The organism is Hymenobacter qilianensis, from assembly GCF_014489555.1.
In the GTDB taxonomy this organism is placed as follows: domain Bacteria; phylum Bacteroidota; class Bacteroidia; order Cytophagales; family Hymenobacteraceae; genus Hymenobacter; species Hymenobacter qilianensis.
The window spans coordinates 689925-920610 of sequence record NZ_CP060784.1; the positions used below are offsets into that span (position 1 = coordinate 689925).

Sequence of the window (230686 nt, forward strand, 5' to 3'; positions counted from 1 at the left end):
TCTTCCTGCAAATGCTCACGAGCATACTCCAAAGCGCCGTACACGGCCGATCCGCAGGACCAGCCCACGAATAAGCCCTCTTCTTTGGCCAAGCGGCGCGTCATTACGGCCGCATCCTGGTCGGTTACTTTAATGAAAAGGTCGATCAGGTCAAAGTCGACGTTTTTGGGCAGAATGTCCTCCCCTATGCCTTCTGTTTTGTAAGGATAAATCTCGTTTTCATCGAAAATACCCGTCTCTTTATATTTCTTAAACACCGAGCCGTAGGTATCCAAGCCAATGGATACGAGGTTCGGGTTTTGCTCTTTCAAGTACTTGGCCGTACCACAGATGGTGCCGCCGGTGCCCACACCGCAAGCGAAGTGGGTAATCTTCCCATCCGTTTGGGCCCACAGCTCAGGGCCGGTGCCCTCATAATGAGCAGCGGTGTTTGAAAGATTGTCGTACTGATTTGGGTAAAAGGAATTAGGCGTCTCCGCGTTCAGACGACGGGCCACGGAGTAGTAAGAGCGCGGATCATCGGGAGCAACATCCACAGGGCAGATAACCACCTCTGCGCCCACAGCGCGCAGAATATCCTGCTTTTCCTTGCTTTGCTTGTCGCTCATTACAAAGATGCACTTGTAGCCTTTGCTGATGGCAGCCAGAGCCAGGCCCATGCCGGTGTTGCCGCTAGTACCTTCGATGATGGTGCCGCCGGGCTTGAGCAGACCTGCTTTTTCGGCATCTTCTACCATACGCACCGCCATGCGGTCTTTCACGGAGTTGCCTGGGTTAAAGTATTCAACCTTGGCCAGCACCGTGCCTTTGATGCCGTCGGCTACTTTATTGAGTTTGACCAGAGGAGTGTTGCCGATGGCTTCAACTATGTTATTCAGATACATACAGTTGGGTACGCAGAGTAGTTGGGTGGACCGCAAAGGTACGAATTTACCTTCTTAGCCCCGCGCTGCTGTTCATCACATGACTATAGACGAGCCCAAATCCTGACAGAGAAAGAGCCGTAAAGCGCCCTAATAAGGCATATGGGTTTCACAAGTAATCCGTTCAGCTGCTACCTTCCGGAAGGGAAGCGGCCGCGCGGCTTGCCTCCCCCCCAAAAAAGCCTACTTTTGCGCACCGATGACTTGCTAAGTCATTCCCCATTACCACCCTATATCGCATTTTCCTCCTAACCTTTCTCCTAATGAGCGTTCTGGTCAATAAGGATTCTAAAGTGATTGTGCAGGGCTTTACGGGCTCCGAAGGCTCGTTTCATGCTCAGCAGATGATTGAATACGGCACCAACGTGGTTGGCGGCGTAACGCCCGGCAAAGGCGGTACCACCCACCTCGACCGTCCCGTGTTCAACACCGTAGCCGAGGCCGTAGAGCAGGCTGGCGCCGACACGAGCATTATTTTCGTGCCCCCGGCTTTCGCCGCTGATGCTATTATGGAAGCCGCCGACGCGGGCATCAAAGTCATCGTGACCATCACCGAAGGCATCCCGACCAAGGACATGATTGCGGTAAAAGAATACCTGAAAGGCCGCGACGGTCTGCGCATGATTGGACCTAACTGTCCCGGCGTAATGACTGCCGGCGAGTGCAAAGTGGGCATCATGCCCGGCTTTATTTTCACCAAAGGCAAAATCGGTATCGTTTCGAAGTCGGGCACACTGACGTATGAGGCTGTTGACCAACTCACCAAAGCTGGCCTCGGCCAGACCACGGCTATCGGCATTGGCGGCGACCCGATCATCGGCACTACTACCAAAGAGGCCGTTGAACTGCTCATGAACGACCCCGAAACCGAAGGCATCGTGATGATTGGTGAAATCGGTGGCGGCATGGAAGCTGAAGCGGCCCGCTGGATCAGGGAAACCGGCAACAAGAAGCCCGTTGTAGGCTTTATTGCTGGCCAAACTGCACCTCCCGGCCGTCGCATGGGCCACGCAGGTGCCATCGTAGGCGGCGCCGATGACACGGCGGCGGCTAAAATGGCCATCATGCGCGAGTGCGGCATCCACGTAGTAGACTCTCCCGCCGAGATTGGCGACACGATGCTGCGCGTATTGCAAGGCGAAAAGGTTACCGCGTAGTTTCTTCGACTAAATCAACCATAAAAAAGCCCCCAGAAAGATTCTGGGGGGCTTTTTTATGGTTGACTGTTTCCCTACTTCTTTCCACTTTGCCCGCCTACATTTACAACTACACCAAAATTAAACACCGAGTTAGAGGCCTTTAAAAACTTCTGACTACGCAAGCCAAACATGCCGCCGCTGATCAGTTGAAGCTGCACCGGGCCGGCCAACTGCACGCGGGTGAAGGTGATAGGCTCGACAAAAACGTTGTCCTCGGGCGTGACAGCTATATTATCGACTCGTAAGTTGCTTAGTTCTAAGTAGCTCAGGCGCAAGGCTGTGCCGTACGAAACAGGAAAGTCGTTGCCGAAAAGGTGAAATGACTTCTTCTCTTTCGAGCTGTAGTTTACTTGAAGGAAATACTTATTTAGCTTGCCTTCTACCTTGCGCTCCTCGGTTTTAACATCATTCTCGGTTTTGAAATCGGTGCGCTTGGTGGAGCCGGCGCCGAGGCCCACGTACACCTCCAGCGCCCGCTTATCGGGGAGGCGGGTGAAGTAACCGCCGCCTATTTCGGCGAATCGGTGCTCCTCGGCTTTGCGTTTTTTATCGGTATTCAGCGTCGTGAACGTGCCGATGGCTCCGATGTGCTCGCCGATGGCGTAGGCCCCTTGCAAAGCGAGGTTGTTATCCAGATTAGTATGAATACCGCCGCTGAATTCGCCCTTCTGGGTGAGCAGGGGCACATTTGGCGGCGGAGGAAAGTACAAAGAGGTACATGCACCTAGCCCAGGCAGAACGGCAAGCAGGGCAAGGCGGCGCAGAAATCGGTTAGCCACAAGGCGGAAGTTATTGTTAAAGTTATGCAAGCCAGCAAACCGTTTATGGAATAGTCGGCTGCCAAGCTGAACCGTATAGGAATAGCTCTGGGGGCAAAAATAGCATTACCCCGCGCATAACTCGTCTTCCCGCTCTCTGATTTCCGTATTCTATGCCTGATTCCTATGATGTTGTGATAATTGGCTCCGGCCAGGCCGGCAATCCATTGGCTACTGCGCTAGCCGACGCCGGGCGAAGCGTGGCGCTGATTGAGGAGTATTTGCTGGGCGGTTCGTGCATCAACTACGGCTGCTCGCCGGTCAAAACCATGCTGGCCTCCGCTGAGCGCGCCCACCAGGTTCGCACCGCCGCCGGCTTCGGCGTACAAGCCAACGCGCCCCGCGTAGACATGGCCGCCGTAGTGGTCCGCAAGAATGAGGTGATTGGAGCCATGCGCGAAGGCGTACGCAGCAACCTCACCCAAGAGCGCCCCGGCATCACGGTGCTGGCGGGTCGGGCAGTTTTTACGGGCCCGCACAGCGTGCGCGTAGCCATGGAAAGCGGCCCCGAAAAGGAGTTGACCGCACCACTGATTTTTATCAATACCGGCACCCGCGCCGCCATTCCGGAGGTAGAAGGCTTAGCTGAAACTGGCTTTCTGACCACCACCGAACTGCTCGATCTGACGGAATTGCCTGAGCATCTGCTAATTCTGGGCGGCGGCTACATTGGGTTGGAGTTCGGTCAGATGTACCGGCGCTTCGGCAGCCGTGTCACTATTATTGAATCGGGCAATCAAATACTGGAGCACGAAGACGAAGACGTATGCACCGCCTTGCAGGAATTATTGGAGGCTGAAGGCGTTGAGTTTGTGGTCGGCGCTGAAGCTTACCGCACGACTAAAGGCGCTGGGGGGCAAATCACCGTCACGGCTCGCACCCGCAGCGGCGAGCGACGCTTGAGCGGCACTCACCTGCTCATTGCCACCGGCCGCACGCCCAACTCGGATAAGTTGAACCTGGCCGCGGCTGGCGTTCGGGTTGATGAAAAAGGCTACATCAAGGTAAACAGCCGCCTCCAAACCAACGTGCGCGGCGTGTATGCCCTCGGCGACGTGCACGGCGGCCCCAGTTCACCCATCTCAGCTACGACGACTACCGCATTGTCCGCGATGCGCTGCTGGGGGCAAATCGCGCTCGGCCAAGCAGCGCCCCCTGCCCTACACCGTCTTCACCGATCCGCAGCTGGGCCGCATTGGCTTATCGGAGGAGCAGGCGCAGGCACAGCAGATCGACTACCGCGTGGCCGTCATGCCGGTTTCTACCATTGGGCGGGCCCGCGAAACGGGCCGTCTGGGGGGCTTTTTCAAGGTCTTGGTCGATGCGAAAGACCAGATAATTGGGGCCGCCATCCTGTGCGCTGAAGGCGGCGAAATCATGACGATGCTGCAACTGGCCATGACCGGCAAGCTCAAATATCAGGTACTTCTGCAGATGATATTTGCGCACCCGCTTTGGGCCGAAGCCCTGAATAATGTGTTTGCGAAGCTGGGAAAGCCAAAAAAGTAAACGCCTCAGCCCTATCTTTTACTCAGGAGGCAAAAGCTGAGTCCGATCAGAAGTAAGAGTAAGACTTTTGTTCCTGCTCTACTTTACTCACGGGCAACGACACAATTACCTCAGTGTATTTGCCTTCCTGGCTTTCCACCGAAAGCGTGCCGCCATGGCCCTTTGTTACAATGTCGTAGCTGAGGGAGAGGCCCAAACCCGTGCCTTCGCCCGCGGGCTTGGTGGTAAAGAAGGGCTGAAATATTTTCGCCTGAATAGCTTCCGGAATACCAACGCCATTGTCGCGCACCCGCACCTTCACCTGCCCATTGCGGCGGCGGGTAGTTACCAGCACCTGTGGCTGATAGCCATTCTCATGCCGCGCAGCCTGTTGGCTAACGGCATAAAAGGCATTGGTGTACAGATTCAGCAGCACCCGCCCGATTTCCTGGGGCACTACCGGCACCAAGCCCAGATCGGAATCGAAATTGGTTGTGAATTTCACCTCAAAGTTGGGGTCTTTGGCTCGCTGCCCGTGGTAGGCAAGCCGCAGATTCTCGTCGCAGAGGGCATTCAGGTCCGTCAGCTGACGCTCTCCGGTGCTGGGGCGGGCGTGCTCCATCATGCCCTGCACAATGCGCGCGGCGCGGCCTCCGTGCTCCCGGATCTTGCTTAGGTTTTGCGCTAAATACGCCAGCAGATCTGCTTCCAGTGCCGCATCGCGGTTTGGGCTTTGTTGGGCGTTTCCAAGTTCACTGACAAGCTCAGCCGACACCTCCGCGAAGTTGGTCACGAAGTTGAGCGGGTTTTGAATCTCGTGCGCAATGCCGGCCGTGAACTCGCCCAGCGAGGCCATCTTTTCCCGCTGAATCAGCTGAGCCTGTGCCGCTTGCAGTTCTTCCTGCTGGCGTTGAAGCTGAGCATTGGCCCGCTGCTTTTCCTCATTGTTGTGCCAGAGCAGCACACTTAGTCCGGCCACTACCGCCAAAGCCACCAGCGCCCCAACCAGCAGCAGCTTCTGCTGCTGGCTCTGCTGCTGATTCAGCTGCTCATTGCGAGTCAGCAGCCGTATCTGCGACTGTTTCTTGTCCAGCTCGTAGGTGTATTGCAGCGCGGCCGTCCGCCGGACAATATCCTGAGTACTAAGGCTATCCTTGTAAGCCGTAAACAGCGTCTGGTAACGGTAGGCATCGTCGAAGCGGCCTAGCTGGGCACTGGACTGGGCCAGCACGTCGGCAGCATCGTGTATTACCTGTTTGGTGCCGCTACGCTGGCTGGCTCGCAGGCTGGCTCGCCCATATACCATTGCACTATCAGGCCGCCCAGTATGCAGGAAGGCTCGCGCAAAAATGACTTCGATAAGCGGAATGTTACCCACATCTTCCATCTGCTGCAGCCGACGCAGCCCAAGCCGCCCCACGGCGAAGGTCTCCTCGTAGCGCTCTAGGCGCTCGTTCATTTCCGCGCTGCGCAACTGCCCGAGCGTAACCAGCCGCTCATTGCCTGCTTCGTGAGCCAGGGCCATTTGCTTCTCAAAATGCTGGAGCGCTTCCAACCATTTGCCTTGGGCACCAGCTAACCTTCCCAGCCCATTCTGGCAAAATGCCGCGCCCTCCTTGTCGCCTGCTTTGTTAGCCAGCCTCAAACCGCGGTCTAAATACTGTTTTGACCTCTCGTACTCGCCCACAATCATACTCGCAAGTCCCAGCTGACTGTTCATCAGCGTCAGCCATTTCTGGTTTTGCATAGTCTCAGCCAAGTACAGCCCTTTGAAGCTATGGACCATAGCTTGGGTAAAGTCGCCCTGCCCATAGTACACAAAGCCAAGGTTATACAGACACGAAATCTGGTTAAGGCGGTCGTCGAGTTGTCGAAATAGCTGCTGAGCCTGTCGCGTATAGGTTAGGCTCTCCTTGTAATCGCCCCGGAAGCGATAGTAATACCCCAGTCCCAGCAGCGCCCGCGCCACCCCCGATTTATACGAAAGCCTCCGCGCCACCCCTAGCGCCTCCCGATAACTCGCTAAGGCTTTGCCGGTTGTCTTTTCTTTCTCCCCGAACGCTATAAGTTGGTTTACCCAGATTGTGTCGGAACGCAAATAGCTTCGCTCAGCCACTTGCAGCTGCTGGGTAGCCGTATCCTGCGCACCTATACCTACTGAAAGTACGCTCAGACAGCAGATGAACAGGAGCTTCTTCATACAGGCCAGCGCTTCGTGGGCCAATACTTACAGTACCGGCACAATCCATTACAAGATATGAATTGTACCAATACTTATAAAGACACAACAGTACAGAAGTAGCTGCTGATTCCACCCTGAAAACTATTTTTTGCTAAAAAGCCCCCAGTCGAGTAGCGGCTGGCCTGTAGTGTTCTGCTTAGTGCAACTGAGCACGCTCAGCCCCAAACGCACGCCGCCACCTCCGATACTATAAAGCACTAAGCAATGACTTTTTGCGCTGATAAAATCAACAAGTAATGATGCCTTTAGTATCTTATCAGTACAGAAGGTAAGCGCAGGCGTGTAATATTCCGCTACCTTCTAGCTCCAGTAAAGGCAACCGTATTTACCGGCAAAGCTCAGAGTTAAAACCTACTCTTATATCAAGATGATGCGACTCTTCTCTGGCGTGATGACAATCTTGTTTATTGGGTTTGCCGTGGTGCAATACAATGACCCTGACCCATATATCTGGGTCCCGATTTACCTTTTTCCAGCGGTTGTATCAGCCATTATTTTTAACCGCCGAAAAGTATCTCCATTACTTCTTATCCTTGGAAGCGCGGCCTTCTTTGTGGGGGCTTTTTTCAGTGGCCAGCCCACTGGGAAGGCGTAGCTCTGAAGAATGGCATGAAGGATATCAATATTGAGGAAGGGCGCGAAGCACTCGGCTTACTAATTTGTGCTGTGTCCTTGCTTATTTATTGGCTTTACCTGACTCAGTTCAAAGTAAAGATGAAGGAGGCATAAGCACCTGCCACCGCTTTGTTCCCTGCACCGAAACTCCTAGCTGCTTTCTGCTCCATTATTCTGGCTCTGCAAATGCGCGAGAATAACGTCGAAAACAGCGGGGGCTTCTATGCTGTCCGTCGGAATCAGGTGAGCATTTCGGCTCATGAGCAGCGGGCCTTCGGCGGGTGTTTCGGGTGGTCGCCCATGCGAGCCTTTTACCAAGCCGGCATCCAGCGGAATGACGTCCATGAGCATGCGAAAGCCCAGCTTTTTGCGCAGCAGCTTCAGGCCAATTTTTGGCACTAAGAACTTGATGTTTGGATTGGTAAACATCTCCACCGGATCGTAGCCGGGCTTACGGTGGATGTCAACGATGCGGGCAAAATCGGGCGCCTTGGCGTCATCCAGCCAATAATAGTACGTAAACCAGGAGCCTTTCTCCGAAATGGCAATCAATTCGCCGGCTCGCGGATGGTCTAAGTGGTAAGCTGCTTTTTCCTCCGGGCCAATCACTTTCTCTACGCCCGGCACAGCTTCCAGCAACTGCCGAACAGCCGTAAGCTTAGCCAGGTCATTCACGTAAATGTGGGCCAGCTGGTGGTCAGCCAGGGCAAAGGCCTGGCAGGTGCCGGCATCCAGCAATTCCAGCCCCCGCTCCTCCCGAATAGACAAATACCCATTCTCCCGAAGCACCCGATTTAAGTGCACAGGCCGCGTGGCCGTCGCAATACCGTACTCCGACAGGAAAATGACCTGAGCGCCCTTGCTTTCAAAGTATGTAGCCAGGTGCTGACAAACGCCGTCTATTTCGCGCAGATCGGCCGCAACGCGCGCGTCATGGGGCCATAGCGCTGGGTGTTGTAGTCGAGGTGGGGCAAATACACCAGCGTCAGGGTTGGATCGTGCAGCTTATCCGTTTCTATGGCGGCATCGGCAATCCACCGGCTTGATTTTATTGTCGTGCGCGGGCCCCAAAAATCGAACAGCGGAAACGTGCCCAGCCTGGCTTCCAGTTGAGGCCGCAATTCCATCGGAAAAGTATAGCAATCCGGCATCTTGCGCCCATCCGACAAGTATTGCGGACGCGGAGTTACAGCGTAATCGGCGGTGCTGTACATGGCGTACCACCAGCAGATATTAGCGCAGGTAAAACTGGGATCAATGGCTTTGGCAACCTTCCAGATTTTCGGCGCTTCCACCAGCTTATTCGACTGCCGCCAAAGCTTCGGCTCACACTCATCCCGAAAATACCAGCCGTTGGCTACAATGCCATGCTCCGTGGGCCATTTACCCGTCAGGTAGGTTGCTTGTACCGAGCAGGTTACCGCCGGCCACACATGACCTACGGACGCCATTTTAGCGCCCTCCGACCACTGTTTCAGAAAAGGCGTGTTCTCACCAATTGAAGCTGGAGTAAGGCCGACAACATTAATTACGACTGTTTTTCGCATGGTAATTTGGAGGCTACCAGAAAATTTATCGATGTAAATTCACTGGTAATATCTTATGCCGATACGCCAACTGTAGAAGTAATATTTGACTCTTTTAACTGTAGCTCGGCCAACTCCAAATTTTGCTTTACCCAGCTCAATTCTCTCTCGATAGAAGACACCAAATCCTGCTTTATTTCCGGCGGCAACACTTCCCAGGTGTAGGTTTCAACTTCCAGATAAGCAGTGAAATGCTGCGCGGCTAGCAACCGTATTATTTTCTGTATTTCCGGCTGCGTAGACTGCAACAAATTGTAGCGTTCCAGAAACACCGGCACGTGAAAATGGGAGCGCCACTCCGTAGCCTGCGCGTCCAGAATGTGCGGTAAGGCAGCCGGCAAATCAGGATATTGGGTGATGCTATTATCGCGGTTGCGCACCAGCACCTGGTGCAGATAAGTGGACTCAGCAAAAGTGCTGAACTGCTGCGCTAAAGCGTGCCGATCTTCACTACTGGGGGGCAAATCTGCCTTCAACGCGGCACTGATTTGCACGCGCCCCACTTTGATTTTTTTGGTCGCTAACTGCTCCAGCACGGCGGCCGGCTCTTCGTAGGCTAAAGCAAAATGACACACGTCGTAGCACAGCTGAACGCTGTCATAAACTGCCTGAACTGCGCGCTGCTGACTTAACCCAAGCGTTGCTTGCAGATGACCTGAAACCTGGGGCAGCAGATACGTTTCGTAGTAGTCAATAAATTCCGTGGACGTTTCGAGCAGCCCATCTGGCTCGGGCTCAATGTCGAGGTGAATAAGCCGACCAGTTTGCGCCCGTACTCTGACGAGTTCTTCCACCAGTTCAGCCAGGTGTTGAGTACTTCTCTGCAACACCACTTGGGTTTGCGGCGCATCGCCCGCCAGCCATGGCTTGTAGGACAGCGGCGACGTAGAAATGCCCCCACAATTCCTTCAGGCAACAAAAAAGCGAGCAGCCGGACCAGGCGCTTGGTGTACTCAACACGCTCCCGCGTGGTCCAGTCGGGCCGATGTACGTCATCTTTTACCGCTTCTCCATGGAAGCTGCCAAACGGAAATCCGTTTATAATCGGCACATACAAATCGTGCTCGGCAAGCCACAATTTAAACTCCATTAATTGCTCGCCTTGCTCCAGCTCTTTGCTGGCCACGTCTGACAGGCGCAAGCCAATTGCAAAAGGCTTATCGGGCGAAAACCGCGCCTTCACGGGCAGCACATACCTCCGTAGACTCTCAAAAACAGCAGCCCAGGTTTCGCCAGGATGGATATTGGTGCAATACGTGAGCTGATAACCTTGCTGAATTTCCATAGCTTATAGTCCCGAGGTTAACGCCAACGGCTGCCGTTTGGGCCGCTGGTTAGTACTGCTGCAATTTTCTTACAGCCTCTTCCACTAGTTGACCATCCATTTCGTGGACCTCTACGCCGCGGCCGATTTTTTCCAGCAGCATAATGGTCAATTTGCCCCCAGATGCTCCCGAAATTCCTGCAGCCCATGCTGCATACTTTGCGGGTGCGCGGCATCAGCCAAATGCACTGACATTTCGGGTTCATACAAGGCAAATCCCAGCGTGCGGATCACGGAAATAATCTGGTCTAATTCGGCCTCAGTGATTCGCCCCTGCAAATGCGAATACACCGAATCCAAGGCAATTCCGATGGCCACCGCTTCGCCGTGCCGGATGCGGTAATTGCTCAGCTGCTCAAGCTTATGCGCCGACCAATGCCCAAAATCTAGGGGCGGGAAGAGCCCTGCTCAAATGGGTCGCCGCCGGCAATGTGCTGCAAGTGCATTTCGGCGCAGCGGTGAATTAAATACTGCATGGCAGGCATGTCGCGGGCTGCCAATTTCGCCGCGTTATATTGTATAAACGCAAAGAATTTTGCGTCCTTAATCAGGCTCACTTTTAAGGCTTCCGCTATACCGCCCCGCCAGTCCCGATCCTCGAGCGTCAGCAGGAATTCAAAGTCATTGAGTACGGCGTAAGGCGGCGCGAAATTCCCGAGGAAATTCTTCTTCCCGAAGGCGTTTACACTGTTTTTTACGCCAATACCCGAGTCATTCTGCGACAGAACGGTGGTGGGAATGCGGATGTGCCGGATGCCCCGGTGAGCCACTGAGGCCACATACCCAACCAGATCCAGAACGGCACCCCCACCAATGCCCACAAAATACGAGTGACGGTCGATGTGGTAAGTGTTGACAGCATCCAGCAACTGCTGCACCAATGCCGGCTCATTTTTGCACTGCTCGCCGCCCGGAATTACCGTAATCGGTCCGCTAAGCTGCATGACGTCCGCGTGCGCGGCAACATAGCTGGTAATGGCGCCCATAAGTTGCGGATGCTGCGCAGCTACACCGTCGTCAACTACAAAGAATATTTTGCGTGGCTCTGCTCCTCCATCCTGCTTGAGCACATCGCGGATCAGCGTATTATCCGCGTTAAATAAGCCCTCAGTAAAATGAACATCATAAGAAAAAGCAACCTGAAATTGCTGCTTCAGAGAAGGAATATGCATGTAGAACAGAAGTAAATTACTGCACAAAAAGCGTCCTTCTCTACCTGTTCAAAACTGAGAAAAGAGAAGGTCGAAATGACCGGGCAACGCAATACGGCTGCCTTATTTAAGCTAGCTTAAAACACTGTGTCTTAAGTTACAGCAAATACTCTGGCCAGTAACCGGGACAACGGAAATAAAGCCAGAACGATAAGGCCATACCACCACCCGGCAAAGCCTGCGGCTATAGTTGCATCGAGTAGAATGAGCGCCATAATTCCAGCCTTTACCGCCAGCCGAACGTCCAGAGGTTTCAAAGAAGAAATGGCCTTGAATAAAGGCGGAAAAATGAGGTAGCAGAATAAAACCAGAAACGGAATTGTGTAAACGCCATTGATCTGCGGCAAGGTCATCAGGAGTAAAATGCTGCCAATAACCAAGCTGTATAGGCCCACCGAGCCCAGCAGTATCTTTTTGTCACCGCCGTGCACTTCACCCCGACTAATAGCCGTAATAGCCGCGATGTACACGATCGGCAGCAGGGCCAGATACCAATACTCTCCCACGGCTGCGGGCAAAGCGCTTAAACCGAGCAGTAAATTGCCCCCCGACAGGCCCCCATGTTCAAAGGGCCCAGCACCGGATAGTGCTTGCTAAATGAGTCGTACACTAAGGCCAAAACGGCAATTGCTATTGCTATCAGGCCACTGGTGCTGGAGACCTGGAATGCCGCCAGCACGCCGGCCAGCAGCAACAAAGTGCCGAGCAGACTTGCGCTCAGGCGGCTGGCGGCCCCGCTAGGAATGGGGCGCTCGGGGCGCTCTTTTCTGTCAAGGTCAGCGTCGAATACATCGTTGAACACTACGCCGCCGCCATACAACCCGATAGTAGCTGCCACGAGCCAATACAAATTAGTCAGCTGCGGATGCGATGAATAAGCAGTGTCATCACCCAAGATCATCTGGACCGAGCCCGACGCAGCAAAGCCAAGCAGAATATCGGCAATAGCTGTGATGATATTGGCAGGACGCATTAGCACGAGGTGTGCAAAAAACCGGCTCATAGCGATAGGTGTTTAACGGATGATGGTAGCGTCAGACTCGATCTTGGGCGTTTGGCCGCCTCGCAAAATCGAGTTACCGGAGAACTTCTGGCTCTGATCAATCTGGGTTGTCGTAAGCCAATCACTTTCCTGCATCTGCCCGCTCTGCCCAAATGCCTCCAACGCGTTTTGATAGGTAACCAATTGCACTGTTTCGGCCGGAATACCCCGTTCTAGCATCAAATGGGCGGTTTTGGGTACAGCCAGCGGGTCGCTGATGCCCCAGTCGGCGGCGCTATTGATGAAAATACGTTCGGGGCCGTATTGCTTTACAATTTCCGTCATGCGCTCATTACCCATTTTGGTGTGCGGGTAAATAGTAAACGCAGCCCAAAAACCCCGATCAAGCACATCCTGCACCGTTTCTTCATTGTTATGATCAACAATGACCATGGACGGGTCCAGCCCATGCTCCAGGGCTACCTCCATACTGCGCAGCGTGCCCTTCTTCTTGTCGCGGTGCGGTGTGTGAATCTGAACTGGCAGGTTCACTTCCCTGGCCAGTTCCAGCTGTAGTCGATAGTACTTGTCCTCGGCCGCAGTTTGGTCATCGTAGCCAATCTCGCCCACCCCGACAACACCCTCTTTACAGACGAACAACGGCAGTAGCTCCATTACTTCTTCGGCCAACGCTTCGTTGTTTGCTTCCTTAGAATTCAGGCCGATAGTGCAGTAGTGCTTTATCCCGAACTGGCTGGCCCTAAACCTTTCAAAGCCAATAAGGTGACTATAATAATCTTTAAAGGTGCCAACCTGGGTACGAGGCTGCCCCATCCAGAACGCCGGCTCTATAATCGCTACAACGCCCGCATTGCGCATAGCCTCATAATCATCGGTAGTGCGGGAAGTCATGTGCACGTGCGGATCGATAAATAGCATAATCTGGTGGGGTTTAGGTAACTGATTGGGCGTTAATAGGAAGGCAGGTAAGCAATGGCAGCTACTGACTTTTTAAGCTGTGTAAGCTCTTTCTCCGATGCTTTGCCAGGTGAAATCACCATTCCTTATTTTCATCTCTATGTCTGAGTGCTGACTCAACAAATCTTTGATTTCCGGTGAATTACTTTCTGCCAATGCCAGAGCGCCAGCCTGGTTTTCCAACTCATTTGAGCTTTGAAATAACCGCTCAACATCGGGCATATTATCAGTTGTGAGGTAAGGGCCAACTAACCGCCACACCTCCGGCGTAAGCGCCCGACTAGCCGCCCAGCGCTCATGCGCATAATCGATGAGCATATGCGCCAGCGCTGCATTGCGCCGGTTGTCCAGGCCATAAATCCGATGTAGCGGCCGCGCGTTAAACACCGCTTTCAGCACCATCTGATTCCAGGCCTGAGTTGGTAAATAGTCGTGGGGATAAGGATTATTAAGCGCGATGGCGTCGAATACGCTCGTCATGGTGGTGCGTACTCCCTCCGCAGCCCGCTCGCGGTGCGACTCCGGGTATGGCAAAAGTGGCAGCGCAGCATAAAGCGTAGCTAATTCACTTAAATCGGCCACACTAAAGAGCTCCTTTAAAAGGCAGGAGTATTCGGTTGAGGTATGGTGCGGAACCTGCAACAACAGCAGCGTGCGAACCGCCTGATCTACTGTCCACAACCCAGGATTAAACCCGGCACGCAACTGAGCGGCCTCAGCTAGTTGGTCGCTCGTCAGGTGCAGGGGCTGCTTTCCTACAAAGCGAGGAACTTGGCTGAAGGCTAAATAGAAGGCTTTCTCAGAGTGTAGTTGTTCTATCTGCTTGCGTAGCCAGGCAGCGCCTGCTTCCGTCTGATTTGCGGCCAGAATTGCTGATAAATAAGATGTGTAGTCATCTAACCGCATGGCAACCCAGATATAACGAGTAAGGCAATCAGTATCTTATGATAACAGAGCCTATCTGAACATGCGTCGGCCCAATAACTAGCACCTAGTCATCTTTTGTATAATTAGTATTTTTTTTGGTACTATCAAGCTGTTGAGCCTAAATTAAAAGGAAGCCGTAAAATATCGACTACTCCTTCAGCTTGCGCCGGCCTTCCAAGATGCGGAAGAAGGAGCGGGTGTTGATTTCCTCCTTCGTCAGGCCCGTCGCGGTGATTTCCTCTTCCGTAATTGCCCCACAGTTCAGCGCTTTCAGGAAGAAGTTGAGCAAGCCCTGACCCGTAGCGGCATCGTCGAAGATGTCGCCGGTGAGCGTAGAAATGGCGGCGCGCTCCACAAAGCTTTTTAGGCGAAATACGGCGTCCTCGTAGCTGCTCAGGAAGAAGGCATAGGTAGCGGCGTAGCGCATGGGCAGCTGCGCCGGGTTCAGGTCCCAGCCTTGGTAGAGACCGTTGATGAGGGAGTGGGTGGTGTGGTGGAAGCCCTGCCGCCAGGCGTTGTGCACCGATTCGCGGTTTTCCTTCTGCTGCTCGTACGTCAGGTTTTCGCCCCGGTGCGAACCGATGGGCATTACGTTGGTGGCGCCATCGGAAAGGAAAATGCCGGTGCCGCCCAGCGCTACTTTGGTCATGTGGTGGGCGAAGTCGCACACGGGGTGGGCCATGGTCTGGTAGCGGGCCGTGATGCCGGCCGAAGCCGTGTAGTCGTAGGTGCCGAAGTGGGCGGCCACGCAGCGGCCTTCGCTCGCCCGAATGATGCGCATCAGCGGGTTGCGGCCTTCCTCATCCATAATGATTTGGGTAGCCTCCACCATGGTTTCCATGCGCAGCGTGTTGGGGGGCAAATTGTTCGCCTTTTCCAGAATTTCGAACAAGCGCACCATGGTCGTCATCTGCTCCGGAATGGTCACTTTGGGCAGCATCACCACGAAGTTATCGGGCAGCTTACCACCGGTTTTTTCCAGCAGCGTCGTCAGAAAAATATCCAGCGTCCGCACGCCGCGCTGCTTCAAGTCCTCGGTGAAGGGCTTAATGCGGATACCGATGAAGGGCGACAAGGTGCCGTTTTGCATGCCTACCGCCACTTCATTGGCGGCCTGCACGGCTGTGGCATCTTCTTCCGCGTCGGGGCGGTTGCCGAAGCCGTCCTCAAAGTCTATCCGAAAATCCTCAACGGGCTCGGCCTTGAGCTTGGCGATGATCTTGTTATACACCGAATATGCCAGCCAGGCCGCCTCTTTTTTGCGGTCTTCCGGCGACGAAGCGTCCAGCTTGGCGGTCAGCTCCGCAATGTCTTTCCCTGACTTCGGCAGGTGCTCATGGCCTTTGAGCTGAAGCACGTTGGCCAGCTCCACAAAGTTGGGCGCGTAGGTGCGCAGGTTGTTCAGGGCAATGTCGCCCATGCGCACGCAGGTATCCGATTTGAACAGATTGGCGCCGCCATACACTGTGTGCACGGGTTGGCGGTCGGGTTTGTCGCCGGGGTAGGTTTGCTGAAACGCAAGGTTAGCGACGCCGAGCTGATTGAGTAATTGTTCCTTTTCGGATTCTTGTATGCTGAGCTTCATAAGCGCTGGGGGGCAAATTTGGGTGGGATGGAAACTGCTGGTTTTCCGGCTTCAGGAGCCGCGATACGTGGAGTAGCCAAAGGGGTTCAGCAGCAGCGGCACATGGTAATGCTCCGGCGCCGTGACGGCAAAAGCAATTTCCACGAACGGATAAAAAGATGCAGTTTCGTGCTGGTCGAAGTATTCCTGGGTAAAGAATTTCAGCTTGTAGATTCCTCGCGCCAGCACCTCCCCTTTTGGCAGCAAATCCGCGACGCGGCCATCCTGGTTGGTCGTGCCGCGGGCTAGCTCCTGCCACGTTTCCGCGTGCTGACTGTAGAGCACAATAACTACGCCCTGGGCAGGTTTGCCCCGGGTTGTGTCGAGAATATGGGTGGTAATCTGACTCATACTGCTAATAGTTTTTCCAGCCGAATTTGAGTGATTTTCGCCTGCTCGCCCATGGCAATTTTCATTTCCTGGTCAGGCTCATTGGGCAGTCGGGCCTGCAACAACGCCAGCATTTCCTCCGCCGACTTTCCGGTAGCGCAGACGATGAAAATATAGCCGAATTTCTCTTCGTAACGCGTATTTCCTTCGGCTAAAGCTTCCAGCACCGCTTGCGAGGAATGCTGCACCGCCGCCTGCTCGCCAGCGGCCCAAGTACTGGTGCTAGCAAACTTTTCCTTCAGTGAGTTAATGTCCCCAATCTTCGGATGATGGGTGAAAGCCTCACGCCAGTCTTGCTCGGAAAGGCCGCGCCAGATGGTAGCGGCTTGGGCAAATAAGGTTTGCTTATCCGGCAACGGAAAGATTTGGCTCATAGCCTCTACCCAGGCCGTGCTCCCGCAGCATTTGCGCAAGGCGTCGGTTAAAGCGGGCTTAGGTAATGTGTTGAGTTCGACTAAAGTCATCCTGTGACAATCAATTTAAAATCAAAGGCGATTCCTCTAAACCGTCATGCAGAGCGGCAGCGAAGCATCTCGCTCGCTTCGTTGCAATGCTAACCCTGACGACTGCACGCGAGATGCTTCGCTGCCGCTCTGCATGACGTGCTTTAGTATGACCGACTAGAGAATTATAATCTACACCACCGTTGGGAAGCGGTTGACGTTTTTGTAGTAGATGTACACGGCTGGCTCTTTTCCCATGGCGGTAAACCATTGCTGGCAGTAGGGCGCCATCCAGATGGAGTCGCCTTTCTTGATGGGGTACCACTCGTGGTCGAGCATGTAGATGCCCTGGCCCTGGAGGTAGAGCAGGCCGTGCTCCATAATGTGGGTTTCGACCATGGGCAAATTGCCCCCCGTCTGGTAGGTGAAGATATTCACAGCCATATCGAAGCCCAAGTGGTCGGGAAGCAGCACCTGAATGCGCAGGGCCTCATCGTTCATATAGATGGGCGCTTTGCTGTCGTCCTTCTCGCCAAACAACACGCCGGGTACTTCGTGGCCTTCCAGCGGCTCGTATACTTTGTGGAAAGTGAGAACCTGAGTGCCGGCGGCGGGGTCTTCAAACCGGTATTCCTTACCAATGGGCACATACACAAACTCGCCGGTACTGAGCGTCTGATCTTGGCCATCGACGCTAACTTGAATTTGGCCTTCTACCACGTAGAAGAAGATCTGCGAAGCCTGCGTTTTGCCCAATAATTGCCCCCCAGCCTGCAACGTGACGAGTGTTTGGCACAGCCGAGCCCCCATCTGCTCGTTGATAATCACGTTCACGGTGCAGCCCGTCCAGCCCGGCACGTTGCTGTTGATGTAGCCATCGGGGCTGATGACGGCGTGGTTGCGCTTGACGACGGAGCGGGTTAAGGCGGATATTTCCATGACGGATTACGAATGGTGGGTAATGAGTTGGGTGAGGAAACGCTCGGCTACGCGCAGCGCGGCGGCCAGGTCGGGTAGCTCCACGTTTTCTAACGGATTGTGGCTGATGCCTTTATAGCACCGCACGAAAAGCATCGTAGCCGGCGCAACTTTCGAGATAGGCACCGCGTCGTGGCCGGCTCCGCTGACGAGTGAGACTACTGGATAGCCGGCATCAGCAATGGCGCGGGCCAGATGACTGTTCAAGACAGCGTCGCAGGTAACGGGAGCAGTTTGTTGAATGAGGTTCCAGCTCAGTGTAATATCGCGGTGCCGGACAATAGCTTCCAGCTTTTCTCGCAGCGCCTGAGAGGCCCACGCTAGTTGCGCTTCATCGGCGCTGCGCAGATCCAGGCTGCACGCCACTTCGCCGGGTATCACGTTGCTGGCCGCGTGGCGAATATCGAGCTTGCCCACCGTGGCCACCAGCGTCTGTTGATGCGCTAAACCAAACTGTTCTACTGCCAGAATAGCCTCAGCGGCGCAGCAAAGCGCATCCTGGCGCATACTCATGGGCACCGTGCCCGCATGGCCGGCCATACCTTTAAATACTAGCTCCACCCGCTGCTGACCAGCAATGGCTGTTACGAGTGCCACCGGAATATTGCGCTCGTATAGCACTGGCCCTTGCTCAATGTGCACTTCGAAGTAACCGAGCCAATCGGCCGGCAAAATAGCGTCATGAGCCAGTTGTTGGGCATCGCAACCCATAGTTGCCAGGGCCGCCGCGAGGTTGGTGCCCGTAGCGTTTTGCTTTTGGAGCAGATCAGGCTCAAAAAAGCCCACCACCACCTTGCTGCCCAAGTAAGTGGTATGAAAACGGCAGCCTTCCTCGTCGCTGAACGCAATAAGCTCCACGTTGAAGGGCAGCGCGGCCTGCTGTTGCACGAGCTGCTCCAGCAAATCAAGGCCTATCAGCACGCCCAGCGGACCGTCGAATTTGCCGGCATTTATCACCGTATCAATATGCGAGGCGATGACGAAGGTTTTCGCGCCGGGGCGGGCGCTGAGCAACCGGCCGCGCACGTTTCCGATGTTGTCGAGGCGGGTAGCCAAACCTGCCGCTTCCATCCAGCTTTTTACCAAAGCGCTACCCTCGAGAAAGGCCGGTGTTCCGAAGGTGCGCGTCACGCAACTCGCGTCTTCGCTGATGGCCGCGAGGGCGTTGATACGCTCCAGAATTTTCTCCGCGCGGTTTACGTAGGCTTCCATGCAGCTAGCGCGTAATGATTTCACCCTGATGGAGGTGAGTAAAATTAGGACGATCGTACACAAGCTGCCCCTTCAGAAATGTCTGCTCAATAACGCCTTGCAGCTCCTGCCCGATGTAGGGCGACACGTTGTGCCGATGGTGCAGCATCTCGGCCGTTACGGTGAAGGTCTGCTCAGGTGCCAGAACCAGCAAGTCAGCATCGAAGCCTTTTGCAATCTGGCCTTTGCGACCTTGCTGCCCGATTAGCCTGGCGGGGTTGGTGCTCAGCCACCGAGCGAGGTCGGGCAAGCTGGCGCCGCGTTTTTGGGCAGCCGTCCAGAGCACGGGCAAGGCCAACTGCAAGGAGGCAATACCGCCCCAGGCCGTCGTGAAATCACCGCTTTCCAGTTGCTTCAAATCAGGCGGGGCAGGTGAGTGGTCGGTGGCTACAAAGTCGATAATGCCATCTTGTAAAGCCCCCAGAGCTCTTCGTTGTTGGCCTGCTCCCGAATGGGTGGCGCGCATTTAAACTGCGTCTGGCCGTCTTTGATATCCTCGGCGCTGAAAAACAGATAGTGCTGCCCGGTTTCCACGGTCAGCGGCGAGCCTTTCGCTTTGGCCGCCGCAAGGGGTGCAATAGAGCTGGCCGACGACAGGTGCACGATGTGCGTAGGGCAATTATACTCCTCGCACAGCCGAATCATCAGGGCCACGGCTTCGTCTTCCCACTGTTTGGGGCGCGAGGCGAGGTAATTCTGGTACGAGCGTTTATCCCCGGCTTTCCACGCGTCGTTTTCGGTGGTTAGCTCGCAGTGCACCAGCAGCGGCAGGCCGTAGCGCGCCAGAATGGGCATCGCTTGCCGCAGGTCGTGCTCCGTAGCGTTGGGAAAATCATCGATGCCGGAATGGGTCAGGAATGCTTTAAAACCCAATACGCCGTGAGCAATCAGCCCTTCTATTTCGTTGGTATTGCCTGGCACAATGCCTCCCCAAAACCCGCAATTGGTATGCAGCTGACTTTTGGCAGCCGCTACTTTCAGCGCCAGGTTTGCTACCGAAGTCGTGACCGGAGAGGAGTTTAGCGGCATGTCGACTAACGTGGTCAGGCCGCCGGCCAGAGCAGCGCGGGTAGCGGTGTCGAAGCCCTCCCACTCCGTGCGGCCGGGCTCGTTGATGTGTACGTGCGGATCGATCAGGCCCGGCAGCAGCGCCTTTTCCTGTATGTCGTGAATCGGGCAGCCGAGGGCGGTATTCATCGGCACCACATCCACTATGCGGCCATTTTGCAGCAATACTACCGCCTCCCGCACGCCCTGCGGAGTCACTACGTTTTTACTTTTTATAGCTGCATCCAGCATACAAAGGGCAGAATGGGCGAAGGACAGGATTGGTCCTTCAATCTAGCAGGATAATTTTCTAGATTGGAAATCTTTCCATGCGCAACCAGCCAACGACGATGGGTATCAAACTAGGAATCAATGCCTACGGCAAAAACGCGATAAATCTATCCAAGATTATCCGCCACGCCGACCACCACGAGTTTCGCCAGATTTCGGTGAGTGTAGCGCTGGAAGGCGACTTCGAAACAGCCCACACGCTCGGCGACAACTCACGGATTCTCCCCACCGATACGCAGAAAAACACCGTGTATGCGTTGGCCAAAGAGCATTTCACGTCTACTATTGAAGATTTCGGCCTTCATTTGGCCAACTTCTTTTTCAGTCGAAATCCGCAGATAAGCAAAGTAAAAATCGAGTTGGTGGAGCACGGCTGGCAGCGCATGTCTTTTGATGGAACGGCGCACACGCACGCCTTCACCGGCGGCAGCACCGAAAAGCGCCGCGCCATCATCACCCAAACTGCCCAGGGCGCACAGGTTTCCGCCGGCCTTCAGGATTTGCTGCTACTGAAAACCACTGATTCAGCTTTCGAGAAATACATCAAAGACGAATACACCGTTCTGAAAGAAACTACCGACCGCATTCTGGCCACCAAGTGTGAAGCCACCTGGCCCTACACGCGCACCGATTTAGATTTCGAAGCCACCTATCAGAAAATCCGCACGACCCTGCTGCGCACTTTTGCCGGGCACAAAAGTCAGTCGGTGCAGCAAACACTTTACGCTATTGGGGAGCAAATTCTGCTGGAGAATGAGACGGTGAAGGGAATCAGCCTCATTATGCCCAATAAACACTATATTCCTTTCAACCTGGAGCAGTTTGGAATGGACAATAACAACGAGATTTTCATCGCCACCGACGAGCCATTCGGCTACATAACCGGCACGGTAGTTCGGGAGTAATTAGCTATAAAAAAGCCCCCCAGACCGTCATGCTGAGCTGGTCGAAGCATATCTACTGGTTAGTAATCAATGCCGTAGCAACGAAGCGGGAGAGATGCTTCGACCAGCTCAGCATGAGCACCTTTATACACTGCAACGTCAGCACGCGAGATGCTTCGCTGCCGCTGTGCATGACGGTCTGGGCAATATTGATTACTTCGCATTCTTCACCGAAATCAATTGTGCGGCGATGCTGATGGCTATTTCTTCGGGCGTTTGGCTATTGATGGGCAAACCAACCGGGGCGTGAAGCTGCTGCAATTGCTTTTGCGAAAAGCCCTCCGCCTGATAGTCGGTGAGCATCTTTTCAATCTTTTTCTGACTGCCTAACAAGCCTAAGAAGCGGAGCTTCTTGCCCAGCAGCGCCCGCACAGCAATATCGTCGGTGCGGTAGCCTACGGTCATGATGATGACGTACTGATTTTCGCCTTCGGAAATAAGCTCATTTAAGTCGGCGTAGCTGGCGACGATGGTTTTTTCGTGGACGTAATTGTTCGCTAAGAAGGTGTTGAGCTGCGGCCGGTCTTCGTAGAGCTGCACCCGAAAATCCAGCGACTGCACTAAGCGCGATAAGGCCAGGGCGCAGTGCCCGCCGCCGATTAGGTGCAGCTGATTCTTATGCCCGATTTTTTCCTGATAAAGCCACTCGGCTTCTGCCTCCTGCCGAAACAGATAATCCTGGATCGGCAACTTGCTGGCCTCGAAGAAAATGCCCCCCGGCGACAATATGAGCGTACAGGATTGCTCCTGCTGCAAAGCTAAGAGCAGCTGCTGTATGGCCGGCGCATCCGTTGGCCGCACGGGGTAGAACAACACGGTTTGCTCGCCGGAGCAAATCATGCCGCTCTGGTTCTGGGGAGCTTTTTTGTTGTGAATCTGGCGGTGCAGGGAGCTGCCGGGCGACGGCTGAGCGAGGCGCTCACGGGCCAGCTGCACCAGCTTGTGCTCCATGATACCGCCGCCGATGGAGCCCTGCATATCACCGTGCGCGTCCACGCTCATAGCAAAGCCCTGCCGGCCCGGACTACTGCCCTGGCTTTGCACCACATACAGCAACATGGCCGGAACGCCCCGGCCCAGACTCTCGCTAAGAAGCTGCCACGTGGCGAAGGTTCTGCTGCTCATGCACTTGTTGGGTACCTGTGGCCGCCTGCGGATACAACCCAAGCAACACTTTCTCCGGTGTCATCGGGGCATCAAAGGCGATAGGAGAAGTTGGGTTGAAGGCTTTGATAGCGTTGCGCAAAGCGAAATAAGTACCAATGCCGTACATAAATGGCGGCTCGCCCACGGCCTTGGAGCGGAAGATAGCAAGGTTGTCCTGCTCGGTTTGCAAAGGCTCAATGGCAATTTCCTTCGGTACCGAATAGATGTCGGGGATTTTGTAGGTGGAGAGCGTATTGGAGCGCAAGCGGCCGGCCGTGTCATACAGCAATTCTTCCAGCGTCATCCAACCTATGCCTTGTACAATGCCGCCCTCAATCTGCCCACGGTCTACGGCGGGGTTCATGCTGAGCCCAAAGTCGTGCACCACCCGCACCGCGTCTACCTGATAGGTGCCACGCAGACAATCCACGGTGACGGTGGTGATGGCCGTGCCGTAGACGTGATACGCGAAAGGGTGGCCCTTTTCGGTGGTTTTATCGAAGTACACATCCGGCGTGGCATAGTGGGAGTGCTCCGATAAGCTCACGCGCTTCAGAAAAGCGGCCGTCACCAGCTTTTTCCAGTCAAGGTCCGTTTCCTGGCCGTTGAGCAGCACCTGTTCATCCCTCAGCTCAATGGCCGCTTCGGACGCTTGCAGCACCTGGGCCGCTACCTCTTTGAGGCGCTGCACAATGGCCTGACAAGCCAGCTGCACGGCCTTGCCATTCAGGTCGGCGGTGGCGCTGGCGGCGGAAGGCGATGTGTTGGCAATACGGTTGGTGCTAGTGGTTTGCACTCGCACCTTGGCCGGACTGACAGAAAGGGTTTGGGCTGCTACTTGCAGCATTTTGGTGTTCACGCCCTGGCCCATTTCCACGGCGCCGGTGCTCACTCGCACGCTGCCGTCATAGTACACGTGCACCAGCGCCCGCGCCTGATTCATGGACGTGTTGGTGAACGAGATACCAAAGCAAACCGGCATCAGCGCCAGGCCTTTTTTGTAAAGAATATTGGCCGTGTTAAACGCTTCAACCTCCTGCCGCAGCTTTGCTACGTCGTACAATTCTTCCGCCTTATGCCAGCAGGCACGCGCCTCACTCACGGCTTTTTGCCCAAACGGAAACTCGTCGCCGGTCTGGTTCAGGTTCTTTTTTTGAATTACGCAGGCCTCTACGCCAAGCTTCTCGGCAGCCGTTGCAATGGCAGCTTCCATCACAAACTTGGCTTGCGGACCGCCGAAGCCCCGAAAGGCCGTGTTGGGGGCAAATGTGTGCGGCAGCTAAATGCCGTGGCCCGCACATTGGGAATGAAATAAGTGCTGGTGGTGTGAAACAGCGTCCGCTCCATAATGGCCGGCGACAGGTCGGCGGCGGCCCCGGCATTCTGGTAGAAGTCTGCCTCGTAGGCAATGATTTTGAGGTCTTTATCCAGCCCAATTTTGAAGTCGGAGGAGTACGGGTGGCGCTTGCCAGTCATGGCCATATCTTCCAGCCGGTGCAGTACATATTTTACTGGCCGGCGCAGATGATGCGCCGCCAGCGCGCACAGGGCTACCCAGGCATTCGCTTGATCTTCTTTGCCCCCAAATCCGCCCCCCAGCCGAATCACATCTACCTCCAGCTGGTGCATGGGCACGCCCAGCACCCGCGCCGCCGTGCGCTGCCCAGCCGTGGGACTTTGGGTCGAAGAATAGATCTTCAGCTCGCCGTTTTCCTGCGGAATGGCATAGGCGCACTGCGTTTCGATATACAGATGCTCCTGCCCGTTGGTGTCTGTGGTGCCCTCAAATACATACTCGCACTGTTCCCAGGCCCGCGTGGTATCGCCCAGGCGGAAGGTGCGCGCGGGCACAATCAGCTGGTCTTGGGCGTGCGCCACGCGCGGGTCGGTAATTACAGGAAGCGGCTTTATATCAACTTTTATTTTCTTCACCGCTGCCCGCGCTGCTTCATCCGACGTCGCCACAACAAAGGCAATCGGCATTCCGCAGAAATCTACCTCGTGCTCCGCTAGCAATGGCTCATCGGGGATGATGCCGCCAATCTGGTTTTCGCCGGTGATATCCTGGTGGGTAAAAATGCGCACTATGCCGGGCTCCTGCGCGGCCTCTGAGAGGTAGAGTTGCTCGATATGCCCATGCGCAATAGGCGAACTAAACACGGCCCCAAATAGCGTTCCGGCCACCAACGGAATATCATCCAGGTAGACCGACTGCCCCTTCGTGTGGTTACCGGAATCTATATTTTTCATCGTGGTATTCTGGGTTTAAATAGTGTCATGCAGAGCGCAGCGCAGCATCTCGCGTGTTTAGCAGGATTACTAATCTAAATGCGTGAGCGAGATGCTGCGCTGCGCTCTGCATGACGTTCTAAATCATGAGCGTATAGAAGTTACTGTACCAACTCTGATGGATTCAGCTGCGGGAATAGCGCCAGGAAATGAGCTTTTATCAACTGGTTTAGGAGAAGCCGCTTGTACGTTTCGGTACCACGCGCGTCGCTGATGGGGGCTATTTCAGTCTGCGCTATTTCCAGCGCTTTCTGAATGAGTTCTTCTGACACCTCTTTGCCTGCTACAAACTCCGACGCCTTGCGTAGAAGCATGGGAATTGGCCCTACGCCGCCAGCCGAAACTGCGGCCGTCACGATAAAGCCGTCCTGAATTGTAAGGCAGCAGGCCGAGTTCACGCTGGCAATATCCAGGTGCGTCCGCTTGCTGACTTTCTCGAAGTTGAAGCGAGTAGCCGCGGCAGGCAATTCAAACCAGATGGCCGTAATATTCTCCTGGGGGGCTTTTTCCAGTAATTTATAGCCTTTATAAAACTGGCGCAAGGGTATTTCGCGCGCCGTGTGCCCGTCGCTGAGCACCAGCTGCGCGTTCAGGGCCAGAAACATAATCGTCAGGTCGCCAATGGGCGAAGCGTTGACGAAGTTGCCCGCCACGGTGGCCATATTGCGAATCGGCGTAGACGACACCAGCCGCAGAAATTGGCGAAAGTCAGGAAAATACTCCTGCATAACACCCGACTCAGCCAAGTCGCTCACGGTAGCTGCGCCGCCAATTACGCAGCGGTTTTCCTGCCGAACAATACCCTTCAAATCAGCTTGATTGAGGAGAAAGCGAGCAGCCAGTTCTTTCATCTGATCATGCTTCTGCACGTACAGATCGGTGCCACCACCTACAAACTGTAATGCCCCGCTCAGAACGTGCCCATTGGGTGCGCTATCTGCCGCCAGCGCCCGCAGCCGGCTTTTGATGGAGGTGAAATACTCGGGTAGAATCTGGTGCCGGGCCACGAATACCGCTGGCTCCTCCCCTTCGCTTGCTGCCAACAATTGTGCGACTTTGGCGGCCGCCCGCTCAATGGATTTGTAGCCTGTGCACCGGCAGATGTTGCCATCCACGGCGGCTATGGCGTTCTGGGTGGTTGGCTTTTGCCCGCTCAGGCAGAAGCCCGCCAGCGACACCACGAAGCCCGGCGTACAAAACCCGCATTGGGTCGCCGATTCGTCTACCATGGCCTGCTGAATCGGGTTTAGCTGCTCCATATTTATTCCCTCCACCGTCACCACGTGCTTGCCCTGCACGTTGCCCAGCGGTGTAAGGCAGGAAGTATAGGATCGGTAGCGCACCTGAGTATCCGCAAGCTCGCCTACCAGTACCGTGCACGCGCCGCAGTCGCCCTCCCGGCACCCGATTTTGGTGCCCGGTAGGTGCTGATGATAGCGCACAAAGTCCAGCAGCACCGTGCCCGCCGGCAAGTCCGTGGCTACTTCTTGATTGTTGAGAATAAACTTCAGCAAGGGAAAAGCATTTGAGGTGGTTGCGGAAGTTACTTGATTTGAGCGAGATAACAGTACGCTGCTGACCAGAGAAAACATGGCTCCAGCACAGAAGCTGGCCACTACAAACGGTGGCGCAACCGCCAACATGGCTGCCAACTTTCTGCTGATAGAGCCACAGGCTCGGTAGAAGCCGGCTCCATCAGTGGCCAGACTTTTCGTTCCGGCCTAAACGAATAGAAACCAAGCTATTCCGCGAAGAAGCGAACAGGGGTAGTCAGCCGGCAACGTTCCCGATAACGATTGCATAAAAAAAAAGCCCCCAGTCAAATCAAAGGGGGTGAGAATATTTAACATTATACCACAATAACCTCCAAAAGGAGGTTTTCTGGCGCTTACACGACGCTAGATCTTGTTGCGTGAGCCATCAGCTGATCTAGTCAAAGGCTCAGGTAAAAGCGACATTCTGCAGAAGCTACTTATGGTTTCTGTCGCGCATTCACTCGGCGCTTTGCATACACCACCAACGTGGGCCTGAGGCCTGGTAACTCCTTCTCTTTCAATATTTCCACACTACATGAAGCAAAAACTACTCTTACCAGCAATCTTGCTTTGCGCGGGAATGCCGGCTTGGGCCCAACAATCCCGTTCGGTAACGGGACAGGTGCTGGACGCTGTCACCGGCGAAGGACTACCGGGCGTGACGGTACTGGTCAAAAACACTACTGTTGGCGCTTCAACTGACCCGGATGGGCGTTTTTTGCTGAGCGTGCCCGATGGCAGCGAAGCCAGCCTGACGGTGAGCTCAATCGGCTACTTAACGCAAACGATTACCCTAGGCTCGCAAACTGACCTCAAAATCAGACTTGCCCCCGATCGTAAGGCGCTTGATGAGGTAGTAGTAATTGGCTACGGACAGGTGAAGAAGAGCGACGTAACGGGCGCTATTGTTTCGGTGAAAGAGGCCGACCTGAAAAAAGTACCGGTGGCCAACGTCATGGAGTCGTTGCAGGGTCGGCTGCCGGGCGTGGATATCGTCAGCGCCGGAGGTCAAGCAGGTGCACCCGTGAATATCACGGTGCGTGGCAACCGCTCTATCAATGCCAGCAACGGGCCGCTGTTTGTGGTGGATGGCGTGCAGTACAACTCCATTCAGGACATCAACCCCAACGACATTGCCTCCATGGAGGTACTCAAGGATGCGGCCTCCACGGCCATCTACGGCGCCCGGGGGGCAAATGGCGTTATTATCGTGAGCACCAAGAAAGGTGCGGCGGGCAAAACGCGCGTCACGCTCAACTCCTACTACGGTATCACCGACCGGGTATATTATCCGGAGGTAAACAACGCGGCCGAGTTTGTGGCCCAGAAGCGGGAAGCCAACCGCACCAGCGGCCGGTGGGCTACCGTGGCCGACGACCCGAAGATCTTCACCGCTGCTGAGTTGGAAGCCATTGCCAACGGCACCTCTACCAACTGGGCCGATTTGCTGTTCCGCGATGGCGTGCAGCAAGAGCATCAGATTGGCTTATCGGGCGGCTCTGAGAAAACCAAGTTCTACCTGTCGGGCGATTATTATAACGAGCAGGGGCTGTTCCGTAAAGATGACCTCAACCGCTATTCTTTTCGGGCTAACCTTGATCAGGCACTGAATGATAAGGTAAGCATCGGCCTGCAAAATCAGCTGACTTATTACAACCAGAATACCCGGCGCGACCCAACCAACCAGGCGAATAAGATTAACCCCCTGGGTACGCCCTATGATGCGGATGGCAACATTGTTAACTATCCTAACAACCAAGCCTTTATCAACCCATTGGTAGATGAGCTGCCAGACAACTACACCAACAACACCCGCACTACCCGTACTTTCTCCACGGCCTACATCAGCTATCAGATTCTGCCGAGCCTGAACCTGCGCTCCAACCTTGGCCTGACGCTTTCCAACGGCCGCACGGGCATTTACCAGGGCCAGTACACCCTCGACCGCAACGGCCAAGTTTCGCAGTCGTCGTACGGAACGCAGTTTGACACGAACTGGAGCTGGGAGAACATCCTTAACTACAACAAGACCTTCGGCAACCACTCACTGACGGCCACCGGTGTTACCTCCCTGCTAACGTTCAATACCGAGAACTCCAACGCTCAGGGCCGCAACCAGCTGCTGGCGTATCAGGAGTTCTTTGCTTTGGCCAATGCGAATCAGCAGGTTGGTATCAATAGCGGCTACACCGACAGCAAGCTGATCTCGTTCACGGGCCGTGTGCAGTACGGCTTCAAAGGCAAATATTTGCTGACGCTGACGGGCCGCGAAGACTTGTCGTCGAAGCTGGCGCGGGGCAACAAGGGCTCGTTCTTTCCTTCGGCCGCCGTGGCTTGGCGCATCATCGACGAGGATTTCATGAAAGACCTGACGTCGGTAACGGATTTGAAGCTGCGCGCCAGCTACGGCCGGGCCGGCAACTACGACGTGCCTGCTTACTCTTCGCAGAGCCTGCTGTCGCGCATTCCGTATGCCTTTGGCGAAACCGCTGCCGCCGGCTACACCTTTGCTAACCGCATCGGCAACCCCGAGCTGGGCTGGGAAATTTCGCTGACCAAGAACGTCGGCCTCGATTTTGGCTTCCTCGATAACCGCGTGACGGGCTCCGTGGACGTGTACGACACCAAGACGAGCGACCTGCTGCTGAACCGCTTTCTTCCGCTTTCCTCGGGCGTGTCGTTTATCACCCAGAACATTGGCCAGACCCGCAACCGGGGCGTAGAAGTAGGTTTGAATGCGCGCGTTGTGGAGCGGGAAGATTTCACCTGGAACGTAGGCCTGACGTGGTTTAAGAACAAAGAAGAGATTCTGGAGTTGGGCACCGGCACCAACGACATCACCAACGGTTTGTTTATCGGCTCGCCGGTGCGGGTGTTCTACGACTATGAAAAAATAGGCATCTGGCAAACGGATGAAGCAGATGCGGCGAAAGCATTCGGCCAGAAGCCCGGACAGATCAAGGTGAAAGACCTGGATGGCGACGGGCGCATCACAGCGGCCAACGACCGGCGCGTGCTAGGCTCGGCTGTACCAAAGTGGAGCGGCAGCCTCAGCAGCGACCTGAGCTACAAGGGCTTCGACCTTTCATTCCAGGTATTTGCGCGCATCGGGCAGATGATCAACTATGAGTACGCGGAGGTTTTTGACCCCCAAGGCATTGAGAATAGCTCACGTCAGAACTACTGGACCCCTGAAAATCCCTCCAACGACTACCCGCGCCCCGACGCGGCCCTTTCGAAGAGCACTCTGCGAAATGGCCTTTTTGGCACGACGCTCGGCTACCGCGACGGCTCATTTGTGAAGCTACGCGGCGTGACGCTCGGCTATAATCTGCCAGCCTCCTGGCTGGAAAAAGTGGCTATCAGCTCGGCCCGCGTGTACGTGCAGGGTAAGAACCTGGTGACACTCAGTGAGATTGATAACTACGACCCTGAACGTGGTGGTGCAATCACTACTCCCATTCCGCGCGTGGTATCAGCGGGCATCAACCTAGGCTTCTAGGGGGCTTTTTTGTAGCCATTGCCTGTGTTTTCAACCAGTATTTGACGAAGAAGATGAAATTATCAAAGATAACTTTAGGCGTTGCGGCTTGCGCGCTGGCCTTTTTGACCTCGTGCGAAAAGCAATTGGAGGAATACAACCCCTCCGGCCTGACCGCCGATGCCGTGTATACCACGCCGGCTGGTTTTGAGAGCTTGGTAAATGCGGCGTATTCCTACACGCGCTGGTGGTATGGCAAGGAAGACGGCATCAGTATGTCGGAAATGGGTACTGACCTTTGGCTCCGCGGCGCTGGCGACGTGAACCCCGACCTGACGGAATACACCACGCTGCAATCTAGCTCGCGGGCAGTGGAAAGTCTCTGGGGCAAGCTTTACACAGCCGTCAACCTCTGCAATGCCGGTATTTCGCGGGTGGGAAATTCGGGGATGACGGACGCGCAGAAAACGGTTCGGGAGGGTGAGCTGCGCTTCCTGCGGGCCTTTTATTACTGGCACATTGTAGAAACCTGGGGCGGCGTGCACTTCACCACCACCGAAACGTCGGGGGTGCAAACCACTTCCAACCGCACGCCGGTTGATACCTTTTACAAGCAGATTGTCGAGGATCTGACTGTAGCCGTGGCTAACCTGCCGAACACGACTACCGATTATGGCCGCGTAACCAAGCCAGCCGCCGAAGCATTCCTGGCCAAAATCTATCTGACGCGGGGCGACAACCAACAGGCGGCCACGCTGGCGCAGAAGGTAATTTCGGGCTACAACTTCACCTTGCTACCTCGCTACGCCGACTTGTGGTCGATGACCAACCTGGAAAACCGCGAAATAGTATGGGCCGTGAACTACACCAAGGAACTGACCCTGAACGACCGCGTAGACAACACTCTCTATCCTGACGGACACTCGCGAGGCGGCAACAACGGGCACTTGATGTGGCTGATGAAGTACGACGACCAGCCCGGTATGGTCCGCGACGTGGCCAACGGCCGGCCCTTTAACCGCTTCATGCCGACCAAGTTTTTGCTGAACCTGTTCGACGAAACCAAGGACTCGCGCTATGCGGCTTCCTTCCGTACAGTGTGGCTGGCCAACACGGCCGTTGCCGGTCGCTTTGCCGTGGGCGACACCGCCATTCTGGCCACCAAAAAGGCAATTCCTGCCTCAGTACAAACGTCAAAAAAGTACGTGACCTACGACGTAAATACGATTTATAACGCCAACGGCACCGCCAAAAACCGTTTGCAGTACGTGTGCCTGCGTAAGTTTGAGGACCCCACTCGCCCTACTATTCAGGAGGAGCAGAGCGCCCGCGACGCCTACGTTATTCGGCTGGCCGATGTGTATCTGATGGCCGCTGAAGCGCAGTTTAAGCTGGGCAACACGGCACAGGCCACCACCCTCATCAACACCGTGCGGGAGCGGGCCGCATTGCCCGGCAAAGCCGCCGACATGCGCATTACTGCCTCTAACCTAAGCCTGGACTTTATTCTGGATGAGCGGGCCCGCGAGCTGGCCGGTGAGCAAGTCCGCTGGTTCGACCTCAAGCGCACAAACAAGCTGGTGGAGCGGGTAAAGGCCAACAACCCGGAGGCAGGTGCCAGCATTCAGGCCTACCATACGGTGCGCCCCATTCCACAGCGCCAGCTGGATGCTATTCTGAACAAAGAGGAATTCACGCAGAATCCGAGCTACCGGTAATCTTTTTGGCAGCCGCTCTGGCCGCTTTTATTCAGGAGCTTCTCACTAAAAAAAGCCCCCAGCAGTCGTGCTGGGGGCTTTTTTACTCTAAAAAGGAAGTCTTACTTGGCGTACGCCACCGCGCGCATCTCCCGAATCACCGTGATTTTAATCTGGCCGGGATACTGCATCTCCTTCTCGATCTTCTGGGAAATTTCGTAGCTCAGCTCCTGGGCCCGGTCGTCGGTTACGTTGTCTGCGTTCACCATGACGCGCAGCTCGCGGCCGGCCTGAATGGCGTAACACTGAAGTACACCATCGAAGCCCACGGCCGTTTCTTCCAGCTGCTTGAGGCGCTTGATGTAGCTTTCCATCATCTCGCGGCGGGCACCGGGACGGGAGCCGCTGATGGCGTCGCAGGCCTGCACCAGGGGCGAGACCATGGCCGTCATTTCAATCTCGTCGTGGTGGGCACCGATGGCGTTGATGACGTCGGGGTGCTCCTTATACTTCTTGGCCAGCTCCATGCCCAGGATGGCGTGGGGCAGCTCAGGCTCCTCGGTGCTTACTTTACCAATGTCGTGCAGAAGGCCGGCACGCTTTGCATGCTTCACGTTCAGGCCCAGCTCGGCGGCCATAGTGGCGCAGAGGTTGGCTACTTCGCGGGAGTGCTGGAGTAGGTTTTGGCCGTAAGATGACCGGAAACGCATGCGGCCCACCATCTTGATCAGCTCGGGGTGCAAGCCGTGAATACCGAGGTCGATGATAGTCCGCTCGCCGATTTCCACAATTTCCTCGTCGATGTTCTTGCGCGTTTTGGCTACAATTTCCTCGATGCGGGCGGGGTGAATACGACCGTCTTTTACCAGCAAGTGCAACGACAAGCGTGCTACTTCGCGGCGCACTGGGTCAAACCCGGAAATGATGATGGCTTCGGGCGTATCATCCACAATGATTTCCACGCCGGTAGCGGCTTCCAAGGCGCGAATGTTGCGGCCTTCCCGGCCAATGATTTTGCCTTTAACGTCGTCCGACTCAATGTTGAAAATCGACACGCAGTTCTCGATAGCGTGCTCAGCCGCTGTGCGCTGAATGGTTTCCAGCACTACTTTCTTGGCGTCTTTGGTAGCCGACAGCTTGGCCTGGGCCACCACGTCTTTGATATAAGAGGAAGCCTGAATCTGGGCTTCATTCTTCAACGATTCTACCAATTGCTCGCGAGCTTCGGCGGCCGACAGGTTGGCAATGGTTTCGAGCTGGTGCTGTACATCGTGGATGCGGGCGTCGAGGTCGTGCTCTTTCTGCTGGAGCTTGGCTTGCTGGGTTTCGATCGTTACACGGCGTTTTTCTTCCTGGCTGTCGAGGCGCTCGCGCTGCTGCTGGGCGTCGGTCTGAAGCTTTTCGCGGAGGGTTTCTAAGTCTTGCTCTTTGCGCTGGAGCTGCTCAAGCTGCTTCTGGGTGGTTTCGGTGAGGCGCTTGATGCTCTGCTCCTGCTCAAGTACGGTGGCGCGGCGCTCTGTCAGCTCCTGCTCTAAAGACTGCTTCTGGCGCTTGCTTTCCTGCTCAAACTCATTCTTGAGCTGGCGAAACTTATCCTTAGACTGCTGAATGCGCTCATCGCGGGTGCGGTTGGCTTGCGCCTCTGCTTCCTGAAGAAGCTGCTGAGCGCGGGCCTGCGCCTGGGCTTCGTGGTCCTGCCTGGCCTTGCCGGCCAGCAGGCGTCCTAGCACAACGCCGGCCACAAGGGCAACGACGGCAGCCAGAACAATATAGATTATGTAGTTGGGCATGAGTTATGGTTTTTAGGGGGTACTAATAAACCACAACAAAAAAATCTGCCCAACAGTCTCCAAGTAGCGGAGCATTTGCTCCGCCCGGTCGGTCATAAAACTGCGCCGATGCTCAGCCGAGCACCAGCGACGAAAGCAGCTTATCTAAGCGCGTAAGACGCTCAGTAAGAGCTGCATCAGTGCCATCCTTTTCTTTGCTGACTTTCAAGCCGTCAGCCATGGTGGATAGGGCAATCATGGCTAGCAAGTCTTGCTTGTCTTGAATGCCGTACTGTTCGCGAAATTCCTTGATCCGTTCGTTGAGCTGACGCCCAGCCAGGCGCAGACGCTCCTCTTCCAAGGGGCTAACGCGCATGGGGTAGTCCCGTTCAGCAATACGAATTTTAATGGCTAAGTCACTCATCAGCAAATGGCTGGACGTTCGATGGTCATTACTCCCTCAAATAGGCAAGGCACTTATCAATCTCGCGGATATATTCGTTTAGGCGCAGTTTAAGCTCGTTGGCGTTGGCAGGTTCTTCTGCTATGGTATGGACAAGTTTAGCGATATTCTCCTGATTCTGGAAATCCTTGAGCTGCCGTTCCCGGTCGCGTACGTCGGCGTGGAGCTGCTGGATAGTCGTTTGAGCATCGGCCAGCTCCTCGCGCAACTGCTGATAGGCAGCCACTAAGGTGGTTACCTGCCGCTCCAGGCGGTCTAGTTGAGCAAGCTGCTGAGAGGAGGCCATGCGAGAGAATTATTTTAATAAATAAGCGCCACAGTAGATTTGCTCTCTGCTTCGCTCAGGCAATTTGGCAGGATTTCACCTGTTCCCCAAACTTTGGGCTACCCGTGCGAGCTCAAACATACTGTGGCGTTTTGACTAGCGACGGATTACAGCACCCGCCTGCTTTTCGAACTGCTGAATCAAACGCTGCATTACGCCGTCGATGGCTTGGTCAGTAAGCGTTTGGGTCGGGTCCTGCAAGTTGAAGCTGACGGAGTACGACTTCTTGCCTTCCGGCAGCTTGTCGCCCTCGTATACGTCGAACACGTTCACGCCGTGCAGCAGCTTGCGCTCGGCCCGCTGGGCAATCTGGCGCAGCTGATCGAAGGTCACGGCCTTGTCAACTACCAGCGACAGGTCGCGGCGCACCTCGGGAAACTTGGGCAGCTCGCGGGCCACGAGGGCGTTCTTGTATTTCTTCACCAGCCAATCCCAATCCAGCTCGGCGTACCACACGGGCTGATTCACGTCGAGGCGCTTCAGCACCCCGGCAGAAATGCCCCCCAGGTGCGCCACTGGCTGGTTTTGGGCCAGCAACGTGAGGCCGCCCGCCAGGTACGGGTGCTGCACGGGTTGGGAAGTGGGCGCGGCGTGGCCCAGGGCCGTCAGGACTTGCTGCACAGCACCGGCCAGGTGGTGGAAGGTGGCCTTTTCGGCTTTGTGCTGCCAGGTTTCGGCGGTGGCATTGCCGGTGAGCAGAATTATGAGGCTGTTTCTCTCCTCGTACTGGCCGTCGGCTTTGCGGAAGTAGGTTTTGCCGAACTCATACAGCTTCAGGTCGCGCTGACGGCGGTTGAGGTTGTAGCGCACTACTTCCAGGGCGCTGTGAAGCACCGTAGGGCGCAGCACGTTCAGGTCGGCGCTGTTGTAGTTCAGCACGCGCACCAGCGCCTCGTTGGTTTCGCCTTCGGCCTCGAAGTAGCGGGCGTTGGTAATAGAGTTAGTAATGATTTCCGAGAAACCCTGGCCGCTGAGCAGGCGGGCCGTATTCTGGCGCAGAATCTCCGGGTCAGGATTCGGGAATTTGGCCAGGAAGGAAGCCGAGTTGTGCGGACGCAAGGCCACGTTGTTGTAGCCGTGTATGCGCAGTATCTCCTCGATTACATCGGCTTCGCGGGTCACATCCACTTTGAAGGATGGCACGATCAGCCACCAGTCGTCGCCGTTTTCGGCCTGAATGGTAATTTCTAAGTCAGTCAGGATATGACGGATTCGGTCGGTGGCGATGTGCTGACCTACGAGGCGCTCCACTCGCGAGAGGCGCAGGCGCACGGTGGTAGGCAGCACATGCTTCGGATATTCATCCACAACAGGCGCGGAAATACGTGCACCAGCTACTTCCTGAAGCAGCAGGGCGGCCCGCTGCAAGGCCACAAGCACCATATTCGGATCGGTGCCGCGCTCGAAGCGGAAGGAGGCGTCGGTTTTCAGCTGGTGGGTTTGGCTGGTGCGGCGCACTACGGCGGGCGCGAAGTAGGCGCTTTCCAGAAACACGCGCTGGGTGGCGGCGCTCACGCCGGAAGTTTGCCCCCCAAACACGCCAGCCAAAGCCAGCGGCTCCCCGCCCCCGCCGGCAATCACCAGATCTTCGACGCGCAGGGTGCGCTCGGTGCCGTCCAGAGTCGTGAACTTCTCGCCTTCAGCGGCGCGCTTCACCCGAATTTGCCCCCCAGAAATCTGGTCGGCGTCGAAGGCGTGCAGGGGCTGGCCTAGCTCGTGCAGCACGAAGTTGGTCACGTCCACTACGTTATTAATCGGCGACAAGTCAATGCTGCGCAGGCGCCGCTGCAGCCACTCCGGCGACGGGCCGACCTGCACATTTTCGAGCAACAAGCCAGCGTAGCGCGGACATGCATCTTCATCCTCAATCCGCACTTGCACATTCTGCGCGGCGGTTGTGGGGGCAAAAATGCGCTTACATCGGGCAAGTGGCAGGGCTGGCGAAGGAGGGCACGCAGCTCGCGGGCCACGCCGTAATGAGAGGCAGCGTCGGCGCGGTTGGGCGTCAGGCCGATTTCCAGCACAGCATCGGAGCCTAAGCCAAAATACTCAGCGGCGGGAGTACCGTTAGGAAGATCGGTGTCGAGCACGATGATGCCGGCGTGGGAAGTGCCGATACCGATTTCGTCCTCAGCGCAAATCATGCCCTCGGAGGCCGCGCCGCGAATCTTGGATTTCTTGATTTTGAATGGCTCGCCCTGGGCCGGGTGCAGGGTGGCGCCTTCCAACGCTACCACTACTTTCTGGCCGGCAGCCACATTCGAAGCTCCGCACACGATTTGGCGCGGGGTGGCGTCGCCCACGGCTACGGTGGTCAGGCTCAGCTTATCGGCGTCGGGGTGCTTTTCGCAGGTTAATACTTCACCGATTACCACGCCACGCAGGCCGCCGGGAATGCTTTCGAGCTCTTCCACACCTTCCACTTCCAGGCCTGAGCCGGTGAGCAGGGCAGACAGCTCGGTGGCCGATTTATCGGTGGGAATGAGGGTGCGGAGCCAGTCGAGGGAGATTTTCATATAGAATACAGGTAGTCAGCGTCAAAAACAGCGGGGCGGGCAAAGGTATGAATTTGCAAAACGGCCTAAAATGTAAAACGGAGTGGTACTCCGCTCTGCCGCAAAGCGGCAAGCTGGCGGTAGCACGGCATGGCGCGGTGCCGACGGCTTTGCGCTAGCGCGCAAGAACGGAGTGCCACTCCGTTCTACTAGCATTAATCCTTGTGAAACGTCTTCTCCCCGGCCTTGATGTATACCGACAGGATATTCTCGGCGGGCGGCACGGGGCAGGCAAACGATACATTATAGGCGCAGAAGGGATTGTAGGCCGTGTTGAAATCTAGCACAATCTCATCGTCGCCCTCGGCTACGGGCTCGGCGTCGAGGTAGCGGCCGCCGCCGTAGGTGTCGAAGCCGTTGGTTTTGTCGGTGAAGGGAATGAAGAGCGTGGTATCAGGGCCGTTGGCTTTGCGGAACACGGTGAGGCGCTGGGCTTCTTTTTGCCACTCAAAGGAGGCGCGGCCCCAGCGTATATACTTTTCAGCCTTGCCATCGGTGAGGCGCATGGCGATGGTGTCGCGCACGGAAAAGGGCTCAAACTGGGCCGTGAGGCGGTAGGTTTTGTTGGGTGCGAAGTAGTTCAGGCTGTCGAACTGCTGGCGCTGCTCAGCGGAGAGTGGCGAGCCCTGCACGCGGCGAAACTCATCGTCTTTGGCGTGGCGGGCCTTCTCAATGCGGGCCACGTACTGCTCGTCGTTCAGCACGAGGTCCTGGAGGAAATAGCCGAGCACGAGGAGCAGGCCGAGAAAGATAAAAAGCTTGGGATTGAGGCGCATGGTAGCGGCAAAGATACCGGGGCGCGGCGGCTCTTGCTAGGTTTGCAGCAGAAAAGCCCCCAGAGCCGCTGGGGAGCTTTTTATATTAATCGCACGTGTAGAGGCACATACTTGTGTCTCCTCATTGCTGATGTTGTTTTATATAGCAAAATTGTGTGGTACCGCTCGTTCAATCGGGAGACACAAATATGTGTCTCTACAGTAATCTACTTACAGCACGCCTTCGTCGGCGAAGCTGTAGTAGCCGTGGTCGGTGTAGATGAGGTGGTCGAGGATGGGGAGATCCAGGAACTGGCCGGCTTCTTTGAGCTTGCGGGTGAGGGCAATATCGGCGGCGCTGGGCTTCTGGTTGCCGCTGGGGTGGTTGTGCACCAGGATAATGGAGCTGGCCAGCTGCTCCAGAGCGTGCTTGAAAATCATCTTCGGGTCGGCGACGGTGCCGGCCACTCCCCCACTGCTGATGGGTTGCTTGCGCATGACCACGTTGGCGCGATTGAGCAGAATGACCCAGAATTCTTCGTGTGGCAAATCCTGGAGGTTGGGCCGGATGAGCTGGTAAATATCGCGCGAGCAGGTGATGGTGGTGCGGGCCGCGGCGGCCGTTTCCTTGCGGCGCCGACCTAACTCTAAGGCCGCCACGATGGTTATAGCCTTAGCTTCCCCGATACCTTTGTGGCGCATCAGCTCCTTCACCGACAATTTGGCCAACTCATTCAAATCGTTTTCTACTGCGTTCAGAATCAGCTTGGCTACGTCTACAGCGGAGAGCTTGGCAGTGCCCGAGCCGAGCAGAATTCCCATCAACTCCGCGTCGGAGAGAGCTGAGCGGCCTTTTTGCAGAAGCTTTTCGCGGGGGCGGTCTTCCTCGGCCCAGCTTTTAATACCGAAAGAAGTGGGGGCTACGTAACGCACGGGGGCAGCGGCCTCTTCCGCCAGGTTGTCAACTGATTTCATACTGCACTATTGTTGCTGAGGGCTGGCACATAAGGTAAAATTTGTATTCAGCCGTCTATCCTATTCTTACCCGGTAGCTCCAATAACTAAACCAAAGCCGCCGGAATCCATCTTTTCCACCTGCATGTCACGAATTCTGAGTTTCCCCTTCATCCTATTGCTCATTTTAGCCGAATGGTACGGCTACCAAGCTATAAAAACCCTAATTCCGGCCAGCTCCATCAGCGGACGCCGAATCGCCGGAGCTATTTATTGGATCGTCACGGCGCTGTCCTGGGGCTTGGCTATCTGGGCCATTACCACCCGCCACAGCGGCCCCGCGCCCTACAAAACCTATGTTTCCAGCTTCCTGCTGGGCTTGTTACTAGCCAAAATAGTGGTAATGCTGTTTTTGCTACCCGAAGACCTGATTCGGGTGGGACGCTGGGCGGTGCGGCAGTTTACGCAGCGCGACACGGCCGCTACGGGCACGCCCATTACACGAAGTCAGTTTTTGAGTGGCTTGGCGCTGGTGGTGGCCGGCATTCCATTTGTGGCCTTTATCTGGGGCATGTTTCGGGGCGCCACCGACTATCAGGTGAAGCGCGTAACGCTGCGCTTTCCCAACCTGCCGGCGTCATTTGATGGCTTTAAAGTGCTTCAGATTTCGGATCTGCACACGGGCAGTTTTCAGTCGAGCGAGCCACTGGAACGAGCCGTCCGCATGATTAATAAGCAGGGCGCCGACCTCATTTTTATGACCGGCGACTTAGTAAATAACGTGGCTACCGAGGTAGAAAATCACATTGATACGCTGGCCCAGATTCAGTCCAAGCTGCCTAAGTTCTCCGTTTTCGGCAACCACGACTACGGTGACTACGTGGAGTGGCCCAGCCCCGAAGCCAAGCGCGAAAACCTGGCCCGCCTGGCCCAGAACCACGCCAAAATCGGGTGGCGCCTGCTTATGGATGAAAGCCACATGATAGAGCGCGACGGCGACAAAATAGCCGTGCTCGGCGTGCAGAACTGGGGGGCCCAAATGCGCTTTCCTAAGTACGGCGACCTGCCTAAAGCCCACGCCGCCAGCGGCGACGCGCCGTTCAAAATCCTGCTTTCCCACGACCCTTCGCACTGGGAAGGCGAGGTGCTCAACTACCCCGACATTGACCTGACGCTCTCGGGCCACACCCACGGCATGCAGTTTGGCGTAAACCTGCCCTTCTTCAAGTGGAGCCCCGTGCAGTACGTGTATAAGCAGTGGTCTGGACTGTATAACAAGGGCCAGCAGTACCTGTATGTGAATACGGGCCTGGGCTTCATCGGCTATCCGGGCCGGGTGGGCTTCCTGCCCGAAATAACCGTGTTTGAGCTGCGCCGGGCTTAAGCAGCCATATTACTTATATATAAAAAAGCCCCCAACGCCAGCGTTGGGGGCTTTTTTATATATAATAATTCAATTATAAAACTACAAACAACCTGAACCGTATAGCGGCCGTGGTCTGATCTTCGGACTGCTACTCCCTCCCTACTTAAATCTTATCATGAAAAAGACCCTCTTATTATTCTCCTGCGCCGGTGCGCTGGCATTGGCATCCTGCTCGCAGGAAAAAGCGGCTGAAACGACCACCACCACTACGACGACCACGCAGACCGTCACGACGCCGGCCGCGTCGCGTACCCGCGCTAACCGCATTGCCACTCGTATGGCCACCGATCTGAAAATCACGGATACGACCGTGGTGGCCCGCGCCGAGGATATCTACTTCGAACGCTCGCGCCGCCTCGCGGAACTGGAAGCGCAGTACGCCACCGACACTACGGGCATGTACGCGGCTATGCAAACTATTAATACCGAAACCGATACGCAGTTCAAAACCGTTTTTTCCGACCCGGCTCAGTACGATGCGTATGTGGCCAACCGCATGAATTACGCTGAGGAAATGTACGTGGATGAAGCACCCGTAGCTTCAGCTTCAGATGTTGATCAGGGCGTAACCAAGGTAGAGGCCGACGGCGACACGAAAACCAAGTATGCCGACGGCACCAAGGTGAAAACCGAATCGGATGGCGAGATGAAAATAAAGGCCGCCGATGGCTCCAAAATGAAAGCGGAGTCGGATGGCGAGATGAAGATGAAGGCCAACGACTCCAAATTGAAAGTGGACGACGACGGCGAAACCAAGATGAAAGAGGAATAAGAAACCCCTCTGTTCATTTTCTGGTTAATGGAAGCCCGCACCTGCAACGGTGCGGGCTTTTTTTGACTCAGTAGTTGGCTACCTTGCAGTTTGGTTGCGTTAGTATCGTTGATGGGTTTATTGTCTCGTTTATTCACCGGATTCTGGAATAAAGCCGCGCTGCTGCTGGTTGTGGGCCTGTTGGCGGCCTTGTCGGCCTCGGCTCAGCTGCGCGTATCGGGCACCATTACCAACGCCGCCGATGGCAAGCCCATACCCGGCACCACGGTACGCATCAAGGGCAATAAAACCGGCGTAGTAGCCAACAACGACGGCGACTTCCGCATCGACGTGGCGTATACCGACACGCTGGAGTTCATTTCGCTGGGCTTCGCAACCAAGCGAATGGCGCTGGGCCGCTCGGGACTTTCGCAGCTTATTGTGCAGGTAAAGCTCGACCGTGCCAGCATTCAGCTGGGCGAAGTGCGGGTGCAGGAAGGTCGCCCGGCCGATGCTCAGATAAAAAAGGCCCTGCGCAACGTGCGCCGCCCCACGCCGCCCGCCAACGCCGTAAAACGCCCCCCAGCGCCCAAGCCGCTGTTCCCCGTCGACTCGACGGCCCCCAAAGCGCCGGTTGCCTCCCTTGAAAACCCGGCTAGTCTGCTCTACGACGCGCTGTCGCGGGAGGGCAAGGCGCGGCGCAAGCTGGAGGAGCTGCAACAGCAGGAAGCGCTGAAGAAGAAAATGGAGCAGGCCCGCCGCGATCGGGAGCGGTACAATCGCAATTTCAAGGATAACCGGGGTACGAGTAGCAATTTGTAGCTCATAAGTACTGGCCACTAGGCGCTTCCCACAACAGCCGGCGCGCAACCTGCGTAAGCCTAGGCTATGAAAATTGGGTATCCCTGTGTAAACGAAACGCTTGACTGTAGCGCTGCCACCACCTTTCGGCTGGCTTCCTACACCGATGAGCGCGTGGTAACCACTGTTACCAACAACCTAGCTTGTTTGCAGCGCATACTGGAATTCAACGTCCAGCATGGCTTGCTTTTCTTCCGAATCGGGTCCGGCATCGTGCCTTTTGGCTCCCACGCCGTGAACACGTTTCCGTGGCAGACCGAATTTGCCCCCCAGTTCCGTGCCATCGGCGATTATATCAAGGCCGAGCAGATGCGCATCTCCTTCCACCCCGATCAGTTTGTGGTGCTAAACTCGCCCGATCCGGGCATTGTGGAGCGCAGCATTGCCGAGCTGGTGTATCAGGGCTCGATGCTGGATCTGATGGGCCTGGACAGCACCGCCAAGCTGCAAATTCACGTGGGCGGCCTCTACGGCGACCGCGACGTGGCCATTGAGCGCTTTATTGCCACGTACCGCACGCTTCCAGAAGCAGTGCAGGTGCGCTTGGTTATCGAAAACGATGACCGCCTGTTTAGTCTGCGCGACTGCCTGCGGGTGCATGAGGCCGTGGGCATTCCCATTCTGTTCGACAACTTCCACCACGAGTGCCTCAACCACGACGAGCCTATGCAGGAAGCGCTGCGCCTGGCCGCCGGCACCTGGCACCCCACCCACGACGGCGTGCTGATGATGGATTACAGCTCGCAGCAGCTTGGTGAGCGCAAGGGCAAGCACACTTCGTCGTTGGTAGAAGAGCGGTTCCGCGAGTTTGTCACGCACCTCAACGGCCTCGACGTAGATATGATGCTTGAAATCAAAGACAAAGAAGCCAGCGCCCTGCGCGCCGTGGCCATTCTGCGCGAGTTGGGCTTGGCGGCGCCACTTCCGCTCAGCGCTTCCGTTTAGGCTTACCATACGTCATTCATTCCTCTTCTCATGTCCGAAAAAAATGCCCCCCAATCTGGTGCTGAGCTGCTGGCCGCCACTGTACACGCCCTGCACGGCGGCCTTACTTCTCTGCCGTTGAGCACAGCTCACACCAACATTGACACTTGGCAGGAAACCCTACAGCAGAGCGGTATTCCGGAGCTGCAAAACATTGACCGCGAGCTGGGTAACCTGCAAGAATTGCTCAGCGACACCGATGGAATTGATGGTGCTGCCGTTGGCGACTCGTTGGATATGCTGGGCACGCAGACGCTTCAGGCCGCCGCCCATGCCACTCCCGATTCACAAGCCGCCCTTCGCGCCCTCGGCGACTTACTGCTGCAACACAGCGCCAAGCTTAAGGAATAAATAAGCAATCAACATTCGCAAAAAAGCCCCCCAGGTATTATCTGGGGGCTTTTTTGTAAATCTCAACCAAGGGTTAGCGCGTGGGCGGCAATTCGCGGGTTGGGCGCTTCTTATTGTTCATCCGTTTGGTACGGCGGTCAGTGGTGGTTTCTATGCCCGGCGAAGCTTGCCCATCCATCACCGTCTGCCGTTTGCGCACGCGCTCCTGAGTAGCCGCCGCGGCCTGCGCACCCTGGTCGATGGTGCCGCGCTCCGTATTCTGGGGCGTTTTGGCGGGGTTGATGGGAGCTGGCGTGGCTGGTTGCGGGGGCGCAGTAGTAGAGGCAGGAGGCGTAGCTGGCGCGGGCACTGTTTGGGCATACGCCGATGCGCTTAACAGCAAAGCAGCAAAAAGGAATTTCGTTTTCATATTATTCAGAGGATCAAATCAGGATAACTTCATTACGAGTATGCGACACACCACAATAAGTACGTAATCTGAACTGTGACGACCGCTTTTACTTTTAACGGTGTATATAATTTTGGCTTTCTAATCTTATAGAAATAGTCAAAATCAATACATAAATAGAGATTAAATCTGCTCTGAATTATAGGAAAGTAAAAATAAATAAAGCCTGCTTTACGTACGTAAAGCAGGCTTTATTTATTAGATCGAAATCAGGTTAAAAAGCTTAGTCTTTTGGATCAGACTTCATTTTAGACTTTTTCTTTTTGTTCTTCACTTTCACGTCAGCTGCCTCATCCTTAGGAGCGGCAACGGCTGGCTGCGTGGTAGTGCTCTGCGTTTCTACCGTAGTAGAAGTTTGCGTAGGAGCAGTAGTGGTGGTGTTGATAGTAGCGTCAGTGGCCGGAGTCGTCTGAGTGGTGGTGCTCTGAGTCGTGGTAGGCGTCGTTGGCTGCGTAGTAGTCGTGCTCTGAGTTGTGGTAGTCTGGGCGTTAGCAGCAGAAATTCCGGCAACCAACAAAGCGACTAAAATCAGTGACTTTTTCATAATACAGTACTAAGTTGAAAAGAGATTTTTGAGAGTCAGGAGTAAGTGCAAATGCACAAGCAATATCTGTCAGAATATAATTGCAAGCCCTCAACGAAAACAAGAACGAATAGGTTACAAAGCTTAGTATTTATTGAAATAGAATATACTCATTCTATCTATTCAATAAAATCATAACACGTTCACAAAGGCCATTTTAAGATTTAAAAATAAATTTAAAACAGTTGGTATTTTTAAATATCAGCACCCATTTTATTTACCCCAAATCTTCTTTGGCTACTGACTCGCAGGGCTCACCAGCTTGGCAATTTGCCCCCCAGACCCACACGTAGCCAGTGTGTCGCGGCTTAGTTCTGCTTGCGGAAGAACACGTCGCCGCTGATGGACTCGAGGCGAATAGCCGGGCCGCTGCTGCCCAGCGTGCCGCGCACCTGGTAGCCCACGGGCGAGTTGTTCTTATTACCGTTCAACGCAATGTCCTGATTGGTGTATACCTCGCCCGTGATGGTTTTGAGAGCTACCTCAGCGCCTTTTGCCGCCGGCCAGCTCACATCCACAAAGCCGCTGATAGATTTGGCTTCCAATGGGCCATTCAAGCCTTTTACCTCAATGTTGCCGCTAATGGTATTCACTTGAACAGTGGCGCCAGCGGGCACCTCAATCACGTAGTCGATGCGGGCGCAGAGGCGATACGAGCCCTTGCCGTTATCGCCCGTGTCGTTCCAGGTGCTGTAACCCTCACCATCGGGGCAGTCGGCTTCTTTGCTATTACGCAGCATCTCTTTATCGAATGCCGACTTAACTCTCACCTCGTCGCCTTGCGTGTTCAGGGTCAGCAACAGAGCGTCATTGAGCTTATTTTGGTTGATGGTAACCGAGGCACGCACGGCTACTTCCTTGCCGCTGCCGCCTTTAATTTGGATACTGGACGCCTGTTGCAGATCCAGCACCAGCCGCTGCTTCGAGCTCAGGGGGGCCTTTTTCTCGATTATTTTCTGGGCTTCGGCAGGGCTCGTGCCCAAAAGCAGGGCACTCAGGGCCCCAAGTAGCAGGAATAGTTTCATGACAAAGCAGTGATTAAGATTGTGTAACCAATTGATATGCAGACAGAAATATTACTTGGCTTTGCGAACGAACACGTCGCCGCTTATTGATTGCAGGGCGATTTTGGTACCACCGCCATTCACGCTGCCCTCCACGGTTTGGCCACCTACGCGGCGCAACCCGTCGTCCTCTTTGCCCTTGCCCATGTTGATGTCGAAGTCGGTGTAGACTTCACCCGAAATGGTGCGCAGTTGAAGCGTGGTTTTGCTGCTGGCCGGCATCGTGACATCGACCGCACCACTCACGCTGGAAATAGAGCTGGGAGATTTGCCCACCCCAGCGTAGCGCACGATAATATCGCTGCTGATGCTGTTGGCTACAACTCCGCCGCCCATATTCAGGAGCTGCGCGTCGCCGTTCTTCATGTTCACTTCCAGGTCGCCCTGCAAGTCGGTTACTTTCAGATTGCCGCTGCCAAACTGGGTTTGGGTAAACACGACCGCTGTTTGGCGCGGCACCCGGATTACATAGTCAGTATCCTTGCGGGAAGCCTGCACCACGCGAACCACATTATCCTTTTCAGTCACGGAGAGGCCAATCTTGGTGTTGTCGACGGCTGAGTTGTACACGGGCCGCAGCCCTTCGGCGCGCTTAGGCGCCGGCTCGAAACCGTTGCCCCGAATGATGAGCTCATCACCGTTGTAGCCTTCCAGCGTGACGTTGCTGCCGTTCATATCCAGCACAATTTTGCGGGCTTTACCGCCGAGCTTAAGCTTATATTCCTGGGCCCACAGGGCCGGACTAGCCGCTAACAGGTAGATTAGAGTGAGAAACAGAGTCTTTTTCATGACAAAGAGAAGTGGAGTAGAAAAGGAGTCGAACGTACCCGCAACCGCGACTTCCGGGGGCTTTTTTCAAGCCCAGTTCGTTGGGAAAATGAATTGAAAGGGGAATCAAAAATTGTGTAGGTGAGCTTATCAGGTAGCCATATCGAGCTGAGCGAAGCATCTTTTTAGCTTCGTAACCAGCACCTTTGCTTCGGTCAGACCTGTACGATGTTGCGTTTTATATCTGTATCAGCTGACCCAGCCCAGACTCCGCCTGCTGGCGCACGATGGGCAAGGCATCGCGCCGCTGCGACAGACGCTCCAGCTCAGGCACAGCGCGCCTTTCGCGCAGGGCTACCAGCAGCTCGATGAGCATAATCTGCACGTTGGGGTCGGTTTGAATAGTAAGAGATTGCACGAAGGCCTCTCCTACTCGCGGGTCGTCGCGGAGGCGATAAAGAGCCTGCCCGGCGGCCAGCCGCACGTTGGTATTTGGGTCGAAGTTGAGCGTGTTGATGAGTGCCTGCACCGTTGGGTCGGCACTGCCCTCAGTGCCTCCGGCCATCTCATTTACCAGCTGAATCCGGTCGCTGGCGGAGAGGGAAGGCGCCACAGGATTTACCTTGAGCGCACGAAAGCGTGGGTCGGTGGTAGTCTCAGTCGTGGTGACGCCGGCAACATCAGCTCCCATGGGCCGCCACAGGTTGCCGAGTAGAACACCCGTAGCCAGTAGCAAGAGACTGGCGGCAATGCGCAGCCACCACGCAGCCGACTGCTCCGACGCGGCAGGCTCTAAGCGTACTACTTTCGCTTCGCCCACTCCCGATTTGGGCTTCGAGAGCGCCGCTTTTTCCCGCTCCAGCGTGGCCATAAAGTTCACGCGCAGCGCTAGCGGAGGACTTACGGGCTCGGCTGCTTCAAATTTGCCCCCAGCTCCTGCAACTGCGCTACGCGCTCCTGGCAGCGAGGGCAGTTGGCTACGTGGGCCGCCATCCGGGCCGTTTGCTCCGGGGGCAGGCTGTGCTCGGCATAGTCAACCAGCAGGTCGGCTACGTCGAGGCAATCGGAAGATGAAGGCGTGATATTCATGGTCGTTAGTTGAAATAAATGGTGCGCAAGGCTTGTAAGGCCCGGTGCGCTTTTACTTTGGCCGCGCCCGCCGTGCAGCCCAGCATGTCGGCTATTTCCTCGTAGCTGAAGCCCTGGAAGCGGTGCAGCACCAGGATTTCGTGTTGCGCGGGCGGCAGCAGGGCCATAGCCTCGTGCAAATCCTGCTCGCGGTCAACGGCGGCCGTGTGGCGGAAGGCCGCGCCGCCCAAGGCCCCTTTGCGCTCCACTTCCACCACGTCGGTGGTGCGCATTTTTTGGTTGCGCTGCCAGTGGTCGGTGTGCACGTTGCGGGCCAGCTGGTAGGCCCAGGCCCGGAAGGGCTGCCCCGGCCGGTAGCTGGCCCGGTACTTCAGCAGGCGCTCAAACACGGTTTGCGTGAGGTCTTGGCTGGTTTCGTAGTCGCTGGTGAGGCGGTAGAGGAAGTTAAACAGTGGCCCTTGGTAGCGCTCGAACAACGGCACCACCTGGTCGAGGTCGTCGGCCTGCACGGCTGCCATTAGTTCTTCGTCGCTTCTGGTTTCCACCGCGTGAGTTTTGGAGTTGGATTGCAGCGAGTACCGGGAGATTTGGCAATCGTTACAAGGGTATTAAAATATTTTTCTTGAGAGGTAAAAACTGTCTAGGAATACATGACATAATCTCGGAACGTCATGCAGAGCATGTGGCGCATCAAGCCAGGGACGACGCATCTCTCGCCTGTTTAGCGGAATTACTAATCAGACATCAGCACGCGAGATGCTTCTCTCTGCTCTGCATGACATGATAATTGGATTCCCAAAGCCACTTTCCACAAAAAAGCCCCCCAGCTGTAACCGCGCTACAGCTGGGGGGCTTTTTCGAAAAAGAGGATGTTACGACCCGCCGGCCCGGCGCTTCTCATCCTCGGCGCCACCTTGGCGGCGGCGCGTAGGCGCTAGTTTGTCATTGCCAAATCGATAAGTGAAGGAAAGCGTGGCCACGCGAGAATCCTGGCGCTGATAGAAGCGCTCCACGTAATTATCGTAGGCCGAAACCGCCCGCACTTTGCGGGTGTAAAACAGGTCGCTCACGCTCAGCTTAATATTCCCCTTGCGGTCCCACACCGATTTCTGGATACCCAGCGACGCCTGCCCGTTGGGCTTCACGCGCAGAAACCCATACTGCTCGCCCGACTGAAAGCTGGTGTTCAGCTCCGCGCCCCAGCCCTTCTCGAAGGTAAAGGTGCTGTTGCTGGTGATGTTGAACGCCGGCCGACCTTTATCAAGTGAAGTACCGGCCAAATCGCCCACAAAGCGGCTGTAATAGAACACGGCGTTGTTGTATATCTGCCACCATTTCTTGATTTCCAGAGGGGCCGTCAGCGTCAAGGCATAATAATCCTGGCGGCTCAGGTTTACGCTGGTAGAAACAACTGTTGAGTCCGTTTCGGGCTGCACCACGCCAATAATGGGCTGGTCGGTGCGGCTATAGCTGAGGGTGCTGGTAAATTTCTGCTTGAAGGTGTGCGAAAGCTCCAGATTGTAGCTCGTTTCCGGCAACAGATTGGGATTTCCCGCCCCCGACGTAGTAGGGTTAATAATGATGCGGAAGGGGTTGAGCTGCCCGTACGATGGGCGGTTGATGCGCCGGCTCAGGGTCAGGTTCATCTCGTGCTTATCGCTCAAGGTGCGCTTTAGGGCTGCGCTCGGAAACAGCTGGGCATAGTTGCGGCGGAAACTACTATCGCCCACCACCTGGCGACCAATAGCCTTGGTTTGCTCTACCCGCAGGCCCGCCTGCAAGCTGGTTTTGGCTAAGGTCCGATTCAGATTCAGGTAAGCGGCGCCAATGTTTTCCTCGTATTTGAAGCGGTTCGTGCGGTTGAAGTCAATCGTAGTCACGCTGCCTTCGGTGTTCCGAAATACCACATCATTATCGGAGGTAACGCGGCTGATTTTGGCCCCGCCTCCAGCCGCGTTTTTCGGGGCAACGGCTGTATCAGGTCTGCCTTCGCCGACATGATGGCCAAATCACCCTCCTGATCACCGACGAGCAGATTACCGATGCGCTCTTGGAGTAAGTATTCGGTGCGCTGCTCCTGCAAACGGTCGAGGGTGTAGCGAGCATAGTCCACATCGGCGGTCAGCTCACCGCTGTTGGCCGAGTCGGCAAAGGTGTGCTTGAAGTTCAGATTGGCGGTACCGTTTGCCGACCGAAAATCCCGGTTAGTATTGGCATTATATACATCGGCAATAGTACCTGTGCCATCAAAAAGAGTGGTTTGGTTGCGCGCGAGCCCGGGCCCTTTGTTCGACAAGCCGCTAAAGGCTGCTCCTACCACAGTGCGCTCCGAGAAATTGTAGTCAAAGCCGGCCCGCCCGCTGTGCGTCTTCGAGCGGCTGATGCTGCTGTTTTGCTGGTCGCTGCTGCCGATGAGCACCTGGCTGCCCGTACTGTTATCGAAGAAATCCCGATAAATATCCAGCTTGCCAAGACCTTCACGGTTTGTGTAGGTGTAGCTACCAAACGTATTCAATTCCTTGCGCCGACTATTAAGCGAAAAGCCCCCGTAAACTTGTCGTACTGGCTGCGGCCGTAGCTGGCATTAGCGGAGCCATTGGTGCCCTGGCGCTGGTCTTTTTTAAGGTTGATGGCGATGATACCCGCCCCGCCCTGGGCATCGTATTTGGCCGGTGGGTTCGTTATCAGCTCAATGCTTTTCAGCTGATCAGCGGGCAACGCGCGCAGGTAGTCAGCCAGCTCCGTGCCCGTCATGGGCTGGCGCTTGCCATCAATAAGCACCAATACGCCCTGACGCCCCCGCAAAGCCAGATTGTCGCTGCCGTCCACGGTTACGCCGGGGGCCCGGTTAAGTACATCGAGCGTGGTGTTACCGGCGGCCAGCGCCGAGCCTTCCACGTTTACTACAGTACGGTCGGCGAGGCGCTCGTACAGCGGTTTTTGCCCAATTACGGTTACTTCCTTCAGGGCCGTGGCCTGGCTGGATTTCAACACCAAAGCCGGCAGCGTGTAGTTCTGCGTCGTTACCTCAAACGGCCCCGACCACGTTCGCACAAACCCAACCTGCGCCGCCGACACCAGGTAACGCCCCTGGGTGGCCTGCTCGAAGCGAAAAGCCCCCTGCGCATCACTGAACTCTGTTTTGACCATGGCAGAGTCGGCGGCGCGGTGCAGCGTAACGGTGGCGTACTCAATGCCCGTACCCGCATCGGCGCTCCGTACAGTACCGCTCACGCGGCTCTGGGCAGTGGCGCTAAAGCCGGCAAGCAAGCCTGGCAGAAGAAGGCAAAAAACGCGCTTTGCAGCAGGTAAAGGCCGAAAAAGGAGAAAGGTTGGCATAGCTATAGGGAGAAAAGTATGGACACAGTGAGGAGCGTGACCATTTTGGCCACGGTATTTATAAGCAGTAATCGGGAGGGTGGCTTACAGAAAAGCCGGGGGGCAAATTAGCCTGATCAGGCAGGCGGCGGACGATAACTTGTATACATAGAAACCGACTTTACTGAGTTGAAGAGCCTTTGGCGAGAGGCTGAAGCTTTTCAGCTGGTGACAGTTGAGTTGCGTTCTCGAGTGCTGCCTGAGGAGGCAGGCAATTGGTATAAATGCGCTCCAGGCCCTGCCGCATCTGGTCCAGGGTGGTTTCGCTGAGGCCTTCCAGCGCGGTGGCGCGGTTGCTGAGCACCACTGGCTGCACGGCCACCAGCGTATCGTGGCCCGCCACGGTTACCCGCAGCTGGGTGCGCCGACCATCATTGGGCAATGGCTCTGCCCCTATCAAACCGCGCTTGAGCAGCAGGGCAATGATGCGGGCCACCGATGCCTGGTCTTTGAAAACCCGCTCGGCTATATCGGCTTGGGTTAAATCGTCGTGCTCATCAATCACGCGCAGCACCAGCCACTGGTCTACGGTGATGTCAATACCGGCCCGGTCAATGTTGGCTTGCGCGAACTTGCGGTATTGCCGGATGGCCCGGTCGAGGGAATAAAAGAGGATTTCGTTTAGCATCACGAAAGATTTCGTACTACAGACTATGACATATCATCGAAGTTGCATACAAACGAAATAAATTTTAATGATATATCATAATGATTGCTGGGAGGGCAAATTCAACCGAAATAATTTTCCTCATTGGAACAACCTGCCTAGCATGATTCCATCTTTATCCTACTTCGGCTTCATATGTGTTGTAGCTTAATTCTTCGTACCTTATTGCTAGGTGTACTGATCAGCTTTTCACCTGGCTTTCCTCCGTTTTTTCTTCCTCTGCTATGCTTTCTTCCCGCGCTATTGCTACTTACAGCACCGTTTTGCTACTCGGTATTTCTGGTTTAACCGCCTTCAACTCGCCGCCTTCATGGCTAAGGTCGGGCAGCGTGCAGGTGGACAATCCGAAAGATGAGGTGCTACTGAAAACGCTGGTGCAGGGCTTAAGCGAAGCGCACTACCAACCCCAGCTTATCGACGACAAGTTCTCGCAGCGGGTATTTGACCTGTATCTGAAGCGCCTCGATTCGGGTCATCGCTTTCTGCTGCAAGCTGATGTGCAGCAGCTCCGCAAGTATCAGAATGCGCTTGATGATGAGCTGAAGCAAGGCAACCATCCTTTTCTGGATTTGAGTACCAAATTGATTGAGCAGCGCATCGCCGAAACCCAAACCATGTACCGGGAGCTGCTGGCCAATCCGTTCGATCTGACCGTAGCCGAGTCGTTTGAAACGGACCCCGACAAGCTAGATTACCCGGTCGATGCCGCTGCCCGCCGCGACTACTGGCACCGGCTGCTCAAGTATCAGACGCTGGTTCAGGTATCGGAGATGATGGACGAGCAAGCTAAAAAAGCCGAAAAGCCTTTGGCGGCTAAGCAGGCCGGCCCCATCACCAAGCGCACCCCGGCCGAGCTGGAAGCGGATGCCCGCAAGCGCGTACTGAAGTATTATGATGAGTGGTTCAACGACATAAAGCAAACCGACGCCGCCGACCGCCTGGCCCTCTACGCCTCTTCTCTCACCAACGCTTACGACCCGCACACCGAGTATTTTGCCCCCCAGGACAAAGACAACTTCGATATTGCGCTCACGGGCCGCCTCGAAGGCACGGGGGCTTTGCTCAATGAGAAAGACGGCCAGATTACGGTAGCGGATATTGTGCCCGGCAGCGCCGCTTACCGGCAGGGCGAGCTCAAAACCGGCGACATCATTCTGCGTGTGGCCCAAGGCGACGCGGAGCCAGTTGATATCAGTGGGATGCGCCGGGATAAAGTAGTGAAGCTGATTCGGGGAAGAAAGGCACGGAAGTGCGCCTGACGGTGCGCAAGCCCGATGCCAGCACCCACGTTATCAGCATTATCCGCGACGTGGTCATTATCGAAGAAACCTATGCCCAATCGGCGGTGGTGAATGAAGGCGGGCGCAAAATCGGCTACATTCTGCTGCCCAGCTTCTACGCCGATTTCAACCATAATGGCGGCCGCAGCTCGGCCACCGATGTAAAGAAAGAGTTGGAAAAGCTGAAGAAAGCAGGTGTGCAAGGCATCGTGCTCGATTTGCGCTTTAATGGCGGCGGCTCCCTGCAGGATGCGGTGGAAATGGCGGGCTTATTCGTGAAAAGCGGCCCGATGGTGCAGATTAAAAGCCGGCAGCGGGCCGCCCAGATTATCGGCGACCCCGACAATGATGTGCAGTACGAAGGCCCGTTGGTAGTGCTGGTAAATAAGTACAGCGCCTCCGCTTCCGAGATTCTGGCGGCTGCTATCCAGGATTATAAGCGCGGACTTATTCTGGGCAACACCACTTACGGCAAAGGCACCGTGCAGCAGATGTTCGACTTGGATCAGGTGCTGCCTGCCACCTTCAACAGCCTAAAGCCTTTCGGCTCGCTGAAGCTGACGATACAGAAATACTACCGCATCAATGGCGGCTCCACGCAGTTCAAGGGCGTGACGCCGGATGTAGTGGTGCCGGATGCCTACAGCACGCTCGGAGATGGTGAAAAAGATACTGAGTATCCATTGCCTTGGGACGAAATTGCGCCTGCTCCTTATAAGACATGGTCGGGGGCTGCTTCCCTGCCGCAGCTAGTGGCCGCTAGCGATAACCGCGTAGCCACCAGCCCAGGCTTAAAACTCATCACCGAATCGGTGGAGCGAATGCAGAAGCGAAAGAACGACACCAAGGTTTCGCTAAATCTGGAGGGCTACCGGGCCGAGCAGGAACTGACGCGAGCTGCTTCTAATAAGTACACGGAGTCGCAAAAGCTGCTGCCTGACCTGCAAATTGCCCCCTCAACACTGCCGCCGCTGCTACCACTTCTCCTGCCGACACCACGCTCACTAACCGTGCTGCCCGCTTCGTGAAGCCGCTGCGCAAGGATTTGGCCTTACGCGAAGCTGTAGCTGTAATTAAGGATGCGTTGTAGGGGGCTTTTTTAAGGCGGATGTAGGTAAAACTCCTATAATCGTCTGTCATCCTGACGCAGGAAGGACCTTCTCACGTTGAAAGAAATTGTTCTTCAGGGATAAGGTCCTTCCTGCGTCAGGATGACGGACGATTATTATTAAACGCCTGCCTAGTCTACCTTACTTGGCTTTACGGATGTACAAGTTGCCGTTGAGCGACTTCATCATAATCTCGGCGCCACCACCGTTGATCTTGCCGTAGCTCCAGTCGTCGGTGCTGACGCGGTAGGTGCCGCTCTGGGCCGTCTTATTGACCTTTGGGGGCTTTTTTCCGTGGCCAGATCGAAGTCGCTGTAAATCTCACCGAAGTCAGACTTCATCTTGAAGGCAGCTTTCGCGTTGGCGGGAAAGGTCACGTCGACTTTGCCGTTGACGGTTGAGAAAGCCATGGGCGCACCGCTGGCCACGTTCTTAAAAGTCGCTGTCACAGAGCCATTTACTGTGTTGGCCACCGCCGAGCCCGACACTTGCTTGAGCTGCACGCTACCGTTTACGTTGCTGACTTCCAGCTCTCCGCTCACATTCTCGACCACAATATCGCCGTCCTGCACCGTGCCGATTTTCAGCGAAAACTGCTGCGGAACTTTGATAACCAGGTCGATAGGCTGCTGCCAGGAGTTGGTCTTGATATAAACCTTGTTGTCTCTTTCCTCGGCCGTCAGGTCGAAGCTGGGGTTTCGGTCGATACGCCGCATACCGGAGGCGTCGCCGGTGGGTGCACTTCGGCCGCGTTGTTCGTTGCGGGCTGAAGCTTCAATTACAACGTCTTTACCGTTGTAGCCCACTACGTTGATGGAGCCGCCGACCAGTTTTACGTTCAGCGAGCCGGGCTTACCGGGCGAGCTCAGCGCCACGACTACCTGCTCTTTTATCTGTTCTTTCACCTGCTCCTTGGTTTTTTCCCGGGTTTGGGCGAAAAGCGGCAGTGAAGAAGTCAGTAGCAGTGCCAACAGACTGGCTTGGAGGGTTTGGCGAAGGCGGGATTGACTATGCAAGGGGGATTTCATTTGGGTTGCTGTTTGATGGTCACGTCGCCGTTGAGGGTTTCGAAGCGGAAATCCTTTCCGCCCTTGCCCAGCCGCACTGCTGTGTCCTTGGTTAGTTTGTATTTGGTACCGCTGCCGGTACTTTGCTTGTTCTGAGTGACTTGCACCGGCAGGGCTTCCACCTCAGGAAAGTCGGTGAACAGCTCGCCGTGCATACTTTTGAAGTGCACATCTGCCGAGAGGTTGGCCGGGTACGTCACCTTGATATCCCCATTGATGGTGTTGTAGGAAGACGCTTCCGGGGGGCTGGCCAGGTAGGTAGCTTCCACGTTGCCGTTCACGGTGCGCGCTTTCGTGGTGCCCTTCACGTTTTTGAGCGTAATTGCCCCGTTCACGTTGTAGGCCCGCAGCGAACCGCTAACGTCCTGCACCATCACCTCGCCATCGTTTACCGTCGAGACGTGCACGTGCATCTGCGAGGGCACTTTCACTACATAATCGATGGTGGCCTTGTATTCGATGTCGCGGTTATCGTTGCGGTTGTTATTGCGTCGGGGGCGCGAGTCGTAGGGCTCAGCGATGTAGGCAATAACGCTGTCGCCGCGCTGCTCAAAACCCAGCTTCACTTCTTTTACGCCCTGCTCTATGGTTTTCGCATCGGGGCCGCTGATGGTTTTGGTGGCCTCAATGACCACTTTATTGCCGCTGTAGCCCTGCACGCGCACTGAACCGAAGATGTTGTACACGGCCAGCGTGCTGCGGGCTGCGTCGCCGGTGAGCGTGAATTCTTTGTTAATTTTTTCTTCGTTTTCGCGGTTTTGGGCCCAAAGCTGGCAGCTAGACAATAGCACCAGCAGACCGATCAGGCTGGGGAGAAAGGAACGTTTCATCGTAGTCGTTGGAGGTTGAGGGCGCAGCAGGCTGGCCCGTTGATAAGGTTTTGATGCTTTCTTTGATTTTGTCTTTGACCGTCTGGTTCAGGTCAGGCTGCTTGAGCAGGCGGCGTAAGGGCTGCACCGACCGCTTTTCCTGGAGCTGCACCATCACATCGGCCAGGGCCGACTGCACCAGCGGCGACTCCTGCTGCGGCAGCGACTGCACCAGCCCCATCCGGACTTTCGGCTCATCGGCCAGCTCGGCCAAGGCTTCCAGCGTGGCAAGGCGCACGTTCACGTTGTCGTCGTGGTTGAGGGTGCTGAGCAGGGCCTCAATCACGCGGTCATTGGGGCCGCTTATTTCCTTGGTGTAGCTCACGGCCCGCAGCCGCTCACTGGCCGAGGGGTTTTTGATGAGCGACAACAGCATTACCTGGCGCATTTGCTCTACCTGCGTAGTCAGCGTGGCGAGTTGCTGCTGCTCCGGCGTGGCGGCGGTTTTTTTATTGTTCAGCCAATACCCGCCCACCAGCCCAACGGCCAGCAAGCTGAGTCCATACGCCAACCGCACCGCGGACTGGGGCAGCATCAAGCTTTGCAGCCAGCCAAAAAAGCCCCCCAGCGGAGTAGCTAAGGCCGTGGGCATCGTTTCTTTATAGGAAGCGAGCATGGCGTAGAACTCGGGGCGCAGGTTTTCGCTGGGCTCCGGCACGGGCACGCTGCCGAGCGTTTGCCACATCTGCTGCATGCTTTCCAGCTCTTCCTGGCACCCGGGGCACTTGGCCACGTGAGCCTCCAGCGCAAACCGTTCGGCATCCGGCAGCTGGTGGTTCAGGTACTCCGTGAGTTGTTCTTTTATATGGTCGCAGTTCATGGCCTTCCCGTCAGTTTTCAATTCGCAAATAGATGGTCTTCAACTCATTCATGGCCCGGTGCACGCGCACCTTCACGGCGCCTTCAGTCGTGTTCATCACGCGGGCTATTTCCTCGTATTTCAATTCCTGAAAGCGGCTCAGCACCAGTACCTCGCGGTTTTCGGCACTTAGCTTAGCCAGGGCGCTGTGCAGGGTAGCTACTTCCTGCTCGCGCTGTAGTTGCTCGTCAGCCCCTACTCCACCCCCAATTTTTTCGGCATAATCGGCTACATCAGAATGCCGAACCGAGTGCCGATTCTTCTTCACATGGTCGGCCAGGACGTTGCGCGCCAGGTGATACATCCAGGTTCTGAACTCGCCGTCGCCAGTGAAGGTGTGACGGTATTTCAGCATCCGGTAGAACACCGTTTGCACCAGGTCTTCGCTGGCCTCGGCCTGGCCCAGCATGTGGTACAGAAAGCCGAACAGCTTGCGGTGGTAGCGCTCAAAGAGCAACCCCATCCGGTCCACGTCTCCGGCCTTCACCCGAAGCATGAGCGCATTGTCTGTGAGCGAGTTCAACCGGTTGGAGGTAGTTTTTGAGCTTATTTTGATGTGGACACCGCGCCAACTCCCGAAGGTTACAGCAAGTCGTCATCTTTTTTCAAAAAAAGCCCCCCAGGCTGGATTTTCAGCACGTTGAAGCCGAACAATCCAGCCTGGGGGCTTTTTGGTGCAAATAAGAACGGTGTAGAGACGCGACACTTCGCGTCTCCTCGTTGAACGACTGACACTGCGTCGGCTAAACAACATCAGCAACGCCAAGATGCGAAGTATCGCGTCTCTACAACCTGGGGGCTTTTTTAGGCGCGCGCCTCTGGCAGCCACACCGTGAACTCGCTGTACTCGCCGATTTCTGAATTCACCGTGAGCGTGCCACCGTGGCCTTTGGTGACGATGTCGTAGCTCAGGGAGAGGCCCAGACCCGTGCCCTCGCCCGGCGGCTTGGTCGTGAAAAAGGGGTGAAAAATCTTGTCAATCACATCCAGCGGAATGCCGGTGCCATTGTCGCGCACCCGCAGCAGCACGCCGTTTACCGCCCGCTGCGTACTCACCGAAACGGTGGGCTTATAATTGCTGCCGGGTGGCAATTGTGTGGCCTTTTTATGCACCGCATAAAAGGCATTGGTAAACAAATTCAGCAGCACCCGGCTGATATCCTCGACCACCACGGTTATCGGGCCCAATTGCAGGTTGAAATCGGTGGTGAGGGTGGCGTTGAAGTCTTTGTGCTTGGCGCGCAGGCCGTGGTAGGCCAGGCGCAGGTACTCGTCGGCCAGCGCGTTCAGGTCCGTCGGTACCCGCTCCCCCCTGCTGGCGCGGGAGTGCAGAAGCATGCCCCGCACAATATTGCCGGCGCGGTCGGCGTGCTCATTTACCTTCTTCTGGCTTTGGGCCAGATCATCCAGAAGCATCGTTATGGTGTGCCTGCGTTTTTCTGAGATGGGCTCGTGGTCCAGCTCCTGGCGCAGCTCTTCTACCAGCTCTATGCCCACCTCCGAGAAATTATCGACGAAGTTGAGCGGGTTCTGAATTTCGTGGGCGATGCCGGCGGTGAGGGCCCCCAGCGAGGCCAGCTTTTCCTGCTGCACCAGCTGGTCCTGGGTCTTCTGCAAATACTCCAGCGACTGGCCCAGGGTTTCGTTTTTCTGGCTGAGCATCTGTTCCTGCCGAAAGTTTTCGGCGCGGAAATAATACACCACAAAAAACAACGTCATGAAAAACAGCAGCACGTTGGCATTGTAGAAATACGAGCTATCCTTCACATATAGAAAAGGCTGGACGTACTGCATGGCGTAGCGCACGGCAAAATAGGCGGCTACGTTGAGCGAAAACAGCATGAGTATTTTCCAGAATTTGCGAAAGAACAGCATGGCTACAATGCTGTTGGAAATCAGGTAATACTCTACGCCGTCGTATTTGCGGGCAACGGCGATAAACGAGCACAACACCGTGACACTCAGAATGCAATAGTAAGCCGAGGCGTTGTAGCGACGATAATAGTTGAGAATAAACGGGGGTAAGTTCAGAAAAACGCCCGCCAGGCAGATCCGAAACGTCAGCCAGTCGGGGGAGTTGAAGAACACGACAACGTAGCCGGCATAAATGGTAAGCGTGATGGCGCTTATCCCATTCAGCAGCCGCACCCGCTTCCATTGCCATTCGGTAAGCTCCTTGTGCACTCCAATGTTGATGATGCGCTTCCATACTTCCTGAAAGGGCAAAATCAACTTAGCCAGAAGCCCAGCCGGAGCATCATCCCCCGCCGACTTGTGAAGTGTGAGCATAGCAGAACTAACTGACTAAGGATAGATTAGGGCGAAAGTCACCGGAATGACGAAGGTGGGCCGTTACCGTTGCTTATGGCTTATGAAATGAAACGGATAGGCCGAATGGCTAAGAATAAGTAATTTAGTTGAAATGGATTCATTTATAATTGTTCCACCTATAATCATACTATATTTAGTTGTGATCCTCTTATCGTCAAAGGCTTGCGCCGGCCGGTTAGCGTGTCTGCTCTGCTGCCTTCCGCCTATGCCTGAGCAGGCATAAGCACTTCACTATTTTACGAGCACAGCCGGCTGCTGAAGCTAGAATTGCTCGCCACCGCATCGGAAGCATTATTGCCTATTATGCACTGCTATCTGCCCATAAAAGCTCTGCTGCTGCTGGCACTGGTTTGTGTCATACGGGTAGGAATGGCGCAATCAGGCGCTGGCAAGGCGGTGTATTTCGATAAAATGCCCCCCAGCGGCATTGTGCTCGACAAAGGCTGGAAGTTTCAGGCCGGCGACGATGAACAGTGGGCGCAGCCGGACTTCGACGACCAAAATTGGCAACCGATCAACCCAACGCTTCCGCCCCGGCAGCTACCGCAAGTAGAGCAGGCGGGCATTGGCTGGCTGCGCCTGCGCTTCCAGGTAAGTCCTGAGCTACAACGCAAAGCCCTGATATTGAGCATCTCCCAATATGCCGCTTCGGAAGTTTACCTGAATGGGCAGCTGCTGCGTCAGTACGGAGTGGTGAGTTCTATACCGGTGCTGGTACAGGCTTATTGGCCTAATAGAGAGCCTATCGAGTTGCCTCTGTCGGATGAGAGCGAGCAGGTATTGGCCGTGCGGGTTGCGCACTGGGGGCTTTTTCCGCCTTCAACGATTTTTTTGTGCCCACTTTTTTTCAAGGGCATCTGGGTGGCCTGCAACAGATCGAGGAGGAGTTTAAGCAGGAAGCCAAGTATAAAGTGGCCGATATGCTCCTTTTTGGGGCGCTGCTCCTGCTCAGTACGCTGCATGTCGCGTTCTATGTCTACAACCCGAATCAGCGGGCTAATTTTTACTTTGCGCTGTATACCATGGCCGAAGCCAGCGCCTTTTTCTGCACTGGTTTTCTGGATGATATTGGCGCTCACGGGCTACGCCTTGGTATGGACATCGTATCCTACGCGAGCCTGCAGATAGGAAGTGTATTGGCCGTGCGGGCGCTCTACAGCTTCTTTTACCTGCGGGTCGGGCGCATTTACTACGGCCTCTGGCTAGCAAATATTTTCAGTTTGTTGCTCTTGATGTTTGGTCAGGGATTTCACTGGTATCCTACGGTGGGCTTTATGCTGCTTGTTACGGCGGAGCAGCTGCGGATTACGCTTGGCGCACTTCGGCAGGCCAAACGCGCGGCGGGCATTATTGCCCTGGGCTTTGGCATCGCCTTCGTGCTGCTCCTGACGTTTGCTTCGCTTTCTATACTACAGTCGGAGATTCTTCGGCAGGAGGTGCTGGGTATTCCGCTGCATACCCTGCTCACGTTCTCCGCTTTTTTGTGCCCCGTACTGGCTATTTCGCTGTTTCTGGCCTGTCGGTTTGCCCTAGATAGTCGCCTGCTCATGATCAAGCTGGCTCAGGTACGGCGCCTTTCCGCCCAAGCCACGGCGCAGCAGGAGGAGAAGCAGCAATTGCTGGCCCAGCAGAACGAGCTTTTGGAACAACAGGTGCAGCAGCGCACGGCCGCTTTACAGCAAACCCTGAGCAATCTGCAAGCCATGCAGCAGCAGCTCATTCAAAGCGAGAAAATGGCCAGCCTGGGCGAGCTGACGGCGGGCATCGCCCACGAGATTCAGAACCCGCTCAACTTCGTCAATAATTTCGCGGAGGTGGGCGTGGACCTGTTGGCGGAGCTCAAAGCGGGCCCCCTAATAAGCCTGCCCGATAAGGAGCGAAAATCGGCCGAGGAGCTGGTTAATGACTTATCGCAAAACCTGGAGAAGATCACCTATCACGGAAAGCGGGCCGATAGCATTGTAAAAGGCATGCTGGAACACTCGCGCGCGAGTCGGGGGGAGCGGCAGCCCACGGACCTGAACGCGCTGGCCGATGAGTACCTGCGCCTGGCTTACCACGGCCTGCGTGCCAAGCACAAAGACTTCAACGCCACCCTCACCACCGATTTCGACAAGAATCTGGGTCTGGTGGAGCTTGTGCCGCAGGAAATAGGGCGCGTGCTGCTGAATCTGATCAATAACGCTTTCTATGCCGTGCAGCAGCGGCAGCGGCTGGGTCAGGCAGGCTACCGGCCCGAAGTGTGTGTGGCCACCAAGCGCCTGAAAAATGAGCAGGTAGTTATCCGGGTGAAGGACAATGGCATGGGAATCCCGGAAGTTATCCGGCAGAAAATCTTTCATCCCTTTTTCACGACAAAGCCCCCGGCGAAGGTACCGGGCTGGGCCTCTCCCTGAGCTACGACATCGTCACCAAAGGCCACGGCGGCACCATCACTGTCGCGACGAAGCCCGGCGAATACACGGAGTTTGCGGTATCTCTCCCCGTAAGTCAGGAACACGTACAGACACAAACGCTAAGCTATTCTATATGAGAAAGATCTTGGTTGTCGATGATGAGGCTGACGTACGGCTCCTGTTTGAGCAGCGCTTCCGGCGGGAAATCCGGGAGGGAATATTCTCGTTTACTTTCGCTTTTTCCGGCGAAGAGGCCTTATCATATTTAGAGCAGGAGCCACATTATTCGGAAGTAGTGCTGATTTTGTCCGACATTAACATGCCGGGCATGAGTGGCCTAGAACTACTGCGCCTGATAAAAAAAGATCATCCGATTCCGCCCCCACTGGTGATGATGATTACAGCCTACGCCGATGCCGAGAGCTACAACAAAGCCATGGAGCTGGGAGCCAATGATTTTTTATCAAAGCCACTTGATTTTGCTACGTTAAAGCAAAAACTTCTTGTCCTGAACACTATCTGAAAGCCGCGCTATGAAAACCAAAATACTGGTGGTAGATGATGAGGCTGACTTAGAGTTGCTGATCAAGCAGAAGTTTCGACGCAAAATTCGGGAAGGCACCTACGAGTTTCGGTTCGCCCACGATGGGCAGCAGGCCCTCGACAAGCTTAAGGAGCAGCCCGATATCGATATCGTTTTGTCCGATATCAACATGCCCGTGATGGATGGGCTAACGCTGCTGACCAAGCTGCCCGAGGTGAACCCCACCCTGAAAACGGTGATGGTGTCGGCCTACAGCGACATGCAGAACATCCGCATGGCCATGAACCGGGGCGCCTTCGACTTTGTGTGCAAGCCGGTGGATTTTGCTGACCTGGAAGTAACCCTGGAGAAGACGATTGCGCAGGTAAAGCAGCTGCGCGAAACAATCAGGGCTATTCAGGAAAACAACATCCTGAAGATGTACGTGGACGAAACGGTCATCAACTTCATGGCCCGCCCCGGCCTGGAAAACCGCCTGATGGCCAGTGAAAGCATTGAGGCCACGGTAGTTTTTATTGATATCTGCGGCTTTACGGCGCTGGCGGAAAAGCTACAGGCCGACGCGCTGGTGCGCTTACTGAACCTGTACTTTGACCAGATGGTGAAGGAAATCATTGCGCAGGGCGGCTACATCGACAAGTTTATGGGCGACGCGGTTATGGCTGTTTTCAGGGGCACGTTTCACCTCGACCGCGCCATTGATGCGGCCCTCTCGGTGCGCACTTTGCTCCAAACCAACTCCGAGCCCCTCCCCGATGGCATTACCTACCGGCCGGATGTAGCCATTGGCATCAGTACGGGGGAGGTAGTGTCGGGCAATATCGGGTCGGTCTCCCTGAAGCGGTTGGATTATACCATCATCGGCGACACCGTGAATCTGGGGCAGCGCTTGCAGTCGGTAGCCCAGCCCGGGCAGATTCTTATTACCGCAGCCACTTACGAGCAGGTAAAAGAGTCGTTCCAGTGTCAGCCCGTGCAGGAATTCACCTTGAAAAACAAAGCCCTACCCGTGATGACGTATGAGGTGATATCGTAGCATCGTGTTCGGCAGCACAGGTTTTGGCCCCACCAGTCGCTTACAGTGACGGCGGTGCCAGCACGGCTTTTATTTCGGTGCCAGCTAGCAGGGAGCCGCCAGCCAGGCGGCGCAGGCGCAAATCCACAAACAGAGAGCCATCGGCGGTGATGTGGCTGCCCAATACCACGCCGCTCGCGACGAAAGTCTTATCGTCTGAACGGCTGATATTTGCCCCCCAGCCCGGCGCAACAGGCTGAGCATAAGCACTGGGGGGCATTATTTTGATCTGGAAAGGCTCCAGCTCCAGCAGTGAAGCCACCACGGTGTTTGGCGACAAGTAAGAACTACCGTCTATCAGGCGCTCAGCAACCAAGGCATTCATTGGTGCCACCACAAAGTTGTGGTCGTAGCCCTTCACCAGAATATCGCCTTTATGCACGTATTGACCCGGCACAAAGAATATACGCTTGATCCGGCCTTTGGTGTGGGCAAGCAGTGGATAATGCCGGCTGGTAGTCACGACGCCGGGCAACTCCTCCAATACGGGCAGCGGCGCATCCGTGAGAGCAGTTTTGCTCACAGACGCAATCTGTGGCGCTGCCCGCTGGGCTGTGTCGTCTGCTTTTTCGGCCAGTGAGCCGCGCCGCCAGCACCCGCTGCAGCTCACGGTCACTAACAGGGCTATTGCAGTAAATGTCTTTATAGAAGAAACGAAACAGTAGTCGTAGCCCATAAATAGTGTATCTACTTGAAAGCTAAGCGCTACCTGATACTTAGTAGCCAGGAAGCACCGAGCAATAACCAGGTAATAAGTCGAGGGCTGGGGGCTTATTTCCACATTATGCAAGCCTAGTCTGAGTGCACTGCAAGTGAGGTACAGAGACCGTTTGTATTGAAAGACTATTTCGTGAAAACTACACCAGCGATGATACCAAAATACGCCATCTTAAAATTATTTCAATATAATATTGAATATTTCTAGTAAAAATATTCTTGCACCTGGGCTAAAAAGCCACGACTTAGTAATAGCTGATTCAGTTGTCATTATCCATCTCAAATATCTAGCTCATTCTTGCTGAAAGAATTTGACCTCGCCGCCCTATATGTTTGGATACTTCTGAGAAACGAATCACGTCAGGATGTGACAGTCATAGCTTATCTACTAGCTCAACAGCTTCACGGTCAGCATATTCCCGGCTGCAGTTCAATTAGGGCAATGGGTAGAATACCGTCAAGCAGAAACAAAAAAGCCCCCCGATATACCGGGGGGCTTTTTTTGTAGTGCGGAGCCGCAGGATTTCAAACTGTGGTCCAGACAATATCTATAGGATTATCTACCCATTCACATAGCGCCACCGGGCATGCGCCTTGCGCCGAACAAAGAGCAAAGTGCGAAGCGCCATTGCCGCTCGCGGGCTTTCATTTTGAAGCTTACCATCGCCTATTCCAGATCCAGCCTGCCCGTCAAACAGTTGTACTTGAATGCTTAGACTCGAGGAGCAAATAGGGTAGCGCAGCAGCAGGTTTAGCGCGGTTTGTATTTCTTTATCGGTTGCCATAGTACAAGAGTAGAAAGCCTATCATTAAGCTACTAATCTCATGCCATGTTATCAATTATTTATCAATGCCAGTTTTATTATTAAAATAAGATAAGGGCCGTGACATTAATCAATAGATATTACAGGTATACTACCATAATACATCTTCTACGGCGATAACCGCGACTGCATTAGCTACCATGAAATTTAATTTTATATAATTATATTAGTGATTTCAAAGTCGGACTTACTTGTTGTTTTGGTATGGTTTAGCAAGCGGCATACACGGCATAAATTAATGGTAATTGACTACAAATAACCAGCCGTGCCACTAAGCAGATACAAAAAAAGCCCCCGATGCCGGGGGCTTTTTTATGAAAAGTGGAGCTGCAGGGATTCGAACCCTGGTCCAGACAAGGAAACCGACGAGCTTTCTACGTGTGTATCTGTGCTTGAATTGTCGGGGAAATCCGGGCGCACATCAGGCCTTTGAATTTCCCTTAGATGCAGTTGTTTTCGCCTGAGCATCACACCTCTGCCCAAACTATCCCTTTACTTACGACGTCCCGTGCTCACCCGTGAAAAGGAAGACGGATGCGGAACGATGGCATTACTTAGTACCTAGACTAAGCAGCCATGGCGTAGCTATACTCGCCATTTACTGTTCGAATGACTTTTTAACAGGAGATCCATTCAACTCCTGACACGCTTACTCGCGACCTGCACAAGCTGTCAATTCCAGTCAGCCCCAAATTAGAAAGAACGAAACCCGCACCGAAGAGCGGGGTGCGAATGTACGCATCTAAGTAAGAAAACGTTGCTGGGGGGCTTTTTTGTTCCGAGAAATGTAATCCTAGGCTCCAGCTTAGCTTTGCTGTCCTTCGGTTGGGAGATCCTTGCCTTTAGGGGTATCTTTGTAGGTAAGAAGTATGGAAAATTTCGTCGTTTCGGCCCGTAAGTACCGTCCTGCCACCTTTCGGAGCGTGGTGGGGCAGCAGCACGTGACTACCACGCTGCAAAACGCCATTGTCAGCAACCACCTGGCCCAGGCTTTCCTGTTTTGCGGTCCGCGCGGGGTGGGCAAAACCACTTGCGCCCGCATTCTGGCCAAGACTATTAACTGCCAGAACCTTTCGCCCGAAACCGAAGCCTGCGACCAGTGCGAATCCTGCCGCTCGTTTAATCAGAACGCCTCGTTCAACGTGCACGAGCTGGATGCGGCTTCCAACAACTCGGTAGAAGATATTCGCTCGCTGGTGGAGCAGGTGCGCTACGCCCCCAGACTGGCAAGTACAAGATCTATATTATTGACGAGGTGCACATGCTCTCCAACGCGGCCTTCAATGCCTTTTTGAAGACCCTGGAAGAGCCGCCCTCCTACGCCATTTTCATCCTGGCCACCACCGAGCGCCACAAGATCATTCCCACGATTCTGTCGCGCTGCCAGATCTTCGATTTCAACCGGATTCGGGTCGATGACATTGTGGGTCACCTGGGCTACATTGCTAAGCAAGAGCAGATTACGGCTGAGCCGGATGCTTTGCACCTAGTAGCCCAAAAGGCCGACGGCGCTTTGCGCGATGCCTTGTCCATCTTCGATCAGATGGTCACGTTTTCGGGCAATTCGCTGCGCTATCAGGATGTGGTGCAGAACCTGCACATTCTGGACTATGAGTACTACTTCCGGCTGGTAGACTTTCTGGTAAGTGAAAACCTCTCCGGCTCTTTGCTTTTGCTGGAAGAAATCATGCAGAACGGCTTTGATCTGCACAACTTCGTGGTGGGCGCGGCCGAGCATCTGCGCGGCTTGCTGGTGTGCAAAGACCCCGTGACGGTGCAGCTGCTGGAAGTGTCGGAAGGCATCCGGGCGCGCTACGTGCAGCAGGCGCAGGCAGCGCCGCTGCCGTTTTTGCTCTCAGCCCTGAACCTGGTAAGCCAGTGCGACCGGGAGTTTAAGCAAGCCAAAAACCAGCGTCTGCATGTGGAGCTGATGCTGATGAAGCTGACATATCTCAACGGGGCGGTGCAGTTTGCCCGCGAGCTGGGTGCTGGCTCCAACGGCGAGGCTAAAAAAAAAAGTAGCGTAAGTGGCTCAGCGTCGCAAAATGCCCCCCAGCCGACTAGTATAGCCGCGGCCAGCGCCCCAGTAGCGCAGCCGGTAGCAGTGCCATCGGCGGTAGCGCCTGCTGCTGTTCCTTCAGCTTCGAGCAATGGAGCGGCCAAAATGCCCCCCAGCATGGCTTCTTCCGAATCCGGGCTTGCTTCGGCACCCGCTGAGCCAGAGGAAATAATTCCGGTGGAAAGCGGCGTAGATGAGTTGCACGACACGCCCAGCATCGAGGACGAAGAGGCCGACTTGCCAACGGGGCAGCATCAGGTGCTTGATACGATGCCGCACGTAGATACCGGCGCGCCCAGTATGGCCGGCCACGAGCCGGATCAAACCGCGCCCACTCCAAAAATGCCCCCGCTCCCTCCCTAGCCTCCTTGACGCCGCTGAATGGTGGCAGTAAGATTCCGAGTCTGAAAGACCTGAAGGCGCAGGTAGCCCAGCAAGCCGCGGTAGTCAAAAATGCCCCCCAGGAATTGGCTGAGCCTAGCGGTCCTGCTCTGGGCCTACCCACGGTGGATGAGGAGCTGCTTCAGCGTGTGTGGCAGGAATTGAAAGAGGAAAAGCGCGCTCAGGACCGCATGAGCGAGTACTCAGTGCTGAATCGGGCGGTGAAGGTTAACGAGCAGCATGTGATTGAGCTGGTGGTTGATAACCCGATTCAGATTGATCAGTTCAACGATTTTCGGATTGAGTTTCTGACGGAGCTGCGGCGGCGTACAGGCTATCCGCGTCTCACGGTGCAGCCCATTATGGGGGAGCAGGTGCAAACCGCGCGCAAGCTCTATACCTCGGCTGATAAGTTTGAATATCTGGCGGAGAAGTTTCCGTCGTTGCGCGAGATGAAGCAGCGCCTGGGCCTCGACACTGATTTTTAACAAACTAGTCGAACACTGTAGAGACACATACTTGTGTCTCGTCGTTGTTTAGCAATGGCGATGTGCATGAGGTTTGTTCAACGCTGAGACACAAGTATGTGTCTCTACACCTTCACCTCGCATCTAACTCCTGAATCAGCTTGACTTTCTTTAGCAGTTTGATTGACAGGCTTTTACCTCACCGCCAGCAGCGCCTGATTACGGGCTTGTTCCTCGGGCTGCTCCTGCTCACGGGCCTGCTGCTGCACCGCGACTACGGCGTATCGGCTGATGAGCGAGTTGATCGGCTGAACGGGATGGTGAACGTCAAGTACATGGCGGAGCTGGTGGCGCCGGCCCTAGTTCGAAACCAGGCTGGCTACCACCTTATTCCCCCGCTCAAAAAATACATCGAAAACGACCACGGCGTCGCGTTTGAGATACCGATGGCTTTGGTGAGCTTCGTGCTTACGCGGGGCGATGCACAAGCCGCTTATTATGTGCGGCACTTGTGCATTTTTCTGGTGTTCGTGGCCGGAGTGTACGCGTTATTTCGCCTCAGTGGCATATACCTGAAAAGCTGGCGCTGGGCACTGCTTACGGCACTTTTGCTAGTGCTTTCGCCCCGCCTTTTTGCTGATGCGTTTTACAATGCCAAGGACATCGTGTTCATGGCGCTGTTCACGCTTGGCATCTACTCCCTGCTTCGCTTCATCCGGCAGCCTTCCCTGCTGCGGGCTTTGCTTCACGCCTTGGTTACCGCCCTTACCGTGGATATCCGCATTCTAGGTATGCTGCTGGCAGCTTTCACCGTGGGCATGGTGGGCTTGGAACTGCTCTCACGGCCGAATGAGCAACGTACTGATAATCGGCAGCTTATGCGGAGCACCCTGCTGTATCTGGCCGTTACTCCGGTGGCTGTTCTCATTGGGTGGCCTGCGCTTTGGGAAGCGCCCCTGACCAACCTGCTGGCTTCTTTTCACAGCTTAAGTAAATATCCATTCAAGGGTACGCTTCTGTATTGGGGCAACTTCATTCATCTGCCAGCCGACCCGTTGCCCTGGCACTACATTCCGGGGTGGATTCTGGTCACGACGCCTTTGGCGTATACACTGGCGGGCGTGGGGGGCTTTTTACTGACCCTGCATTCTCTGCTGAGCCCGTGGCGCACGTTTCTGCGGACGCCGGAACACCGCCGAAACCTGTTGTTGCTGCTGTGGCTGCTGGTGCCGCCTTTGCTGGTTATCGGGCTGAATTCAATTTTGTACAATGCGTGGCGGCATCTGTTTTTTATTTATCCCGCGCTGCTAATTCTGGCGGTTCGGGGTCTGCAATACTTGTATAGCCTAACGCGCCACGCGTCCAAAGCGCGGGTATGGGCTGCTACGCTGCTGCTTGTAGCTGGAGTGGAAGTAGCTTACACCGCCGTGCGCATGGTCAGAATGCATCCGCATCAGTACGTGTATTTCAGCTTTTTGCCCCCCATCGCCGCCGAGCGACTGTTTGAGCTTGATTACTGGGGACTTTCCTACAGAGAAGGGCTGGAATGGGTGCTGGCCCACGATCCGAATCCGCAGATAACCATCAGTGGCAACCCGAGCTACCTGGACAATAATATGCTGATTTTGCCCCCCAGTCAGCGTGCGCGCCTGCGCTACATTCCCAGCCGGGCCGAAACGCCCACGGATGCCCGCTACTTCCTGACCGCTTACCATTACTACGGCGCACGCCCCAAAACGTACCCGGACAGCCTGGGGCGGGAGGTATACACCATCCGGGCCGATGGCCTGCGCATCTTTTCAGTGTTTAAGCGCTGGTAAGCGGCTTGTTTCCTCACTTTATGCCTTCTCCAGGTTCATTCTTGAAGTCGCTGCTTTCTGTTCGCCGGGTCGTGGTGGGGGGCTTTTTTGGCCTGCTCCTGCTCACGGGTTTGCTGCTCCACCGCGACTACGGCGTATCCGTAGACGAGCCGCGCCACAAGCTCAATGGCATGGTCAATATCAAGTATGTCGGGGAGATGCTGGCGCCAGAGCTCGTGCGCCGGCAAGCGGGTACGGAGCTGATTCCGGCCCTCAAAGGCTACAGCGAAAATGACCACGGCGTCGCGTTTGAGGTACCGATGGCCTTGCTGAATTTTGCCTTCACGCGCAACAACACCCAGGCCGCTTACTGGCTGCGCCACTTGTGTATTTTTCTCGTCTTCGTGGCCGGAGTGTATGCCCTGTATGGGTTGGCTACGCTGCGCTTTCAAAGCTGGCGCTGGGGTCTGCTGACAGCTTTGCTTCTGGTGCTCTCGCCCCGTTTCTTTGCCGAGGCGTTTTATAATGCCCAGGATATCGTGTTCATGGCGCTGTTTACGCTGAGTATCTACTCCCTAGACTGCTTCCTGCGTCGGCCTACTTACTTGCGCGCCTTGCTGCACGCGTTGGCTACCGCCCTGGCTATCGACGTGCGCATTCTGGGCGTGATGAGTGTGGCTTTTACGCTGGGCATGGTGGGGCTTGAACTGCTGCTGAAACCTCAGGCTGAGCGGGCCAGCAAGCTACAGCTAGTCAGAAACACAGCGCTTTACTTACTGGCATCAGCAGCGTTTGCTGTTATAGGCTGGCCCGCCCTTTGGGAAGCGCCGCTCACCAATTTTGTGGCAATTTTTCGAAGCATGAGTCATTTCGGCTGGCATTCCAAAGTCTTCTACTTCGGCCAGTATTTGCCGGGCCGTGAGATTCCGTGGCACTACATTCCGGTCTGGATCAGCATCACCACGCCCCTGCCCTACCTGGTGGCCGCGCCCCTAGGCATGGGGGCCGAACTGCGGCACTTTGTACGCGGCGGCCTGGCTGGGCTTGGCACGCTGGAGGTGCGCCTGGGTCTGCTCGGGCTGGTCTGGCTGCTGGGGCCTATGCTGCTAGTGATAGTGTTGCACTCAGTGGTTTACAACGGCTGGCGCCACCTGTACTTCGTTTATCCGGCCCTGCTGCTGCTCACGGTGCAGGGCGTGCGCACCCTGTTTCATTGGAGCAATCGGGCGACTACCTGGCGCGGGCTGGCCTACGTGCTCTTGGGGGTGGGCGGGCTGGAAGTAGCTCACACGGTGGTGCGCATGGTGCGCCTGCACCCCCACCAGCAGATGTACTTTAGCTTTTTACCCGCCCAGACCGTAGTCGGGCAGTTTGACCGCGACTACTGGGGCTTGTCCTACCGCCAGGGTCTGGAGTGGATCTTGGCCCATGACCCCAGCCCCCAAATCGCCTATAGCGGCGACCCATGGATGTTGTATTGTGGTACCTTGCTGCTGCCAGAAGATCAGAAAAAAAGGCTCAAGTACATCTGGAATGCCAACCGCCGGGAAGTCCGGTACTTTCTGACGACCTACCACCAGCATAACTACCCCCACTCTTACCCTGATAGCGTGGGACTAGGCCGCGAAGTGCATACCATTCTGGCAGAAGACCTCCCGATTCTTTCCGTGTATCAGCAAAAATGATAAAAAAGCCCCCAGCATAATGCTGGGGGGCTTTTTTTTTGTAATGCTACATCCACCATTGCATACAGACGTGCCGCCGGTGGCTGGATAGGCGGGTATTCCATTCATACAGCCGGCGCTACTACAGCTGCAAACGGATACATGAGTTGCAGCGCTTCAGCTTAGATACAGCATAATCTTACCTAAATGCTGTATCGTTTTTAATTCCAGCCCCCACCAAGTATCTTTGATTTCTTATTGCTCTGCCCTGTTTTCTGCACCGGAAATTCTGTGAAAAAACCCTTTCTGCTTCTATTTCCGGCCATAGCCGCGCTTGGCCTGACTACCGAGTGCCAATCCACGAAAACGGCCTCTACCGGCAATGCTACCACTGATGCTCCAACGCAGGCCAGTGCCCCAGCCGCCAAAGAATACAAATACGAGACGGTAGAAGGCGACCCACTCAAAGCGCGCATCTACACCCTGGATAATGGCCTGACGGTTTATTTATCGGATTACGATGATGCGCCGCGCATCCAGACCTATCTGGCGGTGCGGGCAGGGTCCAAGAACGACCCGAGCACGGCTACCGGCCTGGCGCACTACTTGGAGCACATGGTGTTCAAAGGCACCTCCCGCCTGGGCACCCAAAACTGGGAAGCAGAAAAGGCGGAACTAGCTAAGATTGAAGCGCTTTACGAGAAGTACCGCGGCACCCGCGACGTGAATTTGCGCAAGCAGCTTTACCACCAGATCGACTCTGTATCGGGGATAGCGGCCAAGTATGCCGTAGCCAACGAGTACGATAAGGTGATGGGCGCTATCGGCTCCAAGGGCTCTAATGCTTACACATCGGTGGAGCAGACGGTGTATCAGGAGGATATTCCGAGCAACCAGCTGGAGAAGTGGGCCGCCATTCAGGCCGAGCGCATGGGCGAGATGGTACCGCGCCTGTTTCATACGGAGCTGGAGGCCGTGTACGAGGAGAAAAATCGTACTCTGGACAACGACTTCAGTAAGGAGTTTCAGGCTCTGAACGCCAGCTTGTACCAGAAGCACCAGTACGGCACCCAGACGACCATCGGTACCATTGAGCACTTGCAGAATCCGTCAATCACGGAGATCAAGGCCTATTTCGATAAGTATTACGTTCCGAACAACGTAGCACTGGCGCTGAGCGGTGATTTGGATTACGACCAGACTATTCGCATCATTGACCAGTATTTCGGCAAGCTGCCCCGCAAGGCCGAGCCCACGTTTACCATAGCGCAGGAAGCCCCGATTACGGCGCCCATCGTGAAGGAAATAGTAGGCCCGGATGCTGAGAACGTCATGCTGGGTTTCCGCTTCCCCGGCACCACTACGCCGGATGCGGTGGTGCTGCGCATGATTGACAAGATTCTGACCAACGGTCAGGCGGGTCTGATTGACCTGAACCTAAACCAGCAGCAGAAGGTGTTGCAGGCTGCCTCGTTTACGGACATCAACAACGACTATTCTTCTCACATTTTGTACGCCACGCCCCGCCAGGGCCAGAGCCTGGATCAGGTGCGCGACTTGCTGCTGGCTCAGCTGGACAAGGTGAAGAAGGGCGACTTTCCGGAGTGGCTGATTCCGGCCATTATCAACAACGAAAAGCTCCAGCGCACCAAGAGCTACGAGAGCAATGAGTCGCGGGCGGGTGCTTTTGTGTCCGCTTTCGTGGCGCGCATGCCGTGGAAGGACTATTTGAAGCAGTACGACGAGTTTGCCGCCGTTACGAAAGAAGACGTGATGCGCGTGGCCAACCAGTATTATGGCCCCGGCTACGCCCTCATTTATAAGCGCACGGGCAAAGACACGAGCACGCCCAAAGTGGTGAAGCCCGCCATTACGCCGGTGCCGGTGAATCGGGAGGTGGCTTCGTCGTTCTATAAGGAAGTAGTGGACAAGCCGACCCCGGAGTTGCAGCCGGTGTTCGTTGATTACAAGAAGGATATTCAGGAGCTGAAGCTGGCTTCGGGCATTCCGGTGTTTTACACCAAGAACACCGAAAACGAGCTATTCAATCTGTACTATATCCTTGACCTCGGCACCAACAACGACCCCAAGCTGGGTCTGGCGGCCGACTATCTGCAATATCTCGGCACCGATAAATACTCGGCAGCGCAATTGCAGCAGGAGTTTTATAAGCTGGGTTGCTCGTTCAGCGTGAGCAGCGGCGCCGACCGCGTGTATGTGAGCCTGGCCGGCCTGGACAGTAGCTTCGAGCCGGCTTTGCAGCTGTTCGAAAGCCTGCTGGCTAACCCCAAGCCCGACGCCAAAGCGCTCAGCGACATGGTGGCCGGCGTGCTTAAAGCCCGCAAAGACGCCAAACTGAATAAGCAGGTGATTCTGAGCCAGGCAATGGTGAACTACGCCAAATTTGGCCCCCAGAATCCGTTTACGACCCAACTTTCGGAAAAGCAGCTAAAAGCACTGAAGCCCCAGGATCTGACGGCGCTGACGAAGAAGCTGACTTCGTATCAGCACCGTGCGCTATACTACGGCCCACGGCCAGCCGACGGCTTGGTAGCGGTACTGAATACGGCTCACAAAACGCCCCCCACCCTCACGCCGGTACCCGCCAACAAGGATTTTGCGGAGCAGCCCATGAAGGACCGTAAGGTGTATTGGGTGGACTACAACATGGTGCAGGCTGAAATCCTGTTCCTGACCAAGGGCGACGTGTACGACAAAACCTTGGTACCCACGGTGAGCTTGTACAACGAGTACTTCGGCAGCGGCATGGGTAGCATCGTGTTCCAGGAGCTGCGCGAGTCCAAGGCGCTGGCGTATTCGGCCTACGCGCGCTACTCTAATGCCGACAAGCAGGGCCGCTCCAACTACGTGATGAGCTATATCGGCACGCAGAGCGATAAGCTGCCCGAGGCTATGACCGGTATGGCCACTTTGCTCAACGATATGCCCGTGGCCGAGGCCAATCTGCAAATCGCGAAGAACTCGATTCGCAACAGCATTGCCACGGAGCGCATCACCAAGTCGGATATCCTGTTCAGCTACGAGCGCGCCAAGCGCCTGGGCCTCGACTACGACCTGCGCCGCGATGTGTATGAGAAAACGGCCAATATGAGTTTCGACGACCTGAAGAAGTTTCAGGAAGCGAAGGTGAAAAATCAAGCCCAGACGATTCTGGTTATTGGTTCGAAAGACCGCCTGAATTTCAAGGAGCTGGCCAAGTATGGCAAAGTAGAGCAGCTCACGCTGAAAGAGATATTTGGGTACTAAAAGGCCCCCCAGCACAGTAAAAACTTCATCTTACCAATAACTGTCAGCTTACACCTGACAACTCTTACACAATGGCAGAACAGAAGATCACCATCAAAAACGGCAAGCTGAATGTCCCTGATAAGCCTACTATTCCTTTTATTGAAGGCGATGGTACGGGTCCGGACATTTGGGCTGCTTCGCGGAGAGTGCTTGACGCGGCCGTGGAGAAAGCCTACGGCGGTAAGCGCCAGCTGATGTGGAAAGAGGTGATGGCCGGCGAAAAGTCGTTTAAGCAAACCGGCAACTGGCTGCCCAATGAGACTTTGGATGCTTTCCGCGAGTATTTGGTAGGCATAAAAGGCCCCCTGACGACGCCCGTAGGCGGTGGTATTCGCTCGCTGAATGTGGCCCTGCGCCAGGAGCTTGATTTGTACGCGTGCGTGCGCCCCGTGCGTTGGTTTGAGGGCGTGCCCTCGCCCGTTAAGCAGCCGGAGCTGACCGACATGGTCATTTTCCGCGAGAACACGGAGGATATCTATGCCGGTATTGAGTATATGAACGGCACGCCCCAGGCTCAGAAAATGCTGGAATTTCTGCAGGATGAGATGGGCGTGAAGAAGATTCGCTTCCCCGAGTCGTCGTCTTTCGGCATTAAGCCGGTGTCGAAAGAAGGCACGGAGCGCCTCGTGCGCGCAGCCATCCAGTATGCCATCGAGCACAAAAAGCCTTCCGTGACCATCGTGCACAAGGGCAACATTATGAAGTTCACAGAGGGCGCGTTCAAAACCTGGGGCTACGAGCTGGCCGAGCGCGAGTTTGGCGACAAAGTGTACACTTGGGCCCAGTACGACCGCGCCGCAGCCAAGCAGGGCCAGGACGTAGCCAACGCCCAGCAGAAGGCAGCCCTCGACGGCGGCAAAATCCTGATCAAAGACAGCATTGCCGATGCTTTCCTGCAGCAGATTCTGCTCCGCCCCGCCGACTACTCGGTGGTAGCAACCCTGAACCTAAACGGCGACTATATCTCCGACGCGCTGGCGGCCATAGTGGGTGGTATCGGCATTGCGCCGGGGGCCAATATCAACTACCTCACCGGCCACGCTATCTTCGAAGCGACCCACGGCACGGCACCCAAGTACGCCGGCCAAGACAAAGTAAACCCCGGCTCGGTGATTCTGTCCGGCGCCCTAATGCTGGAGCACCTGGGCTGGCAGGAAGCTGCCGACCTCATTTACAAAGGCCTCGAAACCGCCATCGCCTCCAAGCGCGTAACCTACGACTTCGAGCGTTTGATGGAAGGTGCTACGCTGTTGAAATGCAGTGAGTTTGGCGACGAGATTATCAAGGATATGTAGTAGCTTGGCTTTTGCCAAGTACTTAATAAAACCCCGCGGTGGCTTTAGCTGGCGTGGGGTTTCTATTTAAACTATTTCCAAGTATGATTTTTCACATTATGAAGAGATTTTTACGTGACAATAAAATATATTTTGAAGTATTTTCATTTTTAGTAATTGGAATATGCGGCCTAATTATTACTTATTACCAGTACAAAGTCGCTAGCCAAGAGTTAGCTATTCATCAAAGTCAAGCTTCACCTCTATTAAGATTAGAATTATAGCAACAATACAATGAGCATGAAAAGTTTTTTGACACTGATGTATTAAATATTTACAATGATGGAGAAGCCATAAAGGATGTTAGAGTGAAAATAAATAGTTTTATTCCCTTCCAGTACAATAATAACAATAAATATAAAGGGAAGATAAAGCTTTACCTGCCAATAATAGACTATTTCAGTGTAAGGTCTCTAAAAAACCAATTTAAGGGTAAAATAGGAGAATTTTATAGATATGGAAATTACAAGACATATCATGATAGAATATACATAAAATGTTTATATTTTAATCATAATAACAAAAAAATTCATATAGAACCAGAAAAAATTGTTGTACTAAAAATATCGTATAATGATATAATAAACAATAGTTATACAGAATACTTTAATGTAACTGCCGGGTTTGGAGAAAGAATGATAAAAAGGGATTATGAGTCAATATTGAATAAAAGTAATGAGCAATTTAGTAATAGAATTATAAGAGTTGAGGACATAAGTTTTGAGGACTTACTAACAATCGCCCAAGATTCTATTAACAATATTAGAAATAATTGATTATTGTTCTAAATTGACCCTAAACAGTGCGAGCTTGTATCTCGTGACTTGCCTTGAGGTGGTGGTACCTTCCCGTCAATGTCGCGCCAGCGGCAAAAAAGAAGCCGCTTAGGTAATCCAAGCGACGTTGTTCTGGCGTGGGAGGCACAGCCTCCCGGCATGGCTGGTCACCAGTTACGCTGCGCTAAACTCGCGCCAGTGGCCGTGCTATTAAAAAATAGCAGCAACGGAAACCTGCACTGATTAAAACTTAAATTCCTGCATGCCTGCGACTTTCTTAAGCCTGATATGATTCAGGCCATGCGTATATCGGGCGCTGAGGCTTACGTTAGTAAACAGCCTCACTCCTAGGCCGGCCGTAGCGCCAATGCTTCGCTCCTCCGTGTCGCGTGTAGTAGTTACTGTTTGGCCGTTTGCATGCTTTTCGGCTTGAATCAATAAATCAAACTGTGGCCCGGCCATAAGGCTAACGCGTTGGAAAACAGTGTATTGAATCAAGACCGGCAGGGAGAGATAATCGAAGACGTAGGCTGTGGCGCTGCTCGTTTCCTTGCTTTGCATGCGTGTCCACAGGTAGTCTTGCTGAAGAGCGAATTTTTCATTCAGCCTGATTCCTACCAGCAGACCAGCGGTAAAGCCCGGCTTCCATTGATTTTCAACCGGAGCAGCTGGTCTCGGATAGCCTTTGTTGAAGTTCATAGCGGACAAATTGCTCCCCACGCTCGCCCCAAAATAGACCACCTTGTTTCTGAATGGCGTTTGTTGTGCAGGATGCTCCTGCGCAGCGATTGTTGGCTGTGGTACATAGTCTGTATCCTGCGCTTTTGCTTGCAAACAAAGACACGTTATCAGACTTAGCGTTAGGGCATCCTTCATCTTCAAAATGTACATAATATACTATGTATTATGCACACCTTGGTCTCAGCCTTGTTGGGGTATTTCCGTAAGCGCTCGGCTCAACCCAGCCGATAGGCCAACAGGAAGCTGTGGGGGGCTTTTTATTCAGGATGAGAAGCTTATAAGCTGCTCTTTTATGAGCAAGCCACCCTGCGTGTACCCGTTTTCATTTATGCAGTTACCTTACTGCCAGCAAATGGTTTATTTGCCGCTGCATCCCGTATATACCGCTAACCTGAACCAACTCTATCCATGAAAAAGCACTTTTCCCGATACCTGCTGCTCTCCACGGGCCTTGTCGGGAGCCTATCCTTATTTGCGCTCACCTCCGAGAATAAAATTGTAGCCGACCCCGACAACGCCGGCCTGAAGCTGCCCGCCGGCTTTGGCGCCCTAAAAGTGGCCGAAACCGGCGCCCGCACCCGCCACATTACCGTCACGCCCCAAGGCACGATTTACGTTAAGCTGAACCGGCCCAACAAGGAAGGCAAAGGAATTCTGATGCTGCGCGAAACCAGCGGCGGCAAAGCCGAGGTAGTCAACGGCTTCAGCAACTACGGCGGCACGGGCATCTACAGCGTCCCCGGTTTTCTGTACGCTTCCTCCAATGACGCCGTGTATCGGTACAAGCTCAGCCCCAAGGGCGAGGTAACGAACCCCACCCAGCCCGAAAAGATTATCACCGGCCTTATCAACCGGCGGCAGCACGAAAGCAAGTCGATAACCCAGGATAAGGCGGGCAATATTTACGTCAATATTGGGGCTTATTCCAACGCCTGCCAGGTGAAAGACCGGCAGAAAGGCTCGCTGGGCCGGCCCAATTGCCCCATACTAGATTCGGCGGGCGGCATTTGGCAGTTCCGGGCCGATAAGCTCAACCAGACCTACGCCAACGGCACGCGCTATGCTACCGGCCTGCGCAACGTGGTAGGCCTGGACTGGAATACGCAGGCTAATCAGCTCTTCGTAATGCAGCACGGTCGCGACCAGCTTCACGACAACTTCCCGGAGCTATACGACACGAAGCAGTCGGCGGAGCTGCCAGCTGAGTGCATGTACGCGCTCAATAAAGGCGACAACGCCGGCTGGCCTTACATGTACTACGACAATGTGCAGCGCAAGAAAATGATGGCCCCCGAGTACGGCGGCGACGGCAAAAAAGAGGCAACCGGCAACTACATAGACCCCGCCGCCGCCTACCCCGCCCACACAGCCCCGAACGCGCTGCTGTTTTACACCGGCACCATGTTTCCGGAGAAATACCGCAACGGCGCTTTCATCGCCTTCCACGGCTCCTGGAACCGTGCCCCTGAGCCGCAGAAGGGTTATTACATCGCCTTCCAGCCCTTCAAAGACGGTAAGCCCTCAGGTGAATGGGAAGTATTTGCGGACAACTTTGCCGGTGCGCCCGACAAAGCCGCTGCTGGTCGGCCCGACCACAAGCCCTGCGGCCTGGCCCAGGGTCCCGACGGCTCGCTCTATGTCACCGACGATAAGCAGGGCACGATTTACCGCATTGTATACGCTAAAAAATAAGCCCTTTGATGAAGCAGATCTTTATCGTTGTGTGCGCGCTGACTTTGCTTAGTCAGTCGGCCGTTGCTCAACAAAAAACGCCCCCCAAAGCCAAGCCAACCACCAAAAAAGCTGCCACTGCTGCTCCCAAAACTGCGGCGGTTGCGGCCGCTACCCTCACGGCCGGCAAAGCGGTGTACACCCAGAACTGCCTGACCTGCCACATGGCCGATGGCGGTGGCGTGGAAAGAATGAATCCGCCCCTAAACGGCACCACTTGGGTACTGGGCGATAAAACCAGGTTGGTAAAAGTGGTACTCAACGGCCTGGAGGGCGAAGACATCGACGGCGAGTCGTACGCCAGCGTGATGCCCGCCTTCGACGCCCTCACCGACAAGCAGATTTCTGACGTGCTGACTTACGTGCGCAACAGCTTTGGCAACAAAGCCACGGCTATATCCGCAGCGGAGGTGAAAACAATCAGGGCTTCTAATAAGAAGTAAATGCTTGCTCATACGCCAAATCGGCCGCCGTTGCTCCCGGGCAGCGGCGGCCGGTTTGTTTAGTACGCTTCAGCAGCGTGTTTTAGAACACGAGCCGTTACGGAAAGCTGCCCTACGTGGCGCATCGTGTGCTCGGCTGCGTGAACCAGCAGGCCCAGCACCGTGGAGGGCAACATGGCTCGCCCCACGCCGCGCGGCTCCGTTAGCGTGGCTTCGTTGGTGGTGCGTAGCTGCGTAAGCGCTTGCTCTACCTGATTGTGAAACGCCTGCACAAGCTCAGGCACAAGGCAGCCCGCCGGGGGCATTTTCCTTCTATTGCCAGCGCTTCCAGCTGCGCAGGCGTAAGCTGCCGGCCTCGGGCATACGTGAAGGTGCGGTCGAGTACGCCGGTGAGGTGCTGGAGGTGAAAACCAATGGAGGCCACACCCGCCGGCTTCTCCCAAAGTAGTGTTTCGGGGAAGCCGTGCAGCAGCTTGCTTACTTCTTCGCGGGCCTGGAGCAGGGCATGGGCTACGGGCTGGAGCAAAGGCGGCATATCGGGCAAGGGGCCGCGCAGCCAGACTTCCCGGGTATCGGTGGGGGGCATTTTTGCTGATTTAAATGAAGGGTTAACAAATAGGAAGTTAGTCAAGATACTGGGGCAATTCTAGTTACGGCCGTATCTTTGGGCATGTTGGAAGTATCGAAGCGAGGCCACGCCATGCCGGTGTCGCCTTTTAGGAAGTTGTTGCCCCACGCCGAAGCGGCCCGGAAGCGCGGCCTCAAGGTGCATCATTTAAATATCGGTCAGCCCGATATAGAAACGCCCCCCGCCGTGCTGGAAGCGGTGCAAAAAGCCAATATACGGGTGCTGGAGTACAGCGCCAGTGCCGGCCACGAGAGCTACCGCCAGAAGCTTGCCGCGTATTATCAGCGCGCCGGCATCGATGTAACCGCCGACGAAATCATCGTAACGGCGGGCGGCTCCGAGGCTATCCTGTTTGCCATGCTGAGCTGCCTGAACCCCGGCGACGAGGTGATAATGTCGGAGCCTTTTTATGGTGCTTACACGGCCTTTACTGTTGCCGCTGGGGTGCATATCGTGCCGGTTTTGGCGCACATAGAGAATGGCTTTGCCCTGCCTCCCATCGGTGAATTCGAGCGGGTTATTACTCCGCGCACCAAGGCCATTTTAATCTGCAATCCGAATAACCCAACGGGCCACGTGTATCGGCGCGAAGAGCTGGAGCAGCTGCGCGACATTTGCCTGCGCCACCACCTGTATCTGTTTTCCGACGAAGCTTACCGCGAATTCTGCTACGATTCGCCCTACGTAAGCGCCCTGCACCTTTCGGGCGTAGACGAGCACGTGGTGTTGCTGGATACTATTTCGAAGCGCTATAGTGCCTGCGGGGCCCGTTTGGGGGCTTTTGTTACCAAAAACAAAGCCCTGTACGCCGTGGCCCTGAAGTTTGCCCAAATGCGGATCAGTCCGCCCGGCCTGGCGCAGCTGCTGGGCGAGGCGGCCACTGATTTGCCCCCCACCTACTTCGACGCTACCAAAACGGAGTACCTCGCCCGCCGCGACCTGATGGTGAGCCGCTTGCGTGCCATGCCCGGCGTGGAATGTCCTTTACCGGGCGGCGCATTTTACGTGATGGCCCGGCTGCCCGTCGACGACTGCGAACGCTTTGGCCAATGGCTGCTGGAGTCGTTTTCGTATGAGAATCAAACGGTAATGCTGACGCCCGCTGCTGGCTTTTACGCGACTCCAGGCCGCGGCCGCGACGAAGTGCGTCTTGCTTACGTGCTCAACCTCGATACGCTGGACGCGGCCCTGACTTGCCTGGAAAAAGCCCTGATAGCCTATCCGGGCAGAACCCAGCCTCTAGCGCCCACTCTGCAAGCTGCCACGCTGTAGCGCTATAATCAGCGGGCATCAAGCTGCGCCGCGCGGCTTTTCGCTTGATGCTGCATCCTACTTTTGCCCCCCAGACACTTTATTTCTTATGCTCGCTCTACTTTCTTCTACCCTTGGTCGCCTGCGCGTGGTTGGCTTTTTGGAAGGGCTTTCTTTTCTCGTGCTTCTCGGCATTGCGATGCCGCTCAAATATATGGCTGGCCTGCCGGAGGCCGTCCGCATGGTTGGTATGGCCCACGGACTTTTGTTTGTGCTGTATGTGCTGCTGGTGATTATGGCCACTATCGAGCTGGGCTGGTCTTTCAAGAAGGCTGTGCTGGCTTTTCTGGCTTCACTGGTTCCATTTGGCACTTTTTACGCTGATAAGAAGCTGTTTCGGGAGTAGAATACTTTCAAACTCAGAACGTCATGCAGAGGCGGAGCCGAAGCATGACGTTCTTTCTGAATGAGGTTCTTTATTAGAACACATTATACTGCGTCATCACCCCAACAAAAAAGGGTCGTCATTGCTGACGACCCTTTTTATTTATTGAAGCTGCGATTTTACAGTGTTGCCATGTCAATCACAAAGCGATATTTCACGTCGCTTTTAACCATGCGGTCATAGGCTTCGTTGATGTTGTCGATCGGGATGATTTCGATATCCGACATAATGTTGTGCTCTGCGCAGAAGTCCAGCATTTCCTGAGTTTCGGCGATGCCGCCGATGAGGGAGCCAGCCAGACGGCGGCGCTTGCTGATGAGGTTGAAGGCGTGCACCTGCGGCGCTTCCGGCGGTACGCCGAGCAATACCATCGTACCATCGAGGCGCAGCGTGGCCAGGTACAGGTTCAGGTCGAGGGGCGCGGAAACCGTGTTGATGATGATGTCGAAGTAGTTCTGGACGCTTTTCATGGCCTCCTTATCCTTGGTTACCACGAATTTGTGAGCGCCCAAAGCTTTGGCATCAGCTTCCTTATTAGGCGACGTGCTGAGCACAGTTACTTCGGCACCCATGGCGGCGGCCAGCTTTACGGCCATGTGGCCCAGGCCGCCGAGGCCCATAACGCCTACCCGGTCGCCTTCCTTCACATTCCATTGGCGCAGAGGCGAGTACGTAGTAATGCCAGCGCACAGCAGCGGCGCTACCCGCGCCAGATCCAGCTTGTCAGATACGCGCAGCACGAAGTTTTCATCCACTACTACCTGGTTGGAATAGCCGCCGTAGGTGGGCTCCTGCGTTTTAAGCTCACGGCCGTTGTAAGTACCCACAAAGCCTACTTCGCAGTATTGCTCCAGCTGCTGCTCGCAGCTCGAGCACGTGCGGCAGGAGTCGACCATACAGCCCACGCCGGCCAGGTCGCCTTCCTTGAATTTCTTGACATGCTGGCCAACCTGCGTAACGCGGCCCACAATTTCGTGGCCGGGTACCATCGGGAAAATGGAGCCGCCCCACTCGTCGCGCACCTGGTGTACATCGGAGTGGCACACGCCACAGAACAGAATCTCTATTTGCACATCGTGCGGGCCTACTTCGCGGCGCTCAAAGTTGAAGGGAGTCAGGGGCGCATTGGCCGTTTGGGCCGCGTAACCTTTTACTTGGGTCATGGTCTTGGTTTTGGAGAGTTGTGTAAAGAGCGAAAATCAATAACTCACTGCCGAGCGGGAAGTTTAGCAGCCCGACGGCCCATTTCGGTTTAAACAGGCTTTTGGCTTAGTTATCAACAGGTTATAAACATATTGTGGAAAGCTAATTTACCAGCTGAGCTTTAGCCAGCGATTCTTCCACCTGCTCGCGCATTCGCCGCATCGACTCACGCGCAAAGCGGCGCTGCAACATCCGGCCAAACAGCTTAAAGCCCAGCCAATAGAACGGGTTGCGAATACGCCCCAGCTGTGAGTACGCATGAATACGAAACTCAACCCGGCCGGTTTGCAAATGCTTATGAACAGTGAAGTTGATTTCTCCGCGCTCAAAATGACCTTCCAGCGTCCGGTAGTTGTAGCCCCACACCTGCTCGGGGCCAGTATCGGTGGTGCGAGTTTCGTCGAAAACGCCCCCCACACGCACTCCAAACCAAAAGGTGAAGAACAGAAACTGCCCGCGCAGCAATAGCGTGCGCTTTTCCAACGGATCGTCGGGCACAAAGATGCCGGTAATCAGGTCGGGCGGCGGGAAGGTATAGTTGAGCAGTACTTGGCGCGCGGCGGTCCAGGAGCCGTGCTCGGCGGGCGGGCCGGGGGCCTCGGGGGGCAAATCGGTGGCGTAATCATCTACGTGCCAGCCGGTAGCGGTGGTGTACTCGTAGGCGCGCTCGGGATCGAAGTTGTATTGGGCTTCATTAAACGAGGCCAAGCGGGCACGGTGCAGCTCCCAAAGCGGCGGCGCAGTCTTGGTCTCAGCCTTCATGTCGCACTTCGGTTGTGGTGTCGTCCTGCTTTATAGTTTCCACCGAAACCGGCCCCAGCGGCAAGCCCCCGCAATAGTCGGCCACCCGCTCACAGAACGTACGCCAGGTTTGCTCCTGCACCTGTTTGCCAACCCCGATTGTGTCGTAGGCAAAAGCCACCAGCCCGTCGCGGGAGCGCGCCCAGGAATGAATTTCGAATTGCAGCGTGTCGGGCAAGTGCGGGTGCTGACGCAGGGTAAACCGTATACGGCCCGCTTCAGGATGGTTTTCGAGCGTGATCAGCTCAAAGTAATCAGCGCCCATTTCCGTAACCCGCACGCTGCCGTTCCAGGGACCAAGAATGCGAATTTTGAACTCGTCGCCCACGGCCAGGCAATGATCCTTGCCTTTGGTTTTCTCAAAATTGGCCAACAAATCGGGCGAGAAGCGCTCCATTTCGCAGGTAATCGTCTGAAAAAGATCCTCGGCCGACAGGTTGGAGTGCTGAAAAGAAACTTGGTAGCAGCGTTCAAAAAAGGGCCCGGAGCCCGTGCTGGCTGGTTGTTCGGCTTTGCTCATGGGAGGTTCGCGGCTAAAGTGTCCGCATACTTTACTTAACGCAGGCGGGCGGCCAGAGTTGAAGCGTGGGGCAACGGCTACAGAGCTTTTCGGCCAAAGGCTGGGCTTCCAAACGACCTGCTCACGCATCAGTCGCTGCTTATACAATTGAAAGCCGGTGACTTTTCTCACCAAAAAAAGCCCCCAGAAAAACTCTGGGGGCTTTTTTGTCAATTTGCTTCACCGATCAGGCGCAGCAGCAGCGGACTAGTAGCCCGGATTCTGGGGCAGCTTCCAGGTTTGGGCATCCTCCAGCGAGATGGGCACCAGTGGCACAGGGTTTACGGAGGTCTCCGTGGCTACGTGGGTGAGGGCGCGGGCCCGGACATCAGCCGGCAAGCTGGCCATGTAGCGCCCCGTCCGGATCAGGTCCCAAAGGCGCAGCGACTCTTCTCCAAACTCTACCCGGCGCTCGTGCCAAATGGCATTCAGCAGGGCTTGGCCCGAGAGGCCGGGGCCAGGTCGGGCAGAGTGCCGGCTGGCGTATTGGCTGGCGCGTAGGCCAGCGAGCCCACCGTGGTGCCTGGAGGCCGGGTGGAATTGCGGGCGCGTTGCCGCACCTGATTTACTAGTGCTACCGCTTCCGGACCGCGATTCGTTTGGGCAGCAGCTTCAGCCTTCATGAGCAGAATATCGGCGTAGCGCATCTTGCGGATGTTCTGCGGACCGGAAGCATTGTTGTTGGGGGCCAAAATGGCCACCTTCCGGCTCAGATAACCTGTGGCATTCTCCGTCCTATCAATGGTTTGGCGGATGCCCAACACCACATCACCATCCTTAATGATGGTAGCTTCCAGGCGTGGATCATTCGGCTCGAACTCGTTCACTAAGCTCTGGGTGGGGTTATTGAAGCCGTAGCCAAAGGTTTTACGATTATTCTGGAAGATGTTGTTTGTGGTACCCACCATGATAGGGCCATATCCTTCATTAGAGGTAGCAAACTGAATTTCGAATATCGATTCGCTGCTGTTCTCGCCGATTTCCTGATGAATAGTCGCGTAGTTGGGCAGCAGGCTGTACTGGCCCGAGGTGATAATTGTGCTGGTTAAATCGTACACCTCCTGCCAAGTGTGATTGTTACCATTCACGGTGCCCAGCTGGTACATGATAACCCTGGCCAGGTAGGCATTAGCAGCGCCTTTCGTGGCCCGACCCAGATCGGCGGTGGCGTAGGCACTCTTTTCGGGTAGCAAGGCCGCCGCTGCCTTCAGATCCTTCTCGATAAAGGCGTACGTTTGAGCGATGCTGGCGCGAGTAACGTTAGTGCTTTCCGTCGGCTTGGGCGTTTGCTCGAATAGAGGCACTCCCCCAAACAGCTTCACCAGATTGAAGTAGAAATAAGCCCGCAGAAACAGGGCTTCGCCTTTAAGTCGCTGCTTCAGGGCTTCATCAATGGTGCCCGCGTCAATGTTGTTGATCACGGTGTTGGCGCGGGCAATGCCGGTAAAGCTGTGCACCCACAGGGTAGTGACCGGGGGGTTGCTGGGCGGAATGTTCCAGGTTTTGAGCTCCGTTATAGTCGGGAAGTCGCTGGGAGAGCTGCCCTTCTCGGCGTCGTCGCTCATCACGTCCCCGAACATCCATTCATACGTTTGGGCCACGAACGGGCCGTTACCCCACTTAGGTCCCTGGTCCCAGGAAGTGACGTCGTAGATGCCGTTTACGGCCTGCACAGCGTTGGTAGGATCGCGGAACAGGGTTTCCTGGGTGGTAGCACCCAGGGGCTCTTTATCCAGGAAGCTCTCGCAACCCTGGGAAAGCCCGGCCAGCAGCATAAAGGCTATGAGGCGGGCGGTTTTCATCTTGGCTATCATCTGTAGACTAAGAATAAGCGTTAAAACTGAAGGTTGAAGCCCAGGCGGTAGGTGCGCGCCTGTGGGTAGTTGCCGTAATCTACCCCGTAGGCCAGGGGATTATTGAAGAAGCCGGCAGTGGAGATTTCCGGGTCGTAGCCGGTGTACTTGGTGAAGGTGAACACGTTATCGACGGAAGCAAACACCCGGAAGCCGTTCAGGCGAAGCCGTGAGCCCAGGCCGCTGGGCAGCGTGTAGCCCAACTCCATGTTGCGGGCGCGCAGGTAGCTGCCGTCTTCCACGTGGCGGCTGCTGAAGCTGTCGTTGCCTCTGGGGCCGTTGTTGGTGTCGTTGGAGGTGATGCGGGGTTGGTCGCTGTTAGGGTTGGCGGGCGTCCAGCGGTCGAGACGGGAGGCGTAGAAGTTGCTCCACACGCCCACAAAGTTGCTGGACTTCGACAAGGTGAAGCCCGCGCCATTGACCAGCTCCGCACCCTGTACACCGTAGAGTAACACCTTGAAATCGAAGTTGCTGTACGACAGGTTAATGGTGCCGCCATAGGTAAAGTCCGGCGTGGCGCTGCCAAGGTAGGTGTTGTCAAGGGAAGTGATTTGACCGTCCCCGTTCACGTCCTGATAACGCACGTCGCCGGGCTTGGCGCCGGGCTGAACCCGCCCCCCGGCGGCGTTCGTGTACGCATCAATCTCCGCCTGATCCCGGAAGATGCCATCCACCTGCAAGCCGTTGAAGTAAGCCACCTCGCGGCCCACGCCCGTGAGAGTCGTGTTGCCCGTCTGCACCAGCACGTTGCCGCTGGCAATGGGGTTGGCCCCGCCCAAGTCGGTTACTTCGTTGGTGATGCGAGTGAAGTTGGCGCCCACGCTGTACTGAAGCTTCCCGATTTCGTTGCGGTAGTTAAGCGCCAGCTCCAGGCCGCGGTTGCGCAGCGAACCCACGTTGGCACTCGCTGGCGCTTGGCCCACGTAATCAGGTACGGGCAGCAGGGCAATCATGTCCTCCGTGCGCCGGATGAAATAGTCGGCCGTCAGCGAGAGCTTGCTGTCAAACAGCTCGGCGTCAATGCCCACGTCCGTGGTGATGGAGGTTTCCCACTTCAGACTCGGGTTGTTGAGTTGGGTGATGGCCAAGCCCGGCGCCGTGGCGTTGTTGAATACGTACAGTTGGTTGTTGGTCGCCACCGAGGCGTAGCCGTAGTTAGGCGCGGCGTTCTGGTTGCCCACGGCCCCGTAGCTAGCGCGCAGCTTCAACGCCGATAGCATGGCTACCTCCTTCAGGAAAGGCTCGTTGGAAATGTTCCAGGCGGCACCCACGGAAGGAAATACACCGGTCCGTACAGGAGCCAGGAACCTCGAGGTCTGGTCGAAGCGCAGAGTGCCGGTCAGCAAGTACTTGTCGCGGAAGTTGTAGTTGGCCCGGCCGAAGTACGATAAAAGCCCCGCATCGTACTGGGAGCTGCGCACGCCGTTGTTGGCGCTGCGGTTAGCCGAAATGTACTGCAAAGTAGGGTCAGCGGGCACATTAAAGCCCGTAACGGAAATGCCGTCGCCGTAGCCGCGCTGCGCTTCCTGGCCCAACGTAGCCGAAACGGAGCTATTCTGGCCGAGGTCCAGCGTATAGTTGGCATAGTTCGACCACACCCACGAGATGTTCTGGTTGCGGGTTTCAATCAGCGCGCTTTGGGCACGTTGATCTAAGGGACCAAGGAAGTACTGAGGCTGGTATGCTTTCGGGTTAAAGTTGTTGTAATTGATACCGAAAGAAGACCGGAACGATAAGCCTTTGGCCAGCGCAACATCAACGTAGGCCGTGGAAAACAGTGTGTTGGAGCGGGTCTTGCTGAACTTCTGCTCGTCGAGGTAACGCAACGCATTGGGCACGTTGGTGAGGTTGTCGTACGCAAAGCCTCCGTCGGGCAAGATGGGGTTGTGAATAGGAATGTTTTGGGTAGCGTACTCCAGCACCCGGTAGTTAACCGTATTGCCCGTACCATCAGAACTACCCGTGGTGTTGGTGTTGGTAAACGTGGCCGAGACGCCCGCCTTCACGTGCCGGGTCAGCACGAGGTCATCGTTGACGCGAATCACGTATTTCCTAAACTCCGAGTTTTTCAGAATACCATCCTGCTGGAAGTAGCTGCCGCTCACCAGAAAGCGATTTTGCTCGGTGCCGCCCGAGGCGGATAGGCTGTAATTGGTGATCAGGCCGCGCTGGGTTAACAGGTCCTGATAGTTGGTGCCAGTGGCTCCGCTCTGAATGGCTTCTTGCAGCCGCGGCGCGTAGTCGGCGGGCACTGGGCTGTTGTTATTCGTATACGCCTCCGTCACCAGCGTCGCGTACTCGGCAGCGTTGGTCAGGTCGAGCTTCTTACGGATCTGCTGGAAGCCAGTGTAGCCCGTCATATTGAACTGGGTTTTGCCAACTTTGCCGCGTTTAGTAGTAATTAATACTACGCCATTTGCTCCCCGCGAGCCATAAATGGCCGTGGCCGAGGCGTCTTTCAGGATTTCGGTCGACTCAATGTCGGTGGGCAGCAGAAAGCCGATGTCGCCCGTTTGAATGCCGTCTACCACGTACAGCGGGTCACTGTTGTTTATGGTACCCACGCCCCGCACCCGAATCCGAGTGCCCGCGCCGGGCTGCCCACTGTTGGAGGTTACCTCTACACCTGCCGCGCGCCCTTGCAGGGCTTGCACCGGGTTGGAAGTAGCTACCTGAGCGAGCTGCGCCCCGCTGACGGAGGCCACTGCGCCCGTCAGGTCGCTCTTGCGGGCCGTGCCGTAGCCAATTACGACTACTTCACTCAGGGCCTGTGTGTCTTCGGCCAGGGTTACAGTCAGATTGCTGGTAGCACCAGTTACGGGTATTTCCTGGCGGCTGTAGCCCACGTAACTGAATACTAGCACGCTGTTCTCGGGGGCTTGCAGGGTAAAGCTGCCATCGGCTCCGGTACCGGTGCCCGTAGTAGTGCCTTTCACCACCACCGTTACGCCCGGCAAGCCGCCACCTTTGGCATCCACTACCCGCCCCGAAACGGTCACGTCCGCAGCTACTGAAACGTTTGCGGTAGGTGGCACAGAAGGAAGGCGCAACACCACGCGATTATTATCCACCTCATATTGGATCTTCAGAGGTGCCAGTATTTCGTCTACAACAGCTGAAACGGGCTTGTCTTGGGCCTGTACAGTTACTTTCCGCTCGGCGTTTAGCAGCTGTTGGCTGTACACAAAACGAATGTCGGCCTGCTTAGCAATCTGATGAAGCGTTTCAGTAATCGTTTGCGCTTCTACCCGTAAAGTAACTTTGCGGTCCAGCACGGCCTGGGCCACGGCGGGCCGCGCCGTGGCGGTACCGGCCAGCACGCACAGCAGCAGCACGTGTACTACTGCCGCCCCTATGGGGTACCGGAAGGGCGGAAAAAAGTGTAATAGCTTTTTCATGGAATGGATTTAGTGGTGGTGGTAATGGAGGTGAAAAAGGCAACTAGTGTTCACTTAACACTTTATGATTCAGATCTTTCATTTTTATTTTGTGCAGATATGCGCGGCAATTAGCCCCCCAGCGGCGGCTGACAGCCCTTGCTGTGCATGATGATCTGCGCATCCGACAAGCTGTAATAGGCATCCAGCGACTTGCACAGCAAGCCCAGCTTTTCAAATAAGGGCTCGTCGTAGAAGGTGATGCTGACGGTGCAGCCAGCCAGCGTGGCTTTATCGTACTCGATGTCAACTCCGTAGGCTTTTTCCAGGGCCTGTAGCACCTCCGTCACGGGGCGCTCCTCGAACTCGAAGGACTGCGGCGCCAGCACCACGGGCTTATCAACCAGTTCCTTTTTCAGCCGCCGACTGACGGCAGAGTACACCACCTGCTGATTGGGCAGCAGCAGTATGCTTGGGGCGGCCAGCGGCGCCGTGTCGGACGTGGCAGGTTTGCGGGCTTGCACGGCTACTTTTCCCTCACTTACCGCTACCGAGGCCACTTTGCTCTCGGCGTAGGCCTTCACCCGGAAACTGGTACCAAGCACGGTAGTCACTACCTGGCGGGTGAAAACCAGGAAGGGGCGCGCGGGATTTTTGCTGACCTGAAAAAAGGCTTCTCCCTGAAGATATACTTTCCGCTTGGGGCCCGTAAATGCCGTCAGATACCGCAGCCTACTACCCGGATGCAGCGTGATCCGGCTTTTATCCGGCAATTGAAACTGCTGCACCTGCCGGGTCGTGTTGCGGTGGCGGGTCCACCCATCGGCGGCCGCTACCGTTGGCTGGGACTGGCGCGTGTGGGAGGACTTGGTAAACAGCAGCAACAGCCCCAGGCTAAGCACCAATAGCACCAGCGCGGCGGCCTGCATCTGAGGCTTCTGCCAAAAGCTTGCCGGATGAACCAGTACGCGGGTTTCGGAAGCAGCGGCGGCTTTAGTCTGCTGATGGAGGCGCTGCCAAATGGCATCTTCCACCGCTTCCTGATTCTGACTCAGCAGCACCGTGCCGTCGGCCTCCTCCAAATGATTGTACCACTGCTCTACCCGCGCCCGTTCGGCGGGCGTGCAGCGGCCATCGAGGTAGCGTTGAAGCAAGGCGTAAAATTCGTCTTCAGTCACTGGATAAGGGGTTTAGCAAGCTTCCACTTATCAAGTCAGCGAACTAGCCAGTAACCCTAAACCCATTCTGGCTTTTTTTGCAAGAAAAGCCACACCAATTTGCCCCCACCAGCTATGTAACTGCCAACGTGCGTTTTACCTTACTGTAAAAAAGTAAACAAAGAGAGCGTAAGCACCAAAAAGTCGCGCAGGTAGCTCCGCAGCAGCTTTAGCGCCTTGGTCAGGTGATACTCCACCGTTTTTTCCGAGAGGTTGACCCGCACCGAGATTTCGGGTACGGTACAATGCTCCAACCGGCTGAGCTGAAATACCTGCCGGGATTTTTCGGGCAGATTCTCCACACCGGCCAGCAAGGCGTCGTTCAAGTCATTGAGGGCCAGGAAATTTTCGGTATTAGCCGTACTGGACGACGCGTGAAGCTGGCAATACAGCTCATAGCCCGACTTCAGCTTCCGTGATTTGATGAAGTTGATAATCCGGTACCGAACGGCCGAAAACAAGTACTGATCGAGCTGCTGAATCTGCAGGCTGGCGCGCCGGCTCCAGAGGTCGGCCAGCAAGTCCTGAACCAACTCCTCGGCTTCTTCCCGCTGCTTAAGCTTCCGGTAGGCCACCGTGAACAGCCGATAACAGTAACGCTTATAGATCTCCTCGAATGCACCCTCATCATCTGCCCGCAAAGCTTGCAGCAGGTCAGCGTCGGTGTAAGAAGCGTATAAGCGAACAGAAAAGGACTTCACGAAATTCAAATAATGTAAGCGACCAGACACATTGCCATTACACTGCTTGTCAGTAGCTTACATGCCAGCCCCAACCAACTTGCCCCCCGGCTAAGCTAGTCAAACCGGGCTGGGCGCGAATTGATTCAAGCTAACGACCGGGATTTGGCTCATAGTACGCAAAAAAGTTGGCGTTGAAACACCATTCGTCAGCTTTTCCAACAGCCATTCGTAGAAGGGAAATTTGCCCCCAGCCTTTCTCCCGCTATATGTACCGCCCCTACCACCCGCCCGCCGACCCCATCGTAGTTCGCGACCTGACCCAGCAGCAGGAAGAAATGCGCACCCGTGTCCGAATAGAGCCCCTCCACGCCGAGCCTACCTTCATTGCCGGCTGTGACTCCTCATTTCCCACACCGGAAACCATTCTATCGGTGTTTGTGCTGCTGCGTTACCCCACGCTGGAGTTGGTGGAGAAAGTTTATCATGTAGGCCCCGTAACGGTGCCGTATGTGCCCGGCTTTCTGGCGTTTCGCGAAGCGCCCAACCTGCTGAAAGCCTACGAAAAGCTTCAACAAAAGCCCGATGTAATTATGGTGGATGGGCACGGCATTGCGCACAAACGCCGCATGGGTATTGCCGCTCACCTCGGCGTGCTGCTCGATACGCCTACTTTCGGGGTGGCCAAAAGCCTGCTCACCGGCAAATTTGAGGACCCCGCCCCACGGCCGGCAGCCGGTCGCCGCTGCTCGACAAAGGCGAATTAATCGGGGAAGTGCTGCGCACCAAGGACCGCGTGCTGCCTGTATTCGTCAGCCCTGGCCACCGCTGCGACCAGGCCAACGCCACGCGCCTCGCCGTAGCCTGCACCCGCGGCTACAAGCTCCCAGAGCCTACACGCCTGGCGGATCATTGGGCCGAGCAGTTTAAGAAAGAGATTCGCTGAGGCTTCCCATGACTTGTTTTTGCCTGCAAACGGTAGACGGTCATGCAGAGCACAGCGAAGCATCTCGCGTGTTTAGCTGGGTTACTAATCTGGTGTCAGCACGCGAGATGCTTCGCTGTGCTCTGCATGACGTTCTTATTTAAGCTTGTAAGAATAATCAAACTGCGCCGCCAACCCCCGAATCCGTAAATGCCTGCTGTAAGGCCGCCAGCGATTCGCCCGCCGCTGTAGACAGCGCCAGCAGCTCCGCTACAGCGGCATAGACTACTCGTGGTGAGTTGGTTGCGCCTACTATTCCCCGATCAAGCGGTTGCTGCTGCGATTTGGATAATTTTTGCCCCCCAGCACCCAATAGTAAGCCGTGGTGGATGAACTGAGCGTGAGCAAACCCAGCCGTAGTGGGCAACTGAGAAGCTAAAAAAAGCTGCGCGGCCGTACTCGGCAATAAGTCCTCGCCGCGCACGATGAGCGTAGTGCCCAGGCGCAGATCATCGACCAGTGAAGCCACTTGGTAAGCGGGCATTCCGTCTTTTTTGCGTATTACAAAGTCGCCCATAGTGGCTGCCAAATCTGCCTGCAAAGGGCCGCGCCACGCATCGACGATGGCAACGGGCGTGGCAGGCACGCGCACGCGCCAGGCGGCGCCGGCCGTAGCAAATGTGGCCTGACAGCTCCGGCACCCGCTTTCGGGCATCGTTGCCGGGCTGGGGGCAAATTGCTGGTGCGCGAGCAAGTGCAGGCATACACCAACCCCGATTTCGAGCGCAAATCATCGAGCATAGCTTGATACTCGGCCAGATGATGCTGCTGCGAATACGCTTGCTCAAACTCTTCCGCATCGCGGGGACCGGTGTCGTAATCGAGCCCAAGCCAGCGGATGGTCTGGAAGATATTCTCCAGGTAAGCCGGGCGCAAACGGGCGCGGTCGAGGTCGTCGATGCGCAGGTGCAAGTGGCCGCCGGCCCGGCGCACGAGCAGCCAGGTGAGTACAAAGTTTACGGCGTTGCCCAGGTGCAGGTAGCCGCTGGGCGTTGGGGCCAAACGTCCGCGTACCGGGTCATTAAAAGCTACATTAGCCATGTTGGGGAGCAAATTACGCACTTGTCCCAATCCGCCGCGGGTTTGGTAATCGAACAAAACCTTTGACGGGCAAGCCGGTACAACGAGAAGCTTTCTACAACCTCCTCTATGCTGCGTCGCTACTTATTCTGGGCCCTGGGCCTGTTTGCACTGCTGGCCGTGGGTGGCTTTGTGGCAGGATGCTCCATTTCGGCCCCCAAATACCGCGGCCCCGTTTCCGACCATTTCAATGGCGAAACCTTCCAGAATGCGGGCGGCGTAAAAGCGCAGGAAGGAATGGGTCCTTTGCTGAAATGGATGCTCAACCGCGACAAAGGTGAGTGGCCCGAACAGCCCGATTTGCCCCCCGGACCCAAGCCGCCCACCCGCGTCGGCCGCGGGCAGGTGCGCGTCACGTTTGTCAATCATGGCACTTTCCTGTTGCAGTTTGATAGCCTGAACGTGCTGACCGACCCCATCTGGAGTGAGCGCACCAGCCCCTACCAGTGGATTGGCCCCAAGCGGCTGCGCCCACCGGGCCTGCGCTTCGACGATTTGCCCCCCATCGACGCCATCGTCATCAGCCACAACCACTACGACCACCTCGACCTGAATACCCTGCGCCGCCTCGCCGCCCGCGACCAGCCGCGCATCTTTGTGGGGCTGGGCATCAAAGCATTTCTGGACGAGGAGAAAATCGGCAACGTAACCGAGCTGGACTGGTGGCAGGCCTTGCCGCTTAGTTCCACGGTAAAGCTCACCGCCGTACCCGCCCAGCACTTTTCCGGCCGCGGCCTGCGCGACCGCGACGCTACGCTGTGGGCGGGCTGGGCGCTGAGCACCACGCGCGGCAACATCTACTATGCTGGCGACACCGGCTACGGCCCGTTTTTCAAGGAAATCGGGGAGCGGCTGGGGCCAATTGAGTTATCTATTCTACCCATCGGCGCTTACCGGCCCGAGTGGTTTATGGCTCCCATTCACATCTCGCCCGCCCAAGCGGTGCAGGCCCACCAGGATTTGGGCGCCCGCCGCAGCATTGCCACCCATTTCGGCACCTTCCAGCTCGCCGATGATGGCCTAACCGAGCCCGTCACGGATTTGCGTAAAGCACTACGCGCTAAAAATTTAGCCGACAGCGTTTTTCTGGTTTTACCCGAAGGCGCTGGCTGGACCATGAAATAATGAATACCCACTGGACACATTAAGCTCAACAATTCAACAGGATCGAAACCCATACTCGTTATTGATAGTATATAGCCTTAGTTCAATAAAAGCCTCCCTTTTAATTAATTCCTGTGAGATTACTCTCTACTTTATCCAAATTGCTGCTTTCGGGTGCAGCGCTGCTAGCAACGGCCCCCGAGGGTCACGCTCAAAGCGCGGACCGCAAGACCGGCATTAGCCTTTACGGCAGCACCCTGCAATACCACGGCGACCTGGGCTCGGAGTGGTTCAAGTCCAACAAGATCGAGTACGGCGGAGGCATCACCCTCTCCCGGTACCTGACGCCGGGCCTGGACATCGGCCTGTCGGCCAACTACGGGGACATGAAGTTCTCGACCAAGACGCTCAAGCCCATTGAGGATTTGGCCCCCGCCATCCGGCGCTTCGACGCGAACGTGACCACGATTGGGGTGCCCATCAAGTTCAAGCTCAACAACGGTTGGGCCCTGAAAGAGGACGCCATCTTTGCCCCCTACCTGAGCTTAGCGCCGGGCTTGATGATTGCCTCCTCGGATAAGTTCATCAACACGGGCACCGGGGGCGAAACCTTCCAGGGCAACAAAGACCACTACGCGGCGTATTTGCACGGCGCGGCCGGTATCGCCCTGAACTTCTCGCCCTCCTTCGGCATCTTCGTGCAGACCGGCCAGATCTATGCCCTGACCAACACGATTGACAACGTGGATAAAGGCGACCTGAATGACCGCTATCTGCAACATTCTGCGGGTGTTACGTTCAACTTCGGCCGAGCCAAGGATGAGGACAGTGATGGCATTGCCGACCGCAAAGACAAGTGCCCCGGCACGCCCAGCGGCGTAGCCGTGGATGCGAATGGCTGCCCGATAGACAGTGACGGCGATGGTGTGCCGGATTATCAGGATAAATGTCCGGCTGAAAAAGGACTACCCGCCCTCGAAGGCTGCCCAGACCGTGATGGCGACGGCATCCGCGACGCCGACGACAAATGCCCCGATACAGCCGGCAAAGCCGAGCTGCAAGGCTGCCCCGATGCTGACAGCGACGGCGTAACCGACGCCGACGACAAATGCCCCGATACGCCGGCCAATGTGAAAGTAGATGCCACCGGCTGCCCGCTCGACACCGACGGTGACGGTGTGCCTGACTTCCAGGACCGCTGCCCTAACTCGGCTGGCCCTGCCACCAACCGAGGCTGCCCGGAGATTAAGGTTGAAACCAAAAAGCGCCTCGAAGCTGCCACCAAGTTCATCCAGTTTGAGTTGAACAAGGCAGTTCTCAAGCCTAGCTCTTACCCTACGCTCGAAGATTTGGTGAAGGTGCTCAATGAGTACCCCGACTATATCCTGAGCATAGCCGGCCATACCGACAGCCAGGGTAGCGACGCTTACAACCTAAAGCTTTCCGATGACCGCGCTGCCGCTGCCCGCACCTACATGCTGACAAAAGGCATTCCTGCGGAGCGAATTGAATCGCGTGGCTATGGTGAAAGCAAGCCTATCACCACGAATGCCACCGCTGCCGGCCGCGCCCTTAACCGCCGCGTCGAGTTCGACCTCGTTTTGCCGGAAGAAGCCAACGAAACTCCCAAGCCTGAAGGCGAACAGAAATAGCCCCCAGGTAGTAGTTATTAAAAGCGGCAAGCCATATTGGCTTGCCGCTTTTTTTGCTTTTAGAACGTCAAGCTCCCCTCCTTACCAAGGAGGGGACGCCGTGCCGGAGGCGCGGCTGGGGTGGTTGCGCTCGTTGCTGATGTTGTTTGGTTGTCAAGCCTTTTCTATACAGCCAACACAACCCAACGGCGCGGACGCCGAGACGCAAAGTATTGCGTCTCTACATCGTTCTGGCACTTGCTGTCCAATCTTGTTCATTCCCCATTTCAATACTGAACACTTTGTCCAAGAATGGACACTTTTTTGAATGTGCTAATTTGATTTTGTTAGCATAAACTATTCATTATCAAATAAATAGATTAATGGCATAGCACTTGGCTATCTAGGTAGAAAACCACCTCATTTCTATCTAAAAATGGACAGAGCTATTTCTCCCGCCACGCAAACCAAGCGCCGTCGCCGCACCTGGCTGCTGGCTGGCCTCGTGGTGCTGGGGGTAGTTGTGGTGCTGGTGGCCTTTCGGGGCGTACTCAAGCCGAGCATCAACCGCCAGGATATTCTCACTACCACCGTCGAAGTTGGCGATGTGGAGGCGGCCCTGACAGCCACGGGATTCGTGATTCCGGGCCGGGAGGCGGTGATAACCAGCCCCATTCAATCGACGGTGCGCCGGGTAGTAGTGCCGGTGGGCAGCGCACTTAAGCCCGGCCAGACTATTCTGGAGCTGGATAAGGAGTTAACCAGCAGCGAGCTGGCCAAACTACAGGACGGGCAGCTGCAAAACCGGAATAAAAGCACCCAGCTGAACCTGACCATGGAGCGCACCCTGAACGACCTGCAAAGTCAGGCGCAGGTGCAGCAAGTGAAGATTCGGAGCCAGGAATCGACACTCCGCGACGAGGAGCACTTGCTGAAAATCGGGAGCGGCACGGCCGAGAGTGTGCGGCAGGCCGAGCTGAACCTACACTTAGCCAAGCTGGAGCTGAAGCGCCTCCAGGACCAGATTCGCAATCAGCGCCAGGCCAACGCCGCCGACACCCGCGAGCTAGGCTTCACCATGCAGATTCAGGACCGCAACATCACGGAGCTAGCCCGCAAGCTGGGCCAGGCCGATATAAGCGCCCAGCAGCCCGGCGTGCTGACGTGGGTAAACGAAGACATCGGGGCCACCGTGAACCAGGGCGACGTTCTGGCCCGCGTGGCCGACCTGAGCAGCTTTCGGGTGCGCGCCACCATTGCCGATGCCTACGCCGAGGCCCTGCACGTGGGCGACCCGGTGATAGTACGGGTAAACGATACCGATTTGCGCGGCAGCATCAGCGCCGTGAGTCCGGCCGTGGACAAGGGCGTGGTAACCTTTTACGCCAAGCTCGACGACGAAGACCACCCATTATTGCGCTCCAACCTGCGCGTGGATGTGTATGTGGTAACCAAATCGCACAAAAAGACGCTGCGCGTCAAGAACGGTCCTTTCTACCAGGGCGGCACTGAGCAGGCGGTATTTGTGGTGCGCGATGGTAAAGCCGAGCGGCGCACCGTCAGCTTCGGCGACAGCAATTTCGACTTCGTGCAGGTAACCAACGGCCTGCAACCCGGTGACGAGATTATCCTGACCGATATGAAAGACCACGCCGAAACCCGCGAGCTAACCATCAAGCAATAACGCGCCATGCTACGCTCAAAAAAGCCCCCCAGAGCACTATACAAAGGTTTGCGCGCTGTTGGCGCCGCCTTGCTTCTGGCTTTTGCTCCAGCCGTCCATGCCCAGCAGCAGCTCAGCCTTCCGCAGGTAATTGAGCTGGCCCTCGACCAATCGGCGGTGGCCCAGCAGGCCCAGACGAGCCGCGAAACCAGCTACTGGCGCTGGCGCACTTACCGCGCGGCCTACATGCCCCAGCTGTCGTTGCAAGGCACTATTCCTGATTTCAGCCGGGTTATCGCGCCGGTTATTCAGCCCGACGGCACCACCGATTTCCGGGCCGTGCGCATCAACAATTCCACCCTGGCCGTGACGATGAGCCAGAACATCGGGCTCACTGGGGGCAAATTTTCGTCAGCTCCGATGTGCAGCGCTTCGATGACTTCGACCGCAATCAGCGCCGCTACAACACCACGCCTGCCATCATCGGTCTTTCTCAGCCCATCGGTGGCTACAACCGGCTGTACTGGGCCCGCCGCATTGAGCCGCTCCGCTACGAGGAGTCGCAGCGGCAGTTTGTAGCCCAGCGCGAAAACATTGCCCAGCGCATTACGGAGCTGTATTTTGACGTGTTGCAGCAGCAGGTAAATGCCGAAGTAGCAGGCCAGAACGTGCGGGCTAATGAGGAAATGTTGCGCATGGGCAAGGAGCGCTACCAGCTTGGCCGCCTGTCGCAGAACGATTTGTTGCAGCTCGAAGTAAACCTGCTCACGGCCCGCCGCAATCAGGGCCAGGCCGTGCTGGATGCCCAAAATGCGGCTCTGGAGCTACAGAACTACACCAGCATTGGCGGCACGGCGGTTTCGCTGCAAGTGCCCCCGCCACCTGCTCAACTCGTGGTGGCACCTGATAAAGCACTGAACCTGGCCCGCCAAAACCGCAGCGAAATGCTCACCTACCAGCGCCAGCTGCTGCAAGCCGACAGCAGCGTGGCTGGGCCAAAGGCACCACCGGCCTGCAAGCCAGCCTGACCGCCAACCTGGGCTACGTAAACCGCGCCGACCGCTTCCTCGACAGCTACCAGGACCCTCTGAATCAGCAGCAGGTACGGCTGGCTTTCTCGATGCCGCTGGTGGATTGGGGCCGGCAGAAATCCATTATCAAAACCGCCCAGCTCACGCGCCAGCAGGTGCAGCGCAACGTGCAGCAAAGCCAGGCTACCTTCGAGCAGACGGTACTCTCGCAAGCCGCCCAGCTGAGTACGCTAAGCGAGCAGCTGGCCCTGGCCGCCCGCGCCGACACGCTGGCCCAACGCCGCTACGACATTGCCCGCGCCACCTACCAGGTTGGCCGCTACAGCCTTACTGATCTGAACATTGCCTTGTCGGAAAAGGACCAGGCCAAGCGGGCCTACATCGTGGCGCTGCGGGCAGGCTGGATAGCTTACTACCGTCTGCGCGCCCTGACTTTGTATGACTTCGAACGCCAGCAACCCTTGATTGCGGGCAAGTAAAAAAAAGGCGGTCATGCAGAGGCGGAGCCGAAGCATCTCGCTCGCGGTAGTAGAAGTAGTAATCCAGCATCAGCCCACGAGATGCTTCGCTACTGCTCTGCATGACAAACGCTTTAGGCTCATTTTCCTCTGAAACGACACTTCATTCTCTTCAATCATGAACGCTACTACCACTCAGCCTCACTCTGCCTCGCCATCCTCCACTTTTGCCACCGCGCCGCCCATGATTAAGCTCACCGACATCGAGAAAGTATACCAGACCAAAACCATCGAAACGGTGGCCCTGAACCGCGTGAACCTGAGCATCAACAAGGGCGAGTTTGTGTCGGTGATGGGGCCATCGGGCTGCGGTAAGTCTACGCTGCTCAGCATCATCGGGCTGCTGGATGAGCCCACAGGGGGCCTTTTGGAGCTGGATGGGCGGCCGGTGAAGTCATACTCTGATAAGGAGCTGGCGCATTTGCGCAACCAGAAAATTGGCTTCGTTTTCCAAAGCTATCATCTGATCAATGACCTCTCGGTGCTGGACAATGTGGAGCTGCCCTTGCTGTACCGCGCCGGCGTGGGGGGCAAAGAGCGGCGGCAGCGCGCCCATGCTGCCCTCGATAAAGTGGGATTGAGCGCCCGTACCACGCACTTTCCCAGCCAGCTTTCCGGCGGGCAGCGCCAGCGCGTGGCCATTGCCCGCGCCCTGGCCGGCCGTCCCGAAATCATTCTGGCCGACGAGCCCACCGGCAACCTCGACTCGGTGATGGGTGAGGAAATAATGGACCTGCTCCTTACCCTGAATCGGGAGGAGGGCACCACCATTGTGATGGTAACCCACGACGAGCATCAGGCCCTGAAAACAGAGCGTCTGATCCGCTTTTTCGACGGCAGCCAGGTACAGTAAGTGGTGAATTTGTGAGTGGTGAAATGGTGAGTTTGTCGTCTGACTCATGCAAAATTTCATCACTCACTAAATCTCAAATTCACCATTTCACCACCTCACAATTTCACCTTTATTCCCATGCTTCTCTCCTATCTAAAAATCGCCTGGAAGGTCTTGCTGCGGCGCAAGTTTTTCACCTTCATCAGTCTGTTTGGTATCAGCTTTACGCTGATGGTACTGCTGGTGATAGTAGCCATGTCCGACAATGCCCAAGGGGCTCACGCGCCCGAGTCGCGCATCAAGCGCATGGCGTTTATCACTTTTATAAGCCAGCGCTTCAAGGATGGGGGGCAAATGAACACCCCACCCAGCCCCTACTTTCTGGATAAGTATGTGCGCCCGATGAAGACGCCCGAAAAAATGACTTTTTATTCGATGTTTCATGCTACGCCCAGCTACGTCGGCAACAAGAAGCTGGAGCTCGACCTGAAGTTTACCGACAACTTTTTTTGGGAGATCTTCGATTTCAACTTCCTCGAAGGCAAGCCCTACAATGCCAACGACCTGCGCGACGCCAACCGCGTGGTGGTTATTTCGCAAACTACGGCCCGCGAATACTTTGGGGTAGATAAGGGCGTGGTGGGCCGCACCATTGAAGTAGACCAGACGAAGTTTCGGGTGATTGGCGTGGTGAGTGATGTGCCGGTGCTGCGCTTTAATTCTTACGCCGAAGTGTGGGCCCCCATGACTACCACCAAGGCCGACATTCGCAATCCGGCGCTGGGGGGCGAATATTTCGCGGCGCTACTGGCCCCGGAAGGCACCGACCTGGCAGCCATCGACGCGGAGTATCAGCAAGTGATAAAACACGTTGCCAATCCGAACCCCGATGTAAAGGGAATTTATACCCACGCGGATGGCCTGCTGGCCACGTTCACCCGCCAGCTGTTTGGGCAGGGCGAATCGGAATCGGACCAGACTACGCTCTTCTATTTTATAGCTTTTGGCCTGGCGCTGCTGTTCATGTCGCTACCGGCCCTGAATCTGGTGAATATCAACCTAAGCCGCATCATGGAGCGCAGCTCCGAAATTGGGGTCCGCAAGGCTTTTGGAGCCACCAGCACCACGCTGGTGGGGCAGTTTCTGATCGAAAACATCTTCCTGACCTTACTTGGCGCGCTGGTCGGGCTCTTGCTGGCTTACGGCGCTCTGGAGCTGATCAGCGGCTCCAGCTTTATTCCCTACGCCCAACTCACGCTCAACCTGCGCGTGTTTGCCTGGGCCCTACTAGCCGCCGTGTTTTTCGGAGTGCTGTCGGGGGTGTATCCGGCCTTCAAAATGTCGAGGGTGCAGCCCATTCAAGCCCTGAAGGGCGGCACGAACTAATCGAACTTCCCTAGCCTCTTTATCCCATGATACGTCATCTGTTTACTCTGATCTGGAATCGCAAGCGGTCTAATCTGCTGCTGATTGTGGAAATCGTGCTGTCCTTTTTTGTGCTCTTTGTAGTGAGCAGCCTGCTGGTGTATAACGTGTATAACTATCGCCAGCCCATGGGCTTCGACTACCAGAATGTGTGGGAAATCAACCTCAACCCCGGTGCCGACACTACCGCCTACAATCAGAAGCTGCAGCTTACCATGCAGCGCTTAAAAGCAACTAAAGGGGTGATTGGCGTGACCAAAACGAGCTCAAATACGCCCTTCTCCTTCAGCACGATGAACGGCGCTTATTCTTACAAAGGCAAACAGATGCCTTACAACGATAATTTCGACGCCGACGACGATTTTCGGGACGTGATGAAGCTCAAGGTAGTGGAAGGCCGCTGGTTCGACCACCGCGACGCGGCCAGCACGCGCACGCCTATTGTTATCAACACGGCGCTCAAAAACGCTGCGTTTCCCAATGAAAAAGCAGTAGGCCAGATATTTACCGACGAGAAAGGCGAGAAGGAATGGCAGGTAGTAGGTGTAATAGCCGGCTACCGCGCCGCCAGCGACTTTACCGAGGACGCGCCCCTCAGCTTTCGCCGCCGCGCCCTGGATTACGACATGACGAAGAAAGCCTCGAGCTACGAGTTGCCCGTACTGCTGCTGCGTGTGCAGCCCGGCAGCGGGGCCATGCTGGAGAAGCAGCTGATCAAGGAAATCAGCAACGTGACCAAGGGCTGGTCGGTGACGGTAAACTCCTTGGAGCAAAACCGTGTGGCGAAGCTGAAATTCGTGCTGACGCCCCTTATCGTGCTTGGGCTGGTGTGCGGCTTCCTGATTCTGAACGTGGCGCTGGGCCTGTTTGGGGTGCTGTGGTACAACATCAACCAGCGCAAAGCCGAGATTGGTCTGCGGCGGGCGCTGGGAGCCACCGGGGCCGGCATTGGGGGGCAATTTTTGGGCGAAATGCTGGTTGTCACCACCTTGGGCGTGGTGCTGGGCCTGGGTCTGGCGATGCAGTTTCCATTGCTGGGTGTGTTTGGAGTCGCTTCGGGCGTTTATTTGCAGGCCATGCTGCTGGCCACGCTCATCATCTTCGCGCTCACTGCCATTTGCGCCTGGCAGCCCAGCCGCATCGCAGCCGGTATTCAGCCCGCCGTATCGTTGCGCGAGGAATAAAGATTTCGCTTGCAGCCGGCGTGTGCCGCTGGCTCCGCAAAATGGTTTGGCAACCTCGTCGCTTTCAACTTTCCGCCCGAACCTCGTTCTTCGCCTTTCTGCGCTATGATTCTGATTATTGACGACGATGTGGCCGTGCGCACCTCGTTGGGTTTGTTGCTGAAGCAGGCTGGCTACCAGGCTAAAGGAGTGGCCACACCCGCTGAGGCCCTGCAAAGCCTGCAGGAATCGCAGCCCCAGCTGATGCTCATGGATATGAACTTCTCGCTCGACACGAGCGGGCAGGATGGGCTTGCCTTGCTGGGGCTGGCCCAGAAAATTGCCCCCCAGGTGCCCGTTATCCTCATCACGGGCTGGGGTTCCATTTCGCTAGCCGTGGAAGGCATCAAGGCAGGCGCGGCGGAATTTGTTACGAAGCCCTGGAATAATGAGGCCCTGCTCCAGACTATTCGCACGATTCTGAGCCTTCAGGATGCGCCAGCAAAAGAGGATACGCTCAGCCGCCGAGAGCTGGACAAGCGCTACGATTTTGCTAACATCGTCGGCACCGATCCGCAACTCTTGCACTTGTTGCGCAGCGTGGGCCAGGTAGCCGCCACCGATGCTTCGGTGCTGATAGAAGGCGAAAGCGGCACGGGCAAGGAGCTGATTGCCGAAGCCATTCACCGCAACAGCCACCGCCGCGACAAAGCTTTCGTGAAAGTGAATCTGGGGGGCATTTCGGCTTCGTTGTTCGAAAGTGAGATGTTTGGGCACCGCCGGGGGGCTTTTACCGATGCCAAAGCCGACCGTGTGGGCCGCTTTGAGTTAGCCAATAAAGGCACCATCTTCCTGGACGAAATCGGCGAGCTGGACCTAAGCAGTCAGGTAAAACTGCTGCGCGTGCTGCAAGACCGCACCTACGAAGTACTCGGCGACAGTCGCCCCCGCACCCTCGATATCCGCGTGATTTGCGCCACCAACCGCAACCTAGCCGAGTTGGTGCGCGAGGGCCGCTTCCGCGAGGACTTATTCTACCGCATCAACCTCATTACCGTGCGTCTGCCGGCCCTGCGCGAGCGCCCCGATGATATTCCGCTGCTGGTCAACTTCTTCGTGCAAAACCTGCGCACCACCTACCACCGCCCGGCGCTCCGCGTGAGTACGGCTGCCCTGCACTGGCTGCGCACCCTACCTCTGGCCGGCAACATCAGGGAGCTAAAAAACCTGGTAGAAAGAGCCGTATTGGTAAGCGGCAAAGACGAGCTAGGGCCCGAAGATTTCCAGGCGCACTTCCAAAAAATACCCCCAGAAGCCCGGAGGGCACCGATTTGCCCCCCGTCGGCACCATGACCCTCGACGAGCTGGAGTCGCAAATGATCCGCAAATCCATGGAGCACTACAGCGGCAACGTGAGCCGCGTAGCCAAAGCCCTGGGCCTGAGCCGAGGTGCTCTATACCGCCGCCTGGAGAAGTTCGGAATTCCCTTTGATGCCGCAGAGAAGTGAAGGATTAGAGATTAAATGCTAGTTCTCCTTAGCTGAGGTGGTATTAAAGGTGCTTGGCAAATGTTGAATAACTCGCGTTTGTCATGTAGAGCGCAGCTGAGACGGGGGTGGTTGAGGACGTTGCTGATATTGTTTAACGGGAACGGGTATATAGAACGTCATGCAGAGCGGAGCGAAGCATCTCGCGTGTTTAGTTGAGTTACCATTGCAACATCAGCATGCGAGATGCTCCGCTCCGCTCTGCATGACCGCCTTTAATGTCGTTCAACCAAACAACATCAGCAACGTCCTCAACCACCCCCGTCTCAGCTGCGCTTCGACATCCCCTCCTCGTCTGAGGAGGGGAGCTTCGTTCTGATTGCCTATTTCTCTAGCTTGGCGCTCTATTTTCTGTCTCTTCTATGACCCTGCGCGTCAAATTCCTGCTCTTTGTTGTCATCATTCACGGGGTTTTGATTGCGCTGGCCGCGCAGTATATCCGCACTAATACCGAGCTGTTTCTGGCCACGGAGGTGCTGCTCATTGTTTCAATCGTTCTTACCACGCAGCTGTACCGCGGCTTTGTGCGGCCTTTTCAGCTGATTGCGGCCGGTACCGAGGCCATTCGGGCCAAAGATTTCTCCATGAAATTTGTGCCCGTAGGCCAGCGCGAAATGGACCAGCTCATTGATGTATACAACCACATGATCGACGAGTTGCGGCAGGAACGCGTGGCCCAGCACGAGAAAAGCTTTCTGCTCGAACGCCTGATTCAGGCCTCACCGGCGGGCATTCTGATTCTGGATTTCGATGGCCGGATAGAAGCCGCAAACCCCGCCGCCGAGCGCTTTTTGGGGCTCCCAACCCATGAGCTACTCAGCCAGCGCCCCGCCGCGCTGCCCGGCGACTGGGGGGCTTTTTTAAGCCAGCTAAAGCCGGATGAGCCCCAGGTAATTCAGCTTTCGGGCATGCAGACTTACCGGGCCTCCACGGCGCACTTTCTGGACCGAGGCTTTACGCGCTACTTTATTTTGCTGGAAGAGTTGACCCAGGCGCTCATTCGGCAGGAGAAGCAGGCCTACGAAAAGCTGATTCGGATGATGAGCCACGAAATCAACAACTCCATCGGGGCCATAAACTCTATTCTGCAAAGCTTCCACCATTACGCCCCCCAGCTAGCCCCCACCGACCGCCCCGATTTTCGCGAGGCCTTGGACGTTTCCATTGCTCGCAATACACACTTGGCCAACTTCATTGCCAGCTTTGCCAACCTCGTGCGCCTGCCCGTGCCCACCCGCCGCCCCTGCGACATGCACGAGCTGCTGCGCGATATTCACCGCCTCATGCAGGTGCCCAGCGAGCGGCGCCACGTAACCTGGCACTGGGATTTGGCCCCGGAGCCGCTCCGCGCCGACCTCGACGCCCAACAGCTTGAGCAGGTACTCATCAACATCACCAAAAACGCCCTCGAATCCATCGGCGAGAACGGCAACATCACCGTCCGCACCCGCCTGAATCCGCCGCTCCTGCAAATAGAGGACGACGGCCCCGGCATCGCACCGGAGGTGCAGCGGCGCCTATTCACCCCATTTTTCAGCACCAAGCGCGACGGCCAGGGCATCGGCCTGACCATGATTCGGGATATCCTGCTCCAGCACGGGTTCCGCTTCAGCCTAGAAACTATTGCGGAAGGGCGAACGGTGTTTAGCGTGTGGCTTTGAGGCTGAACGAGGGCCTCACCCCCTACCGTCCATACTGCTCCGCCAGGGCTATTACCCGTGCGGCACGCACCTGGTCGCCGGTGTCGGTGGCGGCTTGGTAGAGGCGCTGTAGCGTCATCAGGTTGGTGCCTATTTCCTGCTCAAACAAAGCCTGCTCGTCGTGGGTGCGATAGTAAGCCAGGGCCTGCTCCGTGCGGCTGGTGAGCGTATCCATTATCTCCTCAGCGCGAGGCTTTTCGCCGGCTGCGGCCAGCGGCGCTACCAGCTCGGGTGTGTAGAGGTCGTAGGGAATGGCAGCGTCGGGCATTACCTGGAGGCAGCGCAGAGCCACTTCTTTCGCTTTCGATAGCTCACCGGCCCGCAGGTATGCTTGGGCCAGCTGGCCGAATTTGTCACGGTATTGGGCCAGCGTACGGCGGTTGATTTCGTCGTAGAACACATCTGGGTTATTCAGGCTGCGATACGCGAATTTGTTCATCAGCGAATCATACGTGAGCTGGCGGGCCACGTAGCCCACACGCTGGGGCTTGGGATCGGGGTTGCGGCAGGGTAGAATGCGATAGGCCATGCCCTCCAGCTGTAAGTAAGGCTCCAGGCCCATGCCCTCTTGCTGGGCCACGGCATTAGCAAAATACACCGGCCGCTGCCAGTCGTTGGTGGCCAGAATATCCATAATCACCAGCTTGCTCTTGTCCAGATATTGCTTGCCCACGCTCCACTCCATACGGTCGACCAGCTGGCTTTCCCGCTCCTTCGGAATGATGCCGAGGCGCTTGATTTTATCCTTGTCGATGGGCAGGTAAAACTGGTCGGAGGGGTACGAGAGCAGTTCCTGGCCGCTTTGGGTCTGTACTTGCAGCAGGGGGCTATTTTCCCGCAGCAGCTGCATAAACTCCTGCACGTTCACGGCCGGCACCGCGGGGTTGGCTACGTAAGGCAAATAGTCGTTGGTACCCGATTGGTAGCTGGTTTGGGGCAAGGCTAGGGCCACCGGGGCCGAGTCGTAGCTTTGGCGCCGCAGCTGCCCGATATGCCAATCGGTGGGCAGATATTGAAGCACGGCAATGCGCACGTCGCGGCGGATGCCTTCTACCTCCTGGGCGTACCAGAGCGGGAAAGTGTCGTTGTCGGCGAAGGTGATGAGAATGGCATTGGGGGCGCAGGAATTGAGCAGGTTGTGAGCCGAATCGGCGGCACTGTAGCGGCCGGAGCGGTCGTGGTCGTTCCAGCCTTCCACGGCCATAATGCCCGGCACCAAAAAGCCCCCCACCATGGCCGTTGCCACCCGTAAGTTGGGGGTACGCAGCAGATAACGCAGTACTTCGTGCAGCCCCAGTACGCCCAAGCCAATCCAGATGGCAAACGCGTAGAAAGAGCCGACAAACGTATAATCGCGCTCCCGCGGCTCGATGGGCGGTTGGTTCAGATAGAGCACAATAGCCACGCCCGTCAGGCCAAACAGCAGCCCGAGTACTAAGGCTTTGCGTCCGTCGCGGCGCACTTGGTACACAAGTCCCAGACCGCCCAGCAGCAAGGGCAGCAGCAGGAAATTATTGCGGGCTTTATTGTCGGCCAGAAGCTGGGGTAAGCCGTTTTTGGTGGAAGTGGGCCATACTACGCCGGCTTGCTGCACGTCGCTTTCGCGGCCCACGAAGTTCCAGAGGAAGTAGCGCCAGTACATATGGCCCAGCTGGTATTGCAGCAGAAAGCTCAGGTTTTGGGCCATCGAAGGCTTCACTTCCGGCTGCACATCAACCCACTTTTGGTACTCGCTTACATGACCGGGACGGTTGCTGTACAGGCGCGGCAGCAAGGTTTTATCCTCTGAGGCGTACACGTTCTCAATACGCCGCTCCAGAACGACGTATTTGTCGCCCTCGCGAACGTAGCGCGGCGCACCTTCAATCTGATCAACGGGCTGGGCATCGAACTGCGGGCCATAAAGCAAGGGCCGGTCGCCGTACTGCTCGCGCTTGAGGTAGCTCACAAAGGAGAGCACATCGTCGGGCTTGTTCTCGTCGATGGTGGGGTTGAAGCTTGAGCGAATCGGCACAATCAGGTACGAGGAGTAGCCAATCAGAATAAACACGAAAGCCAGCATACCGGTATGGAGAAGCTGGTTTTGCGTGCGATTTGCGTAGCGAAATCCAAACCCAATCAGGGCCGCAAAAACCGCCAGGAAAATCAGCAGGCCGGAGTTGAACGGCAGGCCGACGGAGTTCACAAAAAACACTTCAAAATCGCCGGCCAGGGAGGGCAAGCCGGGAATCACACCGACCAAAATGCCCCCAGAATGGCTCCGCTCACCACCAGCGTCAGCAACCCGCCTTGCCAGGTAGGCCGGGCGCTGCGGCGGAAATAATAGATAAACCCCAGCGCCGGCAGGGCCAGCAAATTGAGCAGATGCACGCCAATGGACAGCCCCACCGCGTACGCTATCAGAATAAGCCACCGGTCGGAGTAGGGCTCGTGGGCGCGGGCTTCCCACTTCAGCATGGCCCACACCACGAAGGCCGTGCAAAGCGTGGACATGGCGTATACCTCGGCTTCGGTAGCATTATACCAGAATGAATCGGAGAAGGTAAAGGCCAGCGCCCCCACAGCGCCTGCCCCAGAATCAGCATTTTCTCACTGAATGACGGCTCCGTGCTGGGTGCCTTGCTTTGCACCAGTTTGCGCGCCAGCAGCGTGATTGTCCAGAACAGAAACAGCACCGTAAAGGCGCTGCTCACAGCCGAAACTCCATTTATAAGGCCTGCTACCAAGGTAGTATCACCAAAGGAAAACAACGAAAACACCCGGCCCAGCAGCAAAAACAACGGTGCGCCGGGCGGGTGCGGCACCAGCAAATGATGGGCGCTGGCAATGAATTCGCCCGCATCCCAGAAGCTGGCCGTGGGCTCCAACGTAAGCACATATACCGTGAGGGCGCTGGCAAAGAGCAGCCAGCCAAGCAGGTTATTCGTCCGTTGAAAATTCATAGGCTGGGGGCTTTTTTAAGGGAAGGTTTGGGAAAGATGCGCCTCAAGTACTTATAGTTGCCTGCATGGGTGAGGCCGCCAAACCTTCTTATCTTACGACTGCCAATCCAACCCTTCAATTCATGAAAAAAACTCTTCTTTCTCGGAGTCGTGTTCCTAAGCCACTTGTCGGTGCAGGCGCAGGATTTAACGTATCAAACGCCCCCCAAGGCCATTGCCGACCTGGTGGATGCTCCCATTACGCCCCGCGTGAGTATTGCTGCCGATGGCAAGTGGATGCTGCTGATGGATGTGCAGGATTTGCCCAGCATCGCCGACCTATCCCAGCCCGAACTGCGCATTGCCGGCCTGCGCCTGAATCCGCGCACCAACGGCCCCAGCCGCGTAAGCTACTCCACGGCCCTGAAGCTCAAGCGCCTCTCGGGCGGGGCCGAAATTCCGGTGAAAGGCTTGCCTACTCCGGCCAAGATCAGCGAGGTAAGCTGGTCGCCGGATGACAGCAAGATTGCCTTTGCCCTTACCACCGAGGCCACGGCCGCCGCTGGGGGGCAAATTCAGCTGTGGGTGCTGGACGTAGCCACCGCCACGGCCCGCCAAATTCCGGGCGTGCGCCTAAACAGCGTGTTCGGCACAGCCTACCGCTGGCTGCCCGACAACCAGACACTGATTGCCCGTACCGTACCCGCCAATCGGGGCCAGGTGCCGGATGCTACGGCCGCGCCTACGGGGCCCATTGTACAGGAAAACGTGGGCCGCACTGCCGCCGCCCGCACTTACCAGGATTTGCTAAAAAACCCTTCCGACGAGAAGATTTTCGACTACTACGCCACCACCCAGCTCCTGAAAGTGAGTCTGGATGGCAAAACCCAGCCGCTGGGTCAGCCGGGCGTAATTCAGGGGGCCTCGCCTTCGCCCGATGGCAAATACATTCTAGTGGAAACCCGCCACCGGCCTTATTCCTACCAGCTCACCGTGGGTAGCTTCCCAGTGAAGGTGGATGTGCTGGATTTGTCTGGCAATCTGGTGAAGTCCATCGCTGACTTGCCGCTGGCCGACAACGTGCCCACCAGCTTTGACGCCGTGCCCACTGGCCCGCGCAACCACGACTGGCGCGACGACGCTCCTGCCACTATTTATTGGGTAGAGGCCCAAGACGGCGGCGACCCCAAGAAAGTAGCCGCCGTGCGCGACAAGGTGGTGACTATGGCCGCGCCCTTCACTACCCCCATGGATCTGGTGGATTTACACTTGCGTTTCCGGGGCATTACGTGGGGTGACAACTCGACGGCCCTTGTGAATGGCTACCGTTGGGCCGACCGTAAAGTAATGACCTGGGTTATCAATCCGCGCACGAAAATGCCCCCCACGGTCCTCTTTGAACGCTCTTCCCAGGACACCTACAAAGACCCCGGCACGCCTTATCAGAAGCACAACGCCGCTGGCCGCTACGTGCTGGCCCTCGGTGGCTCCGACAATCAGACCATCTATCTGCTTGGCGAAGGCGCCTCGCCCGAAGGCAACCGTCCTTTTGTTGATCAATTGAACCTGAAAACCCGCAAAACGGAGCGTTGGTGGCGTTCGGAGGCACCTTACTATGAGGTGCCGGTTGATATTCTCGACGTAAATAAGCGTTTGCTGGTCACGCGCCGCGAGTCGGTGGAGCAGGCCCCGAACTACTTTTTGCGCGATGCGAAGAAGAAAAATAAGCTGACCGCTCTCACCAATTTCCCGAACCCCTACCCCGCTCTGGGCACCCTGAAAAAGCAAGTGCTCCAGTACAAGCGCGCCGATGGCTTGCCGCTCACGGCCAATCTGTATTTGCCCCCCAACTACAAAAAAACCGACGGTCCGCTGCCTACGTTGCTCGAAGCATATCCCGCTGAGTACAAGGACAAAAGTACCGCCGGGCAGGTAAAAGGCTCACCTTACACCTTTACCCGCCTGACGTGGGGCTCGCCCATCTTCTGGGTGACGCAGGGCTACGCCGTACTGCAAAACACCTCCATTCCGATTGTGGGCGAAGGCGATGCCGAACCCAACGACACCTACATCGAGCAGTTGGTAGCCGGCGCCAAAGCGGCTATTGAGGAAGGCCAGCGCCTGGGCGTGGTTGATGCTAAGCGCGTGGGCGTAATGGGCCACTCCTACGGGGCTTTTATGACAGCTAATCTACTGGCTCACAGCAATTTATTTAAAGCGGGCATTGCTCGTAGCGGCGCTTATAATCGTACGCTTACGCCTTTCGGTTTCCAGGCCGAGGAGCGCACGTACTGGGAGGCCCCGCAGGTGTACGATAAGATGTCGCCCTTCACGGCGGCCAACAAAATCAAGACGCCTATCCTGCTCATTCACGGCGAGGCCGACAACAACTCCGGAACTTTTCCCATCCAGAGCGAGCGTTTTTATAACGCCCTGAAAGGCCACGGTGCTACCGCCCGCTACGTGGTTTTGCCTTTCGAGTCGCACGGCTACGCGGCCCGCGAGTCCATCATGCACATGCTCTGGGAAATGGATTCGTGGCTGAATAAGTACGTAAAAGAAGCCCCGGCTCCACCGGCGAACTAAGCACGAAGCAGTACAGCTTTTACACCCAAAGAACCGCGCCAATGGCGCGGTTCTTTTTTGTGCTGAGTTGGGAGCTGATTCGCATAAAAAGAGTCATGATAAAAAAGGCGGTCATGCAGAGCGCAGCGAAGCATCTCGCGTGCTGACGTCTGATTAGTAATCCTACTACCGCGAGCGAGATGCTTCGCTCCGCTCTGCATGACCGCCTAAAAACTTAGGATGATGTTCTTTTTTCGCAAAAAGTCATTGCAACCTTTTTCGCCGCTCCTGTCTCCACTTACTAAAGCTGCAACCTTGCTTCCAAGCTTCATTTCTATACTTCATCCTTTCACATCAAGCTACCTATTGCAATGGCTAGATTTTACACTTACCTGCTCAGCTGCGCGTTGCTACTGGGCATGGGCGCCTGCTCCGACGAATCAGAAGAAACCCCGCAGCCGGGTGGGCGTATTGATGCCAACTGGATTGGTACGCTTCCCGGCGGCAGCAACGTTGTGACGGCGTATTGCCCTTTATTGATGACGCGCTCTGTGCTGGAGCAGTCGGTGGCGGCAGAGGCACCACAGGCCATGCACAACACCGGCAAAATTTACTTGCGTGGTCGTTATGTGTTTGTGAATGAGCGCTACGAAGGGGTGCACGTAATTGACAACCAGGACCCAAAAAATCCGCGCATCGTTAGCTTTCTGCGCATCCCCGGCAACGTAGACATTGCCATCAAAGACAATCTGCTTTACGCCGATAACGGCCCCGACTTAGTGACCATTGATATCAGCAATCCGAAGGCGGTGACCGTAGTCAGCCGGGTGCGCGATGCCTTCCGTGAGCTGCCGGTGCCCAATGGGATGTTGCACCCGGAGTGCTACGCCAGCAAGCGGCCGGATAATACGGTGATAGTAGGCTGGCAGGAAAAGGAGACCATTATGGCAAACAATCCAGCGTGGAATTGGCGCGGAATGACGCTTGCCAACTCACCTGCTTTCTTCTCCGCAGATCGAGGCATGAGCGGTACGGGTAAAGCCGGCTCACTGGCCCGGTTCGCGGTGCTGGATGAGACGCTGTATACCGTGGACGAAAGCAGCCTGCGCCTCTTCGATCTTGCTTCGCCCACCACGCCTGTAGCCGGCCCTAAGCTGCCCCTGATGTTTGGCGTCGAAACCATCTTTCCTTACGACCACTACCTGTTTCTGGGCACACAGCGCGGCATGTACATTTATGACGTAGCCACGCCTAAGTCGCCTCGCCAAGTGTCATACTTCCAACACGTTCTCAGCTGCGACCCCGTGGTAGTCGACGACCGCTTTGCCTACCTCACGCTTCGTAGCGGGCCAAATTCCTGCCGCAACGGCGTGAATGAGCTTCAGGTAATTGATCTTACCACCCTGAGCAACCCAAAGCTGATGCGCACCTACCCCATGACCGGCCCCCAAGGCCTGGGAGTAGACAAGGATCAACTCTTCGTGTGCGACTCCGATGGCTTGAAAACTTTTGACACCAGCCAGTCGCCTTCGCTTACCCAGAAGCAACACTATAAAGTGGCCGTTACCGACGTGATTCCCAATAACGGCACCCTGCTGGCTATCGGCGCCAATGGCTTGTATCAGTACAGCTACGCCGGCGCCCAGTTGCAGCAGCTGAGCTTCCTACCGATTACGAAAAAGTAATGGCTGCCCTACCACAAATTTGCCCCCAGCGCCGCGCTGGAGGGCTTTTGGCTGGCAGTAGCCTTGCTGGCGTTTAGCCTACAGGCTGGGGGCAAAACCTGCCTTCACTCAACTCTTTATCCCTCAAATTTGCCCCCCAGCACGCGGTAATGAGCGGCTATTGGCTGGAAATAGAGCACCAACGAGCCAGCCATCCGCAGCAGAGCTTCACGCTCACGCCGCAGCTGTATAGCGGCCCCGCTGGTCACCCCGACGGATTACGGAAAGTCAACCCGCTGAACGAAGATGAGTCGGTGCGCGGCTTTGGCGTGCAGGTGCAGCACCGCCTGTATGAAATGCCTTCCAAAGCATCTTTTCCAGCAGGCTTTTACGTAAGCTACGGGCCCCATCTTCAGTATTTCCAGATGGCATTTCATCGGAACAGCTGGCGCGAAATACAAGGCCCCGGCGACCTGCCCTACTACGAGTATGGTCCCGTGCGCTTCACCGAAAAAATTGTCCGCTACGGGGCCTCCGTGCAGCTAGGTTACCAGGCCCCATTGCCCCCGGCCCCGTTTTTCTGGATATTTATGTTGGGATGGGATGGCGACACAGCAACTCCAACTCGGACATCGAGGGCAGTCAGTACCGCTCCGGCTCCTCCGATTATGGGCACCGCGGCTTCTATTTCCCGGCAGGTGTAAAAGTTGGCTTCGCCCTCAGCGCCCTCAGCGCCCTACGCCCACGTACGCCTGCAGCCATGTAGCATCGGCAATGGCCGAGCCGCCGATGTCGTTATTGAAGTACAGATACGCCTCCTGCACATGGGTAGCGGCCGCTGCTTCGGTGGCTATCCGCTGCAAAGCCTCGGGGCCATAGGGCGAGTGGTAGAGCGCCGGCACCCCATGCAGGCGGTAGTAAAGCACCGGCGTATTGGCCACCACTTCGTCGGGTAGCTGCGGGTGACTTTGTCCGCAGAAGCTGACGCCGCGGCGGGCCAGGGCTTGGTACACCTCCCCTATCCACCAACTCGGATGCCGGAACTCCAGCACATTCATTAACTCCGGGTGCAGGCTTGCTAGTATGCGGTGCAGGCGCTCATCCGAGTAGGCAAGGCGGGGCGGGAGCTGGAACAGAATCGGCCCCAGCTTTTCGCGCAAGCCTTCCTGCGCCGTGCCGTAGAAATCGGCCAGGAGCTGCGCCACATCGTTGAACTGCTTGTAATGGGTAATCAGCCGGGGGGCTTTTACGGCGAAGCGAAAGTCAGCGGGGCTGCTTTGGTACCAATTGTCCAGAAAAGAAAGCTGCGGAAAGCGGTAGAACGTCACGTTAAGCTCCAGGGTCCGGAAGTGCTGGCTGTAGTAATCAAACCAACGCTTTATAGGCAGCTTTTCCGGGTAAAAAACGCCCCGCCAATGACGGTAGTGATACCCCGAACAGCCAATGTGCCAAGCAGGCATAAGCGTAGTGGTTTTATGAAGTAATTTTTACTGTTTATTACCAGCCCAACTTATAATTCGACTGTCATGCAGAGGCGGAGCCGAAGCATCTCGCGTGTTTAGTGGGATTAGTAATCTAAATGCGTGAGCGAGATGCTTCGGCTCCGCCTCTGCATGACGGGCGAGTGGTAGACGGGCGAGTGTGATTGGAATTACATCAGGCTAAAGCTCTCCACGCACAGCTGTATCTGCCCGGCCCGCCTTAATTAACAGCCAGCCAACCAGTATCTGCAAGGCGCCAAAGGCCAGAAAACCTACGTCCCAGGGGAGCTTGTCGTCGACGTACTCGCGCACGTGATGCAGGCCCAGGAGCTGGTGGTCGATTATGCCTTCAATCACATTAAACAAGCCCCAGCCCATCACCAATGCGCCCCCAAAGGTGCGCCCGGACCACGGCACATCGGGGCGGCGGCCGGCGGCCCACAGCATGCGCAGCCCCACGGCCGTCATCACCCACACGGCGGCGTGAAATATCCCATCCCAGTACATATTGGCTTTGGCAGTAAACAGCGTGTCGGGCGGATATTTAGCAGAGAGCATGTTGTGCCACTGCAAGATCTGGTGCAGCACAATGCCATCTACAAAGCCCCCAGGCCAGCGCCCATCAGTACGCCGGCCGCAATGAGTGGAGTTCGGTGTAAGTGTTCAGCCATGCGTAGGTGGAGACAAAAAATAGCGTTTGATATCGGCGGCAAAGTATAGCCCAACGCCGCCCACCAGCAGCACTCCGATTGGCAAAAGCAATAGCAGTAGATTACCAGTGTATTCGGGGGTGTGAATGGTGGCCTGCACGCGGGGCCGGCAAACGCGGCAGGCCCAGGCAGCCGGACTGACCAGCCACAGCGACCACGTTAGCAGCCCAACAAAAAGGTTTTTCATCCGGGGGCTTTTTTACGCTTACTTCGCCACTACCCTAGCGACCTGTCTCAGCCTACGTGCAGCAAAAAGCCAGAGTTGTTAAGGTTCAGCTTAGCTCCTGGGCTAGCAGCGCATACTCACACAAGCAATTGCACCACCTCCATCCGATGAAAACTGCTGCTTACAACCTGCGCAAGGCTTCCTCCCAGGCACCGGGGACATTTCTAAAGAAGACGCCGAGCGGGAGCTCGAGCGCATGCAGCAGGATCTGGATGCGCTCCAGTACCGGCTGTACGCCGAAAACCGCCGGAGCGTGCTGGTGATATTGCAGGGCATGGATGCCAGCGGCAAAGACGGCCTGATTCGGCGGGTATTTAGCGGCATCAATCCGCAGGGCGTGAATGTGCACTCCTTTAAAGCGCCCACCGCCGACGAGCTGGCCCACGATTTTTTGTGGCGCGTGCACCTGCACGCCCCGCGCGACGGCATGATTCAGGTGTTCAACCGCTCGCACTACGAAGATGTGCTCATCACCCGCGTGCTGGGCTCGGTGGATGACAAGGAAGCCAAACAACGCTTTGAGGCTATTAACGCCTTTGAGCAAATGCTTCAGCAGTCCGGTACAACCATACTTAAGTTCTACCTGCACGTATCGGAAAGGGAACAGCGAGAACGGCTGCTTGAACGCGTGAAGGACCCGGCCAAGCAGTGGAAATACGAGGCCGGCGACGAGGAGAAAGCCAAGCAGTGGCCTGAGTACCGCGCCGTGTACGAAGACGTTTTTCGCCATTGCAGCCCCATATCGTGCCCCTGGATTATCGTGCCCTCCGACCAGAATTGGTACAAAGCCTACGTGGTAGCCAAAACGCTGCTTCACACCTTACAGGAAATGAACCCGCAATTGCCCCCACCAAGGGCGAAAAGAGCAAGCAGAAGTAATTCATGGCCTGGCACCGTACTTCCGGCCGCGTTTACGATACTTCACAAACAGGCGCAGCGCAACCCGGAGCCCAAAGCTCAGTAAACGGATAGTGGCTGCTGGCCGAAGCATTTTCGAGTAAGTAATTGGCCCTGATTCATTTCCTATGAAAATAGTTACGCTCACCCTGAACCCCACGGTAGACAAAAGCACTTCCGTCGACAAGATTGTACCCGACCATAAGCTGCGGTGCGCGGCGCCCAAGTTTGAGCCCGGCGGTGGCGGCATCAACGTATCCAGAGCCCTGAGGCGGCTGGGGGGCAATTCGCTGGCCGTTTTCCCGTCGAGCGGCCCCACGGGCAGTTTGCTGGAATTTCTGCTCACGGAGGAGGGCATTGAGCAGCACTCCATCGCAACGGAAAGCTGGACCCGCGAGAATTTTATCGTGGTCGATTCTTCGTCCAGCCAGCAGTACCGCTTTGGCATGCCTGGCCCCGAGCTGACGGCAGCTGAGCAGTCGCGTGTTCTCGATGCCCTGCGCACCATCTCGCCCCTGCCCGAGTTTCTGGTTATCAGCGGCAGTTTGCCCCCGGCGTCGAGCCCGATTTTCTGATCAACCTGGTGCGGGCGGCCAACCAGCTCAGCGTGAAAGTAGTGCTGGATAGCTCGGGCCCGGCGCTTCAGCAGGTGGTTAAAGCCGGGGGCCTTTATCTGATAAAGCCCAACATCGGGGAGCTGTGCCGACTGGTGGGAGCCGCCGAGTTGGACAGCGCCTGCGTGGCCGAAGCCGCTCGCGAGCTGATCGGGGATGGCAAGTGCGAGCTGGTGGCCGTTTCGATGGGGCCACAGGGAGCAGTACTCATTTCCCCGGACCTCGCCGACTTTGTACCGGCACCGGCCGTGCGCAAGCGCAGCACCGTGGGCGCCGGCGACAGCATGGTGGCGGGTATGGTGTACGCGCTGGCTGCTGGGCAGCCGCTGCGCGAAGTTATCCGACTGGGCGTGGCCTGCGGCACGGCCGCCACCATGAACCCCGGCACCGAGCTATTCCGCAAGCCCGATGTGGACAAGCTCTACAACTGGCTGCTTCAAACCATGCCTCGGGAAAGTGCCGTACCCGGATAATCGCAAAATGCCCCCCAGCCCACTCCTGATTGACAAAATAGCCTGGCTGCACCTGCATGAAGGCAAGCTGCTGAGCACACGCAGCCGCGGCAAAGACCGCTACTATATTCCGGGCGGTAAGCGCGAAGCCGGCGAAACCGATGAGCAAACCTTGCTGCGCGAAATTAGGGAGGAGCTGACCGTGGAGCTGCTGCCGGAAAGCCTGGCGTACCAGGGCACGTTTGAAGCGCCCGCGCACGGCCACGCGCCGAATGTAGTGGTGCGCATGACCTGCTACGGCGCTCACTACCGCGGCCATATTCAGCCCGCCGCCGAGATTGAGGAAGTGGTCTGGCTTACGTACCAAGACCGCCCCCACGTATCGGCCGTCGACCAGCTGATTTTTGACTGGCTCAAAGACCAGAAACTACTGGCTGATTAATCGGTTTTGATTCTACTATGCTAAAAAACTCCAAAGGACCGGAGCTGCCCGCCTGGGTTTTCCTCCTTATTCGCTTCGGCTCACTGGCTCTGGTAGCGGTAGTTGCCTACTTCGTTTTCAGATGCAATACCTAGCTCTTGAACTGGGAAAATGAGTAAGCTTATCTCAACTGTGTAGAGGTTCAGCTACGCATGTATTTTGCTGGTTGTAGCTAAGAATGAAACTTCTAGGAGGCAAAAACTGCTTTACATCCAGTATTTTACCGGAAGTTATTGCTCACCAAGCCTCCACATAATGAAACTAATTCTTCCTTCATTGGCTGCCTTGCTGCTCGGTAGTCAGGCGTACGCGCAAGGCACTCTGAAAACGCTGCCTTACCCGCAAACCAAAAAAGTAGACACCGTTACTACCTACTTCAACACCAAAGTAGCTGACCCCTACCGCTGGCTGGAAAATGATCAGGCCGCTGACACCAAGGCGTGGGTGGAAGAGCAGAATAAAGTAACCCAGAATTATCTTGCCCAAATTCCCTACCGCGACGCCATTCGCAAGCGCCTCGAAACGCTGTGGAATTACGAGAAATACAACGCTCCCTTCAAGGAAGGGAAGTACATGTATTTCGCCAAAAACACGGGTCTGCAAAGTCAGTTTGTGCTCTACCGCCAGCTTGGCGAGGGAGGCACGCCCGAAGTATTCCTCGATCCAAACAAGTTTTCCAAGGACGGCACTACCTCGCTGGCGGGCATTAACTTCTCAAAAGATGGTAGCCTGGCCGCTTACCAAATCTCGGAAGGCGGTTCCGACTGGCGCAAGGTTATCGTGCTGAAAACGGCTGATAAATCGATTGTTGGGGACACGCTGAAAGACGTGAAGTTTTCGGGCCTGGCCTGGAAAGGCAACGACGGCTTTTACTACAGCAGCTACGATAAGCCCAAGGCGGGCAGCCAGCTGGCCGGCCTCACGCAGTATCACAAGCTGTTTTACCACAAGCTCGGCACGCCTCAAGCATCGGATAAACTCGTATTTGGCGGCGACAAAACACCGCGTCGCTACATCAATGCAAGTCTCACCGAGGACGAACGTTTCCTTGTGATTACGGCGGCTAACACCACCACCGGCAACGAGCTATATGTGCAGGATCTGAGCAAGCCTAACAGCGCGATTGTACAGATGGTGAGCGACGAGAAAAACGAGCACAATGTACTGGACAACGTGGGGGGCAAATTATACATCCACACCAACCTGAACGCGCCCAATTTCAAGGTGGTAACCGTAGATGCGGCCAACCCAAAACCCGCCAACTGGAAAGACCTGATTCCGGAGAGCAAAAACGTGCTCAGCGTTTCGACCGGCGGCGGAAAAATCTTCGCTAACTATCTGAAAGACGCCACTTCGCTGATTGAACAGTACGATATGAACGGCAAAAAAGAGCGTTCTATCGCACTGCCCTCTGTAGGTTCAGCCGACGGTTTCGATGCTAAGAAAGAAGAAAAGGTAACGTACTACACGTTCAATTCCTACATCTACCCGCCCACCATTTTCAGGTACGATATTGCCTCCGGCAAATCCACCGTTTTCAAGAAATCAGGAGTGCAGTTTGACCCGTCGAAGTACGAGTCGAAGCAGGTGTTTTACACCTCCAAAGATGGCACCAAAGTACCCATGCTCATCACGCACAAAAAGGGTCTGGTGCTGAACGGCAAAAATCCCACGCTGCTTTACGCTTATGGCGGCTTTGGCGTGAATATTACGCCCGGTTTCAGCACTTCTAATATTGTGCTGCTGGAGAACGGCGGCATCTACGCTGTGCCCAACCTGCGCGGCGGCGGCGAGTACGGCGAAACCTGGCATCAGGCCGGCACCAAGCTCAAAAAGCAGAACGTATTCGACGACTTTATTGCCGCCGCCGAATACCTAACCAAGAACAACTACACCTCCAAAGACTACCTCGCTATTTCGGGTGGCTCGAATGGCGGCTTGCTCGTGGGTGCCGTCATGACGCAGCGCCCCGATCTGTGCAAAGTTGCCTTCCCCGCGGTGGGCGTAATGGACATGCTGCGCTACAACCAGTTCACGGCCGGCGCTGGCTGGGCCTACGACTACGGCACTGCCCAGGATTCCCAGGAGATGTTTGAGTACCTCTACAAGTACTCGCCTTACCACGCCCTGAAGCCCGCCGCTTACCCCGCCACCATGGTCACCACCGCCGACCACGACGACCGGGTAGTGCCCGCGCACTCCTTCAAGTTTGGCACACGCCTACAGGAAATGCAGAAAGGCCCGGCGCCCGTGCTCATCCGCATCGAGACCAAAGCTGGTCACGGTGCCGGCCGCTCTACCGCGCAGGTTATCAGCGAGCAGACCGATAAATGGGCTTTCATGTTCCAGAATATGGGCGTGCCATACTCGGCTGCTACCAACTAGCAGCATTCAATTAAAAGCCTAAAAAAAGCCCCCCAGAAACACTTCTGGGGGCTTTTATTTATGGACAGAATCTAAAATATAGCTTTTATTTATAGCGGCTGTTTTATCTCAAATACAAATCGGCGACTACCAGCCAGGCCATTCGGTGCCATTCCTTGCATTACCACCATATACTTTCCTTGCTGATCAGAAGTGTAAAATTCGACGGTCTTATTTCCGTCAGCGGTGGTCGTCACGTTCGGATTCCAGTACAGCAGATTGCGCGCGTCTGGTAGTCGGCTTTGCTTTTCTGCGGCGGTTTCGTAGCGTGGCGAGTAAAACTCGCGCTGCCATTGCGGCCCTTCATATTCCTGCATGAGCACAGCAGGGTTGGGCTGGAAGCCGCCCAAATCGCCCTTGTACGTAGTAAAGCTTACGAGACCTTCGTACGTCATGGCGCCCTGAATATACCGACTGGTGAACACCTCTAGCTTTTGAATAGTAAGCGGATCGATGGCCATGAGTTTATTGATGTCAAACACCGGAAACCCATCCAATAGCACCATCGGGTTTTTGCTAAAAACCCCTCCATTCACATTGTCTACCACCATGAAATGAAAGCCGTCATTTCGGCGCCTGACCAGCACGCCCGGCACGTACTCCCGCATGACTTCCTCTAGTACTTTGAACCGGGTATAATCGTCCAGTTTATAGGTTTCGTTAGGCTTCCCATAAAACGAAACGCTATCAACCGCGGGTATTTTATAGGTAGAAAGCTGCTTGCGCGAGTAGGCGTTCTGCACCTGTATATGCAGGCTGCGCTTAGTCAGAGCACTACGCAAAGCCTCTGATAAAACCACCGGCGCCGCAATAGAAGCACAGTATTGTAACGAAAATGGATTCAGGATTTCCACCCGATACATGCTATCAGTCTGGGTGTTGGTTTGCACCATCAACTCCTTGGGGCCGTTCAAATTCTGCGTTTCAAACCGGACGCGGCCGCTCTCGTCGCTCGTAGCAGTGTATAGTCGGGCAAGTCGGCTGGGACTAGTTAGGTAAGCGCCTATTTTCGGCCCTGGTTTGCCAGTAAATCGGTGTACTACTCGCCCCTCAATCAAATGCCCGCTTAGCTCCGGTAAGTAGTCCAGTTTTGGTGGTGTATTCGAGAATATATCGGTCCACTGGAAGCGGCTCCAGCCGTGTGTCAGCATCAAATTATCTGCCGCTTCGGTCGCTTCGGCGCCCGTGCTGGTGAGGTAATAATTTGGGTTTTCAACAGTTCCTTTTAAATCGGATGTCAGCCACAAAACGCTGTTGATATCAGGCCCCGAATCCACCGACAAAGAGTCTAGTCGATACACAGCAAGTGACATATCAGCGGGCAAAATTTGCCCCCAGAAGTGGCAGCAGACAGCTGTAATGTCACTTTTTCCCGCGTACCGTACTGCGGCTTATCTAATGCGGCCGCAATTACCAATTGCTGTTTGGGGCGCTGAAAATATAAGCGCTCACTAAGCGGTTGTTTGCGACTATTGAACAGGGTAAAATGCGTGATACCATCCGCCAAGCCCAGCTTGTTTAACACAAATTCTCCCCGCCCATTAGCAAGACGTGTAGCTTCCGAAACAGATATTTTCTGCCCTGCGTGCCCTATCAAAAACAGCTCTTCCCCTGACCTTTCTGCTAGGTTTGAAGCCACCGTTATTCTGAGCTGGCCCTGACCTTTCTCCTCCAAACGCAGCACGTACCCCTGCGCCTGCACTGAGGGTAGTTTTCGGGTAACGCTCTCCCTGTTCGAAAACCTCAGTATGGCTGTGTATCCGGAGCCTTCTTGCGTTGGCGTAAAAGCAAACTTTCCCAAGCCGAATTTCAGCGTTTTGAACTGGGCCAGCACAGCGCCTTGCGCATCCAAAATGGTGCCCTCGGCATCCACTCCTTTGCCTGATTTATTAACGATTTTGACGGCTACTTGGCTCGTTATTCCTTTCACCAGATTGCCCCCTCCGGAAAGAATTGAATATCTAAAGCCGCAGAATCTTTGCTAGCCTTCAGCCCCAGATTTCTCCGGGTATTAACGATGGTGACCGGCGTGTACGAATAAAAATCGGGGCTGAAGTTCTTCATCCAGCTCGTGTAGGCTCGCACTACATAGTTGCCAGACGTCAGCGAAGCCGGCAAAGAAAAGGAGCCGCTGCCAACTGCATTCAGCAAACTCACCTTTGCCTGCAACACTGGCTTTCGCTCCTTATCCAGCACTTCTACATACGCTATTTTACTAAGTGACAAAGGCTTGTGATAGGTACCATCCACAGCGTTTATCTTAAACCATACTATCTCTCCGCTCACATAAAAAGGGCGGTCTACATGCACATACAATTTCTCCTGCAGCGTCTGCTGGCTGTAGACATCAAACTGCGTTTGTATGCTTTTGAGCGAATTTGTTTGGCCGTATAATCTGCCGCTGCTTAGTGCCCAAACGCAGGCAGCAAACAGAATAGCTTTAGGTGTTTTCATCTTACGTAACGGCGGAAGGCGAGCAGGCTAGACTTGGAATTGGTTTGTAGTGCAGACTTTATTTACTACTTCCAAAACGCAGGCCTGACATTGGTGCCGCGCTTGCGGCAATCCACGCAATCAGCAATGGAATAAAGATATCCGCCGCCCTCAAGCCTGTCGATAGGAATAAAATCGCCGGTCCGGAAAAAGTCTTCCATGGCGGGCGTGGGGGCTTTATTGTGTCGGGGCGGCCGCAATCCTGCTCATAACCGGTGAGAGACACCCAGCTTTGCGGTAACTGGCGGCGCTCGATGAAAATGCGCTTCTCCGTGACCGATTGCACGCCTATGTAGCCAATAACCGGCTCGGTTGCGTCGGCGATATTGCGCACGTTGCCGGTGAGCTGGCTGGGCTGCGGGTCGAAGATGGTACCAATATTCTCGGTGTTTTTTTGCAGCAGCTCCCAATAGGCAAATTCCTCCGCGCTCAGCGCATACTGCTTTACCAGGATGCTGTATTTGTACCGCAGCTTCGTAGAGCTGGGGGAACTAGCGTGAGCGGATAATCGGCCACCACATTCTGACTCAGGGCTAAGGTGCTGCCCAGCTTTATGGCCGAGGACTGCTCGGTCTTCCAGCAATAATAGATGTCTCCGTTGAAGCGGAAGTCAAGTCTGCCGTTGCGGTATTCCAAAAAGGAGCGGAAAGCCGACGTAAACTCCCACGTCTCGTCGTAGTCCCAGCGGTAGAAGCGGGTGGCCTCGTTATCGTCGTGGGTATTCACATACACCTGCACGCCCTGGGCGCTGGCTGTCCACGTTACGGAATCGATGGGCGGAGTCGTTTTGGCAGCTGCGTAATCGGAGGCATAATCCCGCCGCGCCTGCGTCCGGAAAAACAGCCGGTACCGCTTGGCTGGAATCAGCGCCAAAGAAGTGGAAGTATAAGTGCCGGGGCCGTTTCGGTTAAGGCATAGCGCGGCCCGGCCTCCTCTTCAATAAAAACAGCGGCTTTGGCCTCGGCGGGCGGGGGCGCGGTGCTGATCAGGTTGTCGGTGCGCGAGAGGCGAATGGTCGTTACGCCGCTACTGTTGATGGTGCCATCCACCACCAGGTAGTTTTCGGCCGAGGCAATAACCTCAGGCTCGAAGGTGTCGATGCAGCCCGCAAGCGTCAGGAGCACTGCTCCCAGCCCGGCCCGGTATAGCAGGTGTAAAAAGCAGCGCATCTAGAATTTGAAGTTGTAGGTAACGGTAGGAATGGGCTGGCCAAAAATGGCTAGCTGATACCCCTTTATCTGCCCGTTCTCGGATTTGAAATAAATGGAATACGGGTTTTTGCGCCCCGTCAGGTTGTACACCGAAACCGTCCAGGAGCTGTGAGCCAGTTTTTTGACTTTGTGGCTGCCCTCAATGTTCAGGGCAAAGTCGGCGCGGTAGTAATCGGGCACGCGGTACTCGTTGCGCTCGGAATAAAACACCCGGGTTGAGCCGTTGGCCACGTACTTGGCCAGCGGCAGGGTAATAGGCCGGCCGGTGCTGTAATTAACGTTCAGCGAGGCGCTGAAGCGGCGGCTAAACCGGTAGTTGCCTACCAGCGTGGCGTCGTGCGGCTTGTCGAAGTTGCTGGGGTAAAATTGCCCCCCATTGATCATATCGCCAGTGGTGCCCAGATTTACCTGCACCAGGGAGCGGGAATAGGTGTAGCTCACCCACCCATTGAGCTTGCCCGTCAGCTTGCGCACCATCACCTCCACGCCGTAGGCTTTGCCCTCGGCATTTACCACGTCCGTCTCGATGTGCGGATTCAGGAGCAGGGTGGCGCCGCTTTTATAGTCCAGAAAGTCGTGCATCACCCGATAATAGGTTTCCACAGAGGTCTCGATGGTGTTGTTTTTAAAGTTGCGGTAATAGCCTAAGGAGGCTTGATCTCCGACTTGTGGCCGAATATTACTGTCGCTTAGCTTCCAGCTATCCGTGGGCGACATAGACGCCGTATTCGACAGCATATGAATGTACTGGCGCATGCGGTTGACGCTCAGCTTCACCGATGATTTGTCGGACAGCGCGTACTTGGCCGACAGGCGGTATTCGGGGCCGTGGTAGGTAGCCAGCACATTGCCTTTGCCCACCCGAAGCGTATCGGTTATCGTATTCACCGACTTCGACACACCCGGCAAGTACGCATACACTTCTCTGGGGCCCAGGGCATTATACAAGGAATAGCGCAAGCCAACCGACACCGACAGGCGCGGGGTAAGCGTAATCAGGTCGGAAACGTAGAGGGCGCTTTCCAGCGCCTGCTCGCGGGCCAGCGTGTTCGGCAATATCAACGATTCGCCCCCCACGGGTGAAAAGCTGCCCGGCGACACATTGTACAGAATGGTGCTGGCGCCAAAGTCAATGGTGTGCTTGGCGCTGGGCAAATAGCTAAAATCAGCCTGGGTGTTTAGCTGCCTGATATTGTAGCGGAGGCGCGCATTGGTTACCGGATTATCCTGGCTTGAAATATTGTACTGATACTGGCTGTAAGCGCTGGTAAGCACGCCGTACAGGCGGTTGTTGAACGTGTGCCGCCATTTCAAGCTGGCCGTGGTGTTCTCGTATTGATACACACTGTCGCTGGCCAGCTGAAACTCATCCCGGCTCCGGTACCCGGTGAGGTAGAGCGAGTTCTTATCATTTATCTCGTGGCTGATGTGGGCGTTCAAATCGTAGAAAGCTGCGGAACTTTGCTTGAGCTTGCTGTTCGACAGCCGCTTCAGAATCCAGTTGGAATAGCTGGTTCGCCCGCTCAGCAGGAAAGCGCTTTTGTCTTTTATAATTGGCCCTTCAAAAGCCAGCCGGCTGGTGAGCAGACCAATGCCGCCGGAGCCCGCAAACTTCTTTTTGTTGCCGTCGCGCGTGGCGATGTCCAGCACCGACGACAAGCGCCCGCCAAACTTGGCCGGCACGGTGCCTTTGTACAGCTCCACCGTCTTCAGAATATCAGGATTGAAAGCCGAAAAGAACCCAAATAAGTGGGACGGATTATAGATGGTTGCGTCGTTGAACAAGATCAGATTCTGGTCGGTGGAGCCGCCGCGCACGTTGAGCCCGGTGCTGCCCTCTCCCACCGATTTCACCCCCGGCAGCGTGAGCACGATGCGCAGAATATCCGTCTCGCCAAAAGCGGTGGGCACCTGCCGCATGGTTTTGATATCGAGCCGCTCAAGGCCCATCTGCATGCCGGCTACGTTTTTGTCTTTCTCGGCTTCCACTACCACCTCCCGGAGCGTGGTAATGTCTTCTTCCACCTCAATATCAAGCTTGCCATCGGCCTGAAGCACGATCTGGCGCTTGGTATTTTTTACGCCTACTCCTCTGATTTTCAGCTCGTGCCTGCCCACGGGCAGCGTGAGCGAGTAATAGCCAAACTGATCGGTGGCGGCACCGATGGAGGGCGACTCAATAAACACCGACGCCCCGATTACCGGCTCACCCGATTTGCTGTCGCGCACGTGTCCGGCCAGCGTGGCGTTGCCCTTTGTAGTCGCGCCGCCGCTCCTCCCGATTTCGTAGACTTTCAATTGCAGCGTCGCCGCCGAAACTGGTTTCTTGCCGGCATCCTCTTCATCGGGGTCAGTGGCGGCCAGATTATCGGCGGGCTCCTTGCTGAAATAGCCGGGGGCAATTCGGTGGCTATTTGCGTGCCGGAGGTGATGTACACGCGCTTTTCGGCGTCGATGGCGAACCGCAGGTCTGTGCCCTTCAGCACCAGATCCAATACCTCTGCCAAGGGTCGCTGCTGTAGCTGAGCGTTGATGACCACGCTATCGACCGAGGCAGGGTTGAAGTAAAACCGATAGGGCGTTTTTGCTTCTACCGATTTGGCGAAAGTTTCAAAGTCTGCCCTTTCAAAACTTCCGCTGATTAAGGGCGCTGAATCCTGCGCGTAACCTGCTACTACAGTAAATAAAAGAAGGCAGAGCAGAATAATCCGGCTAACTAATTTCATTTAAAATTACTTAGCGCTTCTTGAGAAAATAGACTTATTTCCACTAATAAGTTCGTTTAGATTATTTGACTCTACAGTGAATTATAATAGTTAACCAGCTCGATAATAGCTGCTTCCTGACTGCTTTTTTTAAACTTCAGCTTATGCTGCCGGGCGTAGCTATCCAGGGCCGTTTTCTTGTCGCTTAACAGACGCACAATGGATTGGCGGGACGTCACGGGATGAAACTCATTGTTTTTTTGAAGGTAGAATTTAGCTTCTTCCAGGTAGCTTCCTTCTAAGCCGTAAAGACCGCGCCTAGTCAGTATTTTTTTCGTCCTCTTTGCCAACACTTTTGCGTTTCCATCTACCAGCAGATCGTAGTAGCCGGTTGGTATAGAATAGCGTGCTGAATCGCGCTGTATAAGGCGCGTGAACGTGTGTCCATCGATTATAAAATACTGCACGTTGTCATCTACCAGTCTGAATTGCAGCGGATTTGTCGGCGGCTGAATTACCACCTGATCCAGCTTCATATCATAGAGCAGCGGAACCTTGGTATAGGCCGTGCCGTGGTAATAAACGGTCCCGATTTGTTGTTTGCCAGTGCCAAAATACTGGTTGCCTTTCATGTAAGGCTTGTTATAATCAAGGTATTCCGGGCCCGTGTACAGCAGCGAGTTATCCCCTATTGCCTTCGCGTAGCGCAGGGTTGCGGCTTCAACTGCCGTTGCCACCGCGCCGCTGTCGGCGGGGCTAATCTGTTGGCTGAAAGCGGGCAGAGATGACAGCACTACTACCCCAACGGCGGCCAGCAGCGTAAATCTGATTTTCATAAATAGCTTATAAAGGCATTGCTGCGGCCAACTTCACGCTGCTCCCAGGCTTGTCGCTTCCATAAAGTTTGGAGGTACTAAATATATGGATAATTCCGCGCTAGCTTAACTGTAGGCGCGTGTTGTGGCTCAATATTACCTCTCACAAGTCAACCACGAATCAGTGGAAAGAAGGACAGCGGCAAGCGGCTAGCTGGTTCGCTTCTTCGCAAGTTACCAGAGCTTAAAAAAGCCCCCAGAAGTGTTTCTGGGGGCTTTTTTAGGCAGTAGTTAAGCAGGTTCACCCGGCTTATCTGCTGCTGGGCTCTGCCACCTTCACAACTGCTTTGCCCGTGTTTTCACCGTGAAACAGGCCTAGGAAAGCGGCCGGCAGCTGGTCGAAGCCTTCGGTGACGGTTTCCTGATACTTTAAATGGCCCTGCTGATACCATTCGGAGAGCTGCTGCATAGCTTCCGGCCACCGGGGCAGATAGTCACTGACTATGAAGCCTTGCAGGCGCGAGCTGGTCACGAGCAGCTTGCCTTCGGGGCGCGGCCCCACGGGCGCTTCCGTGGCATTGTAGTTCGAAATCTGGCCGCAGAGAGCAATGCGCGCGTGCTTGTTGAGCAGGTTATACACCGCGTCGCTGATGGTGCCGCCCACGTTATCGAAGTAGCAATCCACGCCGTTGGGAGCGGCGGCGGCCAAGGCCTGGGCTATGTCGGGCGTGGTTTTGTAGTTGATGGTTTCGTCGAAGCCCAGCTCTTTGAGATAGGCCAGTTTTTGGTCGGAGCCGGCAATGCCGATCACGCGGCAGCCTTTGATTTTGGCTATTTGCCCCACCACAATACCCACGGCTCCGGCGGCGCCCGATACCACCACGGTTTCGCCGGCTTTGGGCTGACAGATATCCAGCAGCCCGAAATAAGCCGTGATGCCCGGCATTCCGAGCAGGCCCAGGTAGTAGCTCAGCGGCGCCTGATCTGCCGGAATCGGCTGCAAGCCGCGCCCGTCCGACAGGCTGTACTCCTGCCAGGGCAGCGAACCTACCACCACGCTGCCCACCGGTAGCTTCGGATGCTGGCTTTCCACCACTTCGGCTACCATTCCTCCCTCCATGGGCTGTCCAACCTCAAACGGGGGCACGTATGATTTGCCCTCATTCATGCGGCCGCGCATGTACGGATCAACGGAAACATAAAGCGCCTTCAGCAACACCTGACCCTGCTGAGGTAAGGGCACGTCGATAGTTTTGAAGGTAAACTGAGCCGCCGTTGGCTCACCTTTCGGGCGGCTGGCGAAGAGAATAGTTTGGGTTTGCATAGCAGATCAGAGGGAGCGGAAAAATTCGAAAAAAGCCCCCCACTAGCATCTTTACGGCAGATGCGCCCTTGCAGGCGAATACTTAATCAAACCAGCGCTGCGCAGTTGTGGTAGCAGCACTTGCTAGGCAGTGCTCAGTTAATGACTTACAAAAAAAGCCCCCAGAGACATTCTAGGGCCTTTTTTGTAACTAGAGTTCAAAGTTACAGGGCGTTTAGCTTCAGCAGCGCTCTGTCTTCTGCTGTAACATCAACCAAGGCGTACCGCTTCTGATTAGTAATTTCTATCTCATCTAATGCATCTACCATATCCTTGTATTTAGCATTAGCAGTCATCTTGAGATACACTACAGCAGTCGGGTTCACTCGCTGCAAATCAAGCAACACTTTCCTTAGTCCCTCCGGCCCGAGATTGGTAGTGTGCAGCTCTGGTCGTTCTCCAAAATCGCTATTTAGCCCAAAGAAATGATAGGCTTGGCCATTCTGACCTATAATCACAGTTAATACACTCCTACAAACAATCCCACCAAGCCTGTCTCCGCTACACGTAGGGCGCACAGGCGTGGCTAGCTTTATCATTGAGGGCTTAGCAAACTCACCCGCCATAATAAAAAACGTTACCAGCAGAAACCCCAACCCCACCATAGGAGTCATATCGGGCAGGAGCTTGCTACCGGATCGGCGGCCAGGCTTGCGGCGGTTTAGTGGGTTGTTGATGTTATCAGCCATAAAACAGCGGGACATAGTGGAATGCTAATGTAGCAACGCCGCTGTCTTCGTTCTTATTGCTGCGCCACTTTCCTGCGTGTTCTACTGCGCTATCGAGGCAATCAGCTTCGTATCGGCCCAATGCCAGGCTTTATCCAGCTCTTGCTTGATTTGCTGCGCTTTGGCCTTGTTGCCCGCGCCAAGATAGGCCTGATATAGCCCCGACAACGCCCAGCCATTGTGCGGCAGCCGCTCCAAATCCTGCTCATAGACCGCAATGGCCTCTTTGTATTGCTTATCGGCGAGCAGCACGGCGCCCAGCTGGTGCCGAACGGAGAAAAACCAATCGGGGGGCTCATTGTATTTGAGCGCATCTTCCAGCACTACGGCTTCGCGGAGCACGGCAATACTTTGGGCATGTTTGCCTTCGCCGTGTAGAATGGCGCCATCTAGCTCACGTTGGGCAATGTCGGTGATGGCGCGCATGGAGTTGATGCCAAACAGAACCGCCTTTAAGGTGGTATCCTGGCCGAGCACGCGCAGCTGTTCCAGCTCGCGGCGCGCATTTACGGTGTTCTTCTTACCGACCCACGCCATACCACGCGCATAGTGCCGAATGGCTTGCGGATACACCAGCGTTGTATCGAAGTTTTTCATGGCCAGCACCTCATCCCAGCGCCCAAACTTTACGGCCACATTGTAAGGAATAGTGTAAAAATGCTGCAATGACGGCCCCAGCACTGTGTTTTTCATCAGCGGCTTACTTACGTGGGCAGCCAGCTTGGCGGCTCCGCGCAGGGCCAACCGGCTGTTGCCCTCCAGCGTAGCCGTGGCCGTCAGGAAGTGGTAGTTGTGCGGATGATAAGCCAGCGGATAAGCGCCCTGGGCGTGGCAGGCGGCCGTGTAGCTGCTGTCGGCCTGTAGCGCTTCAAGATTAGCGAGGGTACCCTGGTGGTAAGCGCCGGTTCGGATATAGGTGTGCGAAGGCATGTGCAACAGATGCCCCGCGCCGGGCACTAGGTGAGTCAGCAGGTCGGCGCTTTTATTGGCCGCTTCGGGATGGGTAGACGCCTCGGTGGCGTGAATGTAGAAATGGTTGGCGCCGGCGTGGTTTGGATGACGCTTCAGCACTTGCTCCAAGGTGCTCACAATTTCGGCGGTCCAGGGCTGGGGCTGGCCGTTTTTCTGCCAGATGTCCCACGGGTGCAGGTTCATCACGGCCTCGGCATACATGGCCCCAATATCCGGGTCATCAGGAAATTGCTGATACACCATTTTTAGGGCCGCTGCATAGGCTTGGTCGTAACCAGACCGATCAGCGACCGGAGCGGGCGGGTAGCGCTTCACCAACGCCCCAATAAGCGCCTGCTCTTTCGGACTGGCAGTTGCCGCCAGCCGCTGCGCCTTCTGCACCGCCTGATATGCCCGGCTGAAATTGTCGGGCTCCATGCCCGCGTTATAGTTGGGGCCCAGCACGTAGCTAAAGCCCCAGTAGCCCATCGCGCAGGTAGAATCCTGACGGGTGACTTCGTGAAACGAGCGGGCTGCCTCGGCATGGTTGAACCCGTAAGCCAGCATCAGTCCTTGGTTGAAGTACTTAATGGCTTCCGGGTTTTTAGAACTGATCGGGAAGGCAATTCCTTCTAAACCAGGCAGCTGGGGGCTTTTTTGCCTGAGGCGTACCAAGCCGTATCTACTACCACGGGCGGCGCGCACATGGTAACCGAAACGGGCTGCGAGGCCGGGGAAACCCGGCGGGCGGTCTGCTCCTTGGTGGTGCAGCCAGCCCCTATTCCCAGCACGACAAGACCGACAGAAACAGTATATCTCAGCATACAATTGCTTGTTAAAATGAGACATGCCCGGAGGCTGCACAGCCATTTGCGCCGCTGGGGGCTTTTTCAGCATCCGCCGAACGCGCGTTCCTGAAGTCAGCGAAACAATCCTCTGTTGCTCAGCAGCGAATGACGTATTATTAAGTTACGAAACCTCGTAATTATCTGCAACAGAGCGCACTGCAAACTATGCAGCTTCTGCCCCCGAATCACGCGGAAAGGTGCTTGCGCCATCCGGCTAACCCGCAGACCGGCTAACGCACCCCGTATGGTGGAGCTTGCAACTGCCCTGTTTCTTCTCTAGCTTACTACTACAACGTCCACGCGCTCTGCTTGCCGGCGGCTTTGCCTTCGTAGCGCGGGGCTTGCGACAGCCGACGCCCGCTGTCATTCATTTGCTCGCTTTTCTCCTGACTATGATTGTTCGAGAAACGCCCTCCAGCTTTACCTGCATCGGCCAGCACGACCACGCACATATTTCCGGGGTTATGGCAGATCATTGGCTGGGCGTGTATTTTGGCGATGCATCGCGGCGGGATGATGTGACGCTGGCCGTGTATGAGCACGACCGGGCCTGGATTCCACTGGATGCCGAGCCGCTCTGGAACGAACAGACACAGGCGCCCTACTCCTTTCTCGACTTCCCGCCCGCACCCCGCCTCCATCACTACGAGCAGGGCATCACGGAGCTGGAAAACCTTTCGCCTTACGCTGGCCTGCTGTCCAGCCTGCACTACACTGGCTTTCCTGAAATGGCCAAACTAGCGGCGGGTCGAGAGTTTTTGCAACAGGAAGCAGGCCGCCAGCAGCGGCTCCGGCGGCAGTTGGGAATCAATGCCTCAGGGCAGACCACCCTCGATTTTCATGTGCAGCTGCTTAAGTTTCTCGACCGGTTGTCATTGTACCTGTGCATGAACGAGCCGGGCGCCGACAAAGAACACGAGCACCCGTGGTACAAAGGCGGCATTCCCTTCTCCGACTACTTCGACTTCACCGACCACCAGCTGATTCAAACCAAATGGGCTTCCAGGACCCAGGTGCAGGTCGTGCCGTTTCCCTTCGATGAGGCCTTTTGCGTGACGCTGCCTTGTAAAGAGCTGCGCAAAAACGAGTTGGCAGACGTTGGCTTAGCGGAGTGCTTTCAGCGTGCTCCCATCCAGAAACTGCCGGTCTGGATTACGGAATAAATATCTAGGTCAAACCAATGCCTGGGGGGCTTTTTTGCTCACTTCGTTGGCTAAAGGGAAAGGTGGCGTGGTTCGCAAAAAATCTAATCTCCCTTTTACAATCCTAAACTGAGTCTATTGAAGCAGGGAAAAGTAGCTTAAAGGCCAAAATACTACTCATAAACGCTAGCATATTTCCGACACCAGAAGCCACCTTTCTCAAATTACTTTGTCTGTTTATCAGTAACTTAAGGTTTAATAATTCACACTAACCCCTTTCAATTATGAACGACCAAACCGCTTTAATTACTGGTGCCTCCAGCGGCATTGGTTTCGAGCTGGCCCGGTGCTTCGCGCGCGACGATTACCGCGTCGTGCTGGTTGCCCGCCACCTCGATGAGTTGAAGGAGGCTGCCCGCCTGCTTCATCAGGAATTCGGAGGTGTTGACATTGTACTGCTGCCCTTCGACCTGAGCCATCCGCAAACCCCGGAGCTGATTTTTGCCGAAACCAACGAGCGGGGTCTGCAAATTGATGCGTTGGTAAACGATGCCGGCTTCGGCGAAACCGGCTACTTCACCGACACTGATATGGATACTGAGCTGAACATGATTCAGGTGAATGCGGCCGCGCTCGTGCACCTGACCAAGCTGTATCTGCGCGGTATGGTGGAGCGCAACTACGGCCGCATTTTGCAGCTGGGTTCTATTGCTTCGTTCTCGCCCAGCCCCTGCCAGGCCGTGTACGCCGCCACCAAGGCCTTCGTACTCAGCTTCACCGAGGCCGTGCAGCACGAGCTGAAGCAGCAGAAGTCGGCCGTTACGATGACCATTCTGTGCCCACCGCCCACCGATACCAATTTCTTCCACGTGGCTCACGCCGAGCATACCCGCGCCGCCAGCCACCCTGCTTCGGCCCGCGAAGTGGCCGAAGGAGGCTACGACGACATGATGGAGGGCGAAGCCCGCTCGCTGCCCACCGTCAGCGCCAAATTCAACTTTTTCTCCAGCCTGGTTCTCCCCGATTCTATGCTGGCCACCCTGATGAACACGCAGTTACAAAGTGCCAGACGCTAAACCATCCCTCCGCTGAAAACGCCTCCCAACCAATTCGGCCGGGGGCGTTTTTATTTGTACCAAAGGCTCACCCTAGCCTGCACCTCACTACCTACTATTTGAAAATAATGGATACCGATACCCCGCGCGTTTTTTCTGCCGATACCGAGGAGGCCTTATGGCAGCAGGTGACTGCCGATATTAATCAGCAAAGCGAGCTGTTTGAATACGATGCAGAGCTGGTGCAGGCGGGCTACCACATCCGCATGGCCATCGAGATTGACCTGGGGGGCGGTTTTGAGGGTGGTTTTGAAACCACGGCGTTTACCGCTTTAGTCCCCAACCACACGCCTCTGCGCTTTTCCATGCATGAGCAGGATTGGGTGCATGAGATTGGCAAATTACTCGGCCTCACTGACATAGAGCTGGGCGACCCGGAGCTGGACGCTACCTTTATCATCACCACCAACAGCGCCGAGGTGCTCCGCGACCTGCTGCTTTCCGACCCCGAGCTGCGCCAAACGCTGCTGCGCCACTCCACGGCGCGCCTGGCTCTTGCACCCACCTCCGAAAGCCCTGCCGCCGAGGTTTATCTGATGTTCACCAAGGACGCCGCCATCATAGATCCGGCCGAGCTGCGCGCAGTCTATCATCTCATGATCAGCTTGTTGCAGAAGATAGCCTCCCTGCCCATCCCCGCTCCCGACGCGCCGGTTCAGTAAGCGCTACCTGTATTTCCAGCTGCTTTTGCTCCCCTTGACCAGGAAGCTGACTGGTTATGCACTAGGCTGATCTGCTGTGAGCTGAACAAGCTGTATAAACCACTCGCGTGTATTGACTAAAGTGGGTTGAAAGGATAATTTAGCAGTATATCCTCTCCGCTATGGTCTCTTTTCTTCCCACTCCTGTTGTCAATACTGTCGCTGTTGGTTTCAGCCTTTTGCTTGGGTTGCATCATTCAGCAGCATTGCCTCCCGTTAGCCCTAGTATTTCAGTTAGTACTTCTTTGCCAGCGGCTAGCACCCTGTCTACGCCGGCGCCAAGCTACACGGTCATCGACCTGATGCCGGACTTCTGGAAGTTCTGGCAACAAGCCCAGGGCAAAGATGAGCAAACGCAGGTGCAGCTGTTCCGGCAGCTGGTCTCGAATCCTCATCCCGAAGTGTACAATAACAACGTACTCGGCGGCAGCCCCGACAAAACGTTTGATGACGACCTGCCGCAACGCTACCCGAAAATACTGGCTCTGGTGCAGCCCAGAATGGCCATCGTGGAGCGCCTGTCGAAGCAAATTGGCAAGGATCTGCCGCGCTACGAAAGCCGCTTCCGCCAGACCTTTCCCGACCTGAACTATACCGGCCGCATCTACTTCATGTATTCGCTGGGGGGCTTTGATGGCGGCACGCGCACCATAGAAGGCAAGCAGGCCTTGCTGTTTGGCCTCGATATGATGGCGTACGTGTATGGCGACGAAGCCGACCCCGAGCCCTTCTTCGACCACGAGCTATTCCATGTGTACCACTCGCAGTTTATGGAAGAAAATGACCAGCTCATCGCAGCGCTGTGGCGTGAGGGGCTGGCTACCTACGTGGCGCATGCTCTGAATCCCAAAGCTGCGGGTGTCGGTTTGTTTGGGCTGCCGCGCAACACCCCTGCGCGCACCCAAGCCGATTTGCCCCGCTACGCCCGGGAGCTGCACGCGGTATTAGGCTCCACTTCCAGCGAAGAGTATGCCCGCTACTTTTTGGGTGGGCGAGATGAACAAGCGCCTACGCCGGCCCGCTCTGGCTACTACATCGGCTACCTCGTAGCCGAAAAGCTGGCCAGGAAGCACTCGTTGCAGGAGTTAGCCCACGCCCCGTTAAGTAAGCTTCGCCCCGAGATAGAGCAGGCCCTAACCGAGCTGGAAACCCAGGCAGCCACTAAATAGCGCTTATGCAGGATTGCAGGCAATAAAAGCCCCCCAGCTTTTTAGGTAGCCGCAGGATCCGGGCTTGTGCTGCTTGCAGGCGTCACGTTTAGTATTTTCTGTAGCTCCTGCGCGTTCAGCACGCCGGCCCCACCAATGCCGTTGTTGAAGTAGATGTAGGCCTCCTTCACCGTGGGCTCAGCCTGAATTTCCTGGGCCACGCGCTGCAAAAACGCTTCATCGTACGGCGATGTGTACAGCACCGGCACACCATGAAAGCGGTAGTATACCTGCGGCGTGTTTACGATTACTTCATCGGGCAATGCGGCCGGGTAGCTTTGCCCGCAAAATGTGATGCCGTGACGCGTCAGCGCCCGCAGAATTTCGCCTTCCCACCAGCTTGGGTGCCGAAACTCCACCACGTTATGAAAATCAGGATCCAGCAGCTCCAGCATGCGCCCCAGCAATTCCTCGGTGTAGGCGGCTTTGGGGGCAATTGAAACAGAACCGGCCCCAGCTTTTCGCCTAGACCTTCGCGCACCGTGCCGTAGAAGTCGGCCAGCACGGGCGCCGCTTCGGCGTTGAACTTCTTGTAGTGCGTAACGGTGCGGGGGGCTTTTACGGCAAACCGAAAATCGGCCGGGCTCTGCCCAAACCAAGTTTCGAAGACCTTCAGCTCCGGCATGCGGTAGAAGGTCACGTTGACTTCCAGGGTATTAAAATGGGTGCAGTAATACGCAAACCACTTGCGCGGCGGCAGACCTTCAGGATAAAAAACGCCTTTCCAGTCGCGGTAGGAAAAGCCGGAGCAGCCAATGTAGTACGCGGGCATAACGGACAGAGTAGATAAGGTTGGCTTCTACGTAATTGCTGCGCTGTTACTCATCATTTGCCGATAGATTACCCGCCTCCCGTTTCCATCGGGCGCTCGTGCCGCTGGAGCGTTACGCCCTCGTTTAGCTTTGCCCTGAATTGAATGCTGGGGGCTTTTTCATCGAAAAATACTCAGCCATTTACCAGCCTCCCCCGTAAAACTCACGGCTGAGACAAGCGAAAATCATCTATTTTCAGATTATACTTAAGCTGTTCATCCACGCCGACAGGTAACTCATGAAATGAGCCCCTCAACGGGTTACCCTACTGAAACGCTGTTTTGAGTTAGTTGTCAAAGGATAAGCATGCGGTAGAGACGCAATATTTTGCGTCTCGCCGTTGCGAATGCGAGGCCGATGTCGTTCAACGACGAGACGCAAAATATTGCGTTTCGTCGTTGTTCTAATCAAATGGCTACTTTGTTTTTGCGCCCTGAGTTTATACACAGCAATTCATAAATAAACTCTCAGTCAGTAAACCCGCTGCGCTGAGTTATTAACCTGACCACATCATGGCAGACGATAATCCGGAAATCAACCTTTCAGAAGCAGGCGGCAGTCATAATGAGGCTCGGCGCACCTTTCTCAAACAATCCTCCCTGCTCACGGCTATGACGTTTGCGCCCGGCCCTATTGTGCAGGCCGCCGCAGCCCAATTCGACGAAAAAGTAGCAGCCGCTTTCGAGAAAGTGCCGCTGAAGCTGGAAGTGAACGGCGTAAAGCACAAGCTCTCCGTAGAGCCGCGCACCACCCTGCTCGACCTGCTGCGCGAACAGCTCCACCTCACCGGCACCAAGAAAGGCTGCGACTACGGACAGTGCGGCGCCTGCACGGTGCATGTAGATGGCAACCGCATCAACAGCTGCCTGACCCTGGCTGTGATGCAGGAAGGCCGCAAGATCACGACCATTGAGGGCTTGGCCAACGGCGACAACCTGCACCCCATGCAGGAAGCATTCCTGAAGCATGATGGCTTTCAGTGCGGCTACTGCACGCCCGGCCAGATTATGTCGGCGGTAGCTTGCATACGCGAGGGCCACGCCAACTCGGAGGGGGAAATCCGGGAGTTTATGAGCGGCAATATCTGCCGGTGTGGGGCCTACTCCAATATTGTGGCGGCCATTCAGGAAGTGAAAAACGGCGGCCAGAAGGTCTAACAGCGCAGCTATGAACCAGTTTCAATACGTACGGCCGACCAAGCAGAAAGCCGCCATCGACGCCCTGGCCAAAGACGCCAACGCCCAGTTTATTGCCGGCGGCACCAACCTGCTGGATTTGATGAAGCGCGGCGTAATTGCCTCCCAGAAGCTCATCGACATCAACCGGCTCCCGCTCACCAAAATTGAGAGTCAGAACGGCAGCCTTCGCATCGGCGCGCTGGCCCTGAACGGCCCTGTGGCCGAGGACAGGCTGGTGCTGGAGCGTCAGCCGCTGCTGGCCCAGGCCCTGAGTGCTGGTGCTTCGGCCCAGCTGCGCAACATGGCCACCGTGGGGGGCAATATGTTGCAGCGCACCCGCTGCCCCTACTTCTACGACACGGCCATGCCCTGCAACAAGCGCGAGCCCGGCACCGGCTGCGGCGCCCTGGAAGGCATCAACCGTATGCACGCCATTTTTGGCTTCTCGGATAAATGCATCGCTGTGCACCCCTCCGACATGAGCGTGGCCCTAGTGGCCCTGGACGCCACGGTGCTAGTCAGCGGCCCCAAAGGCGACCGGCGCATTCCCTTCAACGACTTCCACCGCCTGCCCGGCGACACGCCCCAAAAAGACACCAACCTCGAACAAGGCGAGCTAATCACAGCCGTGGAAATTCCAGATGCTCCTTTCACCAAGCACGTGAGCTACTACAAGGTACGTGAGCGGGCCTCCTACGCTTTCGCGCTGGTATCGGCCGCCGCTGCGCTGGAGTTGGATGGCACTACCATTAAATCGGCGCGGCTGGCCATGGGCGGCGTGGCGCACAAGCCCTGGCGCCTGACGGCGGCCGAGCAAGTATTAGTAGGCAAGCCCGCCACCGAGGAAACTTTCCGGCAAGCCGCAGAAGTAGCCATGCAAGGCGCTAAAGCCTTCAAGCACAACGCCTACAAGCTAAAGCTGGGGCCTAATACCATTATTCAGGCACTGAAAACCGCCGCGGCCGCTTAAGCCCTCTCGTATTTATGAAAACGCCAGAAAAGCAAATCGGAGCGCGGATGAACCGGGTGGATGGCCGCCAGAAAGTGACCGGCGCCGCTACCTACTCGGCCGAATACCAGCTGCCGGGTATCACCTACGCCGTGCTGGTGGGCAGCACCATCACCAAGGGCCGTATTACGTCCATCGACACCAAGGCGGCCGAACGGGCGCCGGGGGTGTTGGCCGTCATCACCCACTTCAACTCCCCCAAGGTGCCGGGCTTCGACACGGCGGGCAAGGATCCCTCGCAGCCAGCCACAGTGGGTGGCCCTATTAAGGTGTTCAAGGACGACAAAATCCGCTTTAATGACCAGCCTATTGCTATTGTTGTTGCCGATTCTTTGGAGCGGGCGCGTTTCGCTGCGGGCCTGGTAAAGGGGCAATACGCCCAGGAAAAGCACCAAACAAGCCTTGAAGCCGCCAAGTCGCAGGCTTTCCTGCCCACTTCCGCGAAGAAGAACCCGAAGCACCCCATGAATGACTACCAGCGCGGTCAGGTGGATGCCTATAAAACCGGCGCTATCAAGCTGGAAAGCGAGTACGTGGTGCCCACCGAGGTGCACCAGCCTATGGAGTTGCAGGCCATTACGGCTCACTGGGAGGCCCCCGACCGACTCACGATTTACGACAAGACCCAGGGCACGATGGCTACGCGCCGCGACTTTGCCCGCGAGTGGGGCTTGCCCGAGGAAAACGTGAAGGTGATTGCCACGTATGTGGGCGGCGCCTTTGGTAATGCCCTGCACAGCTGGCAGCACGAGTCGGCTGCCATCATTGCGGCCCGGGTGGTGAACCGACCCGTGAAGCTGATGCTCACCCGCGAGCAGATGTTTACCATGGTAGGCTACCGGCCCTATACTTGGCAGAAGCTGGGCATGAGCGCGACGCCTGACGGCAAAATCACGGCCATCACCCACGAGGCTATCGGCCAGACCTCTACTTTCGAAGAGTTTACGGAGTCGACGCTGGCGCAGACGCGCATGATGTATGAGTCACCCAACCTGACCACGCGTTACCGCATTGCCTCCCTGGACGTGAACTCGCCCATCTGGATGCGCGGCCCCGGCGAGGCTACCGGGGCGTTTGCCCTGGAGTCGGCCATGGACGAAATGGCCCACCTACTCAACATCGACCCCCTGGAGTTCCGCCTGCGCAACTACACTGAGCAGGACCCGGAGAAAAACCGGCCCTGGTCGAGTAAGTTTCTGAAGGAATGCTACCAACTCGGTGCCGAGCGCGTTGGCTGGAACAAGCGGCAGCTCAAACCCGGCTCGCTGCGCGACGGCGACTGGCTTATCGGCTACGGTATGGGTGTGGGCACGTTTGGGGCGCACCGGGGCTCCTCTAAAGCCAACATCCGTCTGCTGCCCAACGGCACCGTACTGCTGCAAAGCGCGGTCACCGACATTGGCCCCGGCACTGCCACGGCCATGACCCAGATTGCCGCCGACACGTTGGGGCTAGCGCCCGAGAAAATCAAGTTTGAACTAGGCAACTCCAACTTTGCGCAAGCACCCACGCAGGGCGGCTCGGCCATTGTGAACACCGTGGGCCCGGCCGTGCAGGAGGCCTGCCTAGCCTTGAAGGAGAAGCTGCGCACGCTGGCGGCTTCCAGCAATGCAGCCTTTGCCTCGGCCAAGAAGGAAGATGTGGTCTTCGCTGAGGGCTACCTTACGCTGAACGGCAACCCCGCGGCGCGCGTTCCCTTCGCCGACCTGCTTCAGCAGGTTGATGGGGGCTTTGTCACGGTAGAGTCGAAGCCCCAGGGCAATGCCTCCAAGAACTACTCCATGTACTCGTTTTCGGTACACTTTGCCGAGGTGAGAGTCCATGCTCTCACCGGGGAGGTGCGGGTAAGCAAGCTGGTGTCGTGCGCTGATGCTGGTACCATTGTGAATGAGAAAACTGCCGGCAACCAGATGAAAGGCGGCGCTGTGGGCGGTATTGGTATGGCCCTGATGGAGCACGCCATTATCGACGACCGTTTTGGCCGCTACATCACCAAGGACTTTGCCGACTACCACGTGCCGGTGCATGCCGACTCGCCGGACGTGCAGGTAGCATTCGTGAACAAGCCTGACCCGTATGTGAATGCCCTGGGCACCAAAGGCATCGGCGAAATTGCCATCATTGGAGTAGCGCCAGCCATTGCCAACGCCATTTTCAACGCCACGGGCAAACGCATCCGCGAGCTGCCCATCACCCCGGATAAGCTGCTGGTGTAGTTTCAGTGTAAAACGCGGCTGGGGGCTTTTTTATTAGTATCTACTAGTAAAAAAGCCCCCAGCTTTTATCTCGTCACTCCGGATATCACAATCAGCCAATAGAGGAAATATACCAGCGGAATGAGCATCATATACACCCACCAGGTTGGGTGCATCAGCCGGTCTTTCCAGCTTCTCTGGTCTTGTCTGTGCGTATTCATGAGCTTAGCTACCGTTGGATAGTGCTGTTCTACCGAAATACGTCGTCTGCTGTATCCCGTCACTGTTGGCTTTGAAAGTGCTCGCAACACCTCGCTGAAGCAGGAAAAACCGCGCGGTGCGTGCTCACGGCAGACTTATCCATTGCTGCACCCGCCGCGCTTCGGTTAGTGCCTTGCTACTCCCGAACCGGTGGCTTTTGCTAGCCCCGTTTCAGGCCCATGCGCTCCACTGTTTCGCCCTCAAAATCGAACTGAATGAGTATCGCGGGCTCCTCGCCTACTACCCAGCCGTCGTGGCCGGGCGCGATGGCCACTACCTGAGGGGCAATATATTCTTCCATTTCCCCATCTCTGTATTGAATAGCCAGGTGGCCTGCGGCCAGAAAGCCCACGTGCGCATGCTCGCACAGCTCCGTTCCAATCACTGGCTTCACGTCCTTCGACCACCGAAAACCAACCGGGTACACCAGTCGCTTCACGCGCGAGTTGCCAGTGCGTACTACATCCACCTGTACGCCGCCGATTTCGTGGCGCTCAGCATTTTTCAGGGGGCCTAATAATGTGTCAGTAGTCATCATTGGTGCAGAGTGAAAACACAGGAAGTGAAACGCGGAAGCCTACTTAAATATAGTAAATTCCTGGCATAGCCTGGCGCTGCTTGCCGGACTTGCGTCTGCATATTTTCAGGTTCCGGGCCGAGCTTGGGGCGCAGGCCTTACACGAATAGCGTGGGGGGCTTTTTTGCCCCGATCACCTTTATAGCAGCGGGCCGCCAACTGCTTTACTGCTCCTGAAAATGATACAGGAAGGTGATTATGCCGGTGTAAGCAGGCTTTTTGGAATCCATAATCTCCAGCGCCACTTGCAGGCGGGCCTTGGCAATGCCGCGCAAATTAGCCACCGAAAGCAGCGTAGCGCGCAGGCGCACCTGGCTATTCACGGTCACGGCCTGGTTGAAGCGCAGCTGCTCGATTTCATAGTTGACCTGCATTTTCAGGTTCTCGATAGCTACAATCTGCTGCCACAGATACGGCAGCAGCGCCACGGTGAGGTAGCCGTGGGCGATGGTAGCCTTGAAGGGCGACTCGGCCAGCGCCCGCTCGGGGTCTACATGAATCCACTGGTGGTCGAGGGTGGCGGCGGCAAACTGGTTGATCTGCTCCTGCGTGACGGTGTGGTAGGCCGATACGCCTACTTCCTGCCCCACGAGGCTTTCTAATTCGGCTAAGCTGCTGATGGTACGTTTGGTCATGGGTAGGCTAGGGAGAAGTAATAACGCCCAAACATACGTCGTGGCAGTCAGTAATCATGGTAGAGGGCTGCTACTAGCGTGCCGCCCAAGGCTCAGCCATCAGCCGCATGGCCTTATCATCCTAAGCGAGCCTGCCAATCCTGACGGCTGCCCTCAACGCTTCCGCCTCATGGTATAGCCCGACGAATATTTGCGGGCGCAGCTAGGCGTAGAGCCGAGCTTTGCATCAGGTTATTTACCAGGCAGTTCGGTAAGCTGAAAGGATATTTTTTTCGAGGTTTGCTTGATTACTTTGAAAAACAAAGTACTTTTGAAAGACGATTTACAATTCCCCAACGCACATCCTGAATCCGCGGCCTTCTCTCCATGATCAGCACCCAAAAGAGCAAACCGGGTAAGAGTCGTAAGCACCAGCTACTGGCCGGATTTGGTGCCTTTATAGTGGCGCTGGCGGTGTTTCTTTTTACCAAGTGGAAGGAGGCATCTGATCAGGGCGGACAGCTGCCGCTGGCACCGTTTCGCATTGCCGGCAACCTCTATTATGTGGGCACCCGGGATGTTACTTCTTTTCTGCTTACCGGCCCAAAGGCCACGTACTGATTGATGGCGGCTACCCCGGCTCCGCCCCGATGATCCTGAAAAGCATTGCCACGCTCGGCTTTGCCATCAAGGATGTGAAAATCCTGCTCAACTCACACGCTCACCTGGACCACGCCGGTGGCCTGGCGGCCCTGCAGCAGGCATCGGGGGCGCAGCTGTGGGTGAGCGAAGCAGATGCCGACATGATGGCATCCGGCGGCGCCAGCAACCGGAACATGGCTCCGGTGAATCTACTCGTCTATCTGGGGCTTCTCAAATATCCTTCGCCCCGCATCGACCACCAGTTTCAGGATGGGGAGCAAATCCGGCTGGGGCCTATCCAGCTCACCGCCCACCTTACGCCCGGCCACACGCCCGGCTGCACCACTTGGTCGTTTCCGGTCCGCGACGGCAACCGGGAGCTGCTGGCCGTCAATGTAGGCGGCCTGACGCTGCCCATGCCCGCGTCGTTGTTTGATTGGAGCTACGATGCAGTTACTAAACAGGATTTTGAGCAAACTTTCAAAACGCTACGGAGCCTGCCCGCCGACATTTACCTGACTCCTCATGCGCGTGCTTTTAGCCTGAAACGCAAGCTGCAGGAACGCGCCACCGCCCATGACCCCGTAGCCCCGTTTCTCGACCGGGCGGGCTACCTCGAAGACATCGGCAAAGCGGAGGCAGCGTTTCGCAAAACGCTCCAGGAACAGCAGAAGCAATAGCCGCTTTTCCGGCAGCCAAGACTATTTATCGACAACAACAGCGTTTTCCTTCATCCTCGAACCCAAATCCTTACTCTCATGACTCTCACCAAAAGTATTTCTCTCGTTGCGCTGGTTACTGGGCTCCTGTTGCTCATCCCTTTGACGGCTAAGCTGACTATGGCGAATATGCTCTGGACCGCAGAGGATTTCGTTGCCGCTGGAATCATGCTCTTCGGTGCCGGCCTCACGTTTGTCCTGATTGCGCGGTTGGGGAACAATAACACCTACCGGCTGGCCGCTGCCGCGGCAGTAGGCGCCGGGCTCCTACTCGTATGGGCCCAACTGGCGGTAGGACTCGTGGGAAGCGAAGACAACCCCGTCAACCTGCTGTTTGGTGCGGTGCTGGCCGTCGCCTTCATCGGGTCTATAGCTGCTCGCTTCCAGCCACGCGGTATGGCCAACGCCATGTTCGCGGCCTCGCTGACTTACGTGGTGGTCACCCTACTGGCGCTATTTGTTTGGCCGCCCTCCCCTGACACCGCCGAGCCTCAGGTACGCCTAGCGAATGTGCTAGCCGCAAATGGAATATTTGCCGCGATTTGGGCCTTTTCGGGTTGGATGTTTCTCCGCGCCAGCGCCTCCAGCTCGAATCAGAACCGACATCTGGCGTAATGGTGTAAAACAGAAAGCTACACCCAATAGTAACCTGACTATGTAATGGCTGATGCTTTTATAACCTATGGGATTATCCTCTATGAATTGATAGCCAAGTAATTATTGACGTCATACTTATTCTGATACCAGCAACGCCCCGCAACCACACAGGTTCCGGGGCGTTCTTGCTTGCTACTTCTGCCGCTATGTTCTACGACAGTATATTAAAACACCATCTACCTATACAATCCATTCATTAAGGTATATAATTGTGCGTTTGCTGTTCATCACACATGCCAGAGCATGAAGAGAATACACCTTTTTGAGTTAGAGGATTTTCCATGGTTTCCGAACTGGCTTAGGAACTGCCTCACGCGCCTCATTGTGGTAATGCACAACATGCTAGGCACCCCTCACGAGCTAGCTCAATTAGTAGCCAGAGCCCTACAGTATTCATCGAGCCCAACAATTGTTGACCTCTGTTCCGGCAGCGGCGGCCCCATGCTAGAAGTATTCGCCACTTTAAAAGGCCAGCCAGAAGGAGCAGATCTTACCCTACTACTCACCGACCTGTACCCAGACGTAGAAGTCGCAGCGCAACTGAATAATAGCCACGCCCCAGGCCTGTCGTATCATCTGGCTCCGGTAAATGCGGCTGATGTAACTGCGGAGCTAGTTGGCGTGCGCACTATGGTCGGGAGCTTTCACCATATGCCGCCCACTATAGCACGGCGTATTCTTGCCAATGCTCAGGCCAGCCAGCAACCCATCTGCATCTATGAGATAAGCGACAATAGCTTTCCTGCACTATTGTGGTGGATTCCGCTACCTATGATATTCCTCATGAGTTTGTTTATTACTCCGTTTGCGCGGCCTCTAACATGGAAACAGGTAGTCTTTACCTACTTGTTGCCCATCATTCCCATCTGCTTTGCTTGGGATGGCGCCGTTTCCAATGCCCGAACTTACACGCTGGAAGATTTGAACATTCTGATAAGCGGATTAGAAACCGAAAACTACACCTGGGAAAAAGGCCGACTTACTGGTCGGGCGAATAAGCTGTATTTATTGGGCCTGCCGAAACCATAATGCCCCCCGCCGTTCGTACCGCTACCGCTTACAGCCGGTCTTCTTCCTGCGCAGCCTGCGGTTGCGCGTCGGTAGAGTACAACCTCTACCGTATAGAGCTAGTCACGAGCTATATGCTCGCGCCAGTGGGGGCACGGTACTCCCGTAGTAAGAGCATGTCATGCACCGATAGCGAAATCGCTATAACTTGCTGGCAAGCTGGGCAGCGCAAAAACGCATAACCATCTAAAAACGAGAATTAAGTAACAAACACATAGAATATGGCTTCAGGTTTTTTTGCGCTACTGGATGATATTTCCGCTTTGGTAAAGGTGAGCGCGGCTAGTTTAGATGACGTGCCTGCCCAGGTAGCCAAAACCACCGGCAAAGTTTCAGGCATCGTCATCGACGATACGGCGGTTACGCCCAAGTATGTCGTGGGCCTCGACCCATCCCGTGAGCTTTCCATTATCTTCCAAATAGCGAAAAAGTCACTGATCAATAAATTATTGATTCTGAGTCCGGCGGCCTTACTACTGGGGTATTTCGCTCCTTGGGCCATTACACCCATTCTGATGCTGGGGGGGCTTATTTGTGCTTCGAGGGGTATGAAAAGGTGCACTCCATGTTTAGCAAGAGCCACGACGTGGATGTTGAGAGCGAACAAGTAGAAGTGATTACGCCGGAAGAGTTGGAAAAGCAACGAGTAGCCGGGGCCGTGCGCACCGATATTATCCTGTCGGCCGAAATCATGGCCATTGCCTATAGCCAGGTAACCGACCAGCCGGTCATAAACCAGATTGCCGTAATGGCCGCCGTAGCCGTTTTTATTACCATAGCGGTATATGGCTTTGTGGGCTTAATCGTGAAAGCCGACGATATGGGGGTACACCTGGCCCAGGATAAATACCACCCTGCTACTCAAAAATTCGGGCGCGGTATCGTGAAATTCATGCCGCACTTCCTAAGTATCTTAAGTTATGTGGGTACGGCAGCCATGCTTTGGGTCGGGGCCGAAATCATCGCCCACGGCATTCCGTTTACCGCTCATTTACTGCACGATCTGGAAGAGGCGTTAGCTCATATTCCGATTGTGGCCTGGCTTGCCAAAGCGCTGTCCTGTGCTATTGGCGGGTTAATGATTGGTTTTGTGGTTGAGAAAATAGTGCATCTGGGTAAGAAGGTATTCAGCAAGAAAAAGGAAGCTATAGGTTAACCTACCCGGTGGAGGTACAACCTCCGCTCTATAGCTGGTCACGAGCTACAAGCTCGCTCTGGTAGGGTTTACATGTTCATTTCAAGATAAAAAAGCCCCCAGCGCCCGCCACATCTTCGGTTGAAAGTGTTCGGATTAGTAGTACGAAGGTTGAGCTTTCGCCGGAGCAGCAAAGCCGCCTGCTCCACGAGGTATTTGGCTCGTGGGAAGCAGAGGAAAGCGGCGGTGAAATAGTCCGTCGTCTCTATGACGACCGCAGAGACCAGCCCCGCGAGGTAGACTTATGAGTCGTTACCTGCTCAGATAAGGTTCACAAGCAAAACAATCCTAACGGGCAGGTGGTCTTAGCACGAACGGAGCTCTTTGCAAAAAAGCGGCTTCCAGACCTCTCGCTTATCTTACTTGCTTATGAACATTGGAATCATTGGGGCCGGCCACATCGGCAGCGCCCTGGCCGTGCGACTCACCAGCCTCGGCCACTCGGTATACATAGCCAACTCCCGCGGCCCTGAAACGCTGACGGATTTAGCTAAAAAAACTGGTGCTATCCCCGTCACGGCTCAGGAAGCCGCTCGCCACGGCGAAATCATTGTGGTAACTATCCCGCTGAAAAAAATCCCCGACCTACCCAAGGACCTGTTCGAGGGCGTGCCCGCCAGCGTGCCAGTCATTGACACCAGCAATTACTACCCTTGCTGCGCGACGGCCAAATTCCGGAGTTGGAGAGCGGCGACCTGACCGAGAGCGAATGGGTGCAGCAGCACCTGGTCCGCCCGGTGCTGAAGGTATTCAACAACATCTTCGCCGCAAACCTCGAAAACAATGGTCAGCCTGCTGGCACGCCCGGCCGCATCGCGCTAGCGGTAGCCGGCGACGATACGGCCGCCAAGCAAAAAGCAATGGCCTTAGTCGATGAATTGGGTTTCGACGCCGTAGACGGCGGCAGCCTGCACGAGTCGTGGCGGCAGCAGCCGGGCTCGCCGCTATACTGCACCGATTTGCCAGCTGCCGAAGTGCAGCAGCATTTAGCTAGCCTGGGCACCACGCGTACGGCCGAGCAGCACGCCGAATTCGCGGCCAATCAAGCCGCGTCAGAAAAACAATTGGAGGCACAAGGCGTCCGGCTGTAAGAGCCGCCATCTAAATCCACTTTGGCCGACCAACCGCTAGCCGGTTGCCTCAAGCCCCACTGAACAAGTTCCGTTAAATATCGGAACTCGTTCAGTGGGGCTTGTTCGATAAAGGGCGTTGCCAAGTGCCGGTTCGAGCGCTGCGTAACCGGAGCCAGCGCTTCAGCCTAGCATCAGTAGTTCGGAAAATATCCTTGGGCCTCTGATGACAAAGCAGCCTTCCCGTCCCCGTGTCGCCCGCTACAATAGCCTCCAGGAAACGCAGCAACTAACAGGCTCAACAGATGTTCCAGGCTCTCTGCCCTCATTTCTCAAACGCCCTCAACGACACGCTACAACCCGTAGTGCAGCAAATTCGGATTGCGTAAGATTCCGACTATATGGCTATTCACGAGCTGCCAGTTCGAGCCAGTTTGGAGTTCACTGCGAGCTAAAAAGCCCCCAGCACCCGCTACACCTGCGGCTAAAGGTGCTCGAAGATAAATGGTTCTGCTGGCGCGAGTTTAGCGTAGCGTAACTCGTGACAGTCTTTGTCGGGAGGCTGCGCCTCCTGCCGTTAGCGCCGCTTGCAGCCGGGCTTGTTCTTATGTAGCTTGTAGCTGCGCACCAGTGGAGGTGCAACCTCCGCTTCAAGACTAGTCACGAGCTACAAGCTCGCGTTAGTTGGGCACTAATTTAAAAAGCTTATCATTTTTATATGACTTGTCGACTCTATATATTTTTAGTTATTATGTTAATTGCAACTTCCTGTTCTAATAACAACAAATGTGCAATACAACCACGTTCTAATTTCGATGGAGATGGCCTAATAGTGTTGAGGCGAGGACAAGGCCAAGATGGATTATTTCAAATGGAGTTTTATCCAACCTGTCATATAGATACAACTGATTTAGTAGCTTCATTAAACAAGGCAGGAATTGGAATAGCATTTTCCACCTTTGAATGGCATTTACTAATTAGACCAAGCACGTATGGACACATTGTAAGCACTTTTAAAGAAAATACAAAAACGATAAAGTTAAATCGAAAAATCAATAAAGGAATTCATTGTTGGAACTGTGGATTGAACGAAATATTTATAATTCCAGTACATATTATTTTTCATGATACCATTTCTTCCTATGCTACATATAGTTTTCAAAATAAAATAAATTCTTATTCTATAAAAACCGAAAATGAAACAATTAAACTTAAGCTTAGATATGTGGGAGTAATAGAAGTTGATACTATAACAGCATTGTGAAAACATCATGTACTTATTAAATACTGTAACAAACTCTCTTGCTATATCATGTAATGACATTGTTACATATATATCTTGAACAACTACTATAAATTCAGCCAAAAAGTCAGCAAAAGCTCTTCTGCACCCCGTTTGCTAAGCCACTCGTAGAACTTCTTAACCCGAAGCCTACCTAAAGACCTAGCAGCTATGAACTTCAATAATTATACGATCAAGGCACAGGAGGCCGTGCAGAAGGCCACTGAAATTGCCGGGGGCAATCAGCAGCAAGCCATCGAGACGGGCCACCTGCTGAAGGGCCTCTTCCAGAGCGACGAGAACGTACTGTCGTTTCTGGCCAAAAAGCTGGGTGTGAACCTGAATATCCTCACGCCTCGCCTCGACGCTATTGTAGCTGCTTATCCGAAAGTAAGCGGCGGTTCGCCTTATTTATCGAATGATGCCAACGCGGCCTTGCAGCGGGCTACCGGCTTCCTCAAGGAGTTTGAGGATGAGTATGTGTCGGTGGAACACTTGCTGCTGGGACTGCTGGGGGGCAAAGATGCCGTAGCTACCCTGATGAAGGATGCAGGCTTCAATGAAAAAGACCTGAAAGCTGCCATCAAGGAGCTGCGCGGCGGCCGCAAAGTCACCAGCCAGACCGCCGAGGATCAGTACCAGAGCCTCAATCGCTACTCCCGCAACCTAAACGAGCAGGTGCGCTTAGGCAAGATGGACCCGGTGATTGGCCGCGACGAGGAAATTCGTCGGGTACTCCAGATTCTGTCGCGCCGCACCAAGAACAACCCGGTGTTGCTCGGTGAGCCCGGCGTGGGTAAAACCGCCATTGTGGAGGGCCTAGCCCAGCGCATCGTGGCCGGCGACGTGCCCGAAAACCTCAAGGACAAAATCATCATGTCCTTAGACATGGGCTTGCTCATTGCGGGGGCCAAGTACAAAGGCGAGTTTGAGGAGCGCCTCAAGTCCGTCATCAAAGAAGTAACCGACTCCGACGGCCAGATCATCCTGTTCATCGACGAGATGCACACGCTGATTGGGGCCGGCGCGGGCGGTGAGGGCGCCATGGACGCGGCCAACCTGCTTAAGCCTGCTTTGGCGCGGGGTGAGTTGCACTCGATTGGCGCTACCACGCTCAAGGAGTATCAGAAATACATCGAGAAAGACAAGGCCTTGGAGCGTCGTTTCCAGGCAGTGATGGTGGATGAGCCCAGCATTGAGGACGCCATCAGCATCATGCGCGGTATTAAGGAGAAGTACGAGCTGCACCACGGCGTCCGCATCACCGACGATGCCGTCATTGCCGCCGTGGAGCTGAGCAGCCGCTACATCACCGACCGTTTCCTACCCGACAAAGCCATCGACCTGATGGACGAAGCGGCAGCTAAGCTGCGCATCGAGTTGAACTCCATGCCCGTGGAGCTGGATGAAGTGCAGCGCCGCATCATGCAGCTGGAAATTGAGCGCGAAGCCATCCGTCGGGAAGAAAACGTTGACCGGGAGAATGTGCTCAACAAGGAGCTGAGCGAGCTAACCGCCAAGCGTGACTCCCTCAAAGCACAGTGGGAAAACGAGAAATCGGTACTCACCAACATTCAGGAACAGAAGGAAGCCATTGAGCGCTTCAAGGTGGAAGCTGAGCAAGCCGAGCGCCAAGGCGACTACGGCCGGGTAGCGGAGCTGCGCTACGGCAAGATCCAGGAGGCCGAAGCCAAGCTGAAAACCTTGCAGGACGATGCCAACGCCAATAAAGATGGCGGCTCGATGCTACAGGAAGTGGTGACCCAAGAGGATATTGCCGAAGTAGTAGCCAAGTGGACCGGTATTCCGGTGAGCAAGATGCTGCAATCGGACCGCGAAAAGCTGCTGAACCTGGAGCAAGAGCTAGGCAAGCGCGTAGCTGGCCAATCGGAAGCCATTGCGGCTATTTCCGATGCCGTGCGCCGTTCGCGCGCTGGCTTGCAGGATCCTAAGCGTCCTATTGGTTCGTTTATCTTCCTGGGTACAACTGGTGTAGGTAAAACCGAGCTGGCGAAGGCCCTGGCGGAGTACTTGTTCAACGATGAGAACTCTATGGTGCGCATCGATATGAGTGAGTACCAAGAGCGTCATGCCGTGTCACGCCTCATTGGAGCGCCTCCCGGCTACGTGGGCTACGACGAAGGTGGTCAGCTAACGGAAGCCGTGCGGCGCAAGCCGTACTCCGTGATTTTGCTCGATGAGATTGAGAAGGCGCACGCCGATGTGTTCAACATCCTGCTGCAAGTGCTGGATGATGGTCGCCTCACCGACAACAAAGGCCGGGTGGCAAACTTCAAGAACACCATCATCATCATGACCTCCAACACGGGTGCCGACATCATTCAGCGGAATTTTAAAGAGCTGAACGAGTACAACCACGACGAAGTGGTGGACCGCACCCGCGAGGAAGTAATCGAGCGCCTGCGCCAGCACATGCGCCCCGAGTTCTTGAACCGCATCGACGAAATCGTGATGTTCCAGCCACTGAAGCGCAAGGAAATCCGGCGTATCGTGGACATCCAATTTAAGCAGATTCAGCACCGTCTGGAAGAAGCCGGCATTCGCTTGGAAGCCACCGACGAGGTGCTCGATTTCCTCGGCGAGCAGGGCTTCGATCCGCAGTTTGGTGCTCGCCCCTTGAAGCGGGTATTGCAGCGCCTGGTGCTGAATGAGCTGTCGAAAGATATCCTTTCGGGCCGCGTGAGCAAGGACGCGGTGGTGGAAGCCGTGCTGGAAGACGGGCACATCCGCTTCAATAATGTGAACGTGGAAATTCCGGGCGTATAAGCACCGATAATGCTTACAAAAAAAGCCCCCAGCAATATGTTGGGGGCTTTTTTATGAATTTAAAAACGCAAATCTCAACCTGACTTTGCTTTACCAGCTGGTTGCGCAAAAAACGCTGGCGTCAGTCTTCGCTGGATTTTATAAGGCAGTTTACGCGTCGTTCTGAAGTCGTGGATGACCCTTCTTTCACGCCCACCTCTGTAAGAGATAATCTTACGAATCCCGACTGCGGCCAGCGGGGCGGCAATAGTACCGAACATAAGTGCATGATTTCCGAAGCTGAACGCTAAGAACGAATTCTCATCCTGCGACTCTGTCGCTGCATAAGCCGCGAGCAAATTGCCTGCGATAGCACTGCCAGTCAATATAATTCCACCTGAACGGCGCGACTTAAACAAGTTGTGAATAGCCCGAACAGTATCATCTGCTGTTAACTGATTGTGGTTCAAATCGGCAATTGGCTCGGCAACCACTGTCGTAGTTTGGGCAGATGCGGTTATAGTGAGCAACAGAAGGATAGCAAGAACCTGTAGGGAGGCTATAAGACAAGCACCTATCAATCGTAATACAGGGAATGCAGCCCGCGTTCTCATATGTATGGATTATCGCAGCAGTTAGGAGCCTCTACCGCATTGTGGAAGCTTCTTTAGGTGCAGATAATTTAGTATTATTTTATAATAATATACTGATTAATAATACCATAAATATCAGGGTTGCGTTTGTTAACCTGAGTCTTTCCCAGTGCAACCAAACAGCCTTCCCTTATTTAGTTAGCCAGTATTTTTATGAAAAGAAACCTACTCCTACTTCTCCTTATTACCGCATTATTTGGCTCAAATATTCATCAGCCACTGCTTGCCCAATCCCAAGTCGCTGACTACACATATGGGGGCGCTACCGAGGAAATATTTATTAGCGCGGTGGCAACCGCCGATGGTGGAATTGTAGCGGGGGCTACCACATTAGCCGACGTTGGCGGGGATATAACCCAGCCTCCACGAGGCCCTGCTACAGGCGCAAACTTTGATTTTTGGATAGTTAGGCTTGATGCCCAAGGCAACAAGCTCTGGGACAAGCGCTATGGCGGCACGGCTGATGACCGGCTTGTTAAGATTGTTGTAGCCCCGATGGAGGATTCTTACTCTGTGGCTGGACCAAGTCAGATGCTGGCTTGGACAGGACGGAGCCTATACGCGGCAACTATGATTATTGGGTGGTAAAGATAGACGCCCAAGGAAATAAGCAGTGGGATAAACGGTTTGGATCCAGAGATTTAGACGTACTAAAATCGGCAGTAGCGTCTCCCGATGGCGGATATTTATTAGTTGGTTACACCAACACTCCCTTAGTAGCACCAGACCAAACGTCCCCTAACGAAGACCGGACTCAACCTATCCTGGGAGGTAGTGATGTATGGCTAGTAAAGATCGATGCCCAAGGCAATAAGCAATGGGACAAACGCTTGGGTGGGTTTGGAGCTGAAGAAGTTTATGATGTAGTAAATGCACCGAATGGTGATTTTATACTGGCTTGCTTACCATCCGAGAATGGCGGAAATCTCATACATGGAGGTGACGTGACGGGTACTGGCTTCAGTACGTATGACTACTGGATAGTGCGAATTGATGCACAAGGCAACAAGATCTGGGATGAAACTTATGGCGGCTCTGGCCAAGACATTGTACGAGCACTCTTAGCTACGCCAGATGGTGGCGTTCTAGCAGTTGGCGGATCTCAGTCGCCGGTGAGCGGAAATAAGGGCACCCACACAGAGGGTAAAGGTTGCTGGCTTTTAAAGCTCGATGCGCAAGGCAATAAGCAGTGGGAGCAAGTATATGGCTCAGTACTACCACTAACAGCCGAGTATATCTATACGATGATAAATAATCCGCGCGGAGGTTACTTATTAGGTGGAGGCCTAAGTCAAAGTATAGCCCCCGATTTTCCTTATGACTTCTGGTTTGTTGATATCGATGCAGATGGCAAAGTGCGCGGGGAGCAAACGTTTGGAGGCGATAAGAACGACGGTATAAATAACATCATTCCAGGCAGTGGAGGCGCCATGTGGCTCGTCGGCGGATCCAACTCAGATATCAGCCGCCACAAGACAGCCAATAGCCGCGGTGGTCATGACATTTGGGTCGTAAAGTTGGGTAGCACTGTACTAGGTACTAAGGAGAGCACGGACTTAGGCGCTTCAATCAGCCTCTTTCCTAATCCGGTTAATCATGGCATCGTTACTATAGAAGCAAAAAATCTAGGTGAACAGCTATCCATCAAAACCGAAGTAATGAACAGCTTGGGGCAACGGGTGCAACTTCTATATCTACCCGTCCGACAGAGTTCTATCAAGCATCAACTCGATGTGAGTGCCTTAGCGCAAGGAATGTACACGGTGCTGCTTTATACCAGCGTAGGGATAATTACCAAGCAGCTTGTAAAAAACTGATTGCTAACTAGTCTGGAGGGAGTTATACAGGATAAACCCATTCAATAACGCAAATAGAAACGATGGCAACGACAGCCAAAAGCCGTCTCTAATCTTCATTCTGACTCCAAATCCTAAAAGCATCAGGAGTGCTAGTCCACCAGATGCCACCGACAGGATTAACGGCACTTTCAGACCTACCAATAAACCCAGTGCGCCGAGTATTTGGAGTGTTGCTGTTAGCGGGCCAAACTTTGCCAGACCGTAACGTTTGAATTCGTCCTTGAGGTAATGGGAGGTGAAATAGGTGATTCCAAAAAAGAAGAAGGAGATACTCGACAGCCAAATAGCAATGATTTCCATCTGGCTAAACGGTAATTACGCCCGTGTAAGCAGCCGCAATAAAGAGCGACAGAAACAGCAGAAATAACGACGGCAGATACTTATGCCACGGGTTTCTCACTTTGATATGGGCAACCTGCGCGCAGAGCATCAAAAAAGCCATCAGCAGGGCAGGAATGACCACCAAGGACGGACACCAAATACCCGCAATCAGCAAGGTGGCTAAGGCTATTTTGGTAGCGCCGACGATTGTGCGAACCAAATCCGGCAGTCCGTATTGCTTGAATTCCTTTACGATATTATCGAAGCGAAATACCCACACAACGATTATCGAAAGGGCAACGATAATCTGGGCCACTATGACTATTGTGCTCATCTTTAGGTTAAGTACGTTTTGGGCTGCACCCAATTTTATTTAGATAGCACATGATCTAATCATTAACTAGATCACCACTGTCAACCATCATAGCTGCATTCTATAAAGCACAAGCGAGCTACTAATGTTCGGTTTCGAAAGTGCTAACCAGTCTGAGGCGTATCATAGGCAGCTCTAGTAGCGCCTGTCCAAGTGGTGTATATAATCTTGCTCTAGGCAGTCTGTTGTGCGTTGGAGATCGTATAGTCATTTAATTGATTTATTGGCCTTTAACCATTCATTTCTATGCTTCACTCTTTCTCTTTCAGGCAGGCAGGAACAACTGCTCTGCCTCGCTTTATTCGTGTGGCTGCTTTAGCCGTTGGCCTGACCAGCTTGCTCCCAGGTTGCGTACAGGAAGACGGCACTATTCCCAATCCATTTACGCCAGCCAAAATCACTGTTGCTGAGCCGCGTGTGCATCCGGAAGGGATACGGTACGACGAGCTTAATCAGCGCTATTTGGTTAGCTCCCGCACCCAGGGCCGCATTGGCGCGGTGAAGGACGACGGCAGCTACCGAACCTTTGCCGATGACCCACGCCTGATTTCGACCATTGGTTTGAACCTCGACGCCGGCCGGCAGCGCCTGCTCGCGGCCGTATCAGATGGTGGCGGAAACACCAGCCGCTCAACGCCGGCCACGCTACGGCAAGTGGCCGGACTGGCCATTTTCAACGCCAACAACGGCAGCCTCCAGAGCTACGTGAATCTGGGGGCGCTGCGCCCCGGCCAGCAGCATTTTGCCAATGATATTGCCATTGACTTACAGGGCAATGCGTACGTGACCGACAGCTTCGCCCCTGTTATTTACAAAGTTGACCTGCAAGGCAATGCGTCGGTGTTTCTGGAAAACGCACAGCTAAGCGGCGGCACTGGCTTCGGGCTAAACGGCATCGTGTTCCATCCGGGGGCTTTTTGCTGGTAGCCAAGTCCAACGACGGCGCGTTGTTTAAAGTCCCGGTAGATAACCCTGAAGCATTTACGCGCGTGACTGTTAGCCAGAGCCTGGTCGGTGCTGACGGGTTATTGATACTCACGCCCGAAACCCTCCTGGTCGTGTCGGGTGGCCAGCAAACTGTATTCCGGGTGAACAGCACCGACTCTTGGACCACGGCCCGCGCCACGGGCAGCTTTGCTACGGGTGCCGTCGGCCCTACTACCATCACCCGCCGCAGCCTCACCGATGCCTACGTGCTGTATCCGTACACAGCCACGTCACCGTTTTTTGAGATTGTGAAGGTTAAATTCATGTAGGCGTCCGCTCTAACCTGAAATTGGAAGTGCAACAAAAAAGCCTCCCAGAACTATTCTGGGGGCTTTTTTCTCTGATACTGCTGCTACATCTTGGGCCAAGCCCGAAAATACTTTGGCTTTAATCGTTGACTGATATGTGCGGGTAGCGGCTGGCCTGCTCGGTATTGCTGAATCAAGGCTCTCTCCTTCTCTTTGCTAAACCGACTAATCTTACTGATTCCAACACCCAGCAGAGGGAGCCCCGCAGCGGCTAAAATACTGACTATCTGAATTTTATCGTTTGCAGTATATGAAAAAACGCTAGGCGAAGAATCACTGACAGGCATGGCTAAGTAGCCCACTGCCCCCAGCAAGCCTGCTCCACCCTGAATTGCAAAAAGCCGTCCGCCCCTTCTTCGGGTTTGAAAGAGATTTTGGATAGCCTGTAAGGTATCCTCGGCAGCGATGAAAGCTGCGCTATCAACAGTGGGGGGCTTTTCTACTTGAATGCCAGCACCCGAACCGGGCAAGGCTGGCTGTGCTAAGCTTGTTTGTAAGCTACTTGCATAGACCACGCTCACCAAAGCACCGATATAGAATAATCGTGTTAAAGACATGTAAAAAGAATAATTGAAATATGGCTCGATGCGGCAATGTATATGGTCAGATTCAGATAAGGAATAACAGCTTCATTTTGGATCTAAAGGCTATTACGCCTGATCAGCCATCTACATAAACCTAACTTTAGAATAAATATTAGCTTTGCCGCATGTCCGTTTTCTCGACTTACCTGCAGCTCGGCTTTTTTCACATCTTCAACCTGCAGGCCTACGACCATCTGGTGTTTCTGCTGGCCCTGTGTGCGCCGTACGTGCTCAGCGACTGGCGCCGGGTGGTGGCCCTTGTTACCAGCTTCACAGTGGGCCACAGCATTACGTTGGCGCTGGCTACGCTGGGCTTCGTGCAGTACAGCACCACGCTGATTGAGGTCCTGATTCCGGTTACCATCCTGCTGACCTGCGTGGTAAATATGAGCCGGGCCAGCCGCGATTTCAAGCGCAATCAGCCCATCGTTCTCACGTTGCCTAATGCCCTAGCCGCCATTTTCGGGCTGATACACGGACTCGGTTTTTCCAGCTATCTGCGCGAGCTGCTGGGGCAGAATACGCGCCCGGTGCTGGAGCTGCTGGCCTTCAACATTGGCGTCGAACTTGGCCAGTTACTCATTGTGGCTCTTATTCTGGTGCTGGGCTTCATCGTGCTGCGTGTGTTTCGGGCGGCCCGCCGCGACTGGGTGCTGGTAGTAAGTGGAGCCGCAGCCGGCATTGCCCTTATTCTGCTGCTGGGAAACTTCGCTGACTAAGGGTGCATGCTGGGGGCAAAAATGGGCTCGGGCAACGGTACTCCTCAGTAAGTATTATTAACGGATTCATTAAGAGGATTTCTGTAAATTTGCTTTCCTCCTTCCTGATTTTCTGCTTGTTTTTATGTTGAGAAATCTTCTCTTGCTCGTCGGTGGCATTGGACTGAGCGTCGCGCCGCTGATAGCGCAAACGCCTTCTATCCAGAACACCAATTCCGGCACCGACAAATTTGCCCAGCTCGGCACCGAGCTGCCTACTCCCAACACCTTCCGGACGGCCTCCGGTGCGCCCGGCTCCCAGTACTGGCAGCAGCGTGCCGACTACGATATCAACGTGCGGCTCGACGACGAGAAGCAGGCCATTTCGGGCACCGAGGACATTACCTACACTAACCTCTCGCCCGACGTGCTGACTTACCTCTGGGTGCAGCTCGACCAGAATATCTACGCCGAGAACTCCATGACTACCTCCACGCAGACGGCGGAGCTACAGCCGCGCATGTCGTTCGGGGCCATGGACTACCTGGCCCGCGCCGATTTCGACGGTGGGTTCAAGATTGAGTCGGTGAAGCAGAAAGGTGGCAAGGCGCTGGCGCACGTGGTAAACCATACCATGATGCGTGTGGATCTGCCCCAGCCTTTGCAGCCCAAGCAGTCGTTCACGTTCAGCATTGCGTATCGCTACAACATCAACGACGTACTTAAGCTCGGTGGGCGCTCGGGCTACGAGTATTTCCCCGAGGACAAAAACTACCTCTACGAAATAGCGCAGTTTTACCCCCGCATGGCTGTGTACGACGACGTGAACGGCTGGCAGCACAAGCAGTTCCTGGGCAGCGGCGAGTTTGCGCTTCCTTTCGGCAACTACAAAGTGAGCATCACCGCCCCTTCCGACCACGTGGTTGGTGCTACCGGCACGCTCCAAAACCCCGATCAGGTGCTGTCCGCTACCCAGCGCAAGCGTCTGGCTCAGGCAACGGATGCCAAAAAGCCCGTTGTGATTGTAACCCAGGCCGAGGCTGAGCAAGCTGAGAAGGGCCGAGCCAAAGGCACCAAAACCTGGAATTTCGTTGCTAAAAACGTTCGTGACTTCGCTTTTGCCAGTTCCCGCAAGTTTATCTGGGATGCGATGGGCCTGAAGATTGAAGGCAAGCCGATTGTGGCCATGTCGTACTACCCGAAAGAGGGCAACCCGCTGTGGGGCCAATACTCGACGGAGGCTGTGGCGCATACACTCAAAACCTACTCCAAGCGCACTATTCCTTACCAGTATCCGGTGGCTATTTCGGTGCACGGCCCCATTGGCGGCATGGAGTACCCGATGCTTTCATTTAATGGCTACCGGCCCGAGAAAGACGGCACCTACTCGGCCAACACCAAATACGGCCTGATTTCAGTGATTATCCACGAAGTAGGACACAACTTCTTCCCCATGATTGTGAACTCCGATGAGCGGCAGTGGACGTGGATGGACGAGGGTCTGAACACGTTTATGCAGTACCTCTCGGAGCAGGAATGGGAGCGCAACTATCCTTCGCGCCGCGGCGAGCCAGCCAAAATCGTGGATTACATGCGCATGGATAAGAGCCTGCAAACCCCGATTATGACTAACTCAGAATCGGTATTGCAGCTCGGCAACAACGCCTACGGCAAGCCCGCCACCGGCCTGAATATTCTGCGCGAAACCATCATGGGCCGCGAGCTATTCGATTACGCTTTCAAGGAGTACGCTCGCCGTTGGGCCTACAAGCACCCCACGCCTGCCGACTTCTTCCGCACTATGGAAGATGCCTCCGGCGTTGACCTCGACTGGTTCTGGCGCGGCTGGTTCTACACCAACGACCGCACCGACCTCGCCATTGAAGGCGTGAAGTGGTACACCGTTGATTCCAAAAACCCCGAAATTGAGAATGCCCGCAAGCGGCAGGAGCTGAACGCGGAGCCCAAGACTTTGTCGCAGCAGCGCAACCTGCAAGACATTAAGCGCACGCTCGTTGACGACGAGAAGCCCGGCCTAAAGGACTTCTACAACACGTACGATCCCATTGCCACGACGGAGGCCGACAAGCAGCGCTACCAGGAGTACGTGAAGAAGCTGAAGCCGGAGCAGCAAAAGCGTCTGAACGAAGGTCTGCACTTCTATGAAGTAGGCCTGCGCAACATTGGCGGTTTGGTAATGCCAGTAGTTGTGCAAATGACCTACGAGGACGGCAAGCAGGAAGTAGTGAACATTCCAGCCGAAATCTGGCGTCGCAATAACGAGCAGGTGACGAAAGTATTCGTTACCGATAAGCCCGTGGTGGCTTTCACGCTGGACCCGTTCCTGCAAACCGCCGACACGGACCTGAGCAACAATGCGTATCCGCGCAAATTGGCCCCCAGCCGCTTCGAGTTGTTTGAGCAGCAGCAGCGCACGCAGCCAAACCCCATGCAGCAGCAGCCCAGCGCTACGCAGCCAGTTCCGGCCAGCAGCGGCGCTACGGGCGGCGGCACTAATTAGCAGTCATTTTAGATTTCAAACAGAAACAGCCACCCATAACTGGGTGGCTGTTTCTGTTTGAAAGAATACGAGTTGAATACAATTTCTTATCAGGTTTGAATGTGGTTGCAACCTCAAGCGGCAGGATCGAACTCTTATCTGCACACAAGCAAATTTGCCCCCCAGCCCGATGAGAAAACCGTATATTATTCTGTTGTATGCCAGTGTTATAGCCGCCATCACAGGCTGCGAAAAAGAGGATAACCCTAGTCAGGAGTGCGTCAGCAGCACGATGTTGGGAACGACCTGCGAAGGCGCTTCTCTGTTGCAGATTGATACGGCTTTACCTATCGGTTCCAGTCTTTATTTCAGTGGCGACATGGGAACGGTTATTCCGGGACCAGCCGCGGTGCCTGCCACCTACGCCAATGTCGTCCAGACCTTTCAAAACTTACCTGCTTTGCGGCGGGGTGAACAGTTATTTATCCGCCTTAGACCCGCAACTTCTGATGAGCAGGTTGAGCGATTCTGTACGGCAAACAAGGTTATGTATAGCGCCCCGCAGGTTATGGTTATCGACTCCTTTTGTACTGTCAATAAAACTGCCCTAGTCAACTGATTTTCGTTGTAGCTTCGTCTTCCACCAACTCTACACCGACTATGGGACTTCTCGATGGGTTAATTGGCAACGCTTCAGAAAGCGACGCCCAGGAATTACAACAGGAACTCAGCCGCCTGCTGGCTACCGACGAGCGGGTGGAAAAGGCCTTCGTCATTATCCGCGACCAGCTTATTTTTACGAATAAGCGCCTGATTCTGGTGGATAAACAGGGCATAACGGGCAAGAAAAAGGAGTTTTTGAGCGTGCCGTACCGCAGCATTGAGCGCTTCTCCATGGAAACTACCGGGCATTTTGACCTCGATGCGGAGCTGAAAATCTGGGTGCGCGGCCAGACGGATGCTATCAGCAAAACCTTCCGCAACGACCGCAACATCTATGATGTAAGTAAAGCCCTAGCCGATTACGCTCTTTAATTAGAGAAATATGCTGAACCAAAAAGCCCCCCAGCAGACTGCTGGGGGGCTTTTTTTATTGGGTTACGCTGCCTTTCGGCTACCTCGCTACCGGCGTTTGAATAGCAGGCGGCGCAGGATTGTATTCCGGCGTAGAGTTCTGATGCTCAGCTTTTTTCTTGCCTTGGTCGTCCTTTACATCGCGGCGGCTGAAAGGACGGATAATAAGGCGCAAGGCTTGGTCGGAGCTAAAGTAGCTGAAGGCCCAGTCGACGAAGGCAACCACTTTATTGCGGAATCCTACCAACGTCATCAAGTGCACAAACAGCCACGTAAACCAGCCCAGAATACCGCTGAAATGCACGTCTTTGGGCAAGTCGACCACGGCCTTGTTGCGGCTCACAATGGCCATCACGCCTTTGTTGACGTACTCGAAATTCTTGGGAGCCTCGTTGCGCATAATACGCTGCAGGTTGTCGGCCAATAATTCGGCCTGTTGCTGGGCTACGGGCGCCAGCATGGGCATACCGCGGGGCATTTCCTCCGTCACCATATTGGCCACGTCGCCGATGGCAAAGACGTTCTGGAAGCCTTCGACTTGGTTCCAGCGGTTCACGCTGATGCGCTTGTTGCGGGCTACCACTTCGGGTGGCAAACCAGGTACTTCGGCGCCGTTCACGCCGGCGGCCCAAATCAGGTTTTCGGTGGGGATATACTCCGTATCGGAATAGTAGGCCCGGCAGTTTTCAAACCGTTTGATGGATGTGTTCAGGCGCACAATTACGCCCAGCTCTTCCAGATAACGCTTCGACTCCTGCTGCGACTTCGCCGACATGGGCCCGAGTACGGCCGGGCCGGCTTCTACCAGAATAACCTGCATCTGCTTCAGATCCAACTCCGGATAATCTTTGGGCAGCACATGGCGGCGCATCTCGGCCAGGGAGCCGCTGATTTCGACGCCCGTAGGTCCGCCGCCCACCACCACGATATTCAGCAGAGCCTGCTTTTCCTCGGGGTTTTCGGTGAGCAGGGCTTTCTCGAAGTTCTGGAAAATAAAGCTGCGCAAGTTCAGGGCATTCGGAATGCTCTTGATTTGCATGGCATTCTTCTCGATACTCTCAATGCCGAAGAAATTGGTAAGTGAGCCCGTAGCTATTACCAGGTAATCGTAGCGAATATCGCCTACGCTGGTATGCACCACGTTGCGCTCGGGCGCTACGCGCTGCACGTCGGCCATGCGGTAGAAAAAGTTTTTCTGACCAGCGAAAATCTTGCGAATGGGGTACGCAATGCTGTCCGCCTCGAGGGCGCCGGTGGCCACCTGGTAAAGGAGCGGCTGAAAATTGTGGTAATTATTGCGGTCGATGACGACCACTTGCACGGGCGCGTGGCGCAATTCTTTCGCCAGCCGCAAACCCGCAAACCCGCAGCCGATAATAACGACGCGCGGATGGGCGGAAACCGGGAGGTTCGTATCCATAAGACTGAAAAACAAGGTATAAGGTGCTGCACTGAGCACTCACTGACCAACTCCCACATGGAGCCGACACACAACGCTTTACCGTAAAAGCCGCTTACTGGTTGTCCTGTTTTTCAGACGGTTGAGCTTAAGAACTCACCTAAAGCTTAATCTATTAATCCACTCCGTCATGCTTCGCTGCCGCTCTGCATGACGGGTGGGGGCTTTTATTGCTCTAGAGAGTTAACTACTTAATAATCTACGCCTTCCTTTTTCTTAAACTCGCCGTCTTTCACTTGCTGGATCAGTTTCAGCCAGCTGAAAGGATTCAGTAAAGGATTGTTGGATTGAGGATTGGGGGCCACACCCATGCGGCGGTCGTAGCCCTGCTGCTGCTGTTGAAGCGTCTGCCGATAGTTACCGGCGCTGGTGACGGGCGCATTGTTAAAAATCTGGCGAAGCACGTCGGGGCTCAGGTTTCTGGCGGCACTGCTGCCGCGCTCCTTGGGCAGCTTCAGGGCTAGAAAAGCCTCTTTAAATTCCTTTTCGGTGGCGTAGGGAAATACCCGCACTTCGGGCAGCACCGTCACGTCTTCCTGGAGCGAGACGATAACGGAATAGCTCTGCCGTGGATAATCGGGGGGAATAATCACGTACTGGTTGCGGTAGCCCAGGGAGCGAATCACGATGCTGTCGCCGGTGAGGACGGGCAGCGAGAAGTAACCGTAGAGATTAGTAGCCGTACCCCGGCCCGCCGACGGAACAAACACGGTAGCGCCCGGCACACCCAACAGGCTGTCGCCGGTAGCCACAATACCCGAGAACTGTACTACGCGCCGTTGTCCTTGGGCGTGGCCTGCGGTAGGTGCCAGCACAAAAAGCACCAGCAACAGCCCCAGCGTGGCAACAACGACATACATTCGACTCTTATCAGACATACTTGAATGTGCTATACTGCAATAATACGGCTCTTTGAGAGGTCGAAGCCGGAGGGGCCGTAAATTTGTTTCGTTTTATGCGGGGGCTTTTTCCCTGCTTTGTTCGGTAAAGGATGCGTCTTAAACACTTCAGCGTTGCATTTGGTCAGCAACTATTTAAGGCCCTCGGCGACGAGTCGCGGGTGCGGATGCTGCATTTGCTGTGGCGCAATCAGGAAATGTGCATCTCCGATCTGGAACAGGTCTTGGACTTCACCCAAACCAAAACCTCCCGCCAATTATTGTATCTAAAGAATGCGGGCTTGGTCAGCTTCCGTCGGCTCGACAACTGGGCCTTCTACTTTATAAAGGATGAAATGGCGGACCTGGTTCACCAGTTTTTGGGTTACATGGAAAAAGACCCTCAACTGATGCGCGACCAGCAGATTTACCAAACCCTCTGGTCGAATAGGGAGCTGGCCGCGTACAAGCTTCAGAATCGCCGCTGGACAGGCTACCAACAAGTATAGTGGTGTTGGCCTGCGCGGCGGTTGAGCTCATCTAGTTTAGTTTATGAAATACGAACATCACCTTTTCGTTTGCACCAACCAAAAAAGCGAGGTGGGCCGCGACGTGGTGAAGGCTCTGAAAAAGGAAATTAAAAAGCAGGGCCTCAGCAAAAAACTCAACCGCGCCCTTCCCACCGGTTGCCTTGATGAGTGTAAGCATTGCAAAAAAGGGTGCGGTGCGGCCCTCATCGTATATCCCGAAGGCGCCATTTACGGCGACGTGCAGCCCGACGACGCGCCGGCAATCGTGCGTGAACATCTGCTGCACGGGCGCGTTGTATCCAAACTCCTACTTGATTAAGAATGCCCCCCAGTCAGTCATTTCGCCCCGCCAAAGCTTACCGTCACCTTTTCTTCGACCTGGATCATACGCTCTGGGACTTTGAGAAAAACGCCGACGAAACCCTGCGCACCCTTTTTACTCACTACGATTTAGGGCGCTTCGGTACGTTCACGGTAGAAGAATTTATCGACCGCTACCGCGACATCAACCATGCGCTGTGGCGCTTGTATCAGGGGGCAAAATCACGCAGCAGCAGTTGCGCAGCACCCGCTTTACGCGCACGCTGGTGCGGCTGGGCGTAGATGAGGCTGACGTACCCGAGGGCATTTCGCAGCACTTCACGGAGTTGCTGCCTACTAAGTCGGCGGTGTTTCCGTTTACGCATGATATGCTGGAGTATTTGCAAACCAAATACACCCTGCATCTGATCACGAACGGCTTCAAGGAAATTCAGTACATCAAGCTCGATTCGTCGCAGCTGACGCCATTTTTTCAGGAAGTAATTACCTCCGAGTGCAGCGGTTGCCTCAAGCCCGACCGCCGCATGTTTGAGCACGCGCTAAAGCGCACTGGCGCCAGCGCCGCGGAAAGCCTTATGATTGGCGACAACCTCGAATGCGATGTGCTGGGTGCTTATAATGCGGGCATCGATCAGGTGTATTTCAACCCGGATAAGCGGCGGCACTTCAACGAGGTGACCTACGAGATTAGCTGCCTGAGCGAGCTAAAGGAGATTTTATAAGAAAAAAAGCCCCCCGCTGCCCTCTACCTTTGCGCCACTATGATACACATACTGGGAATTTCGGGTAAGAGAGGCAGCGGCAAGGATACGGTGGCTCGCCTGATTCAGCAGCTACAGCCCGAGCGCAACTGGCAGATTCTTTCCTTCGGCGACGCCATCAAGGCCGTGTGCGCCACCTTAGCCGGCGAGGCAATTGCCCCCTACTATTACCAGGACGGCAAAGCCCAGTTGCTGCCCATCTTTGGGCGCACCCGCGGCGAAATGCTTCAGCAAGTTGGTCACGCGCTGCGGGCCTGGGAGCCGGAAATCTGGGTTAAAGCCTTCTTCGCTCGCTTGCCTGAAGATCAGTTTGTGATTGTGCCCGATGTGCGTTTTCCCAACGAAGCCGACCCCATTCGGGAGCGCGGCGGCCTGATGCTACGCGTGGAAGGCGACCCACTCCAGCAGCGCGGCGACGGCACCCGCGACGATAATCATCCCAGCGAAACGGTGATGGATACCTATCAGCATTTTGCCACTGTTATCCATAATAATGGCTCGCAGGAAGAGCTGAAGGAGCAGGTGTTAAAGCTCCTGAAAAGTTTGTAGATGTAGTTATATAGCTTTTTTAGGAGGTCAATGGCGAATCGGGTGTTGGCATGCGCATGCAATTCTGGCTACCGATGGTTGTTCAACTCCCTGTTACCTTTGCTTTGTCCCCCATCAATAAACCTACATCCAAAAACTAACTCTATGGCCAACGGCTTTTTCAACGTTCCCACCCCGATTAACGAACCCGTTAAAGGCTACGCGCCAGGCTCCAAGGAGCGCGCCGAGTTGCAGCAGGCGCTGAAGGACCTCAAGCAGCAGCAGGTAGATATCCCGATGTACATCGGTGGGCAGGAAGTGCGCTCGGGCAAGACCAAAACCATTTCGCCCCCCCACGATCATAAGCACGTGCTGGGCCAGTTTCACGAGGGCGACGGCACACACGTAACCCAAGCCATTGAAGCCGCTTTGGCCGCCCGCCGCGACTGGGCCGAATTGCCCTGGGAGCACCGCGCCGCTATTTTCCTGAAAGCCGCTGAGTTGCTAGCTGGCCCTTACCGGGCTCGCCTGAATGCGGCTACCATGCTGGGCCAGAGCAAGAATGCTTTCCAGGCCGAAATCGACGCGGCTTGTGAGCTGATCGACTTTTTCCGGTTCAACGTGTATTTCCTACAGGAAATTTATAAGCAGCAGCCGGAGTCAGCGCCCGGCATGTGGAACCGTCTGGAGCACCGCCCGCTTGAAGGCTTTGTGTTTGCGCTTACACCCTTCAACTTCACTTCCATTGCCGGCAACCTGCCTACTTCGGCTGCGCTGATGGGCAACGTGGTAGTGTGGAAGCCCGCAAATACTCAGATTTATTCGGCTCACGTGCTGATGGAGCTATTCCAGGAAGCAGGCGTGCCGGCTGGCGTTATCAACCTCGTGTATGTGGATGGCCCCACGGCAGGTGATGTCATTTTCAATCACCCAGAGTTTGCGGGCATTCATTTCACGGGCTCCACGGGCGTTTTCCAGAACATCTGGAAGACCATTGGCCAGAACATTCACAAGTACAAGTCGTATCCGCGCATTGTGGGCGAAACGGGCGGCAAGGACTTTATTCTGGCGCACCACTCGGCCCACCCACGTCAGGTAGCTACGGCCATTTCGCGGGGAGCGTTTGAGTATCAGGGCCAAAAGTGCTCAGCCGCAAGTCGCGTGTACATTCCTTCCAATCTTTATCCGGAGGTGAAAGCCTATTTGCAGGAGGATTTGAAGTCGATGAAAATGGGCGACGTAGAAGATTTCGGCAACTTCATCAATGCTGTTATCAGCGAAGCTTCCTTCGATAAGCTGGCCAAGTACATCGACGGCGCCAAGGAAGACTCAGCGGTAGAAATCATCGCAGGGGGCAATTATGACAAATCGAAAGGCTACTTCGTGGAGCCGACAGTGCTGGTAGCCAAAGACCCTAAGTACGTGACTATGTGCGAGGAGCTGTTCGGCCCCGTACTAACTATGCACGTCTACGACGCGGACCAGTTCGAAGAAACCCTTGACTTAGTAGACAGCACTTCGCCCTACGCGCTAACTGGCGCTATCTTCGGTCAAGACCGTTACGCTATCGATCTGGCATCGAAGCGCTTAGTAAACGCTGCCGGCAATTTTTACATCAACGATAAGCCAACCGGCGCGGTAGTTGGTCAGCAGCCCTTCGGCGGCGCTCGCGCTAGCGGCACCAACGATAAGGCCGGCTCTATGCTGAACCTGCTGCGCTGGGTATCGCCGCGCGCCATCAAGGAAACCTTCGTAACGCCCGTTGATTACCGTTATCCTTTCCTAGGCGTTGAGACGGGTGAGAACTTGAATATAACTGGGCAAGGCGGTTTCTAAATCCTGCTCAAGACGTAAAAAGCCCCCCAGGACTTATTCTGGGGGCTTTTTACGTTAAGTGTGTTTTATCTCATATCCTATTACTTTTCCGCTCGGCACCTGTTCTAATCATAGCTGAGAAGCAGATTTGTACTATATCTGCCTTTCTCACCTAGGTTCACCTTCACCTTTGTTCCCAAACCCGTACGCCTTACCTTTGCTTTTCAGTGCTGATTTTACTCTAGTCCTAATCTAGCTACTATGTTTCTTGCCCTTCCTGCTGCGCAATACCAGCCTTCTGATTATCTCCCCATCCTGGTTCAGCTTGGGTTTGCCTTAGCTTTTGTTGCTTTTGCAATGATCGTATCTCACCTAGTTGGCCCTAACCGCAAGAGCGTCGTGAAGGACAGTTCTTTCGAGTGCGGCATCGAGTCGGTGGGTAACGCCCGCACTCCGATTTCGGTAAAGTACTTCCTAACAGCCATTCTATTCGTGCTGTTTGACGTGGAAGTTATCTTCATGTATCCTTGGGCTGTCAACTTTCGCTCGTTAGGTACTGAAGGCTTTCTTCAGATGATTGTATTCTTGGCCCTGCTCATGGCAGGCTTCGTGTACGTCATTAAAAAGGGCGTATTACGCTGGACAGAGCGCTAAAAGGCAAACTTTTGCGACCTGGCTGGTGTTCGTCAGATGGGTATTCCCATTCTTGAAATAGACTCTTTCTTATGACTGATATACGAGTTCCTGAAATCAAAACAGTAGGTGCACCGGAAGGAATTGAGGGTGCAGGCTTCTTTGCAACTTCCTTGGAAAAGGTAGTTGGCATTGCCCGCGCTAATTCGCTCTGGCCTTTGCCTTTTGCTACTTCTTGCTGCGGCATTGAGTTCATGGCTACGATGGGTTCGCACTACGACATCTCTCGCTTCGGTTCGGAGCGGCCTTCGTTTTCGCCTCGTCAGGCCGACTTGCTCATGGTAATGGGTACGATTGCCAAGAAAATGGCGCCCATCGTGAAGCAGGTTTATGAGCAAATGGCCGAGCCTCGCTGGGTACTGGCTATGGGCGCTTGCGCGTGCTCGGGGGGCATTTTTGACTCCTATTCTGTACTTCAGGGCATCGACCGTATCATCCCCGTTGATGTGTACGTGCCCGGCTGCCCTCCCCGTCCTGAGCAAGTGCTCGACGGATTGATGCGGGTACAGGACCTGGCTAAAAACGAGTCTATCCGCCGCCGCAACTCACCTGAGTATCAGGCGCTGTTGGCCTCTTATAACATTAAATAAGAAGCTAGGTCTAAGGAGTCAGGAGCTAGAATATTATGCTCCTGACTCCTTAGACCTAGCTTCTAGCTTCTTCCTAAAATGGCTGAATCGAACGAAGAATCCACTGTTGCTCAAACTGCTGTAATCGAAACCGACCCTAATAAGCTGACCAATGCTCGGGTGCTCACTACCCTTCAGCAGCTATTTGGCGAAGATGCTTTTACCGACGTAGAAGAGCCTTACGGCTTGCTAACGGCCACAACCACGCGCGAGCGGATTCACGAAATCATTCAGACCCTGCACGGCGAGCCAATCCTGCAGTTCAACTTTCTGACCACCATGTGCGGGATTCACTATCCTGAGAACGAGGGTCAGGAGTTGGGAGTGATCTATCATCTGCACAGCTTAGTGCACAATGTGCGCCTACGGCTAAAAATCTTTTTCCCGATTATCGATCCGGCCGTTCCTACGCTCACCGACATCTACGCTACGGCGAACTGGATGGAGCGCGAGACTTTCGACTTCTTCGGCATCATCTTCACGGGCCATCCCAACCTCATCCGTATTCTCAATGTTGAGGATATGGACTACCACCCCATGCGGCGAGAGTATCCGCTGGAGGACGGCACCCGCGAAGACAAAACTGACCTGTTTTTCGGCCGCTAGGCCCCTGATACCTTTATCATGGCAGTAAACGACACGCTGGAAGGCACCCATAAGATTCACCAGGAAGCCCGCGAGCAGCAGCACAACCAGCTCGTGCCCACCCTCAACGACTTTAGCCAAGAGCTAACGACGCTGAACCTGGGCCCGACGCACCCTGCTACCCACGGCATTTTTCAGAACATCCTGCAAATGGACGGGGAGCGGATCATTTCCGGCGTTCCTACCATTGGCTACATTCACCGGGCTTTCGAAAAGATTGCCGAGAGGCGGCCGTTCTACCAGATCACACCCCTCACCGACCGGATGAACTACTGCTCCAGTCCCATCAACAACATGGGCTGGCACATGACGGTAGAAAAGCTGCTAGGCATCACCGTTCCAAAGCGCGCGCAGTACATGCGCGTGATTATGATGGAGTTGGCTCGCATCACTGACCACCTCATCTGTAATTCCATTCTGGGAGTAGATACGGGCGCCTTCACTGGCTTCCTGTACGTGTTTCAGGAGCGCGAAAAGGTCTACGAGATTTACGAGGAAGTTTGTGGCGCGCGTCTTACGACCAATATGGGTCGGGTAGGCGGTATGGAGCGCGACTTCTCGCCCGTGGCTATCGAGAAGCTGCGCAAGTGGCTGAAGGAGTTTCCGGCTGTAATGCGTGAGTTTGAGAGCATGTTTACCCGCAACCGCATCTTCATGGATCGAGTGGTAAACGTGGGTCCGATCTCGGCGGAGAAGGCTTTGAACTACGGTTTCACGGGTCCTAACCTGCGGGCCGCTGGTGTTGACTATGATGTGCGGGTAATGAACCCCTATTCATCTTACGAGGACTTCGATTTTGAAATCCCGGTAGGCACCAATGGCGATACGTATGACCGTTTCCTGGTTCGCAACGAGGAAATTTGGCAGAGCTTGCGCATTATCAATCAGGCGCTTGATAATCTACCCGAAGGTCCGTACCACGCCGACGCGCCCCACTATTATTTGCCCCCTAAGCAGGCCGTGTACAAAAACATGGAGGCTCTGATCTACCACTTCAAGATCATCATGGGTGAGATTGAAGCGCCGGTGGGTGAGGTATATCACTCCGTGGAAGGCGGCAATGGTGAGCTGGGCTTCTATCTGATTTCGGATGGCGGCCGCACGCCGTATCGCCTGCATTTCCGTCGCCCCTGCTTTATTTACTACCAAGCCTACTCCGAAATGGTAGTAGGCACCAGCCTCTCCGACGCCATCGTGATTCTAAGCTCGATGAATGTAATTGCCGGCGAACTGGACGCGTAGTTTTTGTTGAATTTGCCCCCTATGGAAGTTACGACTGCTCCCGCTAAACCTCAATTTTCGGCCGCTGCCCAAGCCGAGATTCAGCGCATCATTAAGCGATACCCTGAGGACCGCAAGAAATCGGCCCTGCTGCCGCTGCTCCACATCGCTCAGGCGGAGTTTGGCGGTTGGGTCAGTCCTGAAGTACAAGATTTGGTAGCCGAAACGCTGGGTCTCAAGCCAATCGAGGTGTATGAGGTGTCGTCGTTTTACACAATGTTCAATCTCAAGCCGGTTGGCAAGCATGTGCTGGAAATCTGCCGCACGGGTCCTTGCATGTTGCGCGGTTCGGATGAGCTGACGGAGAACTTGGAGCGCATTACAGGGGCTAAAGTAGGCGAAACTTCACCTGATGGCATGTTTACTATTAAGATGGTTGAGTGTCTGGCGGCTTGTGGCTTTGCACCGGTTGTGCAGGTGCGGGAGAAATACTACGAGAGCCTTGAAACGCCCGAAGCAGTAGATGCTATGCTCACTGAATTACGCAGTATGGTGCATCGCCCGCTGTTGCCGTGGGAAGAGCAGCAAACTAACGCTTAGCATTCAAGCGCCTTACTCGCTTGGAGAATAAATACAATTAACCCTTCACTCCTACCCCTTACGCTGGAGAAATCATGGGACGCAAGCTATTAACTGAACATATAAATGTCGAGGGAATCGACACGTTTGAGGTCTACCGCAAACACGGTGGTTACCGCTCCGTGGAAAAGGCTCTTAAGACGATGACGCCCGATGAGGTGGTGGAGGAAGTCAAAAAGTCGGGCCTACGCGGGCGCGGCGGCGCGGGCTTCCCAACGGGTATGAAGTGGAGCTTTTTAGCTAAGCCAGAAGGTGTGCCGCGCTATCTAGTATGCAACGCTGATGAATCGGAGCCTGGTACCTTTAAGGACCGCCAGCTGATGTCGAAGCTGCCGCACCTGCTCATTGAGGGCATGATTACGGGCAGCTATGCTCTGGGCGCGCGCACCAGCTACATCTACATCCGTGGTGAGTTGTTGTACGTGCTGCGCATTCTGGAAAAAGCTATTGCCGAAGCTTATGCGGCTGGCTTTTTGGGTGAAAACATTCTCGGCTCGGGCTACTCCCTAGATTTGCATGTTCACCCCGGCGGTGGCGCTTACATCTGCGGCGAGGAAACAGCTTTGTTGGAATCATTGGAAGGCAAGCGTGGTAACCCGCGTAATAAGCCCCCATTCCCGGCTGTGCAAGGCCTTTATGCCCGGCCTACGGTGGTCAACAACGTAGAATCGATTGCTGCGGTGCCAGTTATTGTGAACGAAGGGGCGACGAGTACGCTAAAATCGGCATTGGCAAAAGCACGGGCACTAAGCTTATTTCCGCTTGCGGCCACTTGAATAAGCCCGGCATCTACGAAATCGAATTAGGCGTTCCCGTTGAGGAGTTTATTTACTCCGACGAATACTGCGGCGGCATCTGGAAAGGACGTGAGCTGAAGGCTGTAGTAGCTGGTGGCTCTTCCGTCCCGATTCTGCCTAATGAGCTTATCTTGAAAACAGCCGCCGGCGAGCCACGCCTCATGACGTATGAGTCACTATCCGATGGTGGCTTCGTGACGGGCACCATGCTCGGCTCGGGGGCTTTATTGCCATGGACGAGACGACTTGTATCGTGCGCAACACCTGGAATTTCTCGCGCTTTTACCACCATGAGTCGTGCGGACAGTGTTCACCCTGCCGCGAAGGCACGGGCTGGCTGGAGAAAGTGCTTCACCGCTTGGAGCACGGCCATGGCTCTCTGCACGATATCGACCTACTGGTGAGCGTAGCCAAGCAGATTGAGGGCAACACAATTTGCCCCTTGGGTGAAGCAGCGGCTTGGCCCGTAGCTGCGGCAGTACGCCACTTCCGTGACGAGTTTGAGTGGCACGTAAAGCATCCGCAGGAAGCTACTCGCCCTGGCGCGGTATACCCTGGCAAAGCCGTTTTGGCCTAAGGCATTCATCTTTACCACTTACTGAACACTGCGAACCGAAGGACGACGAAGTCAAACTCTGCGGGAAATACCTTTGCTTCGGTTCAGATAATACGTTTCTGACCACTTATAATGGCTAAAATAACTTTTGACGGCATCGAGGTAGAAGTTCCGGATGGAACAACCATCCTCAACGCGGCTCGCACCATAGGCGGCGGTATCGTGCCGCCGGCCATGTGCTATTATACCCCACTGAAGGGCTCGGGGGGCAAATGTCGGGCTTGCCTGGTGCGCGTTGCCGCTGGTTCTACCAAAGATCCGCGCCCGATGCCTAAGCTGGTGGCCTCGTGCATTACGCCCGTGCAAGATGGCATGGTCGTGGAAAACACCACTTCCGAGCAAGTACTCAATGTGCGCAAGGGCATTGTGGAAATGCTGCTCATCAATCACCCCCTGGACTGCCCCGTGTGCGACCAGGCTGGTGAGTGTGACTTACAGAACTTCGCCTTCGAGCACGGCGTGTCCACTACCCGCTACGAAGAAGAGCGCCGCACCTTCGAGAAGATTGACATCGGCCCGCTAATTCAGCTGCACATGACGCGCTGCATTCTGTGCTACCGTTGCGTGTACACCGCCGACCAGCTCACCCCAGAGCGCGTACACGGCGTATTGGGCCGCGGCGACGCTTCCGAAATCGGCACTTACATCGAGAACATTATCGACAATGACTTCTCTGGTAATGTCATCGACGTATGCCCGGTTGGCGCGCTTACTGACAAAACCTGGCGCTTTAAGCAGCGGGTGTGGTTTACTAAGCCCGTAAATGCCCACCGCGACTGTCCCAAGTGCACCGGCAACGTAGTGCTGTGGTACAAAGGCAAAGACGTATTGCGTATAACAGCTCGCAAAAACGAGTACGGTGAAGTAAAAGAGTGGATTTGCAACGAGTGTCGCTTCGAGAAGAAGGAAACCTCCGACTGGACTATTGAAGGTCCCGCGCACATCGATCGGACGTCAGTTATTTCGGCCAACCATTATGAGTTGCCCGTAATAAATCCGCAGATTATCGCAGATTTGCCGGAGAGTTCAGTGCGCGATTTGGAGCAAAATCCTCCCCTGAAATTGGGTAATTAATTAGATACTAACTGTGTATTGTTGAGTTTATAACTAACTTATACACAGGCAGTAACCAGAACTAGTAATATTATACATGGAACTTCCCGCACTGGGCTGGCAAGCCCTCGTTATTCTGGTGGTGTTCGGCGTTTCGCTGCTCATCGCCACGTATTCTACTTATGCGGAGCGCGTTATTGCGGCCTTTCTGCAAGACCGGGTTGGTCCTGATCGGGCTGGCCCTTTCGGGTTGCTGCAGCCGCTGGCTGATGCGGTTAAGCTCTTCACGAAAGAAGAGTTTTTCCCGGCCGGCTCCAATCGTGCGCTTTTCGTTTTTGGGCCCTGCTTGGCCATGGTCACGGCCCTGATGGCGTCGGCGGTTATTCCCTTCGGCAACTATTTACAGTTCGGCAGCACCATCATCTGGCTGCAAGGCATTGAAGTAAATATCGGAATGCTGTATGTGTTCGGCGTAGTTTCGCTGGGGGTGTATGGTATTATGATTGGTGGCTGGGCTTCCAACAATAAATTCTCGTTGCTGGGGGCCATTCGTGCCGCTTCACAGAACATAAGCTACGAGCTGGCCATGGGCCTTTCGCTGATTGCGGTACTGATGATTAGTGAAACCCTGTCGTTGCGCGAAATCACGCTGCAACAGTCGGTACCCGGCGAGTGGCAATTCTGGAACATTGTAAAGCAGCCGCTGGGCTTTATCATCTTCATTGTCTGCGCTTTCGCTGAAACCAACCGTACTCCTTTCGATTTGCCGGAGTGCGAAACGGAATTGGTAGGTGGGTATCACACTGAGTACAGCTCAATGAAGATGGGTCTGTACTTATTCGCTGAATATATCAACGTGTTCGTGGCTTCGGCCGTGATGAGCGTGCTGTACTTTGGCGGCTTCAACTTCCCGTTCCAGTATGAGTTGCGCGCTTTCCTGGCTGAGTCACAGGGAATGGTAACGGCCCATAACATTGTGACGGGCTTAGGAGTGGTAGCCATCTTTGTTAAGATTTTCTCCTTCATTTTCTTCTTTATGTGGGTGCGCTGGACCTTGCCCCGCTTCCGCTACGACCAGCTCATGCGCTTGGGCTGGACTATCTTGATTCCGCTGGCCATTTTCAATATTCTGCTTACTGGGGGCTAATTGTGTTCAACATTATCCCACAGGTACCGAAGTGGTGGCTGCTGCAGTAATTCGGCTCGTAAGTAGATTCCCAGGCTGCTCATCCGATTCACTCGGATTTAGAAACTAACCATCATGCAACCCTTAAGCAATAGAGCCAAGATACTGGCAAAGAAGCCGATGACGCTCGCCGAGCGTGCATACTTGCCGGCTATTTTCCAAGGTCTGAGCATTACAATGCGGCACTTTTTCTCCAAGAAGGCTACCATTCGGTATCCGGAGGAAACGCGGCCGTTCTCTCCTATTTTCCGTGGCCTACACGTACTTAAGCGCGATGAGCAGGGCCGGGAACGGTGTACTGCTTGCGGCCTTTGCGCTGTAGCCTGCCCCGCCGAAGCTATTACGATGGTAGCCGGCGAACGGAAGAAGGGCGAAGAAGGTCTTTACCGCGAAGAGAAATACGCCGTCAGCTACGAGGTGAACATGTTGCGCTGCATTTTCTGCGGCCTCTGCGAGGAAGCCTGCCCGAAAGCCGCCGTGTACCTGCAAGCCGATAAAATGGCTCCCCCACGCTTCGAGCGCGACGAGTTCATTTACGGCAAGGACCGCTTAGTAGAGCCTGTATCACCGGATGCTCGCTCTCAGCGTGGCATTCAGCTGACACCCGAGCAGGCAGAGGTATTGCGCAATAAAATGGCTCAGCAACCGGCCTAAGTTCAGGTCGCTGCCGAACGGGCCACCACTTGCTGGAAACGATAAAAAAACCCCCAGCCCCGATTACTCAACGACTAAGTGAAATGAGCTCCGCTATTTCTCTTGGTGTTACCTTCGCTTATGTCCTCTCTCTTTTTCTTTCTGTCGTTTGTAGCCCTGTTTAGCGCGCTTGGTGTGGTGCTAGCCAAAAACCCGGTTCATAGCGTGCTGTTTCTGATCCTCACGTTTTTCACGATCTCAGGACACTACTTGCTGCTGAACGCGCAGTTTCTGGCGGCCGTGAACATTATTGTGTATGCGGGGGCCATTATGGTTCTGTTCCTGTTCGTGATTATGTTCCTGAACCTGAACGCTGATACGGAGCCCCATAAGTCGGCTTTGTCTAAGATAGCAGCGGCCATAGCGGGCGGCTCACTTCTGCTTATTCTGGTTGCTGCCTTGCGCGATATTCAGCCCGGCGGAGTTGATGCATCTACTTTCGATTCGCAGATTGGCATGGTAGACCGGTTGGGTATGGTGCTGTATAAGCAATACATGCTGCCATTTGAGTTGGTATCGGTCTTGTTTATAGTGGCAATGGTCGGCGCCATGATGCTGGGTAAACGGGAAACGGGCGAGCGAAACTTCTAGATAGCTAAAGCTTAAAAAGAGAAAAGCGACCACTGAACAATCAGTGGTCGCTTTTCTCTTTTTAAGCTTTAGCTATCTGCCCACTAAGGCCAGGATCTAATAAACTATTGAATTAAAACTCAACAGAGTAGGAGTATCAAGATTAAAAGCACATTAATTATTCATAGTAGTAAAACTATTATCAAAGAGAGCTGTATATATTTGCGCTCAGTCAGATATGCTCAGGAGTGCTTTTGTAGCCTTGGAGCGGCTTTTAGGAGAGCGCTAGGCAGCGCGACGCACAACAACCTGAACACCACAATCCTTCCTCGAGAATGTTAACTACGCTGCGTCCAGAGCTTAATGAGAAGCTTTTTTTGCGTGATCCACATGAGACTGATCTTGGTCGGAAGATCATAGCTACGAGCGTGCAGCTTATTGACGAATTGGGATTTGAGCTGTTCACCTTTAAAAAGCTGGCCCAGCAGATAGGCTCCACGGAGGCGTCGCTATACCGGTACTTTGAAAACAAGCACCGTTTGCTGGTTTATCTTATTTCGTGGCACTGGGCGTGGCTTCGGTTTCAAATTCGCTTTCACACGCACAATGTGACCGATCCGAACGCCCGGCTCCGGCTCATCCTAGGTATTATCACCAACGCTCACAGTGATAATGCCACAACTCCCGAGCTAGACGAGGCAGCGTTGTACCGTGTGGTAGTGGCGGAGGCCTCTAAGACCTACCTTACTCGCGAGGTTGACCAAGTAAATCATGATGGCTTTTATCGTGAATACAAAAGCTTGTGTGCCGACATCACGGCGGTAGTCCAGGAAATTGCCCCCCAGTACCCCTATCCGCACGCCCTGGTAAGCACGTTGCTTGAGTCAGCGCGCAAGCAGCTCTTTTTCTCACAGCACTTGCCTTCTTTGGCCGATGCACCCACTCCTGAAACGGCTAAGCAAGATATTCTGGGGTTTTTGGAGAGCATCGCCTTTTCAGTACTAAGCAAGTAATCATCATTCAACAGTCTCCGTTATGGCTGAAACTTCATCTGGACCTACGTCAGGTCAACGCTTGTGGCGGCTGCTGCTGACTGAACGGCGCGATATCGCTTACCTGTATGTATACGCAGCGCTAGCGGGGCTTATTACTTTATCATTGCCCCTCGGCGTGCAGAGTGTGATTGGCTTTGTATCGAGCGGAGCAGTGAGCACTTCCTTAATCGTGCTCATCGCTTTTATCACGGTGGGAACGGTGATAGTTGGAGGCCTGCAGATCATGCAGATTTACTTGGTAGAGTTCCTGCAGCAGCGCTTGTTTGCTCGGATTGCCTTCGATTTCGCGGTACATCTGCCTCGCGTGCGCACTGAAGCCCTGGGCGATGAGTACCTGCCAGAGCTTATGAATCGGATGCTCGACACGCCTACTCTGCAAAAAGGATTGGCTATTCTATTGATTGACTTTTCCTCGGCTGGTGTCCAGATCCTGTTTGGGTTGCTCCTGCTATCCTTCTACCATCCGGCCTTTATCGTTTTTGGTCTGTTCCTGGTGTTGATTCTGGGCTTGCTATTACGCCTGACCTGGAGAAGAGGCCTAGAGACGAGCCTTACGGAGTCAAAATACAAATACCGGGTAGTGTCTTGGCTCGAGGATGTGGCCCGTACGGTTCATACGTTTCGCCTGGCGCCACGCCATGCCATGGTTCTCGACCGTACCGATGAGCACGTCAATGGGTATCTCATGGCCCGACGCTCGCACTTTCGGGTACTGATGACGCAGTATTTAGGCTTTGTTGGTTTCAAAACCCTTATTACGGCTGGCCTGCTAACTATTGGCTGCTGGCTACTGGTAGCCAAAGAAATCAATATTGGCCAGTTTGTAGCTTCTGAAATCGTCATTATCCTCACTATTGGAGCAGTTGAGAAAATCCTGATCAAGCTGGATGTCCTCTACGATGCTCTCACTTCGATCAATAAAATCGGTCATGTGCTGGAGTTGCCTAGCATCAAAAACCAGCCAAGTGCCAACCTTACCTTTTCAGCCAGTAATCGTGGTGTAGCGGTCGATTTGCACCTCGTAACGTATCAGTATCCGAACGCAAACCGCCAAGTTGTGCACGATGTATCCTTAAACCTACAACCCAACGAACACCTAGGATTGGCTGGTTACGATGGCTCGGGCAAGACCACGCTCCTGCGAGTTATGGGTGGATTGCTTGATACTTACCAAGGCGTTATCACCTATGATGATATCGCTCTGCGTGACCTTTCCCCCGAAACATTGTCGCGGGCGATGGGATCGAATTTCTCGCATCAGCACTTGTTCAGTGGCTCTGTATTGGAGAATATAACGCTTAATCAACCTGAAATTCAGCCCGTTGATATTTCCTGGGCGCTCGATCTGGTAGGGCTGCGTGATAAGCTACATGCTTGGCCTCAGGGCTTGGGCACCTACCTGACTACTGGCACTCCCCTGGCTGACAACGTGAAGCAAAAGCTGCTGCTGGCCCGCGCCCTGGTACGTCGCCCCCGCCTGCTTCTGCTCGACCACTTTCTGCCCGCTGTAGAATCGGCTGAGCGGCGGCGGATACTGAAGCGCCTGCTGTCGCCCGACATGCCCTGGACGCTGATTCTGGCTTCCAGCGACCCGCGCCTGCTGGCACTTTGCCCACGTGTTGCCGTGCTTCGCGACGGGCATCTGGTTGCCACCGGCGACTATGCAGTCATTGCCCAGCAGCCTGAGCTGCAGGAGCTCTTTGTTGCTTAAAAATGCCCCCCATGTAGTCTTGCCGCCAGCTTGTATGAGCACTACAAGACTCCCGCTGGCCGCAAGCTCCGAAACGAATTTTACAGTTTTCATCCTATGCCTTTCGCTGAGTATTCTGTTCCTGAAAACCACCCGGAAGCCAAACGCTTCACCTCGTTTGAGCGGGTGCAAACGCCGCGCACAGGCCGAGTACTAGCTCGTTGGTGTGCTGGCATGGGAATGTTGGTGATGCTATGCGGCTTTTTGCCCTGGACCCAAAACATTCGCTCTACGGGCACGCTCACCACGCTGCGCCCCCAAGACCGTCCGCAAACGGTTCCCAGCACAATTGCCGGCCGCATTATGCGCTGGCGTGTAAAGGAAGGACAACTAGTACAACGCGGCGATACCTTGGTCGATATTGCGGAAATAAAAGACAAGTATTTCGATCCTGACTTACTCCTTCGTACTCGTGAGCAGCTAGCGGCCAAAGAGGGTTCACTGCGCGAGAACAGCGCAAAGGCAATCGCGCTGAGCCAGCAACAGATAGCGCTGCGCGAAGGCCTGCGGGTAAGCCTCGATAAAGCGCGAAACAAAGTGCGTCAAAGCCGCCTGAAAGTGCTGAGCGATAGTGCTGAACTGGTGGCTGCCAACACTGATTTTGCTATTGCACGTCAGCAGCTCGACCGGCAGGAAAAACTTTACCAGCAGGGTCTGAAATCACTAACTGAAGTAGAGCAGCGGCGGCTTAAATTTCAGGAATCGACGGCTAAGCAGCAGGCGGTGGCAAACAAGCTGGGAGTGAGCCAGCAGGAGCTGATAAATGCCCGCCTGGAGCTGCTTTCTCTCGGCGCTGAGTACCAGGACAAGCTAGCGAAGTCGGAGAGTGACCGGCGAAGTGCTACCGCTTACCAGTTCGATACGGAGGGGCAAATAGCCAAAATGCGCAACGAATATGCTAATCTGAGCATCCGCGACGCTTTTTATCGCATTACAGCTCCGCAGGATGGCTACGTAGTAAGAGCCCTTAAACAAGGCCTTGGCGAGATTATTAAAGAAGGCGAGCCCATCGTGACGGTGATGCCCTCAAAACCTCAGTTGGCCGCTGAACTTTATGTGAAGCCCATGGATATTCCGCTGCTTTCAGTGGGCCGCAAGGTCCGGCTACAGTTTGATGGCTGGCCAGCACTGGTATTTTCGGGCTGGCCCGGCACGAGCTTCGGCACCTTCGGGGGCGTGGTAGCCGTCATCGATAACATTGATAGCCAAGGGCAGTACCGCGTGCTTGTTATCCCGGATCCTGACACGGAGGCCTGGCCCCCTCCATTGCGAGTTGGCAGCGGCGTGTATGGCTGGGCTCTGCTCGACGATGTGCCCATTTGGTATGAACTGTGGCGCCAGCTGAATGGCTTCCCGCCCAATTTTGTGGGCAAACCGAAGGAGACTGACAAGCTGGTGAAAGCAGATAAAACTGAAAATTATGCTACGGCCGAAGAGTAACCACACCTAATACCGCGTATTCTGTCATCACCGCATAAATCCCCTTTGCCTTTCATGGTTCGTTACGTCATTTCGCTGGTTGTGCTCCTTGCGGCTGGGCTTGGGTTGTTGCCAGTTGGTCGGGCGACGGCGCAACCATTGCCGCGCGACACGACGCAGCTTGTCTTTACGCTCACTGACTTGTTTACGCACGTCACGCTACGGCACCCGGTGGCCCGGCAAGCCGGCTTGCTGCCCGAGCGCGCGCAGCAGGAAATCCGCTACGCCCGCGGCCTGCTCGACCCATCGGTGAGCAGTAAATACTACGGCAAGACATTGGGAGGCAAGGATTATTTCAACACCTGGGACAATGCCCTTAAGGTTCCGGTGTGGTTTGGCTTCGACGTGAAAGCGGGCTTTGAGCGCAATGTGGGCACTTATGTAAGCGAGCAAATACGGACGCCCGAAAGCGGCCTGAGCTATCTGGGCATATCGGTGCCGCTGGCGCAGGGCTTGCTTATTGATGAGCGAAGGGCAGCCATCCGGCAAGCGCAGGCATTGGCGGGTCTGGCGGAAGCGGAGCGCCGCGGCGCACTCAACAAGCTTCTGCTTTCGGCGGCGAAGGATTACTGGGAGTGGAGCTTAAGCCACCAGCGCTTAGAGTTATTACGCCTCAATGCCGAGCTGGCGGAGGTACGATTCAGGGCCGTACGCGAGCGAGTCCGGCAGGGCGACCTGGCCGCCATCGATTCCGTAGAAGCACTGACTGAGCTTCAGAATCGGCAGGCGCAGCTAGTGCAGGCAAGGGTGCAGTGGCAAAATGTGACGCTTCTGGTCAGCAATTATCTATGGGATGAGCAGAATCAGCCACGGGAATTGCCCCCACCGCCCGCCCGGAAGCCTTACCTGCTCCCACCGCCTGGCGCTCATTGCCCCCCGACTCAGTGCAAGCGCTCGTAAACCTGGCCAGCCAGATTCATCCTGAATTGGCGAAGACCCGGGCCAAGCTCAACCAGCTGGGCATAGAACGCCGCCTCTTGTCGAACAAGCTATTGCCCAAGCTTTCTGTCGATTACAACTTGCTGCGCACTGGTCAGCCTTTCCAACCGGAAGGCGACATGCAATGGACGAACACCTATTTCGCTAACAACTATAAGCTGGGCCTAAGCTTTGAATATCCGTTGCTGCTGCGCCAGGAGCGGAGCAAGTTGCAACTCAACCAACTAAAGCGCCGCGAAGCCGAACTAGACTTGCAGCAGGACACGCGGGAGGTACAAACCACCGTGCGCACCGTTGCCAACGATTGGGAAGCTTTGCGCGAGCAGCTCCGCGTGCAGGAGCAAGTAGTTGAGAACTCACAAAAGCTGCGCAACGGCGAACAAATCCGCTTTGAAAACGGTGAAAGCTCCGTGTTTCTGCTCAACTCCCGCGAAGCCTCACTCGTCAGTGGCCGGATAAAGCTGGCTGAGCTGCAAGCCAAATACGCCCAAACTCAGGCCACGCTGCGCTGGGCAGCCGGCGGAGATTTGGAATAAGCTTACCTTAAAACACGGCACAAAAAAGCCCCCTGAAATCTCAGGGGGGCATTTTTTGTGCTTTGCTACTGTGCTGGGGTAGCGGTGGCGGCTTCTTCGGCCTCCTTCCGCCGCATCCACGACGGGCCGCAGCTGGAGCGCATCTTCTGGCGAAATTTCTCCTGCTCTTCGGGTGTCAGGTGAGCCATCCGCGTCTCCATTTTCTGGCGCCACGCTTCGCGACGCTGCGCCCAGCTTCCGGCATGGCCTCCACGGCCCCAGCCACCAAAGAGAATGCGGGTAAGGATAAGCAAGCCAAGTGTTTGCCAGAAATTAATAGCAGGCCCATTGAAAAGCACCGGCACCAGCCAGTTCCACAAGCTCATGGTTAGGAAGCCAGCGGCGGCCACAAACAGAGTGGCAAAGAAGATAAACTTGAGGCCGCGTAGCAGCCAGAATGAACGATTCATGGGGGTGGTTTTAGGAAGTATGTTTTGTCACCGAAGAGAAGCTTAGTGGGATGAGCATCTTCTGGGGGCTTTTTTAGTCGGTAAATAGCTCAGTGTACAGTTTTTGCAGGCGCTTGCGCAGGTGTTGAACGGCATAGTGCTTGCGCGAAATCAGCGTTTTGAGCGGCACGCCGGTTTCGGCCTCCATCTCGCGGAAGGTTTTCTCTTCCAACTCGTGCCACACGAATACCTGGCGCTGGTTGGGGGGCAATTCTTCCAGAGCTTCCGCCAACGCCTCCATCAGCGTTTCGCGCAGCAAGCGGTTTTCCGGCGAGTCGTCGGGGGCGGGCAGCACATCGGCGAGCAGCAGGGAGTCATCCTCGTCATCAAAGCCGCTTACAAGCTCATTTTCTAGCGAAACAGCCTTTTTGCGACGATAGAGGTCCGTAATTTTGTTGCGGGCCACCCGAAAAAGCCAGGCCGCAGCTTGCTCCACCGGCTTGAGCAGGCGGTAGCTTTCCACGAGTTCGGCAAAGACGTCCTGCAGTACATCTTCGGCCTCCGCCTCGTTGGGTATACGGCGACGGATGAACTGCAGCAGCCGGCCGCGCTGGGCGCGCACGGCTTCTTGTATCTGCTGGTCCTGGTGGCCTGCGGTCATTGCCAGCGTCGCGTCAAGCTTGAGAGGTAGCGTTTCCATTCTGCCGAGACAGACGGATGAATTAGCAAAATACTTTATGGTAGCCAAAGTATCTGTGAGGCTCGCTGAAAGTAGAACTGAGAGCCGGCTTTGTGGCGCTGTCCGCGTGCTTATTTAGCAGCGCCCATCACCCTGCTTAGGGCCTTTACTCTACGAGTAGACGCTAGGGAGCTTTTTCCAGCAATTGCCCTCAAACACCAACACACGGTTCAGCTACTTACTCCAGCTCCATTATCTCAGCCGTTAAAGCACGGCCGAGCTTCGTGTTACCTGCTTATAGAGTGTGCGTTTTCCGATTTTCAGGATACCTTTGCCAGCTAATTAGCCCCGGCCGAGCTTCGGGGGCTTTTTGCTTTGTCGGCTAGCCCAACTGCATGGAACAGACCATCCCGGAAGTCATTCGCACCGTCCCACTTCAGTATTACGTCTACTTTGCCACGGCTTTGTTTGCCATTGGCGTAACTGGAGTACTTACGCGGCGCAATGCCATTATTATTTTCATGTGTATCGAGCTGATGCTCAATGCCACGAACGTTTTGCTAACCGCCTTCTCCGCTTATCGCGCCGACCCAAATGGGCAGGTTTTCGTGTTTTTCATCATGGCTGTAGCCGCTGCCGAAGTGTCGGTGGGCCTAGGCATCATTGTGATGATTTACCGCAATTTTCAGAATACCGACGTCAATCTGTTAAGTCGGTTGAAGTGGTAATGATAAACCGCCCGACGTTGTCATCCTGAGCTTGCGAAGGACCTTATGCCCCATGAACAACCTGTTCTGGTAAGATAAGGTCCTTCGCAAGCTCAGGATGACAACGACAGGTGTTTGCTTATAAGCATACCTCCTATGCAAGAACTCGTTTTACCCAATTACGGCGCTCCTCACCCCACGCTGCTGTACGTTCTTATTCCGCTGTTGCCCTTCCTGGGCTTCCTGATCAATGGCTTGCTAAACAAGCGCTTGTCCGCCACTGTAGCTGGCCTGATCGGTAGCGCTACGGTGCTGGGCTCCTTCCTGATTTCTATCTACCTGTTCACCACGTTTGAGCGCCAGTACACCGTGCAGCTCTTCGACTGGATTACGGTAGGCTCCATGCGTATTCCCTTCCAGTATCAGATCGATCAGCTCAGCCTGATTATGCTGCTCTTGGTTACGGGTGTGGGCTTCCTGATTCACGTGTATAGCATCGGCTACATGTCCCACGATGAGAACGTGGGCAAGTTTTTCAGCTTCCTGAATCTGTTCATATTCAGCATGCTAGTGCTGGTGCTGGGGGCCAATTTTGTGATTCTGTTCATTGGTTGGGAAGGTGTCGGTCTATGCTCCTACCTGCTCATCGGCTTCTGGAATAAAAACCACGACTACAACAACGCCGCCAAGAAAGCCTTCATTATCAACCGTATCGGTGACTTAGGCTTCCTGCTCGGCATCTTCCTCATCTACCTCACCTTCGACTCAGTTCAGTACGCCGAGGTTTTCCAAAAAGCCGCCCTCAGCCAGTTCGGCCCCTATACCGTCAGCATCCTAACAGCTATTACCCTACTTCTCTTCGTGGGCGCAATGGGCAAATCGGCCCAGCTACCGCTCTACACCTGGCTCCCCGATGCCATGGCCGGCCCCACGCCCGTATCGGCCCTGATTCACGCCGCTACCATGGTGACGGCCGGTATCTACATGGTGCTACGGGCTAACGTGCTCTTCACCCTGGCGCCGGCTACGCTCGAAGTTGTGGGTATTATCGGTTTGGCCACGGCGCTATTTGCGGCCACTATCGGTCTAGCGCAGAACGACATTAAGAAGGTGCTGGCTTATTCCACGGTTTCCCAGCTTGGCTACATGTTCCTAGCCTTGGGCGTGATGGGCTACACTTCCTCCCTATTCCACGTCCTGACCCATGCCTTCTTCAAGGCGCTGATGTTCCTCGGCGCCGGCTCCGTGATTCACGCCATGAGCAACGAGCAGGACATTCGTCGTATGGGCGGCCTGCGCAAAGCCTTGCCTATCACCTTCCTCACGTTCTTTATCGGCTGCCTGGCCATTTCGGGTATTCCGCCGTTCTCGGGTTTCTTCTCAAAAGATGAGATTCTGGCGCACACCTACGAGCACAACAAGCTCATGTGGGCAGTTGGATTGTTCACTGCCTTCCTGACGGCTTTTTATATGTTCCGCCTGCTCTTCCTCACGTTCTTCGGCGAGTTCCGAGGCACGGAAGAGCAGAAGCACCACCTGCACGAGTCGCCCGCTTCTATGACGCTGCCGCTTATTATTCTGGCTATTCTGGCGGCCGTGGGGGGCTTTATGGGCGCGCCCATGTTCCTGGGGGGCAAACATTACCTGGCCGATTTCCTGGCGCCCATCTTCACATATTCCCGCCAGATCAACCCAGGCGCTTTCACCGGCGAAATTGACCACAGCACCGAGCTGATGCTCATTGGCGCCTCCGTTGCCGCCGGTGTGCTCGGTATCATCTTCGCCTACGTGCAGTACGTTTCCCGCGGCGTGCGCCCCGTGGCAGACGAAACGCAGCGCTCAGTTCCCGAGAGCCTGGTGTATCACAAATACTACATTGATGAGCTGTACAACGCCCTCTTTGTGCGTCCCATCATGGGTCTATCGCGCGGGCTGTACCGCTTCGTGGAGCAAGGCATCATCGACCCCATAGTAAACGGTCTGGGCCGCCTGACGCTCGGTGGGGGGCAATTAATGCGCTTCGTACAGACCGGTACGATTGGCGTGTATTTGATTCTGATGGTAATCGGTATCGTGCTTATTCTGGCGCTGAATTTTGGCAAGTTTTAGATCTCGACACGCACCACACAGCAAATAATGCTTACAGCTCTTCTCCTTTTCTTTCCTCTCGCCGCTGCGCTGCTGCTGCACTTTGTCAACGGCAAAGCAGGCCGTGTGTTCGCCTTCGGGCGGCGCTGCTGGAGTTTGTAGTCGCGGTGTACGCTGCCGTTACGTTCGATGCCAGCAACGCCAGTCAGTTGGAAGTAAATCTGCCCTGGATTGCCTCGGCGGGCATCAGCTTTCACATTGGCATGGACGGGCTGAGCTTGCTGCTGGTGCTGCTCACCACCTTCCTGGTGCCGCTGATTCTGCTGGCTTCCTTCCGCCACAACTATAAGAACGAGTCGGCTTTCTATGCGCTTGTACTGTTCATGCAAACCGGCCTGATTGGGGTGTTTACCTCTCTAGATGCGTTTCTGTTCTACTTCTTCTGGGAAGTAGCCCTTATTCCGATCTACTTCCTGGCCGGTATCTGGGGCGGGGAGCGGCGCGTGGCCGTCACCTTCAAGTTTTTCCTGTACACCATCATTGGCTCGCTGTTTATGCTGGCCGGCTTCGTGTACCTCTACTATCAAACCGGCCCCGCCGCCAACGGCCTGGCCGCTCACTCCTCCGATCTTCAGGCCTTCTACAATCTTAGCCTGACCACCGCTGAGCAGTCGTGGCTGTTCTGGCTGATCTTTATTGCCTTCGCAGTGAAGATGCCCATCTTCCCCTTCCACACCTGGCAGCCCGATACCTACACCGAAGCGCCTGCGCCAGCTACTATGCTGCTCTCGGGTATCATGCTCAAAATGGGCATCTACGGCTGCCTGCGCTGGCTTTTGCCCATCACGCCGCTAGGCGTAAGTCAGTGGGGCTGGCTGATTATGATTCTGGCCGTTATCGGCATTATCTACGGCGCTATTATCGCCATCCGGCAGCGCGACATGAAGCGGCTGATTGCTTATTCCTCCCTTTCCCACGTGGGGCTGATGGCGGCAGGTGTGTTCTCGCTTACGCAAATGGGCTTGCAGGGCGCCGTTGTGCAGATGCTGGCCCACGGCGTGAACGTAGTAGGCATGTTCTTCATTGCCGACGTTATTCAGCGCCGCACCAACACCCGCCTCATTCCCGAGCTGGGCGGCCTGACCCAAACTACTCCCCTGCTCTCCGTAAGCTTCTTGGTGGTGCTGCTCGCCACGGTAGCCCTGCCCCTGACCAGCGGTTTTGTGGGTGAGTTTCTGCTGCTGGCGGGCGTATTCCAGTACAATAACTGGCTGGGCGCGGTAGCGGGCGTTACCATCATTCTGGGGGCCGTTTACTTGCTGCGCATGTTCCAGCGCGTGATGCTGGGGCCGGCTACTTCCTTCACCGCCGCCTTCCGCGACCTGAACGGTGCGGAACTGGCCGTATTGGTACCCTTAATCGTTATGATTTTCTGGATTGGCTTGTTTCCCAATACCTTCCTTCAAATGTCAGAACCCAGCGTAATTCGGATTCTGAGCTTAATGCAGCGTTAGTAGCGCGAAGCTTTCTGCTTCGCGTATCGTTGCACTATACCATTGGGGGGCATTTTGCAACGACTAGTTCAATTAAACAACGATACGCGAAGCTTTCTGCTTCGCGCTACATCGCACCGATTCGCCAATGGCCTCTATTATACTACTTTCCGTTCTTGGCATCGCCAACCTGTTTTTAGGCTTTCTGCGCTCCAACCGCATGCTGCTGCCTGCAGCTATGGTTATTCTGCTGATCGTCTTCGGAGCCAATTTGTACGATTGGAACGCACCCGCCCAGTCGTATTTCAACAACATGCTCACCATCGACCGGTTTTCGGTGGCGTTTACGGGCATTGTGGTGCTGACCACGCTGTTGCTGCTGCCGTTCTCCCAAAAATACGTGCGCGACAACGAGGCCAACCTCGCTGAGTATTACTCCCTGTTGCTGTTCTCGCTCGTGGGGGCCATTATGATGGTGAGCTACGACAACCTACTCATGCTATTCGTGGGTATCGAAATCCTGAGTATTTCCATGTACGTGGTGGCCGGCTCCGATAAGCGCAACGTGCGCTCCAACGAAGCCTCGCTGAAGTACTTTCTGATGGGCTCGTTTGCCACCGGCATTTTGCTGTTTGGTATCGCCTTGGTATATGGGTCAACTGGTGCATTTCAGCTCAGCGAAATCGGGATGGCCGTTACAAATCCTGCCAACGACTCGCTGCGCCCCATGCTCTACATCGGCATTCTGCTGATGCTCATCGGTATTGGCTTTAAGGTATCGGCTGCACCCTTCCACTATTGGACGCCCGATGTTTATGAAGGCACGCCCACCTTTTTCGCGGCCTTTATGAGTACCGTGGTGAAAACGGCTGGCTTCGCGGCATTTCTGAAACTGCTGGTGCAGGCTTTTCCCGCCGCGCAGGGCTTCTGGATTCCTACCATTGTGGCCATGTGCGCGCTTACGCTGCTTATCGGCAATGTGGGCGCCGTAGCCCAGCAGAGCGTAAAGCGTATGCTCGCTTATTCCAGCATTTCGCACGCTGGCTATCTGCTTATTGGCTTGGTAGCCTTCAACGGCGAGCTCAGCGGACTTTCGGCCAACGGCATATTCTTCTACTCTTTAGCGTACTCCATCGCTACTATTGCGGCCTTCGCGGTGCTTAAGCTCGTGCACGATCAGCGCCAGCGTGAAGACTACGACGGCTTGAACGGCTTGGCGCGCACCAATCCGCTCCTGGCTTTCGTGATGACGATTGCCATGCTTTCCCTGGCTGGTATTCCGCTTACGGGGGGCTTTTTTGGCAAGTTTTTCCTCTTCGGTGCCGCTGTCGACAAAGGCTACATTGGCCTAGTTGTCTTCGCCGTGATCATGTCGATGGTCGGTATTTACTATTACCTGCGTCCCATCATCGCGATGTACATGAAGCCCGCCGATAATGAGGCTGACACTCCAATAGCTGTAGGTGGTTTCCAATCGGCAGTGCTGATTGCGTTGGTTGTGCTCACGGTTGTATTAGGCGTACTGCCGGGCTTGGTAAGCGGAGTTTTATAGAAGCAAGGTCAGAATTAACTTACTAAAAAGGAGCAGCTGGTCAGCCGCTCCTTTTTTTATGTATATGAGCCTTCTTTATTTAACGCCTAACAATTGCCGGAAATCATTTTCGATATTCTGCATGACCACCGGAATGGCTTTGCGCACTATCTCCGAAGCCATTTGCGCCTTCCCAAAGTCCGGACGAAAACCATTATTTCCCAGTATAAATCCCGACGAATTATACTGCTGCATGCTATCGAAATAGCTGTTGCGCAGCGCATCTAGCTGGACACACGACTCCAGGGAAAAGAAAATCTTATTCTCCGTGTAATATTTCAGGAACGCGTCATAAGCTTGGCTGGCGGTTTTGATGCGCTCGTCCTCCTCCTGATCGGCGTCGGTGTGAATGAATTTCAGCGTAGCCGTCATTTCTTTCAGCGCCGCATTCAGGCTCACTATTTTTTGGTAAAGACTTTCCAGCACGAGCATTCGCTTTTCGTGGAGGCGCGAGTCCTTGGTGTTGGCCAGCTGTAGCTCGGCCCGAAACTGCTCCAGACTGCGGTCAAGTTGGGCCTTGAACTCAATCGACTTGCCTTCCAACTCCTTTTCGTAGGCCCGAAACCGCATTTTCAGAAATTGCTCGCCCAGCGCCTTTGCCACCCACGAGGCCGCCCCAATCAGCAGCGCATACACGCTGATATTTGCCAGGATTTCGCTCCAGTTTAGCTCCATTGCTACCATTCTATCTACCTGAATACCGCGGCGTCCGGCCTGATTCACGCTGCCGGACAAATGCTCGTCAACTGTTGACTATAATAACTTCTGGGGGGCATTTTAGTGCCCAATTGCTCATAAAAAAGCCCCCTGATTGGATAAGGAGGCTTTTTAGAGAATGATAAATTCAGGCTCTACTTGCGGGTTACGCGCAGGCTGATGCGGCGGTTGAGGGCGCGGCCGTCCTCGGTGTCGTTGCTGGCAATAGGGATTTTCTGGCCGTAGCCTTTGCTGGTGATTCGGGTAGCGTCAATGCCCATGTCCACGAGCACGGCCATTGCCGCGTTCGCACGGTCCTCGCTCATTTTCATATTGCCCGCAAAGCTGCCGCTGTTATCGGTGTAGCCACCGATGCGCACTTTGGCGCGGGGAAAGTTTTTCAGGATAGCCGCCACGTTTTGCAGCTGCTGCTGCGACTCTGGCGTGAGCGTAGCGCTGGACGGCGCGAAATACACCCGATCAAAACTGATCCATCCCTTCGTCCGATTCACCGAATCAACCTGAGCAACATCACTCGCTAAAAACTGATACAGCTTGTGCTCGGTTGAGTTGGAGCCTACCATTAGCCGCGTGCCATCGCCCATCTTAATCAGCGTGGGAAGGCCCGTGTCGTAGATATAGTTGCCGGTAGCCTCGTCGTAGCGCCCCTGGGAAGTGCTGGTGCTAGTAGCGGTAGCTGCGGGCACCGCCGCAACCTCTTCGGTATTTTCAGTCAGGCGATTGAAGCCCAGATTTATACGGTCTTGCCCCAGAAAATACCCAAGAGCGGCCGCCACTGCAACCAACAATATTCCCAGGCCTAGCCAATTGGATGACCAGATGGAGGCTTTTGCCGGCGCGGCTTCGGGCTGGTAATAGTCGCCTATGGCTGCCACACGGCGGTTTTGCACCCCAACAACCTCAGGGCTATAATTCGTCCCATTATCACGTACGTCAAAACTCATAGGACTCGGCCGAGGAATCGTCTGAGTCTGGCCTAGCCCCTGGGTTTGGGACTGAGACTGCGGCTGCGGAGCATGAGGACGAACCAGATCGGGCTGAATTGCTGCTACCATTCGGCGCTGCTCCTGCAACCACTGGCTTAAGCCCTGCGCATCCAACTCATTCTCAGCAGCATGCCGACCTAATATTCCTAGCGTAATGGGTGTGGTCAACCCCAGCAGGTTATTCACGGTCGTATTCTGGCTACCAGCGCTATCGGCCACAGTCTCCACGGTGCTGCTGTAGCGGTCACTAAGCAAAGATCTCATCAATTCAGCGCCCCGGCTCTGCCATCCGCCGCCACCTATCAACCGGCCACTGGATGGCCGCAATACGCCCTGCTCATGCGCCTCCCGGGCCATGCTCCACAGTACCTCGCCTCCACCAGCCTGCTCAGCTAAGCCCGTCAGACTATTTATTACCAAGGCAGTAACCCTCGACAGTGCTCTCTCAATGCTGGCATCGCTCTCTCCTACCGCAGCTACCCCAGTTTGCCGCATAGCCTCTGTAGTGAAGCAATTCTTAACGGCTTCCAGTAAGTTGTAAGTCATAGCTATTCAGGAATATGTAAACGAAAGAGTGTATAATAATACAAATTTTTATGGAATTTATTCCATACATAAAAATACAAAACATTGAACGCCAATACCATATAATATTTCTCGCATCTTATCAATTTAGCAATAGTAAACCTACTTATTCTAACCCGGCCATTCGCCTCAACGGTTGAATCCCAGCTTGCTTATCAGATAGCCCACCTGCTTTATCAACACTCATTACGAGTCAGCGCCCTACAATGACGACACTATTAAGCTGAATTTTTTTAGGCTATTGCTTATCACAACCGCCGCATCACGGCACTTACTTCATCGGCATACACCACTGCATCATCATTAAATGGCTCGTCGCCCCGAAATTTCTGGAGCACGCGGGCCGTGGTAATAATGTCTTTCTGGCAGTACTTGACGATGCGCGGCAAGTCCTTTTCATCATAATACACGCGGGCTACGTCGCCGCCATTGATATCGTCTTTGGGCGTGGGAATACCGAACATGGCCGCCAGCAGCGGCAGCGAGGTGTAGGATTTCCGGTCGCCGAACTTCCACAGTTCCATGGTATCGAAGTGCGCCACTTCCCACGGTTTTTTGCCGGCAATATCAAGCTGCGGCGGCAGCGGCAGCCCGTTGATGAGCAAACGACGCCCCAGGTAAGGAAAATCAAACTCTTTACCGTTGTGAGCGCAAAGCAAGTACTGCGGCTTGCGAGCCAGCAGCGCGGAAAACTCACGCAGCATCAGCTTCTCGTCTTCATCGGCGAAAGACTTCACGCGGAAGCGCCAGGTTTCCTCTTGCTTGTCGAAGTTGAAGCAGCCCACCGAAATGCACACCACCCGTCCAAACTCGGCGTAGATGCCGGCCTGGGCAAATAAGCTCGCCGCCTCCAGGTGAGAAGGCATGGGCTCTACTTCCTCAGCGCTGGTGCGCCAGCCTTTGTCGCGGCGCAGGGCATGACACTTGTGCTCCCACAGCAGCCGCAGCATGTCGTTCAGCTCGTCGTGGCAGCCCACGCACGGCACCGTTTCAATGTCCAGGACAAAGATTTGGTCGAGGGGAGTTTTGCGCAGAATCTGCATGGTGTGAGTGTGGCTAGCGGGCTATAGTGCCGAAGATAGCATTTTTGGGCTCTGGGGGGCAAATTTTATCCTTTTACGTAGTTGAGCGAAAATGAGAGCGGCACCTGCAAATGCAGGTGCCGCTCTCATTTTCAACGAATTAAATAAGACTTTACTTCCCTATCACCGCCGTAGCGATACTCAGTTCCTTTAATTGCGCGCCAGAAATGGGCGAAGGCGAGTCAATCATCACGTCGCGGCCGGAGTTGTTTTTGGGGAAGGCGATGAAGTCGCGGATGGAGTCGGCGCCACCGAAGAGGCTGCAGAGGCGGTCGAAACCGAAGGCGATGCCGCCGTGGGGCGGAGCGCCGTACTCGAAGGCATCGAGCAGGAAGCCAAACTGCGCTTTCGCCTCTTCATCGGAGAAGCCAAGCAGCGAGAACATACGCGCCTGCACCGTGCGGTCGTGGATACGGATGGAGCCGCCCCCCACTTCCACCCCGTTAATCACCATGTCATAAGCATTGGCGCGCACCTGCCCAATGGTTTCGGGGCTGTCGAGCAGGGCCATATCCTCGGGCTTCGGTGAGGTGAAGGGGTGGTGCATGGCGAAGTAGCGATTTTCCTCCTCGTTGAATTCGAGCAAGGGAAAATCGACGACCCACAGTGGGGAGAACGTGTCTTTGTCGCGCAGGCCCATGCGCTGCCCAATTTCCAGACGCAGCTCCGACAGCGCCTTGCGCGTGCGGTTAGCCTCGCCGGCCAGAATGAGCAGCAAGTCGCCGGGTGCGGCATTGAAAGCGGCTTTCCACTGCTGTAGTATTTCCTGCGAATAAAACTTGTCCACCGACGATTTTACGCTGCCGTCCGACTCTACGCGGCCGTAGATGAGGCCCGTAGCGCCAATCTGAGGACGCTTTACAAACTCGGTTAGCTCATCGAGCTGCTTGCGCGTGTACACGGCGCTGTTGATGGCGTTGATTCCGACTACCAATTCCGCGCTTTCAAACACCGGGAAGCTCTGGCCCGACACTAAATCCTGCGTCTGCGCGCTCGTGGGGGCATTTTTTCGGTATTCTTCAGCTCTACAAACTTCATTTCAAAGCGCGTGTCGGGCTTGTCGTTGCCGTAGAAGCGCATGGCATCGGCGTAGGTCATGCGCGGCAAGGTTCCTATTTCCAGGCCTTTCACTTCTTTAAACAGGTACTGCACCAAGCCTTCAAACGTGCGCAGAATGTCTTCCTGCTCCACAAACGACATTTCGCAGTCAATCTGGGTGAACTCGGGTTGACGGTCGGCGCGCAGGTCTTCGTCGCGGAAGCACTTCACAATCTGAAAATAGCGGTCGAAGCCCGACACCATCAGCAGCTGCTTGAACGTCTGGGGCGACTGAGGCAAGGCGTAGAACTCGCCCGGATTCATGCGCGAAGGTACCACAAAGTCGCGGGCACCTTCCGGGGTGCTTTTTATGAGCACAGGCGTTTCTACTTCAATGAATTCCTGTCCATCTAGGAAGCGGCGCGTGGCCTGGGCCACGCGGTGCCGCAACTCCAGATTGCGGCGCACAGGCGAGCGGCGCAAATCCAGGTAGCGGTACTTCATGCGCAGGTCGTCGCCGCCGTCGGTGTCGTCTTCGATGAGGAAGGGGGCAATTTGGCGGGGTTCAGCACATCCAGCTTCTCCACCCGAATCTCGATGTTGCCGGTCGGCATCTTGTCGTTTTTGGAGTGGCGCTCGGCTACTTTGCCCGTCACGCAGAGCACAAACTCACGGCCCAACTGCCGGGCCTGCTCCCGAACTTCGGCCGTTTCAACGCCTTCTTCCAGAGCCAATTGAGTGAGGCCATAACGGTCGCGCAGATCAATCCAGAGGATGCCGCCTTTGTCGCGGGTGCGCTGCACCCAGCCGCAAAGAGTAACAGATTGGCCAACGTGGTCGAGGCGAAGTTCGCCGCAGGTATGGGTACGGAGCATGTGCTGGAGGATTCGGTAAGAAGTAATCGGTGCTTGGACAGCGAAGGTAGGAAGTAATGCCGGGCTCAAAAATTCAGGGGAGCCCGCGGCTTTATTTTTTCGGAGCTGTAATATCCGTGTGCTGGCCGCGATGTATGGCTTATCTGACTTAAAAGATAATGCGAAGGAAGGGCAACTATTATAGCCTAAGCGCTATCTTTCAGCTGGTTCTTTCCGCCATTTCCACTCTATAGCTTCATTTCTTATTTCCCTACTTCTCCGCACACATGGCCCTCGTCATTAAAAACCTGTCGAAAACCTACTCCAACGGCGTGCAGGCCCTGCGCGACGTGAACCTCACCATCCCGACGGGCATGTTTGGCCTGCTGGGGCCCAATGGCGCGGGCAAGTCGAGTTTGATGCGCACCATTGCCACCCTGCAAGAGGCCGACAGCGGCAGCATTCACCTGGATGAGCTGGACGTGCTGCGCGAAAAAGATGCAGTTCGCCGCATTCTGGGCTATTTGCCCCAGGAGTTTGGCGTGTATCCGAAAGTAGCCGCTGAGGATTTGCTTGATCATTTTGCGGTGCTCAAAGGTCTTTCCGACAGCAAGGAGCGCAAGGCTACGGTGGCGGCTCTGTTACACAAAACCAATCTCTACGAAGTGCGTCGCAAGAATCTGGGGGGCTATTCTGGAGGTATGAAGCAGCGTTTTGGCATTGCGCAGGCTTTGCTCGGCAACCCGCGCCTTATTATCGTGGATGAGCCCACGGCCGGCCTCGATCCGGCGGAGCGCAACCGCTTCCACAACCTGCTGAGCGAGATTGGCGAGAATATTATCGTGATTCTGAGCACCCACATTGTATCGGATGTGAGCGACTTGTGCCGCAACATGGCCATTATCAATAAAGGCCAGGTGCTGCTTACCGGCGACCCGCTGGTGGTGATGAACGAGCTACAAGGTCAGGTGTGGCGCCGCGCCATTGCCAAAGACCAGCTGCCCGCCTTGCAGCAGGAGCAGCAGGTCATTTCGTCGCGCCTATATGCCGGCCAAACCATTGTGCACGTGGTCAGCGACGGCTCACCGGGCCCGGACTATGAGCCCGTTACGCCTTCTTTGGAGGATGTGTATTTCGCCCGCATTTCGGAAGCCGAGCGGGCCCGCGCGATGGCACAGGCTTAAGGCTTAGCTCGTTGCATCCTCTTCCTCCCCAAAACTTCTTCTCATGTTTCTGCAAATATTCCGGTTTGAGCTGTGGTACCGACTGCGCCGACCCGCTACCTATATCTACTTCGGTATTCTGCTGTTGCTGGCTTTGCTCCTGATGCTCACCTCGGGGGCTTTTTTAAGGGCTTGGCCGTGAGTGTAGGCAGTAAGGTATTCGTCAATTCGCCTTTCTCCCTCAACGGCTATACCACAGTGCTTACCCTGGTGCCGGGCGTGCTGCTGATTTCGGCCATGTTCGGGCCGGCCATCCTGCGCGATTTCGACACCCGTATGCACCCGCTGCTCTTTACTACGCCCATCTCGCGGCTGGGATATCTGGGCGGGCGCTTCGCGGGCACGCTCGTTATTACCATGCTGGTACTTAGTGGTATTGCTGTAGGCTTGTTTATTGGAACGCTGATTCCGGGCATGCCGGCCGACCGAATTGGGCCGCAGCGGCTACTGAATTATCTGAACCCCTACTTCACGGTGGTACTGCCCAACGTGGTACTTATGGGGGGCATTTTCTTTGCCTTGGGCACGCTCACGCGCAAGGCGCTGGCGACGTATGTGGGCAGCATCGTGTTTTTGGTGCTGTATTTTGTGGCCCAAAGCCAGCTCTCCGACCTCGACAACCAAACCATCGGCAGCTTGCTTGACCCGATGGGCAGCGGCGCTACCCGCCAGCTCACCAAATACTGGACAACGGCCGACAAAAACACCCAGCTGGTGCCGCTCACAGGCTTGCTGCTCCTTAACCGCCTAGTGTGGCTGGGCGTGGCCTTGGCGCTATTAGCCTTCTGCTTTTGGCGTTTCCGCTTCGCTCAAAGTGCCGCCGAGGGCCCCGTACGCCGCCGCGCGGAGCGGCCCGGTCTGGATGTAGTGCCCGCTACGGCCAACGTAGTGCTCCCGCGCGTGCACCAGCAGTTTGGCACCGGCCAATACCTGCGGCAGTGGGCCCGTCTGACCAAGCTGGAGTTTCTCGACATCATCCGCAGCCCTTATTTCATCGCGATTGTGGTAGCGGGCCTCGCGTTTTTGCTGGCCGCAGCTTTCCAGATCGGGAAGATTTTTGACACCCGAACCTTTCCCGTTACGGCGCAGGTGGCTTTTATTTTGTCGGGGTCGTTTAGCCTTTTCTCACTGGCTATCATCACCTTTTATGCTGGCGAGCTGGTGTGGCGGGAACGGGATGCTCATCTGAATCAGATTTATGATGCTCTGCCCCTGCCCAACTGGGTGCCCTTAGCTTCTAAGCTGGCGGCCCTGCTGCTGGTACCGGTGGTTCTGCAAGTAATTGTGCTGGTTTGCGGCCTGCTGACGCAGATTTTCTCCGGCTACTACCAATTCGAGTTGGGCCTGTACTTCCAATACTTGTTCGGGCTGCGCCTTATCGATTACTGGCTGCTCGTGGTGCTGGCCATAGCGGTGCACGTGCTTGTGAATCATAAGTATCTGGGGCACTTCGTGATGCTGCTCTATTACATGTTCACGCTTTTTGCGAGCCAGATCGGCATAGAGCACAACCTGGCAATCTACGGCTCCGACCCCGGCGTGCAGTACTCGGCTCTGAACAAATTTGGTCACTTTATTGGGCCGTTTTTGTGGTTTAAGCTGTATTGGGCGGGTTTGGCGCTGGTGCTGGCCGTGGGGGCCAATTTGCTGTGGGTGCGCGGCACCGAAACCAGCGCCAATGTGCGCCAGAAACTGGCTGGCAGCCGCTTTACCGGCCCCGCCCGATTGGCCATGGGTGCAGGCCTGCTCACCTTTTTGGTGGTGGGGGGCTTTATTTACTACAATACCAATGTGCTCAACCGCTACCAGGGCTCCAAAACGCAGGAGAAGCTGACCGTGGAATTTGAGCGCAAATACAGCCGCCTGGGCAAACGCCCGCAGCCCCGCATTACGGCGGTGGAGGTGCAGGCCGATCTGTTTCCGAGCCGGCAGGAAGTGCGCCTGCGCGGACAGTACTGGCTGCGCAACAAAACGGCTACACCCATCGATTCGGTGCAGCTGAACCTCCCGCAAGAGGCGCGCATTCGCCTGCTCGCTCTCGGCGCGGCCGGCGCGGCCCCGGCCCGCACGGTACTCGCCGATTCGCTGCTGGGCTTCTATGTGCAGCGCTTGCCGCAGCCGCTGGCTCCCGGCGACTCCTTGCCCCTGCGCTTCGATTTGTATTACGCGGCCCCTGGTTTTGAGAACGTGACGAACCGCACCAGCGTCGTGTACAATGGTACATTTATCAATAGCCAACTGCTGCCCAACATTGGCTATAATCCGCAGGCCGAAATCAGCGACGAGGATACGCGCAAGGACTATAATTTGCCCCCCAAGCCGCGTATGGCCTCGCTCACCGACACCGCTGCCCGCCGTAACACCTATATCAGCCACGACTCCGACTGGGTGCGCTTTGCCGCCACCGTTAGTACCGAGCCCGACCAGTTGGCGCTAGCCCCTGGCTATTTGAAAAAAGAATGGACTGAGAATGGCCGCCGTTATTTCCGCTACGAAATGGACGCGCCTATTCTCAACTTTTACTCTTTCCAATCGGCCCGCTATGCGGTGCGCAAAGCCAAGTGGAACGACGTGGATATTGCCATTTATTACCAGCCCGGCCACGAGTACAACCTCGACCGCATGGTGCGTGGCGTGCAGGATGCGCTGACGTATTACACCAAAAACTTTGGCCCGTATCAGCATCGCCAAGTGCGAATCATTGAGTTTCCGGGCTACCAGACGTTTGCCCAAAGCTTTCCGAACACCATTCCCTACTCCGAGAATATCGGTTTTATCGCCAAAATAGACTCCGCCGACCCCGAGGACGTGGACTACCCCTACTACGTGACGGCCCACGAGGTAGCGCACCAGTGGTGGGCGCACCAGGTTATTGGGGCCAACGTGCAGGGCTCCACGATGATGTCGGAAACTTTGTCGCAGTACGCGGCCCTAATGGTGATGAAGCAGCTTTATGGCGAGGCCCGCATGCGCAAGTTTCTGAAGCACGAAATGGACCGCTACCTCACCGGCCGGGCCACGGAGCAAAGCAAGGAGCAGCCGCTGTATAAAGTAGAGAATCAGCAGTATATCCACTACCGCAAGGGTTCGGTGGCGATGTATGCCTTGCAGGATTACGTAGGCGAAGAGAAGGTAAACCAAGCGCTTGCGGCCTATATCAAAGAGGTGAAGTATCAGCAGCCCCCTACACTACCTCGCCGGATTTGCTGCGCCACCTGCGCCAGGTGACGCCCGACTCCTTGCAGTACTTGATTACGGATATGTTTGAGCGCATCACGCTGTATGAAAACCGCGTCGATTCGGTGTCTTACAAAAAGCTGCCGGGGGGCAAATATCAAGTCACGCTCAACCTGAACAGCAAGAAATTTTACGCCGACAGCCTGGGCAATGAAAAGCCTGCTCCCATGAACGACTGGGTGGATATTGCGGTGCTCACCGAGCGCAAAGTAAACGGCAAGTGGCGCGACGAGCCGCTGTACCGGCGCAAAACACGCTTAAAAGCGGGCAGTAATAAACTGGATATTATTGTATCCGAAAAACCGGTAAAGGCTGGTATTGACCCATTTAATGAATTAATTGACCGCGACCCAGACGACAACGTCAAAAACTTACCGCGCAGCTAGCTGGGGGGCTTTTCGGGTTTGGCCCGGATTGTGCAAAGGGCCGGAATAGAACCTTGTTTTCCGGCCTTTTGTCTATTCTTCCTATGAAATATACTGCTCTTCTCGCCGCGGCCTTGCTTACCGTAGCCTCTGCCCAGGCTCAAACTTCCACGAAAGGCAAGACCAAAACGCAGGTCAATGGCACCAGCGTCAAGTCTAAGACCAGCGCCGAACCTGTTACCCTCGACGGTCCGATTAAGCGCGTCGAAACGCTCTCGGGCATCGATGTGTATCCTGATCCGAACACGAACACCATTTTTCTGAGCTTCACGCAGCAGTTCACCAAGCCCGGCACGCTGGTGATGACCAACTACAAAAACGCCCCCGTTTACACCGCCGCCCTCGACCCTACGAACAACACGGGCCAGCCCGTGGACCTGGGCCGCATACCAGCTGGCACATATTTGGTAGAGGCCAAAACCGGCAATTATGTGTACTGGAAAAAGGTGCGCATCAAGTATCCATCGGTACCGGTGGCCAGCAAAAAAAAGAAGCGACGCTAAATCCGCCTATTTAGTTAGCTTTTTTTACCTCCGTAGTCGTTTCGGCTGCGGAGGTTTTTTATTTGTAACCTCATGGCCGGAACTGAATACCGTTGGCGGCCTTTCATTGTGGAGACACACTATTTCGTGTCTCGTCGTTAGCGTCGTTACCGTGTGTTGCTTACCTGAAATGGTGCGTTTCCGCTCGTTCACCGACCAGACGCAACATTTTGCGTCTCTACCATTTTCCTTTGTAGCCCCTCGTTTGATTCTCCCTTTATGAAAAACTCTGTGCGTTTGCTCCGATTTGCCCCCTACGCGTTGCTGCTTTTATTCCTGGTCGCGTTTGCCGCGCCCAAGCCTAAGCTCAAAAAAACGCTGATCACCAAAAATCTCATCGTTGGTATTCCCGAAGGATTTACGGCCCTGCCCGACGACGGTATAGCCACCAAATATCCCGCGCCGCGCAAGCCTCTGGCCGTATTTACCAACCCCAGCGGCCGCGTCGATTTCAGTGTGGCCCAGAAGCCCAGCACCTTTACCAGCAAGGATTACGGCATTCTGCTCAAGATTTATAAAGCCAGCATTCAGAATGCCTACACCAAAGTTGATTTCCTAGCCGAAGACATCCGCACCATTAACAAGCGCGATTTTGTGGTGCTGGAGTTCCTCTCGTCGGTGGCTGACACGCGGCGGGGGGCAATTTGGTGCCCATTCGTCGCTACCAGCTCGTGCAGTACGCCATTGAGGGCGACCAGCTGATGGTCTTCACCTTCAATTGCCCCGCCGAAGAGCAAGCGCAGTGGCAGCCCACCGCCCAAGCGATGATGCAGAGCATCGCGCTGAAGTAGCTTTCTCTTGCTTTTAAAACACATCTAAAAGGCGGTCATGCAGAGCGGTAGCGAAGCATCTCGCTCGCAGTCGTTGCCACACTAACTGTCATGCTGAGCTTGCCGAAGCATCTCTACCGCGATGATAAACTTAACGAAGCGGTAGAGATGCTTCGACAAGCTCAGCATGACGTTCTTTTTGGCTGATTACTTCCACAACATCAGCACGCGAGATGCTTCGCGCTGCTCTGCATGACCGCCTTTTCATTAAATCAAATATCAATTAACCTATGACCCTTTCTCTTTACAGCGACGAAAGCTACATGCGAGAGGCGCTGAAGCAGGCCCGCTATGCGCTGGCCGAAGATGAGATTCCGATTGGAGCCGTGGTCGTACTGGAGCGGCAGATTATTGCCCGGGCCTACAACCAAACCGAGAAACTGAACGACGTAACCGCTCACGCCGAAATGCTGGCGCTCACGGCTGCCGCAAACTTTTTGGGCAATAAATACCTCACCGACTGCACCTTGTACGTCACCGTGGAGCCCTGCGTGATGTGCGCGGGCGCCAGCGCTTGGGCCCAAATGCGGCGCGTGGTGTATGGTGCACCCGAGGAAAAACACGGATTTCGGCGGCACGGCAACTTGCTGCACCGGCGCACGGAATTGGTGACGGGAATAATGGCAGCGGAAAGCGCTGAGCTGATGCAGGAGTTTTTTGCCCGCAAGCGGAAATAATTACTTTTGAGTGCCGCTGGGGGCAAATTCTAACCCTTCAGCGGCTTTGTCAGTTAAAGAAGTAGAGTAGCTGCCCGAACGCCGGGCAGCCTTACGCGTTTCCTTTCACCTCCAAACCATTCTTTCTCATGGCCTTCGAACTGCCCCAACTACCCTACGCCTACGACGCCCTCGAACCGCATTTTGATGCGCAGACGATGGAAATTCATCACACCAAGCACCACCAGGCTTATGTCACCAACCTGAACAATGCCATTCAGGGCACTGACATGGAAAGCCAGTCCATTGAAGATATTCTGCAAAACATTGCGGCCGCTCCGGCTGCCGTGCGCAACAATGGCGGCGGGCACTGGAATCACTCCATGTTCTGGCAAATTCTGAAGCCAAATGGTGGCGGACAGCCAACGGGCGCTATTGGTGAGGCCATCACGCAGTCGTTCGGCAGCTACGATAAGTTTAAAGAGGAGTTCACTAAAGCCGCTACTACACGCTTCGGCTCGGGTTGGGCATGGCTCTGCAAGCAGTCGGATGGCTCGCTGCAAATCTGCTCTACTCCCAACCAGGACAACCCCCTCATGCCCGACGCCGGCTGCAAAGGCATCCCTGTTTTGGGCCTCGACGTGTGGGAGCATGCCTACTACCTGAAGTACCAGAACAAGCGCCCCGACTATATCGCCGCCTTCTACAATCTCATCAATTGGGACGAAGTAAACAAGCGCTTTCAGGCTGCTTAGTTTCTGAGTCGCTGAGCTGCAAAATTAAGTAGTTACAGAGCAAAAAAGCCCCCAGACATGTCTGGGGGCTTTTTTGCTCTGTAAAAGAGTAGAAATATGACTTTACTTCGGCTTGAGTTAGCGCTGCACGCGCTGCGTATAGTTTTCGAAGGCCGTGACGCCCTGGAGAGTAATAGCGTAGCGCGTGCGCGGGCAGCAGCTGATACACTCTTTTGGTCCTGGTAAGGTAACCCACCTCTTAAAACTTGTTGGTCTGGGTGCTCAGATTGCCCGCCATGGCGCGGTCTTCTTCTTCAGAAAGATAAACTCCGCTTCTTCCAATGCTATAAAGGCATTGCCACTTATAGACCAAATCACATCACAAACCTTTTTACTCTCTAAAGTAGATTCGTTTCTGCCCGCTTCATTTTCGTTTTTTTCTATCTTTGAATGCCCGGTCTGCGCAAGTGGCCGGGTTGTTCTTTTTTTCTGCCTTTCTTACTTCTTTGTCGAAGTCTGGCTCAGCTAGGCGCGGAGCTGCCTAGCCGTTTCCTACGCCAAAGAGCCGCTGGCTTCTTAACCTGATCTTACATGAGTACCAAGCTGCGTCTCATTATCCTGAGCTTTTTACAGTTTTTTATCTGGGGTTCGTGGCTGATAACCATCGGGGCATACTGGTTTCAGACCAAGCAATGGTCGGGGGCGCAGTTCGGAGCCATCTTCTCGACGATGGGTATTGCCTCCATCTTCATGCCCTCCATCATGGGTATCATCGCCGATAAGTATGTGAATGCCGAAAAGCTGTACGGCATCCTGCACATTCTGGGGGCATTGTGCTGTTCACCGTGCCACTGGTCACCGATCCGGGTACTATGTTCTGGGTGATGCTGCTGAACATGATTTTCTACATGCCTACGCTGGCCTTGTCCATTGCCGTATCTTATTATGTGCTCAAGAGCAAAGGCGGCGATGTAGTAAGGGACTACCCGCCTATTCGGGTGTGGGGCACGGTGGGCTTTATCGTGGCCATGTGGACGGTTAGTCTGTTGGGCTTCGAGAAATCGGCCAATCAGTTCTACGTAGCAGCCGGCGCGGCTATTCTGCTGGGACTTTACTCATTCACGCTGCCTAAGTGTCCGCCTACTGCGAAAGACACGCCGAGCCGTTCTTTGGTCGATGTGCTGGGCTTAAAGTCGTTTGCGCTGCTGCGCGACACCAAGATGCTCACCTTCTTTCTGTTTGCCATGCTGCTGGGCGCGGCCTTGCAGCTCACCAACGCCTATGGCGACACTTTCTTGCACGACTTCGACCAGGTACCCGCCTACCAGAATACCTTAGCCGTGCGGTACCCAGCCATCATCATGTCCATCTCGCAGATTTCCGAGACGCTGTTCATCTTGGCTATTCCTTTCTTTCTGCGTCGCTTCGGCATCAAGCAAGTGATGGTCTTCAGCATGATTGCCTGGGTGCTGCGCTTCGGTTTGTTTGCCTTTGCCAACCCCGCCGACGGCCTCTGGATGATCATCCTCTCATGCATCGTGTACGGTATGGCCTTCGACTTCTTTAATATCTCCGGCTCCCTGTTCGTCGAAACGCAAACTGCTCCTTCTATCCGAGCCAGCGCGCAGGGCCTGTTTATGATGATGACAAACGGCTTCGGCGCCGTGTTCGGCAGCCTGGTAAGCGGCCTGGTTATCGAGCAGTATTTCACCGCTGCTGATGGTGTTACCAAGGACTGGCAAAGCATTTGGCTGTCTTTTGCCGGCTATGCTCTGGTCGTGGCCGTGCTGTTTCTCATTCTATTCAAGCACAAGCACGAGCCAGTGGCTGAAGAAGCGGTGGAGCATCCCGGACCGCTACTGGCCACTAATGAGTTATAATCAGAAGCAAAACGGCTTGTAAGTATATAAATAGTATAAAACAAGTCTAAATATAGTTTACCAAAAAAACCCGCTCTGCGCGATGCAGAGCGGGTTTTTTGTTGGGGTTAACGCTGGTTAGCTTAGAACTGCTCGTCGGCGCTGAAATAGAAGTCGCCTTCAATCTGAGCGTTCTCATCAGAGTCGGAGCCATGTACAGCATTGGCCTCGATGCTCTTGGCGTACTTTTTCCGGATGGTGCCTTCCTCAGCCTGAGCAGGGTTGGTAGCACCAATCAGCGTGCGGAAATCGGCAACGGCGTTGTCTTTCTCCAGAATAGCCGCCACAATCGGGCCCGACGACATGTATTTTACCAGATCCTGGTAGAAAGGCCGCTCCTTATGAACCTCGTAGAATTTGCCGGCGCGCTCAGGCGTCAGGCGTACTTTCTTAAGCGAAACGATGCGGAAGCCGCCTTCTTCGATCATGTGCAGGATGCCACCAATGTGGTTTTCCTGTACCGCGTCGGGCTTAATCATCGTGAATGTGCGGTTAGTGGCCATTCTGTTGTAGTAAAGTGATAAGTGTAAGAAGACTTGCGAAGCGCAAATCCGTGGCAGATTGCGGCCGCAAAAGTAGCCGAAAGTTGATTGGGTTGAGAATCTGAGCAGTAAGCAAGTTGAAATCAGCCTCAAAAAAGCCCCCCAGCTTCGTGTCAGGGCGCTAGGTTAGGCTTTAATGAAAGTTGCTAGTTCACATCAAACTCAGAACGTCATGCCGAGGCGGAGCCGAAGCATCTGGCGTGTTTAGTTGTAATGCTAACCTCACATCAGCACGCGAGATGCTTCACTGCGTTCTGCATGACGTTCAGTAGAATGACTTGTTGAAACTTGTTAAAAAAGTGAACCTGCTTTTCCTCAACTGTTTACATCTCACAACGCCTTTACCGAACCTAAACCCAACGCTCTATTGTTAGAGCGAAAATTATTTGCGGATTATTTCCGAATTTTGCCGCCTTGCTTCCGGCCTAAACCACCGAATTTCAGCCACCTATCAGTAGGCAATGTCCACAATCTCCGCTCTGCAGGAGTTGCTCGCGCAGCCCCGACAGATTTTTATCACCACTCACCACAAACCCGACGCCGACGCGTTGGGCTCTTCTCTGGGCTTAGCCGGTTATCTCCGCAAAAAAGGTCACCACGTCACCGTCGTCACGCCTTCCGATTACCCCGACTTTCTGGCCTGGATGCCTGGTAACGAAGATGTTATCGTGTATGATGCGCGCCGCAACGATGCGCAGGTGCGCGAAATCATCGGGACGGCGGAGGTTATCTTCTGCCTCGATTTTAGCTGCCTGAACCGCATCAATGAGCTCGGAAGTTATATCCGCAACGCGCCCGGAACGAAGGTGCTCATCGACCACCATCTGGAGCCGGAGAACTTCGCGGACCTGGATTTCTCCAATCCCAAAGCTGCCGCCACGGCCGAGCTGGTGTTCGAAGTAATCCGCGACCTGGGCGACCAGGACATGATTGACGTAGGCATCGGCGAGAGCCTTTACGCCGGCATCATGACCGATACAGGCTCGTTTCGCCACCCCAGCACCTCGCGCAACGTGCACTTGATTATTGCCGAGCTGCTCGACGCTGGCATCGATCTGAGCTCCGTGCACCGCCGCATCTACGATTCGCACTCCGAAATGCGTCTGCGCTTTCTGGGCTTTGTGCTCAAGGATAAGCTGGTGGTGCTGCCCGAGTACAATACGGCCTACATCGCCATTACCCAGGATGAGCTGCGCCAGTACCAGTCCAAAACCGGCGACACAGAAGGTTTGGTCAACTTTGCCTTAAGCATTGAAGGCGTAGTATTTGCGGCCGTACTCATCGACCGTGGGCAGGCCATAAAAATCTCCTTCCGCTCGGTGGGGGGCTTTTCCGTGAACGAATTTGCCCGCCAGCACTTCCAGGGCGGCGGCCACCTCAACGCTTCGGGCGGCATTAGCTACGAGTCGTTAGACGACACCGTGCAACGCTTCCTGAGCTTATTGCCTCAGTATCAAACCAAGCTCGTGACGGCCCCGCTAGCGGTTGCGCCGCCTGCGGCGTAACTTGCCTCGATTTTACTTTCACCTTCTTTCCCTTTTCATGCTTTTTCAACGCAATTTCCTGGGCTTGGCGCTTGCCGCCGGCATTTTGGGCCTCGCTTCCTGCAACAAGGGCGGCGGTGATTTCACAAAGGCCAAATCCGGCTTTGAGTACAAACTTTTCAAAAGCGAAGGTGGCAAGTACTCCGAGCGTGAAGTAGCCCCCACCGGCGACCCAACTTATAAAGACCGTTTGGGCAAGATTCTGGCCCTCAACGTAGAGTATCGCACCGCTAAAGACTCGGTCCTCTTCAACTCGCGCAAAGCTCAAATGGGCGTACCGATGCGCATTAAGCTGGAAGAGCTGAAGACAAAAGGTGGCTTGGAAGAGGCGCTCTCTTTGCTTCAGCCCGGCGACAGCGCCGTGTTCCGCTTCAACGTGGACACCATTTTCGCTAAGTCTTTTAAGGCTCCCGTACCGCCTTTTATGAAGAAAGCCGGCAACACGATGACCATGTTCGTGAAGGCCGACAAGCTTCAGAGCGAGCAGGAGGCCATGGCCGACCAGCAGAAGATGATGGAGGAGCAGCAGAAGAAAATGATGGCGTATGCTGAAGAGCAAATCAAGAAAGACGACGTCATCCTGCAGGACTACATCAAGAAGAACAACCTGAAGGCCGAGAAATCTCCTTCCGGCATCTACTACGTAGTAAACAAGGCCGGTACCGGCGCTAAGCCCAAGCAGGGCCAGACCGTGGCCGTGACCTACAAAGGCTCACTGCTCGACGGCAAAGTATTCGACTCGTCGGAGAAGCAGGGCGGTAAGCCAATTGAGTTTCCGTTGGGCGTAGGTCAGGTGATTCCAGGTTGGGACCAGGGTATTGCCCTGCTCAACAAAGGCACCCAGGCTACGCTGCTCATTCCTTCTACGCTCGGCTACGGCCAGCGCGGTGCGGGCGCCGACATTCCCGCTGATGCCGTGCTCCGCTTCGATGTAGAGCTGGTCGACGTAAAGTAAAAAGCCCCCCAGCCGTCGTGCGCGGGCCTTTGGGCCGGCCACGACGGCTTTTTTTATCATCCATTTTTTGCCTTTATGATTCAGTTGCTCAAGCGCTCCCTCTTCTCCCGACTCGCCATTCTGTTGCTGGCCAGCGTACCGCTGCTCACGGCTTGCGAGAAAGAAACCGACTATGTACAGGAGGATGAGAAAATCATTCAGGAATACATAGCGCAGAATAATATTGCCGGCGCGCAGCGTCAGGAGTCGGGGCTGTACTATGTGCCGACGGTAGAAGGAACAGGTGCAAAGGCTAAGCCCGGACAAACGGTATCCGTGCATTATGTGGGCACTTTACTCAACGGCCAGGAGTTCGACAACTCCGTGAAGCGCGGCAAACCAATTGATTTTCAACTGGGTGTAGGTCAAGTTATTGCTGGCTGGGATGAAGGCATCGCGCTGATGAACCAAGGTGGCAAGGCTATTCTGCTGATTCCTTCAGCTCAGGCTTATGGTCCGCGCGGGGCTGGTGGATCTATTCCGCCAAACGCAGTACTGCGCTTCGATGTGGAGCTGGTGAGCGTTAAATAATCAGGTGCGGCAATACGTTATAAGCTTAGCTGGCTACTTCTAAACACAAAGGCGATACGATGATGAAGACTTTTTCCAATTACCCTTTGCTTAACCGCCTGTTATTGCTGTTACTGGCTGTTGGGCCCTTTTTGGCTGCCTGCGGCGATACCGAAACGGAAAAATACGCTAAGCGGCTGCGTGCGCAGGAAGAAGAATATAAGGGAAAAGACGAGATCAAGATTCAGGCTTACCTGACCAGCAATAACATTACGGAATTCACTCGCATGCCTTCGGGCCTGTTTATGATTCCGATTGTAAACGGCACTGGTCCGCAGGTAAAGGCCGGCAACCGGGTAGCGGTGAAATATCGGGGTACGTTTCTGGAAAATGGCGTTGTGTTCGACAGCTCCTTCGACCGCCGTATTCCGTGTGACTGTGGCGAGTTTCTGATCGGAAGCGGCGAAGTAATTAAAGGCTGGGATCAGGCCTTCGTGGAAATGAAGAAAGGCGACCGCAAAATGCTGATTATTCCCTCCTACTTAGCCTACGGGCCAACCGGCAAGCAAAACGCGACCGGCTCGTATGATATCCTGCCCAACCAAGTGCTCATTTTCGACGTCGAAATCACCGAAATTCGGTGAAAAAGCCCACCACCCCACTTCGCTATTGGCGCTTGGCGCTGCTTATCCTGCTTTTAAGCAGTGCAGGGCGTAGCCAGGCCCAAGCGCCGGCCGATACAGTTCGCACGGCTTCTGGCGTGCGCTACTACATTCATCAGCCCGGCAAAGGTGCTACCGCCAAGGTGGGCGATAAGGTGACGGTGAACTACACGGGCTTTTTGCCCAATGGCAAGCTCTTCGACTCATCGGCTTCGGATGGGCGCCCGTTGCGCTGCCGCGTGGGTCGTGGCGAAGTGATCAAAGGCTGGGAGGAAGTGTTGCAGCTATTACCTGCCGGGAGCCGGGCCCGCGTCTGGATACCCGCCGCGCTGGCCTACGGGGCTAAAGGTGCCCGCAACCCCGACGATGACAGCCGCTACCTTATTCCCCGAATACCGATCTGATATTCGAACTGGAAATGGTGAAAGTCAACAAATAAAAAAGCCCCCAGCGACGCTGGGGGCTTTTTTATGGGAAAAAGGGTGCTATTCTCCCAGCACCTCCGACAGCACGGCCAGAGACCGAATGTCGCCGAGCTTTTCGATGTGGAGCTGATAGTAGCGAATGAGTACAGCCAGCAGTTCGCGGCGGACACGTCCATTGGGCACGGTAGCCGTGGCGGGGTCGCGGAGCAACTCGTCGAAGTAATGGTCGAACTCACGGAAACGCAGTATCGTGGGGCCGCTGCTGCTCGTGGCGGGGTTGCTGGCTTCCCCAGCGAAAGCAACCTGAGTCGTTACCTGCTCACCAGACAGGATGCCGAAGCCCAAATAAGACGCCAGCTGAAGCAAGAACACGAGAGCAAAGTTCTCGTAGCCAGTGGTTTGCTTATCAAAAGCCAGAATAGAATCGTGGAGAAAAGTGAACAAAGGCTCGTTTTCTTCTTCCTCAAACACAGTACGGCTCACCACTTCCGACAAAAACAGCACGACACTGCCCTTGCGCACATCATAAGGAATGCTGGCAAACTGCTCGGCGCAGCGAAACTCTGATAAGCGTGTAATGCCGCCCGCCCGCGAGGTGTAGGCCACCAAATCAAGCAGGGTAAAAGGCTGGAACAAGGCAATGCGCCCCGGCGGCTTGGCCTTGCGCACACCGTTCACAATGTAGGTCTGCAAACCCAATCGCTCGGTATATATCCGCGCAATAATGCTGGTTTCGCGGTACTTAATGTAGCTCAGAACCAAGCCACGCGTTTTTATAAGCATTCTCTGTTTTATGTATTATTAGCTATACGAAGTAGAGACGCGTATTCGCGTCTAATCGTTGAAAGACCGGTACTGCGCCAACTAAACAATGTCAGCAACGATTAGATGCGAATACGCGTCTCTACCACGTTCTTGTATTTACCCTTTAAATTGGCTTTTGGCGATAATTAATTAACACCGAATCACGGCAATAAATCACCGCGCTACCACCGCTATTTTGCTTATGCAGGCGTTTTTGCCATCAGCATCAGATGACAAAACCATGTATACTCCCGACTGCACTTTGCGGCCATTATAATCGGCTAGGTTCCAGGTGAGGGTGCCGCCGTTGGCGCGGGTCTGGTAAACGAGTTTGCCGCTTACGTCCGTGATTTTGATGACTGCGTTATTGGCCAGCCCCGATATGCCTACCTGACCCGTAAAATCGGTGCGGACCGGATTGGGGAATACTTTGCCGCACGCCGGCTTGCCTTCCGTAACGGTGGCTGACCCACGATAAGAAACAACCCCGGCATCCGTTACAACAAATACCTCCCCCGTGCGGTCGTTCACGGCCACATCCAGAATACGATTGGAAGGCAGCGGACTGTTGGCGGTGGTGAAATTGAGCAGCGCTTCATCCACGCTCTCCGTGAATAGCCACAAGCCCCGATCGGTGCCAAACCACTTGCGGTTGGCGCCATCCACGGCCACGCACCGCACTACATCGCTATTCAACGCCGGAAAGTTGAGGCTGGCTTGTGGCCCGCGCTGAATAACAGGCTTTAGAAATGCCTCCGCCGAACCAGCTACAAAGGTCTGACTAGGGTCGGTGAGCACAGCCACGCCCGCACTGGTTGTCACCCAGATACTCCCTTGCCGGTCCTTCACCATATCATAGATATCGTTGGAAGGCAGGCCGTTGGCCGTGGAGAAATAGCGCGGCGTGCGCGTGTTTTCGTCGTAGGCAATAACGCCATTGCCCGTCGGCTGGCGTGATGTAGACAGCCATACGTATCCATTATTGTCGAGCACAATGCCATTGAGGTTCTCGACTCCGGCAAAATATGGCAATGAGCGCCATGTGGTAGCTACAGGATTAAAGATGTGCACGCCAGGCACACCCGCAAACTCATGCCGGTTCACTACCCACACGTTCCCCTCCGCATCAGCAGTCAGGTCGGTAATACGAGTGTAGTTCGGGTCGACGTTAGGGAATTTAGGCGGAGCCAGCGCCGTCCTTAACGGGTTGCTGCCGCTTCCAAAGGTGAACTGACGAAAACTACCGGGGCCCTTCCATTCTAGTATGCCATTGCCGTAGCTGCCAATGTACAGCGTGCCATCGGGGGTGCGCACGCCGTGGGATGGGTCCTGAAAATTAGGGTATTGGGTGCGGTCGGGGAGCGTTTGGGGCGTGATGTTGGTCCACTGCCCTTCCTTGTATTCATAGAAGCCGCCGAAAGAGCCGTTTTGTAGAAAACGGTCGGAAAAACCGCCGCTAAAGACGTTCGTGATGCCCGTGCGCGCATCGCTGTACACACTGAACGCTCGGGCGCTGGCGGGCGCGTTCGTTACGAATTTCTCAAACTGCTGGGCACCGGTTGTTTTTACTAAACCATTCTGAAAATCGGCCACGTAAAACGCGCCATCGCGGGAGCGGGCAGCAGCCCGCGTATCACGCAGCAGCGCATTGCGATAGGTCCGAATAGTGCCGCCCGGGTGGTCGAGTACCGACAGGTTATCCAGCCCAACTACCAGCAATCCAGCCCGCGAGGCCGTAAGCTGCCGAAATTGCCCCCAGCGAAGCCAGCTACTGGTTGCCAGCCTTTGCCTGCTCCGGGGCCGCCTACAAATCGGTACAGTTGGTCGCCATTGGCCCCCGCGTATACTTTCTCATTGTAGGTGGCGAGCGTACGAAACGGATTGCCAGCCCGCGCAGGCAGATCGATGGTCCAGTTGCGGAAGTTGGCGAGGTTATCTGTCAGGCGGCCCCGCAGGAGGCCCGCTGAGGTAGCAGCATATACCGAGTCGCGGAGCACGGTGCTGGCGTAGACTTGCACCGCCTGCCCGCCCGGGCCGATATTGACGTAGGTATCACGCACTTCCAGCCGCGTCATATCGAGCACGACCAAGCCGATACTACATGCTAAATAAGCGCGGGGACCACTAAAATGTATGTGATTAACGGTTTTGGCTTGGGTAATCTGGGCCCGCAGAATATCTGTAATGTTCTGAATAGAGCCATTGGCCCGCAGTACATCCAGGTTGCCGCTGTTATAGGCTATCAGCAGTTGCTGACTAACCGAATCGTAGGCTACCGTGCTGACGCCTACGTCGTTGAGCCCGTCGCGGCGGGAAAGCAGACGGGTTGTGTTTAGCTCCTTATCGAAGTAGAAGAAAGAATTTTCGGTGGCCACATACACCCGCTTATCCGCATCAGTTACCGCTTTGGCCTGGTTGGTGGGCAAATGCAGCTGCCAGTCGCCAAAGCCTACCGGTCCCTGAGCAACAGCCGAGGTCAGGCTACAAAGCCAGACAGCAACGAAGCTGAGCCAACGGCAGGTACGGAGCAGGTAGGTCATTGGCGGAAACTGGAGATAACACGAAGTCTAACTTGTAGCTGCGACGTAGCAGGGCAAAAAAGCCCCCAGACCTTGCCCGGAGCCACGCTGGTTCTGGCTACAGAGATTCGTGGCTGGCGGCAACCCGCGTTGGAGAGCTTTTTTCCTTCATTCCCTCCAAAAAGCAGGGGCGACAACGCGCTTCGTACGAATCAGTTTCGCCGAGCAAAATCTTATCCTGGGAGGCTGCTATACGGAATGAATACGAAGCCAGCTCGCCGCAGCACATGCACACGGCGTGTACCTTGGTTACGTATTCGGCCACGGCCATAAGGGCGGGCACCGGACCAAAGGGCTTACCGGCGTAATCCATATCGAGGCCGGCCACGATAACGCGGGTACCCCGGTTGGCAAGCTGCACGCACACTTCCACCAGCGACTCGTCGAAAAACTGCGCTTCGTCGATGCCTACTACATCGCAGCCGCTGGTCATGAGCAGAATTTCCTGGGCCAAAGCCACGGGCGTCGAGCGAATGCTGTTCGCGTTGTGCGATACCACATCGTGCTCATGGTAGCGGGTATCAATAGCGGGCTTGAAGATTTCAACGCGCTGCCGGGCAATAGTGGCCCGGTTTAAGCGACGAATCAATTCCTCCGTTTTGCCTGAAAACATGGAGCCGCACACCACCTCGATCCAGCCCCGGCGAGGAGCCTCGCGGTTGGTGCCGACGCGGGGTTCTAGAAACATAAGGTCTTACTATGAACAGCCAGCAGCGAATGATCTGGCTTTGCTTTAAACCTCTAAAGTAAGGGTTTCAGCGTGGAGCTTCAAGAACGGCACCCCGGAAATATCTTCCGCGTAGCGCTAGGCACCTGTGCGTTACCCACTTCTCAACTTTGCTGCCGCATACGATTCTTGAGCGTTATTCGGAGCTGTATGTTACGTGCGGCAGCTTGGTAGCCTCGGGCACACGGGCCGTTAATTCACCCTCAAGCAAACGGGCTTGACACGTGAGCCGCTCATGGGACAGCAGACGACCGGCACGACGGTAACGCAATTCTGCATCGGTATCGGGCGTTAGGTTTTCCGCGCCGCTAAGCACCTCCAAACGGCAGGTGGTGCAGCGGCCTTTGCCGCCACAGGCGTGCATCCAGTCGTGGCCGGCGGCATGCAGGGCCGCCAGCAAAGTGGAGCCAGCGGGCACCGCCACTACAGCGCCCGGCAAGTTTTGCACCGTCAGACTAGGCATCTTTCCTTAAATTGCCGATTGAATCAGGATCTAAAATGAAGGACAAATATAGCCACGCCAAGCGCGAACACTACGGCCGTCGGCTGGCCGCTCACCTCTGCGACCAGCATTTTGGCCCCCAACCCACTGCCACACTCGATGGTCCGGCGGTATTGCGTTTCACCCCTATCCGGCAGGTAAATCTGTTGGTAGTGCAGCAGCTGCTGGCCCAATGGACCGCCGAAATGGGCCGGCTGCGCAGCCCCTACTTCGACTTTGAGGCGCCCGACGTGCGGCAGGCGCTCACCCAGTTTATGAACACGCTTTCGCGCCGTATACGGCTGACGCGGGGGCTTTTGAGCCCTTATTAGCCCGGGCCGTGGCCGACACGCTCGGGGTAGTGACCGATCCGGTGCTGACGTTTGAGGAGAAGCTGCTGGGCGACCAACCGACCGCTACGGCTGCCCAACTGCGTGATGCTTTGCGTTATCTTGATCTGAATAAGGACTTGTTCGCGGAGTTCGTCGACAGCCTCTCACCAGATGCGCCGCTGGAGCGCGATTTTCTGCTGGAGCGCTTCCGGCTGCACCAGGAGGCTACATACAAAGGTCATCAGCTGATGGAAAGGCTGGTAGCGGAGCTTAGCGCTTTGCTTCCGCTAACTGAGGCTGACTTATGGGCCGATGGCCCCGTACGCGCGCCCGCGGTGCCCGTTGTGGAAGCGCCACGTCCTGCGCCTGTACAGGCGGAGCCTGCGCAGACTGCAGAACCTGTGCGAGTTGCAGAGCCCGCCCGCGTGGTAGAACCCGTGCGTACTGCCGAGCCTGTAGCAGCTGCGGTGTCGGCAGCACCGGCACCGACGCCTGTTCCGGTGCAAAATGCCCCCCAGCCGTCGGTAGCAGCACCTACTTTCGTGCCCACGCCCGCCTTTGTACCTACACCAGCCCCGGTGCCCAAGCCAGCTCATGAACCGAGTGTAGCGCCTGCCCGTCCGCTGACGGGAGCAAGCCCGACCAGTGTACCGCTCTACGAAAAACTAAAAGCGGAGCGCTCTGCTACAGCCCCGCTCAGCGAAACGCTGCGGCCGGAAAAAGCCGGGGCTACACTGGCCGAAAAACCCCCCAAAGTAGAATCTCTGCGTGAGGCCATCTCTATTAATCAGCGGTTTGGCTTTATCAACGAGCTGTTTAATGGGGAAAACATGGAGTATCACACCGCCATTCAGCACCTCGATACCTTCAACGATCCTGAGTCGGCCAAGCGCTACGTGACGCAGGACTTGGCCGCCAAATACGACTGGACGCGCAAGGAAGAGCACGTCGGCCGGCTTCTGAAGCTCATTGACCGCAAGTTTGCGTAGAGTTAGAGAAGCACAAAAAAGGCCCCCAGCAAATTGCTGGGGGCCTTTTTTGTGCACTGCATGATTATTTATAAAGCTCTGCTTCTATTTAGCGCACCAAATCCTGCTTGCGGTAGGCGTCGATGGCCAGCATGATAAACAGCAGAATGGTAAAGGACCAGAGCGAGGAGCCACCGTAGCTGAACAGCGGCAGCGGAATACCTACCACCGGCGCCAAACCGATTGTCATGCCCACATTCACGGCGAAGTGGAAGAAGAAAATACTGGCTACGCAGTAGCCGTAAGTTCGCCCAAACACCGATTTCTGACGCTCCGCCACGTATACCAGGCGCATCAGCAGAGCCATGAACAGGATGATAACTACTATACTGCCCATCCAGCCCCACTCCTCGCCTACGGTACAGAAAATAAAGTCGGTGCTTTGCTCGGGTACGAAGTCGAACTTGGTTTGGGTGCCTTCCAGAAAGCCTTTGCCCATCAGTCCACCCGAGCCGATGGCAATTTTGGATTGAGTCACGTTCCAGCCCACACCCAGCGGGTCGGCCGACGGATTAATTAGCACCTCGATGCGTTTGCGCTGGTGGGGCTGGAGCACCTGATTAAAGAAAAAGTCGACGCCAAATACCATCCCGACTACCACCGCCCACACGCTCAGGGCCAAGGGTAAATGGTGGCGCATCACCCGCGAATTGACCAGAAAAACGCCCCCCAGAATAAGGGTGATTCCGCCGATAAGCCAGAGTTTGGGAATCAACAAAGCCAGAATCAGAATGACGCCCGCGGCGGCCAGCACGATGAGAATGAGCGGCGACATACCCTCGCGAAAGTAAGCCAGCAGAAACGCGCCGAACACGAGCGCCTGACCGGTTTCGTTGGAGGCAATAATGAGCAAAGGCGGCAAAAGGGTCATGCCGGCCAGCACGGCTTGGTCGCGCCAGTTCTGATGACGCAGATTGATGCCGGCCATAAAGCGTGATACGGCCAGGGCGGTGGCAAATTTGGCAAACTCGGCCGGCTGCAAGCGCACCGGCCCCAGCTCCAGCCACGACCGCGAACCAGCAATGGGCCGCGCGATGAACAGTGTGACGAGCAGCAGCAAGACCACCACGGCGTAGAAAACGTAGGCAAACGTATCGTAGGCCTTGTAGTCGACGACGACCAGAATGACCATCAGCACCACGGCCGTCCCGATCCAGATAATCTGTTTAAACCAGTTATTGGCCATTAGCTCCTGGAAGCTCTGGCCAGCGAAACCGAGGGGCGCATCGGGTGAGTAGCTGGCGGCGTACACGTTGAGCCAGCCCAAGCCCACCATCAGGGCATAAATGCCGATGGTTACCCAATCGAGGCTGCGACTATATCTGGCGGGTGAAGAGGACATTTTGGGCTATTCAAAAACTACTGTACCGGGCGCTGACTATCTCCTGGTTTCGTCAACGCTTTCGGATAAACTTGGAAGCATCTCCCTCTAACCAGGTTTCCCACTGCGTGCGCTCAACTTTGCGGCGCAGGTATTTCTCGATCATCAGGGAAGCCATAGGAGCCGCAGAAGTGCCCCCAAAACCAGCATTCTCAATAAATACAGCAATGGCGATTTGAGGATCCTCGGCGGGCGCGAAGGCAGCAAAAGTGGCGTGATCGGGGCCGTGGGCATTTTGTACAGTACCTGTTTTGCCCGCTACCGAAATACCGAACTGGGCCAGACTAGCCAGATTGCCGGTGCCGCCGCGGCCTTCTACCACCGCCTGCATACCCGGAATAATGGCGTCGAAATGCTGGGGGTCAATATTCGTGTAATGGCGCTCCCTATACTCTGGCAGCGGGCCGCCCTGGCCAATACCACGCACGAAATGAGGGGTGTAATAATAGCCGCGGTTGGCAATAATGGCCATTATGTTGGCCATCTGCAGACCGGTAATTCCGATTTCGCCCTGCCCGATGCTTAAGGAATAAATCGTGCGAAAGTTCCAGCCGTGACGGCCGTACATCTTGTCGTATAGTTCCGGCGATGGAATAGAGCCCTTCCGCTCCGAACCCAGATCGACACCTAGCTGCTGGCCCAGCCCGAATGACATTACCTGCCGGCGCCACTCGGCCAGGCCCAGGCGAGCATCTTCCTTGGGGTTGCTGGAGCGGCCACGCATGATGGCGGTACGCATCACCTGGTAGAAATACGGGTTGCAGCTCTGCTTGATGGCAATGCCGACATTGGTGGGCGGCTCGTGGCGGTGCGTACACTTCACCAACCGCTGGTTGCACGGAAAACTCGTGTAAGGCGTCACCACGCCCATTTGCAACGCAACCAGCTCGTTTACCAGCTTAAATACTGAACCTGGCGGGTAAGTTGCCATCAGGGGACGGTTGAACAACGGCCGCTCGGGGTTATTGAGCAGGTCCATATAGCGGTTGCCCATGCCCTTGCCGCTGAGCCGAGCCGGCTCGAAGTTTGGAGCCGAAACGAAGGCAAGGATTTCGCCCGTTTTAGGATCGAGAGCTACGATGGAGCCCCGCTTCTGGGCCATGAGCATTTCCCCGTATTGTTGCAGTTCGCTGTCGATGCTGGTGTGTAAGTCTAGTCCAGCCACGGAAAGCGTATCGTACTCCCCATCCCGGAAGGCGCCTTTCTCAATACCGCGCACATTCACCATGCGATATTGCACCCCGCGCCGCCCCATTAGCGTCTTCTCGTAGAAAGACTCTAAGCCCGTGATTCCCAGATTGTCGCCTGCAATGTATTTGGCGTATTTGGGGCTTTCTAGCAGCTTAGGGGTAATGGCTCCTACATAGCCCAGGGCGTGCGCCAGATTCTCCGTTTTGTAGGATCGGGCCATGTGCGCCCTAATGCTGAAGCCCGGAAAATCGATCAGATTATCCTGAATAGCAGCCAGCTCCGGCGTGCTCAGGTTCTGTATCAAAGGCGAGGCTTTTACCCGCGAATAGGTTTTGGCGGCTGTTAGAGCGAGGCGAAACTCCTCTACTGGCATCTGGAGAAGCTCGCACAAGCGGACGGTATCGAGCTGTTTTATTTCGCGGGGCACCACCATCAGATCGTATACCGGCGTGTTTTGCACTATCAGCTTCCCGTTGCGGTCGAAGATGAGGCCACGATAAGGCACCTGCACGATGCGCTGCAAGGAGTTGCGGTCGGCGGCCAGCTTATAGCTGCCGTCGAGCACTTGAATGTAAAACAAGCGCGCCGCAAATAGCAGGGCCACGACCACGAAAATGGTCTGCACCACATACTTACGGCCTTCAAGGTATTGCACGAAAGAAACTGGATAAAATGCCCCCAGCCTAGTATCTGGGTCTACAAAGGTACACAACACAAAGGCTCACTGTCTAGTCCGTAAGACCAGTGGCCCACCCCGGCTCCTACCTACTGCGCCTTCGCGACGGGAAGAACAGCATCTGCACAATCAGCAGCGTAATGCCCGTAAATAAGGTGCTTACTATCACTTTAATTAGCGTAACACCAATGATTTGAAAACTGCCCAATTCAAGCAGAAAAAAGGCGAGATGGTGTATGCTCACCAGCAAAATTAAGTAAACCAGAAACCATTGCCAGCCCATCAGGTGCACATTTACTGCGTCATCGGAATCGTAGCCGTCGCGAGGCGTAAGCAGGCGCAATACCCAAGGTCTTAGGTACATAACCAGTACCGCGGCGGCGGCATGCACCCCGCCCGTATCGTAAAATATATCCATGGTGATGCCCACCATAAACCCCAGAAGCAGCTGCACTACAATAGGAGCGGTAATGGGCAGAAACAGCAAGAAGCCTAGGTAAAAAAAGCACCAACCCAGATCAAACAGCACCAGCTTGCTGGCCACCAGCACGTGCAGCAGCACGTACAGCACCAGCAAAATCAGGTGTAATACTAGTCCGCCGGCTTCTCTCATGGCTTTAGAATCTCGTCTTCTTCCTCTGGTTTAGCACCGGCCCTGGCTTGCAGCGTGTCGCGCTCCGCTTTATGGCGGCTATTTACCACGTACACGTAGGTGAGGCGCGAAAAGTCCACAGCCAGCCGTACGCGTATCGTCCAGAAATCCTTGTCTGGCTCCTTGCTGAAGGCGTCAATTGTACCAATCATCACGCCCTCCGGAAATACAGCATTGTAGCCGGAAGTCAGAACGGTATCGCCACGTATCAGCTCATTCTGCCGCGGAATCTGATCGAGGAGCACGTGGGCCGCGTCGTCGCCCAGCCACTTAATACCGCCTTCGGTACCGTCGCGCTTTATCTTGGCTGAAATAACTGTTTTAGAATGCAATACGGAGGTGGCCGTAGCATAATGCTCACTGGCTACTTTCACCCGGCCCACTACGCCATCAGCAGATAGTATGCCCATGCCCGGCCGCACGCCCTCGCGAGTGCCGGCATTGATGGTTATATAGTTATCCACCCGCCGGCGGGTGCTGCTTATCACGCGGGCCGGAATGAGTGGGTAATCAGGATCGGTGGCGGGTAGCTGGCGCAGACCTAACAAGATGGAGTCACGGCGGGCCGGGCGCAAAGGCTCAACGGGCGCGAGACTATCGGGCAGGCGGCCGGCTAGGTCGGGGCGGTACAGCTGCTGGCGCAAAGCTGCATTCTCGGCCACCAAGCCCCGATTTACGTCGACTAGCCGAAAATAATCCAGCACCTGGGTGCGTATTTCCAGCACCCGGCCGGCGTAGGCATTGGCCGAATTGAAGAATGCGGCCCGCTGGTACGAGCTATTTCTAATCAACAAATACAGACTCAGCACCTCCAATAGCCCGAACACCAGGATGCCCCGGTAGCGGAAAATGAAGGTGAAAAGATTACGCACAGGAAAAGAAGCAAAGAGTTAAATGGTTGAGCTTAACGTAGCAAAAGGCTGGAGACTAAATGACTGGCTGTTCAAAAGCAGAACAAGCAACCATTTAACCCCCAGCCATTTACTTGTTTAGCTGCCTACGAGAGAAGAACACTACGGAAACCCTGCAAGTTCTTAATTGTGGCCCCTGTGCCGCGCACTACAGCGCGCAGCGGATCTTCGGCGATGTGAATCGCGAGCTTGGTTTTGGCTGCCAAGCGCTTATCGAGGCCACGGAGCAATGCGCCGCCGCCGGTAAGGTGAATGCCGTTGTCGTAAATGTCGGCCGATAGCTCTGGGGGGCTAATTTCCAGGGCTTTCAGTACCGCTTCCTCAATTTTGGCCACCGACTTATCCAAGGCAATAGCAATTTCAGAAGAAGTCACTTTGATCACCTTCGGAATACCCGTCATCAAGTCGCGGCCCCGGATTTCGTAGTCGGGAGGTGTAATGTCCAGCTCGGTGAGGGCCGCGCCCACTTCGATTTTGATTTTCTCGGCTGAGCGCTCACCAATCAGCAGGTTATGCTGACGGCGCATATAATCCAGAATATCCTGATTGAATACGTCGCCGGCCGTCTTGATTGACTGGTCGCAGACGATACCGGAAAGGGCAATTACCGCGATTTCAGTAGTACCGCCGCCGATGTCGATAATCATGGAACCTACGGGCTGCTCCACGTCAATGCCAATACCGATAGCGGCGGCCATCGGCTCCTGAATCATCCAAACTTCCTTAGCCCCGGCGTGCTCAGCGGAGTCGCGTACGGCGCGTTTCTCTACTTCCGTAATGCCCGACGGAATGCAGATAACCATGCGGTGGGAGGGCTGAAACAGACGATTGCGCGTGTCAATCATCTTAATCATGCCCTTAATCATTTCCTCAGCGGCGTGGAAATCGGCAATTACGCCGTCCTTCAAAGGCCGAATGGTGCGAATGTTGTCGTGGGTCTTTTCGTGCATTTGCTGCGCTTGCCGGCCCACGGCAATTACTTTATTGGTTGTGCGGTCTTTGGCAATGATGCTCGGCTCATCCACCACGATTTTGTCGTTGTGAATGATGAGGGTATTGGCCGTTCCCAGGTCAATGGCAATATCGCTGGTGAGGAAGTTAAAAAAACCCATTGATTTTTACGGCAATTAGAAGATAATGCGCGGGTTGCGCCACGCAAATAGGGGGCAAAAGTACGGAAGTTTGACGGAAGCGCTACCAGTAAAAATTAAGACCACCCGTAGTCAAACCGGCCCTCTAACGAAAAAAGACCGCCGGAATTGTGGCAAAAAAGCCCCCAGTATTCCTGGCGGCCTGGTAATGCTTACTTGAGCGTCACGCAGAAAACATTACATGACGCTCTATATTCCAGACAGTTAATGTTTGAAATGGCGCACACCCGTCATCACCATGGCCATACCGAGCTGGTCGCAGGCGGCAATGCTGTCCTGATCTTTGATGGAACCACCCGGCTGCACTACTGCCCGGATGCCCGCCTGGCCGGCAATCTTCACACAGTCGGGGAAGGGGAAGAAGGCGTCGGAGGCCATGACGGCGCCTTGCAGGTCGAAGCCGAACGCTTTGGCCTTTTCGATGGCCTGCTTTAGCGCATCTACGCGCGAGGTTTGGCCTACGCCGGAAGCCAGCAACTGGCCCGGCCGCGCCAGTACAATGGTATTGCTCTTGGTATGCTTGCAGACTTTGGCCGCGAATACCAGTGCCTCGGTTTCTTCAGGCGTCGGAGCCGATTTTGTTACGACCTTAAAGTCAGCGGCGGTTTCGGTCTGGCGGTCGAAATCCTGCTCCACAATGCCGTTGAGAAGGGTTTTGATTTGCTTTGAGGGCAATTTTACCGGCTTCTGGCGTAGCAGAATGCGGTTCTTCTTGCTCTGCAGGATGGGCAGCGCCGCCTTGTCAAACTCCGGGGCAATGAGTACCTCAAAAAACAACTTATTTAGCTCCTCGGCTGTGGCCTCATCTACGGGCTTATTCACGATGATAACGCCTCCGAAGGCCGATACCGGGTCGCAGGCCAGGGCTTGCGCGTAGGCATCGTGGAGCGAATGGGCTTGCGCTACGCCGCAGGCATTGGTATGCTTGAGAATGGCGCAGGCGGGCTGACCTTCCTCAAACTCAGCCATAAGAGCCACGGCAGCGTCTACATCTACTAAGTTGTTATAGCTCAGCTGCTTGCCATGCAGTTGGTCGAAAAGCGCAGATAAGTCGCCGTAGAAGGTGCCGGCCTGATGCGGGTTTTCGCCGTAGCGCAGGGGCGTGGCCGGCTGCCGACTTAGGCGCAAAGATTTGCCCCCCAGGTCGGTTCCCTGGCTTACGTAATTGAAAATCTGGGTGTCGTAGTGCGAGGTGGCAGCGAAAGCGGCCGCGGCGTACTGCCGCCGGTCTTCCAGATCAGTAGCGCAGCTCTTCTGCATGAGAAGCTCCGTCACAGCTTGGTACTGGTCACGGCCACTGACCACGAGCACGTCACGGAAGTTTTTGGCAGCGGCCCGCAGCAAGGAAATGCCGCCAATGTCAATTTTCTCGATCACGTCGGCCTCCGGCGCGCCCGAAGCTACCGTTTCCTCGAACGGGTACAAATCCACGATTACCAGATCGATGGGCGGAATCTGGTGCTGCTCGGCCTCCTGGGCGTCGCCGGCTTCGTGGCGGCGCTGCAAAATGCCACCGAACACTTTTGGGTGCAGCGTTTTGACGCGCCCCCGAATACGGCGGGAAAGCCGGTCAGGCTTTCTACGGCGGTTACTTCAGCGCCTTGCTGCTCCAGAAACTGCTGTGTTCCGCCCGTAGAGTACAGTTTCACGCCGTGCTGCTTCAGCACCGCTATCAGCGGCTCCAAACGGTCTTTGTAATAAACAGAAATAAGCGCGGAGCGAATGGGCTGAGCTGGCATGGCAAAGGGGTTTGGGCTAAAAGAATGACAGTACGAAGGTAGGCTACCACCTTTGCCCCCACCAAATTCTTTGGGGTACGGAATTATGATACCGCCTTTACTTATCACCAGCGCCTCACTGTAACTGCCTTTTTTTCAATACACACCAAACCAGTAACCGCGCACCACAGTTGAGCTACGTCTATCCTACTGTTGTGTATGCTGGCCGAACAGTTCTCAGCGCATGTTTTGTCTGTTGCCGCTTCTACGGCTGGCTTACCAGCGCCCGCAGAAGCGGCGGCGCAAGTTCCGGCGTCGGGTCGGGAAGGCGGCTTTCCGGTGGCGGAATGCGAGTGGCTGGTATGGTTTAGGCGGTGGCAGAACTGGCCACACAGCTAGCAGGCAGACTTATAAAAAGATCAGAGCAAGCTGTAGAGCCGGAAGATGCGTGATACATCAACAATTTAGATTTCGCACTTAAACTTCCTGGCAGTTGAATTTCACTAAAAAGCCCCCAGCCGAATTAACGGCTGGGGGGCTTTTTTGGCCGAAGAGAAGTATTAAAACGCCTCGCCTACCGCGAAGTAGATGCTCGGTGCCGTATCAGTGCCGCCGGCATAGTCAAGGCGGACGTTGAGGCGGTCGCGGCGGTTGAAGCGGAAGCGCAGACCGCCACCACCCGCGAATTTGGTACCGTCGAACGTGTAATCAGAAAGCTTGTATCCTACCTGTCCGGCGCTCATGAAAGCAGCCGCGTCAATGCGCCAGAACAGCTTCTGGCGAATCTCTGCTTGAAAGGTCATCATCTGCCGGTCGCGGAAGCGGGTTTCGTAAAGACCGCGCATCAGGTTGGCGTTGTTGTAGATAGCGCCACCCAAATTGGCCCCCAGGCCGCCCATTTCCCGAAATGGCACGTCGCCGGTATGGAGCTGGGTGAGGTATTGCAGGGCCAGAATCGTGTTGTTGGAGCCGAACAAGGGCTGAAAGTGGCGGGCATCCAGCTGGTAGCGCGTAAACTTAAAGTCGCTGCCCAAGGCGCCGCCATTCACCAGCACATGAGCATCCACGAAGTTGCCGCGGTAGGTGGCCAGCACGTTGTCGCGACCATCGTAGAGCAGCGAAGGACCGATACCTGATATCAGCGTATTCTCCCGCTCGCGGGGGAAATGCGGAAATTGTCGCGCAGGAAAAAATTGGTGCCGCCATCTCGGGCAGTACCGGGGGCCGTTATATCCGTCAGGCTGGTGAGACGGTAGCGCAGACCCACAAACAGATTGGGGGCGATGCGCGGCATTACCTTCTCGTCAAAAACGATCAGCTTAAACTCCAGATCCGACTCGGCATCCTCTCTGTTGTCGTTGCCCACGCCGTAGTAGAACAGCTTCTGGTCGTAGCGGCTCAGCTCGCCCGATAAGAACAGCTTTTCGCCAGGCGTAAAGATGGTGTGCGTAAGCTGAATGGTGCTTTGCTTTTCCTGGCTAAACCAGGCAATCAGGCGCGCGTTCGACTTGCGTACTGTGGTATCGGTACCAAAGCGCCACACGGGCAGAATGGCTGCTCCAGCTGCAAAGCCTGTTTCCTGCTGATAAAAGGCTATCGGCACCGGAATAAAGCTGGGCTTATCGCTGGGAGCGAAGGCTGATTTGCGCGGCTGTTTGAGGCCGGGTGCCGGAGCGGTGGTAGTAGTTGAATCGGTGGGGGTAGTAACTTGCGCGAAGGCGCCGGGGGCTGCCAACACACTCAGAGTCAGCAGCGAATAGAGGAAGCGCATAAAATGGCTTGGTAGAAAGTATGGATAAACCGAGCTCCAGCACAAACCCACCCAAAAGGTAGTAAAAGGCATTCAGTTTTCAACGCTAACGGTTTAGCTAGCCAAACGGTTTTAGATGCCGCCCGCCATCCACAGCATAGAAAGCACACCCGCGAGCATAATCCACTTGCACCAAGCACTCAGCGTGGTAAAATGCAGCCGGCGATCGGCGCGCAACAGGCGCCACGACAGCCCCAGCAATGGCACGAATACAGTAAGCACCAACCATGAGCCGAGCCATTGAGCTTGCCCAAAAAACAAGGCCTGCCCGCTGGCCGCGCCAATCAGCACCAGTAAGTTTAGGAGAAAGAACCCAGCTACCCACTTGGTGCGCGCCACGCCCCACACAATGGGAAGCGTCAGGCATTTGTGCGCGGCATCGCCGCGCATATCCTCCACATCCTTAATGATTTCGCGAACTACTGTGAGCAGGAAAGCAGCCAATGCGTACACCCATACTTCCGATTGGCCAGTGCGTAGTTGCAGTTCCGGTAGCAGCACCAAAGCGCCTGTGAGCGTGGCAATGCTCAGGTTGCCTACCAACGGCAACCGCTTAAACCGAGCTGAATAGCCCCACAGCAGCAGCGCCGAGCCCACATGCACCAGCCCCAATAGCGGCGACAGCGCCCCGGCCACCAACACGCCGATTCCGGTTAGCACCAGGTGCGCCATCATCGCATGGCGGCGGTTAACGACGCGCCCGACTACCAGCCGCCCGGGCCGGTTGATGCTATCTATCTTGACGTCGTAGTAATCATTGATGATATAGCCGGCGGCCGCTACGCACAAAGAAGCCAAGATAAGTAAGCCAAATGAGGACGTGAGGAGCGGCAGCGGCGACGGGAGCAGGCAGGCCCGCACCAGCAGCAGACACAGCCCCATGAGCAGCAGGTTGGGCAGGCGCACCAGCCGCATGACCGGACGCCACCCACGCGGCTCAGTAGCCCCTGGTGCGGATGCAAATGCGGCGGACCCAGCGGAAGACTGCATAACTAGAAAAACAGAGAGGCCCAGTAAAATGCCCCCCACAAAGTAAACCGGCAAATATCTCCCCCAAGCACTCAAAAAGAAAGCCTCTTCATAAAGGAAGAGGCTTTCTGGAAAGTAAAATTCAAGTAGGAAAACCTACACGCGCTTTACGTTTACCGCATTTACTCCTTTGCGGCCTTCCTGCGTTTCGAACTCAACGCGGTCGTTCTGTTGGATTTGGCCCCCGTTAAGACCGGTAATGTGTACGAAGAAGTCTTCCTTCGTATTGTCATCTGTAATGAAGCCGTAGCCCTTCGACTCATTAAAGAATTTTACGGTTCCTGTTTTCATGCAAAAAATAAAAAATGGGTTGAATGGATGATGGGGTAAATATAAATGGATTTTAGAAAAACACAACTCGCCCCCACCAATAGTCCAAACTAAATAACTGCCCCCTTACTCAGCCGTAACGCCTGCATTTCTAGGCACTACCAGGTTTGCTGAGCTCGCATCACGGCTTCGATCAGCTCGCGGACGGCACCGTGGCCACCGGGTAGCCCCGACACGTAGTTGCTGATGTCGCGCACGTCGGTGGCGGCATCGGCAGGACAGGCGGCGATGGCGCACCGGCGCATCACTTCCACGTCGGGCCGGTCGTCGCCCATGTAGGCAATGTGGGCCGGGTCGAGGCGGTGCAGGTTGATGTAGGTGTTAAAGATTTTCATCTTATCATCCACGCCCAGATAGATGTCGCGCACGTCCAACGATTCCAAGCGCTTGCGGACCCCTTCTTCCTCTCGGCCCGAAATAACCACGATCCGGTAGCCTTTAGTCAAGGCATACCGAATAGCATAGCCGTCGCGGATGTGGAAAGCCCGCGCCTGCTCGCCCGAGTTAAGGGCCAGCATGGTGCCATCGGTAAGCACGCCGTCTACGTCAAGTATAAAAGCCTGAATAGCAAGCAATTTAGAAGGAGTAATGGTTGTATCCATCGTATAATAAGAATGGTTAAATGGACGGAGGTTAAATGGCTGATCGTTCGGGCATCAGAACAATTAACCATTTAACCTCCAGCCATTTAACCATATAGAGTATTTATTGATTATCACGCCATTCGTACACCCACTTAGCCTGAATCTGCTCCAGGTGGCCTTCGTTGGCTTGTTCGCGGGTGCCCTCGAAGTTAGGCAATGTGAGCACCCATTCCAGCAGTTCGGTGAAGCGGATGCGGTAAATTTTTGCCTCCGTGAAGTCATCGCCAAACTTTTCATAGAGTGCAATGGCGATATCCTCGTGGTCGCTCCACTTAATGGGGGGCTCGAAATGATTCATATCTGGGCGTTGAAAAGTTCAGAGGGTTGACAGGCGAAAGTTTACGAGTTGAGAATATAAAAAGCTGGCTTCACCTGACTTATTGCAGTTTTCGGCTTGCTGGCGCTTTTTCTCCCAACTTTCAAACGTAGCCTTAGTGGCCCAGGAAATCCTGGGGTGGAATAAGGATAACCAGATCGTTGCCCTCGGCCTGCACTACGCACTGGCAAGCCAGGCGAGAGTTGATGCGTGGATTTACGGCGCGGTCGATGAAATCCTCCTCTTTATCAGAAATTTCGGGTAGCTCATCTTCGCCCTGGAGCACGTATACGTGGCAGGTGCTGCAACCGCACACACCGCCGCAGTTGTGCTGAAGCTGAATGTCGTTGTTGAGGGCCACGTCCAGCACCGACTCGCCTTGGGCTGCTACGTGAGTCTGCGCGGGCTGGCCATCCTGAAACTGGAAGGTGATGTTAATGGTATTCACAAAGTAGGGTTCTGGGGGGCAATTGCGGGCACGAAGGTACGCACCACCGCTCCCTTATCAAAGCTACAACTCTGTCTCGTTGTTTGGCACCACGAAGGGCAATTGTTGCTGAATACTGTCGCTCAACGACTTATACAAAGCCAGCCAGGCCGGATGAGCGGTTAGCTCCGCCTGATGGCGAACCAGCGTAGGCACATCACGGCGGGCAGCGGGCCCGGTTTGCACGCTGAAAGGCGGGGCAGCTATGGCTTTTTCCACGGTTTCGCGCAGTAAGGGCGCCAGTAGCTCAAAAGGCAGGTTCGCCTCTGATAGTAAGGCATGGCTGATGCCTAGCAGGTGATTGGTAAAGTTGCTGGCAAATACGGCCGCTACGTGTAGGCGCTGGCGTTGAAGAGTAGCCACCGGCTGCACCAAATTGCTCAGACTATGTCCCAAGGCCATCAACACTGTTTGCCCGGTTTCATCGGCAGCTTCAATACAAAGCGGTACGGTTGCCCAGTCTATCACGCGGCCGGGACTAAAAGTTTGCAACGGATAAAAAACACCGCCTCGCACTTTAGGGTAAGCCTCAAACAAACTCAGTGGCAAAGCACCCGCCGTATGAGCTATCAAAGCACCAGCCGGGAAATTAGCCCCGGCCAATACCTCCGGTACAGCCGCGTCGGGTACTGAAAGCAGGTATAAATCGGCGGGCGGCTGAGTCCTGAAATCGAGGCTGGGGCTAACCACTGCGCCGGATAGTTGGGCAGCCAGGCTTTGGGCGCTAACTGCCGTTCGGCTCCAAACCGAGACGACCTGGTGGCCAGCTTGTAGCAACGCGGGACCTAGTAGGCTAGCCACACGGCCGGCACCAAGCAAGGCAATACGCTGGGGGGCAAATATGGGCTGAAGTGTGCTCATCGGACGCAAGAAAGTGCTTAATCCCCTGATTCTGTTGTCCCGCCAGCAAAACGTCCGTTCCCAGCCGCAGCGTCAGATTTGATGGATGGCGAAGTCATCGTTATGCGTAGGATTAGCCACATACAGCAACTTATCCACAAAAAAAGCCCCCAGAAAGCTTCTGGGGGCTTTTTTTGTGGATAAGCTGTTTATTAAGCCACCGATTCCGCGCGGCGCGGCGCGGGTGCCTTTCTAATGGTGCTTTTGTCTGTGGGAGCAGGCTGAACGGAATTTTCGCGCAGCTCGCGGCGGCGCTTGGCGAAGGCCATTCCAAATCCAACCGTCATGAGCAGCGTGCCGCTCCAGAGCAGATTGATGAAGGGCTTTTCCACAGCTTTCAGGATGATATAATCCTTAGCCGTAGTACTGACGCCGAAGGTGAACTTGCCCTTCTCAGGATCTACGTTGATGAAAGACAGACGCAGGCCCAGGTCTTCTACCTCATCGGGTACGCGGCCAATAAGCCGGTCGCGCACTACAAACATGGGATGCACGTGGTACTTTTTCTTTTCTCCATGCACGATAAAATCGCCCTGAATAGCTAAGTCGCCCTTTTTCAGGCCTAAGCCGGCCGTTTGATGAGCAGGCTCGATGGCCCGCAGCACTGCGAAGTAATCGTTCAGGAAAATGGTGTCACCCACGGTGATTTCGTGCTCTTTCACCTCGGTCCAGTCCTTTTCCTTGCTCGGATCGGGAACGGTGCTGATGTGAGAGTAAATGTCGTGGTCAACGAACTGCTTGAGCGCTGGTGAAGCCAACAAGCCCATCTCTTCATTCACCTGAGCCCGGGGGAAAAGCGTGAAGGCTTCCTGCGTTTCGCGGTCTTTGTACTCAACGCGGTAATAGGTATTCTCAGGGCGGATTTCGAGCGTATCACCAACCTTGTAATAGGTCTTGTCCTTGATTTTTATGTCGCCGCGGGCAATTACCTTATACTCATCATCGGTACGATAAATCAGCTCCTTATTAACGTACTCAGGCATGCCGGGCACCTCAAAATACTGGCCGGTGTAGCTTACATCGTATTTGCCCATCGGAGCTATTTCGTTGCGCCAGAGCAGTACGTTGTCGCGGTTTATCTCCTCCGGAAACTCACGCGAGTACACAAGGCCCGATACGTTCGCGGAGATAATATTGGAATAGCCCGCCGAGGCCAGAATGCCCAGCAGCATCAGCGCTACACCAATATGAGCCACACCCCCACCCGATATACTTACGCGCCGCATCATTAAGCTGAGCACCATTCCCAGGTTGGCCAGCACCCCAAACAGGGCTGCCGTGAGCAGCAGAATATAGGTCGGCTCCATCTGAAGCTTGTTGTAGCGCACCAGCAGAATAACCAGCGCCGCCCCCAGCAAAGTCAGAATACCGGGCACTGCCAGCGAGTTCATCAGGCTTTGCTTGTCGTTTTTCTGCCACCACATCACCTGCGCCAGGCCCGACAGCAAGGCCACACCCACGCCGATATACAGCTGAATCTTGGTGTAGTGCGCAATCTGGTCGGCGGGTAAAGCCAGGTTAGATTTGATGCCCAGGAAGCCCAGGAAAGAATTGTAAACGGGAATGCTCGTTGTTACCAGCACCTGGAAAGCGCCGAGGCACAACACGGTAGCCCCCACAAATACCCACAGCTCAGCATTATACGTTGTCAGCTCTTTCTCGGAAATTGGGATGGTCTTCCAGCGCCACACCAGCATGCTGATAGCCACTATAAAGAAGAAGCCCATGTAAATCAGCAGCTGCCCAGACAGACCTAAGTCGGTGAAGGAGTGCACCGAAGCATTGCCTAACACACCACTGCGGGTGAGGAAGGTAGCATACAAAATGAGCAGGAAGGTGGCGATGACCAGCACAAAAGAAGTGCGCAGGCCCAAGCGGCTGCGCTTCCACAATATCATGCCGTGGATGGAAGCCACCAGCACCAGCCACGGAATATACACGGCGTTTTCAACCGGGTCCCAGTTCCAGTAGCCGCCAAAGTTCAGGGTTTCGTAGGCCCAGTAAGCGCCCATCATCACACCCACGCCCAGCACCAAGGCGCCCAGCAGCGTCCAGGGCAAAGCGGGCTTCACCCACTTGCTTAATTCTCCTTTCCACAAGCCAGCTATAGCAAATGCAAATGGCACCAGCGTAAGCGCAAAGCCCAAAAAGAGTGTTGGGGGGTGAATTACCATCCAGTAGTTCTGGAGCAGCGGGTTCAGACCAGTACCATCTTTGGGAATAAAGTTGGGATCGTTTTTCCAGACAGGCAGATCAACGAGGAAGTCGCGCAGCAGAATAAACGGCGACGAGCCAATTTTCAGCTCGCCTATTACGACGCCCAAGATCATGGAAGTCAGGAAAAGCTGCACGCCGGCAAACACCGTCATCACAGGCGCTTCCCACTTCTTATTAAAGCGAATGATGGCTACGCCCAGCACGACGTGCCAGAATATCCAGAGCAGGAAGCTACCCTCTTGCCCTTCCCAGAAGCAGGAAATCATGTAGTACACCGGCAAATGGTTGCTGGAGTGGCTCCACACGTAGTAGTACTCGTACCGGTGGCCATAGATCAGGCTAAACAAGCAGCCGATAATGGACAGCACCGCCACGCCGTGCACCAAAAAAGCCCCCGGCCCAAGCGCCGCCAGACAATATCGTCGTCGCCTAAGGGGCGGCGGCTGGTTGCCATGTAATAGGCATACGCCGCCACGATGGCGGCCACAAACGCTATGATAACACTTAAGTGTCCGAGGTCGCCGATGAAAGTATTGAGCATTTCTTTTTAATTAATAATTAAGAATTAGCGATTAAGAATTGATGCTTGAGTTTTGAAAGCACTGACAACCAATGTGATAAACTCAACTACTAACTCTTAATTGTTAATTACTAATTGATGGCGGCCGTTGCGCCTTTCACTTCTGTCTCCACGTACTTGGAGGGGCACTTCAACAGGATCTTATCGGCCACGAAGATGTCGTTACGCATTGCGCCGGTAATCACTACCTGCTCCGACTTGTCAAAATCCTGGGGCTTGGGGTTGAAGTAGATAACCCGCTGCGCAATCCGGTTGGTATCAACCAGCGTGAAGGCGAAGTAGTTAGGATCGAGCGTAGGATTATACTCCAAGCCCGTGATGTTTTTCTGATTGTCGCGGGGTAGGCGGCCTACTACGTGTACTTTGGTCAGGTTGCCTTCAGCAGCGCGCTCACGGGCTTCCTTGAAGGATACATACACGCTGGCATCGCCGGCCGCGCTCATAATGATACCAATAGCAATGGCAATTACCGCGATGGCGAGAATGTGGGTTTTTTTCATGTTGCGAAGAGTGCGGGTCGGTTAATCTGAACAACTAAAGCCGGATGAAAAATCCTTGGGGGGCAATTTTAGATGAGTAACTCGTTTAGCGAATCTCTTTTTCCAACCGGCTCACTTTGCGGTCGAGGGAAATGAGGTAGCCAATCAAGCCAATGACTACAATTAAAATCACGGCAACGACCACGTAGATCTTGCCGCTTTGGCGCAACGCATCCGCCATTTCAGGGGTGTCGGCAGTTTGCGCAACGGCTCGCCCAACGGTAGCAAGCAGCGTCAGCAGGAGCAAAAAGGCGTTACGCCAGCTGTTTTTCATACATCTTCTGTTTGAGAAATTCGAGGCGGCTACTCACTTGAGTAATCCAGAAGCCAATGAGCGTCCAGCCGATGACGGCGGGATAGAATACCATGCGCATGTTGCTATCCAGGTCATAGTTGCTAAAACCAGGGTTGCCGCCCGCGCCAGGATGCAGCGAATCGGTGAGGCGCGGCAACACGAAAAGCAGCGGAATGGCCGCCGCAAACGCAAAGATATTGTACACGGCGCTGATGCGCGCCCGCTGCTGCTCATCGGTAAAGGACGAGCGCAACACAATATAAGCGCCGTAGATAAGCATCGCAATGGCGGCCCCATTCAGGCGCGGATCGGACGTCCACCAGGCGCCCCAGGTGTAGCGCGCCCACATGCTGCCCGTGGCTAACCCCAACATTCCCATCACGATACCCGTCTTGGCCGACTCGTGCGCCAAGGTGTCGAGGCGGGCAGTGGGCGTGCG

The 230686-nt window shown here is 55.2% G+C and carries 211 protein-coding genes, 1 other RNA gene and 19 pseudogenes (2 of these 231 only partly in view); 115 read left to right on the forward strand and 116 right to left on the reverse strand.

Annotated elements, in window-relative coordinates:
• Nucleotides 1–884, reverse strand: a pseudogene (locus tag H9L05_RS03180) (PLP-dependent cysteine synthase family protein); its annotated part reaches 91 nt to the left of the window's first position; the annotation flags it as partial.
• Between the two features lie 302 nt (nt 885–1186).
• On the opposite strand from H9L05_RS03180, the gene sucD reads away from it, so the two are divergent.
• On the forward strand, nt 1187–2080 hold the full coding sequence (gene sucD / locus H9L05_RS03185; protein ID WP_187733005.1) for a succinate--CoA ligase subunit alpha: 894 nt from the start codon (nt 1187–1189) through the stop codon (nt 2078–2080).
• 74 nt (nt 2081–2154) lie between these two features.
• On the opposite strand, the gene H9L05_RS03190 is transcribed toward sucD, so the two are convergent.
• Nucleotides 2155–2832 carry a hypothetical protein gene (locus tag H9L05_RS03190; RefSeq protein WP_187733006.1) on the reverse strand — a complete coding sequence of 226 codons (678 nt, stop codon included), beginning with the start codon at nt 2830–2832 and terminating at the stop codon, nt 2155–2157.
• A gap of 221 nt (nt 2833–3053) precedes the next feature.
• On the opposite strand from H9L05_RS03190, the pseudogene H9L05_RS03195 reads away from it, so the two are divergent.
• Together H9L05_RS03195 and H9L05_RS23015 are read left to right on the forward strand one after the other, a co-directional pair.
• Nucleotides 3054–3956: pseudogene (locus tag H9L05_RS03195) on the forward strand (FAD-dependent oxidoreductase); the annotation flags it as partial.
• 25 nt (nt 3957–3981) lie between these two features.
• Nucleotides 3982–4449, forward strand: coding sequence for a hypothetical protein (locus tag H9L05_RS23015; protein WP_223284700.1), 468 nt, complete (start codon nt 3982–3984; stop codon nt 4447–4449).
• Nucleotides 4450–4495: 46 nt separating this feature from the next.
• Here H9L05_RS23015 and H9L05_RS03200 read toward each other — a convergent pair whose 3' ends face one another.
• Nucleotides 4496–6628 carry an ATP-binding protein gene (locus H9L05_RS03200; RefSeq protein ID WP_187733007.1) on the reverse strand — a complete coding sequence of 711 codons (2133 nt, stop codon included), beginning with the start codon at nt 6626–6628 and terminating at the stop codon, nt 4496–4498.
• Nucleotides 6629–7061: 433 nt separating this feature from the next.
• Here H9L05_RS03200 and H9L05_RS26690 point away from each other — a divergent pair, with 433 nt between their 5' ends.
• Nucleotides 7062–7265 carry a transmembrane 220 family protein gene (locus H9L05_RS26690; RefSeq protein ID WP_394368481.1) on the forward strand — a complete coding sequence of 68 codons (204 nt, stop codon included), beginning with the start codon at nt 7062–7064 and terminating at the stop codon, nt 7263–7265.
• Between the two features lie 2 nt (nt 7266–7267).
• Entirely contained in the window at nt 7268–7399 is a 132-nt protein-coding gene (locus H9L05_RS26695) for a hypothetical protein (protein ID WP_394368482.1), read from the forward strand.
• 36 nt (nt 7400–7435) lie between these two features.
• Here H9L05_RS26695 and H9L05_RS26700 read toward each other — a convergent pair.
• From H9L05_RS26700 to allB, 14 genes and pseudogenes are all read right to left on the reverse strand, one after another.
• Nucleotides 7436–8832: pseudogene (locus H9L05_RS26700) on the reverse strand (alkaline phosphatase family protein).
• A gap of 53 nt (nt 8833–8885) precedes the next feature.
• On the reverse strand, nt 8886–9764 hold the full coding sequence (eboE, locus tag H9L05_RS03220) for a metabolite traffic protein EboE (protein ID WP_223284892.1): 879 nt from the start codon (nt 9762–9764) through the stop codon (nt 8886–8888).
• Between the two features lie 441 nt (nt 9765–10205).
• Nucleotides 10206–11361, reverse strand: a pseudogene (locus tag H9L05_RS03225) (3-dehydroquinate synthase).
• Between the two features lie 137 nt (nt 11362–11498).
• On the reverse strand, nt 11499–11924 hold the full coding sequence (locus tag H9L05_RS25765; RefSeq protein ID WP_317175089.1) for a UbiA prenyltransferase family protein: 426 nt from the start codon (nt 11922–11924) through the stop codon (nt 11499–11501).
• Between the two features lie 5 nt (nt 11925–11929).
• Nucleotides 11930–12379 (reverse strand): UbiA family prenyltransferase, encoded by a 450-nt coding sequence (locus tag H9L05_RS25770; protein WP_317175090.1) that lies wholly within the window; start codon nt 12377–12379, stop codon nt 11930–11932.
• 42 nt (nt 12380–12421) lie between these two features.
• Complete coding sequence (locus H9L05_RS03235) at nt 12422–13327, reverse strand: TatD family hydrolase (RefSeq protein WP_187733009.1); 906 nt, start codon at nt 13325–13327, stop codon at nt 12422–12424.
• 72 nt (nt 13328–13399) lie between these two features.
• On the reverse strand, nt 13400–14272 hold the full coding sequence (locus H9L05_RS03240; RefSeq protein ID WP_187733010.1) for an EboA domain-containing protein: 873 nt from the start codon (nt 14270–14272) through the stop codon (nt 13400–13402).
• 169 nt (nt 14273–14441) lie between these two features.
• Nucleotides 14442–15878 (reverse strand): DUF6986 family protein, encoded by a 1437-nt coding sequence (locus H9L05_RS03245; RefSeq protein WP_187733011.1) that lies wholly within the window; start codon nt 15876–15878, stop codon nt 14442–14444.
• 51 nt (nt 15879–15929) lie between these two features.
• Complete coding sequence (uraH, locus tag H9L05_RS03250; RefSeq protein WP_187733012.1) at nt 15930–16268, reverse strand: hydroxyisourate hydrolase; 339 nt, start codon at nt 16266–16268, stop codon at nt 15930–15932.
• Nucleotides 16265–16771: a 2-oxo-4-hydroxy-4-carboxy-5-ureidoimidazoline decarboxylase gene (uraD, locus tag H9L05_RS03255; RefSeq protein WP_187733013.1), complete on the reverse strand. Its 507-nt coding sequence runs from the start codon at nt 16769–16771 to the stop codon at nt 16265–16267. The genes uraH and uraD overlap by 4 nt, the downstream gene beginning before the upstream one ends.
• A 171-nt stretch (nt 16772–16942) precedes the next feature.
• Entirely contained in the window at nt 16943–17689 is a 747-nt protein-coding gene (gene allE / locus H9L05_RS03260; RefSeq protein WP_187733014.1) for a (S)-ureidoglycine aminohydrolase, read from the reverse strand.
• 6 nt (nt 17690–17695) lie between these two features.
• Nucleotides 17696–18940 (reverse strand): allantoate amidohydrolase, encoded by a 1245-nt coding sequence (locus H9L05_RS03265; protein ID WP_187733015.1) that lies wholly within the window; start codon nt 18938–18940, stop codon nt 17696–17698.
• Between the two features lie 4 nt (nt 18941–18944).
• Entirely contained in the window at nt 18945–19445 is a 501-nt protein-coding gene (locus H9L05_RS23025; RefSeq protein ID WP_223284701.1) for an amidohydrolase family protein, read from the reverse strand.
• Nucleotides 19367–20278: an allantoinase AllB gene (gene allB, locus H9L05_RS03270; protein ID WP_223284702.1), complete on the reverse strand. Its 912-nt coding sequence runs from the start codon at nt 20276–20278 to the stop codon at nt 19367–19369. The genes H9L05_RS23025 and allB overlap by 79 nt, the downstream gene beginning before the upstream one ends.
• Before the next feature lie 77 nt (nt 20279–20355).
• Here allB and pucL point away from each other — a divergent pair, with 77 nt between their 5' ends.
• Entirely contained in the window at nt 20356–21222 is an 867-nt protein-coding gene (gene pucL, locus H9L05_RS03275) for a factor-independent urate hydroxylase (RefSeq protein WP_223284703.1), read from the forward strand.
• Nucleotides 21223–21414: 192 nt separating this feature from the next.
• Here pucL and H9L05_RS03280 read toward each other — a convergent pair whose 3' ends face one another.
• The 4 genes and pseudogenes from H9L05_RS03280 to H9L05_RS03290 form a co-directional block, all read right to left on the reverse strand.
• Nucleotides 21415–22386: an XdhC family protein gene (locus H9L05_RS03280; RefSeq protein ID WP_187733016.1), complete on the reverse strand. Its 972-nt coding sequence runs from the start codon at nt 22384–22386 to the stop codon at nt 21415–21417.
• The gene (locus H9L05_RS24710; RefSeq protein ID WP_262892617.1) at nt 22349–23620 is read right to left on the reverse strand and encodes a molybdopterin cofactor-binding domain-containing protein; all 1272 of its coding nucleotides are present in this window, start codon (nt 23618–23620) and stop codon (nt 22349–22351) included. Before H9L05_RS24710 ends, H9L05_RS03280 begins: the two co-directional genes overlap by 38 nt.
• Nucleotides 23609–24657 (reverse strand): annotated as a pseudogene (locus tag H9L05_RS24715) (molybdopterin cofactor-binding domain-containing protein); the annotation flags it as partial. The pseudogene H9L05_RS24715 and the gene H9L05_RS24710, both read right to left, overlap by 12 nt.
• Before the next feature lie 140 nt (nt 24658–24797).
• Nucleotides 24798–26210, reverse strand: a complete 1413-nt coding sequence (locus tag H9L05_RS03290; protein WP_187733017.1) for an FAD binding domain-containing protein — start codon at nt 26208–26210, stop codon at nt 24798–24800.
• A gap of 601 nt (nt 26211–26811) precedes the next feature.
• On the opposite strand from H9L05_RS03290, the gene H9L05_RS03295 reads away from it, so the two are divergent.
• Complete coding sequence (locus tag H9L05_RS03295; RefSeq protein ID WP_223284704.1) at nt 26812–29733, forward strand: SusC/RagA family TonB-linked outer membrane protein; 2922 nt, start codon at nt 26812–26814, stop codon at nt 29731–29733.
• Nucleotides 29734–29837: 104 nt separating this feature from the next.
• On the forward strand, nt 29838–31430 hold the full coding sequence (locus H9L05_RS03300) for a RagB/SusD family nutrient uptake outer membrane protein (RefSeq protein ID WP_317175091.1): 1593 nt from the start codon (nt 29838–29840) through the stop codon (nt 31428–31430).
• A 101-nt stretch (nt 31431–31531) separates the two neighbouring features.
• On the opposite strand, the gene rny is transcribed toward H9L05_RS03300, so the two are convergent.
• The 7 genes and pseudogenes from rny to radC all read right to left on the reverse strand — a co-directional run bounded on the left by rny (nt 31532) and on the right by radC (nt 38251).
• On the reverse strand, nt 31532–33199 hold the full coding sequence (gene rny / locus H9L05_RS03305) for a ribonuclease Y (RefSeq protein ID WP_187733020.1): 1668 nt from the start codon (nt 33197–33199) through the stop codon (nt 31532–31534).
• A gap of 112 nt (nt 33200–33311) precedes the next feature.
• The gene (locus H9L05_RS03310; RefSeq protein WP_187733021.1) at nt 33312–33602 is read right to left on the reverse strand and encodes a cell division protein ZapA; all 291 of its coding nucleotides are present in this window, start codon (nt 33600–33602) and stop codon (nt 33312–33314) included.
• A 28-nt stretch (nt 33603–33630) separates the two neighbouring features.
• Nucleotides 33631–33927: a hypothetical protein gene (locus H9L05_RS03315; protein ID WP_133273963.1), complete on the reverse strand. Its 297-nt coding sequence runs from the start codon at nt 33925–33927 to the stop codon at nt 33631–33633.
• Nucleotides 33928–34062: 135 nt separating this feature from the next.
• Nucleotides 34063–35847 (reverse strand): phenylalanine--tRNA ligase subunit beta, encoded by a 1785-nt coding sequence (gene pheT, locus H9L05_RS03320; RefSeq protein WP_317175092.1) that lies wholly within the window; start codon nt 35845–35847, stop codon nt 34063–34065.
• Between the two features lie 239 nt (nt 35848–36086).
• Nucleotides 36087–36482: pseudogene (locus tag H9L05_RS25775) on the reverse strand (phenylalanine--tRNA ligase subunit beta); the annotation flags it as partial.
• Between the two features lie 194 nt (nt 36483–36676).
• The gene (locus H9L05_RS03325) at nt 36677–37297 is read right to left on the reverse strand and encodes a DUF1684 domain-containing protein (RefSeq protein ID WP_187733022.1); all 621 of its coding nucleotides are present in this window, start codon (nt 37295–37297) and stop codon (nt 36677–36679) included.
• A gap of 210 nt (nt 37298–37507) precedes the next feature.
• Nucleotides 37508–38251, reverse strand: a complete 744-nt coding sequence (gene radC / locus H9L05_RS03330; protein ID WP_133273966.1) for a RadC family protein — start codon at nt 38249–38251, stop codon at nt 37508–37510.
• 124 nt (nt 38252–38375) lie between these two features.
• Here radC and H9L05_RS03335 point away from each other — a divergent pair, with 124 nt between their 5' ends.
• The 5 genes from H9L05_RS03335 to H9L05_RS03355 all read left to right on the forward strand — a co-directional run bounded on the left by H9L05_RS03335 (nt 38376) and on the right by H9L05_RS03355 (nt 42603).
• Entirely contained in the window at nt 38376–39614 is a 1239-nt protein-coding gene (locus H9L05_RS03335) for a metallophosphoesterase (RefSeq protein ID WP_187733023.1), read from the forward strand.
• A 157-nt stretch (nt 39615–39771) separates the two neighbouring features.
• Nucleotides 39772–40428 carry a hypothetical protein gene (locus H9L05_RS03340; RefSeq protein ID WP_187733024.1) on the forward strand — a complete coding sequence of 219 codons (657 nt, stop codon included), beginning with the start codon at nt 39772–39774 and terminating at the stop codon, nt 40426–40428.
• Nucleotides 40429–40548: 120 nt separating this feature from the next.
• Nucleotides 40549–41229, forward strand: a complete 681-nt coding sequence (locus H9L05_RS03345) for a carboxypeptidase-like regulatory domain-containing protein (protein ID WP_187733025.1) — start codon at nt 40549–40551, stop codon at nt 41227–41229.
• A 66-nt stretch (nt 41230–41295) separates the two neighbouring features.
• On the forward strand, nt 41296–42213 hold the full coding sequence (gene uvsE, locus H9L05_RS03350) for a UV DNA damage repair endonuclease UvsE (protein ID WP_187733026.1): 918 nt from the start codon (nt 41296–41298) through the stop codon (nt 42211–42213).
• A 30-nt stretch (nt 42214–42243) separates the two neighbouring features.
• A complete protein-coding gene (locus H9L05_RS03355; protein ID WP_187733027.1) occupies nt 42244–42603 on the forward strand; it encodes a hypothetical protein in 360 nt (119 codons plus the stop codon).
• A gap of 73 nt (nt 42604–42676) precedes the next feature.
• On the opposite strand, the gene H9L05_RS03360 is transcribed toward H9L05_RS03355, so the two are convergent.
• The 11 genes from H9L05_RS03360 to H9L05_RS03400 all read right to left on the reverse strand — a co-directional run bounded on the left by H9L05_RS03360 (nt 42677) and on the right by H9L05_RS03400 (nt 50561).
• The gene (locus tag H9L05_RS03360) at nt 42677–43012 is read right to left on the reverse strand and encodes a hypothetical protein (protein WP_187733028.1); all 336 of its coding nucleotides are present in this window, start codon (nt 43010–43012) and stop codon (nt 42677–42679) included.
• A gap of 262 nt (nt 43013–43274) precedes the next feature.
• A complete protein-coding gene (locus tag H9L05_RS03365) occupies nt 43275–43595 on the reverse strand; it encodes a hypothetical protein (RefSeq protein WP_187733029.1) in 321 nt (106 codons plus the stop codon).
• 347 nt (nt 43596–43942) lie between these two features.
• The gene (locus H9L05_RS03370) at nt 43943–44659 is read right to left on the reverse strand and encodes a DUF4097 family beta strand repeat-containing protein (RefSeq protein ID WP_187733030.1); all 717 of its coding nucleotides are present in this window, start codon (nt 44657–44659) and stop codon (nt 43943–43945) included.
• Nucleotides 44660–44710: 51 nt separating this feature from the next.
• On the reverse strand, nt 44711–45487 hold the full coding sequence (locus tag H9L05_RS03375) for a DUF4097 family beta strand repeat-containing protein (RefSeq protein WP_187733031.1): 777 nt from the start codon (nt 45485–45487) through the stop codon (nt 44711–44713).
• A 217-nt stretch (nt 45488–45704) separates the two neighbouring features.
• Entirely contained in the window at nt 45705–46337 is a 633-nt protein-coding gene (locus H9L05_RS03380) for a HEAT repeat domain-containing protein (RefSeq protein WP_187733032.1), read from the reverse strand.
• 29 nt (nt 46338–46366) lie between these two features.
• A complete protein-coding gene (locus tag H9L05_RS03385; protein WP_187733033.1) occupies nt 46367–46555 on the reverse strand; it encodes an anti-sigma factor family protein in 189 nt (62 codons plus the stop codon).
• Nucleotides 46556–46560: 5 nt separating this feature from the next.
• On the reverse strand, nt 46561–47100 hold the full coding sequence (locus H9L05_RS03390) for an RNA polymerase sigma factor (protein WP_187733034.1): 540 nt from the start codon (nt 47098–47100) through the stop codon (nt 46561–46563).
• Nucleotides 47101–47427: 327 nt separating this feature from the next.
• Nucleotides 47428–48462 (reverse strand): outer membrane beta-barrel family protein, encoded by a 1035-nt coding sequence (locus H9L05_RS23030; protein ID WP_262892619.1) that lies wholly within the window; start codon nt 48460–48462, stop codon nt 47428–47430.
• Nucleotides 48432–49070 (reverse strand): outer membrane beta-barrel family protein, encoded by a 639-nt coding sequence (locus H9L05_RS23035; RefSeq protein ID WP_223284705.1) that lies wholly within the window; start codon nt 49068–49070, stop codon nt 48432–48434. Before H9L05_RS23035 ends, H9L05_RS23030 begins: the two co-directional genes overlap by 31 nt.
• Nucleotides 49067–49825 carry a TonB-dependent receptor gene (locus H9L05_RS23040; RefSeq protein ID WP_223284706.1) on the reverse strand — a complete coding sequence of 253 codons (759 nt, stop codon included), beginning with the start codon at nt 49823–49825 and terminating at the stop codon, nt 49067–49069. The genes H9L05_RS23035 and H9L05_RS23040 overlap by 4 nt, the downstream gene beginning before the upstream one ends.
• Nucleotides 49826–50054: 229 nt before the next feature.
• Complete coding sequence (locus H9L05_RS03400) at nt 50055–50561, reverse strand: MarR family winged helix-turn-helix transcriptional regulator (RefSeq protein WP_187733035.1); 507 nt, start codon at nt 50559–50561, stop codon at nt 50055–50057.
• 263 nt (nt 50562–50824) lie between these two features.
• Here H9L05_RS03400 and H9L05_RS23045 point away from each other — a divergent pair, with 263 nt between their 5' ends.
• Both H9L05_RS23045 and H9L05_RS23050 read left to right on the forward strand, forming a co-directional pair.
• The gene (locus H9L05_RS23045; RefSeq protein ID WP_223284707.1) at nt 50825–51859 is read left to right on the forward strand and encodes a PDZ domain-containing protein; all 1035 of its coding nucleotides are present in this window, start codon (nt 50825–50827) and stop codon (nt 51857–51859) included.
• The gene (locus H9L05_RS23050; protein ID WP_223284708.1) at nt 51850–52908 is read left to right on the forward strand and encodes a carboxy terminal-processing peptidase; all 1059 of its coding nucleotides are present in this window, start codon (nt 51850–51852) and stop codon (nt 52906–52908) included. The genes H9L05_RS23045 and H9L05_RS23050 overlap by 10 nt, the downstream gene beginning before the upstream one ends.
• 266 nt (nt 52909–53174) lie before the next feature.
• Here H9L05_RS23050 and H9L05_RS03410 read toward each other — a convergent pair whose 3' ends face one another.
• The 5 genes from H9L05_RS03410 to H9L05_RS03430 all read right to left on the reverse strand — a co-directional run bounded on the left by H9L05_RS03410 (nt 53175) and on the right by H9L05_RS03430 (nt 58073).
• Entirely contained in the window at nt 53175–54017 is an 843-nt protein-coding gene (locus H9L05_RS03410) for a DUF4097 family beta strand repeat-containing protein (RefSeq protein WP_223284709.1), read from the reverse strand.
• A complete protein-coding gene (locus H9L05_RS03415) occupies nt 54014–54886 on the reverse strand; it encodes a DUF4097 family beta strand repeat-containing protein (protein ID WP_187733036.1) in 873 nt (290 codons plus the stop codon). Before H9L05_RS03415 ends, H9L05_RS03410 begins: the two co-directional genes overlap by 4 nt.
• Nucleotides 54834–55766, reverse strand: coding sequence for a HEAT repeat domain-containing protein (locus H9L05_RS03420; RefSeq protein WP_223284710.1), 933 nt, complete (start codon nt 55764–55766; stop codon nt 54834–54836). Before H9L05_RS03420 ends, H9L05_RS03415 begins: the two co-directional genes overlap by 53 nt.
• Complete coding sequence (locus H9L05_RS03425) at nt 55756–56280, reverse strand: RNA polymerase sigma factor (RefSeq protein WP_133274743.1); 525 nt, start codon at nt 56278–56280, stop codon at nt 55756–55758. Before H9L05_RS03425 ends, H9L05_RS03420 begins: the two co-directional genes overlap by 11 nt.
• A 308-nt stretch (nt 56281–56588) precedes the next feature.
• Complete coding sequence (locus H9L05_RS03430; protein ID WP_187733037.1) at nt 56589–58073, reverse strand: sensor histidine kinase; 1485 nt, start codon at nt 58071–58073, stop codon at nt 56589–56591.
• 875 nt (nt 58074–58948) lie between these two features.
• Here H9L05_RS03430 and H9L05_RS24720 point away from each other — a divergent pair.
• From H9L05_RS24720 to H9L05_RS03445, 4 genes are read left to right on the forward strand one after another with little or no spacing between them, the layout of a single operon-like run.
• Entirely contained in the window at nt 58949–60511 is a 1563-nt protein-coding gene (locus tag H9L05_RS24720) for a sensor histidine kinase (protein ID WP_262892620.1), read from the forward strand.
• Nucleotides 60496–60648, forward strand: a complete 153-nt coding sequence (locus H9L05_RS24725) for a hypothetical protein (protein WP_394368483.1) — start codon at nt 60496–60498, stop codon at nt 60646–60648. The genes H9L05_RS24720 and H9L05_RS24725 overlap by 16 nt, the downstream gene beginning before the upstream one ends.
• The gene (locus H9L05_RS03440) at nt 60645–61034 is read left to right on the forward strand and encodes a response regulator (RefSeq protein ID WP_187733038.1); all 390 of its coding nucleotides are present in this window, start codon (nt 60645–60647) and stop codon (nt 61032–61034) included. Before H9L05_RS24725 ends, H9L05_RS03440 begins: the two co-directional genes overlap by 4 nt.
• Before the next feature lie 10 nt (nt 61035–61044).
• Nucleotides 61045–62091: an adenylate/guanylate cyclase domain-containing protein gene (locus H9L05_RS03445; RefSeq protein WP_187733039.1), complete on the forward strand. Its 1047-nt coding sequence runs from the start codon at nt 61045–61047 to the stop codon at nt 62089–62091.
• Nucleotides 62092–62131: 40 nt separating this feature from the next.
• Here H9L05_RS03445 and H9L05_RS03450 read toward each other — a convergent pair whose 3' ends face one another.
• Nucleotides 62132–62911, reverse strand: a complete 780-nt coding sequence (locus tag H9L05_RS03450; protein WP_187733040.1) for an efflux RND transporter periplasmic adaptor subunit — start codon at nt 62909–62911, stop codon at nt 62132–62134.
• Between the two features lie 1079 nt (nt 62912–63990).
• Nucleotides 63991–64361, reverse strand: a transfer-messenger RNA (tmRNA) gene (gene ssrA, locus H9L05_RS03455).
• A gap of 179 nt (nt 64362–64540) precedes the next feature.
• Here ssrA and H9L05_RS03460 point away from each other — a divergent pair.
• The 6 genes and pseudogenes from H9L05_RS03460 to icd form a co-directional block, all read left to right on the forward strand.
• Nucleotides 64541–65907 (forward strand): annotated as a pseudogene (locus tag H9L05_RS03460) (DNA polymerase III subunit gamma/tau); the annotation flags it as partial.
• A 191-nt stretch (nt 65908–66098) separates the two neighbouring features.
• Nucleotides 66099–66599 (forward strand): hypothetical protein, encoded by a 501-nt coding sequence (locus tag H9L05_RS03465; protein ID WP_187733041.1) that lies wholly within the window; start codon nt 66099–66101, stop codon nt 66597–66599.
• A gap of 158 nt (nt 66600–66757) precedes the next feature.
• Nucleotides 66758–68398 (forward strand): hypothetical protein, encoded by a 1641-nt coding sequence (locus tag H9L05_RS03470; RefSeq protein ID WP_187733042.1) that lies wholly within the window; start codon nt 66758–66760, stop codon nt 68396–68398.
• 20 nt (nt 68399–68418) lie between these two features.
• Nucleotides 68419–70062, forward strand: a complete 1644-nt coding sequence (locus H9L05_RS03475; RefSeq protein WP_187733043.1) for a hypothetical protein — start codon at nt 68419–68421, stop codon at nt 70060–70062.
• 270 nt (nt 70063–70332) lie between these two features.
• The gene (locus H9L05_RS03480) at nt 70333–73308 is read left to right on the forward strand and encodes a M16 family metallopeptidase (protein ID WP_223284711.1); all 2976 of its coding nucleotides are present in this window, start codon (nt 70333–70335) and stop codon (nt 73306–73308) included.
• Between the two features lie 71 nt (nt 73309–73379).
• On the forward strand, nt 73380–74645 hold the full coding sequence (gene icd, locus H9L05_RS03485) for an NADP-dependent isocitrate dehydrogenase (RefSeq protein ID WP_187733044.1): 1266 nt from the start codon (nt 73380–73382) through the stop codon (nt 74643–74645).
• Nucleotides 74646–75703: 1058 nt separating this feature from the next.
• Here the strand turns inward: icd and H9L05_RS03490 are convergent.
• Complete coding sequence (locus tag H9L05_RS03490; RefSeq protein ID WP_187733045.1) at nt 75704–76294, reverse strand: porin family protein; 591 nt, start codon at nt 76292–76294, stop codon at nt 75704–75706.
• 315 nt (nt 76295–76609) lie between these two features.
• Between H9L05_RS03490 and H9L05_RS03495 the strand changes: the two genes are divergently transcribed.
• Complete coding sequence (locus H9L05_RS03495) at nt 76610–77893, forward strand: PQQ-dependent sugar dehydrogenase (protein ID WP_187733046.1); 1284 nt, start codon at nt 76610–76612, stop codon at nt 77891–77893.
• Between the two features lie 8 nt (nt 77894–77901).
• Nucleotides 77902–78375: a c-type cytochrome gene (locus H9L05_RS03500; protein WP_187733047.1), complete on the forward strand. Its 474-nt coding sequence runs from the start codon at nt 77902–77904 to the stop codon at nt 78373–78375.
• Nucleotides 78376–78434: 59 nt separating this feature from the next.
• On the opposite strand, the pseudogene H9L05_RS03505 reads toward H9L05_RS03500, so the two are convergent.
• A pseudogene (locus H9L05_RS03505) lies at nt 78435–78961 on the reverse strand (DinB family protein).
• A gap of 84 nt (nt 78962–79045) precedes the next feature.
• Between H9L05_RS03505 and H9L05_RS03510 the strand changes: the two are divergent.
• Complete coding sequence (locus tag H9L05_RS03510; protein WP_187733048.1) at nt 79046–80275, forward strand: pyridoxal phosphate-dependent aminotransferase; 1230 nt, start codon at nt 79046–79048, stop codon at nt 80273–80275.
• Nucleotides 80276–80363: 88 nt separating this feature from the next.
• A complete protein-coding gene (locus H9L05_RS03515; protein ID WP_187733049.1) occupies nt 80364–80660 on the forward strand; it encodes a DUF3817 domain-containing protein in 297 nt (98 codons plus the stop codon).
• A gap of 158 nt (nt 80661–80818) precedes the next feature.
• On the opposite strand, the gene H9L05_RS03520 is transcribed toward H9L05_RS03515, so the two are convergent.
• From H9L05_RS03520 to H9L05_RS03555, 8 genes and pseudogenes are all read right to left on the reverse strand, one after another.
• Complete coding sequence (locus tag H9L05_RS03520) at nt 80819–81862, reverse strand: NAD(P)-dependent alcohol dehydrogenase (protein ID WP_187733050.1); 1044 nt, start codon at nt 81860–81862, stop codon at nt 80819–80821.
• A gap of 142 nt (nt 81863–82004) precedes the next feature.
• Nucleotides 82005–82664, reverse strand: coding sequence for a DUF1990 domain-containing protein (locus H9L05_RS03525; protein WP_187733051.1), 660 nt, complete (start codon nt 82662–82664; stop codon nt 82005–82007).
• Nucleotides 82654–83223 carry a DUF1990 family protein gene (locus H9L05_RS03530; protein WP_187733052.1) on the reverse strand — a complete coding sequence of 190 codons (570 nt, stop codon included), beginning with the start codon at nt 83221–83223 and terminating at the stop codon, nt 82654–82656. Before H9L05_RS03530 ends, H9L05_RS03525 begins: the two co-directional genes overlap by 11 nt.
• 246 nt (nt 83224–83469) lie before the next feature.
• Nucleotides 83470–83700 (reverse strand): annotated as a pseudogene (locus tag H9L05_RS24730) (RagB/SusD family nutrient uptake outer membrane protein); the annotation flags it as partial.
• Nucleotides 83691–85076 (reverse strand): RagB/SusD family nutrient uptake outer membrane protein, encoded by a 1386-nt coding sequence (locus tag H9L05_RS03540; RefSeq protein WP_317175093.1) that lies wholly within the window; start codon nt 85074–85076, stop codon nt 83691–83693. The pseudogene H9L05_RS24730 and the gene H9L05_RS03540, both read right to left, overlap by 10 nt.
• A gap of 20 nt (nt 85077–85096) precedes the next feature.
• Nucleotides 85097–88513, reverse strand: a complete 3417-nt coding sequence (locus tag H9L05_RS03545; RefSeq protein ID WP_187733054.1) for a TonB-dependent receptor — start codon at nt 88511–88513, stop codon at nt 85097–85099.
• A gap of 110 nt (nt 88514–88623) precedes the next feature.
• The gene (locus H9L05_RS03550) at nt 88624–89670 is read right to left on the reverse strand and encodes a FecR family protein (protein ID WP_187733055.1); all 1047 of its coding nucleotides are present in this window, start codon (nt 89668–89670) and stop codon (nt 88624–88626) included.
• Nucleotides 89671–89810: 140 nt separating this feature from the next.
• The gene (locus H9L05_RS03555) at nt 89811–90410 is read right to left on the reverse strand and encodes an RNA polymerase sigma factor (RefSeq protein ID WP_187733056.1); all 600 of its coding nucleotides are present in this window, start codon (nt 90408–90410) and stop codon (nt 89811–89813) included.
• Between the two features lie 317 nt (nt 90411–90727).
• On the opposite strand from H9L05_RS03555, the pseudogene nfi reads away from it, so the two are divergent.
• Nucleotides 90728–91335: pseudogene (gene nfi, locus H9L05_RS03560) on the forward strand (deoxyribonuclease V).
• A gap of 157 nt (nt 91336–91492) precedes the next feature.
• Here nfi and H9L05_RS24735 read toward each other — a convergent pair.
• Both H9L05_RS24735 and H9L05_RS24740 read right to left on the reverse strand, forming a co-directional pair.
• Nucleotides 91493–91966, reverse strand: coding sequence for a glutamate--tRNA ligase family protein (locus tag H9L05_RS24735; RefSeq protein ID WP_187733057.1), 474 nt, complete (start codon nt 91964–91966; stop codon nt 91493–91495).
• Complete coding sequence (locus tag H9L05_RS24740) at nt 91876–92415, reverse strand: glutamate--tRNA ligase family protein (RefSeq protein WP_187733058.1); 540 nt, start codon at nt 92413–92415, stop codon at nt 91876–91878. Before H9L05_RS24740 ends, H9L05_RS24735 begins: the two co-directional genes overlap by 91 nt.
• Before the next feature lie 108 nt (nt 92416–92523).
• Here H9L05_RS24740 and H9L05_RS03575 point away from each other — a divergent pair, with 108 nt between their 5' ends.
• The 11 genes from H9L05_RS03575 (at nt 92524) to H9L05_RS03620 (ending at nt 105029) form a co-directional block, all read left to right on the forward strand.
• Nucleotides 92524–93579: an MBL fold metallo-hydrolase gene (locus H9L05_RS03575; RefSeq protein WP_187733059.1), complete on the forward strand. Its 1056-nt coding sequence runs from the start codon at nt 92524–92526 to the stop codon at nt 93577–93579.
• A 113-nt stretch (nt 93580–93692) separates the two neighbouring features.
• A complete protein-coding gene (locus H9L05_RS25780; protein WP_308422022.1) occupies nt 93693–95210 on the forward strand; it encodes an OmpA family protein in 1518 nt (505 codons plus the stop codon).
• A gap of 415 nt (nt 95211–95625) precedes the next feature.
• On the forward strand, nt 95626–96873 hold the full coding sequence (locus H9L05_RS03585) for an efflux RND transporter periplasmic adaptor subunit (RefSeq protein WP_187733060.1): 1248 nt from the start codon (nt 95626–95628) through the stop codon (nt 96871–96873).
• 401 nt (nt 96874–97274) lie between these two features.
• Nucleotides 97275–97880 carry a TolC family protein gene (locus tag H9L05_RS03590; protein ID WP_187733061.1) on the forward strand — a complete coding sequence of 202 codons (606 nt, stop codon included), beginning with the start codon at nt 97275–97277 and terminating at the stop codon, nt 97878–97880.
• Nucleotides 97881–97888: 8 nt separating this feature from the next.
• The gene (locus tag H9L05_RS03595; protein WP_223284895.1) at nt 97889–98362 is read left to right on the forward strand and encodes a TolC family protein; all 474 of its coding nucleotides are present in this window, start codon (nt 97889–97891) and stop codon (nt 98360–98362) included.
• Between the two features lie 223 nt (nt 98363–98585).
• Nucleotides 98586–99254 (forward strand): ABC transporter ATP-binding protein, encoded by a 669-nt coding sequence (locus H9L05_RS03600; protein WP_187734171.1) that lies wholly within the window; start codon nt 98586–98588, stop codon nt 99252–99254.
• A gap of 117 nt (nt 99255–99371) precedes the next feature.
• Nucleotides 99372–100619, forward strand: a complete 1248-nt coding sequence (locus H9L05_RS03605) for an ABC transporter permease (RefSeq protein ID WP_187733062.1) — start codon at nt 99372–99374, stop codon at nt 100617–100619.
• Nucleotides 100620–100645: 26 nt separating this feature from the next.
• On the forward strand, nt 100646–101842 hold the full coding sequence (locus tag H9L05_RS03610) for an FtsX-like permease family protein (protein WP_187733063.1): 1197 nt from the start codon (nt 100646–100648) through the stop codon (nt 101840–101842).
• Between the two features lie 105 nt (nt 101843–101947).
• Nucleotides 101948–103174: a sigma-54-dependent transcriptional regulator gene (locus H9L05_RS03615; RefSeq protein ID WP_317175095.1), complete on the forward strand. Its 1227-nt coding sequence runs from the start codon at nt 101948–101950 to the stop codon at nt 103172–103174.
• A complete protein-coding gene (locus H9L05_RS25785; protein WP_317175096.1) occupies nt 103171–103329 on the forward strand; it encodes a helix-turn-helix domain-containing protein in 159 nt (52 codons plus the stop codon). The genes H9L05_RS03615 and H9L05_RS25785 overlap by 4 nt, the downstream gene beginning before the upstream one ends.
• A gap of 401 nt (nt 103330–103730) precedes the next feature.
• Nucleotides 103731–105029 (forward strand): sensor histidine kinase, encoded by a 1299-nt coding sequence (locus tag H9L05_RS03620; RefSeq protein ID WP_187733064.1) that lies wholly within the window; start codon nt 103731–103733, stop codon nt 105027–105029.
• Between the two features lie 22 nt (nt 105030–105051).
• On the opposite strand, the gene H9L05_RS03625 is transcribed toward H9L05_RS03620, so the two are convergent.
• Both H9L05_RS03625 and H9L05_RS03635 read right to left on the reverse strand, forming a co-directional pair.
• A complete protein-coding gene (locus H9L05_RS03625) occupies nt 105052–107301 on the reverse strand; it encodes a DUF2723 domain-containing protein (protein WP_187733065.1) in 2250 nt (749 codons plus the stop codon).
• Nucleotides 107298–108010 (reverse strand): annotated as a pseudogene (locus H9L05_RS03635) (glycosyltransferase family 117 protein). Before H9L05_RS03635 ends, H9L05_RS03625 begins: the two are co-directional and overlap by 4 nt.
• A 150-nt stretch (nt 108011–108160) precedes the next feature.
• Here H9L05_RS03635 and H9L05_RS03640 point away from each other — a divergent pair.
• The 3 genes from H9L05_RS03640 (at nt 108161) to H9L05_RS03650 (ending at nt 112922) form a co-directional block, all read left to right on the forward strand.
• A complete protein-coding gene (locus H9L05_RS03640; protein ID WP_223284712.1) occupies nt 108161–110575 on the forward strand; it encodes an alpha/beta hydrolase family protein in 2415 nt (804 codons plus the stop codon).
• A gap of 350 nt (nt 110576–110925) precedes the next feature.
• Entirely contained in the window at nt 110926–112239 is a 1314-nt protein-coding gene (locus H9L05_RS03645) for an LVIVD repeat-containing protein (RefSeq protein ID WP_187733068.1), read from the forward strand.
• 149 nt (nt 112240–112388) lie between these two features.
• The gene (locus H9L05_RS03650) at nt 112389–112922 is read left to right on the forward strand and encodes a hypothetical protein (protein WP_187733069.1); all 534 of its coding nucleotides are present in this window, start codon (nt 112389–112391) and stop codon (nt 112920–112922) included.
• A gap of 24 nt (nt 112923–112946) precedes the next feature.
• Here H9L05_RS03650 and H9L05_RS03655 read toward each other — a convergent pair whose 3' ends face one another.
• The 3 genes from H9L05_RS03655 to H9L05_RS03665 form a co-directional block, all read right to left on the reverse strand.
• A complete protein-coding gene (locus H9L05_RS03655) occupies nt 112947–113678 on the reverse strand; it encodes a DUF72 domain-containing protein (RefSeq protein ID WP_187733070.1) in 732 nt (243 codons plus the stop codon).
• A 201-nt stretch (nt 113679–113879) separates the two neighbouring features.
• Nucleotides 113880–114287 carry a DUF2243 domain-containing protein gene (locus H9L05_RS03660; protein ID WP_262892621.1) on the reverse strand — a complete coding sequence of 136 codons (408 nt, stop codon included), beginning with the start codon at nt 114285–114287 and terminating at the stop codon, nt 113880–113882.
• A gap of 75 nt (nt 114288–114362) precedes the next feature.
• Nucleotides 114363–114596 (reverse strand): hypothetical protein, encoded by a 234-nt coding sequence (locus H9L05_RS03665; protein WP_187733071.1) that lies wholly within the window; start codon nt 114594–114596, stop codon nt 114363–114365.
• A gap of 199 nt (nt 114597–114795) precedes the next feature.
• Here H9L05_RS03665 and H9L05_RS03670 point away from each other — a divergent pair, with 199 nt between their 5' ends.
• From H9L05_RS03670 to H9L05_RS03685, 4 genes and pseudogenes are all read left to right on the forward strand, one after another.
• On the forward strand, nt 114796–115599 hold the full coding sequence (locus tag H9L05_RS03670; RefSeq protein ID WP_223284897.1) for a PPK2 family polyphosphate kinase: 804 nt from the start codon (nt 114796–114798) through the stop codon (nt 115597–115599).
• A 61-nt stretch (nt 115600–115660) separates the two neighbouring features.
• Nucleotides 115661–116619 (forward strand): annotated as a pseudogene (locus H9L05_RS26705) (1-phosphofructokinase family hexose kinase).
• The gene (locus H9L05_RS03680) at nt 116603–117040 is read left to right on the forward strand and encodes an NUDIX hydrolase (protein WP_223284713.1); all 438 of its coding nucleotides are present in this window, start codon (nt 116603–116605) and stop codon (nt 117038–117040) included. The pseudogene H9L05_RS26705 and the gene H9L05_RS03680 overlap by 17 nt, the downstream one beginning before the upstream one ends.
• Nucleotides 117041–117334: 294 nt before the next feature.
• Nucleotides 117335–119464, forward strand: a complete 2130-nt coding sequence (locus tag H9L05_RS03685) for a prolyl oligopeptidase family serine peptidase (RefSeq protein WP_187733073.1) — start codon at nt 117335–117337, stop codon at nt 119462–119464.
• An 89-nt stretch (nt 119465–119553) separates the two neighbouring features.
• On the opposite strand, the gene H9L05_RS03690 is transcribed toward H9L05_RS03685, so the two are convergent.
• The 13 genes and pseudogenes from H9L05_RS03690 to H9L05_RS03750 form a co-directional block, all read right to left on the reverse strand.
• On the reverse strand, nt 119554–120816 hold the full coding sequence (locus H9L05_RS03690; protein ID WP_187733074.1) for a hypothetical protein: 1263 nt from the start codon (nt 120814–120816) through the stop codon (nt 119554–119556).
• Entirely contained in the window at nt 120792–121376 is a 585-nt protein-coding gene (locus H9L05_RS03695) for a hypothetical protein (RefSeq protein ID WP_187733075.1), read from the reverse strand. Before H9L05_RS03695 ends, H9L05_RS03690 begins: the two co-directional genes overlap by 25 nt.
• Nucleotides 121377–121429: 53 nt before the next feature.
• Nucleotides 121430–121957 carry a hypothetical protein gene (locus H9L05_RS03700; protein ID WP_187733076.1) on the reverse strand — a complete coding sequence of 176 codons (528 nt, stop codon included), beginning with the start codon at nt 121955–121957 and terminating at the stop codon, nt 121430–121432.
• A 58-nt stretch (nt 121958–122015) separates the two neighbouring features.
• Nucleotides 122016–122869, reverse strand: a pseudogene (locus H9L05_RS26710) (DUF4249 domain-containing protein).
• Nucleotides 122860–123165 (reverse strand): DUF4249 family protein, encoded by a 306-nt coding sequence (locus H9L05_RS24755; protein ID WP_187733078.1) that lies wholly within the window; start codon nt 123163–123165, stop codon nt 122860–122862. The pseudogene H9L05_RS26710 and the gene H9L05_RS24755 overlap by 10 nt, the downstream one beginning before the upstream one ends.
• On the reverse strand, nt 123166–125505 hold the full coding sequence (locus tag H9L05_RS03720) for a TonB-dependent receptor (protein WP_317175099.1): 2340 nt from the start codon (nt 125503–125505) through the stop codon (nt 123166–123168).
• Nucleotides 125502–125933 carry an STN domain-containing protein gene (locus H9L05_RS25800; RefSeq protein WP_317175100.1) on the reverse strand — a complete coding sequence of 144 codons (432 nt, stop codon included), beginning with the start codon at nt 125931–125933 and terminating at the stop codon, nt 125502–125504. Before H9L05_RS25800 ends, H9L05_RS03720 begins: the two co-directional genes overlap by 4 nt.
• A gap of 71 nt (nt 125934–126004) precedes the next feature.
• Complete coding sequence (locus H9L05_RS03725; RefSeq protein ID WP_187733079.1) at nt 126005–126748, reverse strand: hypothetical protein; 744 nt, start codon at nt 126746–126748, stop codon at nt 126005–126007.
• Nucleotides 126749–127037: 289 nt separating this feature from the next.
• On the reverse strand, nt 127038–128051 hold the full coding sequence (locus H9L05_RS03730; RefSeq protein WP_187733080.1) for an NADP-dependent oxidoreductase: 1014 nt from the start codon (nt 128049–128051) through the stop codon (nt 127038–127040).
• A gap of 203 nt (nt 128052–128254) precedes the next feature.
• Nucleotides 128255–128779 (reverse strand): ExbD/TolR family protein, encoded by a 525-nt coding sequence (locus H9L05_RS03735; protein WP_187733081.1) that lies wholly within the window; start codon nt 128777–128779, stop codon nt 128255–128257.
• An 81-nt stretch (nt 128780–128860) separates the two neighbouring features.
• Complete coding sequence (locus H9L05_RS03740) at nt 128861–130444, reverse strand: tetratricopeptide repeat protein (protein WP_223284714.1); 1584 nt, start codon at nt 130442–130444, stop codon at nt 128861–128863.
• Nucleotides 130402–130593 (reverse strand): hypothetical protein, encoded by a 192-nt coding sequence (locus H9L05_RS03745; RefSeq protein ID WP_187733082.1) that lies wholly within the window; start codon nt 130591–130593, stop codon nt 130402–130404. Before H9L05_RS03745 ends, H9L05_RS03740 begins: the two co-directional genes overlap by 43 nt.
• 311 nt (nt 130594–130904) lie before the next feature.
• On the reverse strand, nt 130905–131069 hold the full coding sequence (locus tag H9L05_RS03750; RefSeq protein WP_187734368.1) for a hypothetical protein: 165 nt from the start codon (nt 131067–131069) through the stop codon (nt 130905–130907).
• On the opposite strand from H9L05_RS03750, the gene H9L05_RS03755 reads away from it, so the two are divergent.
• The 4 genes from H9L05_RS03755 to H9L05_RS03770 all read left to right on the forward strand — a co-directional run bounded on the left by H9L05_RS03755 (nt 131010) and on the right by H9L05_RS03770 (nt 134744).
• Complete coding sequence (locus H9L05_RS03755) at nt 131010–131780, forward strand: DUF3891 family protein (RefSeq protein WP_187733083.1); 771 nt, start codon at nt 131010–131012, stop codon at nt 131778–131780. The genes H9L05_RS03750 and H9L05_RS03755 overlap by 60 nt on opposite strands.
• Nucleotides 131781–132043: 263 nt before the next feature.
• Nucleotides 132044–132835 carry an SDR family NAD(P)-dependent oxidoreductase gene (locus H9L05_RS03760; RefSeq protein WP_187733084.1) on the forward strand — a complete coding sequence of 264 codons (792 nt, stop codon included), beginning with the start codon at nt 132044–132046 and terminating at the stop codon, nt 132833–132835.
• A gap of 107 nt (nt 132836–132942) precedes the next feature.
• On the forward strand, nt 132943–133536 hold the full coding sequence (locus tag H9L05_RS03765) for a hypothetical protein (RefSeq protein ID WP_187733085.1): 594 nt from the start codon (nt 132943–132945) through the stop codon (nt 133534–133536).
• 284 nt (nt 133537–133820) lie between these two features.
• Nucleotides 133821–134744 carry a DUF2268 domain-containing putative Zn-dependent protease gene (locus H9L05_RS03770; RefSeq protein ID WP_187733086.1) on the forward strand — a complete coding sequence of 308 codons (924 nt, stop codon included), beginning with the start codon at nt 133821–133823 and terminating at the stop codon, nt 134742–134744.
• Nucleotides 134745–134785: 41 nt separating this feature from the next.
• On the opposite strand, the pseudogene H9L05_RS26715 reads toward H9L05_RS03770, so the two are convergent.
• Nucleotides 134786–135555: pseudogene (locus tag H9L05_RS26715) on the reverse strand (DUF72 domain-containing protein).
• 552 nt (nt 135556–136107) lie between these two features.
• Here H9L05_RS26715 and H9L05_RS03780 point away from each other — a divergent pair.
• From H9L05_RS03780 to H9L05_RS03790, 3 genes are read left to right on the forward strand one after another with little or no spacing between them, the layout of a single operon-like run.
• A complete protein-coding gene (locus H9L05_RS03780) occupies nt 136108–136752 on the forward strand; it encodes a (2Fe-2S)-binding protein (RefSeq protein WP_187733087.1) in 645 nt (214 codons plus the stop codon).
• Between the two features lie 10 nt (nt 136753–136762).
• Complete coding sequence (locus H9L05_RS03785; protein ID WP_187733088.1) at nt 136763–137743, forward strand: FAD binding domain-containing protein; 981 nt, start codon at nt 136763–136765, stop codon at nt 137741–137743.
• A 14-nt stretch (nt 137744–137757) separates the two neighbouring features.
• A complete protein-coding gene (locus H9L05_RS03790; protein ID WP_187733089.1) occupies nt 137758–139998 on the forward strand; it encodes a xanthine dehydrogenase family protein molybdopterin-binding subunit in 2241 nt (746 codons plus the stop codon).
• A 400-nt stretch (nt 139999–140398) separates the two neighbouring features.
• Here the strand turns inward: H9L05_RS03790 and H9L05_RS03795 are convergent, their stop codons facing one another.
• Both H9L05_RS03795 and H9L05_RS03800 read right to left on the reverse strand, forming a co-directional pair.
• Nucleotides 140399–140776, reverse strand: a complete 378-nt coding sequence (locus tag H9L05_RS03795) for a cupin domain-containing protein (protein ID WP_223284715.1) — start codon at nt 140774–140776, stop codon at nt 140399–140401.
• Between the two features lie 203 nt (nt 140777–140979).
• Nucleotides 140980–141450, reverse strand: a complete 471-nt coding sequence (locus H9L05_RS03800) for a MaoC family dehydratase (protein WP_187733090.1) — start codon at nt 141448–141450, stop codon at nt 140980–140982.
• 366 nt (nt 141451–141816) lie between these two features.
• Between H9L05_RS03800 and H9L05_RS03805 the strand changes: the two genes are divergently transcribed.
• From H9L05_RS03805 to clpB, 9 genes and pseudogenes are all read left to right on the forward strand, one after another.
• A complete protein-coding gene (locus H9L05_RS03805; RefSeq protein WP_187733091.1) occupies nt 141817–142050 on the forward strand; it encodes a hypothetical protein in 234 nt (77 codons plus the stop codon).
• 29 nt (nt 142051–142079) lie between these two features.
• Nucleotides 142080–142751, forward strand: a complete 672-nt coding sequence (locus H9L05_RS03810) for an MBL fold metallo-hydrolase (protein ID WP_394368460.1) — start codon at nt 142080–142082, stop codon at nt 142749–142751.
• Nucleotides 142752–142829: 78 nt separating this feature from the next.
• Nucleotides 142830–143405, forward strand: coding sequence for a hypothetical protein (locus H9L05_RS03815; RefSeq protein WP_187733092.1), 576 nt, complete (start codon nt 142830–142832; stop codon nt 143403–143405).
• A gap of 285 nt (nt 143406–143690) precedes the next feature.
• Nucleotides 143691–144476 carry a hypothetical protein gene (locus H9L05_RS03820; RefSeq protein ID WP_187733093.1) on the forward strand — a complete coding sequence of 262 codons (786 nt, stop codon included), beginning with the start codon at nt 143691–143693 and terminating at the stop codon, nt 144474–144476.
• Nucleotides 144477–144736: 260 nt separating this feature from the next.
• Nucleotides 144737–145671: pseudogene (locus H9L05_RS03825) on the forward strand (DUF808 domain-containing protein).
• A 408-nt stretch (nt 145672–146079) separates the two neighbouring features.
• Nucleotides 146080–146409, forward strand: coding sequence for an NAD(P)-binding domain-containing protein (locus tag H9L05_RS23080; protein ID WP_223284716.1), 330 nt, complete (start codon nt 146080–146082; stop codon nt 146407–146409).
• Nucleotides 146364–146801 carry an NADPH-dependent F420 reductase gene (locus tag H9L05_RS23085; protein ID WP_223284717.1) on the forward strand — a complete coding sequence of 146 codons (438 nt, stop codon included), beginning with the start codon at nt 146364–146366 and terminating at the stop codon, nt 146799–146801. Before H9L05_RS23080 ends, H9L05_RS23085 begins: the two co-directional genes overlap by 46 nt.
• Before the next feature lie 730 nt (nt 146802–147531).
• Entirely contained in the window at nt 147532–148044 is a 513-nt protein-coding gene (locus tag H9L05_RS03835; protein WP_187733094.1) for a hypothetical protein, read from the forward strand.
• Between the two features lie 189 nt (nt 148045–148233).
• Nucleotides 148234–150849, forward strand: coding sequence for an ATP-dependent chaperone ClpB (gene clpB / locus H9L05_RS03840; protein WP_187733095.1), 2616 nt, complete (start codon nt 148234–148236; stop codon nt 150847–150849).
• A gap of 74 nt (nt 150850–150923) precedes the next feature.
• Here the strand turns inward: clpB and H9L05_RS03845 are convergent, their stop codons facing one another.
• Complete coding sequence (locus H9L05_RS03845; protein WP_187733096.1) at nt 150924–151322, reverse strand: hypothetical protein; 399 nt, start codon at nt 151320–151322, stop codon at nt 150924–150926.
• Between the two features lie 312 nt (nt 151323–151634).
• Here H9L05_RS03845 and H9L05_RS03850 point away from each other — a divergent pair, with 312 nt between their 5' ends.
• Nucleotides 151635–152069 (forward strand): hypothetical protein, encoded by a 435-nt coding sequence (locus H9L05_RS03850; RefSeq protein ID WP_187733097.1) that lies wholly within the window; start codon nt 151635–151637, stop codon nt 152067–152069.
• Entirely contained in the window at nt 152063–153298 is a 1236-nt protein-coding gene (locus H9L05_RS03855; protein ID WP_187733098.1) for a T9SS type A sorting domain-containing protein, read from the forward strand. Before H9L05_RS03850 ends, H9L05_RS03855 begins: the two co-directional genes overlap by 7 nt.
• A 3-nt stretch (nt 153299–153301) precedes the next feature.
• On the opposite strand, the gene H9L05_RS03860 is transcribed toward H9L05_RS03855, so the two are convergent.
• Nucleotides 153302–153640 carry a DoxX family protein gene (locus H9L05_RS03860; RefSeq protein WP_187733099.1) on the reverse strand — a complete coding sequence of 113 codons (339 nt, stop codon included), beginning with the start codon at nt 153638–153640 and terminating at the stop codon, nt 153302–153304.
• 4 nt (nt 153641–153644) lie between these two features.
• On the reverse strand, nt 153645–153995 hold the full coding sequence (locus H9L05_RS03865; protein ID WP_187733100.1) for a DoxX family protein: 351 nt from the start codon (nt 153993–153995) through the stop codon (nt 153645–153647).
• A gap of 285 nt (nt 153996–154280) precedes the next feature.
• Here H9L05_RS03865 and H9L05_RS03870 point away from each other — a divergent pair, with 285 nt between their 5' ends.
• Together H9L05_RS03870 and H9L05_RS03875 are read left to right on the forward strand one after the other, a co-directional pair.
• The gene (locus H9L05_RS03870) at nt 154281–154961 is read left to right on the forward strand and encodes a hypothetical protein (RefSeq protein ID WP_187733101.1); all 681 of its coding nucleotides are present in this window, start codon (nt 154281–154283) and stop codon (nt 154959–154961) included.
• Nucleotides 154952–155290, forward strand: coding sequence for a hypothetical protein (locus tag H9L05_RS03875; RefSeq protein WP_187733102.1), 339 nt, complete (start codon nt 154952–154954; stop codon nt 155288–155290). Before H9L05_RS03870 ends, H9L05_RS03875 begins: the two co-directional genes overlap by 10 nt.
• A gap of 83 nt (nt 155291–155373) precedes the next feature.
• Here the strand turns inward: H9L05_RS03875 and H9L05_RS03880 are convergent, their stop codons facing one another.
• On the reverse strand, nt 155374–155886 hold the full coding sequence (locus H9L05_RS03880; protein WP_187733103.1) for a hypothetical protein: 513 nt from the start codon (nt 155884–155886) through the stop codon (nt 155374–155376).
• Nucleotides 155887–156038: 152 nt separating this feature from the next.
• Between H9L05_RS03880 and H9L05_RS03885 the strand changes: the two genes are divergently transcribed.
• The 4 genes from H9L05_RS03885 to H9L05_RS03900 all read left to right on the forward strand — a co-directional run bounded on the left by H9L05_RS03885 (nt 156039) and on the right by H9L05_RS03900 (nt 160146).
• Complete coding sequence (locus H9L05_RS03885) at nt 156039–156632, forward strand: HupE/UreJ family protein (protein WP_187733104.1); 594 nt, start codon at nt 156039–156041, stop codon at nt 156630–156632.
• Nucleotides 156633–156756: 124 nt separating this feature from the next.
• Entirely contained in the window at nt 156757–159132 is a 2376-nt protein-coding gene (locus H9L05_RS03890) for a M1 family metallopeptidase (RefSeq protein WP_187733105.1), read from the forward strand.
• A 169-nt stretch (nt 159133–159301) separates the two neighbouring features.
• The gene (locus H9L05_RS03895; protein WP_187733106.1) at nt 159302–159730 is read left to right on the forward strand and encodes a hypothetical protein; all 429 of its coding nucleotides are present in this window, start codon (nt 159302–159304) and stop codon (nt 159728–159730) included.
• A gap of 41 nt (nt 159731–159771) precedes the next feature.
• Nucleotides 159772–160146: a PH domain-containing protein gene (locus H9L05_RS03900; protein WP_166074214.1), complete on the forward strand. Its 375-nt coding sequence runs from the start codon at nt 159772–159774 to the stop codon at nt 160144–160146.
• A gap of 79 nt (nt 160147–160225) precedes the next feature.
• Here H9L05_RS03900 and H9L05_RS03905 read toward each other — a convergent pair whose 3' ends face one another.
• Complete coding sequence (locus H9L05_RS03905) at nt 160226–161605, reverse strand: NAD(P)/FAD-dependent oxidoreductase (protein ID WP_187733107.1); 1380 nt, start codon at nt 161603–161605, stop codon at nt 160226–160228.
• A 230-nt stretch (nt 161606–161835) separates the two neighbouring features.
• Nucleotides 161836–162522: a carboxypeptidase-like regulatory domain-containing protein gene (locus H9L05_RS03910; RefSeq protein ID WP_187733108.1), complete on the reverse strand. Its 687-nt coding sequence runs from the start codon at nt 162520–162522 to the stop codon at nt 161836–161838.
• A 113-nt stretch (nt 162523–162635) separates the two neighbouring features.
• Between H9L05_RS03910 and H9L05_RS03915 the strand changes: the two genes are divergently transcribed.
• From H9L05_RS03915 to H9L05_RS04010, 21 genes and pseudogenes are all read left to right on the forward strand, one after another.
• Entirely contained in the window at nt 162636–163031 is a 396-nt protein-coding gene (locus H9L05_RS03915) for an ArsR/SmtB family transcription factor (protein WP_187733109.1), read from the forward strand.
• A 43-nt stretch (nt 163032–163074) separates the two neighbouring features.
• Nucleotides 163075–163371 carry a (2Fe-2S) ferredoxin domain-containing protein gene (locus tag H9L05_RS03920; protein ID WP_187733110.1) on the forward strand — a complete coding sequence of 99 codons (297 nt, stop codon included), beginning with the start codon at nt 163075–163077 and terminating at the stop codon, nt 163369–163371.
• Between the two features lie 2 nt (nt 163372–163373).
• Nucleotides 163374–163655, forward strand: coding sequence for a YjjG family noncanonical pyrimidine nucleotidase (locus H9L05_RS23090; protein ID WP_223284718.1), 282 nt, complete (start codon nt 163374–163376; stop codon nt 163653–163655).
• Complete coding sequence (locus H9L05_RS03925; RefSeq protein WP_223284719.1) at nt 163571–164095, forward strand: HAD-IA family hydrolase; 525 nt, start codon at nt 163571–163573, stop codon at nt 164093–164095. The genes H9L05_RS23090 and H9L05_RS03925 overlap by 85 nt, the downstream gene beginning before the upstream one ends.
• A gap of 39 nt (nt 164096–164134) precedes the next feature.
• Nucleotides 164135–164683, forward strand: coding sequence for a nucleoside/nucleotide kinase family protein (locus H9L05_RS03930; protein WP_187733111.1), 549 nt, complete (start codon nt 164135–164137; stop codon nt 164681–164683).
• Between the two features lie 144 nt (nt 164684–164827).
• Nucleotides 164828–166498, forward strand: coding sequence for an L-glutamate gamma-semialdehyde dehydrogenase (pruA, locus tag H9L05_RS03935; protein ID WP_187733112.1), 1671 nt, complete (start codon nt 164828–164830; stop codon nt 166496–166498).
• Between the two features lie 240 nt (nt 166499–166738).
• A complete protein-coding gene (locus tag H9L05_RS03940; protein ID WP_187733113.1) occupies nt 166739–167131 on the forward strand; it encodes an NADH-quinone oxidoreductase subunit A in 393 nt (130 codons plus the stop codon).
• A gap of 71 nt (nt 167132–167202) precedes the next feature.
• Complete coding sequence (locus H9L05_RS03945; RefSeq protein WP_223284720.1) at nt 167203–167760, forward strand: NADH-quinone oxidoreductase subunit B; 558 nt, start codon at nt 167203–167205, stop codon at nt 167758–167760.
• Nucleotides 167761–167838: 78 nt separating this feature from the next.
• On the forward strand, nt 167839–168405 hold the full coding sequence (locus H9L05_RS03950) for an NADH-quinone oxidoreductase subunit C (protein ID WP_187733114.1): 567 nt from the start codon (nt 167839–167841) through the stop codon (nt 168403–168405).
• Between the two features lie 18 nt (nt 168406–168423).
• Nucleotides 168424–169686, forward strand: coding sequence for an NADH-quinone oxidoreductase subunit D (locus tag H9L05_RS03955; protein ID WP_187733115.1), 1263 nt, complete (start codon nt 168424–168426; stop codon nt 169684–169686).
• Nucleotides 169687–169707: 21 nt separating this feature from the next.
• Nucleotides 169708–170265 (forward strand): NADH-quinone oxidoreductase subunit NuoE family protein, encoded by a 558-nt coding sequence (locus H9L05_RS03960; RefSeq protein ID WP_187733116.1) that lies wholly within the window; start codon nt 169708–169710, stop codon nt 170263–170265.
• Nucleotides 170266–170339: 74 nt separating this feature from the next.
• A pseudogene (nuoF, locus tag H9L05_RS03965) lies at nt 170340–171678 on the forward strand (NADH-quinone oxidoreductase subunit NuoF).
• A 111-nt stretch (nt 171679–171789) separates the two neighbouring features.
• A complete protein-coding gene (locus H9L05_RS03970) occupies nt 171790–172791 on the forward strand; it encodes a 2Fe-2S iron-sulfur cluster-binding protein (protein ID WP_187733117.1) in 1002 nt (333 codons plus the stop codon).
• Nucleotides 172792–172867: 76 nt separating this feature from the next.
• Entirely contained in the window at nt 172868–173917 is a 1050-nt protein-coding gene (nuoH, locus tag H9L05_RS03975; protein WP_187733118.1) for an NADH-quinone oxidoreductase subunit NuoH, read from the forward strand.
• Between the two features lie 114 nt (nt 173918–174031).
• Complete coding sequence (locus H9L05_RS03980; RefSeq protein ID WP_223284721.1) at nt 174032–174610, forward strand: NuoI/complex I 23 kDa subunit family protein; 579 nt, start codon at nt 174032–174034, stop codon at nt 174608–174610.
• A gap of 120 nt (nt 174611–174730) precedes the next feature.
• Entirely contained in the window at nt 174731–175240 is a 510-nt protein-coding gene (locus H9L05_RS03985) for an NADH-quinone oxidoreductase subunit J family protein (RefSeq protein WP_187733119.1), read from the forward strand.
• Nucleotides 175241–175554: 314 nt separating this feature from the next.
• Nucleotides 175555–176232, forward strand: a complete 678-nt coding sequence (locus H9L05_RS03990) for a TetR/AcrR family transcriptional regulator (protein ID WP_187733120.1) — start codon at nt 175555–175557, stop codon at nt 176230–176232.
• A 22-nt stretch (nt 176233–176254) separates the two neighbouring features.
• Complete coding sequence (locus H9L05_RS03995; RefSeq protein WP_187733121.1) at nt 176255–177985, forward strand: peptidase domain-containing ABC transporter; 1731 nt, start codon at nt 176255–176257, stop codon at nt 177983–177985.
• 96 nt (nt 177986–178081) lie between these two features.
• The gene (locus H9L05_RS04000; RefSeq protein ID WP_187733122.1) at nt 178082–179464 is read left to right on the forward strand and encodes an HlyD family secretion protein; all 1383 of its coding nucleotides are present in this window, start codon (nt 178082–178084) and stop codon (nt 179462–179464) included.
• Between the two features lie 54 nt (nt 179465–179518).
• Complete coding sequence (locus tag H9L05_RS04005) at nt 179519–180403, forward strand: TolC family protein (protein WP_187733123.1); 885 nt, start codon at nt 179519–179521, stop codon at nt 180401–180403.
• Nucleotides 180388–180978, forward strand: coding sequence for a TolC family protein (locus H9L05_RS04010; protein ID WP_187733124.1), 591 nt, complete (start codon nt 180388–180390; stop codon nt 180976–180978). Before H9L05_RS04005 ends, H9L05_RS04010 begins: the two co-directional genes overlap by 16 nt.
• Nucleotides 180979–181043: 65 nt before the next feature.
• Here H9L05_RS04010 and H9L05_RS04015 read toward each other — a convergent pair whose 3' ends face one another.
• Both H9L05_RS04015 and H9L05_RS04020 read right to left on the reverse strand, forming a co-directional pair.
• Entirely contained in the window at nt 181044–181427 is a 384-nt protein-coding gene (locus H9L05_RS04015) for a hypothetical protein (protein WP_187733125.1), read from the reverse strand.
• Between the two features lie 73 nt (nt 181428–181500).
• Entirely contained in the window at nt 181501–182106 is a 606-nt protein-coding gene (locus H9L05_RS04020; RefSeq protein WP_223284722.1) for an RNA polymerase sigma factor, read from the reverse strand.
• A gap of 374 nt (nt 182107–182480) precedes the next feature.
• Between H9L05_RS04020 and nuoK the strand changes: the two genes are divergently transcribed.
• From nuoK to H9L05_RS04040, 4 genes are all read left to right on the forward strand, one after another.
• Nucleotides 182481–182813: an NADH-quinone oxidoreductase subunit NuoK gene (nuoK, locus tag H9L05_RS04025; protein WP_187310380.1), complete on the forward strand. Its 333-nt coding sequence runs from the start codon at nt 182481–182483 to the stop codon at nt 182811–182813.
• Between the two features lie 135 nt (nt 182814–182948).
• A complete protein-coding gene (gene nuoL / locus H9L05_RS04030; protein WP_187733126.1) occupies nt 182949–184901 on the forward strand; it encodes an NADH-quinone oxidoreductase subunit L in 1953 nt (650 codons plus the stop codon).
• Complete coding sequence (locus H9L05_RS04035) at nt 184802–186394, forward strand: complex I subunit 4 family protein (RefSeq protein ID WP_223284899.1); 1593 nt, start codon at nt 184802–184804, stop codon at nt 186392–186394. Before nuoL ends, H9L05_RS04035 begins: the two co-directional genes overlap by 100 nt.
• Before the next feature lie 127 nt (nt 186395–186521).
• Nucleotides 186522–187925 carry an NADH-quinone oxidoreductase subunit N gene (locus H9L05_RS04040; protein ID WP_187733127.1) on the forward strand — a complete coding sequence of 468 codons (1404 nt, stop codon included), beginning with the start codon at nt 186522–186524 and terminating at the stop codon, nt 187923–187925.
• Nucleotides 187926–188000: 75 nt separating this feature from the next.
• On the opposite strand, the gene H9L05_RS04045 is transcribed toward H9L05_RS04040, so the two are convergent.
• From H9L05_RS04045 to aspS, 4 genes and pseudogenes are all read right to left on the reverse strand, one after another.
• The gene (locus H9L05_RS04045) at nt 188001–188699 is read right to left on the reverse strand and encodes a hypothetical protein (RefSeq protein WP_187733128.1); all 699 of its coding nucleotides are present in this window, start codon (nt 188697–188699) and stop codon (nt 188001–188003) included.
• Nucleotides 188700–188815: 116 nt separating this feature from the next.
• Nucleotides 188816–190213, reverse strand: a complete 1398-nt coding sequence (locus H9L05_RS04050; protein WP_187733129.1) for an OmpA family protein — start codon at nt 190211–190213, stop codon at nt 188816–188818.
• 287 nt (nt 190214–190500) lie between these two features.
• Nucleotides 190501–191295: a 3'-5' exonuclease gene (locus H9L05_RS04055; protein ID WP_223284723.1), complete on the reverse strand. Its 795-nt coding sequence runs from the start codon at nt 191293–191295 to the stop codon at nt 190501–190503.
• 151 nt (nt 191296–191446) lie between these two features.
• Nucleotides 191447–193247 (reverse strand): annotated as a pseudogene (gene aspS / locus H9L05_RS04060) (aspartate--tRNA ligase).
• 266 nt (nt 193248–193513) lie between these two features.
• Between aspS and H9L05_RS04065 the strand changes: the two are divergent.
• The 10 genes and pseudogenes from H9L05_RS04065 to H9L05_RS04100 all read left to right on the forward strand — a co-directional run bounded on the left by H9L05_RS04065 (nt 193514) and on the right by H9L05_RS04100 (nt 202753).
• Nucleotides 193514–194410, forward strand: a complete 897-nt coding sequence (locus H9L05_RS04065; protein ID WP_187733130.1) for an ABC transporter ATP-binding protein — start codon at nt 193514–193516, stop codon at nt 194408–194410.
• Between the two features lie 43 nt (nt 194411–194453).
• Nucleotides 194454–194591: a hypothetical protein gene (locus H9L05_RS23095; protein ID WP_223284724.1), complete on the forward strand. Its 138-nt coding sequence runs from the start codon at nt 194454–194456 to the stop codon at nt 194589–194591.
• On the forward strand, nt 194588–197677 hold the full coding sequence (locus H9L05_RS04070) for a M1 family aminopeptidase (protein WP_223284900.1): 3090 nt from the start codon (nt 194588–194590) through the stop codon (nt 197675–197677). Before H9L05_RS23095 ends, H9L05_RS04070 begins: the two co-directional genes overlap by 4 nt.
• Nucleotides 197653–198072: a hypothetical protein gene (locus H9L05_RS23100; RefSeq protein ID WP_223284725.1), complete on the forward strand. Its 420-nt coding sequence runs from the start codon at nt 197653–197655 to the stop codon at nt 198070–198072. The genes H9L05_RS04070 and H9L05_RS23100 overlap by 25 nt, the downstream gene beginning before the upstream one ends.
• Before the next feature lie 83 nt (nt 198073–198155).
• Nucleotides 198156–198614, forward strand: coding sequence for a T9SS type A sorting domain-containing protein (locus H9L05_RS04075; protein ID WP_187733131.1), 459 nt, complete (start codon nt 198156–198158; stop codon nt 198612–198614).
• Nucleotides 198615–198872: 258 nt separating this feature from the next.
• A complete protein-coding gene (locus H9L05_RS04080; protein WP_187733132.1) occupies nt 198873–199355 on the forward strand; it encodes a hypothetical protein in 483 nt (160 codons plus the stop codon).
• A 358-nt stretch (nt 199356–199713) separates the two neighbouring features.
• A complete protein-coding gene (locus H9L05_RS04085; protein WP_187733133.1) occupies nt 199714–200160 on the forward strand; it encodes a nucleoside deaminase in 447 nt (148 codons plus the stop codon).
• A gap of 128 nt (nt 200161–200288) precedes the next feature.
• On the forward strand, nt 200289–200894 hold the full coding sequence (locus tag H9L05_RS04090) for a superoxide dismutase (RefSeq protein ID WP_187733134.1): 606 nt from the start codon (nt 200289–200291) through the stop codon (nt 200892–200894).
• 184 nt (nt 200895–201078) lie between these two features.
• Nucleotides 201079–201402, forward strand: coding sequence for a hypothetical protein (locus tag H9L05_RS04095; RefSeq protein WP_187733135.1), 324 nt, complete (start codon nt 201079–201081; stop codon nt 201400–201402).
• Between the two features lie 62 nt (nt 201403–201464).
• Nucleotides 201465–202753, forward strand: a pseudogene (locus H9L05_RS04100) (nucleoside permease).
• Nucleotides 202754–202875: 122 nt separating this feature from the next.
• Here the strand turns inward: H9L05_RS04100 and H9L05_RS04105 are convergent.
• Nucleotides 202876–203295 carry a nucleoside-diphosphate kinase gene (locus H9L05_RS04105; protein WP_084444100.1) on the reverse strand — a complete coding sequence of 140 codons (420 nt, stop codon included), beginning with the start codon at nt 203293–203295 and terminating at the stop codon, nt 202876–202878.
• Between the two features lie 500 nt (nt 203296–203795).
• Between H9L05_RS04105 and H9L05_RS04110 the strand changes: the two genes are divergently transcribed.
• The 5 genes from H9L05_RS04110 (at nt 203796) to H9L05_RS04130 (ending at nt 207448) form a co-directional block, all read left to right on the forward strand.
• The gene (locus tag H9L05_RS04110) at nt 203796–204839 is read left to right on the forward strand and encodes a DHH family phosphoesterase (protein ID WP_187733136.1); all 1044 of its coding nucleotides are present in this window, start codon (nt 203796–203798) and stop codon (nt 204837–204839) included.
• Between the two features lie 37 nt (nt 204840–204876).
• Complete coding sequence (locus H9L05_RS04115; protein WP_187733137.1) at nt 204877–205833, forward strand: FKBP-type peptidyl-prolyl cis-trans isomerase; 957 nt, start codon at nt 204877–204879, stop codon at nt 205831–205833.
• A 75-nt stretch (nt 205834–205908) separates the two neighbouring features.
• Complete coding sequence (locus tag H9L05_RS04120) at nt 205909–206403, forward strand: FKBP-type peptidyl-prolyl cis-trans isomerase (RefSeq protein ID WP_187733138.1); 495 nt, start codon at nt 205909–205911, stop codon at nt 206401–206403.
• A gap of 59 nt (nt 206404–206462) precedes the next feature.
• Nucleotides 206463–207026 (forward strand): FKBP-type peptidyl-prolyl cis-trans isomerase, encoded by a 564-nt coding sequence (locus H9L05_RS04125; protein WP_187733139.1) that lies wholly within the window; start codon nt 206463–206465, stop codon nt 207024–207026.
• Nucleotides 207023–207448: an FKBP-type peptidyl-prolyl cis-trans isomerase gene (locus H9L05_RS04130; RefSeq protein WP_187733140.1), complete on the forward strand. Its 426-nt coding sequence runs from the start codon at nt 207023–207025 to the stop codon at nt 207446–207448. The genes H9L05_RS04125 and H9L05_RS04130 overlap by 4 nt, the downstream gene beginning before the upstream one ends.
• Before the next feature lie 81 nt (nt 207449–207529).
• On the opposite strand, the gene recO is transcribed toward H9L05_RS04130, so the two are convergent.
• The 5 genes from recO to H9L05_RS04155 form a co-directional block, all read right to left on the reverse strand.
• On the reverse strand, nt 207530–208252 hold the full coding sequence (recO, locus tag H9L05_RS04135) for a DNA repair protein RecO (protein WP_187733141.1): 723 nt from the start codon (nt 208250–208252) through the stop codon (nt 207530–207532).
• A 195-nt stretch (nt 208253–208447) separates the two neighbouring features.
• Complete coding sequence (gene porZ, locus H9L05_RS04140; protein ID WP_187733142.1) at nt 208448–209992, reverse strand: type IX secretion system anionic LPS delivery protein PorZ; 1545 nt, start codon at nt 209990–209992, stop codon at nt 208448–208450.
• Nucleotides 209983–210813 (reverse strand): PorZ beta-propeller-like domain-containing protein, encoded by an 831-nt coding sequence (locus tag H9L05_RS04145; RefSeq protein ID WP_187733143.1) that lies wholly within the window; start codon nt 210811–210813, stop codon nt 209983–209985. Before H9L05_RS04145 ends, porZ begins: the two co-directional genes overlap by 10 nt.
• A gap of 97 nt (nt 210814–210910) precedes the next feature.
• Entirely contained in the window at nt 210911–211540 is a 630-nt protein-coding gene (locus H9L05_RS04150) for a thymidine kinase (RefSeq protein ID WP_187733144.1), read from the reverse strand.
• 175 nt (nt 211541–211715) lie between these two features.
• A complete protein-coding gene (locus H9L05_RS04155) occupies nt 211716–212042 on the reverse strand; it encodes a 2Fe-2S iron-sulfur cluster-binding protein (RefSeq protein ID WP_187733145.1) in 327 nt (108 codons plus the stop codon).
• A 35-nt stretch (nt 212043–212077) separates the two neighbouring features.
• Here H9L05_RS04155 and H9L05_RS04160 point away from each other — a divergent pair, with 35 nt between their 5' ends.
• Together H9L05_RS04160 and H9L05_RS04165 are read left to right on the forward strand one after the other, a co-directional pair.
• Nucleotides 212078–212392 carry a hypothetical protein gene (locus H9L05_RS04160; protein WP_187733146.1) on the forward strand — a complete coding sequence of 105 codons (315 nt, stop codon included), beginning with the start codon at nt 212078–212080 and terminating at the stop codon, nt 212390–212392.
• An 8-nt stretch (nt 212393–212400) separates the two neighbouring features.
• Nucleotides 212401–213381 (forward strand): hypothetical protein, encoded by a 981-nt coding sequence (locus tag H9L05_RS04165; protein WP_187733147.1) that lies wholly within the window; start codon nt 212401–212403, stop codon nt 213379–213381.
• Nucleotides 213382–213469: 88 nt separating this feature from the next.
• Here the strand turns inward: H9L05_RS04165 and rodA are convergent, their stop codons facing one another.
• From rodA to purH, 6 genes and pseudogenes are all read right to left on the reverse strand, one after another.
• The gene (gene rodA, locus H9L05_RS04170) at nt 213470–214762 is read right to left on the reverse strand and encodes a rod shape-determining protein RodA (RefSeq protein WP_187733148.1); all 1293 of its coding nucleotides are present in this window, start codon (nt 214760–214762) and stop codon (nt 213470–213472) included.
• A gap of 52 nt (nt 214763–214814) precedes the next feature.
• On the reverse strand, nt 214815–216647 hold the full coding sequence (gene mrdA, locus H9L05_RS04175) for a penicillin-binding protein 2 (RefSeq protein WP_187733149.1): 1833 nt from the start codon (nt 216645–216647) through the stop codon (nt 214815–214817).
• A 106-nt stretch (nt 216648–216753) separates the two neighbouring features.
• Nucleotides 216754–217281 (reverse strand): hypothetical protein, encoded by a 528-nt coding sequence (locus H9L05_RS04180; protein ID WP_187733150.1) that lies wholly within the window; start codon nt 217279–217281, stop codon nt 216754–216756.
• Nucleotides 217278–218192, reverse strand: coding sequence for a rod shape-determining protein MreC (mreC, locus tag H9L05_RS04185; RefSeq protein ID WP_187733151.1), 915 nt, complete (start codon nt 218190–218192; stop codon nt 217278–217280). The genes H9L05_RS04180 and mreC overlap by 4 nt, the downstream gene beginning before the upstream one ends.
• A 125-nt stretch (nt 218193–218317) precedes the next feature.
• On the reverse strand, nt 218318–219343 hold the full coding sequence (locus tag H9L05_RS04190; RefSeq protein WP_166074171.1) for a rod shape-determining protein: 1026 nt from the start codon (nt 219341–219343) through the stop codon (nt 218318–218320).
• Nucleotides 219344–219586: 243 nt separating this feature from the next.
• Nucleotides 219587–221121: pseudogene (gene purH / locus H9L05_RS04195) on the reverse strand (bifunctional phosphoribosylaminoimidazolecarboxamide formyltransferase/IMP cyclohydrolase).
• 198 nt (nt 221122–221319) lie between these two features.
• Here purH and H9L05_RS04200 point away from each other — a divergent pair.
• Complete coding sequence (locus tag H9L05_RS04200; RefSeq protein WP_187733152.1) at nt 221320–221499, forward strand: hypothetical protein; 180 nt, start codon at nt 221320–221322, stop codon at nt 221497–221499.
• 161 nt (nt 221500–221660) lie between these two features.
• On the opposite strand, the gene H9L05_RS04205 is transcribed toward H9L05_RS04200, so the two are convergent.
• The 13 genes from H9L05_RS04205 to ccsA (H9L05_RS04260) form a co-directional block, all read right to left on the reverse strand.
• Nucleotides 221661–222242 carry a BamA/TamA family outer membrane protein gene (locus H9L05_RS04205; protein WP_187734179.1) on the reverse strand — a complete coding sequence of 194 codons (582 nt, stop codon included), beginning with the start codon at nt 222240–222242 and terminating at the stop codon, nt 221661–221663.
• Nucleotides 222239–222871: a hypothetical protein gene (locus tag H9L05_RS04210; protein WP_187733153.1), complete on the reverse strand. Its 633-nt coding sequence runs from the start codon at nt 222869–222871 to the stop codon at nt 222239–222241. The genes H9L05_RS04205 and H9L05_RS04210 overlap by 4 nt, the downstream gene beginning before the upstream one ends.
• Before the next feature lie 111 nt (nt 222872–222982).
• Entirely contained in the window at nt 222983–223900 is a 918-nt protein-coding gene (locus tag H9L05_RS04215; protein ID WP_187733154.1) for a geranylgeranylglycerol-phosphate geranylgeranyltransferase, read from the reverse strand.
• A gap of 135 nt (nt 223901–224035) precedes the next feature.
• On the reverse strand, nt 224036–224230 hold the full coding sequence (locus H9L05_RS04220; protein WP_133274106.1) for a cold-shock protein: 195 nt from the start codon (nt 224228–224230) through the stop codon (nt 224036–224038).
• A gap of 137 nt (nt 224231–224367) precedes the next feature.
• The gene (locus H9L05_RS04225) at nt 224368–224871 is read right to left on the reverse strand and encodes a KdsC family phosphatase (RefSeq protein ID WP_187733155.1); all 504 of its coding nucleotides are present in this window, start codon (nt 224869–224871) and stop codon (nt 224368–224370) included.
• A 103-nt stretch (nt 224872–224974) separates the two neighbouring features.
• Nucleotides 224975–225211: a Fe-S cluster assembly protein IscX gene (iscX, locus tag H9L05_RS04230; protein WP_133274108.1), complete on the reverse strand. Its 237-nt coding sequence runs from the start codon at nt 225209–225211 to the stop codon at nt 224975–224977.
• A 133-nt stretch (nt 225212–225344) separates the two neighbouring features.
• Nucleotides 225345–225677 (reverse strand): 2Fe-2S iron-sulfur cluster-binding protein, encoded by a 333-nt coding sequence (locus H9L05_RS04235; protein WP_166075151.1) that lies wholly within the window; start codon nt 225675–225677, stop codon nt 225345–225347.
• A 63-nt stretch (nt 225678–225740) separates the two neighbouring features.
• Nucleotides 225741–226577: a Rossmann-like and DUF2520 domain-containing protein gene (locus H9L05_RS04240; RefSeq protein WP_187733156.1), complete on the reverse strand. Its 837-nt coding sequence runs from the start codon at nt 226575–226577 to the stop codon at nt 225741–225743.
• A 191-nt stretch (nt 226578–226768) separates the two neighbouring features.
• Nucleotides 226769–229207: a cytochrome c biogenesis protein CcsA gene (ccsA, locus tag H9L05_RS04245; protein ID WP_317175101.1), complete on the reverse strand. Its 2439-nt coding sequence runs from the start codon at nt 229205–229207 to the stop codon at nt 226769–226771.
• Nucleotides 229168–229374, reverse strand: a complete 207-nt coding sequence (locus H9L05_RS25805) for a hypothetical protein (protein ID WP_317175102.1) — start codon at nt 229372–229374, stop codon at nt 229168–229170. The genes ccsA (H9L05_RS04245) and H9L05_RS25805 overlap by 40 nt, the downstream gene beginning before the upstream one ends.
• A gap of 110 nt (nt 229375–229484) precedes the next feature.
• Nucleotides 229485–229913 carry a cytochrome c maturation protein CcmE domain-containing protein gene (locus H9L05_RS04250; RefSeq protein ID WP_187733157.1) on the reverse strand — a complete coding sequence of 143 codons (429 nt, stop codon included), beginning with the start codon at nt 229911–229913 and terminating at the stop codon, nt 229485–229487.
• 85 nt (nt 229914–229998) lie between these two features.
• The gene (locus H9L05_RS04255; RefSeq protein WP_223284726.1) at nt 229999–230226 is read right to left on the reverse strand and encodes a CcmD family protein; all 228 of its coding nucleotides are present in this window, start codon (nt 230224–230226) and stop codon (nt 229999–230001) included.
• Nucleotides 230207–230686, reverse strand: partial view of a cytochrome c biogenesis protein CcsA gene (ccsA, locus tag H9L05_RS04260; RefSeq protein ID WP_373285372.1) — the 3' portion only. Its footprint extends 207 nt past the window's final position; 480 of the gene's 687 nt are visible here — the last part of the coding sequence; its start codon lies off the right edge, out of view; the stop codon is at nt 230207–230209. Before ccsA (H9L05_RS04260) ends, H9L05_RS04255 begins: the two co-directional genes overlap by 20 nt.

Excerpts from the sequence above, each read along its gene's own strand:
- nuoH (WP_187733118.1), top strand. The coding sequence starts at position 172,868 with ATGGAACTTCCCGCACTGGGCTGGCAAGCCCTCGTTATTCTGGTGGTG.
- H9L05_RS04255 (WP_223284726.1), bottom strand. The coding sequence starts at position 230,226 with ATGAAAAACAGCTGGCGTAACGCCTTTTTGCTCCTGCTGACGCTGCTT.
- H9L05_RS04125 (WP_187733139.1), top strand. The coding sequence starts at position 206,463 with ATGATGAAGACTTTTTCCAATTACCCTTTGCTTAACCGCCTGTTATTG.
- H9L05_RS04215 (WP_187733154.1), bottom strand. The coding sequence starts at position 223,900 with ATGCAGTCTTCCGCTGGGTCCGCCGCATTTGCATCCGCACCAGGGGCT.
- H9L05_RS03820 (WP_187733093.1), top strand. The coding sequence starts at position 143,691 with ATGAAGAGAATACACCTTTTTGAGTTAGAGGATTTTCCATGGTTTCCG.
- H9L05_RS03515 (WP_187733049.1), top strand. The coding sequence starts at position 80,364 with ATGCTCGCTCTACTTTCTTCTACCCTTGGTCGCCTGCGCGTGGTTGGC.
- rodA (WP_187733148.1), bottom strand. The coding sequence starts at position 214,762 with ATGTCCTCTTCACCCGCCAGATATAGTCGCAGCCTCGATTGGGTAACC.
- H9L05_RS03525 (WP_187733051.1), bottom strand. The coding sequence starts at position 82,664 with ATGAAGGCTGAGACCAAGACTGCGCCGCCGCTTTGGGAGCTGCACCGT.
- H9L05_RS23015 (WP_223284700.1), top strand. The coding sequence starts at position 3,982 with ATGCCCTCGGCGACGTGCACGGCGGCCCCAGTTCACCCATCTCAGCTA.
- H9L05_RS03990 (WP_187733120.1), top strand. The coding sequence starts at position 175,555 with ATGTTAACTACGCTGCGTCCAGAGCTTAATGAGAAGCTTTTTTTGCGT.
- H9L05_RS03955 (WP_187733115.1), top strand. The coding sequence starts at position 168,424 with ATGGCAGTAAACGACACGCTGGAAGGCACCCATAAGATTCACCAGGAA.
- H9L05_RS03970 (WP_187733117.1), top strand. The coding sequence starts at position 171,790 with ATGGCTAAAATAACTTTTGACGGCATCGAGGTAGAAGTTCCGGATGGA.
- H9L05_RS04080 (WP_187733132.1), top strand. The coding sequence starts at position 198,873 with ATGAAAAACTCTGTGCGTTTGCTCCGATTTGCCCCCTACGCGTTGCTG.
- H9L05_RS25805 (WP_317175102.1), bottom strand. The coding sequence starts at position 229,374 with ATGCTCAATACTTTCATCGGCGACCTCGGACACTTAAGTGTTATCATA.
- H9L05_RS03375 (WP_187733031.1), bottom strand. The coding sequence starts at position 45,487 with ATGAAAAAGACTCTGTTTCTCACTCTAATCTACCTGTTAGCGGCTAGT.
- H9L05_RS03960 (WP_187733116.1), top strand. The coding sequence starts at position 169,708 with ATGGAAGTTACGACTGCTCCCGCTAAACCTCAATTTTCGGCCGCTGCC.
- H9L05_RS25800 (WP_317175100.1), bottom strand. The coding sequence starts at position 125,933 with ATGAAATTAGTTAGCCGGATTATTCTGCTCTGCCTTCTTTTATTTACT.
- H9L05_RS03620 (WP_187733064.1), top strand. The coding sequence starts at position 103,731 with ATGACCCTGCGCGTCAAATTCCTGCTCTTTGTTGTCATCATTCACGGG.
- H9L05_RS04200 (WP_187733152.1), top strand. The coding sequence starts at position 221,320 with ATGCTGGCCGAACAGTTCTCAGCGCATGTTTTGTCTGTTGCCGCTTCT.
- H9L05_RS03425 (WP_133274743.1), bottom strand. The coding sequence starts at position 56,280 with ATGCTTCGGGTGAAGGCCGGAGACGTGGACCGGATGGGGTTGCTCTTT.
- H9L05_RS25770 (WP_317175090.1), bottom strand. The coding sequence starts at position 12,379 with ATGCGTCCTGCCAATATCATCACAGCTATTGCCGATATTCTGCTTGGC.
- uraD (WP_187733013.1), bottom strand. The coding sequence starts at position 16,771 with ATGACTTTAGTCGAACTCAACACATTACCTAAGCCCGCTTTAACCGAC.
- H9L05_RS03575 (WP_187733059.1), top strand. The coding sequence starts at position 92,524 with ATGCTGCGTCGCTACTTATTCTGGGCCCTGGGCCTGTTTGCACTGCTG.
- H9L05_RS04220 (WP_133274106.1), bottom strand. The coding sequence starts at position 224,230 with ATGAAAACAGGAACCGTAAAATTCTTTAATGAGTCGAAGGGCTACGGC.
- H9L05_RS03245 (WP_187733011.1), bottom strand. The coding sequence starts at position 15,878 with ATGAAGCTCAGCATACAAGAATCCGAAAAGGAACAATTACTCAATCAG.
- nuoK (WP_187310380.1), top strand. The coding sequence starts at position 182,481 with ATGGAACAGACCATCCCGGAAGTCATTCGCACCGTCCCACTTCAGTAT.
- H9L05_RS03760 (WP_187733084.1), top strand. The coding sequence starts at position 132,044 with ATGAACGACCAAACCGCTTTAATTACTGGTGCCTCCAGCGGCATTGGT.
- H9L05_RS03985 (WP_187733119.1), top strand. The coding sequence starts at position 174,731 with ATGTCCTCTCTCTTTTTCTTTCTGTCGTTTGTAGCCCTGTTTAGCGCG.
- H9L05_RS03810 (WP_394368460.1), top strand. The coding sequence starts at position 142,080 with ATGATCCTGAAAAGCATTGCCACGCTCGGCTTTGCCATCAAGGATGTG.
- H9L05_RS03335 (WP_187733023.1), top strand. The coding sequence starts at position 38,376 with ATGTCACGAATTCTGAGTTTCCCCTTCATCCTATTGCTCATTTTAGCC.
- H9L05_RS03655 (WP_187733070.1), bottom strand. The coding sequence starts at position 113,678 with ATGCCTGCTTGGCACATTGGCTGTTCGGGGTATCACTACCGTCATTGG.
- H9L05_RS03650 (WP_187733069.1), top strand. The coding sequence starts at position 112,389 with ATGAGCGGCTATTGGCTGGAAATAGAGCACCAACGAGCCAGCCATCCG.
- H9L05_RS03765 (WP_187733085.1), top strand. The coding sequence starts at position 132,943 with ATGGATACCGATACCCCGCGCGTTTTTTCTGCCGATACCGAGGAGGCC.
- H9L05_RS03360 (WP_187733028.1), bottom strand. The coding sequence starts at position 43,012 with ATGAAAACGAAATTCCTTTTTGCTGCTTTGCTGTTAAGCGCATCGGCG.
- H9L05_RS04040 (WP_187733127.1), top strand. The coding sequence starts at position 186,522 with ATGGCCTCTATTATACTACTTTCCGTTCTTGGCATCGCCAACCTGTTT.
- H9L05_RS04225 (WP_187733155.1), bottom strand. The coding sequence starts at position 224,871 with ATGGATACAACCATTACTCCTTCTAAATTGCTTGCTATTCAGGCTTTT.
- H9L05_RS04120 (WP_187733138.1), top strand. The coding sequence starts at position 205,909 with ATGATTCAGTTGCTCAAGCGCTCCCTCTTCTCCCGACTCGCCATTCTG.
- H9L05_RS04020 (WP_223284722.1), bottom strand. The coding sequence starts at position 182,106 with ATGGAAACGCTACCTCTCAAGCTTGACGCGACGCTGGCAATGACCGCA.
- H9L05_RS03905 (WP_187733107.1), bottom strand. The coding sequence starts at position 161,605 with ATGGATACGAACCTCCCGGTTTCCGCCCATCCGCGCGTCGTTATTATC.
- H9L05_RS03815 (WP_187733092.1), top strand. The coding sequence starts at position 142,830 with ATGACTCTCACCAAAAGTATTTCTCTCGTTGCGCTGGTTACTGGGCTC.
- H9L05_RS03235 (WP_187733009.1), bottom strand. The coding sequence starts at position 13,327 with ATGCTATTTATCGATCCGCACGTGCACATGACTTCCCGCACTACCGAT.
- H9L05_RS03410 (WP_223284709.1), bottom strand. The coding sequence starts at position 54,017 with ATGAAATCCCCCTTGCATAGTCAATCCCGCCTTCGCCAAACCCTCCAA.
- H9L05_RS03495 (WP_187733046.1), top strand. The coding sequence starts at position 76,610 with ATGAAAAAGCACTTTTCCCGATACCTGCTGCTCTCCACGGGCCTTGTC.
- H9L05_RS03885 (WP_187733104.1), top strand. The coding sequence starts at position 156,039 with ATGTCCGTTTTCTCGACTTACCTGCAGCTCGGCTTTTTTCACATCTTC.
- H9L05_RS03545 (WP_187733054.1), bottom strand. The coding sequence starts at position 88,513 with ATGAAAAAGCTATTACACTTTTTTCCGCCCTTCCGGTACCCCATAGGG.
- H9L05_RS03355 (WP_187733027.1), top strand. The coding sequence starts at position 42,244 with ATGTCCGAAAAAAATGCCCCCCAATCTGGTGCTGAGCTGCTGGCCGCC.
- H9L05_RS03280 (WP_187733016.1), bottom strand. The coding sequence starts at position 22,386 with ATGAGCAGCAGAACCTTCGCCACGTGGCAGCTTCTTAGCGAGAGTCTG.
- H9L05_RS03690 (WP_187733074.1), bottom strand. The coding sequence starts at position 120,816 with ATGTCACTTGCTGTGTATCGACTAGACTCTTTGTCGGTGGATTCGGGG.
- H9L05_RS03945 (WP_223284720.1), top strand. The coding sequence starts at position 167,203 with ATGACTGATATACGAGTTCCTGAAATCAAAACAGTAGGTGCACCGGAA.
- H9L05_RS03745 (WP_187733082.1), bottom strand. The coding sequence starts at position 130,593 with ATGCTGAGATATACTGTTTCTGTCGGTCTTGTCGTGCTGGGAATAGGG.
- H9L05_RS03380 (WP_187733032.1), bottom strand. The coding sequence starts at position 46,337 with ATGGCCACGCTGGAGCGGGAAAAAGCGGCGCTCTCGAAGCCCAAATCG.
- H9L05_RS03370 (WP_187733030.1), bottom strand. The coding sequence starts at position 44,659 with ATGAAACTATTCCTGCTACTTGGGGCCCTGAGTGCCCTGCTTTTGGGC.
- H9L05_RS03605 (WP_187733062.1), top strand. The coding sequence starts at position 99,372 with ATGCTTCTCTCCTATCTAAAAATCGCCTGGAAGGTCTTGCTGCGGCGC.
- H9L05_RS03700 (WP_187733076.1), bottom strand. The coding sequence starts at position 121,957 with ATGAAAACACCTAAAGCTATTCTGTTTGCTGCCTGCGTTTGGGCACTA.
- uvsE (WP_187733026.1), top strand. The coding sequence starts at position 41,296 with ATGAAAATTGGGTATCCCTGTGTAAACGAAACGCTTGACTGTAGCGCT.
- H9L05_RS04105 (WP_084444100.1), bottom strand. The coding sequence starts at position 203,295 with ATGGCCACTAACCGCACATTCACGATGATTAAGCCCGACGCGGTACAG.
- H9L05_RS04005 (WP_187733123.1), top strand. The coding sequence starts at position 179,519 with ATGGTTCGTTACGTCATTTCGCTGGTTGTGCTCCTTGCGGCTGGGCTT.
- H9L05_RS03240 (WP_187733010.1), bottom strand. The coding sequence starts at position 14,272 with ATGCGGTTAGATGACTACACATCTTATTTATCAGCAATTCTGGCCGCA.
- allB (WP_223284702.1), bottom strand. The coding sequence starts at position 20,278 with ATGCTGGATGCAGCTATAAAAAGTAAAAACGTAGTGACTCCGCAGGGC.
- H9L05_RS03295 (WP_223284704.1), top strand. The coding sequence starts at position 26,812 with ATGCCGGCTTGGGCCCAACAATCCCGTTCGGTAACGGGACAGGTGCTG.
- H9L05_RS04160 (WP_187733146.1), top strand. The coding sequence starts at position 212,078 with ATGAAGGACAAATATAGCCACGCCAAGCGCGAACACTACGGCCGTCGG.
- H9L05_RS04000 (WP_187733122.1), top strand. The coding sequence starts at position 178,082 with ATGCCTTTCGCTGAGTATTCTGTTCCTGAAAACCACCCGGAAGCCAAA.
- H9L05_RS03900 (WP_166074214.1), top strand. The coding sequence starts at position 159,772 with ATGGGACTTCTCGATGGGTTAATTGGCAACGCTTCAGAAAGCGACGCC.
- recO (WP_187733141.1), bottom strand. The coding sequence starts at position 208,252 with ATGCTTATAAAAACGCGTGGCTTGGTTCTGAGCTACATTAAGTACCGC.
- iscX (WP_133274108.1), bottom strand. The coding sequence starts at position 225,211 with ATGAATCATTTCGAGCCCCCCATTAAGTGGAGCGACCACGAGGATATC.
- H9L05_RS03920 (WP_187733110.1), top strand. The coding sequence starts at position 163,075 with ATGAAATACGAACATCACCTTTTCGTTTGCACCAACCAAAAAAGCGAG.
- H9L05_RS03600 (WP_187734171.1), top strand. The coding sequence starts at position 98,586 with ATGATTAAGCTCACCGACATCGAGAAAGTATACCAGACCAAAACCATC.
- H9L05_RS03790 (WP_187733089.1), top strand. The coding sequence starts at position 137,758 with ATGAAAACGCCAGAAAAGCAAATCGGAGCGCGGATGAACCGGGTGGAT.
- H9L05_RS03520 (WP_187733050.1), bottom strand. The coding sequence starts at position 81,862 with ATGACCCAAGTAAAAGGTTACGCGGCCCAAACGGCCAATGCGCCCCTG.
- nuoL (WP_187733126.1), top strand. The coding sequence starts at position 182,949 with ATGCAAGAACTCGTTTTACCCAATTACGGCGCTCCTCACCCCACGCTG.
- H9L05_RS03930 (WP_187733111.1), top strand. The coding sequence starts at position 164,135 with ATGATACACATACTGGGAATTTCGGGTAAGAGAGGCAGCGGCAAGGAT.
- H9L05_RS23080 (WP_223284716.1), top strand. The coding sequence starts at position 146,080 with ATGAACATTGGAATCATTGGGGCCGGCCACATCGGCAGCGCCCTGGCC.
- H9L05_RS03430 (WP_187733037.1), bottom strand. The coding sequence starts at position 58,073 with ATGCTCACACTTCACAAGTCGGCGGGGGATGATGCTCCGGCTGGGCTT.
- H9L05_RS25785 (WP_317175096.1), top strand. The coding sequence starts at position 103,171 with ATGACCCTCGACGAGCTGGAGTCGCAAATGATCCGCAAATCCATGGAG.
- H9L05_RS24710 (WP_262892617.1), bottom strand. The coding sequence starts at position 23,620 with ATGGAAGCTGCCATTGCAACGGCTGCCGAGAAGCTTGGCGTAGAGGCC.
- rny (WP_187733020.1), bottom strand. The coding sequence starts at position 33,199 with ATGCCCAACTACATAATCTATATTGTTCTGGCTGCCGTCGTTGCCCTT.
- pucL (WP_223284703.1), top strand. The coding sequence starts at position 20,356 with ATGCGCAACCAGCCAACGACGATGGGTATCAAACTAGGAATCAATGCC.
- H9L05_RS03500 (WP_187733047.1), top strand. The coding sequence starts at position 77,902 with ATGAAGCAGATCTTTATCGTTGTGTGCGCGCTGACTTTGCTTAGTCAG.
- H9L05_RS03780 (WP_187733087.1), top strand. The coding sequence starts at position 136,108 with ATGGCAGACGATAATCCGGAAATCAACCTTTCAGAAGCAGGCGGCAGT.
- H9L05_RS04075 (WP_187733131.1), top strand. The coding sequence starts at position 198,156 with ATGAAATATACTGCTCTTCTCGCCGCGGCCTTGCTTACCGTAGCCTCT.
- H9L05_RS03585 (WP_187733060.1), top strand. The coding sequence starts at position 95,626 with ATGGACAGAGCTATTTCTCCCGCCACGCAAACCAAGCGCCGTCGCCGC.
- H9L05_RS03755 (WP_187733083.1), top strand. The coding sequence starts at position 131,010 with ATGATTGTTCGAGAAACGCCCTCCAGCTTTACCTGCATCGGCCAGCAC.
- H9L05_RS03615 (WP_317175095.1), top strand. The coding sequence starts at position 101,948 with ATGATTCTGATTATTGACGACGATGTGGCCGTGCGCACCTCGTTGGGT.
- H9L05_RS03645 (WP_187733068.1), top strand. The coding sequence starts at position 110,926 with ATGGCTAGATTTTACACTTACCTGCTCAGCTGCGCGTTGCTACTGGGC.
- H9L05_RS03800 (WP_187733090.1), bottom strand. The coding sequence starts at position 141,450 with ATGACCAAACGTACCATCAGCAGCTTAGCCGAATTAGAAAGCCTCGTG.
- H9L05_RS03750 (WP_187734368.1), bottom strand. The coding sequence starts at position 131,069 with ATGTGCGTGGTCGTGCTGGCCGATGCAGGTAAAGCTGGAGGGCGTTTC.
- H9L05_RS04050 (WP_187733129.1), bottom strand. The coding sequence starts at position 190,213 with ATGACTTACAACTTACTGGAAGCCGTTAAGAATTGCTTCACTACAGAG.
- H9L05_RS03890 (WP_187733105.1), top strand. The coding sequence starts at position 156,757 with ATGTTGAGAAATCTTCTCTTGCTCGTCGGTGGCATTGGACTGAGCGTC.
- H9L05_RS03385 (WP_187733033.1), bottom strand. The coding sequence starts at position 46,555 with ATGAATATCACGCCTTCATCTTCCGATTGCCTCGACGTAGCCGACCTG.
- H9L05_RS03415 (WP_187733036.1), bottom strand. The coding sequence starts at position 54,886 with ATGAAACGTTCCTTTCTCCCCAGCCTGATCGGTCTGCTGGTGCTATTG.
- H9L05_RS04090 (WP_187733134.1), top strand. The coding sequence starts at position 200,289 with ATGGCCTTCGAACTGCCCCAACTACCCTACGCCTACGACGCCCTCGAA.
- H9L05_RS03200 (WP_187733007.1), bottom strand. The coding sequence starts at position 6,628 with ATGAAGAAGCTCCTGTTCATCTGCTGTCTGAGCGTACTTTCAGTAGGT.
- H9L05_RS03850 (WP_187733097.1), top strand. The coding sequence starts at position 151,635 with ATGAAAAGAAACCTACTCCTACTTCTCCTTATTACCGCATTATTTGGC.
- H9L05_RS03910 (WP_187733108.1), bottom strand. The coding sequence starts at position 162,522 with ATGTCTGATAAGAGTCGAATGTATGTCGTTGTTGCCACGCTGGGGCTG.
- H9L05_RS03265 (WP_187733015.1), bottom strand. The coding sequence starts at position 18,940 with ATGGAAGCCTACGTAAACCGCGCGGAGAAAATTCTGGAGCGTATCAAC.
- icd (WP_187733044.1), top strand. The coding sequence starts at position 73,380 with ATGGCAGAACAGAAGATCACCATCAAAAACGGCAAGCTGAATGTCCCT.
- H9L05_RS03310 (WP_187733021.1), bottom strand. The coding sequence starts at position 33,602 with ATGAGTGACTTAGCCATTAAAATTCGTATTGCTGAACGGGACTACCCC.
- H9L05_RS03995 (WP_187733121.1), top strand. The coding sequence starts at position 176,255 with ATGGCTGAAACTTCATCTGGACCTACGTCAGGTCAACGCTTGTGGCGG.
- H9L05_RS24740 (WP_187733058.1), bottom strand. The coding sequence starts at position 92,415 with ATGGCTAATGTAGCTTTTAATGACCCGGTACGCGGACGTTTGGCCCCA.
- H9L05_RS03610 (WP_187733063.1), top strand. The coding sequence starts at position 100,646 with ATGATACGTCATCTGTTTACTCTGATCTGGAATCGCAAGCGGTCTAAT.
- H9L05_RS04150 (WP_187733144.1), bottom strand. The coding sequence starts at position 211,540 with ATGTTTCTAGAACCCCGCGTCGGCACCAACCGCGAGGCTCCTCGCCGG.
- H9L05_RS03365 (WP_187733029.1), bottom strand. The coding sequence starts at position 43,595 with ATGAAAAAGTCACTGATTTTAGTCGCTTTGTTGGTTGCCGGAATTTCT.
- allE (WP_187733014.1), bottom strand. The coding sequence starts at position 17,689 with ATGGAAATATCCGCCTTAACCCGCTCCGTCGTCAAGCGCAACCACGCC.
- H9L05_RS03980 (WP_223284721.1), top strand. The coding sequence starts at position 174,032 with ATGCAACCCTTAAGCAATAGAGCCAAGATACTGGCAAAGAAGCCGATG.
- H9L05_RS03860 (WP_187733099.1), bottom strand. The coding sequence starts at position 153,640 with ATGGAAATCATTGCTATTTGGCTGTCGAGTATCTCCTTCTTCTTTTTT.
- H9L05_RS04190 (WP_166074171.1), bottom strand. The coding sequence starts at position 219,343 with ATGGGTTTTTTTAACTTCCTCACCAGCGATATTGCCATTGACCTGGGA.
- H9L05_RS03735 (WP_187733081.1), bottom strand. The coding sequence starts at position 128,779 with ATGGCTGATAACATCAACAACCCACTAAACCGCCGCAAGCCTGGCCGC.
- H9L05_RS03315 (WP_133273963.1), bottom strand. The coding sequence starts at position 33,927 with ATGGCCTCCTCTCAGCAGCTTGCTCAACTAGACCGCCTGGAGCGGCAG.
- H9L05_RS03325 (WP_187733022.1), bottom strand. The coding sequence starts at position 37,297 with ATGCGCCTCAATCCCAAGCTTTTTATCTTTCTCGGCCTGCTCCTCGTG.
- H9L05_RS03725 (WP_187733079.1), bottom strand. The coding sequence starts at position 126,748 with ATGAAAATCAGATTTACGCTGCTGGCCGCCGTTGGGGTAGTAGTGCTG.
- H9L05_RS03785 (WP_187733088.1), top strand. The coding sequence starts at position 136,763 with ATGAACCAGTTTCAATACGTACGGCCGACCAAGCAGAAAGCCGCCATC.
- H9L05_RS03940 (WP_187733113.1), top strand. The coding sequence starts at position 166,739 with ATGTTTCTTGCCCTTCCTGCTGCGCAATACCAGCCTTCTGATTATCTC.
- H9L05_RS03540 (WP_317175093.1), bottom strand. The coding sequence starts at position 85,076 with ATGATAGCCAAGATGAAAACCGCCCGCCTCATAGCCTTTATGCTGCTG.
- H9L05_RS03685 (WP_187733073.1), top strand. The coding sequence starts at position 117,335 with ATGAAACTAATTCTTCCTTCATTGGCTGCCTTGCTGCTCGGTAGTCAG.
- H9L05_RS03835 (WP_187733094.1), top strand. The coding sequence starts at position 147,532 with ATGTTAATTGCAACTTCCTGTTCTAATAACAACAAATGTGCAATACAA.
- H9L05_RS23090 (WP_223284718.1), top strand. The coding sequence starts at position 163,374 with ATGCCCCCCAGTCAGTCATTTCGCCCCGCCAAAGCTTACCGTCACCTT.
- uraH (WP_187733012.1), bottom strand. The coding sequence starts at position 16,268 with ATGAGTCAGATTACCACCCATATTCTCGACACAACCCGGGGCAAACCT.
- H9L05_RS03440 (WP_187733038.1), top strand. The coding sequence starts at position 60,645 with ATGAGAAAGATCTTGGTTGTCGATGATGAGGCTGACGTACGGCTCCTG.
- H9L05_RS04115 (WP_187733137.1), top strand. The coding sequence starts at position 204,877 with ATGCTTTTTCAACGCAATTTCCTGGGCTTGGCGCTTGCCGCCGGCATT.
- radC (WP_133273966.1), bottom strand. The coding sequence starts at position 38,251 with ATGAAATCAGTTGACAACCTGGCGGAAGAGGCCGCTGCCCCCGTGCGT.
- H9L05_RS04085 (WP_187733133.1), top strand. The coding sequence starts at position 199,714 with ATGACCCTTTCTCTTTACAGCGACGAAAGCTACATGCGAGAGGCGCTG.
- H9L05_RS03445 (WP_187733039.1), top strand. The coding sequence starts at position 61,045 with ATGAAAACCAAAATACTGGTGGTAGATGATGAGGCTGACTTAGAGTTG.
- H9L05_RS03400 (WP_187733035.1), bottom strand. The coding sequence starts at position 50,561 with ATGCTAAACGAAATCCTCTTTTATTCCCTCGACCGGGCCATCCGGCAA.
- H9L05_RS03475 (WP_187733043.1), top strand. The coding sequence starts at position 68,419 with ATGCCTTCTCCAGGTTCATTCTTGAAGTCGCTGCTTTCTGTTCGCCGG.
- H9L05_RS03665 (WP_187733071.1), bottom strand. The coding sequence starts at position 114,596 with ATGAAAAACCTTTTTGTTGGGCTGCTAACGTGGTCGCTGTGGCTGGTC.
- H9L05_RS03880 (WP_187733103.1), bottom strand. The coding sequence starts at position 155,886 with ATGTCTTTAACACGATTATTCTATATCGGTGCTTTGGTGAGCGTGGTC.
- H9L05_RS04155 (WP_187733145.1), bottom strand. The coding sequence starts at position 212,042 with ATGCCTAGTCTGACGGTGCAAAACTTGCCGGGCGCTGTAGTGGCGGTG.
- H9L05_RS04145 (WP_187733143.1), bottom strand. The coding sequence starts at position 210,813 with ATGACCTACCTGCTCCGTACCTGCCGTTGGCTCAGCTTCGTTGCTGTC.
- H9L05_RS03510 (WP_187733048.1), top strand. The coding sequence starts at position 79,046 with ATGTTGGAAGTATCGAAGCGAGGCCACGCCATGCCGGTGTCGCCTTTT.
- H9L05_RS03795 (WP_223284715.1), bottom strand. The coding sequence starts at position 140,776 with ATGATGACTACTGACACATTATTAGGCCCCCTGAAAAATGCTGAGCGC.
- clpB (WP_187733095.1), top strand. The coding sequence starts at position 148,234 with ATGAACTTCAATAATTATACGATCAAGGCACAGGAGGCCGTGCAGAAG.
- H9L05_RS04015 (WP_187733125.1), bottom strand. The coding sequence starts at position 181,427 with ATGAATCGTTCATTCTGGCTGCTACGCGGCCTCAAGTTTATCTTCTTT.
- H9L05_RS04055 (WP_223284723.1), bottom strand. The coding sequence starts at position 191,295 with ATGCAGATTCTGCGCAAAACTCCCCTCGACCAAATCTTTGTCCTGGAC.
- H9L05_RS04240 (WP_187733156.1), bottom strand. The coding sequence starts at position 226,577 with ATGAGCACACTTCAGCCCATATTTGCCCCCCAGCGTATTGCCTTGCTT.
- H9L05_RS23025 (WP_223284701.1), bottom strand. The coding sequence starts at position 19,445 with ATGCGCGCCACCCATTCGGGAGCAGGCCAACAACGAAGAGCTCTGGGG.
- H9L05_RS26690 (WP_394368481.1), top strand. The coding sequence starts at position 7,062 with ATGACAATCTTGTTTATTGGGTTTGCCGTGGTGCAATACAATGACCCT.
- H9L05_RS04250 (WP_187733157.1), bottom strand. The coding sequence starts at position 229,913 with ATGAAAAAAACCCACATTCTCGCCATCGCGGTAATTGCCATTGCTATT.
- H9L05_RS23045 (WP_223284707.1), top strand. The coding sequence starts at position 50,825 with ATGCTTTCTTCCCGCGCTATTGCTACTTACAGCACCGTTTTGCTACTC.
- H9L05_RS04065 (WP_187733130.1), top strand. The coding sequence starts at position 193,514 with ATGGCCCTCGTCATTAAAAACCTGTCGAAAACCTACTCCAACGGCGTG.
- H9L05_RS03340 (WP_187733024.1), top strand. The coding sequence starts at position 39,772 with ATGAAAAAGACCCTCTTATTATTCTCCTGCGCCGGTGCGCTGGCATTG.
- pruA (WP_187733112.1), top strand. The coding sequence starts at position 164,828 with ATGGCCAACGGCTTTTTCAACGTTCCCACCCCGATTAACGAACCCGTT.
- H9L05_RS03870 (WP_187733101.1), top strand. The coding sequence starts at position 154,281 with ATGCTTCACTCTTTCTCTTTCAGGCAGGCAGGAACAACTGCTCTGCCT.
- H9L05_RS03730 (WP_187733080.1), bottom strand. The coding sequence starts at position 128,051 with ATGCAAACCCAAACTATTCTCTTCGCCAGCCGCCCGAAAGGTGAGCCA.
- H9L05_RS04110 (WP_187733136.1), top strand. The coding sequence starts at position 203,796 with ATGTCCACAATCTCCGCTCTGCAGGAGTTGCTCGCGCAGCCCCGACAG.
- H9L05_RS03805 (WP_187733091.1), top strand. The coding sequence starts at position 141,817 with ATGATCAGCACCCAAAAGAGCAAACCGGGTAAGAGTCGTAAGCACCAG.
- H9L05_RS23095 (WP_223284724.1), top strand. The coding sequence starts at position 194,454 with ATGTTTCTGCAAATATTCCGGTTTGAGCTGTGGTACCGACTGCGCCGA.
- H9L05_RS04210 (WP_187733153.1), bottom strand. The coding sequence starts at position 222,871 with ATGCGCTTCCTCTATTCGCTGCTGACTCTGAGTGTGTTGGCAGCCCCC.
- H9L05_RS24755 (WP_187733078.1), bottom strand. The coding sequence starts at position 123,165 with ATGCGCTGCTTTTTACACCTGCTATACCGGGCCGGGCTGGGAGCAGTG.
- H9L05_RS03950 (WP_187733114.1), top strand. The coding sequence starts at position 167,839 with ATGGCTGAATCGAACGAAGAATCCACTGTTGCTCAAACTGCTGTAATC.
- H9L05_RS03915 (WP_187733109.1), top strand. The coding sequence starts at position 162,636 with ATGCGTCTTAAACACTTCAGCGTTGCATTTGGTCAGCAACTATTTAAG.
- H9L05_RS03530 (WP_187733052.1), bottom strand. The coding sequence starts at position 83,223 with ATGAGCAAAGCCGAACAACCAGCCAGCACGGGCTCCGGGCCCTTTTTT.
- H9L05_RS03865 (WP_187733100.1), bottom strand. The coding sequence starts at position 153,995 with ATGAGCACAATAGTCATAGTGGCCCAGATTATCGTTGCCCTTTCGATA.
- H9L05_RS03895 (WP_187733106.1), top strand. The coding sequence starts at position 159,302 with ATGAGAAAACCGTATATTATTCTGTTGTATGCCAGTGTTATAGCCGCC.
- sucD (WP_187733005.1), top strand. The coding sequence starts at position 1,187 with ATGAGCGTTCTGGTCAATAAGGATTCTAAAGTGATTGTGCAGGGCTTT.
- H9L05_RS04180 (WP_187733150.1), bottom strand. The coding sequence starts at position 217,281 with ATGAGAGAAGCCGGCGGACTAGTATTACACCTGATTTTGCTGGTGCTG.